The sequence below is a fragment of the Enterobacter sp. E14S genome, from assembly GCF_055666685.1.
Genome location: NZ_JBVODQ010000001.1, coordinates 169,868 through 395,452, shown reverse-complemented (window position 1 = coordinate 395,452; position 225,585 = coordinate 169,868). Strand labels below are relative to the sequence as shown.

Genomic DNA, 225,585 nt, shown 5'->3' with positions numbered 1-225,585 from the left:
TACGGCGTACCGAGCTGCTGGGCAAAGAAGCTGACGCGCAGCTCCTCGATCATCCAGCGGATCGCCTGAACGTCTTCATCGTCGCGGCGCGCCGGCGGCAGCTTGTTTAGCCACTGCTGCCACGCCTGCTGCACGCTCTCCACTTTCAGCATCTGCGCGCGATCGCGGTGCGGGTCGATAGCCATTTTTTCCAGACGTTTTTCAATCGCCTGAAGATAGCGCAGCGTATCACCCAGACGCTTAAAGCCGTTGCCGGTGACAAAGCCGCGATAGACCAGGCCCGCCATCTGCGCCTTCACGTCCGACAGCCCCAGCGCCATGGTCATATCCACGCGCCCCTTCAGGCGCTTGTTGATATTGAACACGGCGGTGAGGATCTGCTCGACCTGTTTGGCAATCTCCACCACGGTGTCGTTCAGCTCCGCGCGCACCTTTTCATGGAGCTGAGCAAAGCCCTCTTCCGTCCAGACCGGACCGCCCGCCTCGTGGATCAGCTTGTCCACGCCGCAGGAGATGCAGTCGTCAATCAGATCCAGCACCTTGCCGTACGGGTTAAAGTACAGCCCGAGCTTGGCCTTGTTCGGCAGCTTCTCGTGCAGATACTTGATCGGCGACGGGATGTTGAGCAGCAGCAGGCGACGCAGCCCGCGCCACATCATCTGCTGCTGTTCCTGCGGATTATCAAACAGCTTGATCGCCACGCTGTCGCGCTCGTCCACCAGCGCAGGCCAGGCTTTGACCTTATAGTTACCGCGCTTCTGTTCGTAGCTTTCCGGAAGCTGACCAAAGCTCCAGATATGCAGCCCGCTCTGTTCGATACCGTCGTCCGCCACCGCAGACAGCGTTTCCTGAACTTTGCCTTTCAGCGCCTCTTTAAGCTCACTCAGGGAGCGCCCTTCCAGCAGCTTTTTGTTTTTATCATCCACCACTCGGAAGCTGATTTTCAGGTGATCGGGCACCTGATCCCAGTTCCAATCTTCGCGGTCGATGGTGGTGCCGGTCATGCGTCGGAACTCGCGCTCCAGCGCGTCCAGCAGCGGCAGCTCCAGCGGCGTGACGCGGCCTAAAAAAGCTTCCGCATAGTTTGGCGCAGGCACAAAGTTACGGCGCACCGGTTTCGGCAGGGATTTGATCAGCGCAATCACCAGCTCGCGGCGCAGGCCGGGGATTTGCCACTCAAAGCCGCCCTCATCGACCTGGTTTAACAGCGGCAGCGGAATGTGGACTGTCACGCCATCCGCATCCGTGCCCGGTTCAAACTGATAGGTCAGACGCAGCTTGAGGTTGCCCTGATGCCAGAAGTTCGGGTAGTCGAGCTTGCTGACCGACTCCGCCCCCTCTTTAATCAGCATGCTCTTTTCGAAGTTGAGCAGGTCCGGCGTCTCTTTGCTGGCCTTCTTCCACCAGCTGTCGAAGTGGCGGGCGGAGATAACATCGTGGCTGATGCGCTGGTCGTAAAACTCAAACAGCGCCTCGTCGTCCACCAGAATGTCGCGGCGGCGGGACTTGTGCTCAAGCTCCTCCACTTCCGCGCGCAGCTTCAGGTTTTCGCGGAAGAAGGCGTGGCGCGTCTGCCAGTCACCCTCCACCAGCGCGTGTCGGATAAACAGCTCGCGGCTGAGCGCCGGGTCAATCTGGCTGTAGTTGACCTTCCGCGCGGCAACCACCGGCAGGCCGTAAACGGTCACCTTCTCGGTCGCCATCACCGCGCCCTGCGCGCGCTCCCAGTGCGGCTCGCTGTACGAGCGTTTCAGCAGGTGCTGCGCCACCGGCTCGACCCATTCCGGATCGATACGCGCGGCAATGCGCCCCCACAGGCGGCTGGTTTCCACCAGCTCGGCGACCATGGTCCATTTCGGCGGCTTTTTGAACAGACCGGAACCGGGGAAGATGGAGAAACGGGCGTTGCGCGCGCCGGTATACTCCTGCTTTTCGGCGTCCTTCATCCCAATGTGGGACAGCAGGCCGGTCAGCAGCGCGATATGAATCTCGCGGTACTCCGCAGGCTCGCTGTTGACCGGAATGCCCAGCTCTTTCACCACCTGGCGCAGCTGGGTGTAGATATCCTGCCACTCGCGCACGCGCAGGTAGTTGAGGAAATCCACGCGGCACTGGCGGCGGAACTGGTTCGAGGAGAGCGCTTTCTGCTGCTCGCCGAGATAGTTCCACAGGTTCACGAAGGCGAGGAAATCGGACTCTTTGTCGTGGAAGCGACGGTGCTTTTCGTCAGACGCCTGCTGCTTGTCCATCGGACGCTCGCGCGGATCCTGAATGGAGAGCGCCGAGGTAATGATCATCGCCTCGCGCACGCAGCCGTGCTTCTGCGCTTCCAGCACCATACGGGCCAGACGCGGATCCACCGGCAGCTGGCTGAGCTGGCGGCCGAGCGGCGTCAGCTTGTAGACCGTCGCCTGCTCGTCGGTGGTAATGGCGCCGAGCTCTTCCAGCAGACGCACGCCGTCCTGAATGTTGCGTTTATCCGGCGCTTCGACGAACGGGAACGCCGCGATGTCGCCCAGCCCCAGCGCGGTCATCTGCAGGATAACGGACGCCAGGTTGGTACGCAGAATTTCCGGGTCGGTAAACTCCGGGCGCGACAGGAAATCATCTTCGGAATAGAGACGAATACAGATCCCTTCCGACACGCGGCCGCAGCGGCCCTTACGCTGGTTAGCGGACGCCTGGGAGACCGGCTCAATCGGCAGCCGCTGGACCTTCGTGCGGTAGCTGTATCGGCTGATGCGCGCCGTGCCCGGGTCGATAACGTATTTAATCCCCGGTACGGTCAGCGAGGTTTCCGCCACGTTGGTCGCCAGCACGATGCGTCGCCCGCCGTGCGGCTGGAATACGCGGTTCTGCTCGCTGTTTGACAGGCGCGCGTAAAGCGGCAGGATCTCCGTGTGGCGCAGGTCGCGCTTGCTGAGCGCATCGGCGGTATCGCGGATTTCGCGCTCGCCGCTCATGAAGATCAGGATGTCGCCCGCGCTTTCGTTGCCCAGCTCGTCAACGGCGTCGAAGATAGCCTGCAGCTGGTCGCGCTCGGTATCGTCCGCCTCTTCCACAATCGGGCGATAGCGCACTTCCACCGGATAGGTACGGCCAGAGACTTCGATAATCGGCGCATTGTTGAAATGCTTCGAGAAGCGCTCCGGGTCGATGGTCGCGGAGGTGATGATGATTTTCAGATCCGGGCGACGCGGCAGCAGCTCTTTCAGGTAGCCGAGCAGGAAGTCGATGTTCAGGCTGCGCTCGTGCGCTTCGTCAATGATGATGGTGTCGTACTGCATCAGCAGGCGATCCTGCTGGATTTCCGCCAGCAGAATACCGTCGGTCATCAGCTTGACCATGGTGTTATCGCTAACGTGGTCGCTGAATCGCACCTTATAACCAATGCAGCCGCCCGGCTCCGTCTGCAGCTCTTCGGCAATACGGTTCGCCACGGTGCGCGCCGCCAGTCGACGCGGCTGGGTGTGGCCAATCAGCCCTTTTAGCCCGCGTCCCAGCTCCATACAGATTTTCGGCAGCTGGGTGGTTTTCCCCGAGCCGGTTTCCCCCGCAACAATCACCACCTGGTGGTCGCGGACGGCCTCAAGGATGTCCTGTTTTTTCTGGCTGACGGGCAGGTTTTCCGGATAGGTAATTGCCGGACGTGCGGCTTCGCGCAGCACAACTTTCCCTGCCGCCTGTTCAATCTCTTTCGCCATCTCCTGGTAAATGGCCTGTTGTGCATCAGGATTTTTAACCTTCTTCACACCGTGCAGACGGCGGGCAAAGCGCTGTTTATCGCGCAGCATCAGAGAATCAAGCTGTTGCAGGAGCATCGGGATGGTTAATTTTTGTTGTTCTGTCATAGCGTTAAAGGGCAGTACACGCCCTGATAAACTCTCTTTTTAATGATTGCTATAGAGTACCACATTGACGTCTTTCGCGCCTTATTCAAAAAATTCGAACATAGGCTTCGATATATTGCGCTATCTCTGTGGCAGGATTGTGAATAGAGTGTCAACAAGCAACGGGGCAACCCCCTTCAATCAAATGCAACAACAGGAATCACCCATGAGCAAAGTATTAGTTTTGAAATCCAGTATTCTGGCAGGGTACTCTCAGTCTGGTCAGCTGTCTGATTACTTCGTTGAACAGTGGCGTGAACAGCATTCCGCTGACGAAATCACCGTGCGTGACCTGGCTGCAAACCCAATTCCTGTGCTGGACGGCGAGCTGGTTGGCGCGCTGCGCCCTAGCGATGCACCGCTGTCTCCACGTCAGCAGGAAGCGCTGGCCCTGTCCGACGAGCTGATTGCTGAGCTGCAGGCGCACGACGTTATCGTTATCAACGCCCCAATGTACAACTTCAACATCCCTACCCAGCTGAAGAACTACTTCGACCTGGTGGCGCGCGCTGGCGTAACCTTCCGTTACACCGAGAACGGCCCTGAAGGTCTGGTGAAAGGTAAACGTGCGATCGTCCTGACCAGCCGTGGCGGTATCCATAAAGACACCCCAACCGACCTGGTTGCGCCGTACCTGAGCCTGTTCCTGGGCTTCATCGGCATCACTGACGTGAACTTCGTGTTCGCTGAAGGTATCGCTTACGGTCCGGAAGTGGCGACCAAAGCGCAGACCGATGCGAAAGCCGCCATCGACAGTCTGGTAGCAGCCTAAGATTTTGCCCTCTCACCGCCTGGTGGGAGGGTTTTTCTTTTCCCCGCATTTCGTTATCATCCGCTCCCACTCTCCAGCCGGGCGGCCTGATGTCTGCGATTATTGATTCTTTTATAGCCCCACCGTGTCACGATGACATTCAGATCCTCTGGCAGGATGAACATCTGCTGCTGATCGATAAGCCTTCCGGTCTGCTCAGCCTCTCGGGCAAAAATCCGCAAAACCTTGATTCCGTCCATTATCGTCTGGTCCAGACGTTCCCCGGCTGCACGCTGGTACACCGTCTGGATTTCGGCACGTCCGGGCTGATGGTGGTTGCGCGCAATAAGGCCATCAATGCGGCGCTGTGCCAGCAGTTCAGCCAGCGCAGCGTGGAGAAGGTCTACAGCGCCCTGCTTTGCGGCCATGTGGAAAACGACGAGGGAGTGATAGACGCGCCGATTGCCAAAGACCCGGCGCTGTTCCCGCTGATGTCGATCTGCGCCATCAACGGTAAACCCGCCCGCTCCCGCTATCGGGTAGTGGAACGGTTTTATCAGGGTACGGGACTGCCGTTAACGCGGGTGATACTGATACCGGAGACCGGGCGAACCCATCAGCTGCGTATTCACTGCCAGCAGCTGGGGCACCCTATTCTGGGCTGCGATCTGTATGGCGGTCTTGAAGCGCCGGGGGCGGAAGACGCGCCCCGGCTGATGCTGCATGCAAGCGAACTGAATTTTATTCATCCCGTGAGCGGAGAGCCGGTTAACGCCCGTCACGCCGCCCCGTTCTGAATCCGTTTTACCACATCAAATCGTCAGGGATTTTGAAGTCCGCGTACGGATCGTCTTCGTCCTGCTCTTCCTGGCTGAGCGCGCTGTTTAACACGATGCTGTCGGCATCGCGCTGGGCAATTTTATCGGCCACCACCGCCGGAATAATCGCGTATTCACAGTCGCCGCTGGCGTTGATGACCAGACGAGCAATCGCCAGACGGCCGTTGATCAGCTGAGCCTGAGTTTGCTTGTCAACCTCGATTTTTTTGATCAGATTACCGTCGGTGAAGTTAAAGGTGATGTTACCTTTCGCCACGGTGATGCGGTTCATCTCGATCAGCTGCTTCACCTGCGCTTTAAACTCTTTCGCCAGCACGGCCTGCTTCTGCTGCTCGCTCAGCAGCTTGTCGCGCTCGATCTGCGCTTTCTTGTTCTCTTCTACCGCTTCCCGAGCCTCGCGCGCCTGAACGCGTGATTTCTTTGCCGTGCGCTGCACTTTCGCCGCTTTTTTGCTGCTGACCAGGCCCGCTTTCAGCATCTGCTCTTGTAAGGTGAGTTTTGTCATGATTGTTTCTAAACCGGTTGGAAATTTTGGGGATTATAGCGGGAATTACGGAGAGTGTGCCAGAGAAGTAGGCATCGCGCTTTGTCGCCTGAGCCTTGTTTATTATTTATTCAGCGTTTACGAATGTTATAGCCGCAAGAATGATTAAAAATTGTCAGGTCATTTTCTTAAAAAAAAATGAGCAACTCATAAATATGATGTGAGTTGAATATCTCTCCCCGCTTCAGGCGTAGGCTGCTTTTCTCTTATTAAAACAGTAAGGAGAAAATATGGCCTTAAAAGGAACAATGCTGCTTAACGGTGCTGACTATGCGCCTTTTAACCTGCACGGCGTCGGCGTGTTTATGGCCCATTCCGGGCAGGGAATTTACAGAAACAATGGATTATGTGGTGCTGTTAAAGGCTCAGGTCCAATTCCCCCAGGGAAATACTGGATTGTTGACAGAGGGACTGGAGGTTTCTTTTCAGGGTTAAAAGCGAAGGTTCAGGATCGGTGGAACAAGGTTAGATCCGGGGCAGAATTTGGCCGCGATGAGTGGTTTGCTTTATACAAGGATGACTGGGGTATCGATGATGGCACCTGGATTGATAACGTCTATCGGGGTTTGTTTCGGCTGCATCCGGGTACGCTATCTGAGGGATGTATCACGATTGCCCATGATTCTGATTACGCATTGATCCGCAATGCTCTGATGAGTACGGAACTTATTCAGGTTCCCTGTATGCGTTCACTGATGGCACGCGGCTGGGTTGAGGTGATTGAAAGTGGCTACACCAACACTTGTCCGTAAATGGGGCATCAGGCTATTCAAAACGGTCTGGTTTCTATGCATCAGCATTATAGTAGGCCGCATATTGGGACCCGCTGAACGCTATCTTGATCATGACGTGGCCTCATCTATATGTGATTTTATTTATGGCGACGTGAATGCTGAAACTATATATGACACATATACCAATATCGATATTTTAATCGTACTGACCCTCGCCACGGTTATTTATCGCTTAACAACACTGCTACTCAAGAAAATAAGGAAATAAGGAAATAAGGAAATAAAGAATGCCAATTCCTCCCTACATGTGGCTAAAAGACGATGGTGGAGCAGATATTAAAGGTTCCGTTGATGTTCAGGACCGTGAAGGTAGCATTGAGATCATAGGGCTGAGTCATGGCCTTAACCTACCGGTAGACAGCGCTAACGGCAAGATCACCGGCACGCGTCAACACTCATCCATGCGGATTGAAAAGGAAGTTGATAGCTCCATGCCCTATCTCTATAAAGCAGCATCTACCGGTCAGGCGCTTAAAAGCGCTGAAATAAAGTTCTATCATATCAATGATGCCGGACAGGAAGTCTGTTATTACACCGTCTTGATGGAGAACGTAAAGGTTACGGGTGTTAACTGCAGCGTACCGAACGTGAAGATCGCTGCCAACAATAAAATGAACCATGTTGAAAGCGTAAGTCTGCAGTACGAAAAAATCACCTGGCGCATTGTCGACGGCAACATCATGCACAGTGACGCCTGGAACGAACGTCCTACAGCATAACGCTAAGGGGCGCGATGCCCCTTACTCTTACTATGCCAGCCTTTGCGCAATCCTGTTCATGAACTTCCCTCATGTTGCAGTGAAATTAAGTCACTTCCCCTGCGCCGCGGGCTCAGGCATAAATTATGCATTGGTAACTTCTTAGCAACATGAACTTAGGATGCATAACCACAATGAGCAAAGCTTTCACATATACCCTTAAGCGCAGTTGCTTCGATGAGAATTACAACCCGTCTGAAAATACGCGTACGACCACCAACTTTGCCAACCTGGCGCGCGGGGAAAAACGTCAGGAAAACCTGCGCAATACGCTGGTGATGATAAACAACCGCTTCAACGCTCTGGCGCGCTGGGATAACCCAAACGCCGATCGCTATGCGGTTGAGCTTGAAATCATCTCTGTCGATTTGAACATTGGCGCGGAAAAGCCATTCCCGGCTATTGAGATACTGCAAACCACCATAGTCGACAAGAAAAACAACCTGCGCATCCCTGGCATCGTCGGGAATAACTTCTCGTCTTACGTGCGGGATTATGATTTCAGCGTCCTGCTGCTGGAACACAACAAGAACCAGCAGCACTTCAGCATTCCGGAAAAGTTTGGTGAACTGCACGGCAATATTTTCCGCCACTTTGTGAATTCGCCAGAATACAAAGAGAACTTCAGAAAGGGTCCAGTGATCTGCCTGAGCGTCTCCAGCAAAGACACCTATCGCCGCAACGGTAACCAGCATCCTGTGCTGGGCATTGAATATCAGCCGGATGGCGAGTCGCTGACGGAACAGTACTTCGCGAAGATGGGGCTGAAGGTTCGCTATTTCATGCCGGAAAACAGCGTGGCGCCTTTCGCGTTCTTCTTTACCGGGGATTTGCTGAGTGACTACACCGATCTGGAGCTGATTGCCACCATCAGCACGATGGAGACGTTCCAGAAAATCTATCGCCCGGAAATTTATAACGCAAACTCGGCGGCGGGACTGTGCTACCGACCGGATCTGAACCAGCAGGATCACTCCTTAACAAAAATTGTTTATGACCGGGAAGAGCGTAGCCGACTGGCGATTGAACAGGGTCGCTTTACCGAAGCGTACTTTATTAAGCCTTACCAACACATTCTTGAGCAGTGGTCTGATAACTACACGCTTTAATTCATCAAAAAAGGTCTTTTATTATGAAAACATTGCTCCCGACTTCTACGGCTGGCAGCCTGCCTAAGCCGACCTGGCTTGCACAACCCGAAACGCTGTGGTCACCCTGGAAATTACAGGATCAGGAACTCCTGGCGGGTAAACAGGACGCGCTGCGCCTGTCTCTGGATGAGCAGATCCGCGCGGGTATCGATATCGTCAGCGACGGAGAACAGACTCGCCAGCACTTCGTTACCACCTTTATTGAACACCTGAGCGGCGTGGATTTTGAAAATCGCCAGACGGTGCGCATTCGTAACCGCTACGACGCCAGCGTGCCGACCGTGGTTTCAGCCGTAGCGCGTCAGAAGCCGGTATTCGTGGACGATGCGAAATACCTGCGTCAGCTCACGGACAAGCCAATCAAATGGGCCCTGCCCGGGCCGATGACCATGATCGACACCCTTTACGACGCGCACTATAAAAGCCGCGAAAAGCTGGCCTGGGAATTCGCCAAAATCCTCAATCAGGAAGCGCGTGAGTTAGAGGCCGCGGGCGTGGATATTATCCAGTTTGATGAACCGGCATTTAACGTCTTTTTTGACGAGGTGAACGACTGGGGTATCGCCGCGCTGGAGCGCGCCATTGAAGGGCTGAAGTGCGAAACCGCGGTACATATCTGCTACGGCTACGGCATCAAAGCCAATACCGACTGGAAAAAAACGCTCGGCTCAGAGTGGCGCCAGTACGAAGAGGCCTTCCCCAAGCTGCAGACCTCTAATATCGACATCATCTCACTGGAGTGCCACAACTCCCGCGTACCGATGGATCTGCTGGAGCTGATCCGCGGTAAAAAGGTGATGGTCGGCGCGATTGATGTGGCAACCAACGCCGTTGAAACGCCGGAGGAAGTCGCCGATACGCTGCGTAAAGCGCTGCAGTTCGTCGATGCCGACAAGCTTTACCCGTCAACCAACTGCGGCATGGCCCCGCTTTCACGCCAGGTGGCTAACGGCAAGCTGAAAGCGCTTAGCGCCGGCGCAGAGATTATCCGCAAGGAGCTCGGCGCGTAATTGCCTTACGTTTGCCAGTAGAGCGGCGTGCCGAAAAACGCCACGTAATAATCAATCACCGCCCTGACGTTCAGGGGCGGATGACGTGCGTTAGGATAGATCGCCGCAATATTGAGTTGCTCCGTGTTGATGGCGCACGCCATTTCCGGCATAAGGGCGACCAGTTCCCCCCGCTTCAGCCTGTCGCCAATCAGCCAGTCCGGAAACAGGACGATCCCCATCCCGCCCAGCGCGGCAATGAGCAGCGACTCCGCATTATTGGACGTCATCAGCGGCGCGACGGGATAATGCACCCAATTTTCCCCTTTGCGACGCACGAGCCAGCGGTTAGGCCCGGACGAACCGCGATAGACCAGACATTTGTGCTGGCTCAGTTCGGTCGGGTCGGCCGGGACGCCGTGTTGACGCAGATACGCGGGCGACGCGGCGAGGTGGTAGCGCTGCTGCCCAAAAACACGGGCGTGGAACGTCGAATCCGTCAGCGTGCCGATGCGGAAGATGAGATCGGCGGCATCCCGGTGCGGGTCGATAAAGTCATCGGTCAGCGTCAGCTCAATGGTTAACCGTGGATAACGCTCGGCCAGACCTGCCAGTCCGGGCGCAACGTGTCTCTGTCCAAAAAATACCGGCCCGTTTATGCGGACCGTGCCGGAGGGTTCGGTCGAACGTTCATCCAGCTCACGACGCGCCTCTTCGAAGTTATCGACCATCGCCCGGGCATAGCGGATAAACAGATGCCCGCTTTCCGTGGGGATCACCGCCCGGGTATTGCGATAGAACAGCTGCTGGCCGAGCGCGTCCTCAAGCTGATGAACAATGCGCGACACCTGCGAGGCAGAGATTCCCTCTCGTCGCGCGACGACGGAAAAGTTCTGCGTTTCATAGACGGCAATAAACAGCAGCAGTGAGCGAAGGTTCATGCTTCCGGCATCTGACATTAATGCATTTCCTGCAAAGGTGTTTCCTGCATTATGGCATTTTTCTCACTGGTCTACCGACGTAATCTTCTTCGCCTGAAAACGGAGGAAGCGTAATGCAGTTTGTTTTGATTTTACTGGTGATTGCCGGCGGAATGGGCCTCTCCGTCGAGGCGGGCCTGCTGGGTCCGCTGGGCGGCGAAGTGGGTGACTTATGGGCGACGTTCAGCATCTTCGGCGTGGGCGCCGCGCTGACGTTTCTGCTGATGCTGTTTTTCAGCCCGCGCAGCAGTCCGTCGTTTTTCGCCCAGCCCGGCTGGCAGCTGCTCGGCGGCGTGCTTGGCCCTGTTTACGTGGTCATTCTGACGATCGCCACGCCGACCATCGGAATCGCTCTGACGATGATTGGCATTCTGGCTGGTCAGGTTTTTAAAAGCCTGATCATTGACCACTTTGGCCTGCTGGGTACGCCGCACAGGAAGATAAACGCAAAACGTATCGTGGCGCTGGTTTTTATTATTGCGGCACTGGTACTGGTCGCACAGGGGTGATGATATGACGCTGATAATGATTCTACTGGCCGTCTGCGGCGGCGCAACGCTGAGCATTCAGGCCGCGATTAACGGGCAGCTCGGCAGCAATGTCGGGGTATTTAAAAGCGCGTTTCTGACGTTTTCCGTCGGCGCGCTGGTAACCGCCCTGCTCATTTTCTTCTTTGAACCGAAGCAGGCGGTCACGCTGCTGGACGTGCCGAAATGGCAGCTCATCGGGGCGATGTTCGGCGTGCCTTACATTGTGATCATGGTCGTGGCGGTGCAGCGCATCGGCACCGCCGTCGCCACGGTGGCGGTGATATTCGGCCAGCTCGCCATGAGTATGTTGATTGATAACTTTGGCTGGCTGGGCAATCCCGCCATTCCGTTTTCACCGAGCCGTCTGAGCGCGGTGGTGTGCCTGGGGATTGCCCTGTACTTCATCTACTCCAGCAGCAAAACCGGCAGCGTCCGCGACTAAGCTGAGGTCTTACGGGTAAAGAACAGCGTCACCGTGGCGACGGTGACGCCAAATTTCTTCATCTCGGTTTTGTTAAACAGATGCGTCTCATCCTGCAAATACATCCAGTCGTCGAAGTTCAGTAGCCAGGTGCTGCCGTTGGCCTTCACGTTCATGCTGTAATGCCAGTTAAAGGCGTTGCCTGCTGCCTGCCCCGTGGCAACGCCTTCAATGTCCCCTGCCGTTCCCTCGTAGCGGTCGTTCCCCACGCGCCGGATGTGCCAGACCCGCTGCTGCTTCTCGCCATCGTCGTAGACAAAGTGCTCATTCAGCGTCAGCGTATCGCCGATAACGTCTCCGGCAATCTCAACGTGAAAACGGCGGATCTGCTTGCCGCTGCGATCCTGCACCATCCCCCACGCTTCGGTTTTGCCCTGGAAGTAGTGGAAGATATCAAGCCGCGGCTGCTGCTGGCGATACTCGGCCACCTCAGTGCTACAGCCCGCCAGCAGCATCGTGAATGCCAGCGCCATCATCAGGATACGTTTCATTTTTGGCCTCCGATTAACTGCTGACGCAGCTCAGGATATTGCGTGCGTAGATCGAGCCAGATTGCCAGAAAACGGGTGCTGAACGCTTCCGACTGGCGCGGTCCGAGTGGAATAAAGGATGTTTGCGCCGCTGACGCGCGATACCAGAACTGCCCCTGCTTATCGTTGAGAACAAACGCCAGCTGTGAGCCCGGGCGGACATCCGGCCACAGCGACCGGAGCATCCGCAGCCAGGCTTCGCTTTGCGGCTCCTGGGCCAGGATCCCCTGCGCCTGCCACTGGTCGCGGGTCGCCTCAACCAGTTCATCGCGATCGATGTCGCGCGCATAGGTAATAATGAGCGCCTGATCCTGGTCCCGGCTGTAACGGCCGTCCGGGGTGCGCAGCTGGGAGGTGTAGACGGTGAAAGGTCCCCAGGTGAGCGTGGCGTCACCCACCTTCCGCCAGGCAAGCCAGTCGGCGGCCTGGGCAACCGGAACAACCAGCGTCAGCCAAAGCAGCAAAACCACAGATCTCATTTTTGTCTCCCCATCAGCAGGTGGAAAAACAGCATCAGTACCAGCCAGCCCGGCGCCATCCAGCTCACGACGATAAAGGTCGGCTCCAGAAACGTGATGCCCCCCAGCCGCTCGCCGAACAGGTAGGCCACCGGTCCGCCCACGGCGGCCAGCAGGGTCAGCAGCCAGCCGGGTAGCGTGGTGGTGCGCGTCAGCTGCGTCCAGACCGTGGCGAACATCAGCCATAGTGCCACCATCCATAACGGCATCAGGGACTCGCCCGTAAAGGCAATCAGCCCGGTCAGGGCCCAGAGTGCGTCCAGCAGACTGCCCGCCGCGGCCAGCCCAATGGCGTAAAACCGGTAAGCAGGCGGCAAGAGCAGGCACGCCAGGATCGCCAGCGCGAGCCAGATAATCAGGCCCTGTTCGCGAAAGAGCACCACCAGCGCCCAGTAGAGGTCGAACGCGACGGCGAGCAGGAAGACCTGAAGGTAACGTCTCATACGCGCTCGGCGGTCAACTGCACCACGCTGATGGTGCGAGCGTTAAACCCGGCCTCACAGTAGCCAAAGTAGTACAGCCACATGCGGCGGAACCGTTCATCGAAGCCGAGCTTTTCAATCTCCTGCCAGGCATGGACAAACCGCTGCCGCCAGTGGGCCAGCGTGCGGGCGTAGTCGGGGCCCATGTCGAAAAGATTGCGCACCACGAAATCGGTGTGGCGCGTCATCAGCTCGTTCATCGCGGTGATGCTCGGCAAGAATCCGCCCGGGAAAATGTAGCGCTGGATAAAATCGACGCTTTTGCTGTAGTCGCGATAGCGCTGGTCCTGAATGGTAATGGCCTGAATCGCCATCCGTCCTCCGGGGCGCAGCCGCGCCTGGCAGGTGCGGAAGAACGTGGGCAGATAGCGTTGCCCGACGGCCTCAATCATCTCGATTGAGACCAGCTTGTCGTACTGTCCGGTGAGGTCGCGATAGTCGCAGAGCAGTACCTCAACGCGATCCTGCAACCCGGCGCGGGCGATCCGCTCGGTTGCCCAGCTATATTGTTCCTGCGACAGCGTGGTGGTGGTCACCCGACAGCCGTAATGACGGGCCGCGTATTCCGCCATCGCGCCCCAGCCGGTGCCAATTTCCAGCAGGTGGTCACCCGGTTTTAGCGCCAGCTGGTCACACAGCCGCGCCATTTTGGCCCGCTGGGCCGCCGTGAGATCCTGCTCGTCACCAGTAAACAGCGCGCTGGAATAGAGCAGCTCTTTATCCAGAAAATGGGCATAAAAGGTATTGCCCAGATCGTAATGGGCGGCAATATTTTCGCGCGCCTGCATGCGGGAGTTACGCCGCGTCCAGTGGCGTATCCGCTCCAGCGGCCTGCCGAGCAGACGGAACCCGTTTTCCAGACGGCCAAGCACCTCGCCGTTTATCGCGAGCAGCTCCAGAAGCGGCGTAAGGTGCGCAGTTTCCCATTCGCCGTCCATCCAGGCTTCTGCCGCAGCAAGGCTCCCGCCCGTTAAGACGCGCCAGTAGACGCCGGGCGTGAGGATCTGCACGTCGGCGTGCAGCGCGGAGGATGACTCGCCAAAATGAAAGGTCTGCGCCCCTTCACGCAGCGTGAGCGAGCCGCCGCGGATACCGCTTAACAGACGAAACAGCAGCCATCGCGCGATGCGGACGTTGCGCGGAATATCGGGTTCTAACGCAAAGACGGGATCGGTCATGAGCGTTCACTCCTGCTGACGGGATGGTTATACAGCGGCACGCGCTTGAGCCACAGGCGCAGCGCCTGCCAGTAAATGGCAAAAACGGTTTTCAGGGTCATGAGCGGAATGCGCAGCAACAGCGAGCGCAGCGCGGAGCGCGTCAAAGGCTCCCGGCGCAGCGCCAGCGTGGCGTCAAAAACCTTCGCTTCCTGATGATTTTCAATGTGCATATGCAGCGTGTTATCCGGGTCGTTAAAGCGCCAGTGGTAGATCATGTCCATCGGGTTGAAGGGGGAAACGTGAAACGCTTTTTCCGTCGGCTGCGTATCCTGTCCGTTGACGGCATAGTAATGGCGTTCATTCCACGGCGTGTTGCGGACCTCCGCCAGAACCCAGCGCAGCGTTCCCTTCCCGTCGTAGCAGTAGTAAAAGTTGACCGGATTGAAATGAAAGCCGAAATAGCGCAGCTGCGTCAGGAGCATCACCCGCCCGTCCGGACGTTCCCCGGTCAGGCTCTCCAGCCTGCTGAGCACGTTCTCTTTAAGCGGCGCGCCGAGCGGATAGTCAGCGTCGTGGAACGATGCGCCGGCAAAGCGATTGCGCCGCACGCCGACTGACGGCAGCAGCGGCAGTTCATCGAGATCCAGCCAGGCCATAAAGACGCTGTAGCTGAATTCATGGGTTTTCGGCTGAAGGCGGCGGTGGCGTAATACGCCGTGGTAGAGGCAGCTGTTCATCTCAGTTCCCCTCCCCGGCGGCTATTTCATTGACCACGTCCAGCGCGCTGCGCACGCCGTCTTCATGAAAACCGTTGTACCAGTAAGCTCCGCAGAACCAGCTCCGGTTATGACCGTTGATCTCGCCGCGACGCGCCTGCGCCCGCCAGCTTTTCGGGTTAAACAGCGGATGCTCATAGACAAAGCGTTGCAGGACGAAGCGTTCATCCACCGGCGCGTCCGGGTTGAGGGTGACGCAGAACAGCGGACTGCCCGCAGGCAGCCCCTGCAGAATGTTCATGTTGTAGGTCACGCAGGCGCTGGCCTGTTCCTGCGCGCTCAGGCGGTAGTTCCAGCTGGCCCAAGCCCGCTGCCGCACCGGCAGCCAGCGCGGATCGCTGTGCAAAACGACCTCGTTGCGCTGCCAGCCGATATCGCCCAGCACCTCGCGCTCTGCGGGCGTCGGGTCCTCAAGCATTGCCAGCGCGCTGGCGGAGTGGCAGGCAAAAATCACCCGATCGAAGGTATGGCTGCCGTTTTCAAGCTGGAGCGTAACCCCGTGCTCGTGGCGGCTCACCCGCTGCACCGGTGAATTGAGGTGCAGATTCAGACGGTCGCCCAGCTTGTCGAGCATGGCGCGGATATACTCCCGCGAGCCGCCCGGCACCACGTACCACTGCGGGCGCTGGGTGATATCCAGCAGCCCGTGGTTCTGGAAGAAACGTAAGAAAAGCGGAAGCGGGAAACGCTTCATCTCCTGCAGCGACGAGGACCAGATGGCGGCCCCCATCGGCAGAATGTAGTGGCGCGCAAAAAACGGCGTGAAGCCGTGCTGATCCAGAAACGTTTGCAGCGTGGCGTTCGGGTCCACCTCCCCGTCCAGCGCCTGTTTCGCCAGACGATTGAAGCGAACGATCTCCCCGAGCAGCCGCCAGAATGCCGGATTCACCAGGTTTCGGCGCTGGGCAAACAGCGACGTCAGGGTGTGTCCGTTGTACTCCAGCCCCGTCGCCGGATTGTGCACCGAAAAGCTCATCTGCGTTTTTTGTCCGCTGATGCCCAGCTCGCTGAGGAGGCCCATAAAGCGCGGATAGGTACGATCGTTGTAGACGATAAACCCGGTATCGATCGCGTATGTGCCCTGTGGCGTTGAAACGTCAACCGTTGCGGTATGGCCGCCGGGCGTGGCGCCCTCTTCAAACAGGGTCACCTGATGGTGCCCGGCCAGGCGCCAGGCGCAGGTCAGCCCGGCGATGCCGCTGCCGATAATCGCAATGTTCATGAACGCACCATCCTGCGCAGCAGCGCGCGCTGAAGAAACGCAGGCAGCCCGGAGAGCAACCGCAAAATAAAGCCGAACCCGTCAGGAAACGCGATATGCATTTTCCCTGCCGCCAGCCCGGTACGGATCGCCTTGACTGCCTCGTCGACGCTCACCCTGCCCGGCATGGCAAAGTCGTTTTTGCGCGTCAGCGGCGTATCAACAAAGCCCGGGGAGACCACCGTGACGGCAATTCCCTTTGGCTCCCAGTCCAGCCGCAGGCTCTCGGCAAACCAGCTCAGGGCCGCTTTGGACGCGCCATAGGCCTCTGCCCGTGGGAAAGGTAGCCAGTGGGCCATGGAACTCACCAGCACTACGCGGTTGCCAGCCGTCAGCTGGGGCTGCAGCGCGTCAAGACAGTTCACCGGGCCGAGGAAATTTGTCGCCATAACCCGCTCCACCAGCGCCGCATCCACCACGCCTCCATCGAGATATTCGCAGGTACCGGCGCAGAGAATAATCAGATCGGCGTAGCTGCCGGTCAGCGCCTGGCGACAGGCGTCCCTGTCTGTCATATCGAACAGGCGAACGGTGAGATTGGGGCAGGTCTGATGCAGCGCTTCGAGACGCGCCGGATCGCGTCCGCAGGCAATCACGTGGTAGCCGTCTGCGGCAAAGGATTTCGCCAGCCCGGCGCCAATGCCCGAGCTTGCGCCGGTGATCAGCACCGTTTTCATGATTTGACCCTCCGCTTCACGCCGCGCACCGCCCAGCCCAGCAGAGGAAGATGTTCGTAGATCATCTCTCCCGCATCGTAGTAGTCGCGCTGGTGCGTGATGAGATCGTTTTCCGTGTCCACCACCGAACACCCCGGCAGTTCGAGCGGCTCTCCCCCGGCAATGCGCGGATGCGACCAGTGCATTACCCAGGTCACAGCAAACCGGTTCCCGCTGCACAGCGGCGTATCGATGGTAAAACGGCAATGCTCGACGTTGGCCAGCAGATGGGTGAAATAGCGCTGAAGCGCGAAAATCCCGTCATGCTCGCCGAACGGATCGATAAGCGTGGCATTCGAATGGTAAAGCCCCACCAGCGCGGACGGCGGCTGGCTATCCAGTGCGGCGTAGTACTCAACAAACCGACTCACGACAGAGGGCAAAGTGCTCATGGGTCACATCCTGGCTGTAAACAACGTGGCGTAATCGCATAATTAAAACTTACACAATTAATGTTATTTGTCCAAGTTTGTGATTATTTATTTTTTATTTTAAATATATATCAATAACTTAATAACAGTAAAAAAGTGAGTTTTGTAGACCAGGTAAGGAGTGGCCGCCACCCGACTTTAACTTTCAGGATTTCCTTAAGGCAAACTCGCCGGTCTTCTTCCAGGCTTATCCTTTTTATTCATAAGGATGCCCGCATGAAACGTTTCTTTCTCTCCCTTTTCTCCAGCCCGGAATCCTTACTGCAGGTGATGAGCCAGCAGGAAATCATTGAAGCCGTCGAAGATGGCGACCGCATCATTATCGACCAGGACGGGAACGCCTCGGTGAACTACAAAAGCAACGAGGTGCGGCAGGATTTTCTGCGTCACGTCACCATGCTGAAGAGGGCCTGACATGGGAACGGCGATATTTATGGTGCTGATGGTATGCGGGTATTGGTACACCAGCCGCGACCTGTCGACACGCTTTAAAATCAAGCGCTCCTTTGGCTGGGACGTCTATTTTCTTGTGGCGCTGTACGGCTGTATTTTCGTTCTGCAGGGCGTGATTGCCACCGGTCTGCTCTGGCTGCTCCTGCTCGCTCTTTCTGCAGCCAACAACGCTTTTCACTTTGCCTCGCCGAAATATACCGACTGGCAAATCGACTTTATGAACTGGAGTTTTTTAGGCATTCAGGCGCCGGTGGTCGTGATGCTGGCGTTTGCCATCCTGTTTTGCCTCTACCGCTCTAACTGGGCAGGCAGCGCCAGGCTGGACGGCGAAAGCCGGAAAAAGCTCTACAAACGTCTGGCGCAGTCGAGCGGTATCGAACAACTGCTGTACCAGTGTATGGAGCAAGGCGAACTGGCGCAGGTCACGCTCCGGTCGAGGCGGATTTACGTCGGCATGATCCATACCGCGACGCTGGAATATGAAAAAACGGCCAATATCGTGCTGATCCCGATGTTAAGCGGGTACAGAGACGCGAAGACGATGAACTTTCGCATCGAGAATAACTACAGCAAGTGGTATGCGGAGCATGACATCACGCTCGACTCCGAGCCCCGCAGCGCCATGTCATTCCGGAAGGTGATTTTACTCAATCAGATTGAGAGCCTCTCGCTGTTCGATCCCGCCAGCGCCAGCGCGCTATCGCTGGCACAGCGCGACGAGAGCTCTCGCCCTAAAGAGGCATCCCCATAATCCTGAGTATGCTCTGCTGTGAAGCGGTTTCGAAAAGGACGTTCTTAACGCAGAGCATGCCCTGCTTCTGGTAGAACCGGTACGCTCCCGCGTTCTGCTCAAGCACTTCCAGCCAGAGATAGTCTTTCCCCCTGCTCCGGGCCATGTCGGTGATGCTGTTGAACATCACCTGGCCATAGTTCTTGCCGGTCTCGGCGGGATCGAGGTAGAGCTTGTTGAGGAGAACGCCCTTCTTGTCCGTTTCCGGGAGCAGGGCTTCCCAGGTCACTTTCATAAACCCCACGGGCCGATCGGTCTCGGCCACATACCAGGAAACAACGTTCTCTTTCAGGCTCTGTTCAAGTACGGAAAGCGCGTACTCGCCGTCCAGAAAATCCTTCATCTCTGCGTCTGACACCCAAAGATGCTGAAAATGGGCGGGATAGATTCGGTATCCCAGCTCGCTTAAAAGCGTTGAATCGGCCCCGGTGGCCTGTCGAATTCGAAGAGTCATGTAAGGTATCCCTGGTAATCACCCGCGTTGGGCATTTTGATAGAGGTCCCAGCGGTTGCCGTAAATATCTTCAAACACCACCACCGTACCGTACTCTTCCTCACGAGGTTCTTCGCAGAAATGAACGCCTTTGTCTTTCATGGCACGGTAATCGCGCCAAAAATCGTCCGTCTGAAGGAAGAGGAAAACTCTGCCGCCGCATTGATTGCCGATAAAGCTTTCCTGCCGCTCGTTAGAAGCGCGAGCCAGCAAAATGTTGCAGTCGCTTTCCGGGTTGGGTGAGACGACCACCCAGCGTTTACCCGGTTGAGGCGTATCCTCTACGAGGGTAAACCCCAGCTTGTCGGTGTAGTATTCAATGGCACGATCGTAGTCATCAACCACAATAGCCACGCAGCCGAGGCATCGCTTCTGTGTTCTCATTTTTCATTTCCTTTGCATGAATGGGTTACGGGCACGCTATCCCATTGCAGCGTGCTAGCCGCCGGGTTTACTGGCTTGCGTAAGCCTCGCGCTTTTCTGCCCATTTCAGCATGGCATCAAGCGCCGGACATAATGCCTGCCCCCAATCGGTGAGGCGATACTCCACTTTCGGTGGCACTTGCGGGTAGACCATCCGCGAAACGATACCATCGGATTCAAGTTGCCTGAGCTGCTGCGCCAGCATCTTCTGGGAAATACCGGGGATCAGTTTTTCGAAATCAGAGTAGCGCTGCACTTTTCCGTCGAAAAGATGAAAAAGAATAATTAATTTCCAGCGGCCTTCCAGCAGCCGTAACACTTGCTCCACGCCGCTCGCGGCAGATTCCGGACTATATAACTTACTCATAATTCAGTAGCTCACTTTTTCGTGCGTACTTGTCAATTTCTCAGTCTATGTTGAATATACCTGTACTGCAAATAACGGGAGTGCAAGGTTATGTCATTAGATATTGATTTTAAAGGCAAACGCGTGCTTGTTACCGCTGGCACGAAAGGGCTCGGAAAAGCGGTCGTCGGGCTTTTAAAACAGCTCGGTGCAACGGTATTCACCACTGCGCGCCACGAGCCGGACGTAGATATCGCAGATACTTTCGTCGCCGCTGACCTTACGACGGTCGCTGGATGTGCCGCTGTCGCATCTGCGGTTCAGGAACAGATGGGAGGCGTCGACGTGATTATCCATGTTGCGGGCGGTTCAACCTCACCCGGAGGCGGTTTTGCTGCGCTTGGCGAAGAAGAGTGGCAGCAGGAGCTCAATCTTAATTTGTTGCCTGCAGTACGCTTAGATCGCGCCCTGCTTCCCGGAATGCTCGCGCAGGGAAATGGGGTGATTATTCACGTGACCTCTATTCAGCGCGAGCTGCCGTTACCGGAATCAACAACGGGTTATGCGGCGGCTAAAGCAGCCCTCTCAACCTACAGTAAAAGCCTTTCAAAGGAAGTCTCACCGAAGGGCGTTCGGGTGGTGCGCGTTGCGCCCGGCTGGATCGAAACTGAAGCGGCGGTTGCACTGGCGGAGAGGCTGGCAAAGCAGGCAGGAACAGACTACGAAGGCGGCAAGCAGATTATTATGAAGGCGTTAGGTGGAATACCGCTCGGACGCCCTGCCAGACCGATTGAGGTGGCCAACCTCATCGTCTTCCTTGCTTCATCGCATGCTGCGAGTATCACAGGTACTGAATTTGTGATTGATGGCGGCACCATTCCGACAGTGTAACGCGGGTGCTTAATCGGCTCGGTGCGAGAGTTGATTAAGCACCGGGGAATATCACCGATCGGACAGTTTCTCCAGGCCCTTTTTTAACGCATGTCTAACCGTTTCTGAATCCATGCCCATTTGTGCATGAATAATTGCGCCGTCAATGAGCAGCATGATTTCATTGACGACGCGCTCATCAGCACTCTTCGTCAGCAAGGCAATAATTTTCTTTGTTTCTGATTTATGACTGCGGCATATCTCTTTTATTTCGCTTTCAATATCTTCCGATTTTGCCTCTGCGCTGGCGTTAATAAACGCGCAGCCGTGGAACTCGGGCGAAATAAACCATTCGTAAAGCGTTTCGGATATCGCATCAGCAGGTATTTCGCCTTGATCGAGATGCCGACGCAGCGTGGTCTCAAACCAGTTAATCCATATTTCATGCCGGTAGTTCAAATAGGCAAGAATAAGCAAACTCTTGCTGGGAAAATGGCGATAGAACGTCACCTTGGTCACTTTAGACGCTTTAATCAGCGTATCCACCCCCGTCGCCCTGAAGCCCGTGGAATAAAACAGATCGTGCGCCGTGAGTAATATCTTATCTCTGACGCTGATTTTAGTATCGTTGTCTGCGGGTTCTGTTTTCACTTTTGGGTAGCCTCTAAAATAATGTTGACAGCGTTATTTTACAGGCATAGATTACCGCAAGTAGACAGACCTGTCTACATAAAATCACACTGAGGTAATCGCCATGAACACACGTCCTCCTTTACCGCCCTTCACTCGTGAAAGCGCCATCGAAAAAGTCAGACTGGCAGAAGATGGCTGGAACAGCCGCGACCCGGCGAAAGTCGCGCTTGCCTATACGCTGGATACCCATTGGCGTAACCGCGCAGAGTTCGCCACCAACCGTGAAGAAGCCCAGGCGTTTCTGGAGCGGAAATGGAAAAAAGAGCTGGACTATCGTCTGATTAAAGAGCTCTGGGCATTTACGGAGAACCGGATCGCGGTGCGCTATGCCTATGAATGGCATGATGATTCCGGCAACTGGTTCCGCTCCTACGGCAATGAAAACTGGGAGTTTGAGCCGGACGGACTGATGAAGCGCCGCTTTGCCTGCGTAAACGATATGCCGATCAAAGCCTCTGAGCGGCTGTTCCACTGGCCGCTGGGCAGACGCCCGGACGATCACCCTTCGCTGAGCGATCTTGGCTTATAGGATTTTCGCATCACTCCGGGCCGCCCCGGAGTGATGAATTTACAGCGCGCCCAGTTGTTTCATCAGCGTCAGGTTGTCCTCAATATGCCAGTTAGCCACAATTTTACCGTCACCCATCTCATAAATATCCGTGGCGATGAAATCTATTTTCTGCCCCTGTCCTTTCAGCTTGCCAAATGTTCCGGTGAACGTGCCGTGAAAATGTAAATGCGAAACCACGCGATCGCCTGAAATAATCATTTGCTCAACGTCACATCTTAAATCAGGCACGGCTGCACGAAACGCGCGGGAAGCTAAAATAGCGCCTTCCGGCCCCTGCTTACGCCCTTCCGGAGGCGTTTTATCAATAAAACCTGCCGCCAGGGCATGACGCGCCAGGGTTTCATTACCCGTGTTCCAGAACGAGGCATATTCTCTGGCGACTGCTTCATTCGCCTTTAATTGCGCCTGCGGCAGGCTGTTGTCCACAATAAGCTTTTTCGGCTGCAGCCATTCCCCCTGCGCGGAAATCGCATTGCCCGACAGACCTGCAAAAATAACCATCGCTACAGCCGAATGAAAATACGTCGTATATTTCATGATATCTCTCAATAGAGTATTACATTATCCGCAGTCGATTTCCTGCGGTTCAAATCAGCGAGGGTCAGTTAATTAACGCCCCGCCTTCAATATCAATGACCGACCCCGTAACAAAGGGATTATCAATGGCGAAAAGATACCCTTGCGCGATGTCCTCCGCCCTTCCCCAGGCTTTGGCTGGCAGGGTTTCCGCCGCGCCAGCGAGCATTTTTTCCCGCGCGGCGGCATCCATGCCCGCGTACGCTTCCGTGTCGGTCAGCCCCGGACTCACGACGTTGACGCGCAGCGGTGAAAGCTCTTTCGCCAGCACTTTTGTCGCGGCCTCAATGGCGGCATTCATCGTCGTTTTAACAATGGCGCCCGCCACTGTTCGACGCGCCACGAACCCGCTGGTGAACGTCAGCGTACCGCGGGGGGCGATGTTCCCGCTGAGATAGCGGGCAACATTGATGCTTCCCCAGAATTTTGTATCAAAGGCCAGCCTTGCCGCGCGGAGATCCAGCCCGGAAAGAAGCCCTCCCGGAGCCTGTGAACCCGCCGTAACGACGATATTATTGACCTCACCCAGCGTTTCACCGAGTGCGACAAGCTCTGCCTCACGGCTGATATCCAGCACGAGGGTATGAACAGACCCGGCGTGGGCGCTCAGCCGTTGCCGCGCAGCGTCCAGCTTCGCGCCGTCGCGGCCCGCAAGAATAATCTCCTCGCCGCGCCCGGCAAGCAGGCTGCCCACGGCAAAACCGATGCCGGAAGCACCGCCGATAATTAAGGTTTTACGGGTCATAACGTTTTCTCCTGCACGGTGTAAATGGGGTAATCGGTATATCCCGTCGCGGTGCCGCCAAACAGCGTAGCGGGGTCGCGCACCTGGGCCAGAGGCAGCTGGTGCGCCAGCCGGTGGGGTAAATCCGGGTTAGCAATAAACTGCCGTCCGAAGGCAATCAAATCGGCATAGCCGGCAGCAAGGATCTTTTCCGCTTTTTGAAGGTCATAGTTCCCCGCGACGATAAGGGTTCCGCTAAACGTCTCGCGAAGCGATTGACGGAACTGTTCAGGTACCTGCGGCGCATCGTCCCAGTCGGCTTCCGCCAGGTGGATGAACGCAATCCCTTTTTGTTCACACCAGGCCGCGAGAGCGAGTATGGCTTCCGTCACCTGCGGATCGTTCATCCCGCGCTGGGTAATAAACGGGGAAAGGCGGATGCCCGTACGCTCGCGGCCAATGGCCTCGGCAATGGCGCTTAACACCTCCTGAGCAAAGCGGATCCGGTTCGCCAGCGTGCCGCCGTACTCGTCCGTGCGTTTGTTGGAGGTTTGACGCAGAAACTGGTCGATCAGATAGCCGTTTCCGCCGTGAATCTCCACGCCGTCAAACCCGGCCTGAACGGCATTCAGTGCCGCCTGACGATAGTCCGCGATGATGCTGTGGATGTCCTTGCGCGAGAGGGTTCTCGGCTGCGGGCAGTCAACCATTTGGCCTTCGCCCTTTTCGTTCACCACCCACACCTGCGCGTCCGGCGCCAGTGCTGACGGGGCGACGGGCTGCCCATCCTGATGAAAGCTGGCGTGCGACATTCGCCCGACGTGCCAGAGCTGCGAAAAAATCACCCCGCCCGCCTGATGCACGGCGCCCGTCGTGAGCTGCCATCCTGAAACCTGCTCAGGCGAATGGATGCCGGGCGTCCATGAGTATCCCTGGCCCTGAGGCGAAATCTGGGTGGCTTCCGTGATGATTAATCCGGCGCTGGCCCGCTGCCGGTAATACTCCGCCATCAGCGCCGAGGGAATATTTCCCGGCTGCAGGGAGCGCGCGCGGGTCATCGGCGCCATGACGATACGGTTTTTCAGGACTTGCTGACCCAGCCTGTAGCGTTCAAAAAGTGAGGTACGTTGCATGTTTTCATCCCTTATGGTTTGGATGAAATCACTTTACAGGCGGCACCTGGTTTTGATAATTACGCTAAAAGCAGATGCACTTTTCGGAAAATATGAATAATGGGTAAACTCGAAGACATGGCGTTACTGGTGGAAGTTGCCGAGGCCGGCGGTCTTTCTGCCGCCGGGCGACGCCTGTCGCTTTCCCCTGCCACCATGACGGCCAGGCTGAAGGCGATTGAGGAGCGTTACCAGACGCGCCTGTTTCACCGATCAACGCGATCCATCACGCTGACCCGCGCCGGGGAAGAGTTTTACCATGCCGCGCTGCGCGTGCTGGAAGAGGTGCATCACGCCGAGTCGTTACTGACGCAAAAGGAAGGCGTGCTCAGCGGCAACATTCGCCTTTCCGCGCCCTCGGACTTTGGCAGACAGTATCTCAGCCCCGCCGTCGTGGAATTCTCCCGACGCCATCCCGACGTTAAATTTTTCATCTCGCTAAGAGAACACGTTGAGGACCTGGTCGCTAACCGGCTGGATATGAGCGTGCGTTTTGGCAACCTGCCGGACAGCAGCCTTGTCGTCAGAAACATCCGCCCGAACCATCGAGTGCTGGTCGCCTCCGGGGCGTATCTTAACGAACGCGGCATCCCCGCCACGTTTGCCGATTTAGCTCAGCACCGGTGCCTGGCGCTTGAGTCTCAGGGTGTGGTGATGAACGAATGGCGCTTTGAAAAAGATGGCGATGAAAGCGTCGTTCGCGTAGAGCCAGCCATGGTGTGCGACGACGGGGCTTTGCTTCGTCAGTGGGCTCTCAGCGGGGCTGGCATCGCGGGGAAATCGTGGTGGGACGTCAAAGACGATGTTGAAACCGGAAGGCTCACGGTACTGTTTGCCGACAGCTTCACCGGCTTTAGCCGATACGATCGCAAAGATGTCGGCCTGCAGCTTGTTTACCCCCAGCGCAAACTGCAGCCGCTTCAGGTCACGGCATTTAGCCAGTTTTTTCTCGACTGGCTAAAAAAACAGTAAAATTAAATCGCGTCAGGCATCTGCGGTTAATTTCTCGCCAAAATAAGAGATGGCGCGCATTTCGGTAGCAACCTCAGGACTACTCTGTGAGCGGTTTTCAGGAGGTACACAATATGAAAAAGCTTCTGATCTGTTGTTTGTTTGGTAATACCGCAAACTCTCTCGCCAAAAAAATGCAGTCTCTGGCAGAACGCGAAGGCTATCCGCTGATGATTAGCGCTGTTGGGCTGGATAACTTCGCCAGCGTCGCTCCCGCTTTCGATGGTTTTCTCATCGCGCCGCACATTCAGTACAAACTCGATGAGATAAAAGAAACGGTGGGCAATACGCGTTCAATCGCCATTATTGAGAGTCTGCCCTATGCCTCTCTCGACGCGAGGAAAGTATTGAATTTCGTGAAGGAACAGATGCCTGAACTGGCTGCCTGACAGATAAGGCCGCATCGGTTTTGCGGCCTCCTCTCACCCGGCGATCAAAACGTGTCGACACAAGGCTGGCCGACCTTATTAAGGGCGTTTTTCAACCTGGCTCTGAGTTCAATTAACGCCGCTTCTTTCTCTTCAAGCTGCTGCAGCTTGTGGCGCAGAGACGCCTGTTTTTGCTCAGCGGTAAATTTGTCGTCAACCCAGACAGCCAAAACCTCTGAAATTTCAGCTAAGGTAAAACCCAGCATTTTGGCATGCTTGATCATGTTTAAACGCTGTAAATCGACGGCGGAATAGACTTTATAGTTATTGCTGCGATTGGGTTGCGGGATATTCTCTAACAGCCCCCGTCGCTCATAGTAACGCACCGTCTCTTTCGACAATCCCGTTTTCGCACACAGTTCACCAATTCGCATCGCGTCGCCCTCACCTTGTAAAAATCACGCTTGACCCTGTACCTAAGTGCACGGTTTATGCTGTGCAGCATACATTAGGGAAACGGGATTAAACATATGAATTCTTTTGATTATACCGGAAAAACAGCGCTGATTACCGGAGCATCTTCGGGCATCGGTCGTGATTTTGCCCGGCAGCTCGCCGCCCGCGGCGTGGCCTTGATCCTGGTCGCCCGCTTCGAGCCAAGGCTGCAGGCGCTTGCCGTAGAGTTAGCCAGAAAGCACGGCGTCTCCATCACGATTATCGTGCAGGATTTAGTGAAGCCGGAAGCCATTCCCCACATTGTGGAACGGCTTGAAACCTTAAGACGCGTCCCCGACATTCTGATCAATTGCGCCGGATTTGCCACCTACGGGCCATTCGAAAAGATGTCGATCGACAGGCAGCGTGATGAGATAAACGTAAACTGCATGGCCCCCGTGGAGCTGACTCACGCCCTGCTGCCGGGAATGCTGCAGCAAGGCTCCGGAGTAATTATTAACGTTGCCTCAACGGCCGCGATGCAACCGGATCCCTATATGGCGATTTATGGCGCAACCAAAGCCTTCCTGCTCTCGTTTTCGAACGCGCTGTGGGGAGAATTTCGCTCCAGGGGCATTCGCGTCCTGGCGCTTTGCCCCGGCGCAACGGATACGGCCTTTTTTGATGTGGTGAATGCTGAGGAAGCCTCGGTAGGTAAACGAATGCCCGCTGACAAGGTGGTCACCCTGGCGTTGAAGGCCGTGGAGAGTAACCGTAGCTACCTGATTACCGGATGTGGTAACTGGCTTCTGGGGCAGCTACACCGGTTCGTGACGCGCAGGCGTCTGGTGCTTATCGTTGAAAAAATATTGCGTCCGCGCTCGGCTTAAGCAAAAACGGCTCTGTTCAGCGCAAGGGAGTTGCGCTGAAATGCTCGCTTATCGCAGGCAGATAGATGCCATAGTGCACGAAAAACAGTGATACACTTACCGCACCTGGTTGATCGTCCCGTCTGCAGGGCTCATGATGAATGACGGTAACCAAATCTCAAAATGGTCACTCGTTGTTAATCGTAGCCCGTCACGCTAAGCTTAAATAATGACTAAAAATATGAATCCCCCATCATCACGTGGTCCCCTTGACCACGCTGTCAGAGAGCAAATCGTCGAAGCGGCTTTTGAGCACTTCGGCCACTACGGCTATGAAAAAACCACCGTCGCCGAACTGGCTAAATCCATCGGCTTTTCAAAGTCCTACATATATAAGTTTTTCGATTCCAAACAGGCTATCGGCGAGGTGATCTGCGCTAACCGCCTGGAGCTGATCATGGCGGCAGTGCTTTCCGCCATCGAGGATGCGCCGTCGGCAAGCGAAAAATTACGCCGCCTTTTCAAAGCGCTCACCGAGGCGGGAAGCGAGCTGTTTTTCCATGACCGTAAGCTATACGACATCGCCGCCGTCGCCGCGCAGGAACAGTGGCCTTCCACGCAAAAGTACAGTGAAAGCCTGATGAAGCTGATCGAGAGCATCATTATCGAAGGCAGGCAGGCCGGCGAGTTTGAAAGAAAAACGCCGCTGGATGAGGTTACCAGTGCCGTCTACATGGTAATGTGCCCTTACATTAACCCCGTTCAGCTGCAGTACAACCTCGAAATGGCCCCCACCGCGGCGGTGCTTCTCTCTTCACTGATTTTAAGAAGCCTGGCCCCCTAATTTGTGACCATTGACAATTTTGGTCACCAGTCAGAGAATGCGGATACCGTCCTGTTACGTCAAAAAGGTTTCCCATGCTCAGGCTCACTTCAGCCCGCGTTGCCGTTTGTCTCCTGCCGTTTGCCCTGGTGGCGTGCGGCGATATTTCCGCGAGTGACGATCCGCGCACCAAGCCACCGCTCGTCAGATCCGCATCCGTAGAGCTAGCGAACAATAGCGCGCGCGCTTTCACGGGCGTGGTGGTCGCAAGAACGCAAAGCGATTTAGGTTTCAGAGTTCAGGGAAAAATCCTTGAGCGAATGGTCGATACGGGGCAGACCGTCAAACAGGGCCAGCCCCTGCTGCGCCTGGATCCGGTTGACCTGAAATTACAGGCTCAGGCGCAGCAGCGCGCGGTGGATGCGGCTCAGGCGCGCGCGCGCAAAGCCACCAGCGATGAGGCGCGCTATCGTGGACTTGTGGCGTCCGGCGCCGTGTCTGCATCGGAGTATGACCAGATCAAAGCGGCGGCCGATACGGCCAGGGCCGATCTCAGCGCCGCCCGGGCGCAGGCCAGCGTGGCGCAAAACGCCACGGGCTATGCCGTGCTGCTGGCGGATTCAGACGGCGTGGTCATGGAGACGCTCGCCGAGCCGGGCCAGGTCGTCAGCGCCGGACAGGTGGCGATCAGGCTCGCCAGAGCCGGGCAGCGTGAAGCGCTCGTCCAGCTTCCGGAAACGCTGCGCCCTGCCGTCGGCAGCGAAGCGCAGGCCACGCTGTATGGCAATGAAAAACATCCTGTCACCGCAACGCTGCGCCTGCTGTCTGATTCGGCCGATGCCGCGACCCGCACTTATGAAGCCCGCTACGTGCTGGATGGCCTGCTGGCGAACGCGCCGCTGGGGGCGACCGTCACGCTGAACATTCAGGACAATAAAGCGGAAGGTCAGGTCATGCAGGTCCCGCTGGCCTCACTCTATGATGCAGGAAAAGGTCCCGGCGTCTGGCGCATTTCCGCCCAGCCGGCAAAGGTCGCATGGACGCCCGTCAGGGTGCTGAGCGTGGGTGAAGATGCGGCGCAGGTCACGGGCGGCGTGAAGCCCGGTGAGAAGATTGTTGCGTTAGGTGCCCATCTTCTGCACGAAGGTGAGGTCGTCAGGCTTGCTAAGCAGCGCAATGCCGCCCTGGCGGAGAACACGCCATGAGCGGAAGCCGCTTCAACCTGTCGGCGCTGGCCGTCCGCGAACGTTCCGTCACGCTGTTTCTGATCGTTCTGGTCACGATTGCCGGAATTTACGCCTTCTTTGGGCTCGGGCGCGCGGAAGATCCGCCCTTCACGGTAAAGCAAATGACGGTGATAACCGTCTGGCCGGGCGCCACCGCGCAGGAAATTCAGGATCAGGTCGCCGAGCCGCTGGAAAAGCGCCTGCAGGAACTCAAATGGTATGACCGTACCGAAACCTATACCCGTCCCGGCATGGCGTTTATCACGTTGTCATTGCAGGACAAGACCCCGCCTGCCGAAGTGCAGGAGGAGTTCTATCAGGCGCGTAAGAAGCTTGGAGATGAATCGCAGCGTCTTCCGGCGGGCGTCATCGGCCCGATGATCAATGACGAATTCTCGGATGTCACCTTTGCCCTCTTTGCGCTGAAAGCGGAAGGCGAACCGCAGCGGCTGCTGGTACGCGATGCCGAAGGCCTGCGCCAGCAGCTTCTGCACGTTCCCGGCGTGAAGAAAGTAAACATTATCGGCGAACAGGCCGAGCGGATTTACATCTCCTTCTCCCATGACCGTCTGGCGACGATAGGGCTCTCTCCCCAGGATATTTTCAACGCCCTCAACAGCCAGAACGCGTTAGCCGCGGCGGGCTCCATTGAGACCCGAGGCGCGCAGATTTTTATCCGCCTGGACGGCGCGTTCGATGAACTGCAGAAAATCCGCGATACGCCTTTTGTGGCTCAGGGCAAAACGCTCAAGCTGTCCGATGTGGCAACGGTTGAGCGAGGCTACGAAGATCCCCCGACGATGCTGATACGCAATCAGCATGAGCCCGCCCTTCTGCTGGGCATCGTGATGCGTGAAGGCTGGAACGGCCTGGCGCTGGGTAAAGCGCTGGATGCGGAAACGGCGAAAATAAATGATAGCCTGCCGCTGGGCATGTCCCTGACCAAAGTCACCGACCAGTCCGTGAATATTCGCTCGTCGGTCGATGAGTTCATGATCAAATTCTTCGTCGCCCTGCTTGTGGTCATGGTGGTGTGTTTTGTCAGCATGGGCTGGCGCGTGGGTGTTGTCGTTGCGGCGGCGGTACCGCTGACGCTGGCGGTCGTTTTCGTGGTGATGGAAGCCGCGGGGATAAACTTTGACCGCGTTACGCTGGGCTCCCTGATCCTCGCCCTCGGCCTGCTGGTTGATGATGCCATTATCGCTATCGAAATGATGGTGGTAAAAATGGAGGAAGGTTACGACAGAATCAAAGCCTCGGCCTTCGCCTGGAGCCATACCGCCGCGCCCATGCTGGCCGGTACCCTGGTGACGGCCATTGGCTTTATGCCGAATGGTTTCGCCCAGTCGACCGCAGGGGAATACACCAGCAATATGTTCTGGATCGTCGGCCTCGCCCTGATTGCATCGTGGTTTGTCGCGGTGGTGTTCACGCCCTATCTTGGGGTGAAGATCCTGCCGGCGATCCCTAAAGTAGAAGGGGGTCATGCCGCCATCTATAACACGCCTCGCTATAACCGTTTTCGCCAGCTACTTGCCCGCGTTATCGCCAGAAAATGGCGGGTGGCCGGGTTGGTGGTCGCCATTTTCATCCTGGCCGTGCTCGGTATGGGGCTGGTTAAAAAACAATTCTTCCCGACCTCCGATCGCCCGGAAGTACTGGTTGAAGTGCAGATGCCCTACGGTACCTCGATTGAGCAAACCAGCGCCGCCACAGCAAAAATAGAAGCGTGGCTGGGCCAGCAGCCCGAAGCCAAAATTGTCACGGCCTATATTGGTCAGGGTTCACCCCGTTTTTATCTGGCGATGGCGCCAGAACTGCCCGACCCGTCTTTTGCGAAAATCGTGATCCTGACGGACAGCGAGACGTCACGCGAGGCGCTCAAGCTCCGGCTGAGAGAAGCGGTCGCCAACGGCCTTGCCTCCGAAGCGCGCGTGAGGGTGACACAGCTGGTGTTTGGCCCGTACTCGCCCTTCCCGGTTGCCTGGCGCGTGTCGGGGCCGGATGTCGAACAGGTGCATGACATCGCTGACAGGGTGAAAGCCGTGCTCCAGGCGAGCCCGATGATGAGAACCGTCAACACCGACTGGGGGTCGCGCGTTCCCGTCCTGCATTTCACCCTCGATCAAAACCGCCTGCAGGCGACCGGCTTAACCTCCAGTGCCGTTGCCGATCAGCTTCAGTTTCTGCTCTCAGGCGTGCCTGTCACCTCCGTGCGGGAAGATATTCGCTCGGTGGAGGTGATTGGCCGCGCGGCGGGAGATATCCGTCTTGACCCGGCAAAAATAGAGGGCTTTACCCTTGTCGGCAATGCGGGACAGCGCGTTCCGCTGTCTCAAATCGGCAAGATTGAGATCGGTATGGAAGATCCGATCCTGCGCCGTCGCGATCGCACCCCGACGATTACCGTGCGGGGCGATATCGCTAACCATCTTCAGCCACCGGACGTGTCGGTCGCCGTCATGAAGCAGCTCCAGCCGATTGTTGATGCGCTGCCGGCCGGGTACCGTATCGACATGGCGGGTTCGATTGAGGAATCGGGCAAAGCCACGCAGGCCATGATCCCGCTGTTTCCGATCATGATTGCCCTGACGCTGCTGATCATCATTTTGCAGGTGCGCTCAATCTCGGCGATGGTGATGGTGTTCTTAACCGCGCCGCTGGGGCTGATTGGCGTGGTGCCCGTGCTGTTGATTTTCAATCAGCCGTTTGGCATCAACGCGCTGGTCGGCTTGATCGCCCTTTCCGGCATTCTTATGCGCAATACGCTGATCCTGATCGGTCAAATCGATCATAACCAGAAGGAGGGCCTTGAGCCGTTCCAGGCGGTGGTTGAAGCGACGGTCCAGCGCGCGCGGCCGGTCCTTCTGACCGCCATGGCCGCCGTGCTGGCGTTCATTCCCCTGACGCATTCGGTGTTCTGGGGCACGCTGGCTTACACGCTGATAGGCGGAACGCTGGGCGGGACGATCGTCACGCTCGTCTTCCTGCCCGCGATGTATGCGATCTGGTTCCGGATCCGCCCTGCGGAACAACGCGTGCAGCACCCTGCAGAAAACGTGTAAACTACCATGAGTAGATAACACTTCTGAGGAAAGCATGGTTGTTAAGCGCTTAAGAAAAGAGGACCGCCGCGTGCAGCTGCTGGAGGTTGCGCGTGGAATCGTTCGTCAGCAAGGCACGGAGGCGCTGACGCTTGGCTACCTGGCCGAGCGGGCCAACGTGACCAAGCCTATCCCCTACGACCACTTTGGCGATCGTGAAGGGCTGCTGATGGCGCTGTATCAGGATTATAGCGATCGGCAGCTGGCGAAGTTCCGCGAGACGCTGGCGGTCGACAGCAAAACGCTGGAGAAGACGATCCGCTTTTTCAGCGCCGCCTATATCGACTGCGCCATTAGTGCCGGACCTGAAACCGGCCCAATCGCCGCGGCGCTGTCCGGATCCCACGCGCTGCAGACGTTTCGTGAGGCATGCGTGGCCGAATGCGCCGACTGCCTGCGTACCGCGCTTTCCCCGTTCGTCGCGCTGAAAGGCGTTCAGGGAGAAGCGGTACTGACGGCCATCATTGGCGCGGCGGACGCGCTCAGCACCGCCGCGGGCAACGGCGTGCTCGCCCGGAACGTGGCGGAAGATACGCTCAGCGGCGCCATGACCGGCGTGCTGGAGACCTACGTGAATAGCACAAAATGATCGCTGGGGGCGGATTGACACATAAGTTACCAATAGTAATATAGACGTCAGTTCTCACCCATCCGAGGTCGCTATGTCTGCTACAAATGCCATTAATAACGCACTGATCGTGACGGCTCATCCTGTCGACAATTCGTTATCCCATTCGCTGGCAGCCCGTATTGCCGGAAAATTACGCGAGCAAGGTACGCAGGTTGAGATTGCCGATCTGCATGCTGAAGGGTTTAATCCGGCGATGAGCCGCGCCGATCTCGATTTGTATCACGGCGATCCGAGCGCCCTTCCCGAGGATATTCTGCGCGAGCAGCAGCGCGTCGAGCGAGCGGATATGCTGGTGTTTGTTTTCCCCGTGTACTGGTGGTCGGTTCCCGCGCTGTTGAAAGGCTGGTTCGATCGCGTATTAACCCTGAACTGGGCGTATAAGGTGGCTGACGACGGCCGGATTGTGGGCAGCTTACGCGATGTTCCCGTCCGCCTGATCGCCACCGGCGGCAGCGATCTCACCGGATTCGACAAACACGGCTATTCGACGGCGATTCAGACGCAGATAATCGAAGGCGTGTTTGGCTTCTGCGGGTTGAAGAACGTTAAGCTCGATATCCTTTACCAGGCAGACACGGCAACGCCTGAGCAGGTAGAGGATTTTCTGCAGGGGCTTGAGGGCCTTAAATAATCCCGGCTATTCAGTCAGCAAAGGCGCGCCTCCTTCGCCAGAAGGAAGCGCGTGTCTCGTTATCACCTACCACCGTCAGGGGCGATCTTTTAATCCTGCTGGCTAACCGGAACTCTCTTTCCAGCGATTATTCAAAAAATAACGAGAAAAGGCCAATCGTCATCACTACGCTCATAATCACCTGAATCAGAATAATAAAAAAAGCGACCCCACCCAAGACTGTGATTTTTCGACGCAGAATGAAAGTAATGCCGGAAAGTACAGCACTGAACAGAATGGCTTTAAGGATATAGGAAAGCGGAACCATTGCCGGGTGACCGGTATGCACTCCAGCAAGCCCAATGAGACCCAGCAGAAAACCTCCGCAGAATCCCCATCCCCAGAAAGTCATTGGTAAGCTCATCTGCCCCGCGACTAATCTTTTCAACATACGCACATCCTTTTTGTGATTATTTTTATCAAAATTCACCGGTTTTACAGGGTAAAACCTCCGTCACCCACCTGCGCCTGGGCGTACCATTTCATCAGCTTCTCAGTGCCGGGCTCGTTTTCTGCAGGTGACCATGGGGCGGTATCGTGCTCAGGCACGGGCTGATAGCCGCCGTGTTTTACTTCGAAAATGACGCCGCCTTTATCCAGCGACAGCACGGCATGCCAGATACCGGCATCCATCTCCAGCACTTTGCAGTCTTCACCTAACACCACGCGCTGGGTCACGTTACCGCCGTCATCAAAATTCAACACCAGAAAGCGACCGCTCAGAGCCGTCAGCAGTTCAAACGTGTGCGGGTGACGATGAGGGCGAACATAGGTGCCTGGCTCCATCGCGATAGCCAGGCGCTGCACCGGGTCGCTCAGCTCGGGATGTAAATTGCGGTGCGCGCGTAAGCGAGGAGAATTGGCAGCCTGCTCGCTTTGTTGCTGCAGGTCACTGAACGTAATTTGTTTCATATACACCTTTGTGAATGGAGTCAGCGGACGGCAACCCTTTAGCCGCACGACGTTATACCATTCTGGACGGTCGATGAGCGATGGCATTTGTGAAACAAATCGCTGCAGCGTGAGGATGCGTGCGATCGCCCCCAAAGCGCAACGTTGAGTAAAACTCACATTGATTCCCACTATTTATCGTTTTTAAAAATTGACGCACCTGAAATACCATCCATTCACCCCTGGGATAGAAAAAATAAATAATACGAAGCCTGTATGGAGCACCTATGACACTCGATGTTTTATTCCCTGTATTGAATCTTATCTCGCCTCATAAATATAGCCCTGATGCAAATGTGCATGAGCTGATAACGTTACTTTCAGCAGAAAAGGAAAGCTCAGAAGCGCTATCGCCTTTCATACATAGACTGCATCTTTTGGCTTTCGCCCAAAGCAATCCGGGTAACGCCGAAGAGTTGCTCTCAGCGCATTTACCAAAAGAGGATGGGATCCTTCCGCTGCTGGACTTTGCGGACTGGCCAAAGGTGCGTTATGCCACGTCAGGCGAAGCTCAAACGCGTGAATCGCAGGAGTATTTCCGTGACATGACCTCGGCTGCCAATCTGTTACGCACTGCGCTGGTCGACGCCGAGCGAGCAAAGGGAACGCCTGCGCTTTATATTCTGGATAAATTACTCAACCTGAACAGCGCCCTGCCGGAGCGATATAAACAGATGGCGAATATTCCCTACGCATAAATACGTTCAATCTGCGGAATATCCCTCAATAAATATTCCGCTATTTACTAAACCCGCTTTTCGTTGTAATCAAGACAGACGATATCCAACGAAGGCAGCACCGGCGCATTAAGGTTAAGCCACGCCAGCAACTGTTCAATACTCTGTCTTCTGAGCGAATTTTTCGGCCAGACAAGGTAGTAGCCATCGCCGGTTGCGATAGCTTCTCTGAAGGGCAGCGCGAGCAGGCCGCTTTTCAGCGCGTCGAGCGTGAGGCGGAGGTCAGCCATTGCCACGCCATGACCGTGCATGGCGGCCAGGCTTCCCTGCTCCAGGGTGTCGAACACGATTCCACGACTCACGTCGAGCCCTGGGAATGACCCGGTTCTTTTCAGCCATCGCTTCCAGTCCCGTCTGTCCGGAGAGGGATGGATAAACTCGCACTGCGCGAGCTGATGCCGGGCTGAATCAAGCAAAGACGGGGTACAAACCGGAATGAGCCATTCACTGAAGAGCAGCCTGCTTTCCGTTGACTCGCCGAAATAGCCATTACCGAGGAGGATCGCACAATCATAGGGCTCACGGCTGAAGTCAACGGTGTCGAAGTCCATCCAGACGCTGGCAATTTCAATTTTTGGCTTCGCGTGGTTCTCGCGAAAGGATTTAAGCACATTCAGAAGCCACCGCATCGTCAGGGTGCTGGGGGCTTTGAGGCGCAGAAGGTGGTTTTCGCTTCTGAATGCGCGACAGGCCCACTCAATATTCGAGAAACTTTCGCTGAGCTGTCCGGCCAGAATACGTCCGGCATCACTGACCTCCACTCGCGGCCCCTGGCGTTTAAAGAGCTCACAGTCGAACCACTGTTCAAGCGTCCGGACATGCCTGCTGACCGCGCCCGGCGTGATATTCAGTGCTTCAGCCGCTTTGCTGAAGGAGTTCAGCCGCGCGGCAACTTCAAAAGCGCGCAGCGCATACAGTGGCGGTAAAGACATACGTTCCCTTTCAGTGAGGTTTAGCTATGCAGTTTTTGTATTATCGGCACCGAGTGGCTTGTCGCCCAGGTCCTCGGGCGGAAACGTCAGCAGCAGCTCCCTGAGCAGGGACTCAAGCTGCGCGCGCTGCGCGTCAGACAAGTTGCTCAGCAGCGCATTTTGCGTTTGCGTATGGACAATCAGCGCCTGTTCGATGCGCTCCTGCCCTTGCGGCGTCAGGCTTACGAGGGTGCTGCGCTTGTCATCCGGATCGGCAATTCGCCTGATAAGCCCAAGCTGTTCGAGATGGCTGAGCCGGTTCGTCATCGCCCCTGAGGTTACCAACAGCGATTTATACAGCTGCGTGGGGGAAAGGCAGTACGGCTCACCGGCGCGGCGCAGCGTGGCGAGCACGTCAAACTCGCCCTCGCGAAAACCAAACTGCGCCATCGCCTGCGCCCATTCTTTTCCCAGATGCTTCATCAGCCGGAGCATGCGGCCAAAAATTTTCATCGACGAGGCGTCCAGCTCCGGCATGGCGCGGCTCCACTGGCCGACAACGAAGTCTACGTGGTCTTGCATTTTCACCCCTGATGGCGTGCGAATTTATCCTGTTGTGCGGTACATCTTACGCAAAAACATATTTTATCTTAACGTTAAGATAAATGCTCGTGCGATTTGCCCGGGCCATTCACAACCGAAAAGGACTCCATGTTGAAACGCACGTCGCCTTTACTCTTCGCCGTTATCGCTTTTATCGTCGGGCTGAACCTGCGCCCCATTCTGGCTTCTGTCGGACCGCTGTTTTCCGTGCTGCAGCGCGAAGCGGGGCTGACCGCTACGCAATTCAGCCTGCTGACCACCCTGCCGGTCGCGATGATGGGGCTTGCCGCCTTGTGTGGACCCTGGCTTTTAGCCCGAGTCGGCGCCGTACGGGGCATTATGTTTGGGCTCTTCATCCTGCTTGTGGCCTGTTTATTACGCGGTTTTAGCGCCTCGCCGGAGAGTCTTATGGGCACCGCGTTACTGGGCGGGGCCAGCATAGGCACGATCCAGGCGTTAATGCCGGCCCTGATAAAAAAGGAATATACGCAAACGGCCAGCACGGTGATGTCGCTTTTCAGCACGGGCATTATGGCCGGTGCGGCAGTCGCCGCCGCCAGCGCCGAGCCGTTGTTTTCATGGCTGACGCTGAAGCCCGCGCTGGCAATGGCCGGGCTGTTAGCGCTGCTTGCGCTGATACTGTGGTTAACCCTGGTTAAGCATCATCAGGAGGAAAAAACAGCACGCGAAACCGTTACGCTCTCGTCCTCCCGAACAGCGCTACTGGCGATCTTTTTCGGCGTGGGAACGGGAGCCTACACGCTGGTATTGGCCTGGCTGCCCCCGCTCTATATTCAGGCGGGATGGTCCGCACGCAGCAGCGGCTACATGCTGGCCTGGCTGACGTTAACCGAGGTTGTCGCCGGGTTTGCCGTCTCCGCGCTGATCGGTAAATTCCCCGATCGTCGCGTGCCGCTGATCGCCGTATTGCTGTTGCTGCTGGCAGGATTACTGTGTCTGGTCTTTGCGCCGGGTACGACGCCTGTATTATCCACGTTGCTGCTTGGCACCGGGATCGGCGCCCTCTTCCCGCTGTCGCTCATCGTCACATTCGATCATGCACGAACGCCCGCGCAGGCCGGAAAGTTGCTGTCTAAAGTTCAGGGAGGCGGATACACGATCGCCGCGCTTATGCCGTTAATTGCGGGGATCGTTCGCGACAGTTCGGTCTCGCTGACCAGCGCATGGCTGATCATGAGTGCGGGAGTCGTGCTGCTGATCGTTATCGCGCTGAATTTTAAACCCGTCGAGGACGTGCAGGCACGGTGAGCGCAACACCAGAATTGAGAGTCGTATTTCCGCCGATCGTAAGATAAATTCAGGGTGAATTTCACCTCATTCAGGAGTGGATATGCCGCAGACGTTACCGGAAATTGATGTCTTGTTCGTCGCCGGGTTCGGGCCCATTTCGCGGGATACGGAGTCCAGCACCGCGTTTTATGTTCAGACACTCGGCCTTCCGCTGAAGCCGATGGACGGAAATACCGATTATCTGCTCTCTGAAGAGGGCCAGCTGGAAGGCGTGAAGCATTTTGCCGTCTGGCCGCTCGCACAGGCGGCTGCATCCTGCTTTGGAGAAGAACAGTGGCCCGCTGAGCACCCGATACCACAGGGATGGGTCGAGTACGAGGTTCAGGATCTGGACTCGGCTACACGCGTTCTGAGCGAGAAAGGCTATCGACTGCTGGTTGCTAACCGTTTGGAACCGTGGGGGCAAACCGTCACTCGCCTGCTCAGCCCGGAAGGCTTGCTTACCGGGCTGACCATTACGCCGTGGCTGCGGGGGTAATGGGGTTTTGGAAAGCAGCATTGTAGTGGGAAACGCCTGCTTTGAGCGAAAAGTGGGCATACCCTTATGCTATTTACACCAACGGTGTGAGTCTTTTTCAGGGTACTTCAGCCGGCACTGCGGGCAAGCTCATCTATTTTTGTGCCAAAAACCCGATGATAGTTAACACTCTTGATAACCTGAGCACCGAAAGACTCATAAAACTTTTGTGCCAATGGGTCTGCTGCCACAGATAACCAATCGAGTTGTAAACATCCCCGCTCTTGAGCCCGGCTGGCTATAAAACTCATCAGCTTTCTACCCACTCCAGCCCTCCTGAAAGGTGCTGAAACAAAAAGCTCTTTGATAAACATTTGTCCGCTGAAACGTGGTGAAGGGTACATCACTGAGACACATGAAAACGCAGCTATTACTCCTTCACAAACCACTTTGTGAACTTCAGTATGAGAGTCGACTGCAAGGACCTTATCCCTCAGATATGCGGTCATGTCACTCCTGGACAAGCAAACATCCTGGTTATAATAGTTTTCCATCTCGATAAAAATATCAACCAAATCAGGATATTCATCTGGTTTGCAGATGGTGATGTTCACGCATGTCTCCTTAAGCAAATAGTACCAATTTAAATTAACACAAAAGCAATAAAGCTATATCAATAAAGGTTTCTACCGCAAATTGTTAAATAACGCAGTTGTTTCATAATTGCTGGAGCAGTTTTGAGCGCGGAGCAGACACTCAATTTATAAGTGAAATAATTGCTGATTTTGCATTCAGGCCCTGTTAAGTTGAATGACGATGAAAACACACTCAGTCCTAACCTATTCAATGATTATTATGACCTGTCTGACTCAGGTGGGATAACGTTTGCCATTTTCCCGCCGGTAAGGCGGGCCTTACCGGTAACAATCCAGTGAGGTAAAGAATGGACACAAATGCAGTAACGACGCCTGAAAAACCTGTCTTGCACTTGTTATGTGGAAAAATTGCATCCGGAAAATCCACATTGTCAGCAAAATTAGGATCATCACCTGGGACTGTAATTATCAGCGAGGATCGCTGGCTGGCTGCCCTCTTTACCAATGAAATGCAATCCATATCTGATTATGTGCAGTATTCATTAAGACTAAGAAATGCCATGAAGCCTCATCTGGTGTCACTACTCAAAGCTGGTTTATCAGTAGTTCTTGATTTCCCGGCAAACACACAAACAAATCGTGAATGGATGATGAGCATTATTAAGGAGTCAGGTGCCAGTAATCAGCTGCACTATCTGAAAGTTTCTGATGAAGTATGTAAATCCCGCTTGCGCGTCCGTAATGCAGAAGGCGTGCATGAATTTTCTGCCTCAGACCAACAATTTGACATCATAACGCGCTATTTCGAAGAGCCAACGGCTGATGAAGGGTTTAATATTACCGAATACTGCTAAATTTACCTTCCTGCACAAAAGCCGCCAGTTGGCGGCTTCATTATTTTCCATCTCATACGGTTATAAACGGTACTAAAGCGAACTAAAAGTCCGCTACTGGCACAAAGCGGACCGAATGGAGTGCCACAAGATCTGCTGTGAGCGATCTGCGGACATTGCTAACACCATTCTGTGTGAATCACCTGGGGCAGGTCAATCACATGCTGGCCTCATTCACTACAACGAACCAGAGTAAAAGTATGGCAAAGCAGTATTCTCACGGTGAACGACAACAGCATCTTGAAGCTTGTCAACAGAGCGGATTATCTAAGCAATAATATTGTCAGCAACAAACGATCGCTTCAGGCGTCAAAGCGAAGACTTTCGAGGGGAACAACTTGTTTTTGTACATCTGCAGCCTGCAAAATATAATCTTTAATAACACTCAAGTAAACATTTTTAATAAAATCCCTCAAAGCCTGTTAATATTTATTGATTACTGAAATTAATACCCAGTGCAAACAACATGACATCTAATGATTTTAAACTCACTTAAGAAACACCTCATCTGCTTGTGTAGTTATCTTTTTCAATATTTCTTCAAAGACTCTATCATGAGAGCTCACAAACCAAATTATCGCATCAAGCAATAGCATTGTTTCTTCTCTAGATATAGAGAAATCATTTTTATTCTTTGGGTGCATTAAACGATTACGTATTTCGAAAAGTTTTTTTAGTTTATCGAACTCCCCAGTCCCGAAGACATAAGAGACATCGACGCCATATTTCCTAGCAAAACACTTCAATGATTCTTTGAAATTTTCCGCCCCAGACCCATTTGTAAATGAACCATTAATATAACTCAACTGTTTATTGCTAAATGGTTTTTGGCTAGGTTTATCGAGTGTAATCTTAAGTGCACTTTTAAGTACATATGAAAAACCATCAATACAAGCACATGAGCTGCGAATAGTATTTCGACTTACAATGGATCGTTTCTTTTCACTTTTCTTCATCACCTTCTTAAGTATCCGTAAATTTTCATCTATATCTTCAAACAAAACTCCAGTATGAATTGTGATATATTGAATCTCTTGATAGGCAGGAAATAAACAACTTCTACCAAACTCCATGACTTTTTTCATCTCCATTACCATATCTTTTATATCACTCATTTTAACCTCACAGGGATTTATATTTTAACAAAGGACCTTAAACACCCTTTATTTTATAAATTATCAATAGTTTTATACCCAACCATTGCTAAGTCTCTTTCAACGCCCTAGTCAATAAAGCTGGTTGCAGTCTTGATAGTTGACGCGAATACCAGTGCCATTCAGTCTATTATTACCACATGCCACCACTGCAATTGACTTAGTTGGTTTTTTACTAAAATGTCCAATGCAACGATTAGTTGAGTGCCACACACTATAACTCTAAGAACTCGAAGACGTCTTCATCAGACGGAGACTCTGCTGCAATCATTTCATTCATATCTGCTATTGGTGAACGAGGCCGAAGAGGTGGCATTACGAACTCTTCTCCGTCTAAATGTTTAAAAATCGCTTGGCTCAGCAGAACAATGTTTGTCCATCGATCCATTAAATGGAGGAATGGGACGAGCTTGATTGTTTCTATATCGATAGTATCACCCGTGTCTCCCCTTCGGACAGGCGAATTATCAAGAATTACCGATAGTACATCTGCCGTATTCGCTCGCTTGAGGGACCGCATTTCAATCTGAAGCTTAAATAATGCTTCATATATAGGTGTTTCGACGAAAGCATTAACATGGTGATCGAAATATAGAAAATAACTTGTCTCAAGTGCTCGGTCGACTATTTGGGTCTGAAACTGAGCAGACAACAGGTGAAAACCAAACATCGAAATTCTTTTCCAGTACTTACTGATAATCACCGACCGTTCGTTATTACAGCCTTCAAATGTAAGTCTATGCTCCCTGTGAAAGCTCCTAACAGTCTCTATCGGGGAATGAACGACATCCTCCTTGAATTTCACTAGCCCCGACTTAAGGATCTCAATTAGTTCCCGAGCTAAGAGCTTCCTGAATGCAAGGTTATCTACAGGCAGCCCCGTTAGCACTTGAGACTGGACAACGTCCCAAATATCCCGGAAGTTGGAAAACGTATGTATCCAATTACCCGTAGGAAGCGGGGCTCCATTCTCAAGCGCTTTTTTCGTTTCTGCGTTACGGCCAACTTCAGTGAGGAAACTCGCGAGAGCTTCTGCATCAGAGGCAAATTTGCTAGGAGCATTGAACAAACGTTGGCTAAGTGCGGGGTCAACAGCTTCCTCCTTCAAAAGCCTCTTCAATTCATTGCGCTGCTCACGGTATTGCCATACCTCGCTCCTAACAAAGCTAAGAATTTTCATTTTCCCTTGCTTGTGAAGCTCGTACGCTTGCCGATATTCCTGTTGGGTAATACTAATTTTGTTGACTTCGTCATACCAACCACCGACACGACTACCGATCAGAAGGACAAAATAGTCGGCTTTTTCCATGGCTGTCAAACATGCATCGTAGCTATGCTGATCCAACGGCTTCTGAAAGTCATTGAACTCAGATGCAAGGACAATAACCCCTTGCTCCTCTAGACAATATTTTAAGGCCGACCTTAGATCTCTGAAATCGTAAATAGTCGACGATATGAAAAAAGTAGGACGACTCATATTTATGCCCAATGCTCATGCCAAAGAAAGATCTGTATTAAAACACAGACTTTTATGCTTTTGTAACTTTAACGTAAAAAACCCTACATAATAAACTACTAATATTCTGGGGAATGGAATGTCTGCTTCTGGCACAAAGCGGACATCGGGTATTCCGGAAGTGCCCGACTCATGGTTAATTTCATTCACCAAAACTCTCACCTCCCCAAAGCCTCCACAATCGCCCTCTCCATTTTCTCTGGCGTGGTCATCGGTGCAAAACGCTTGAGTGGTTTACCGTCGCGGCCGATCAGAAACTTAGTAAAGTTCCACTTGATCCGCCCTCCCAGCACGCCGGGCAATTCGTTTTTCAGATAACGAAACAGCGGGTGCGCCGCATTGCCGTTAACCTCCAGCTTCTCAAACATCGGGAAGCTCACGCCGTAGTTGATGTAACAGGTTTTAGAGATTTCGTCGGCGCCGCCGGGTTCCTGTTTGCCGAACTGGTTACAGGGGAAGCCCAGCACCACTAACCCTTGATCGGCGTATTTCTTGTATAGGGCTTCAAGGCCCGCATATTGCGGCGTGAAGCCACACTGGCTGGCGGTATTGACGATCAAAACCACCTTTCCCGCATAGTCGGCCATTGAGATAAGGCGGCCATCCAGGCGGGTGGCGGTAAGTTGATAAAAGCGAGTCATACTGAAATCCCTCAAGGCTGGCCGAAAAGTCACGGTGACCATCAACAGGGCCGCCGCCGTTTAGAAAGTTTACATTCAGGCAGGCTATTTGTGATACATTCCTGGCGCGCCAATGACCACCACACTCGCTATCAGGTATGCAGAACATAACAAAAAAATTCGCTGGCTTCTGCTTACTCTCCCACTCCTCAGCGGCTGTGGCACGCTCTCACAGATGTCCTCCCCGGAAGGTACTCAGGAACTTCTCACCCATGATTCGCTGGATGGCGACGTTGACAGCGTGGTGCGTCACTATATGGCGCAAAAATCCGTTCCCGGGATGACGGTCGCGGTGATCCATAATCACGGCTCGCCGCAGTTTTACACATGGGGCGTAACCGATGCGGTCAGTCGCTATCCGGTCAGGCCCGACACCCTGTTTGCGCTCGGCTCGCTCAGCAAAGGGATCACGGCGGAAGTGGTGGCTTGTCTGGTCAATGAAGGGCAACTGAACTGGAACGATAGCCTGGCGACATTGCTTCCGCCGGGTACGCCGCTTAGCGCGGATGCACAAAAAATCACCCTGCTTGAACTGGTAACCCACACCTCCGGCCTGCCGCGTCAGAATATGGATGTTCCGATGCTTGGGAAATTCATCGGCTATTTAAGCACGGGCGAAAATTTCTATAGCGAGCTGGACAGCGATCACGTGCTGCGCTACCTCGCCGACTGGCGGGCGCCAAAGGATAAAGTGCCGCAATATTCCAATACCGGCTACGCCCTGATCGGCTATATCCTGAAGCACAAAACCGGCGAAGATATCCAGAGTTTAGCCTCGCGCTATATTTTCCGTCCGCTGCAAATGGCTAACAGCAGCTTTATTCCCCAGCAGCTAAAAGGCTACCCGCAGCGTGCGCTCGGCCACGCGGGCGATCAGCCGAAATTTATCCCGCGCGGCAGCTCACCCCGGACTGGCATTTTTCCAACAACATGGTGGCGGCAGCGAGCTTGTACAGTAACGCCGAAGATCTGGCGGCCTATGCCCGCTATCACGTCTCAACGACCCACAATCCCCTGCTGGACAATGTCTTTGCCGAAGTGAGAAATACCGATATTCAACGTCCCGACGGAGTACAGGGTATTGCCTGGACCACCGACTTTATCGGTCTGGAAAAAATCACCTATCAGGTCGGCTATATCGGCGGCTACTCCAGCTTTATCGGCTATGACAAAGAAAAAGGCAATGCGGTGGTGGTGCTGCAAAATACCTTTAACTGGAGTAATTACATCGGCATCGCGCTGTTGATGGATATGGCGAAAAAAGACGGTCTGAGCCCTACACCGCCGACTTCGGCCTTAAGTTCTCATCAAACGCCAGCCGTTTCCGGTCAGGCTCAACGTCTCGCAGCGGCTCCACCTGGTGCATAGTGAGCTTGCAGCGCTCCACCAGCACCTGATACTCCCGCGTGCCCTGCTGCTTCCACGCCAGCTCCTGTTCGCTGAGTTCGCGAATCGCTTTGGCCGGGCTGCCGATGATCAAATGGTTAGCGGGCATCTCCGCTTTCGCCTTCACGAACGCCGCCGCGCCGACGATGCTGTTTTCACCGATGACCGCCCCGTCCATCACCACCGCGTTCATGCCCACCAGCGCATTGCGGCGGATCACGCAGCCGTGGAGAATGGCGCTGTGGCCGATATGCCCGTCCTCTTCCACCACCGTGTCCTGCTCCGGGAAGCCGTGCATCACGCAGTTATCCTGAATGTTGGCGCCGTCTTTCACCACGATACGGCCAAAATCTCCGCGCAGGCTGGCGTTAGGACCGACGTAAACGCCTTTGCCCAGAATCACGTCGCCAATCAGCACCGCCGTCGGGTGAACATAGCTCTCGTCCGGTACGACCGGCGTCAGACCGTCAATTTGATAAACTGGCATCTTCGCTCCTTATGCGCTTGTAAGACCACCAAAGCGTTGATAGTAAAGCGTGCCGGGCACGGGCAGTTCGCCCACGGAGGTTTCGCCCTTCTCGCTGACAAACGCCAGCGCCCCCGGCGCGACACGCTGATAGATGTTAATGCAGAGCTGTCGGGCACTTTGCCCCGCCCAGTGCGCGGGCAGCAACTCTTCCGGCAGCAGCGGGTCTTTCAGCACCACGCGACGATAAAAGTGAATCAGCAGCAGCTGGATCTGAAAACAGCGTTCCGGCGTCAGCTCCTCGGGCGCGGCCTCTTTCAGCAGCGGCAGCAGCGGACGGAACGAATTGATAAAGGACTCGTACATCGCGTTTTGCTCAGTTAACTGCCAGCACTCTTCCACCCGCGAACGCAGCGCGGCGCGGGAGAGCGCCAGCGGCGAGTGGGCTTCAAAGAAAATCACGTTTTCCGCCACGCCGGCATCGTGAAGCAGAGACTGTACGTCCGCCAGATGCTGCGACGGCGAGGCCATCAGGCTCGGCGCCAGCGTGCCAAACCCCTGCCAGATCAGCTGTTTTTTGACGTCGGCAAGAGTGGTTTTATCCAGCCCTTCGGAAAGCAGCAACAGCCATTTGCCGTCCCAGGCGGGCAGTTCCGCACGGTAAATCTTATTCTCGGCGCGACGCGTCAGGCGAAGCCCCTTATCGCTCAGGCGGTAAAAGCTGCGACGCCCGATGCGGGAAACGTCCAGCCAGCCCTCTTTGTTGAGGCGAAACAGCGCGGTGCGCACGAAGCGCTCGCCAAACCCCATGCCTTCCAGCAGGGCGGCCAGGCTGCCGAGCCAAATCTCACCGCCGCGATGGGAAAGCGCGTCACCGTATAACGAGGAGATAAGCGAGGTTCCGCTGACGGGAACGGAGCTGACCGCGTGCTGGATAAAGGCGTCGAGTTTATTCATGTGATTCATTCTGTTGTTATTTTTTTCCTGGATGAATCATAGCACAGGATTCTGGGATAGCCCCTCACCCTAACCCTCTCCCAAAGGGAGTGGGAACTGTTTACACCCTCTCCTTTTGGGAGAGGGCCGGGGTGAGGGAAAACTTAGCCATTGGCCGCAGCTTTACGCAGGTCAAACACCCGGCAGGCTTTGCCCTCCGAGCGCGGGATGCTGCCGCAGTTAACAATCATTACGTCAGTGGAAATCCCCACCATCGACTTAATGCGGTGGCGCAGCTGGTGGCACACCTGGCAACGCTGCTCGTGGGTCAGCGTGAGGCTACTCTCTTTCAGCTCGACCTTCACAGAAAGTGAATCAAGATGCCCGCGACGGTTCACCTCCAGCTGGTAGTGCGGAGAAAGGTGTTCGAACTTGACGATCTCCTCTTCCAGCTGCGACGGGAAGACGTTGACGCCGCGGATGATCAGCATATCGTCACTGCGCCCGCTGATCCGGTCCATACGACGCATGCTGCGCGCGGTGGCCGGGAGCAGACGCGTTAGATCGCGGGTGCGGTAGCGGATCACCGGCAGCGCCTCTTTGGTCAGCGTGGTGAACAGCAGTTCGCCCTGCTGGCCGTCATCCAGCGGCGTGCCGTCGTTCGGGTTGACGATCTCCGGGTAGAAGTGATCTTCCCAGATGGTCGGGCCGTCGACGGTTTCGATACACTCCATCGCCACGCCCGGCCCCATCACCTCGGAGAGGCCATAAATGTCCAGCGCCGTAATGCCCAAGCGTTTTTCAATTTCGCGCCGCATGGCCTGCGTCCACGGCTCGGCGCCGAAGACGCCCACGCGCAGGGAACAGCCGCTGGCATCGCCGCCCATCTGGCGCTCCAGCTCCTCAATCAGGTTGAGGCAGTAGGACGGCGTCACCATGATCATATCCGGCTGGAAATCACGGATCAGCTGCGCCTGTTTCTCCGTCTGGCCGCCGGACATCGGGATCACCGTCGCGCCTAAACGCTCGGCGCCATAGTGCGCCCCCAGCCCGCCGGTAAACAGGCCATAGCCATACGCCACGTGAATTTTGTCCTTCGCGCTGCCACCCGCCGCGCGCAGGGAGCGGGCCACCAGATTGGCCCAGTTGTCGATGTCGCCCTGCGTATAGCCGACAACGGTCGGTTTGCCGGTGGTGCCGGATGAGGCGTGAATACGCACCACCTGCTCCATCGGCACGGCAAAGGTATCGAAAGGATAGTTATCCCGCAGGTCCTGCTTGGTGGTGCACGGGAATTTGCGGATATCCGCCAGCTCGTTGAAATCGTCAGGGTGAACGCCCGCGGCGTCAAACTTGCGTTTGTACATCGGCACGTTGTTGTAGGCGTGATGCAGCGTCCATTTCAGACGCTCGGTCTGCAGCGCCTGTAGCTCGTCAAGGGAGGCCGTTTCAATTGGATCAAGCTTTGTTGTATTTGTCATTGTAGGGTACTCACATTGTTTTTATGCTCAAACACGCTCAAGGATCATGGCAATGCCCTGACCCACACCGATGCACATCGTACACAGCGCATAGCGCCCGCCGCGTCGGTGCAGTTCATTGCTCGCGGCCAGCGCCAGCCTGGCACCGCTCATCCCCAGCGGGTGCCCCAGCGCAATCGCGCCACCGTTCGGGTTAACGTGCGCGGCATCATCCGGCAGGCCCAGCTGACGCAGCACGCCCAGCGCCTGCGAGGCGAAAGCTTCGTTAAGCTCGACAACGTCCATATCGTTAATGCTGAGTCCGGCGCGCTCCAGTACCTTGCGGGTCGCCGGGACCGGGCCGAGCCCCATCAGACGTGGCTCCACGCCCGCCGTCGCCATCGCCACGATCCGCGTGCGCGGGACCAATCCCTGCGCCAGCGCCATCTTCTCGCTGGCGACGATCAGCGCCGCAGCGCCGTCGTTGACGCCGGAGGCATTCCCCGCAGTGACCACCCCGTTCTTACGGAACGGCGTTTTGAGTCCGGCGAGCTGTTCGAGCGTGGTGTCCGCGCGCGGATGTTCATCCACGCAGAACTCAGTGACTATCCCTTTTTTGCCCGGCACCGGTACCGGCACAATCTCCTGCGCCAGAATGCCGTTCTGCTGCGCCTGCGCGGTACGCTGCTGGCTGCGCAGCGCGAACGCGTCCTGATCGGCACGGCTGATATTTAACAATTCAGCTACATTCTCTGCCGTTTCCGGCATACTGTCAGTTCCGAATTGCTGATGCATGAGCGGATTCACAAATCGCCAGCCGATGGTGGTATCAAAGATTTCCGCCTGACGCTGAAACGCGGCGGTGGCTTTGCCCATCACAAACGGCGCGCGCGACATCGACTCCACGCCGCCCGCAATCAGCAGCTCGCCATCGCCCGCCTTAATGGCGCGGGCAGCAAACCCAATCGCGTCCAGACCCGACCCGCACAGGCGGTTAATGGTGGTTCCGGAAACCGTCTGCGGCAGCCCGGCCAGCAGGGACGACATGCGCGCCACGTTGCGGTTATCTTCCCCCGCCTGGTTGGCGCAGCCGAAAATCACGTCGTCGATCCGCTCGAGGTCGAGCTGGGGATAGCGGGCCAGCAGCGCGCGCAGCGGCACGGCACCGAGATCGTCGGTTCGGACTGCGGCAAGCGCGCCGCCGTAGCGCCCCACCGGGGTTCGAACGCCATCACAAATAAATGCGTCACGCATCTGCCTCTCCTGTCACGCTGCCGCCGATACGGTGAGATTTTCCGCGAAAAAGGGCGACGGTTTTTTGTTGTTGGTTCTGGATTTCAATGTCGTATACGCCGGTCAGCTTGCCCTGATGCATCACCCGCGCGGTGGCGGTGAGCGTGTCCCCGGCAAAGCCCGGACGCAGAAAATCAATCGAGCAGCCGGAAGCGACCGCCGCCAACCCCTGGCTGTTGCAGGCGTAGGCAAAGGCGGTGTCTGCCAGAGAAAAAAGCTGTCCGCCGTGGCAGGTTTGGTGGCCGTTAAGCATCTGCGGGGTGATGGTCATGGTCACCACCGCATAGCCTTCATCCATGTCGACAATGTCCATTCCCATCGCCTGCGCGCAGGCGTCCCTTTCGTACATCGCGCGGGCGTTATGCCAGGCGTTATGACTCATAGCTACTCTCCAGAAGCGCGCGCTGGCGCAGCAGGGAACAGGGGCGATAGCGCTCTTCGCCGTAATGACGCTGCAGGTTCTCCAGCAGCGTCAGCAGGCGCTGCCAGCCCAGCCGCTCGCCCCAGGCGATTGGCCCGCTCGGGTAGTTCACGCCCAGGCGCATGGCGGTATCGATATCCTTCTCGCTGGCGACCCCTTTTTGCAGGGCATCCAGCGCTTCGTTGGCAATCATCGCCAGCGTGCGCCAGACCAGCAGGCCGGGATAATCGGCAATTTGCACCACCCGGTTACCCTGCTGTTGTAGGTAGCGGATGGCCTTTTGCGTCGCGGTGTGCGGGTTGCTGGCGGCCGACGCAATCACCGCCACGTCGCGCTCAATGCGGTCCACCACCACCACCGGGCCGTTGAGCCGCAGCGCCAGCGCCTGAGCGGTTTCGCCCTGCGTTTCGATCAGGTACACATCATCAATTTCTATGACACCGTCACGCCTTCTTTCCACGCGCATCGGGCTGTAGCTGTCGTTCACGGCCGGCACCCACTGCACGGCGGGTTTGTCACCCTGCCAGTCGTAGACGCCCTTCCCGCTCTTTTTGCCCAGCCTTCCCGCCAGCACCAGCTCCTGCTGCACCAGCGAAGGCAGAAAACGACGCTCCTGCCAGAAGGCGTTAAATACCGAGCAGGTCACCGCGAAATTCACGTCCTGACCAATCATGTCGGTCAGCTCCAGCGGCCCCATCGGGAAACCGCCGCCTTCGCGCAGGGCGGCATCAATCACCTCCGGCGGCGCGACCTGTTCTTCCAGCGCGCGCCAGGCTTCGGAATAAAACGGACGCGCGACGCGGTTGACGATGAACCCCGGCGTTGACTGACAGCGAACGGGCTGTTTGCCCCAGTTCAGCGCCAGCTCGCACAGCGCGTCGGCCACTTCCGGAGAGGTCGCCAGCCCGCTGACCACCTCCACCAGCTTCATCACCGGTGCCGGGTTAAAGAAATGCAGCCCTGCGACCCGCTCCGGGTGGTGGATGTCCGCCGCAATCGCCGTGACGGAGATGGAAGAGGTATTGCTGGTCAGGACCGTCTGCGGCGGCAGATCTCAGCCAGCTGTGCAAACAGCGCCTTTTTCACCTCCAGACGCTCGGAGGCCGCTTCAATGACCAGGTCGGCCGTGGAGAGCGCCTCGATATCCGTGACCGGAAGCAGCCGGGCGAGGATCTGGCTCCCGGCATCGGCGGAGAGTTTTCCGCGCGTCACCCGGGAGGCCAGACGCTGGCGAATCCCGTCAATGGCGCGCGATATCGCATCGCTGGAGATGTCGTAGATCAGCACCTGATGCCCATGGCTTGCCGCGACTTCGGCAATCCCTGCGCCCATCGTGCCGCTGCCAATCACGGCGACAGTCCGTATGTTCAGCATCTTATTTCCCCGTAAAGTTCGGCGCGCGCTTCGCCAGGAAGGCGCTGACGCCCTCGCGGTAGTCGTCGCTGCGCCCGGCCAGTCGCTGGTAGTCGCGCTCCAGATCGAGCTGGGCGTCCAGGGTGTTGGTTTCCGCGGCATTGATCGCCTGCTTGATCAGCCCCAGCCCGAAGGTCGGTTGAGAGGCAAAGTGCAGCGCCATCTGCTGCGCCGTAGCGGAGAGCTGTTCGTCATCCACCACCTGCCAGATCATTCCCCACGCCTGCGCCTGTTCGGCGCTGAGCTTGTCGCCGAGCAGCGCCAGCCCCATAGCGCGAGCGCGTCCGGCCACGCGCGGCAGCAGCCAGGTGCCGCCGCAGTCCGGCACCAGGCCGAGCTTGCTGAAGGCCATCACGAAGTTGGCGGAACGGGCGGCAATGACCATATCGCACCCCAGCGCCAGCGTGGCTCCCGCGCCGGCGGCTACGCCGTTAACCGCGCAAATCACCGGTTTCGGCAGCTTTGCCAGGCGACGCACCAGCGGGTTATAGAAGGTTTCAACGGACATTCCCAGGTCCGGCGCCGGGCCGTTGGGGTCGACGTTGCGGTCGTTCAGATCCTGACCGGCGCAAAAGCCGCGACCCGCCCCGGTGATCAGCAGGCAGCGAACGGTATCATCACGCTCGGCCTGTTTCAGGCACTCGGCAAGCTGCTGGTGCATCACGTCGTTAAAGCTGTTCAGACGCTCCGGACGGTTCAGCGTAATGGTCATTACGCCCTGCTCAACATGACTGAGAATAAATTCCACAATTAGCGTCCTTTAAAGTCGGGGGTGCGTTTTTGTAAGAAGGCATCGATGCCCTCCCGGCGATCCTCGGTGGCAGAAAGCAGCGTAAACAGCTGACGCTCCTGGGCCAGACCGGCCTGGAGCGGCACCTCCTGAGACTGGCGCAGCGCCTGTTTCGCCGCCTGCAGCGCCAGCGGAGAGTGGCGCGCCATCAGCGCCGCCTGCTTCAGGGCATACTCCAGCGTCAGCGCTGCCGGGAAAACGTCGCTCACCAGCCCGGCGCTCAGCGCCTGCAGCGCGGAGATACTCTCGCCGGTCAGCACCATTTTGCTGGCGAGCGATTTCCCGACGCAGCGGATAAGACGCTGGGTGCCGCCCGCACCGGGCATAATGCCCAGCGTGATTTCCGGCAGGCCAAAGCGGGCGTTATCGCCAGCAACGATCGCGTCGCACAGCAGCGCCAGCTCGCAGCCTGCGCCCAGCGCGAAGCCGTTCACGGCGGCAATCAGCGGTTTAGGAAAAGCGTTGATGCGCGCCCACAGCTGCGGGCGGATATCATTCAGCGTGGCGGGCAGGTCTTTCTCCGCCATTTCGTTGAGATCGGCCCCGGCGGCAAAGCAGCGCTCGCTGCCGTAAATCACGCAGACGGCGATGTCGGCATCTGCTGCGGCGTCCTCAAGCTGCTCGGCAAGCTGCGTCAACAGCGCGTTGTTAAGGGCGTTGCGCGCCGCCGGACGGTTCAGCGTCAGCTGCAGCACGCGGCCATGACGGGTAACAATCAGTTCGCTCATGCCATCCCCTTCGCGTCGAAGTCGACAATCACGTCGGCGGTTAACGGCAGCGACTGGCAGCTCAGCACGTACCCGGCGGCCAGCTCGTCCGGCTCCAGGCTGTAGTTGGTCGCCATGTCCACCTTCCCGCGCAGCACTTTGCATTTACAGGTGGCGCACACGCCGCCCTTGCAGGCATACGGGAGATCCGCCCCCTGACGCAGGGCGGCATCCAGGATGCTTTCGTCGTCCGCCGTCAGGGTGATTTCGCGGTCGCGCCCGTCCTGACGCACGGTCACTTTCTGTCCTTCCGCCTGGACGTGCACCGCGCGTTTAGCGGTGGTCCCCGGGGTATTAAAGCGCTCAAGATGAATGGATTTGTCCGGCATCCCCAGCGCCTTCAGCGTCGCTTCGGCGTCGTCCATCATCGCCGACGGGCCGCAGATAAACGCCTCGTCGTACTGGCGGAAGTTAATCAGGGTTTTCGCCAGCGCCTGCAGCTTTTCCCCGTCGATGCGACCAAAGAGCAGATCGCTGTCCAGCCGCTCCTGGCTGAAGATAGAGACCAGCTGCAGCCGCTGCGTGTACTTGTCCTTCAGGTCCGCCAGCGCCTGGCGGAACATCATGCTCTGGCTGCTGCGGTTGCCGTAGATCAGGGTGAAGTGGCTGTTGGGTTCGGTCGCCAGCGTCGCGGAGATAATCGCCAGCATCGGGGTGATCCCGGAGCCTGCCGCAATCGCCAGGTAGTGGCCTTCGCGTTCAGCCTGCGGCTGGTAGCCAAACTGCCCCTGAGGCACCATCACCTCCAGCGCCATGCCCGCTTTGATCTCATCCCGTGCATAGCGGGAAAAGCGCCCGCCGTCGATGGCTTTGACCGCCACGCTGATTTCGCCCGGGGCGGTACTCCGGCAGATGGAGTAGCAGCGGCGCAGCTCGTCCCCGTCAAGCTTCGTTTTTAACGTCAGGTGCTGGCCGGGGCGGAAGCGATAGGCGTCCTGCAAATCGTTTGGCACGGAGAAGGTAATGGTCACCGCGTCGCGGGTTTCGGGTTCCACTTTTGCCACTGTTAATGAATGAAACGTTGTCATGGCAGCCTCAAATACATTTGAAATAGTCGAATGGCTCGCGGCAGGTGTTGCAGCGGTAGAGCGCTTTGCAGGCCGTCGAACCAAATTCACTGATAAGCGAGGTGTCGGTGCTGGCGCAGCGCGGGCAGCTCACCTCTGCAGGAGCGTGCGCGTGGCAGCTATGCCCCACGGGCGGGCTGATGCCGTACGCCCGCAGGCGCTCGCGCGCGTCAGCGGTCATCCAGTCGGTGGTCCAGGCGGGCTCAAGCTGGAGCACAATGTGTACCGGGGTAAAGCCGCGCCTGGACATCGCATCGCGGATTGCCCCCAGCAGGTGCTCCGTTGCCGGGCAGCCCGAGTAGGTTGGCGTAAAGCCAATGACCCAGCCTTCCCCCTGCGCCTTCACGCTGCGCACCATGCCTAAATCGGTGATGGTTAATACCGGCACTTCCGGATCGGGGATCTGGCTTAACAGCGACCAGATCTGCGGGATTTGCGCGGGCGCGATGTCGACGAGGCGTTGCATAGCGTTCTCCTTTACCACTGCTGACCGGGATACGCGCGCTGGAGATACTGCATTTCCGCCAGCATCGGGCCCAGATGTTCGGTATGCAGCCCCTTCTTACCCCCGGTGCGGTACGCCACCTCTGCGGGCACCTGCAGGCAGGCTTCATTCAGACCGGCAAACACTTCGCTTTCCCACGGCTGGCGCAGGACGCGCGGGTCAACCGCCACGCCGGCGTCAATCAGGGCCAGCTCGACGTCATCGGCTTCAAACAGCTCCGCCGTAAAACGCCACAGGTTGTCGATAGCCTGCTGCATTTTTTGTGCGGACGTTTCGGTCCCGTCGCCCAGACGCACCAGCCAGCCTCGGCTGAAGCGCAGGTGGTAGCGCGCCTCTTTAATCGCTTTGGCGGCAATGGCGGCAAGCTGGCCGTCGCTGCTCCGGGTCTGGCGTTCGTACAGCGCCACGTTCCAGGCATCCATCAGGTACTGGCGGGCAATGGTGTCGGCGAAGCTGCCGTTCGGCTGCTCCACCAGCAGGACGTTGCGGAAGTGGCGCTCGTCGCGGCCAAACGCCAGCGTGTCTTCATCGCCCAGGCCTCCCCGCTCCGCGGCATAGGTCAGGAAATTGCGCGCCTGGCCCAGCAGGTCGAGACCGATATTGGCGAGCGCGAGGTCAATTTCCAGCTCCGGCGCGTGGCCGCACCAGGCGCCGAGACGCTGGGAAAGCACCAGACCGTTGTCGCCCAGACGCAGGGCATAGGCAGTCACTGAATTCATTCTTTGCCTCACATATGCTCGATGCCGTCGGGGATGGTGTAGAACGTCGGATGACGGTAAACCTTGCTTTCCGCCGGGTCGAAGAACTCACCGCTCTCTTCCGGCTGGGAGGCGACAATCTCGCTCGCCTTAACCACCCAGACAGAACACCCTTCGCTGCGGCGGGTGTAGGCGTCGCGCGCATTTTCCAGCGCCATGCGATCGTCGGCGGCATGCAGACTGCCCACGTGACGGTGGGATAACCCTTGTTTGCTGCGTACGAACACTTCGTACAGCGGCCAGTAGACGTTGCTCATCGTGATTCCTCTTAAGCCACTTTGCGGGCGTGTTGTTTTTCCGCGTGCGCCAGTGCGGCTTCGCGCACCCACGCCCCCTCTTCCCAGGCTTTACGTTTGGCGGCCAGGCGCTCGTGGTTGCAGATGCCGCGCCCGTTAATGACCTCGTCAAACTCCTGCCAGTCGATCTCGCCGAAGCGGTAATGACCGCTCTCTTCATCAAATCGCAGGTCGGGATCCGGCACCGTCATGCCCAGCATCTCCACCTGCGGCACCGTGTTGTCGACAAAGCGCTGGCGAAGTTCGTCATTGCCGAAGCGTTTGATTTTCCAGGCCAGGCTGCGGGCGCTGTTCGGCGAGTTGTCGTCGTTTGGCCCGAACATCATCAGCGCTGGCCACCAGAAGCGGTTGATGGCGTCCTGCAGCATCTGACGCTGGGTCTCGCTGCCCTGCGCCAGCGCCATGCAGGCCTCAAAACCCTGGCGCTGGTGGAAGCTCTCTTCTTTACAGATTTTCACCATCGCGCGGGCATACGGACCGTAGGAGGTCCGGCACAGCGCCACCTGGTTGACGATGGCGGCACCATCTACCAGCCAGCCAATCACGCCGATATCGGCCCAGCTCAGGGTCGGATAGTTGAAGATGGAGGAGTATTTCATCCTGCCGTCGAGCATCTTCTGGTAGATGTCTTCCCGCGCGCAGCCCAGCGTTTCCGCCGCGCTATAGAGGTAGAGCCCGTGCCCGGCTTCGTCCTGCACTTTCGCCAGCAGGATCGCTTTTCGGCGCAGCGTCGGCGCGCGGGCGATCCAGTTCCCTTCCGGCAGCATGCCGACAATTTCGGAGTGCGCATGCTGACCAATCTGGCGGATCAACGTCTTACGGTAGGCGTCAGGCATCCAGTCCTGAGGCTCAATCGCCGTCTCCTGCGCTATGCGCTGCTCAAACCGTTGTTCTTGCGTCACGTCATCACCTTTATGATTCGTTAGTTTGCAAATTAAGGCGTAATGTTGAATCACTTTGTTTTTTAAAAGTTACACACAGGTTAAATATAACCCCAAGAATTGTTTCCTGATTTTGTGATGCTGCTCGCAAGGCTTTTGCATCAGGCCTTTCAGAAAGCGTCTTCAAGCGATGCGATTCATCCAGCCAGATCACAACGTTAACAATTCATTAAAAACTCAGCTTGATTTTTATGATTCACGATCAAACTATTAATGAGTAAATCACGTAACATTTGGAGATAAGCGATGCAGCAGTTAGCCAGCTTCTTATCCGGTACCTGGCAGTCTGGCCGGGGCCGCGAGCGCACTATTCATCACGCCATCAGTGGCGAAGCCCTGTGGAGCGTGACCAGCGAAGGGCTGGACATGGCGGCCGCCCGTCGCTATGCGATTGAGCGCGGCGGGGAAGCGCTTCACGAGATGACCTTTATCGAACGTGCTGCCATGCTGAAGGCGGTGGCAAAGCACCTGCTTAGCGAGAAAGAGACGTTTTATGCCCTGTCGGCCCAGACCGGGGCGACGAAGGCGGACAGCTGGGTGGATATTGAAGGCGGCATCGGCACCCTCTTCACTTACGCCAGCCTGGGCAGCCGCGAGCTGCCGGATGACACCCTTTGGCCGGAAGATGAGTTAATCCCGCTATCAAGAGAAGGTGGCTTTGCGGCGCGCCACGTCCTCACCTCCAAATCCGGCGTGGCGGTACACATCAACGCCTTTAACTTCCCCTGCTGGGGGATGCTGGAAAAGCTGGCGCCGACCTGGCTTGCCGGGATGCCCGCCATCATCAAACCCGCTACCGCGACCGCGCAGGTGACGCAGGCGATGGTGAAATCCATCGTCGACAGCGGGCTGGTGCCGGACGGCGCCATCAGCCTGATCTGCGGCGGCGCGGGGGATCTGCTCGACCAGCTCGACAGCCAGGACGTCGTGACCTTTACCGGCTCCGCCAGCACCGGGCAAAGCCTGCGCGTCCACCCGAATATCGTGGCGAATTCGATTCCGTTCACCATGGAGGCCGACTCCCTGAACTGCTGCGTGCTGGGGGAAGACGTTACGCCAGACCAGCCGGAGTTTGCCCTGTTCATCCGGGAAGTGGTCCGCGAGATGACCGCTAAAGCCGGGCAGAAATGTACGGCCATTCGCCGGATTATCGTCCCGCAAAACCAGATTGACGCGGTGAGCCAGGCGCTGATTGCCCGCCTGGAAAAAGTGGTGGTGGGCGACCCGGCGCAGGAAGGGGTGAAGATGGGTGCGCTGGTCAACGCCGAACAGCGGGCGGACGTGCAGGAGAAAGTGGATCAGCTGATCGCCGCTGGCTGCCAGATCCGTCTGGGCGGCAAAGCGGATTTGCAGGCCCCGGGCGCGTTCTTCCCGCCGACCCTGCTGTTCTGCCCGCAGCCGGACGAAACCCCGGCGGTGCACTCAACCGAAGCCTTCGGCCCGGTTGCGACGCTGATTCCGTATCGCAACGCGCGCCACGCGATGCAGCTTGCCGCGCGGCGGCGGTAGCCTGGCCGGTACGCTGGTTACCGCCGATTCGGCAATTGCCCGCCAGTTTATTGCCGGTGCGGCGCGCGCCCACGGGCGCATTCAAATCCTTAACGAGGAATCATCCAAAGAGTCTACCGGCCACGGCTCCCCGCTGCCTCAGCTGGTGCACGGGGGCCCGGGCCGCGCGGGCGGCGGCGAAGAGCTGGGCGGCCTGCGCGCGGTGAAGCACTACCTGCAGCGCACCGCGATTCAGGGCAGCCCGTCGATGCTGGCCGCCATTGGCAAACAGTGGGTGCGTGGCGCAGCGGTGCAGGAAGATCGCGTGCATCCGTTCCGCAAATACTTTGAGGAGCTACAGCCGGGCGACAGCCTGCTGACGCCGCGCCGCACCCTCACGGAAGCAGACATTGTGAACTTTGCCTGCCTGAGCGGGGACCACTTCTACGCCCATATGGATAAGATCGGTGCGGCAGAGTCGATCTTTGGCGAGCGCGTGGTGCACGGCTACTTCCTGATTTCCGCCGCGGCCGGGCTGTTCGTCGACGCGGGCGTCGGGCCGGTGATTGCCAACTACGGTATGGAAAACCTGCGCTTTATCGAGCCGGTTAAACCGGGCGATACCATTCAGGTGCGCCTGACCTGCAAGCGTAAAACGCTGAAGAAACAGCGCACCGCCGAGGAAAAACCAACCGGCGTGGTGGAATGGTCCGTTGAGATTTTCAACCAGCACCAGCAGGCCGTGGCGCTCTACTCCATCCTGACGCTGGTGGCGCGCCAGCAGGGCGATTTCAGCTAAGGTCCCCTCACCCTGACCCTCTCCCCAATGGGGAGAGGGTATTGTTCTGCACCACCTTGTGATTTATCCCCGCTCTTTTTTTAACCTGGCAAGACTGGCAAATAATCTGGCAGATGCAGGCAAACGCTTTTCTCAGGCGCCTGTCAGGATAAGGCTGTCACAACACAATAAACACAACAAGATGAGGTCTACGATGGGAAGCAATTCTTCTTTTTCTGCCCGTAGAACGGCGCTGGCCATGGCCGTTGCGCTGTGTTGCGCCTGGCAATCCCCTGTTTTCGCCCACGGCAGCGAGGCGCATATGGTCCCGATGGACAAAACGCTGCAGGACTTTGGCGCCGACGTTCAGTGGGATGATTACGCACAGATGTTCACCATTGCGAAAGACGGTGCCTTTGTGAAGGTCAAACCGGGCGTTAAAACCGCCATCGTCAACGGTAAAACCCTCAGGCTTGAGGTGCCGGTGGTGATGAAAGGCAAGAAAGCCTTTATTTCCGATACCTTCATCAACGATGTTTTCCAGTCCGGCCTTGACCAGACCTTCCAGGTTGAAAAACGCCCTCACCCGTTAAACGCGCTAACGGCGGACGAAATTAAGCAGGCCGTTGAGATTGTGAAGGCCTCGGCGGACTTTAAGCCGAATACCCGCTTTACCCAGATCGCCCTGACAGAGCCCGAGAAAGCCAAAGTGTGGAACTTTGTGCTTAACGGTACGGCAGTAGATGCCCCGCGTCAGGCGAAGATCGTCATGCTCGATGGCAAGCACGTTATCGAAAGCGTGGTGGACCTGAAGGATAAAAAAATCCTGCGCTGGGAACCGGTAAAAGACGCGCACGGCATGGTGCTGCTGGATGATTTCACCGCGGTTCAGCAGATCATCAACGAAAGTACCGAGTTCGCCGAGGTGCTTAAAAAACACGGCATCACCGACCCGAAAAAAGTGATTACCACGCCGCTGACCGTCGGCTATTTCGACGGTAAAGACGGCCTGAAGCAGGAAGACCGCCTGCTGAAGGTGGTGAGCTATCTGGACGTGGGCGACGGCAACTACTGGGCGCACCCGATTGAAAACCTGGTCGCGGTTGTCGATCTTGAGCAGAAAAAGATCCAGAAGATTGAAGAAGGCGCCGTTGTTCCGGTTCCCATGACCCCGCGTCCCTATGATGGCCGCGACCGCATGGAGACGCCGAAAAAACCGCTCAACATCACTGAGCCGGAAGGCAAGAACTACACCATCACCGGCGATATGGTTCACTGGCAGAACTGGGATTTCCACCTGAGCCTGGATTCCCGCGTCGGCCCGATGATTTCAACCGTCACCTATAACGACAACGGCAAAAAGCGCCAGGTGATGTATCAGGGGTCGCTCGGCGGCATGATCGTCCCTTACGGCGATCCGGACGTGGGCTGGTACTTTAAAGCCTATCTCGACTCCGGCGACTACGGTATGGGCACCCTGACCTCACCGCTGGTACGCAGTAAAGACGTGCCGTCCAACGCCGTGATGCTCAATGAAACTATCCCGGATTACACCGGCGCGCCGATGGAGATCCCGCGCGCGATCGCCATTTTCGAACGCTACGCGGGGCCGGAATACAAGCATCAGGAGATGGGTCAGCCAAACGTCAGCACCGAGCGCCGCGAGCTGGTGGTGCGCTGGGTGAGTACCGTGGGCAACTACGATTACATCTTCGACTGGGTGTTTCATGAAAATGGCACCATCGGCATTGATGCCGGCGCGACGGGTATCGAAGCGGTGAAAGGCGTTCAGGCGAAAACCATGCACGACGCCACCGCAAAAGACGACACCAAATACGGCACGCTGATCGACCATAACATCGTGGGCACCACGCACCAGCACATCTACAACTTCCGTCTTGATATGGACGTGGACGGCATCAACAACAAGCTGGTGGCGAAGGATCCGGTAGTGAAGCCGAATACCGCCGGGGGCCCGCGCACCAGCACCATGCAGATCAATCAGTACGATATTGATACCGAGCAGCAGGCGGCGCAGAAGTTCGACCCGGGCACCATTCGGCTGCTGAGCAACACCAGTAAAGAGAACCGCATGGGCAACCCGGTCTCGTACCAGATTATCCCTTACGCGGGCGGTACGCACCCGGTGGCGACCGGTGCGAAATTTGCCCCGGACGAGTGGATTTATCATCGCCTGAGCTTCATGGACAAACAGCTGTGGGTGACCCGTTACCATCCGGATGAGCTCTACCCGGAAGGAAAATTCCCGAACCGCTCCGTACACGACACGGGCCTCGGACAGTACAGCAAGGATAACGAGTCGCTCAACGATCGGGATGACGTGGTCTGGATAACCACCGGCACCACCCACGTCGCCCGCGCGGAAGAGTGGCCGATTATGCCGACGGAATGGGTGCATACCCTGCTTAAACCGTGGAACTTCTTCGACGAGACGCCAACGCTCGGGAAAAAGAAAGACGAACAGAAATAAATAACGTACCGGGCGCAATGCCCGGTTTTTTTTGCCTCTGCATTTGAGGATCGCCCTGGCTTGCTTATAGTTACTGATATCTCACCTGCATGATTTATCCCCCGGACGGGAAAGGGCTTTATGGAAAAAAGAAAAAAACCGACACTTGAACGGGCAACCTGGCCAACGCGCCATGCTATGGTCATGCACGGGCTGGCGATGAACCTGCCGTGGCTGGCCTTCGTAAATATCAGCTTCGCGGTGATGATTCTGCTGCGACACGTTTTGCTTAATACCAGCGATCCCCTTTATCCCCATTCGCCGCAGCTGACGAGAATAGTTGATGCCTCCATGCTCGGCATTATCATCCTCTCAGCTGCGCTGATCCTGATGGCCTGGCGGCGCATCGCCGGCATCAGCGTGGTGTTGTTTATCTGCAGCGCCATCTGGTCGGTCTCCTGCTTCTGGTTTATCACCCAGCTGCTGCTCCCGCACGTCTGGCCGCTGTGCGTCATTTTATTACTCGCCGGCTTAACGGCGCTCTATTTTTACCCCGAGGGGCTACTCGCCTTTGTGTTCCCGCTCTGGATCACCCTGCCGGTAGCAAGCTGGATACGGAACGATGGCCTCAACCTTCACTTCATTGTTATCTGGAGCGTGTTTTCGCTGATCCTGATCTGCGGGCGTTTCATCCTGCTGAGCTGGTTTGACGAGGCCTGGCGACGTAACCAGCAAAATCAGCTGCTGATCTCCAGGCTGGATGCGCTGGCGCATCAGGATCCGTTAACCAAAACCGCCAATCGCCGGAAAATGGAAGTGGTGCTGGAGAACGCGGTTGAGCAGAAAAAAACCTTCTCGGTGATCATGCTGGATATCGACTATTTCAAACGCTACAACGACACTTACGGGCACCAGGCGGGTGACGACTGCCTGACGCGCGTGGCGCGGGTGCTGAAGCAGTCGGTGCGCACGCCTGACGATGTGGTGTCACGCTACGGCGGCGAGGAGTTCGTGGTGATCCTGTTTAACTGCCCGGAAAACATCGCTGAAAAGGTGGCCTTACGCATTCAGGACGGCCTGCGCACAGAAGCTATACCGCACAGCGCGTCAACCGTTAGCGATCGTGTCACCGTGAGCATGGGGATTGCGAGCATGGCGGAAGGGTTAGCGGGGACAGAGATCATCGCCCGCGCCGATGCGGCGCTGTATCGGGCGAAAGAGGCCGGGCGGGATCGGTGGTCGCTGTAAACATGTCGGGTGGCGGCTACGCCTTACACGACCTACAAAATTCGCCCGGTGCAGCCTGATGCCCTCACCCTGACCCTCTCCCACGGGAGAGGGAACAAACACTAAAAAGGCAACCTCCAGGTTGCCTTTTGCTTTTACTAGTAGCGCACGCACACCGATTTGGTTTCACACCAGCCGTCCAGCCAGTCCGGACCGAAGTCGCGTCCGGTGCCGGACTGCTTCATGCCGCCGAACGGCAGGTTGGCGTCAATCAGCGTATGGCTGTTCACCCAGACGGTGCCCGCCTGCAGCCTGTCGGTGTACCCCAGCGCCTTGCTGATATTCTGCGTCCAGACGCTGGCAGTCAGGCCATATTCGGTGTCGTTTGCCAGCTGGAGCGCCTCTTCCCCGTCGGCAACGCGCACCAGGTTGACGACCGGGCCAAACACCTCTTCGCGGGTCAGGCGCAGTGAGGCATCCGGGTTCACCACCAGCGTAGGCGAAACGTAATAGCCTTTGCCTTCCGGCCCCCGGTTACCGACGATCAGCTCCGCGCTGCGCGACTTCGCTTCATCAAGGAAGGTCTGCACCTTGTCGCAGTGCGCGCGCGACACCAGCGGGTTGATAAACGCCTCCGGCGACATGCCCGGCCCGACGCTCAGGGATTTCACCGCCTGCTCAAACCCGCTGACCAGCGTGTCAAACAGCGGCGCTTCAATATAGATGCGCGAGCTCGCCGCGCACACCTGCCCCTGGTTCAGGAAGCTGCCGGTCATCAGGCCTTCGATCACCCACGCCGGGTCCGCGTCTTTCAGTACGATAGCCGGGTTTTTCCCGCCCAGCTCCAGAGTCACCCCGGTTAGCGTGTCCGCCGCCGTGCGGGCAATTTGCTTACCCGTCGCCGTTGAGCCGGTAAAGCTCACCTTTGCAATATGCGGATGCGAGGTCAGCGCTGCGCCGCACACCGCGCCGCTCCCGGTCACCACGTTGAACACCCCGTCCGGAATGCCCGCTTCGCTGGCCAGTTCCGCCACGCGCAGCATGGTCAGCGGCGTGGTTTCTGACGGCTTGATGACAATAGAGCAGCCCGCGGCCAGCGCAGGCATCACTTTCCACATCCCGATCATCAGCGGGAAGTTCCAGGGCACAATCCCGGCCACCACGCCAACCGGCTCCTTACGCGTCCACGCCTGATAGCGGGCGCCCTGCGGCAGCGGAATGGAAAGGTCGAGGGTCTTACCCGAAATTTTGGTGGTCAGCCCGGCGGTATAGCGCATCCAGTTCAGGGTGCAGCCGACTTCAAACATGCGGGAAATGTTGATGGATTTGCCCTGCTCCAGCGTTTCAAGCTGGGCCAGCTCTTCGCTGTGCTGTTCGACCAGATCGGCGAAATGAAGCAGGACCCGCTCGCGTTCCGCCGGCAGTTTTCCGGCCCAGCTGCGGGCGACAAACGCGCGCCAGCCGGACATGACGGCACGGTCAACGTCGTCGACGCTGGCATCGGCAGTTGAGGCAATGACCTCGCCCGTGGCCGGGTTGAAGACGTTCAGCCGCTTTTCACTGTCCGACGCGGCCTGACGCCCTTCAATCCACAGGCCATGCTGTCGGTCTAAAAATTGTTGTACGGCAGGCTGAATGGCCACCTGTGATTCAGACATAGGATACTCCTTCGTTATTCTTCGCAGGGTCTCCATCCAGTCTAAGTGGGGTTTTGCGTTCTCGCTTTTGTCTCTGTGACATTCGCTTTGCCACCTGTGACAGGCTCCGCAAATCGCGATAATTGCCGCTTATATCGCTGTTACCGGTGAGTGTTCTTTCCTATAGTCAGCCTCATAGCTCTGACAAAATGCAACACAAATGCAACAATGCGAAAACGTTGACGGTGCAGTGAGAGAAACGATGGCGTGTGCAAGCGAGCAGGAACAGTATCAGCAGTGGCTGGCGCAAATTAACCAGGTTTGCGGGCGTTTTAACGCGCAGCCCACCGGGGGGAAATTCTTCGGCGAGCTGGAGACCAGCTATGCGCGCAGCCTGAAGCTCAGCACCGTGACCGCAGGCGGCGTTAACCTGTTCCGCTCCCGTCAGGAGATCGCTCAGAGTAATGATGCCTGGTTCTATACCGTGTTCCAGCTCGAAGGCAGCGCGGAAATTGAGCAGGATGACCGTCGCGCGCTGCTCAGAACCGGTGATATCACGCTGATTGACGCGTCGCGTCCCTGCTCGATCAACTGGCGGGAAAAATCTCGCCAGATTTCGCTGCTGGTTCCCCGTCAGATTATTGAGCAGCAGTGTCGCTTCCAGGAGATAAGCTGCGCAACCGCCCTTTCCCGCACCTTGCCCACGGTACAGCTGAGCCATCGCCTGCTGATGGAGAGCATGAGCAATGCCGACCTGAGTGACCGTGAAAGCGAAGCGGCGCTAGAGGCGATGATCTGCCTGCTGCGCCCCGCTTTCCAGCAGCGTGAAATCATTCAGCCGCGCAAGGAGCGCCAGTTCCAGCATGTGGTGGCGCTGATTGACGACCATATTCAGTCTGAATCGCTGCGCCCGGAATGGATTGCAGCCGAGAGCGGCATGTCCGTGCGCAGCCTTTACCGCATGTTTGCCGAGAAGGGGCTGGTGGTGGCGCAGTACATCAAAAACCGTCGTCTGGATCTCTGCGCGCAGGCACTGCAATCTACCGGTGATGATGAAAAGCTGGCGGGCATTGGCTACAGCTGGGGCTTTACCGACCATAGCCATTTTTCAACGGCGTTTAAGCAGCGTTTTGGCGTCTCGCCGGGTGAATACCGCAGGCGCTACCGCTAATTACTTTTTGAGCCATTTTCCGTTAATGCCCTTCACGTATTCGCCCGGCTGCGCGCGGGCAACCAGTTTCTGACCGGCCATTTTAGCCACTTCATCGACAGGCAAATTATTGCTGTCAGCCAGCTTCTGGTAGTTTTCCGCGCGCGCCGCATTGATACGATTGACCAGCGCCAGCGTTTCAGCGTCCTGTTGAATCGGGGCAAGATAGCCGCTGAGGGTTTCCCCCACGCGCCCCTGCGCCCGGGCATCGTTTAAGGTCAGCGCAGCCGCCTGCACGTTCATCCCCAGCGCCAGTAAAATCAGAGCTAATCGTTTCATGGCATCCTCAGAACAGATCGCTGCGCGATTTCAGCAGGGTTTCAACGTCTTTATCGACCTTAATATGGATTTCATGTTCGATTTTGACATTCATATTGATGGTAATCGGCTCCTTTGGCGCAGCGACTTCAATGCGCGGCGTACAGCCGGTCAGTAGCGCGGCAACGGCAACGGTGAGCACACCAGCCATCTTTTTCATTGTTGTTCCTCACTTTCCTTGCCAGTCAAACTGCGGGGAGCAGGTATCGCCGCATGTTGCTCAAACCAGGTTTGCAGGTTGTCCCCAAAGCGCAGGCTGCGCCAGAGGGTAAAGACATTCTCATCATGGGTATAGTTCAGGTTGACGGAGCTGCTTTTTCCATCCACCCGGCTGGTCCCCTTGATGGTCGCCTGCATGGTTAATTCACCCAGATTATCTAAATTGATTCTCGTCCACGAACGCGAAATTTCCATATAGCGGAGCCAGTTAATCGCCGCGCCCGCCACCATATTATCTTTCACGATGGCGTCGGCCGTATCTTTGTCGATGCGCAGCGTCATTGGCCCCGGGTTGGTCAGCCAGCCATCTTTAATGATCCATTTTTCATTGTCCAGCCAGAACGGCAGCGCCCCGCTCACCGGCCCTGACATGGCAAACTGTTTCGGATTAACGGCGCTGATCAGCTCGCTGGAGGAGATATTGTCCACGCGCAGCAGGGCCGGATCGTGCTGCGGCATCCGCAGCTGCTGCATAGTGATCTTCCCGCCGAGGGTTTCCACCTTCACGTTGGTGAGGAGCAGCGGATTGTCCTCCGTCCAGGGATAGTCCCCCTGTAGATCGGCGGTAATGTTGCGCGCGGTCACCAGGTTTTCCACTTCGCCAATACGCAAGGTGACCGGACCGCGCGTGCCGAGGGACCAGGTTCCCTCGCTGAAACGGAACGGCAGCACAAAATCGACGCCGTTAATCTGGTTATCCGGCATCCAGGCGCTGCCGGATTTCAGCACGCCGTGCCCACCGGCCTCAAAGCCCTGATCGGCCGCCGCCGAGAAGGCGACCTGCGCGTAAAGCTCCCCGTCGCGCAGCGTCATTTTCCAGTTCGGCGGGATCAGCGGCTGGAAGACGGTGAGCGACTGTTTTGGCCACCAGGCCTGCCCGCGAAGGCGCACGCCATCCCAGCGTCCGTTCACCTGTACCGGACCGATTTTGTCCGCATGGAGGTCGCCCTTAAACTGAAAAATGGTCGGGTCGGTGCCGTCGACGCTGAAGGTCAGGACCGAGGGCGGCAACGCGCTGCCGCCGGAGAACCGGGTCTGCCCGGCATTCAGCGACAGCGCCCCGCTGAAGGTCGGTTTTTCGGCATCGCGTAGCCAGCGTACAGGCTGATCCAGCACCAGACGCGGCTTGCTGACCTCCATCGTACCGTACTGGAGCTTGTCAAAACCGGTGGAGAGCGCCGTCAGCTCAATAAGATTGTCGCGCCACTCGCCTTTCCCGGCGACATCCCAGCGGGCATGCATCGGCGTAAAGCCGCCTTTCCCCCAGTAGCGCCACTGCCACAGGCCGTTATCAGGTAAAAAGTCGTTGGCCTGGCCGTCCAGATGGAGTTCAAAATCGCCCATCTCGTTTTCATGAGCGCGCAGAATCGCCTGTAAACGACCGTCCACGCCCTTCTGTGTTAGCTTCACGCCCGCCAGCGGCCAGCGGATTTCATCGATATCGAGTGAGTCAATGATGCGCCCGCGCGAGCGGAGCAGCGCGCCCGGCTCAAAGGCCAGCTGCGGTTCATACAGGCTGCCGGTCAGCGTGGCGGGCAATTTTGCGTAAAGAATGAGATCGTTTTGCTTCGCCTCGCCGCTCAGATGCAGGGGCATGTCGCTGTTTTCCATGCTGAGCCTGCCGGGCCCAATGTTCAGTACCGCGTTGCCTTTCCCCGCGTCCCCCTGGGTAAGCACATTCAGCCGTCCGGTCAGGGTGGTGTTATCCAGCCCCTGCTGCCAATTGTCGGCGCGAAGGGATACCCGCCCGCTCAGCGGCATACCCGAGAGATCCCAGTTCCAGCGCCCGTCGCTGATGTTCAGCTGCTCCGCGGTGATCTGCCACGGCAGGTCAAGCAGCGGATCGGGGGTGTCCCGCGCCATCACCACCAGCTGTCCCTGATTGTCTTCCCAGTCCAGATCGGCATCGACCAGAGACGTTAACTGTGGCACGTTAAAGGTCGCGACCGCGTGGCCCTTCACCGGCACGCCATCCGGCACCAGCGGCAAGGTAAACTCGCCCACCAGCTTAATCGGCTGCGGCTGGTCCGGGAGCTGGATATCGAACTGGCTGACCGAGAGCGTCTGACCGCGAAGCGTACCTTTAATGCTGACCTGCTCGCCTTTATAGGCGATCTCCTGAATGGACGGCGTCAGCGACGCATGCAGCTCGCCCTGCCACTGCTGCCAGGGCGACAGCGTCAGACGGTGAACCGTGATCCAGGTATTCGGTAATACCGCCTGCCACTGTGCCAGCGTTTTGGGGGCGACCGTTGAGGGTGCAGACTGGGGAATTTTGCTCAGACAGACGGAATTGAGATCCAGTGCGCCGACATCCAGCTTCCAGCGGCTCGGATGTGACAGCGTCACGTTATCGATGCGGGCAATTTCGCAGTCTTCAACCAAATAGCGAAGATCGGGGATCACCAGCGCGTGGCGGGTAAGTTTCGGACTCTCTTCGAAAGCGATGCGCGTCCCGACGGGCAGCCAAATCCCGGCGAGCGTCGGTACCCACTGGGCGAGCGTCATCAGCAGCGTCAGCGGCAACAATATGAACAGCAGTAAAAGCGCAAGAGCGGCTTTGTATTTACCCTTCATGGGCAGTTAATATCCTGATTTAGCGAAAGATTTAAGCCGGCAGTGCCGATCATTGTCGCATGTTTAGCGGTTGAGTTGAAGTTGACGCCAAGTTAAGAATAGATGCTGTAATAGTAAGCGGTAATTTTTTTGCTATGCGTAACCTAAAGAATATATTTTCGGTTCAATTGGTTACGCATAAGTTCAAGAATAATCGCAGAGCAGATTTGCGACATTAATACCTATTCCGTGGCATTGCCAGCAGGTAAAGCATGGCGAATATCAATGACCCCCAATACACCGAGTCGTACCGCCAGGGATCAAAATCAATATGTAAAAAACCGCTAACAAACTCATAGCCGTTGGCAAAAACGTTAATTTGAATGGCTGCTATGGCTATCACAAATAGCGTATAGGCAATGAACAGAGGATATTTATGAAGCCTGTTGACCTTGAGTTTCCCGAGGTACAACAAGAAAAAAACGACAATAGATACAATAAAATAGCATACGGCAGGTAGAATCGGGGGGGTTAATGACAACTCGAATTGTTCCGACATAATTAATTCTCTTTAGCTATCTGGTACATCTGCCAACCTGTGACGCTTCCACTGGTTAAATCCAGAGCCATCGCTGTTTTAGAAGCCTCTTGCCATCCTCTGATATAATCAGATTCAATGTTGCGAAACAGACTCCAGGATTTTTCTCGGGGAGCCAGTACTCTCCTGCCCGCGCCATAGGCTGATAAAGAGATATCAACTACTCCATAGACAATATCAGCTTCATTATTCCCATAGCCGAGTTTCGCTGCTACGTAACGATAAGCATCTCTTAGCGTGCCAGACCGATCTTCACGATAAAGAAGATAGTATCCATTTTCATACATGTTGTTTAGCCCATGAGTAATCATAGGTGCACCATACGCAGCACAGGCCAGACCCAGCGAACCGACGCATAAACTAGCGCCCCCATACACTTGCGCCCCACCGGCAACGAAACCGATCTGTTTAAGCGCTAAAGTCGTCGTTGTTGTTCGGTTTTTTTCAACAACAATAAATAACTTAGCTTTATTGAAGGTGAGTAAATCATCCTGTTCCTTAAGATGATGTATCTGTTCATCAAGTAATTGAATCCCGCCTGACCAGGTCAAGCAATGCGACTCGATCTCCCTTCTCAGGTGAGCAACAAGTTGTTGAGTTTCAAAAAACATACCAGCGGTACCATAAAGCAAATGCTTTGTGGCAATTCGCTGCGCAAGATTTTCAATCTCTAAGACTTTCTCTTCGAAATGACTTTTATCCCGATTATGGTTGTACATTCGGTCTCCCTGTCATTTTAAAATGATAGTAATAATACTACCTTCGATGTTAGGACATTCAAAGAGCTACGTCATTTTAACAGCTAAAGGTAGTCACATTTTCAAGCATTGGGAAACCACTTACCCAAACATACGCACTTGTTGTGACTTTAGTCTCCCCCATAGCCCCCTTAGAGTAAAACAAGCAGACATGTCGCTGGTGTCAGTCCCGCTTAAGAAATCGGTGGATATGAATATCATGGAGTTAGGGTGCACATATGCTCTAGAATAATTGATAGAACTTATTGAATTCAATAATATTTTAGAAATTGTAAGATAATTTTAATCATGCTAACGTGAATGCAAAATCACTGGAGAAAGTCTTATGAAACTCGCGGTATATAGCACAAAGCAGTACGACAAAAAGTATCTGCAACATGTTAACGAGGCTTACGGGTTTGAGCTTGAATTTTTCGACTTTCTGCTGTCCGAAAAAACCGCCAAAACGGCGCACGGCTGTGAAGGCGTCTGCATTTTTGTTAACGACGACGGCAGTCGCCCGGTGCTGGAAGAGTTGAAAAAACAGGGTGTGAAATATATCGCCCTGCGCTGCGCGGGCTTTAATAACGTGGACCTCGACGCGGCGAAAGAGCTGGGTCTGCGGGTGGTGCGCGTCCCGGCGTACTCCCCGGAAGCGGTCGCGGAACATGCGATTGGCATGATGATGTCGCTCAACCGTCGTATTCACCGCGCTTATCAGCGCACCCGTGATGCCAACTTCTCTCTGGAAGGGCTGACCGGCTTTACCATGTACGGCAAAACCGCGGGCGTGATCGGGACCGGTAAAATCGGCATCGCCGCCCTGCGCATTCTGAAAGGCTTCGGCATGCGTCTGCTGGCGTTCGATCCGTACCCGAGCGCCGCTGCGCTGGAGCTGGGCGTGGAATACGTCGACCTGCCGACCCTGTTCTCCCAGTCTGACGTGATCTCCCTGCACTGCCCGCTGACGCCGGAGAACTACCACCTGCTAAACCAGGCGGCGTTTGACCAGATGAAAGATGGCGTGATGATCATCAACACCAGCCGCGGCGGGCTGGTTGACTCTCAGGCCGCTATCGAAGCGCTGAAAACCCAGAAAATTGGCGCGCTGGGAATGGACGTGTATGAGAACGAACGCGATCTGTTCTTTGAAGACAAGTCGAATGATGTGATCCAGGACGACGTGTTCCGCCGCCTGTCAGCCTGTCATAACGTGCTGTTTACCGGACACCAGGCGTTTCTGACTGCCGAAGCGCTGATCAGCATTTCAGAAACCACGCTGGGTAACCTGCAGCAGCTGGAAAAGGGCGAAGCGTGCCCTAACGAACTGGCGTAAGCGTGACGCCGGGTGGCGGCTATGCCCCACCCGGCGTACTGTCTGTTTCCCAGGTCCGGTGCGCAAAGCACCACCACAGCAGGACGGCCACCAGCGCAATCGCGCTCAGAACACTGAATGCCGTGGCAAATGAGTAATGACCGGCAATCGTGCCGGTTAACGCCGGGCTCATGGATGCCCCAACCCCCTGCATCAGCATCACCACACTCTGCCCGGCATTGACGTGCCCGCTCCCGCGCAACAGCACCACGATAAACGACGGTACCGCGACGCCCAGGATCCCAGCGGCCAGCCCGTCGAGGATTTGTACCGGGATCATCATGAGCGGCGCGTCCGTAGACGCCGCCAGCGCCGCGCGCACCGGCATCACCAGCAGCGCCAGCATAATTAAGCGCCAGTAGCCGTAGCGGTCTATTCGGTTGGCGACCCAGATGGCGACGGGGATCATCACGGCCTGGGAGATGATAACGGTGCCCGCCGCGTACAAACCGGGGTTGATCGAGGCGGGCGCGGCGGCCACCCTCATGCTCAGCATCGGCAGCAGCGCGGCGTTCGCCAGGTGAAACAGCAGCAGCGTCAGTCCGGTCACGAACAGCGCCCGGTTTTTTATCAGCACGGCAAATCCGGGAACCGGCAGGCTCGCGGAAGAGGACAGCCCACGCGCCGCGTCGTTGTCGATATCCCCGTTGCGAATGGCAAGCAGCGCGCAGAGCGTTAACAGCGTGGTACAGGTCATCAGCAGGAAAATCCCGCCGACGCCCCAGTACCACGCAATGCCGCCTGCAATCAGTGCGGTAACAAAGTTGCCGCCGTGATTGAACGCCTCATTTTTGCCCATCTGCGCGCTGAATCCGCTCTGGCCGGTCAGCCCCAGGGTAATTCCGGCGATCAGCGGACCGACAAACGCCGCGCAGATACCGGAGACAATTTGCGAAACGGCCACAACAGCGCTCTGCTGGCTAAACCAGAGCAGGAGCGTGCTAAGAGTGATGAGCAGGCACACTAGCGCCAGCACGGTCCGCTTGCTGCGCGAGGTGTCGGTGATGAATCCCGCCGGCAGCGTGGCCAGTAGTCCCGCCAGCCCACCGGCCGTCATCAGGATGCCGATATCATCGGGGGTCCAGTGGCGTTCGGTCAAAAAAATACCGAGAAAAGGACCGAGGCCATCGCGGACATCCGCAATGAAAAAACTTGTCAGGCACAATGCCCGCAGCGAACGAAGAGACATACTTCCTGCCTTTGTCTGTTATCGCCTGTAAAAAAGAAAATGTAGTATACCGGGTATTTTTGAAAATCAGATGACGTCTTAAAAAAACATGCTTTCCGAACTTAAACAATTCATAACGGAGTCTGTTTTTTCGCTTTACTCATTATCGCCCCTGACTATACTGGCAATAAATTTTCACAGGAGTCCTTCGTTGGAAAGTTATTTTATCGTCGATACGAAGGTAAGCTAGCGCAATTTTCTCGCTGCTTACCTGAAACGGTGGGCAGCAATCCTCTTTAAGCGATTGTATCCCGAAATAGTAAAACCACTCAATTTGTGGGGCATCGCATGTTCATGTTTACTCATTCACTCTTTCCGCCACCGTTGTCCTGACACGCTTAGCATTTAAACGGCGTTATGATGTGCTTAGCAAAGCACTGACGCTTATTATTTAATAACGTTAACAGGCGACAGGCTGATGTTCCCTTATATCTCTCATCTGCTCGCAGCGATGCTGCTGGGCGCAATTATTGGCGCGGAAAGACAGTGGCGCCAGCGTATGGCCGGACTTCGTACTAATGCACTGGTTGCCACGGGTGCGGCAGTGTTCATTTTAAGTTCGGTATCGACTTCTCCTGATAGCCCGGGACGTATCGCAGCGCAGATCGTCTCCGGTATCGGCTTTCTTGGCGCAGGCGTCATTATGCGTGAAGGAATGAATATTCGTGGTTTGAACACCGCCGCAACGCTGTGGTGCTCGGCCGGAATTGGCGTACTGTGCGGATTAGGCCAGTTCTGGAATGCCGCCATGGCCAGCCTAATTATTCTCTGCGCTAACATATTGCTTCGCGAAGCCGCGCAGCGAATTAATCAACTGCCCGTGCTCCATGAAGGCGAAAAATGCTATGTACTTAAAATCACCTGCAATGATGAGCATGAAGATGCGGTGCGGCAGAGCGTCGTAAATATGGCGAAAGAGTTGACGTTAAGTCTGAAAGCGATTTATTCCGCTACGGCGCAAGCAGAAGGTAAAACCGAAATCCGGGCGGAGGTGATGACCCGGGAAGAATACCGAAAATTACTCGATATGATTATGGGGAATATGGGCGGGAGTAAAATTATCGCGTCCGTCAGCTGTCACGCAATATGAACAAGGTACCGGGCCTTGCGCCCGGTTGAGGCTTTGGCGTTTTGCAGAAAACGGACCGTGACGCGGAGAGACTCATCCCCGAATGCCCCTGATCGTTGTCACGCCACGTTGACGAGATCGGGGCAGGTTCGACTGTACGCCTATCACATAACCGAAATTTGTCCCCGTTATGACAGCTTGCTCTCTGTTTTCCTGAAATTAACGGTCTACCCTGAATTGTGTGAAAAACACTCAGGAGGGACAAATGTATAACTCAATTTTGGTTCCAATTGACATTTCGGAGGATAGCCTGACGCACATGGTTATCCCCTTCGTTCAGGCACATACAGCACTTAACACAGCTAAAGTTCACTTTCTTACCGTCATTCCATCGCTTCCGTATTATTCATCATTAGGTTTGGCCTATTCGGTTGAAATGCCGAAGCTGAAAGAGTTCCAGCACGCGGCCTTAGCGAAGCTGGATGAAATCGTTAAGCAATTCAAAATTCCTCCAGACAAGATACAGACTCACGCCGTGACGGGATCTCCTAAAGACCAAATCCTTAAGCTCGCTGACACGATCGATGCCGACCTGATTATCATCGCTTCCCACAAACCTGACATATCGACGTATCTGTTGGGTTCGAACGCTGCGGCAGTGGTGCGGCATGCGAAATGCCCTGTTCTGGTCGTGAGATAGAAAGCGGCGTTTACGCTCGTGGATACGAACAGATAGCGGATAACAAAAACCGGGCGAGAAGCCCGGTTTTTCATTTACGCTTTCCTGAGTGAAAGCGCGATTTAGAGATTTACTCTGTTGGCGTTTAAATTTAAGTCCGTAATGGCGGCCGGTTTTCCAAGCAGGTAGCCCTGAACTTCATCACATTTATTTTTTTTCAGAAAAGTCAGCTGTTCGACGGTTTCCACCCCTTCTGCGGTTACCGCCATGGAATAGGCTTTCCCCAGGTCGATAATTTTCTCCACGACTGACTGGTTCTGCGGCGAGTCACCGAGGGTAAAAATAAAGCTCTTGTCGAGCTTAAGCCCGTCAAACTGAAACTTCCGCAGATAGCTCAGAGAGGCATAGCCGGTACCGAAATCGTCAATCAGAATGCGGACGCCCATTTTTTTGAGAGACTTCATGGTCTGCAAGGTTTTTTCCGGGTCGGAAAGCGTAACGTTTTCAGTCACTTCAATTTCCAGCCGGTTGGATTCAAGCCCCGTTTCGTGAAGGATCTCTTTTATTCTTTCGGCAAGATCGCTTGCCTGGAATTCGATAGCAGAAATATTGACGGAGACCGATAATCCCGGCAATTTGTCTTTCGTCTCCGTACAGGCTTTTCGTATGACCCAGTTACTCAGGCTAATAATCAGCCCGGTTTCTTCTGCCAGCGGGATAAACTGATCGGGCATTATGGTCCCCCGAACCGGGTGCTGCCAGCGTACCAGCGCTTCGACGGCCTCAATTTTAGAATACCGGAGGTTATAACGCGGCTGGTAAACCAGGTAGAGCTGTTCTTCGCGAATCGCGGTCTTGAGTTCTAATTCCAGTTTCCTGCGTTCAGTCAACTTTTCCGACATATCCGGGCGATAATAGACCCATCGGTTTCTGCCGGATTGTTTCGCCTGATACAGCGCAATGTCCGCGTAGCGTAGAAGATCGTTTGCGCTGCTGCTATCCCGGGGAGCCAGCGCAATGCCCATGCTTACGCCTATCGCCACATCATTGCCCTCAATGGCGAAAGGACGGTTAAGTTCTTGCACGATACGACGACACACCTCCTCAATCTGGTCTTGCTGGCTGGTGTTGCCGAGGAGAAGCATAAATTCATCCCCTCCCTGCCGTGCGACAAAATCACCTCGACGAACGCAATTTTTAAGACGTGAAGCGACCTCGCCAAGCAGGGCATCGCCGGTGGAGTGCCCGAAAATATCATTGACGGGCTTAAACTTGTCTAAATCAAGGCAAATCATGGCAAAGGGATAATGGTTAAGGTCTTCTTTCGCCAACTGGCCAGCCAGAAATTCCTTAATATGATACCGGTTCGGCAGACCGGTTAATTCATCATGGCGTGACAGGAACTCCACGCGTTTTGTTGCTTCTACTTCCTGAGAGACGTCGGTTGCCGCGCCTCGCAACACCACCGTTCCATCAGGCTGAGCAGAAAACTTTGCCAGAAGCGTGCAATATGACGTGGTTTGTTGCGCGTTCGTATAAGGACAGTTTTTAAATTCAAAGCGTTCGGTTAAATCCCGCTGCCCGGCGCAGTCATGTGATAATCCGCTTGTCGCCGGAAAGAGTTCATCCAACCTGCGGCCTATCCATTTGCTATTTTCATATCCCGTTATTGTAGAAAAACGACCCGATAGCCACGTTATCCTTAACGATAAATCTGTTTCCCAGAACCAGTCGCTGGTTGTTTCACTGACGTCCCGAAATCGTTTTTCACTTGTAATAAGATTCAACCGCGCCTGCTCGAGGAGAAACGTATTTTCGTCAAGCATTCTCGCCTTGTGCATAATATGGCGCATTAATATCACCGTCATCGATACCGTCAGAACGACGGAGAGAATGAGTAATGGCAAAAAATAAATTATTAACGCCTGGCCGGGATTTTCACCGTCCCAGATAATTTGCACATCCCCATTTTGGGTGCTTAAGGTAAATTCCGTCTGATTATTTATTTGAGAAGTGGCTGGATCAGATGAAGTACGAACGTTCTGGATGCCGTCATCCTGACCAATCGTGAGGAGTTTTTTAGCCGTTAACTTGTCTATAAACACCATTGTCGAAGGTTTTCCAGGCATGGTTTGCACGCTCGCATCATCGCCCGTCGTTATCCATTGCGCTGAAACAATGGCCGGCACGGAATCGATAAGCGCTAGCACAGAAACCGGCACTCCCTTTTTTATACTCAACTTATGGAGTAAACGGTCTTTGGTTGATTTGTCTAACCAGCGCTCCAGCTCCTGAAGCTTCAGCTTCCCGTCAACCACGCTGTATCGCGTGCTCCCTTCCGGAGAGAGAACAAACACCCCTTCGTAGCCAAAGTTATCATACAGGGACTTACCCAGATTCTGCTTATCCCATGCCCAGTGAACGTCATTGTTCAGATGAAGATGTTTGTAGGCATCTCCCCACTCGGCATTATCTTTCAAATGACTTCGCATGCTCTCCTGGCGGGTCTCCAGGGCTTTCCTTAACAAAAATTCATCGTGCTTGTCGCTGATTTCATTCACATTATCTTTTATTATTAGCAGGGAAATTATTGCCGCAATAAAAATACTTATCAACAACGTTACAATATAGGTAAAGGTTTTATTTATCAGGCCTTTAGAAGGCTCGGTATCCGTGAAGCCCGGATTGTTCAGAGGTAGGGTCATCTTTCGCCTTCTTAACTGCTACTACGTCGATTTTTATGCCACTTTCATTTATCGGCACAAAATAACAAAAATTTATAGCTAAAATCCGAAGCTAAAGGCTTTTTATTTTTACAATCCAGAACAAACTATTAATCATTAATTCATTTAAAGCCTAACCCCGGTTAATTAAATATACTGTTCGAAGTAAGTTTTAATCACACCTGTTTTATTTATAAATAACGCGTATTAAAACTTTTTTTGCAGAAGACGTTACAAACACGTTGGAGCCTATAAAAAAACCGGGCGTAAAGCCCGGTTCTTTTTTCTGACGAGACTGACTCTATTCGCTCAACCCGCGATTTTCCAGCATCGGTTCAATTTTCGGATCGTGCCCACGCCAGTTGCGATACAGTTCAGCCAGATCCGTGCTGTTACCACGGGACAAAATCGCCTCGCGGAATTTTTGCCCGTTTTCACGAGTCAGACCGCCCTGTTCGACAAACCACTGATAGCCATCGTCCGCCAGCATTTGCGTCCACAGGTAGGCGTAATATCCCGCCGCGTAGCCGCCGCCGAAAATATGGGCAAAATAGCTGCTGCGATAGCGCGGCGGTACGGCGGGCAGATCCAGCCCCTCTTTTTTCAGTGCAGCCGCTTCAAACGCGTCTACGCCCGAAACGGCTTCGCTGATCCCGTGCCAGTTCATGTCCAGCAGCGCGGCAGCCAGCAGCTCCGTCATGTCATAACCCTTGTTGAAATGGGTCGCGTTGAGCATGCTTTCCCGCAGCGCGTCCGGCATCGGTTCACCGGTTTCGTAATGGCGGGCGTAGTGGGTAAACACCTGCGGATGGCTGGCCCAGTGTTCGTTGATCTGCGACGGGAATTCAACGAAATCGCGCGGCGTATTGGTCCCGGAGAGCGTGGCGAAACGCTGGCTGGCAAACAGACCGTGCAGCGTATGGCCAAACTCGTGGAACAGGGTGATCACGTCATCCCAGGAGAGAAGCGCGACGCCGCCGTTAGCCGGTTTTTGGTAGTTACAGACGTTGTAAATCACCGGACGGGCAGCAAGCTCGAAGGATTGCTCGACGAAATTCCCCATCCAGGCCCCGCCCTGCTTGGAATCGCGGGCAAAGAAGTCGCCGTAAAACAGCGCCATGCCCTCACCGGTGTGGTCGAAAATTTCCCAGACGCGGACGTCAGGGTGATACACCGGGATATCGAAGCGCTCCACAAAGCGGATGCCAAACAGCTGGCTTGCGGCCCAGAATACGCCGTCGTGCAAAACGGTATTGAGCGCAAAATAGGGTTTGATTTGCGATTCATCGAGGGCATATTTTGCCTGACGCACGCGCTCGGCATAAAAAGCCCAGTCCCAGGCCTGCACGGTGAAACCACCCTGCTCGTCGTCGATGACTTTCTGAATATCAGCCTGCTCGCGCTCAGCACGGGCACGGGCGGCGGGCACAATGCCGCGCATAAATTCCAGAGCGGCGTCCGGGGTTTTCGCCATCTGGTCGGCGATACTCCAGCTGGCGTAATCGTCAAAGCCCAGCAGGCGGGCCTGCCGGGCGCGCAGCGCCGTAAGGCGGAGGATCAGCTCGCGAGTGTCGTTTTCATCCCCTTTCTGGGTGCGCGTCCAGCCTGAGTTGAACAGGTTTTCACGGGTCTGACGATTGCGCAGCGCGGAAAGCGCGGGCTGCTGAGTCGTGTTCAGAAGCGGGATCAGCCAGCGATCGTTTAACCCTCGCTCCGCGGCAGCCTGCGCCGCGACGGCGATCTCGCTGGCGCTGAGCCCGTCAAGCTGGTGCGCGTAATCCACCACCAGCCCGCCCGTCTTATCGGCAGCCAGCAGTCGCTGATTAAACTGGCTGGTCAGGGTCGCCGCCTCGGTATTCAGCGCCTTCAGCTCGGCTTTTTCCGTTTCATTGAGACGCGCACCGGCCAGAATAAACCGTTGATACGTCTCCTCGACCAGCCGACGGGATTCGGCGTCCAGCGCGGCACGATCCTGCCAGACGCTCTCCACGCGGGCGAAAAGGGTGTCATTCAGCCAGATGTCGTTTGCCAGCGCGGCAAGCTCGGTGGAGAACTGCTCCTCAAGCTCCTGCAGATACGCATTGGTGTGTGCGGAGGTCATAGCGAAGAACACGCTGCTGACGCGCGAGAGCAAAGCGCCGCTTTTCTCCAGCGCCAGCACGGTGTTGGTGAAGTCCGGCGCAGCGGTTTGGGACACAATGGCGTCTACGTCCGCCCGCTTCTGGCGAAGCGCTTCATCGAAGGCCGGGCGATAGTGGCTATCGTTGATTTCATCAAAATGGGGGGCCTGGTAAGGCAGCAGGCTGATGTCAAAAAAGGGATTCGTGGCCGTCATCTTTCGCTCCTGAGTACGGGTATCCTCCCAGAGTAGGCCAGGCCGCCATCCCCTGCAACGCCGTCATACAAATGTTGCCTTAACGCACCCTCTGCGGCCGTGCTATGTTAGTACAACACAAAAAGCGTTGAGGAACAGTGAGATGATTATTTTAGTTACCGGGGCAACGGCAGGTTTTGGTGAAAGCATCACGCGTCGCTTCGTCGCCAACGGGCACAAGGTTATTGCCACGGGCCGTCGTCAGGAGCGCCTGCAGGAGCTGAAGGACGAATTAGGCGACAGCATCCTGACCGCGCAGCTGGACGTGCGTAACCGCGCGGCCATTGAAGAGATGATTGCCAACCTGCCCGCCGAGTGGCGCGCCATCGACGTGCTGGTCAACAATGCCGGTCTGGCGCTGGGCATGGAGCCCGCCCACAAAGCCAGCGTTGAAGACTGGGAAAACATGATCGACACCAACAACAAAGGGCTGGTCTATATGACCCGCGCGGTGCTGCCGGGCATGGTCGAGCGCAACCGCGGCCACATTATCAACATCGGCTCCACCGCCGGGAGCTGGCCTTACGCGGGCGGCAACGTCTATGGCGCGACGAAAGCGTTTGTGCGCCAGTTCAGCCTCAACCTGCGTACCGATCTGCACGGCACCGCCATTCGCGTCACCGATATCGAGCCGGGTCTGGTGGGCGGTACCGAGTTTTCCAACGTGCGTTTCAAAGGCGATGACGCGAAAGCGGGTAAAACCTACGAAAATGCTAACGCGCTGACGCCGGAAGATGTGACCGAAACGGTCTGGTGGGTGGCGACGCTGCCAAAACACGTCAACATCAATACCGTGGAAATGATGCCCGTCAGCCAGAGTTTTGCCGGACTTAGCGTCCATCGTGGCTGAATCTGCCCTTCCCGGCCTGCGGGCCGGGTCTGTTTCGGGTTATAAAAGAATGGTAGTATGTTCAGGCTAACTCTCTGAGAAATGACAACTCATGGCCGCTGAATCGCAACTCAATCCCACCCAGCCCGTTAACCAGCAAATCTATCGCATTTTGCGACGTGATATTGTCCATTGCCTGATCCCACCGGGAACGCCGCTTTCTGAAAAAGAGGTGTCCGTGCGTTTTGACGTTTCCCGTCAGCCGGTACGTGAAGCGTTTATTAAGCTTGCTGAAAACGGACTGATTCAGATCCGCCCGCAGCGCGGCAGCTACGTGAACAAAATTTCACTCTCTCAGGTACGCAACGGCTGTTTCGTTCGCCAGGCCATTGAATGCGCGGTGGCACGCCGCGCCGCAACGCTTATCAACGACAACCAGTGTTACCAGCTGGAGCAGAACCTGCACCAGCAGCGTATTGCGATTGACCGTAAGCAGCTCAATGATTTCTTCCAGCTTGATGATGAATTCCACCAGAAGCTGGCGCAGATCGCGGATTGTCAGCTGGCCTGGGACACCATCGAGAACATCAAGGCCACCATTGACCGCGTGCGCTATATGAGCCTCGATCACGTCTCCCCGCCGGAAATGCTGCTCCGACAGCATCATGATATTTTCAGCGCGCTGGAAAAACGCGACCCGGACGGTGTGGAAAAAGCGATGACGCTGCATCTGCAGGAAATTAGCGAATCCGTGCAGCTGATTCGTCAGGAAAATAGCGAGTGGTTTAGCGAAGAGTAATATGCGCCGCCCCTTTCGGGAACGGCGGCGTGATTAGCGAACGACTAACACCGGGATCGTGGCGTAGCGCAGAATAGATTCCGCATTTGAACCCAGCAGATGAGTGGTGATGCTCGGGTTTTTCGACCCGATGACAATCGCATCATATTCCCCCTCCTTGCTCAGCTTGATAATTTCATCCCGGACGTTGCCAAAACGCACCATGCTGTGAATATTCTCTGGGGCGATATCGAACAGTCTTTTTAACTCGTTCATTTTCTTACCGGATTCTGCGGTCATATACTCTTCAAACTTTTTTATATCGGCGTTGAACCCGCGCAGCAGAGACCGGCTGCTGGCTGGCAGAATATTGACCAGGGTAATCGACGCGCCCTCAGCCTTTGCAAGGTTTGCCGCGTGGCGAACCGCTTTGTCGCTCAAATCCATTTCAAACACGTCTACAGGCATCAAAATGCTCTTATACATAAGCCTGACTCCTTATTCCGATGAAGGGTTATTTCCTGCACACAGGATGACATCGGGAATATAAACCAACCCTCAACGCTTCCCTCTCGAAACTATCAATTAATGAAAATAATGGTCCACTTTGTAAATTACCGTCCTGAACCGTCAGCGCCCGACGAAATAAAGAAAAAAGTGTGAGTTTGATCAAAAACAAAAACATGAAGCGCGGACAGGCGTATTTATAGGCCCCGTGAACGGCAAAACCCGAAATAGCGCCGTAACGAACAGGTTAGAGAGGAGAAAATACCATGATGACATACGACCGTAACCGCAATGCAATCACCACCGGCAGCCGCGTCATGATTAGCGGCACGGGCAAAACCGGCGTGATTAAAGCGATCCACAGCGACGGGCTGGATGCCGCGCAGGTGCGCCGCAGCAAAACGGTAGAAGTGGAAGGATGCGAAGGTAAATTCGAACCGATTGAGCTGATTCGCCTGGGAATGCACTAAGCTGTGCGCAGACATGCCGCCGCTCACGGCGGCATGTGCTGAATTACCGTTGAGACACGTACTGCGCCACGGTCGCTTTCGCACCTTTTTGCAGCAGCGCCCGGTACGCGGCCATCACCGCAGCAACGAAGCGCGGCTCCTGCGGTAACTCTTTACCAAAGATGGCCTCAATGCCGAGCAGCGCGTTAACCCGACTTTCCCCTTCCGCACTTCCCTTCACCGCCGCCCGAATCACCGCCTGCTGCGGATCGCTCACGTCGATGGCGTTACCCTGCTCGTCCACGCCGCCAACATAACGCATCCACCCTGCCACGCCCAGCGCCAGCAGTGGGAAAGGCTTCTGATGCACCAGGTGCCAGCGCACGGAGTCCAGCATACGCTGCGGGAGCTTCTGGCTGCCGTCCATCGCGATTTGCCATGTCCGATGGCGCAGGGCCGGGTTGCTGTAGCGGGCAATCAGGAGATCGGCATAGCGGCCTAAATCAACGCCCTTCACTTTCAGCGTGGGCGCCTGCTCGTTAAGCATCAGCGCGTGCGCGGCGAAGCGGTAGTTCTCATCTTCCATACAGTCGTTGATATGCTGGTAGCCAGCCAGATAGCCCAGGTACGCCAGGAAGGAGTGGCTGCCGTTGAGCATGCGCAGCTTCATCTCTTCAAACGGGATCACGTCTGACACCAGCTCGGCACCGGCTTTTTCCCACTTGGGACGTCCTGCCACAAAGTTATCTTCGATCACCCACTGGCGGAACGGTTCACATGCGACCGCCGCCGGGTCACGCACGCCGGTCAGCTGCTCAATTTTATCCAGCGTATCGGGCGTAACCGCCGGCACGATGCGATCCACCATGGTTGACGGGAAGGTGACGTTAGCCTCGATCCAGTCCGCCAGCTCGCCGTCTACCGCCCGGGCGTACGCGCAGGTCACATTGCGCATCACGTGGCCGTTCTCCGGCATGTTGTCGCAGGACATCACGCTAAAAGCGGGCAGACCCGCCGCTCTGCGACGCGCCAGCGCCTCCACTACCACACCCGGCGCGGATTTCGGCTGGTGCGGGTTTTGCAGGTCGGCGACGATAAACGGGTGATCGAGCATCAGTTGTCCCGTCGCCGGTGAGTGGCAGTACCCTTTCTCGGTGATGGTCAGCGAGACAATCGCCACCTGCGGTTCGCACATCGCCGCCAGCACGCACTCCAGCCCGTCGACCTGTGCATGCAGCGCTTTTTTAACCACGCCAACCACGCGGGATGTCCATGCGTCGGCAGACATCTCCGCCACGGTGTAGAGATTATCCTGCGCCTTCAGATCGGCAATCTGCTGCTCGCCGCCAATCAGGTTAACCTCACAGTAGCCCCAGTCGCTGCCGTGTCCAGCGGCGAGGATGTCGGCGTATACCGCCTGATGCGCCCGGTGAAAGGCGCCAAAACCCAGATGAACAATGCGTGGTTGAAGACTGTCGCGATCGTACTGAGGCAGCGTCGCGTTGGCCTGTAATAAGGTGTTTTCCATGATTAAGACTCGTTAATTAGAAAGCTGTGGATCGCTGCCGCTCCTCTGAAGCGGCAGCGCCTGCTGACTACACCAACTAGAATGGTAGCTGGGGTAAAAAAATAACTGCCATCAACCATACTGATACTGCCGTTTGAAATTTTGATTTATATTAACTTTTGCTCATGTGGTGTGACATAAAGATAAAGTTATGTGACAGGTAACGTAAGTTATAAACCATTAGCGTCGCGAGGAGACCGCGCCGTAACCCACACTCTCCTCTGGCGCGGACTCCGCTGCGTCTTGCGCCGCGCTCAAATCACGGTCGCGCACTTCCGGCATCAGGATCGCCGAGACCAGCCCAATCACGGAATAGGCCACCAGCATGGCGACAATCGGCCACCAGGAGCCGGTCATATTGCAGAAGATCCCCGCCAGTACCGGACCAAAGCCCACCGCCACCAGCCCGCCCGCCTCTTTCGATATAGCCATGCGGGTAAAGCGATTTCGCGAGCCAAACATCTCAGCCATGGTGATATTTTCCAGCGCAAACAGCCCCAGCACGGCGAAGTTATGGATTACGATGATAGAGAGCATAATCGTCCCCGGCGCATAACTCTTATCGACGATGATAGAGAGCATCGGGTACGCGAGAAGAATGGCGGAGATATTGAGGATAATGTACGGCAGACGGCGCCCTACTTTATCGGAAAGCCAGCCCAGCAGCGGAATGGAGATAAACCCAAGAATGGAGCTTATCATCAGCGCATCGGTCGGGATGGCTTTATCAAACAGCAGCGTCTGGACCAGATATCCGGCGAGGAACGTCTGGATCAGACCCGAATTGCCCGCCTGACCGAAACGCAGGCCTGTCGCCAGCCAGAAGGATTTACTTTTCACCATTGAACCCAGCGAGGTGTCCGGCTGCACGGCTTGTGCATCGTTCACTTTCTCAAACACCGGGCTCTCTTTCAGGTTCATACGCAGCCAGATGGCGAAAATCATCACCACGACGCTGGCGAGGAACGGCACGCGCCAGCCCCAGGCAATCAGCTCTTCACGGTCAAGGGCAAAGAACATCACCGCCCAGATCGCCGTTGCGCTCAGCGTCCCGCAGTTAGTGCCCATCGCCACCAGCGAGGAGATAATGCCGCGTTTGCCTTTCGGCGCGTACTCCGCCAGCATGGTCCCGGCCCCGGAGATCTCAGCCCCGGCCCCCAGGCCCTGGATGATACGCAGCGTCACCAGCAGAACGGGAGCAAAAATCCCGATCTGCGCGTAGGTCGGCAGGACGCCAATCAGCGTGGTGCAGATCCCCATCATGGTGATGGTGATAAACAGCACCTTTTTACGACCAATGCTGTCGCCCATTCTGCCAAAGATAAAGGCGCCGACAATGCGTGCGATATAGCCTGCGCCGTAGGTCCCCATCGCGAGGATCAGCGCCATCGCGGCTGACTGTTCCGGGAAGAAGATCTCGTGAAAGACCAGGGCAGCCCCCAGCGAGTAAAGCTGAAAGTCCATAAACTCCAGGGCGGTGCCCAGCCAGCCGGAAACGGCGGCTTTCACCAGATCGGAGGTGGTTCTTTGAGGTTGTGCTTGCGTCATAATGGCTATCTCTGAAGGGTAAGATGCGTACCACATAGAGCCTGTCTGCGCAGGCTCTTAACCGCGTAAAGGATTATTGCCCGAACGTGAGCAAGACTTTGCAGCACTGCCGCTGGTCTTTCTCAAACAGTTCAATGGCGTCTGTTACATGGTGATAGTCAAAGGCATGAGTGATCAGTTTTTCCGGGTCGATCAGCCCTTTTTTCAGCCAGTCGATGACGACCGGGAATTTGTTGGCATTTAGGCGCGAGGAGAAGATCGCCAGCTCTTTGCCGGTGATGCCCTGCTGGACAATCTGGCTCGGCTCGCTGGAGAACCCCATCAGCACGATACGCGCCGCCGGAGAGGCCAGGGTAATCGCTTCCTGCAATATCGCCGGATGACAGGCGGCATCAATGATTAACGTCGGTTTGATGCCCCTTTCGTCCAGCGCGGCCTGCAGCGACTGCTCGCCGTTATTCAACACCCAGTCCGCGCCGCTGCGCTGGGCCATTTTCAGGCGTTCGTCGATGCGGTCAACCACGATAATCTGCTTCACCTTATAGACGCCCTTCAGCGCCTGCACGGTGACCAGCCCCATCGGCCCTGCGCCGTAAATCAGCGCGACGTCCTGCTCGATGGGGCAGGCCTGCCCCGTTACGTTGGCGGCGATGGTGAAAGGTTCCACCATAACGGCGTGTTTATCCGGAATGTCATCCGGGATAGGCCAGGCATTTTTAGCGGGTACCGCCGCGTATTCGCTGAAGCCCCCGTCGCGGTGTACGCCCAGCACCACCAGCGAGGTGCAGACGTTCGGTTTTCCGACGGAACACGGATAGCAGTGTCCGCAGCTGATCACCGGATCGACCGAGACGCGCTGGCCCAGACGGGCACTGTCGACCCCCTCGCCTACGGCGTCAATCACGCCAAAAAACTCGTGGCCGATCGTGCGTGGATATTTCGCAAACGGGTTATGGCCGCGATAGATGTGGCTATCCGAACCGCAGATCCCCGCCAGCGTGATTTTGACGCGAACTTCACCTGCACCTGGCGCCGGGAGTGGCCGCTCTTCAATCACCAGTTCGTTCGGCTGTTGAATCACTACGCTTTTCATCGTTCGCTCCTCGTTTACCAGTTCCACAGCGTGCCGTCCTCAAGACGGGCCACCGGCAGATAGGCTGGATCGTAGGGGTATTTCGCCGCCAGCTTTTCATCAAACTCGATGCCCAGACCCGGCCTGTCGCCCGGATGCATATAGCCGTTATCAAAGCGCCAGCTGTGCGGGAAGACCTCCAGCATCTGTTCGGAATAGCCCATATATTCCTGGACGCCAAAGTTTGGCACCCACAGGTCGAAATGCAGCGCGGCGGCGTGGCACACGGGCGAGAGATCCGACGGACCGTGCGAGCCGGTGCGCACCTGGTAGAGCGAGGCGAAGTCCGCGATGCGACGCATCCCGGTGATCCCGCCCGCGTGGGTAATGGTGGTGCGGATATAGTCGATGAGCTGCTCTTCGATGAGCTGCTTGCAGTCCCAGATGCTGTTAAACACTTCGCCCACGGCAATTGGCGTGACGGTGTGCTGGCGAATGAGGCGGAAGCAGGCCTGGTTTTCCGCAGGCGTTGGGTCTTCCATCCAGAACATGCGGAATTCTTCAATGCTCTTGCCGAAGCGCGCCGCTTCGATTGGCGTCAGGCGGTGGTGCATGTCATGCAGAAGATGTTCATTGAAGCCGAATTTACTGCGCACCGCGTCGAACAGCTTCGGTGTGAAATCGAGGTATTTTTCGGTGGACCAGAGCTGCTCTTCCGGCCAGTCGCCTTTGGTCGCAGGCTCGTAGGCCAGCCCTTTACCTTTGGCCATGCCGTAGGTGGTTTTCATGCCCGGCACGCCGCACTGCACGCGGATCGCCTTAAAGCCCATCTCTTTATGACGGGCGTAATCTTCCAGCACGTCGTCAATAGTGTGACCGGTCGTGTGGCAGTAAACCATCACGCCTTCGCGGGATGCGCCGCCCAACAGCTGGTAGAGCGGCATATTGGCCGCTTTGGCTTTGATGTCCCACAGCGCCATGTCCACGGCGGAGATGGCCGACATGGTGACCGGGCCGCGACGCCAGTAGGCGCCCTTATAGAAGAACTGCCAGATGTCTTCGATGCGGTGCGCATCGCGGCCAATCAGCTGCGGGCAGAGATGGTCTTTCAGGTAGGAAGCCACGGAGAGTTCACGCCCGTTTAGCGTAGCGTCACCGAGGCCGACAATCCCCTCGTCGGTGGTGATTTTAAGGGTGACAAAGTTCCGCCCCGGGCAGGTAACAAACACGTCAGCCGCGACAATCTTCATAATTCCTTTCCTTACATCATTCGTTGTGATGCTGGAAACTTACCCACCACCAGACTACCATACAAGTATAATGATCATAAAATCCGCTAACGATCACAAAACCGGGGGCTCAGGCCCGCCCCCATCCCGCCACAATAATCAGCATGCCGCACAGGGCAATCAGCGCGCCGGCCCAGTCGTACGCGCTGAGCTTGATGCCGTCCACCACGCGTAGCCATAGCAGCGCGGTACAGACATAGACTCCACCGTAAGCGGCGTAGACGCGGCCGCTCGCGGCAGGATGCAGCGTTAACAGCCAGACAAACAGGGCCAGCGCGACGCTTGCCGGGATGAGAAGCAATACGGATCCCCCCTTCTTCAGCCAGAGCCAGGGCAGGAAGCAGCCGATGATTTCGCAAAGCGCGGTGGCAAAAAAAAGCAGCGTCGTTTTGAGCATATTTCACGTCAGGTGAGGATTTATTTAGACATCATACCTGATGATATCTTTTGCTTTTCCATACTTGCACCGCGGGTATGACGTCTTTTCGCTTTGGTGTAGAATCTGTTCGGGGTAACTTGATTATCTGCACCCGTTTAAAAGGAAACGCTATGACCACATTAAGCAAACGCCTTTGTCTGACAGCCCTGCTGGCGCTGTCATCGTTCGCCTTTGCCGCCTCTGCGACAGCGGAAACCAGCAAGCTCATTATTGAGTCTGGTGACAGCGCGCAAAGCCGCCAGAACGCCGCTATGGACAAAGAACAATGGAATGACACCCGTAACCTTCGTCAGAAGGTCAACAAACGTGCTGAGAAAGAGTGGGATAAAGAAGATGTCGCTTTTGACGCGCGCGATAAGTGTCAGCAAAGTGCAAACGTCAACGCCTACTGGGAGCCAAACACCCTGCGCTGCCTGGATCGCCGCACTGGCCGCACGGTAGCCCCGTAATGTCGGCGCCCTGCGACGTTAAGCTTCGTCCGCTGGAGCGTGAAGACCTGCGCTTCGTCCACCAGCTCGACAATAACGCCAGCGTAATGCGCTACTGGTTCGAAGAGCCTTACGAGGCCTTTGTTGAGCTGTCCGATCTCTACGATAAGCACATTCACGATCAGAGTGAACGTCGTTTTGTGGTGGAGTGTGAAGGCGAAAAAGCCGGACTTGTGGAGCTGGTTGAAATCAACCATGTTCACCGTCGGGCGGAGTTTCAGATCATTATTTCCCCCGAGCATCAGGGAAAAGGCCTTGCCTCACGGGCAGCGAAGCTGGCGATGGATTATGGGTTCAACGTTCTGAATCTCTACAAGCTTTACCTGATTGTGGACAAAGAGAACGAGAAAGCGATCCATATCTACCGCAAGCTGGGCTTTATGGTGGAAGGCGAGCTGATTCACGAGTTCTTTATCAACGGTGAATACCGCAATACCATTCGCATGTGCATCTTCCAGCATCAGCACCTGGCCGGGCACAAGCCGTCAGGCGCCAGCCTGCTGAAACCGACCGCGCAGTAACCTGCGCGGTTTTACTCTCAGTAGTATTCAATCGTGTTTTTGATGGTGTATTTGTGCTCAACGGCAGGTTTGACGCTATCGTCCGTGATCGTCAGGTCGCAGCTCACCGGATTATTGTGCCGATCGTAGTCGCAGCTCTGCTTAACGTTGCCCAGCGGCTTGTCATTCAACATGCTCACTGCCGAGTAATCCATTCTTTTGCGAACGTCTTTAGACGGCGTCGACTGGACGGACAGGTGCTGATCCCCGGAGACGGTGGTTTTGCCCAGCGGGTAGCCATCCGCATCGTAACGATACTTCACTTCCATCTCTTTGCCGTGCGCCGCCACCACAAAACCGTTGTCGTCGGTATCCCACGTTATCCCGGCTGACGGCAGTTCGGCCAGCTGGCATTTCCCCTGCAGCTTCACTTTTCGCTGCTGGGTTTCCGCATCAAGATAGTAATTGGCATCCAGCACCAGCGCCACGCCGGTATTGGCCTCAAGGTCGTGCAGTTCCAGGGTATCGAAACACCCTTCCGCCGACACGGTGCCGGTCACCCGTTTGGACACTTCGCCCTTCTCGTTGAGCAGCGTCTGGGTAAAGTCTTTGACCGGGCCGCGCAGCGGGTCAAAATCAAATTCGTTCGAGAAACTCGCCATTTCGGGCGTAAACGACAGCGGCGCGGAGCTGTTGTCGCACCCCACCAGTGTTGCTGCCAGTAGCGTTATCGCTGCGTATTTCTTCACATTTATTACCGTACAGGGAGATTATTCCCAATCATATTAGCAAATACAGTTGTTTACACGAAGCCTGCTAAAATTAATCTCTACACAGAGAAAAGGAGCTACAGATGAAACGGTTACCCTGGATTACCGCCCTGCTGTTAATGAGTGCCTCAACGGCCGCGCTGGCGGCACCGGATTCCTGCGAGCGCGTGAAAAGCGACATTCAGCAGAAAATTATCAACAACGGCGTGCCTGAATCAGGTTTTACGCTGAGCATTGTGCCGAACGATCAGGCTGACCAGGCGGGCACGCAGGTGGTAGGCCACTGCGCCAACGACACCTTTAAAATTTTGTACACCCGTACAGGTAACGGGGCTGCTGAAGCGCAGTAATTTACCCTCAATCCCCTTTGATTTGATAAGGATTAAGATTTAATACCCCCAAATCAGTAACACTCACCCCATCATTAGCCCGGTTATCATTTCGGGAAAAATAATACGTAATTATAATGATGGGGTGAGCCATGTCCGATACTGAACATCACGGCGGGATTAGCCGTCGAACTCTCGTGAAATCTACGGCAATAGGTTCTCTGGCGCTGGCCGCCGGCGGGATCTCGCTTCCTTTCGGCTTAAAAAGCGCAGCCGCGGCGGTGAAGAACGCCGTCCAGCCTGCTGAAGATAAAGTGGTGTGGGGCGCCTGCTCGGTCAACTGCGGCAGCCGCTGCGCGCTGCGTCTGCACGTCCGTGACGACGAAGTGTATTGGGTCGAAACGGATAACACCGGTGAAGATATTTACGGTAACCATCAGGTGCGCGCCTGCCTGCGCGGGCGTTCTATTCGCCGTCGGATCAATCATCCTGACCGTCTCAACTACCCGATGAAACGCGTGGGCAAACGCGGTGAAGGCAAGTTCGAGCGCATCACATGGGATGAAGCGCTGGACGCCATCACCGCCAGCCTGAAAGACGTGGTCGACAAATACGGCAACGAAGCGGTGTACATCAACTACTCTTCCGGCATCGTCGGCGGCAATATCACCCGTTCCTCCCCTTACGCTTCGCTGGTGGCGCGCCTGATGAACTGCTACGGCGGTTTCCTGAGCCACTACGGCACCTACAGCACGGCGCAAATCGCCTGCGCCATGCCTTACACCTACGGCAGCAACGACGGGAACAGCACCTCTGATATAGAAAACACCAGGCTGGTGGTGATGTTCGGCAATAACCCGGCGGAAACCCGCATGAGCGGCGGCGGGATTACCTATTACCTGGAGCAGGCCCGCGAGCGATCCAATGCGCGCATGATCGTTATCGACCCGCGCTATACCGATACGGCAGCCGGACGCGAAGATGAATGGATCCCGATCCGTCCGGGTACCGATGCCGCGCTGGTGGCGGGTATTGCCTGGGTTTTGATCGACGAAAACCTGGTTGACCAGCCGTTTCTGGATAAATACTGCGTGGGCTACGACGAAAAAACGCTGCCGGAAGGCGCGCCCGCTAACGGCCACTACAAAGCGTACATTCTCGGCCAGGGCGATGACAACACGGCGAAAACGCCGGAGTGGGCCTCACGCATCACCGGCATTCCTGCGGATCGCATCATCAAACTTGCTCGTGAAATCGGCTCCGCGAAACCGGCCTATATCTGCCAGGGCTGGGGACCACAGCGCCAGGCGAACGGCGAGCTGACGTCGCGCGCCATCGCCATGCTGCCGATCCTCACCGGAAACGTCGGCATCAACGGCGGTAACAGCGGCGCGCGCGAGTCGACCTACACCATTACCATCGAACGAATGCCCATACCGGATAACCCGGTCAAAACGCAAATCTCCTGCTTCAGCTGGACGGACGCCATCGCCCGCGGACCGGAGATGACCGCCCTGCGCGACGGCGTGCGCGGGAAAGATAAGCTGGACGTGCCGATTAAGTTCATCTGGAACTACGCGGGAAATACCATCATCAACCAGCACTCCGATATCAATAAAACTCACGATATCCTGCAGGATGAAAGCAAGTGCGAAATGATTGTCGTCATCGACAACTTCATGACCTCGTCAGCGAAGTATGCCGATATCGTGCTGCCGGACCTGATGACCGTCGAGCAGGAAGACATTATTCCGAACGATTATGCGGGAAATATGGGCTACCTGATTTTCCTCCAGCCCGTGACCGCGCCGAAGTTCGAGCGTAAGCCGATCTACTGGATCATGAGCGAAGTGGCGAAACGCCTCGGGCCGGATATCCATCAGAAATTCACCGAAGGACGCACGCAGGAACAGTGGTTGCAGTTCCTGTATGCCAAAATGCTCGAGAAAGACCCTAAGCTTCCGTCCTATGACGAGCTGAAAAAAATGGGCATTTATAAGCGTAAAGATCCGAACGGACACTTTGTGGCCTATAAAAAATTCCGCGAGAACCCGGAAGCCAATCCGCTGAAAACGCCCTCGGGCAAGATTGAGATTTACTCCAGCAAGCTGGCGGAGATTGCGGCTACCTGGGAGCTGGCAAAAGATGAGACCATCAGCCCTCTGCCCGTCTACGCGTCGACCTTTGACGGCTGGGATGCGCCCGAGCGCGCACAGTTCCCGCTGCAGCTGTTTGGCTTTCACTTCAAAGCCCGTACCCACTCGAGCTACGGTAACGTCGACTTGCTGAAAGCGGCCTGCCGCCAGGAGGTGTGGCTTAATCCTGTCGATGCCGAAAAACGCGGCATTAAGAACGGCGATACGGTGCGCGTCTTTAATAGCCGCGGCGAGGTGCGAATTGAAGCGAAAGTGACGCCGCGCATTATGCCCGGCGTGAGCGCCATGGGCCAGGGCGCCTGGCACGATGCCAATATGAGTGGCGATCGTATCGACCACGGCTCATGTATCAACACGCTGACGACCCATCGTCCTTCTCCGCTGGCAAAAGGCAACCCGCAGCACACCAATCTGGTGCAGATTGAGAAGGTGTAGAGGGTGAAACACGAGACCCTGGTTTATTCTGTGGTCAGTATTATCGGTTAACACAGTCGCGCGGGCGTCATCCGCGCGAGCAAGGAAGGTTTAATGAAAGACGTCTCACATAGTGAATCGTTCGCGTTCAGCGCCCGGGTGCTGGGCGCGCTGTTTTATTTCGCTCCCGACAGCGAGCAGGCCGCGCCGCTGGTGAAAGCGCTCACCGCTGGCGAATGGGTTCAGGACTGGCCCCTGCCTCCGGAAACGCTGCAGCCCGTTGCCGATACGTTTGCCTCATCTTCCGATGAATCGCTGACGGACGCCTGGCAACGGCTGTTTATAGGTCCGTATGCCCTGCCCGCTCCGCCGTGGGGCTCCGTCTGGCTGGACCGTGAATCCGTATTGTTTGGCGACTCGACCCTCGCGCTGCGCCAGTGGATGCGTGAGAACAATATCGCGTTTGAGATGCAGCAGAATGAGCCGGAAGATCATTTTGGTACCTTGCTGCTGCTGGCAGCGTGGCTGGCCGAGAATGGCCGCGAAGCGGAGTGCGCTCAGCTTCTGGCGTGGCACCTGCTGCCGTGGAGCACCCGCTTCCTGTCGGTGTTTGTCGACAACGCCGGGCATCCGTTTTATACCGCGCTGGGCAGGCTTGCGCAGCTAACGCTCGCGGACTGGCGATCCGGGCTGCTTATTCCGGTTGCGGAAAAAACGCTGTATCGCTAAGGGATGTGGCTTGCTCGCGAGTGGCGGGCAAGCCTTTAGCTCATTACCTCGCCACCTGATTCACTCGCACTCTCTTTGCTTTGAATGAACCGAAGAGCCAGATAGAGGTCTGGCGCCAGAATCATGTCATCATCATTCATTGTTGGCCGGCTATCTTTAAACCAGCGCGTTAATTCCGTTTTTCTGCCCGCAAGGATTAACGTAATCTGTCGACTTTTCAGATCGCGCTTTAACTCATTTATGGTTGCCAGAACGCTGATGTCTGAATAGGTGAAGCAAGCAACGGCGTCAATGACCACCCATTTGGGTTGTAATGCTGCACCATCAACCAGGTTCAATACCCGACGTTTAAAATAAGCCACGTTAAAATAGGTCAACGGTGAGTTAAATCGATACATCAGCACGCCCGGGACCATTTTAATATCGGTCGTATTACCTAATGAGTGAATCATTCCATCGTCGTCAGTACCCAGTAAATGCTCAGAGGGACGAAAAACCGTACGCAGAAACTGTAACAGGCCAAGCAACACCGCAAGGCCGATCCCCTGGATGACGCCGATAATTAACACACAGCCAAACGTGAAGAAGGCCAGGCGAAATGCCTGTTTATTTCTTCGCCTCAGATTCCATAACCCGCGCAGATCAATTAATGACCAGGATGCGTACATCAAAACAATACCTAATGCAGATACCGGAATAAATTGTAATGGCTGAGTGAAAAACACCACTACGATACCGATGAGCAAGGCTGCGACGATGGAAACCAGCTGACTTTTCCCACCCACTGAATCATTAACCGCGGTCCGGGAATCGGCTCCACTGATAGCAAACCCCTGAGATAGCCCGGACATAATGTTCGCAATACCCAGCGCCCGGAACTCAGCATCAGCATTAATTTCATAGCCGTTTTTCGCGGCAAAACTGCGGGCGGTCAGCATCAGGCTTACAAAGCTGACCAGAGCCAGGTTCAGCGCCGGGATCACTAAATCACGCATCGGACCGGGCTGGAACGCGCCCCAGTTAACGACGGGTAAACCGGGCTGGAAGCCTTCCCCTCCAATAGTGGCAATACCATACTGTTGTGCAGATGTCGCCCATACCAGTAACGTTGTCATCACAATGGCAATCAACGGTGCTGGCCAGTGGCTGCGATACGTTTTGATCGCCATTAAAATAATTAACGTTAAAAGCGATATCCCAACGGTTAATAAATGGCTGTCGGAAAGTCGGCCTGGCAAGGCCATTATTTTCTCAATAACCTGCGCTTCATCGAGTTTTATCCCCAGCACCTTGCCTAATTGCCCGACAATAATCGTCACGGCGACGCCATTAAGCAATCCCGTAAGAATGGGATGAGAAAGCAGATCGGCAAGCGCGCCCAGGCGGAATTTACTGGCAAGCAGGCACCACCCGCCCATCATCAACGTCATGATGATGGTCAGCTGCCAGTGCAGTTCGGGATTTCCCGCTGAAAGAGGAAACACGACGGCCGCAATCACCGCGCAGGTCGTGGCATCAGGGCCCACAATAAGCTGACGTGAAGAACCAAACAGTGCATACGCTATCATCGGTAAAACGCAGGAATAGAGCCCTACTATTGCCCCAACACCCGCCAGCTCAGCATAAGCAATAGCCACCGGTAGCGCGACAGCCGCAACGGATAACCCGGCTTTAACATCATGTTTTAGCCAGCTTTTATCGTAGGCTAACAAAGTTTGTAAACCTGGCATGTAGTTTAACAATTGTTTTCCGAACACGTTGTTCTCCGGCTAGGGATATTAGCCACGCCATACTGGCACACTTCTCAGTGAGGTTCTGGCTTTCAAATGCGCTGGACTGAGGCCGCCACTGCTCGGAACCTAATAAAACGTCAACCATTTTATTATTCTGACTGGTGTTAAACATAGTGCAAAAACTACCGCTTCGCCGGAGTCGGCCCTGCCGGATGCTGCAGCGCTGTGCGCTGGGGAGGGATGGAAGGAGCCGACAGTCATAATGCCAAAAGGTCAGGAGGTCAGCTTCTCGCTGATAGTAGACCTTCAGAACCTATAAGTCCGCTTAGTGCCAAGAGCGAACGTCGCTGTTAATAGTTTGGCCCTCAACTATTAAGCAACACAATGACATTCGCTTCAGACTACAACATTATCTGGCCGGGATCTCAAAAAAATAGACAGAACTAAAAAGGATCTATTTATAGCAACGTGAACTGTTTACCATTCATCAATGTAAACACTGTAATATCTTTAATTCGTTTTTGTCGTATGTGTACCAGTATCTCCCCTCAAGAAAACTGTAGGCAGTTAACATTTCTTCTTTATTGAAGTCAGCGAGTATTTTATCCTGATTTGGCCCAAGAAAAATCACACTTACTTCAACATCTTGTAAATTTGAGCACGGATTTCTTTTGTTAAAATCCAATTGATGGGCTAATGAATATACTTTCTTATTAAGTACATCATCATTGAAATTACTATCAACCCACCCCAAAGCAAAGTAACTAAAAATGCATGTAAAGAATATATAAATGAGTGCCCCAAAGGGAAATTCAATATTACTATTACCGTCCCATTTCAACTTAAAGTAAGAAATAATATTTATTATGCAAAAAATACCTACAATAGCCAGTAGATAAACCAGAATAGAAATTTTTTTGAAGAAAAGATAAGCTACTAGAAAACTTCTTGTAAACGGGAAAAATGATGGATCAATATTAAATACATCATTTATTATTGCGGATGCCTCGGCGGTGCAATATACAACCAACCCTGTGAATGACAGGGATAGTATGATTTTTGCTGTTTTGAATCTCCAAAGCTCCTTAAATATCAATGTTCTTTCAATATTAATTCCGATCCATATTGTTGATAACATAATTGATATAATGTATGCAGGTAATTTCAGTGTTTCAATAAATTCGGAATCAGAGCTATTGGATGTAGAAAAGATAAATATTAATATTGCTACAACGGCTAATATGTTAAGCACAACGGAAGAGTTCCATTGTTCATTGTATTTTTTATCTTCACTTTCTCTTTTAATAAAAAAACAGCATCTCGTATATCTTTGATAATCTGCTTGGTAGATTTTTCACTCGAATATCTATAGTTAGCATTATCACTTGAATCAAACTCAGCTACAAGTTTGCTGAGGGATTCCGAATTAATTTTCTCATTAGTCATATTGAAGAACTCTTTTTCTAGTTAAGCGTAGGCTGGCTTTTGGAGAAAACCAAGATCGCTCTTCGTTCATTAACTCTGGGACCAGCATCACACCTCCATTTCATTCAATTTTCCGACTTCTATTTTCAGAGCATTTATAGCGAGACGTGTGCCAAATGATAGTCGTGAAAAAATACGCTCGCTAGTGTTGCTGTAAACAAAAAACATTATTGGGATAGAAACGTCAGGCGGATGTAAAGTCCTTCCAGGTTAATCAGAACATTCTCTCCAAAAATTTTCAATCAGTTTTACGTCCGCTCCTCGCTCATAGCAGACCTATACCACCACGAAGCGCTCCCTTCCTTTCACTTAACCATCTTCCAGCACTACCTCTGGCAAAAAAGGTCATCAGCCCACAGACCTGCATTACAAATATCCATAGCACTCAAATCATTAGCTGCAGCTGAGGATAACGCTCTAACCAACGCTTCTCTTCAACCCGTCGCTTAAAGACGTCATATTTTTCCCGCTCAAATGCGGGCGTCGGTCTTAAACACAGTTCAAACAGGTCATTAAGACCATAGGGTGCAATGACCTCAATAAGGTCGTTAGCGCCCAGCCTGACACCAACAGCCGTCGCCGTTTCGGGCCAGTGCAACAGCGCATTTTCCGTTGAGCAATAGGGATTATCACCATTACGCAGATGCATTCTGGCTTGATTCTTTACAGACCAGTCAAAAGCGGGCATTTGTTGTTTAAGTTTTTCTTCCAGATGACGTTCGTCGTCCGGAGTACAACATTCAGGATCGTACCAGACCACGTCAACATCGCCAGATAAGGAACAATGCCAATCAACATGCAGATGATCCCATACGGCATTCCTGACAAAACCCGCGCCAATCCAGCAATCACGAAGTTGCAAATCGCGGACCGCGTAAAGCACCTGCATTCGTGAAGGATCGACCGACAATATTCTCTGCAATGAATTTAGATAGTCCATCATTATTCCCGTTATCAAACAGCACCGCCCCGCCATCTTAACCGGAGCGGCTTATCTACATCGTTAGTGCACGCTCAAAACCGCAAGCTGCCGCTACCAACAATCAAAAACTGTACGTCACCTTCAAACTCCCCGTGGGTGCCGTTTTGCGTTGCACAATGGGACTATCACCCGCATCCCCCGTCAGCTGCGTCACGCCCGCAGAGGCAAGGACGCTCCAGCGCGAGGTGAGCTTGTGGGTCCAGTCAAGATTCATCGACCAGGCATAAATCCCGGCCCCGGCGTCATGTCGGGCAAATCCCGATGCGCTCGACTGAGCGGCGCTGACGCCGTAGTAGGTCTGCATATACTTGTCGGATCCCCAGCTGCCGGTCAGCGCCAGCGTCATCTCATTTTTGGGTGAGGTATAGAACGGGCTGGAAATGCCGAAATGCACCGCTTCACCGTTGTCTCTTTCTGAAACCGGTACCTCTGCCTGGAGCTGCAGGTGAAGCCAGTCGGTCACCCTGTACTCAAGCCCTGGCACAACGATTGCAGAGCCTTTTATCTCGCCCATCCCCCGCAGCTCGTCGCTTCCGGAGCTGATGGAATCGCTGCTTACGTCTTTATCTTTACGGCCAACTCGATAGCTCAGCGTGGCGCTGTAATCCAGGTTGCCGATGTTGTTGCCGTAACCGATCCCTCGCGTGGTGCCGATAAAAAAGCCGTTTGCCATGGCGTAATCCACCACCTGAGCCGCACTGACGCGGGTTTTATCGGAACCCGAGTAGCGCGGCGCGACGTCCACGCCGCCCCCCAGGGTTAAGACATTACCCTGACTCTGCTCTGCCGCCAGCGCAGGCGTGGCCAGTAACGCCAGAACGACGCCCGGCACGAAGTTTTTCAGGCTGCGGCCCGGAAGTAAATGAGGGAACGTATGACGAAGTTCGATGTTTCTCATTAAAGAAGCCCTTTTGGATTCAAATGACGACGATGCATGCGGTTAACCGCCAGAACGCCCATTTTGAATACCGACCCTAAGGTTCTTATGAGCCGAACATGAAGAAACACTGAAGCGCGAGCAGGCGCTGTAAACCGGGCAGGTTTCCTGATACCGTTTTTTTCTTAAGATGTTCTTCATTCACGGTTGATACAGTTACCAGTGTGAAAATTCTACTAATCGAAGACGACCTGGATCTCGGCAACGGCGTACGTATCGCCCTCTCCGATCAAGGATTTGACGTCATATGGGTACGCCGCAAAGAGGATGCGCTGCATCAGCTGGACGTCTGCGTGCCGGAACTTATTTTGCTCGATCTGGGGCTACCCGACGGCGACGGCATGAGCCTGATGACCCGTTTGCGTCAGCAGCTTAAGGGGATCCCGGTCATCATCCTGACGGCGCGAGGCACGCTGCAGGATCGGCTGTGCGGGCTGGATACCGGTGCGGACGACTATCTCGTCAAGCCTTTTATTCTCGCTGAACTGCTGGCGCGAGTACGAGCTCTGGCGCGGCGCAGCTACGGTTTTGAGAATGAGGCGATAGAAATTCGAGGCCTATCTCTTCATGTCCCGACGCGTCGCGTGACGGTAAGCGCGCGCCACATAGACCTGACGGCGAGTGAATATGCGCTGCTGGAAACGCTGATGCTGCGCGCTGACCGCGTGATTACGCGACGGTTTCTGGAAGAACGGATATTCGGCAACAAAGAGAACCTCAGCAATGCGCTCGACGTGCATATGGGAAATTTGCGGCGAAAAATCGGCGACGGCTATGTGCGAACGGTGCGGGGCGTCGGGTATGTCATTGATACCGTCTCAGTCCAGAAGGTGACCGGTTAATGCGAAACGTCTGGTATCACCTGAGGCGCCCGACGCTGGTACGGCGAATTATTATCGCCCAGATGCTGCTGCTTACCCTGCTGTGGTGTCTATTTTTAACCTTCATTCTGTGGGAGGACCTGCGCAGTCCTCCCATTATTACGGGCAGCAAGACCTACGAAACCCTTTTTACCCTGGTTGAGCGGATGGACGCCCGCCCGCAGGATCGCACCGCAGTGCTGGAAGCCTTCAGCAAGGCGCTGCGTGAGGGCTATGGCGGCGGGGAAGATCCCGTGCTGTCGATTAACCTCATCGTTCGCAAGAATAATGCCGTTATTTTTTCATCAGAGGGTGCCCCCGCAGGGGTAATCAATACCCGGCTGGGGGAAATGGAGCACGTGCAGAGTGAAGGTCGCGTCTGGACCAGCCGCACCCTCAAATCCGCCCACTCCGACGTGGAGGTTACCCTTTTCACCCCTGCCAGCGGCTGGAACTTCTTTATCTACCTGAACTCGCGCGGCTACTACATCCTGCCGCTGCTGGTCTGCTTCCCTTTTCTTCTGTTTCCGGCGTGGCTGTCGATCCGCATTGCGATGCGCCCCTGGAACAAGGTGGTCAATGAAATTACGCTACGCACGCCTGACGATCTCTCTCCCTTAAAAGCCGTTCCCGGACACAGGGAGCTTCGCCAGATGGTGGATGCGATCAATGACTTTCTTGCCAGGGTGCGCGAAAGCGCGGAAAGGGAACGGGTTTTCATTGCTGATGCCGCGCACGAGCTGCGTACGCCACTCGCGGCGATGCGCATCAACGTGGAAGCGCTGCAGTCCTGGGTCATTAGCGAGAGCCAGCAGGAGCTGCTTGCGGGGGTGATTCGCAGCAACAGCCGGGCAGCGCGCCTCGTCAACCAGCTGCTGCTGATGATGCACAGCGAAGCGCGCATTGATACAGAGATGGAGCCCGTGCCGCTGACGACGCTCATTCAGGAGCGAATGGCCGAGCTGGAACCGCTGGCGTCCGCGCGCAGAATTGAGCTGGAATTCTTCGCCGAGGATGACATCTGGATCCCCGGCGTCAGGGAACGCCTGGTGTCGCTTATTGATAACCTCATTGAGAACGCCGTGAAGTACAGTCCCGAGGGCGGGCGGATTCAGGTCGACGTTTGTACGTCAGATGGCTTCGCGCGGCTTCGCGTTTCAGATGCAGGGCCCGGTATTCCGGTTGAACTGCGCGAGCGCGTGTTCGACCGGTTTTTCCGCGACCCTAATCAGGTGCAAAGCGGGAGCGGGCTGGGGCTTGCCATCGTCAAAGCGGTGGCGCAGCAACACAACAGCAGCGTAAACCTGAGCACTTCCGCAGAAGGTGGCCTGATGGTGACGGTTGACTTCCCGAACCGCACGTTTTGCTAAATCAGAACAGGGGGTTCGATCGCAAATGCCGCAGATTGCTTCAAAATAATTACCGTATTTGTTATATTGTTGTTTATTGCTTATTCACCTCTGCGGTGCCAAAAAGAACAAGATTCACCGCAACCCAGGACAGAGAAATGTTAGATTACCGCTTCCCGACAGCTTTGCAGATGGTTCTCAGCGTAGCGATGGCGGAGCAATTGGGTGAACGTTCCACGAGTGCGATTCTGGCCTACGGCCTGGAAGCGAACCCGAGCTTCATCCGCAAACTGATGGTTCCGCTGACGCGTGACGGCATTATCGTCTCAACGCTTGGCCGTAACGGCTCAATTCATCTTGGTCGCCCGCCGGAAGAGATCACCCTGCGCGACATCTACCTTTCGGTTATCGAAGATAAAAAGCTCTGGGCGTCGCGCCCTGACGTGCCGGCCCGCTGCGTGGTCAGCGCTAACGCCTGCTGGTACTTCAAATCGATATCCGAAGAAGCCGAGGAGGCTTCGTTAGCGGTACTGGCCCGCCATACCGTGGCAAGCGCCCTGGAAGCGGTCAAAAACGCCGACAGCAGCGGATGGGATCCGCTCCCGGACCTTATCGCCCAGTATCAAAAAACGTCTTAACTATCTTGCCGGGTGGCGCTGCGCTTACCCTGCCTACATTCAGATGTAAAAAAACCGCCTTCACAATGAAGGCGGTTTTTTATTATCTGCAGCGTTCCTACGCGGGCAGAACGTCCCTTTCCTCTTTTTTCACGCGCGTCACGAACTTACGCAGCGTCACGTAAAACACCGGCGTCAGGAACAGACCAAACAGCGTCACGCCCAGCATCCCGGAGAAGACCGTGATCCCGGTGACGCCGCGCACTTCTGCGCCCGCGCCGTGGCCGAGGATCAGCGGAATAGTCCCGGCAATAAAGGCGATGGAGGTCATCACAATCGGACGTAAACGCAGGCGGCACGCCTCCAGCGCGGCTTCCATAATGCCTTTGCCCTGAATTTCCAGCTCGCGGGCAAACTCCACGATAAGAATCGCGTTTTTACACGCCAGCCCCATCAGCACCACCAGCCCCACCTGCACGAAGACGTTGTTATCGCCACCGGTCAGCCAGACGCCAAACAGCGCGGAGAGCATGGTCATCGGCACGATAAGGATCACCGCCAGCGGCAGCGTCCAGCTTTCATACAGCGCTGCCAGGACCAGGAACGCCAGCAGCACCGCAACCGGGAAGACGATCAGCGCCGTGTTGCCCTGCGTCGCCTGCTGGAAGCTCAGATCCGTCCATTCAATGTTCATCCCGTTCGGCAGGATCTGCTTAGACATGGCGTCCAGCTGCGTCATCGCCTGCGCAGACGAAAGCACGCGCGGGTCGGCATCGCCAATCAGATCCGCCGCCGGGTAGCCATTGTAGCGGATCACAGGATCCGGCCCGTAGGTGGTCGTGATTTTCACCATACTGCCAATCGGCACCATTTCACCCTGGCTGTTACGGGTGCGCAGATTCGCAATGTCTTCCACGCTGTCGCGGAACTGCCCGTCGGCCTGCGCCATCACGCGCCATGTACGCCCGAACTGGTTGAAGTCGTTCACGTACGACGAGCCCAGATAGGTTTGAAGCGTACCGAAAAGATCGGTCAGCAATACGCCCTGCGCTTTCGCCTTGTCACGGTCGACCTGCACGTCCAGCTGCGGAACGTTAGCCTGGTAGGTTGAGATCGGGAAGTGCATTCCCGGGGTCTGCATAATCGCGCCGGACATGGTGTTTACCGCATTTTGCAGCGCGCCATAGCCCAGACCGCCGCGGTCCTGAATGTACAGAGAATAGCCCGACCCCTGACCCAGACCTAAAATCGGCGGCGGCAGGATGGAGAAGCCAAAGCCTTCCTGAATTTGCGCGATTTTCGCGTTGATCTCAGCGTTTATTTCCGCCGCAGTGTGTTTACGCTGGTCGAACGGCTTCAGGCCGAAGAAGACCGTCCCGGTATTCGGCGTATTGGTGAACTGCAGCGCGTTCAGCCCCGGGAACGCCACCGCGTAGTCCACGCCTTCGGTATTCATCCCGATTTCGCTCATTTTGCGGATCACCGCGTCGGTGCGCGCCAGCGAAGAACCTTCCGGCATCTTCACGCCGCCAATCAGGTACAGCTTATCCTGCGTCGGAATAAACCCGCCGGGCACCGCTTTAAACATCACGCCTGCGGCACAGAGCAGCAGTAGATACACCACAAATACCGAGCCGCGTCGTCCCAGCGTTTTGCCCACCAGCCCCTGATAGCCGTTCGAGCTGCGGTGGAAAAAGCGGTTAAACGGACGGAAAATCCAGCCGAACAGACGATCGATAAGCCGGGTCGGGAAATCTTTCGGCGCGCCGTGCGGTTTTAACAGCAGTGCCGCCAGCGCCGGAGAGAGCGTCAGCGAGTTAATGGCGGAGATGACCGTAGAAATCGCGATCGTCACCGCAAACTGCTTGTAGAACTGCCCGGTAACGCCCGAGAGAAACGCCATCGGCACAAACACCGCGCACAGCACCAGCGCAATCGCGATAATCGGTCCGGACACTTCGCGCATCGCCTGATGCGCCGCCGCAAGCGGAGCAAGCCCCTCTTCTATGTTTCGCTCGACGTTTTCCACCACCACGATGGCGTCGTCCACCACGATGCCGATGGCCAGCACCAGCCCGAACAAGCTCAGGGTATTCAGCGAGAAGCCCAGCAGGTAGAGAATGCTGAAGGTACCCACCACCGAAACCGGCACCGCGATCAGCGGAATGATCGACGCGCGCCAGGTTTGCAGGAACAGGATCACCACCAGCACCACCAGCACCACCGCTTCCAGCAGCGTTTGCACCACCGCGCGGATGGAGTCGCGCACGAAAACGGTCGGATCGTAAGGTGCCGCCCACTTCATATCTGCCGGGAAGCGCGTGGACAGCTCGTCCATTTTCGCACGCACCGCGTTAGACAAATCGATGGCGTTCGCCCCCGGCGACTGGAAGATACCAATCCCGACCGCGTCTTTATTGTTCAGCTGGGAACGCAGCGCATAGCTGCCGGACCCCATTTCGATACGCGCCACGTCGCGCAGGCGGACGACCGTACCGTCCTGCGTCGTTTTCAGGACAATATTGCCGAACTCTTCTTCGGTATGCAGACGGCCCTGGGCGTTAATGGAGATCAGGAAATCGCTCTCTTTCGGCAGCGGCTCGGCGCCAAGCTGTCCGGCGGACACCTGCACGTTCTGCTCCTGCATCGCCGTGACCACGTCCGACGCGGTCAGCCCGCGGGCCGCCACTTTGTTAGGGTCCAGCCAGACGCGCATCGCGTACTCACCCGAGCCGAAAATCTGGATCTGGCCGACGCCCGGCAGGCGCGCCAGCTCGTCCTTCACCTTCAGCGTGGCGTAGTTACGCATATACAGGGAGTCGTACTTACCGTTGGGCGAAAACAGATGCACCACCAGCGTCAGCGTCGGGGACTGTTTCTGGGTGGTAATGCCCAGGCGCCGCACGTCTTCCGGCAGACGCGCTTCGGCCTGCGCGACGCGGTTTTGCACCTGCACCTGCGCCTGATCCGGATCGGTACCCGGACGGAAGGTGACGGTGGTTACCAGCACGCCGTCAGAACCCGCGACGGACTTCATGTACATCATGTTCTCAACGCCGTTGATCGCCTCTTCCAGCGGCGTCGCCACCGTCTCGGCAATCACTTTCGGGTTGGCGCCCGGGTACTCCGCGCGCACCTGCACGCTTGGCGGCACGACGTCAGGATATTCGCTCACCGGCAGCAGCGGGATGGCGATTAACCCTGTGATAAAAATCAGAATCGACAGCACCGCGGCAAAAATCGGCCTGTCGATGAAAAAGCGGGAAAAGTCCATGGATGGATTCTCAGGTCAAGGGATCAGTTGAGGGCGCTGGTGGCGGTCATGGCAACGGTTTTCGCGTTAACCGGCATCCCCGGCATAAACACTTTTTGTAAACCCTCGACGATGACTTTATCGCCAGGGTTCAGACCCTGCCGCACGATGCGTAAACCGTCTGCCAGGCGGCCCGGCGTGATGTCGCGGCGCTGCGCTTTCCCCTCTTTATCGACGATATAAACGTACTTACGATCCTGATCGGTCAGCACCGCTTTGTCGTCGATAAGCGTGGCTTTGAACTCCGCGCTGCCCGGCAGGCGTACGCGGGCAAAAAGTCCCGGCGTGAACTGACGCTGCGCGTTATCCAGCAGCGCGCGCATACGGATGGTGCCGGTACTCGGCGTCAGCTGGTTATCCAGGAAATCCACTTTGCCCTGGTGGGGATAACCCTCTTCGCCCGTCAGGCCAATCTCAACCGGAAGCGCCGTGTGGTTGCTGGACGCCCCCTGTCCGCTGCGGGCCAGATTCTGGTAGTGAAGGTAGGTTGACTCGTCCACGTCAAAATAGACGTAAACCGTCTTCTGCGAGACCAGCGTGGTGAGGACGCTGGCGGTATCGCCCGCGGTCACCAGGTTGCCGCTGGTGATCAGCGCCCGGCTGGCGCGACCGTCGATAGGCGCGGTGACTTTGGTGAAGTCCAGGTTGAGCTGCGCGGCGTCAACTGCCGCCTGCGCGGCGCGAATATCGGCCTGCGCCTGAGTGGCGGCCGAACGACGCTGCTCCCACTCTTCACGGGAAACAACGTTGGTATTGACCAGCTTATCGGTACGGTTAGCCTCGCTTTGCGCCAGGCTGGCCTGCGTTTTAGCTCTCGCCAGGTTCGCCTGCGCCTGTTCCAGCGCCGCGCGATAGGTTCGGTCATCAATCGTGAACAGCACCTCGCCCTTCTTCACTTCCTGGCCGTCGGTGTAATTCACTTTATCAATGTAGCCGGACACGCGCGGACGTAGCTGAACGCTCTCCACCGCTTCAATCCGGCCGTTAAAGCTATCCCACTGGCTAATGGATTTCACCACCACGTCAGCAGCGCTGACGGCGGGCGCAGGCGGCGCGGCGTTTTGCGCGACGCTGTTGTCGCATCCGACGAGCAGCACGGAGAGCAACATGGCCCCCAGCGCGTTCAGATGAAAGTTACCCCAGGTTTTTTGCAGGCTCATTATTTTTATTCCGGTAATTGTCGCCGCCGGGCAAGACGCAGCAGGAGGCACTGCGCCACTTCCTTTGTCCGGTGGCTGTCTCAAGGCCATTTGTGTCGTTCATCGCCACAAAACTGTAACAGTTGCGAATACACTATCGCGGCGATTGTAGGAAGGCGCTTAACTAAGTGCAAGAATAATTGTTGCACTTTATGTGCTATTTGAGCGGATGTGAAAAGACCCGTTACGGTCAGGGATTTAAATGCAACAATAAAACTTGCAATTAATACAAAAACGCGCCACCTTTTAATGCAACAGACAAAGATACCTTTTGACAGGCAGCGTGGGAGTAACCAGATGAACACTGGCGCATTTATGCATGATTTACTCGACTGGATCGACAACAACCTGGATAGCCGTCTGGACATTGAGTCCGTCGCCAGGCGATCCGGCTACTCAAAATGGCACCTCCAGCGCCTGTTCAAAGAGCATACGGGCTATCCCCTCGCCGGGTATATCCGCGCGCAAAAGCTGCAAAAATCGGTTGAACGCTTAACCCACAGCGATGAGCCGATTCTGAACGTGGCGATCGCGCTGGGCTTCGACTCCCAGCAGTCCTTCAACCGCAGCTTTAAGCGTCAGTATGGTCAGGCGCCTGGGGCATGGCGGCGGAGCATGGCTGGCCCGGAAACTCAGCAGCTACGCTAGCAATACATATTTTGCTGCAACGTCGATCTGTTGCTGCTATACTGTACATAAATACAGTAAAGCGAGGTGCACGATGGCTGTTGAAACAAAATTTGTTGTCGTAAGAAAAGGTGAAGAGAAAATGACATTTGCCAGTAAGAAAGAGGCTGACGCTCACGACAAGCTGCTCGATATGGCAGACGCGTTCACCGACTGGCTATTGCAAAGCGGAATGCAGATGGATGAAACGCAGGCTGAAAATCTTGGCCTGTATCTCGCCGAGCAGAAAGAGACCGTGCAGCATATTCTACGTACCAGCAAGCTTCCCGATCTCAACGCACCAGCTGCAACGGATAAAACAGAATCCGACGCAGCTGACACGAAAAAAATCAGGGCTGTGAAAGCGGCCTGATTGTCAGAAAAATCATCACCGACCCTGGAGCCGTAAGCAGCCATCTGCTTGCGGCTTTTTTTAGCCAGAATATGTAAAGAGTAAAGGAGATGGCGTGCGCCAAGGAATGAAGGAAAAAATCATCAGGATCTGTAATGCAAAAATCGCCTCTAAGGGAAGCGATGTTGGGCTTTCGTTCTATGCTTTTTTTTCTAATAAAAATGACGATCCTGAACTGCTTATGGAAGTGGCGCACTGGTGGATTATGGAGATGAAGCTGGACCATTTTGAAAAGGCGGAAAAGATCAAAAACCTTGTCTTAGCCCTGTAACACGCTAAAGCGGGATGGCCGGTAACATTGCGGGATTTCATCGCTCTGGCCGTCGCCTAACTCCTCTGAGACCAGTCTGCCAATCGTCGCTGCGCACGTAACGGCTGGGTGCATAGAGGCGACGTATACCGTCCTGCTCTCATCAGTAAAACCAAGCACCGGATACCCATCCTGAATAACAGGACGCTCTCCTGTTGAGTACTGGATGAGAGCAGCCGACTCTGCGCCCTTGAGCCTGCTTCTTACCGCACGTTGTGCAGCCTCCGCCGTTTCTCTTACATTGCCGCTTGCCGGGTAATCTTCTGCGGCTAATAAATCCCCGTTGTGCGCTTGCCGCACCTCAATATCATCACCGGAGACGATCGTGTTGACCACGTTATGGGCGGCCGCAAAGCGCAGTAATATGGCCGGCGATGACAAAACCGGAACAGGAATCCCCACCCGCTCAGTCAGCGCTGGAATACCTGTACCACAGGCCAGAACGACGCAATCTGCATCCAGTTTACCCTGAGAGGTCAGGACGCCTGTCACCTTCCCCTCCGTCATGCAAAGCCCTGTAACGGTTGTTTTGGTATTCAGCACGACGCCCTTCTCACAGGCTTTGTCGAGCAATAGTCGTGTTGCGCTGACGGCATCAATGGCACCATCTTTTGCAGCATAGCGGGCCTCTGAGGGAGGATTGTTCAAAGCAGGCTCAAGGCGGGAAATCTCCGCCTTGCTAAGGAGACGTTCGTCCTGCAGGCAGAACCCGGATGCTGCGCCGTAGGTTAACGAACCGCTCCATTTAATGTGAAGTTCCGGTATGTGTTCTTCCAGCCTGTGCCAGTCCGCAAGTGCAGCGCGCCGGATAAACACGTCGGCCGCATCATCCTTCACCACACCGGTCAGCCAGCCAAACGCGCTACCGGTTGCACCTGCCGCAGGCATATCCTGTTCAACGAGGGTGACGTCAAATTCACGCTGGGCGAGATGCCATGCGATGGATACGCCAGTGATCCCAGCCCCTACGACGACGATCCTTTTTTTATGGGTCACGGCGCCCTTCTCCTGTGTGGGGAAAATGTTCATGTCATGATGCGAAAGTAATCTCTTACAGGTTATTTTGTAGGATTGCAAAACTCGTGGATGCGGCGGTTAAGGACGGTGGGTTTAGGTGTCTGCTTCGGGCGGTCCTCATCGTATCAGAAGCGGACATCACATATGCTATGACTAGTTTGGTCAATTATTTAAAAGCACATTACACCCTGAAGACACGAAGGTTTAGTACGCTTAGCTCTAACGTCATCTGTAGTGATACACGGCTTCCAATTACCCAATGTACCCAAGTCCTTTTCTGTGATGGCTACTGATGTGATGACAGACAAATGGGAAATATCGGCTCGCAGTAAGAATTTTAGTCATCACGCATAGACAAAATATCTCGTAGAGAAAATGTCGCGGTAATATTTAACCGTTCATTTTTAATGAATATATCCCGAAAGGGGAAGATTGCCCTCTTAATCCTGCCAATAACTGGATTATCGAAGCTGAAACAATCCGCAGTCTTATTGCCGCGTTCTCTAACAGATCGTTGTGAACTGCGGATAAATCCTAAGTTTCATGTGGCTTAGGTGTCTTTAATCCTTTATCGTATTAAGCATCAAAACAAATTTTAAGGTTATGTATCATGTCGACGAAAAGTTGGCCTGGTAGCCCCATTCAGCAGGATCTGTCCTACACCGGGTTGCTCCATCAACATACATAGCCTGACTGATATATTCTCATTGGAGATGGAATTTTATGAGCCTAAAGGCATCTGTCAGTGTCGCCCATAAGCTGGGATTCACTTCACACCAAAATGCAGTTCCTCTGTTACGCGAACTGGTACTAAATAACGAATCTGACCAAATGTACCAGGACTTAACGTTGCATTTGCAGACAACACCTGCGGTGCTGGAAGCAAAACAGTGGAAAATTGATCGCTTGCTTCCTCATTCCACACTCGATATCCGCGATCGCGATATTAAGCTTGATGCAAAATGGCTGGCTGAGTTGACTGAAAGCGTGGTGTGCGAAATTACATTGTGTTTACGTCAGGGAGAGGATGAACTTTTTACTGTTAATTATCCGCTTGAAGCCCTGGCAAAAAATGAATGGGGCGGCGATGCGATGGTTGAATTGTTGCCGTCTTTCATTACGCCTAACGACCCTGCGGTTGATCGTCTGCTCAAAGCCACATCAGATGTACTTCGTAGTGCAGGAAAAAGAGAAGCCCTTGATGGTTATGAAAGCAAATCCAGAACTCGGGTCTGGGAGATAGCCTCCGCCCTGTGGACTGCCATTTGCAACATGAACATCAGTTATGCTCTTCCTCCAGCAAGCTTCGAACACAACGGCCAGAAGATTCGAACACCCGGAACCATAGCAGAGGCGAGGATTGCCACGTGTCTGGATACCACACTCTTATTTGCATCCGCTCTGGAACAACTCGGCCTGAATCCACTGGTCTTTTTAACGGAAGGTCATGCTTTTGTCGGCCTGTGGTTACAACCGCAAGAGTTTGCTCAACTTGTTACCGAAGATGTCTCAGCCGTACGTAAACGAATCGATTTAAAAGAGATGGTCGTATTTGAAACGACACTGGCAACACAAGCGCACCCGGCATCATTTACTCAGGCTTCCGTAGAGGCGCTACAGCATCTGACAGAAAATAAATTCTACGCCGCCATTGATGTACGCCGCGCACGAATGCAAAAAATTCGCCCATTAGCACTGGGAACATTGGGTGCGACTGGGCAGACTAACGATACGGAACAGATTATTTCTCATGGATTTGAAGATGCGCCACAGCTACCTTCATTTGATATTGAGCTCGACATCGCTGATGAAAAAGGTGCAACAAGCCGACTGGTCCAATGGCAACGAAAATTGCTAGATTTAACAACCCGGAACCGCCTGTTACATTTGCCGGAAAGCGCGAAAGGCATACGATTATTATGTGCTAACCCCGGGATGCTTGAAGATAAACTTGCGGAAGGTAAGCGTCTGCGTATTGTTTCTTTGCCAAATCTTGAAACGGGCGGTCGAGACGCAGAATTATACCAGCAACAGACGCATGAGAACTTACGTGATGAGTACGCACAAAATGCGCTGGAACGTGGCGAAGTTGTCTCCTCTCTTGAAAAAGAACGCCTTGAATCTTCTCTAATTGACCTTTATCGCAAATCCAAAAGTGACCTCGAAGAAGGCGGTGCCAACACACTGTTCCTGGCGGTCGGTTTCCTTAAATGGAAAAAAGCTGCCGATGACCCTAAGAGTTATTTCGCGCCACTCATTCTTCTGCCCATTCAGTTAGATCGGAAAAGTGCGCTCTCTGGCGTGACGATGCGTTTGCTGGAAGAAGAACCTCGCTTCAATCTGACGCTATTAGAGCTACTGCGAAACGATTTCGCGCTAACAATCAACGGGCTAGATGGCGAGTTACCAACCGATGAAAGCGGTATCGATGTTGATGGTATATGGAATGTTATACGCCGCGCAGTCCGTGATATCCCGGGCTTTGAGGTCACTCGCGATGTCGTGATCGGCACCTTTTCATTCGCCAAATATCTGATGTGGAAGGATCTTGTCGACCGCACACCGCAACTGATGGAAAGCCCGTTGGTAAAATACCTGATTGAGCGTGGGCAGGAAAATGCCACGTTGGACAAGAGCGGTGAAATCATAGATGTCGATGAACTTGATAATGAAATAGGCACACAGGACCTTTTTTTGCCATTACCTGCAGACTCCTCGCAAGTTGCAGCTGTAGTGGCGTCCGCAAAAGGTCGCGACTTTGTGCTTGACGGACCACCCGGAACAGGGAAGTCGCAAACTATAGCCAATATGATTGCGCACAACCTTGCGCTGGGCAGACGCGTACTGTTTGTGGCTGAAAAAAAAGCCGCTCTGGATGTCGTTTACCGCAGGTTGGAGGCGCAAGGATTAGGTGAGTTTTGCCTGGAGTTACACTCCAGTAAAACCTCGAAGATGGATTTTCTTAAGCAACTTGAACGCGCGTGGGATGTAAGAGACGTGTTGACCACCCAGGAATGGGATGAGGAAGCAAGCAAGTTACAAACTCTTCGTGACAAACTTAATGACGTTGTTCGTTTGCTTCATAAACGTTGGCCTAATGGTTTAACGCTACATTATGCAATGGGTCGAGTTATAAAAGATGCCAATGCAGCGACACCACGATTTACATGGCCAGCTAATACGCTGCATACAGCAGAACAAATGGACTATTTCCGACTGATAGCCAGACGCTTAGAGCTTAACCGTGCTGCTTTTCAACAACACGGTGAACATTTTGCCGCTATTGCACAAACAGACTGGACGAACGGATGGCAGTCATCACTTATTGTCAGCGCGAAAGCCCTACCTGGAAAAATAGAAGACCTGGAGCAAGCGGCTGATACGCTACTGGAGACAAGTGGAATTGAACTGGATTGCAAAGAGCCCGATAAACTGGCACAACTGCTCGCTTTTTGTGAACTCCTGACCAAAGCCGATGGAATCGATCTCAGTTTTATGTTCACACCCGATGCGGCAGCCCGTATTCAGGCAGCCCATACTGCAATCGCTCTGCTACAGGAGATAAACACCACCAAAGAACGGTTGTCGGTCAACTATCCTTCAGATAGCTGGCAACACATCAATGTGCCACAAATCCGTCAAGCACTAACACAAGCGGGTAAAAAATTCTGGTTCTTTGCCACCAGCGCGCGCAAAAAAATTATCCAGGGAGTAATGCAACAACATGCTCTCACTTCAGCACCGGATTTGGCTGCCGATTTACCTGTTATTGATCAGCTACAGCCATTGTCACAACGACTATCTGCGATAAGTAGCGAGACGGCAACGCTCCCGGGCTGGAACAACCTGGCAACAGATTACGAAAAATTAGCAGCGACACTGGCACTTGCAGAAGAGATCCGCAACAAACTCGGCACATTAGCGTCCTCACCACAACAACTTGCAAGGATTCGCAATGCCGTTAAAACCCTGGTTATTGATGGCAATGATTTACTGGGAACGGACGGTATGGTTGCGAATTCATGCCAGAGCCTCCGTACTGCACTTATCGGGTTTAGCGAAGCTAAAACAACCTTCTGTGGCCTGATAAAAACGCAAGAAGAAAATCCGTCGATCCCCACATTGCGAAACTGTGCGCTAAACATAATACAGAATTCATCGGCTCTGAAAGCATGGAGTGACTGGAGTCGCGTGCGAGAGGAAGCGATTTCACAGGGGATGATGCCCATGCTGGATGAGCTTGCTAATCTTGATACCTCAGAAACAAGTGCCTTAGAGATTTTCGAAACAGCCTACTGTCGCTGGTTCGCCTCATGGGTCATTGATTCGGAACCACTACTCCATAATTTTGTTCCTGCCGAACATATGAGTGACATTGAGGCCTATCGCAAGCATACCGATCGACTGGCAAAGTTAACAGTTCGTTATATTCGCGCTCGTCTGTGCGGCGTAATCCCCGCAAAAAATGAAATAGCCAAACAGGGAGGCTTTGCCTTACTGAAGCATGAATTACAAAAATCTCGCCGTCATAAGCCTGTACGGCAAATGGCAGCAGAGATGGGTGATGCAATGTCTAAACTTGCACCTTGCATGCTTATGAGCCCTCTTTCCGTAGCTCAATTTTTGCCTTCCAGCCAGGCTTTGTTTGATCTGGTGATCTTTGATGAAGCATCACAGATTTCCCCCTGGGACGCCATTGGCGCAATGGCGCGTGGTAAACAAGTTGTCGTGGCTGGCGATCCACGTCAGATGCCGCCAACCAGTTTCTTCAATCGAGGTGCAAGTGATGTCGACGATGATGTGGAAGAGGACATGGAAAGCATTTTGGATGAATGCCTTGCCGCCGGGTTATACAATCATAGTTTGAGTTGGCACTACCGTAGTCGCCATGAAAGTTTGATCACCTTCTCTAACCATCGTTATTATGATGGCAACCTGATCACCTTCCCTGCGTCTGAAACACGACAAAGTGCTGTTCAATGGTGCAAGGTCGCTGGCGTTTATTCGAAAGGTAAAGGTCGACACAATCAAGCCGAAGCCGAAGCCATTGTCGCAGAGACCGTAAAACGTCTAACTGATAAAAAATTTGTTGCTTCAGGTAAGTCGATTGGCATTATTACCCTGAACACTGAACAACAAAAACTAATCAATGACTTGTTGGATAGAGCCCGTCAGCAACATCCAGCAATCGAGCCCTTCTTTCAGCAAGAGCTTGATGAACCCGTGGTGGTTAAAAACCTTGAAACAGTTCAGGGCGATGAGCGAGATTTAATTATGCTCGGTATTGGATTCGGCCCTACCGAACCCGGTGCCAATACGATGTCTATGAGCTTTGGTCCTCTCAATCGTGAAGGAGGCTGGCGACGCCTCAATGTTGCCGTCACGCGTGCACGTCAGGAGATGATGGTATTCACCTCATTCGACTCTTCGATGATCGATCTCAATCGAACCAGCGCACGTGCTGTTGCCGACCTTAAGCATTTCATAGAATTTGCTCAAAGGGGCCCGGTAGCACTGGCGCAGGCTGTTCGTGGATCGGTTGGCGGCTATGACTCACCTTTTGAAGAAGCGGTTGCTAATGGCCTGAGAAGGAAAGGCTGGAATGTTGTTCCGCAAATAGGTGTATCCCGTTTCCGTATTGATCTGGGGATCGTTCATCCGGATAAACCCGGCGATTATCTGGTCGGCGTTGAATGTGATGGTGCCACCTATCATAGTGCAGCCACAGCTCGCGATCGTGATAAAGTTCGCAGCGCTATTCTGCAAGGCTTGGGATGGAAATTATTACGCCTCTGGTCAACGGAGTGGTGGATTGATAAAGAAGGTGCGCTTGATCGACTTGATTCGGCCATTCGCGACCTGCTTGAGGACTCCAGAGCTACTGATGCAATGCGCACAGATGAAGCAGAACAATCTGCTGCTATTAGCGATGAAACAACCGCGGTTACAGAGTCGGGTAATCTCCCCTTAACTAGCGTCAATGTGCAGGGAGCCAACGATGGAGAGATGTCCGCTTCTGTAGAAGTGATTAAGCAACCCAGTAAAAAGCCTGAAGACGACGATAGCGCAGAGACCGTTGTGTCAGAGCTAAAATACGCCTCATCATCGACCCAGGAAACTACCCTGCTCACTCAGGGCGCTAAATACATCGTTAATGACCTGCAAGAATGGAACAGCAGAGTTGATGCCGAACGCTTCTACATCGGTGGATATGACGAAACGCTAAGAGGACTCATCGACTCAGTAGTGAAAGCTGAATCTCCACTGCTGGAAACGACTTTGGTGCAGCGCATTGCACGCGTACACGGTTTCAATCGTGCTGGCAGACTAATTCGGGAAAGAGTAATGGAGTTAGTGGATCAGCACTATCATGTTGCGACAGATCATTTTGGTGAAAATTTTGTGTGGCAGTCAACAACCCAGCAGGCAGACTGGAATACGTTCCGTTTGCCTGCAACAGAAAATGATATTCGCCAGATTGATGCTATCCCTACAGAAGAGTTACGCGCATTGGTGCTGAGTATAAAAGGTGAGAACCAAATTGCAGATATCTCCCGATCGTTGGGCATTAAGCGGCTAACAAGCCAGGCACGACAAAAACTGGAGTCATTACTGTAGGTCAGACAGGCTATTCCGGGGTTATCGACAGGAATAGCCTTCATTAAATTTTTCAGTCCCTTGTTTTTCTCCACTAGTGCTATTTTGTCCCCCTTGGTCTGGAGGCGATGGATATTCGAAAAAAGTGGAACAGACAGCAGCATCCAATATGCGGTTCATTGCTGATGCTCGGATATATGGATTTAACGAACTTTGCCGGTGTCTGATTATTCAGGGATTCGTGACGCCGCGAGCAGCCCCTCACTGATTCATATCCAACTACGCTAGCGGCCCTAAAAAACATTTCAACGAATCCATAAAGTATCGCGAACTTCCGCTGGTCACTCACAGTAGACCTAACGTTACCTACCCCCTCAACTTTCCACCCACGCTACCCGCCACAAAACCTGGTAGCTATACAAACGCGCCAGACTGTTACGTTAATACGTGTTCCCCCCATCAACGAGGAATCGCGCATGACCCCACACCCGCTACGCCAGATAATCGAATCCTGCGACCGCGCCATCACCACCAAAAACTATGACGCGCTGATGGAGTACTACGCCGACGACGCGGCTCTGGTGGTTAAACCCGGCATGACGGTTAAAGGCAAAGAAAACATCCGCAGCGCGTTTATTGCCATCTCTGATTATTTTCAGGACCAGCTGATCGTCGAACAAGGGGAGATGCAGGTGATCGAAGGTGGCGGCAATGCCCTCGTTATCATGGAAACCGTTCTGCGTTTTCCTGATGGTCAGGGTGGGATAACGGAAATGTCGCGCCGCGCGACCTATGTTTTTCGGCAGGAAAGCGACGGTCGCTGGCTTTGTACCATCGACAACTCTTACGGTACGTCGCTGCTGGATAACGGGAACTGATCGCGTTATTCACGGCTTCAAAGGGGCGCTGCCGCCCCTCCACGCCAGCGCACTTAATGTGTAGTGATGCGCGGCTCCTTCACAAACTCAGCCAGCAGCCACACCATATCGTGCAGCAGGCCCGTCAGCTCTTTCGCGACGTGATCGGGCAGCGTTCCACCCATAACCGCTTGCGTCAGCGCCAGAACATAGTCCACCTGAGTGAGGGTGTCCTGCCAGCAGTCCGGCACGCAGGAGTTCAGTTTCTCACCCACGATCAGTTGCGCGATCAGGTCTGGCGGCAGATCGACATCGCAGAGTTCTCTTAGCTTACGCAGGGCGTGCAGCAGGCGCTCGCAGAGCGCAGTAAACATCTTCGCATCTTCGATTTCGACCAGCACGCTCACCAGCGCGGCGCAGTTGTCGGCGACGACAAACAGATCGGCATCAGCCGGAAGCGGCCGGGAGATAAGTTGCAGAATGACGCTTTCGTCAGACGGGAGATAATTCAGGGTTGGGATAGTAGCCATACAAGGCACCCTTCTATATGCAGTTCATTTAACCACCCAGTGAGTTCCTACGCTCGGGGGGTAGCGCTGACAGAGGTAGGAATACCGCCCATATAGAAAAACGGCCAGCCTTACGGCTGCTCCGCCAGCGCCACCGTAATTGTAACGGGATCGACACTGCCGCGACATACGAAATGTCACTATATGGTTGATACGGGTTCCTACGCCCGGTTGCGGATGTGCCGCAACGCTGGCACTTTACGACCCCGATCGGTTGAAGAAAAGACATAACCCTGAATTTCACACGGTTAATTTGCGGTTTGCGAGGCGCCTTCCAGAAACGTTCGGTTGAACCGGGCCAGTCACTGCCCACCAAATTTTGCTCCAACCTTCCCCGTGCAACTGGTGTATTGTTTTTAGACAATTCATTCCCCTAAAGGACACCTGCGCAATGATCACCATCCTCGGCAAAACCACCTCAATCAACGTGCGGAAAGTGCTCTGGACCTGCGAAGAAGCGGGCCTCGCATATCAACAGGAAGATTACGGCAGCGGTTTTGCCTCAACGGAAACGGATGCCTTCCGCGCCCTGAACCCCAACGCCATGGTGCCGGTGCTGATCGATGACGATTTCGTGCTGTGGGAATCCAACGCCATCTGCCGTTACCTGGCGCGCAAGGCCGGACGTCACGATCTGCTGCCCGCAGAACCGCAGGCCTGCGCTAACGTTGAGCGCTGGATGGACTGGCAGGCAACCGAATTTAACAACGCCTGGCGCTACGTCTTCCCGGCGCTGGGGCGTAAAAACCCGGACTTTAACGACCCTGAACGCATCGCGGCGGGAATAAAAGAGTGGAACCACTGCATCACCATTCTGGAAAACCAGCTGCTGCAGACCGGCGCCTTTGCGGCGGGCGAGACGTTTACCCTTGCGGACGTGGTGCTTGGGCTGTCGGTGAATCGCTGGAAAATGACGCCGTTTGATAAGCCCGACGTGCCCGCAATTGAGGCCTGGTTTGAACGCCTTAACCAGCGCCCGGCGTTTTTGCGTCACGGCAATAACGGCATGATATAAAGTATTTACGCCCCCATGTTGAGCAAGGATATTTTATTTAATTACTAAACCCTGAAAGTCGTCAGAGGGAATAATAATTAAGCCATATCCTGGACAGCCCGCTGCACCGCTTTGCTAGCCTGACTATTCAGGCAAAGCTCAACCCGGAGGTATTCTTGCTGATTAGACTCAAGAAAGAACGAACGCATAAGGAGGATCGCCGGCTTGCTCTCTGGCTGGCGACCTCGGCAGGTTTGCTCAATGCCATCGCCCTCGGGGCATTTGGTTTTTTCCCCTCACACATGACCGGCAACACCTCCCAATTATCCAGCGAAGTTTCTTCCACCGACCTGAGCGATATGATTTTCTTCGGCTCGATTATTCTCTCTTTTGTCGCAGGCGCCATTATTGCGCGCATGATTGTGATATGGGGCATTATCCATAACGTCAGGCTGGTTTTTTGCCAGATCCTGTTTGTCGAAGGGATATTGCTGACCGGCGTCTCTTTCTACGAGATGTATTTTCATGCCCTCACCAGCAACCGCGCGATTATTCTTTTTCTGTGCGGCCTGATGGGCATCCACAACTCCACCTCCACGCAGCTTTCCGGCGGACGGGTGAGATCGACGCACATTACCGGCACGCTGACGGACGCGGGAATATCTCTGGCCTCGGTGCTGGTGGCGATGCTGCGCAGGGATTACTCCAAAGATACGGCGGCACAAAAAAGTCAGCTGACAACCCACTTAACCACCCTTTTCTCGTTTATTACGGGCGGTATCGCGGGGCTGCTGCTGTTCAGGTGGATCGGATTTAACGCCATGCTGGCGCTCGGGTTGATGCTTGCCGTGGTCGCTATCGTTTCAATTATCACCGTCTCGACGCGGGTTCGACGGGTTCGTGCCTCTCTGTGAAGATAATGTCCGAATTTCGGCGTATGAGTTCTTTAGATGTGACACCGTCACATCTAAAAATTCGCTTTAGGACTATTCTGCCTGACCCTCAATCAGCCCTTATGCCATAAGGCTTAACCCAAGGTTGTCACTGTTTTCATAGGGTTACTGATTTTGCCCCTTCGCTGGAACCCTTCCCAAACGCTTGCTATAGGTGAAATACCCCTGCCGAAACATGGCATAACAACAGGCAACCGGTGGTTGCTATAACGCATGCGCACAGGGAGACACACCGCAATGCACCCATTACTCAAACGTTCGCTGCTGTTTGTCGGCGCCATTATCGTGGTTCTCGCCCTCCTCGTCTGGGGTATCGGGATGGAGACGATCAGGGCGCGCCAGGTTGACCTGGTCTATCTCGGGCAACAGCACATGATTCTGGTTTTCTCGTCGATGTTTTTTGCCCTGCTGGTGGGTATTCCGGCCGGTATTCTGTTGAGCCGTCCGGCCGCGCGGGGTATCGCCGAATATGTGATGCAAATCTTTAACGTCGGCAACACGCTGCCGCCGCTGGCCGTTCTGGCGCTGGCGATGGTGGTGATTGGCATCGGCGATACGCCCGCCATCATCGCCCTGTTCCTCGCCTCGTTGCTGCCGATCGTGCGTAACACCTACGCCGGGCTGTGCTCCGTCCCGCCGTCGCTGCTGGAAGCGGCAAACGGCATCGGGATGACCAAATCGCAGCGCCTGCGTCAGGTTGAGCTGCCAGCCGCCTGGCCGGTCATGCTCTCGGGGATCCGCATCGCTACGGCCATTAACGTCGGTACCGCACCGCTGGCGTTCCTGATTGGCGCCAGCAGCTACGGCGAGCTGATTTTCCCCGGCATTTACTTAAACGATTTCCCGACCCTGATCCTCGGCGCGGCGGCCACCGCCCTGTTCGCCCTGATCCTCGATACCCTGCTGGCGGCGCTGGGCCGCGCGATGAGTCCCCATCTCGCTCGATAACAATAACAAGGAGCTTTTATGAGACTGTTTTCCGGCCTGACGGCGCTGTGTGCCGCGGCGCTGTTCACCGGCCAGGCGATGGCGGCCCCGCTGATTCTGGCGACCAAGAGCTTTACCGAGCAGCACATTCTCTCGGCGATGACCGTGCAGTACCTGCAAAAGAAAGGTTTTCAGGTCCAGCCACAAACCAACATTGCCACGGTGATCTCCCGCAACGCGATGATCAACAAGCAGATTGACATGACCTGGGAGTATACCGGCACGTCCTTGATCATCTTTAACCATATCAACAAGCGCATGTCGCCGCAGGAGTCTTACGAGACGGTGAAACGCCTGGACGCAAAGCACGGTCTGGTCTGGCTCAAGCCCGCCGACATGAACAACACCTACGCTTTCGCCATGCAGCGCAAGCGCGCCGAGGCGGAACATATCAACACCATGTCGGAGATGGTGGCGAAGATTGAGCAGGTCCGTAAAACCAACCCCGACAAAAACTGGCTGCTGGGCCTGGACCTGGAATTCGCCGGACGCAGCGACGGCATGAAGCCGCTTCAGGCGGCCTACAGGATGGATCTGGACCGCCCGCAAATCCGTCAGATGGACCCCGGTCTGGTCTATAACGCGGTGCGCGACGGCTTCGTTGACGCCGGTCTGATTTACACCACCGACGGGCGCGTAAAAGGCTTCGACCTCAAGGTGCTGGAAGACGATAAAGGCTTCTTCCCGAGCTACGCGGTGACGCCGGTGGTGCGTAAGGACACGCTGGAGGCCAACCCCGGTCTGAAAGAGGCGCTTAACACCCTCTCGGCACAGCTCAACAACGACGTTATCACCGAGCTGAACAAGAAGGTGGATATCGACCATCAGTCACCGCAGCAGGTCGCCCGCGATTTCCTGCGTAGCAAACAGCTGCTGTAGGAGGCGCTATGGAGACGATTCACTACATTCTGGACAACTGGGATTACCTCTTAACCCTGACGCTGCAGCACCTGTGGCTGGTGGCGCTGGCCGTAGGTTTAGCCATCATCATCGGCGTACCGCTGGGTATTCTGATTGTCCGCCACAGGTGGCTGGCTACGCCGGTGCTGGGGATTGCCACCATCGTGCTGACCATTCCGTCCATCGCCCTGTTTGGCCTGATGATCCCGCTGTTTTCGCTGATCGGTCAGGGTATCGGTGCCCTGCCCGCAATTACGGCGGTGTTTCTCTACTCGCTGCTGCCGATTGTGCGTAATACCCATACGGCGCTCGACAGCCTGCCGCCGGGGCTGCGCGAAGCCGGACGCGGCATCGGCATGACCTTCTGGCAGCGTCTGCGCTGGGTTGAGATCCCGATGGCGCTGCCGGTGATTTTCGGCGGGATCCGCACCGCCGTAGTGATGAACATCGGCGTGATGGCGATTGCCGCCGTGATCGGCGCGGGCGGCCTGGGCCTGCTGCTGCTCAACGGCATCGGCGGAAGCGATATTCGCATGTTGATTGCGGGCGCGCTGATGATTTGTCTTTTAGCGATTGTGCTCGACTGGCTGCTGCACCGTCTGCAGGTGGTTCTGACTCCAAAGGGGATTCGATAATGATAAAACTGGAAAACCTCACCAAACAATTTTCACAGAAGCACGGCCAGACCTTTAAGGCCGTCGATAACGTCAACCTGACCGTGCCCGAAGGGGAAATGTGCGTCCTGCTCGGCCCGTCCGGCTGCGGGAAGACCACCACCCTGAAGATGATTAACCGCCTCATTACCCCAAGCAGCGGGACGATCCTGATCAACGGTGAAGACACCAGCGGGATGGACACCGTCACCCTGCGCCGCAACATCGGCTACGTGATCCAGCAGATTGGCCTGTTCCCGAACATGACCATCGAAGAGAACATCACCGTCGTGCCGCGCATGCTGGGCTGGGATAAAGCGCGCTGCAAAACCCGCGCCGAAGAGCTGATGGATATGGTGGCGATGGATCCGCACAAGTTCCTCAACCGCTACCCGCGCGAGATGTCCGGCGGCCAGCAGCAGCGTATCGGCGTGATCCGCGCCCTGGCGGCGGATCCTCCGGTACTGCTGATGGATGAACCCTTCGGCGCGGTGGACCCGATCAACCGCGAGGTGATCCAGAACCAGTTCCTCGAGATGCAGCGCAAGCTGAAAAAAACCGTCATGCTGGTCAGCCACGATATCGACGAAGCCCTGAAGCTCGGCGACCGTATTGCGGTGTTCCGTCAGGGAAAAATCGTGCAGTGCGCCAGCCCGGATGAACTGCTGGCGAAACCGGCGAACGAATTTGTCGGCTCGTTTGTCGGTCAGGACCGCACCCTGAAGCGTCTGCTGCTGGTATCGGCGGGCGACGTCACCGACCAGCAGCCGACCATTACGGTGCGGGGCTCTACTCCGCTTCCCGAAGCTTTTGCGACCATGGATGATAACGACATTCGAGCCGTGACGGTGGTCGACGAGCACGGTAAACCGCTGGGCTTTGTGAAGCGTCGCGAAGCGCGTAACGCCAGCGGTACCTGCGCCGACATTCTCCATCCGTTCCGCATGACCGGCAAGGCGGAAGATAACCTGCGCGTGGTGCTTTCACGTCTGTATGAGAGCAATACCAGCTGGATGCCGATCGTGGATGAGGACGGTCGCTACAACGGCGAGATTTCGCAGGACTATATTGCCGAGTACCTGAGCTCCGGGCGCACGCGTCGGGCGCTGAATATTCATAGCGACAGCTAACCTTTCTGGCCGGGCATCGCCCGGCTTTTTCGCACGCAGACCTTTTGCTAACCCCGCGATTTCCCGCCACAATATGGTATCGTCCCCGTTTAATCGCGACCCATGCTACGTCTTCATACTTACCCTGACATCCGCGCGATGTTTCGCCGACTGCTGATTGCCACCGTCACCGGCGTGCTGGCCGCGCTGGCCGTGGCGGTATTCCGCCACAGCATGTACCTGCTGGAGTGGCTGCTTCTCAGCAACGACAGCGGCAGCCTGGTGAATGCCGCCGCGTCGCTCTCGCCCTGGCGGCGCGCATTGACGCCTGCGCTGGGCGGGCTGGCTGCCGGGCTGCTGCTCTGGGGATGGCAGCGTCTGACCGCGCAGCTGCCTCATGCCCCCACCGATTACATGGAAGCGCTGGAGACCGGAGACGGCCAGTTTGACTACGGCGCCAGCCTTGTGAAGTCCCTTGCCTCGCTGCTGGTCGTGGCCAGCGGAAGCGCCATCGGGCGTGAAGGGGCGATGATCCTGCTTGCCGCCCTCGCCGCCTCCCTTTTCGCCCGGCGCTTTACGCCCAAATCCGAGTGGAAATTATGGATAGCCTGCGGTGCCGCGGCCGGGATGGCCAGCGCCTACCATGCTCCGTTAGCCGGAAGTCTGTTCATCGCGGAAATTCTGTTTGGCACGCTGATGCTGGCCTCGCTCGGCCCCGTGGTTATCGCGGCGGTGGTGGCGCTTCTTACGACGCAGCTCCTGGCACCGGGCGCGGGTACGCTCTACGCGGTCCATCTGAGCGGCATTCTCTCCGCTGCCGATTATGCTCTTCTCGTCGCGATGGGGCTGGTGGCGGGCCTTTGCGGACCGCTGCTGATGTGGCTGATGGACGTCAGCCACGGGCTTTTCCTGCGCCTCAAGCTTTCGCCGCCGTGGCAATTAGCGCTGGGCGGTGCGATCGTCGGGCTGCTGTCTCTCCTCACGCCGAAGGTGTGGGGGAATGGCTACAGCGTGGTTCAGGCTTTTCTGCTCGCCCCGCCGCTGCTGTCGGTGATTGCCGGGGTGTTTATCTGCAAGCTGCTGGCGGTACTGGCGAGCAGCGGATCGGGCGCGCCGGGCGGGGTGTTTACGCCCACGCTGTTTGTCGGGATGGCAACGGGGATGCTGTTTGCGCAGGTTTTCGCGCTTTGGCTGCCGGGTTCTGAGACGGCGATTCTGCTGGGGCTGGCGGGGATGGCAACGCTACTCGCCGCGACCACGCATGCGCCCATTATGTCGGCGCTGATGGTCTGTGAAATGACCGGGCATTATTTTTTACTGCCCGGCCTGCTGGTCGCCTGCGTGGTGGCGTCCGTGCTGTCGCGGACGTTACGCCACGACTCGATCTACGGTCAACACGCCACCGAGGGCAGAGAGATCGATGTACTGCGCTAGCTCGCGCTGTTCGGCGCGGGGCAGATAAGGCAGTTCACCCACCAGCGGCCCGGGCAGCTTTTTGCTCAGCACGTCGATGATCTCCGCGTAGTGCGCCAGGCCCGGATTGATGCGGTTTGCTACCCAGCCAATCAGCGGCAGGCCGTCATTGGCGATTGCCTGCGCCGTCAGCAGCGCGTGGTTGATGCACCCTTCCTGGATACCCACCACCATCACCACCGGAAGCTGCTCCTGCACGACCCATTCAGAAAGCGGACGCAGGTCGTTCATCAGGCTGCGCCAGCCGCCCGTCCCTTCCACCACCACGTGGTCCACCTTCTCGCTCAGGTTCGCCAGGCCGTCGGACAACAGGGGATAATTAATCAGGCCGCTGTGCGCTACGCTGCTCTCCTCTTCGCTTAACGCAATGGGATTGACCGCGTGATAGGGCAGTTCCAGCGACGAGACGCTTTGCAGCACCAGGGCGTCTTTATTACGCAATCCCTCTGGCGTCTCTTTACTCCCTTTTGCGACCGGTTTGTACCCTGCCACGCGTTTACCGCTTGCTGCCAGCGCCTGCAGCAATGCGCGGGATACGACGGTCTTGCCGACAGAGGTATCTGTACCAGTAACAAAGAAACGCTTAAGCATGACTCACTCCACCTCTTGGGTATGCTTCGAAATATAAACCAGGTAAATAATTCAGTGGAGGAAGTCTACGGGATGCGTGCGCTACCCGGCTTGAGATAGCGCAATTTTTCTTACATCTGCGGAAAAGAGTTAACCCTGCAACAGGCGGATCAACAGCGAGCCGTTATACATGGCGTCTTTGACCAGCGCCGCGCCGGCCATGGTTCCCTGGTTGGAAAACTGGGTGCTTTCTACCGCAATGTTTTTGCTGTAGGCGGGAAGCGACTGCTGATGGATACAGGCTGAGATCGCCGGGAAGAGGATCTCCGCCGCCTGGCTCAGCGGTGAGCCAATAAGGATTTTTTGCGGGTTGAAGAGGTTCACCATAATGGCCAGAATGCGGCCAACGTTATTACCCACGCCGGTAATAATGTCCTTCGCCAGCAGATCGCCCTGACGCGCGGCGGCGCAGAGGGAATCCACCGTCAGGGGTTGTCCGTGCAGCGAGGAGCTCATGGACTGGCTCAGCCGAACCTGCGCCAGTTCCAGCACGCTTTCCACGCTGGCAATGGTCTCCAGACAGCCGTGGTTTCCGCAGTAGCAGCGCTTACCGTACGGATCGACCTGGGTGTGGCCAATTTCCACCAGGCTGCTGCTTCCGGCGTGGAGAAGACGTCCGTCGGTGATCACCCCCGCCCCGACGTTATGGTCGATGACCACCTGAATCACATCCCGCGCGCCGCGCGACGCGCCAAACAGCGCCTCCGCCATCGTCCAGGCGCTGATGTCATGCTGAATATAGACCGGCACGCCGGTATGATTTTTCAGCACCTCGCCAAGCGGCATCTCTTTGACATCGTCGTAAAACGGCATGCGGTGAACGATGCCGTTTTCGGTATCAATAATTCCCGGCATGGTGATGGCAATCGCCGTTAAGCGCTCAAGCCGCTGCTGATGGCGGATAAAGAAGTGATCGATGTGCGAGACAATCGCGTCGAGGAGCGGTTCTTCTGCGTTGAGCGGCAGTTCAAGCCGGTCTTCCACCACCAGCTTGCTGCTGAGGTCGCGCAGCGCAAGGAAGATCTCCCCCCGGCTGATGCGCAGTGACAGGTAGTGCCACGCTTCCGTTTCAACCACCAGCCCGACCGCCGGACGGCCACGGCTGCCCGGCTCCTGAATTTCTGTCTCCTGAACCAGGTGCGCTTCCAGCATCTCGCGGACAATCTTGGTGATACTGGCAGGTGCCAGTTGTGCCAGGCGCGAAAGATCGATACGCGAAACCGGACCAAGCTGATCAATCAGGCGATACACCGCGCCAGCGTTGGTCTGCTTAATCTGATCGATATGCCCTGGCTGACTATCAGCAACCACCTCGTACTCCCTTATTTTCGAGCTTCGAAATAAACTGTTGGCTATGGTGAAGCACTTGCATGGCCGTCGTCAAATATTTACTTAGCCATGTGATTTACCGCACATTTTTACCCTATTTTCCGCGAAAATGTCGCCCGGCAGAGGCGCTCATTAGCTGCTGTTTGAAGCGCTGTGCGGCATGGCTCTGTTCACGGTGTTTTGACCACACCAGCCACATTTCGGAAACGGCATCCTCTTCGGCGATACTCACCCAGCGCATTTCGCGCAGCTGCACCCGCTTAAAGGAGGCCGGAAGAATAGACACGCCCAGACCGGCCGCGACCAGGCCGATAATGGTCATCGCTTCCCCTACCTCCTGGGTGATGACCGGAGCAAGATCGTAGCGGCGCATCAGCCCCAGGATATCGTCATACAGGCCCGTCCCGACCTGCGGGTCAAAAAAGACAAACGGCTCTCTTGCCAGCTCTGCCAGCGAAACCGCCGGACGCGACGCCAGCGGGTGATCGTGCGGGATCATCGCCATCAGCGGCTCGCGCAGGATCACCTCCCACGCCAGCGTGTCCGGCAGCTGGGTGTTACGCATCAGCCCCAGATCCAGCGCTCCCTCATTCAGCGGGGCAATCTGCTCGCGGGTGTTGATTTCGCGCGTCTGAATGTGAACATCCGGAAAGTGGCGACGGAATGACGAAAGGGTCTCCGAGACGGCGCTGATAAACGGCGCCGACGAGGTAAACCCGATCCGCAGCTCTCCGGCTTCTCCGAGATAGAGCCGTTCTGCCCGCGCGGCGGCGTCATCGACCATGCTCAGGATTTGTCGGCTGTCGATCAGGAACTGCTTACCCGCCGCCGTCAGGCTCACGCTGCGGTTGGTGCGGGCCAGAAGGCGCGCCCCGACCTGCTGCTCCAGGATCTGAATCTGCTGGCTTAACGGTGGCTGAGAGATATTCAGCCGTGCCGCCGCGCGCCCAAAATGCAGCTCCTCGGCGACGGCGACAAAGTAGCGAAGATGACGCAGCTCGATATTCATATTTTTAAAGTATCATTTGAGATTATTAATATATTAGACAGAATATTTACATTTTCCTACCCTGAACAGATGGTCATACCCGTCACCAGAAATCACGGGGATGTTTAAGCAAGGAAACAGTGTGAGCCGTACAACGACTATTGATATCGATCCGGCAAGAGATATCAATGATTTACCCGCAGCACCGCAGCCGGTCCAGTTCATTAAACGTGGTACCCCCCAATTTATGCGCGTCACGCTGGCGCTTTTTTCCGCCGGTCTGGCCACCTTCGCCCTGCTCTATTGCGTTCAGCCGATCCTGCCCGTTCTCTCTCATGAGTTTGGCGTATCGCCTGCCAGCAGCAGCGTTTCGCTCTCTGTTTCTACCGGCATGCTGGCGATTGGCCTGCTCTTTACCGGGCCCCTGTCCGACGCCATTGGCCGTAAACCGGTGATGGTAACCGCGCTGATGCTGGCGTCGGTCTGTACGTTACTCTCGACCATGATGACCAGCTGGCACGGTATTCTGGTGATGCGCGCGCTGATTGGGCTCTCGCTCAGCGGCGTGGCGGCGGTCGGGATGACCTACCTCAGCGAGGAGATCCACCCGAGCTTTGTTGCTTTCTCTATGGGGCTTTACATCAGCGGGAACTCGATTGGCGGAATGAGCGGCCGCCTGCTGAGCGGGGTGTTTACGGACTTCTTTAACTGGCGTATTGCGCTGGCGGTAATCGGGTGTTTTGCGCTGGCATCAGCGCTGATGTTCTGGAAAATTCTACCGGAATCGCGTCATTTCCGCCCGACATCGCTGCGCCCGAAAACGCTGTTTATCAACTTCCGCCTGCACTGGCGCGACAAAGGGCTTCCGCGCCTGTTTCTGATGGGATTCCTGCTGATGGGTGCCTTCGTCACGCTGTTTAACTATATAGGCTACCGCCTGATGCTCTCCCCGTGGCATCTGAATCAGGCCGTTGTCGGTTTGCTTTCTGTGGCCTATCTCACCGGCACGTGGAGCTCGCCGAAAGCCGGGGCGATGACCGCACGCTATGGACGCGGGCCGGTACTGCTGGTATTCACGGGCGTGATGTTACTCGGCCTGCTGCTGACGCTATTATCCTCGCTGTGGTTCATCTTTGCCGGGATGCTGCTCTTCTCCGCCGGGTTCTTCGCCGCCCACTCGGTCGCCAGCAGCTGGATTGGCCCGCGCGCGCGTCGCGCCAAAGGACAGGCATCATCGCTGTATCTGTTTAGCTATTACCTGGGTTCCAGCATCGCCGGAACCCTCGGCGGCGTGTTCTGGCATAACTACGGCTGGAACGGGGTGGGCGGGTTTATCGCGCTGATGCTGTGCGCGGCGCTGCTGGTGGGCACCAGTTTGCATAAACGTCTGCATTAACATTCCAGCGCCTTCGTGTTTAAATCAAGCCGATGCTAATTTTTGTCATCGGCTGATTCAGACACGAGGACTTCATGAAAAACAATAACTACCAACAACTCACCCGCACCTTCCAGCGTCTCTCCCGCTTCTCCCACCTCTCCTCCATCGCCAGCTGGGACATGTTCACGATGATGCCGCCGGGCGGCAGCGCCGCGCGCGGTGAAGCACTCGCGGAGATGAGCGTCCTGCAACATCAGATCCTGACCGATAAAAAAGTCGGCGACCTGTTAGCGGCGGCGGCAGGTGAAGATCTGAATGATGTCGAACAGGCCAACCTGCGCGAAATGACGCGCCACTACCAGCAGGCCACTCTGCTGCCGGAATCGCTGGTGGAAGCGAAATCCCTGGCGGGCAGCAAGTGTGAACACGCCTGGCGTACTCAGCGTCCCGCCAACGACTGGCAGGGTTTTTCCGCCAACCTGAAAGAGGTGGTCAAACTCAGCCGCGAAGAGGCTCGCCTGCGGGCCGAAGCCAAAGGCTGTACGCCGTACGACGCGCTGCTGGACATTTTTGAACCCGACATGACCAGCGCGCGTCTGGACGTTCTGTTCGGCGATATGAAGTCCTGGCTCCCGGACCTGCTGGCAAACGTGGTCGAAAAACAGGCTCAACGGTCGTTTATTCCGCCGCAAGGCCCCTTCCCGACGGCAACACAGCGTGAGCTGGGCCTGGAAGCCATGAAGATGCTTGGCTTCGATTTTAACGGCGGTCGCCTGGACGTGAGCGCGCACCCGTTCTGCGGCGGCGTCCCGGAAGACGTGCGCATCACCACGCGCTATGACGAAGATGAGCTGCTCAGCGCGCTGTTTGGCGTGATCCACGAAACCGGACACGCCCGCTACGAACAAAACCTGCCGCGCGCGTGGGCAGGACAGCCGGTTGCGCTGGCGCGCTCAACCGCGATCCATGAGTCACAGAGCCTGTTCTTTGAAATGCAGCTGGGGCGCAGTGAAGCCTTCCTCAGGCATCTTCTCCCTGCGGTACACGCCCGCTTTGGCAGCCAGGCGGCATTCAGCGAAGAGAACTTCATTGCCTGGAACCAGCGCGTGAAGCCTGGCTATATCCGCGTCGATGCGGACGAAGTGAGCTACCCGGCACACGTGGTGCTGCGCTATGAGATTGAGCGTGCGCTGATCAACGGCGAGATCGAGGTGGACGATATTCCCGCCCTGTGGGACGAGAAAATGCAGGCCTGGCTCGGATTATCCACCAAAGACAACTACCGCAACGGCTGTATGCAGGATATCCACTGGACCGACGGCGGTTTTGGTTACTTCCCGTCATACACGCTTGGCGCTATGTACGCCGCGCAGCTGTTCCATGCCGCCCGAACCGCACTGCCGGGTCTGCAGGCCTCCATCGCTGAGGGCGATTTTTCCGCACTCTTTGAGTGGCTGCGTCAGAACATCTGGCAGCACGGCAGCCGCTTCAGCACGTCGCAATTAATCACCCAGGCGACGGGCGAAGATCTGAATATCCGTTACTTCCGCGAACATCTGACCTCGCGCTATTTGTAATCTGTTTGGCCGGGGTGAGGGAGCTCCAGTAAAAGAACCGTATGTTCCCCCTCACCTCAGCCCTCTCCCTCAAGGGAGAGGGGGTCGTCCGTGCAGAACCCCGGCAATGTACATATGGTTACACGCCGATACCAATCACTCACGGAAACCTCGAATTTACAGGGATATAGTTATTTCAACGGCCCCGCAGTGGGGTTAAATGAAAAAACCAAATTCGAGGGTATGAGAATGAATAAAGTATTAGCTCTGGTTGTTGCCGCTGCTATGGGTCTGTCTTCTGCTGCATTTGCTGCTGACACTACCGCAACTGCTGCACCGGCTGCCGCGCCTGCTGCAACCACCACCGCTGCGCCAGCAAAAGCGGTTCACCATAAGAAACATCACAAAGCTGCAGTGAAAAAAGAAGCCGCTGCGCCAGCAACCGCAGCACCAACCGAGCAGAAAGCTCAGGCTGCCAAAAAGCACCACAAGAAAGCCGCTAAACCGGCTGTAGAACAGAAAGCTCAGGCTGCTAAAAAGCACCACAAAAAAGCGACCAAACCGGCTGTAGAACAGAAAGCTCAGGCTGCTAAAAAGCATCACAAAAAAGCAGTAAAACACGAAGCTGCTAAACCAGCTGCACAGCCAGCTGCGTAAGAGTACAAGCTTAACCGTGCCCTTCGGGGCACGTTGGTAAACCGGCGCTGAACCGGAACAGGTTCCGCGCCGTTTTTTTATTTCCGGAGGGCGTATGCTGCGACGCTATCGGTTTGAGCTGATTCTGATCCTGCTTATTTTATGCGCGCTCATCGCCAGCCATTTTTATCTTTCCTGATTGTAGCACGCTGATTTTACTCCCACTTTAGCGCTGTCCCGTCTATAGTATTTTCATAGGGTTCACTTTTAATAATCATAATTACCCCCACCAGAGTGTGATATGCGTAAATCTGTTGTGTTGTTACTGGGAACGTTTGGTCTTTTTTCTGGATTCTCACATGCGGATGATGGCGGTGATGACACCATTAGCGCGAAAGAGCTAAAGACGCTTTTTTTCGGTCATGACGATCGTACGCGCGTCGCCGATCCCACCCAGGCCCCCTGGGATGCTATAGGTCAACTGGAAACCGCCAGCGGTAACTTATGCACCGCGACGCTGATCACCCCGCAGCTTGCCCTGACGGCAGGCCACTGCCTGTTAACGCCGCCAAACGGCAAGCCGGATAAAGCGGTTGCCTTGCGGTTTGTGTCGCAAAAAGGGACCTGGCGCTATGAAATCCACGGCATTGAGGGACGGGTCGATCCGTCTCTCGGCAAACGCCTGAAGCCGGATGGCGACGGCTGGATAGTGCCACCGGCGGCCGCCTCATGGGACTTTGGCCTGATCGTTTTACGCTACCCGCCTTCGGGCATTACGCCGCTGCCGTTATTTGACGGCGACAAGGCCGCCCTCACCGCCGCGCTGAAAGCCGCCGACCGAAAGGTGACGCAGTCAGGCTATCCTGTCGATCATCTGGATACGCTTTATACGCACAGCGACTGTATTGTGACGGGCTGGGCGCAAACCAGCGTGCTTTCGCATCAGTGCGATACGTTGCCGGGTGACAGTGGTTCGCCGCTGATGCTGAAAACCGACAATGGCTGGCAGTTGATTGGTGTCCAGAGCTCTGCGCCGGCGGCAAAAGACCGGTGGCGCGCCGATAACCGCGCCTTGTCCGTTACCGGTTTCCGCGACCAGCTGGAAGCGCTGGCGCAGCAGTAAATCAGCAGCGTCTGACCTTACGTAACGCTTTGATTGACTCAATTGGCATCGGCTGGCTGAACCAAAATCCCTGGAGTTGATCGCAGCCAGCCAGCCGCAGCAGTTTCATTTGCTTCTCGGTTTCCACCCCTTCTGCCACCACCGCCATGCCCAGCGCATTGGCGATCCGCACCGTACCGCTCACCAGCGCGGCCGCCTGTTCATCGTTATCCACCAGCCCGGCCAGGGATTTATCGATCTTGATGGTATCGAAGTTAAAACGCCGCAAATAGCCAATGCTGGAATAGCCGGTGCCAAAGTCATCCAGCGCCACCGCCGTACCCAGCGCTTTAAGATTCGCTATCGCCATGCGGGCTCGCTCCGGATTTTCCAGTACATAAGACTCCGTAACCTCAAGCTGCAGCCGGTTGGCCGGGAAACGGGTGCTCTCCAGCACGCTGGCCACTTTTTCTTCGAAGGCAGGATCGCGAAATTGCGCGGGGGAGATATTCACGGAGAGCTTTAATTCACCGTACGGCTGCAGATCCTCACAGGCCCGCTGCAACACGAACTGACCCAGCTTGTAAATCAGACCGCTGGTCTCCGCAATGGCGATAAAGGTATCCGGACCCAGCGGCCCCTCCGGGCGACGTGGCCAGCGGACCAGCGCTTCGACGCTGCTCATTGTCTGACTGCGGGCGTCAACGATCGGCTGATACCAGACCTCAAACTCATCGCGCTCCAGGCCTCTGCGGATCTGATTTTCAATCGCCAGCTTGCGTTCCCGGACGCTGTTCAGCTCTGCGTCGTAGTGGGTAATACGCCCTTTCCCGCTCATTTTGGCGTGATACATGGCAATATCGGCACGGCGAAACAGTTCGGAACTGTTGCATTCCGTCAGAGTTCCGCTGGCGATGCCGATGCTGGCACCAATATGGATGGTGCGTTCCCCCAGCTGAACCGGGGTGGTGAGAAAATCCAGCACGGAAACGGCAAAGGCGGTAGCCTGCGCCTCTGCATCATCACCGCCGATGGTCATGGCAAACTCATCCCCGCCCATGCGCGCCAGCATCCCACCCGGCGGCACGCGTTCATTCAGCGTTTTCGCTATCGCCACGATGAGGTCGTCCCCCACGCTGTGGCCGTAGATGTCATTCACATCTTTAAAACCGTCCAGATCGATAAACACTACGCTTTTGACGTCGGTATCGCCGCGTAAACGCACCCGATCAAGCGTCTCGATAAGCGCGCGTCGATTCGGCAGATGGCTTAGCCAGTCCGTTCTTGCAACCAGACGCGCCTGGCTTTCGCCGCGCGCGAGTTTGTACAGCCCCACGCTGCTCACCAGAATGAAGAGCAGAATCAGCCCCGACACCAGCACCACAATCTGCCTGATATCAGACGATGCCGCCCGGGCGGCCTGTGCGCCCGGGAGCCGCGCCTGCCAGTTCAGATATCCGACTAACTCCCCTGCCGCACTGTGCAGCGGCATACTGCGATCGTTGATTTTGCCTGGGGTAAAATGGAGGTTATCGATCTGAAAGGTGCCGCCCAGGTCGGATAATATTCTGGCGTTCAGATGGCGGGTAATCACCAGATAGCGGCGCGTTCCGTCCTTGACCTGTAAGCTGCCGACCATCGGGCGAATCAGCCCAATGCCGACAAAGGCCACGCCGGTGCGCGTCTGGCTGATCCCGGCATAGATATTTTTTTCGCCCGCAAGCTCGCGCCCGTGCTGGTCAATAAGCGCTTTGAGGCCTTTACCAAAGAAGTCGAGGTTTTTTTCGTTAAAGGGCCGGCTTTGAAACGATCCCCAGAGGACGTTGAAATGCTCATCCAGCACGAAGGTGCCGTCATAGAGATTATTGATTTTAAAGCCAGTACCCCAGGTGTTGTACAGCCAGTCGGTATCGAGCGTGGGACGGTAGGCCTCCCGCACCGCATCGTCCCAGACGGCGTTATCAAGCACCAGAGAGGAGACGCGGTTAACCGAGGTCTGAATAGACCCCTGCACGGAAAGCGCCGTGCGGTGTTCATCAATTTCATTGGTTTTGGTGCTGATAAGATGCAGGGATAGATAGAGCAGTGCGACGATGGAGATGATTAAGCCGATGCCCGCCATGAAGACCAGGGCAAACAACGTTCTCGCATTGGGAATATTGCGCCAGCTTAATGTGCGATACATCAGCCATCCTCTTCATGTTTTGCTTTTCTAAGCGTAATACAGGCAGCGAATTTCGCTGCCTGTAAATCATGGCGAGAGGTCTGTCAGGCGAGTTTTATCATGATCATGCCGGCAAGCAGCAAGATGAGCCCCATCCAGCCCTTGTTGTTTAAGCGCTGGCCGAAGAGCACCCAGCCTGCGGCCAGCGTGGCGGCGATACCAAAACCGCCCCACAGCGCATAGGCCACCGACAGATCGATCCCTTTTACCGCCTGGGACAGGGCGCTGAACGCCCCCAGAACCGCGGCAATCGACATCAGGCCGTACAGTTTACGGCGAAAACCATCCGAGAATTTCAGCAGAACGTTCGCCAGGATCTCCAGTACGATGGCGAGACCGAGCCAGGCCGCATGAACCCACTCAAACTGCTGCATGGTTCTGCTCCTTCTGCTGTTTGCCAGGCTTACGGGTACCCGATTTAATCAGCACAATACCCGCGACCAGCGTCGTTAATCCGGCGACCTTCATTGTTGTTAATGTTTCGTCAAATATCAGCACGCTGAACAGCGTAATCAACAAAATACCGATCCCTTCCCACAGTGCATACGCGACGCCCAGCGCAATTTTTTTCACCGCAAACGAGAGGAAAATATAAGAAAGCGAAATCATCACCAGCATCAAAATAAAACCGGTGTTGCCATCGCTGACGCTTGCCCATTTCATAGACAGCGTGCCGGTAATTTCAGCGATGATAGCCAGCGCTAATAGGATCCAGTAAAACATGTTTTTCTCCTGCTTGAGAATATAATCCATCGTGGCCCGCTGCGTGCAGCAAACCCAAAAAATACGAATTGAAATCAGACAGCTAAGCGCGTTGCGCCAGCTCAGGCAGAAGAAATGACTATAGTGCGGTGCGCCAGTGTTGCTCACCAGAAAGCAGGCAGAAAGAAGTGGAGTATACAGCGGTATTGTTTGAAGAGTACGTCCTGAACATATTGTCCATAAAATTACAATTATCCGCGTTGTTGCTTCTCGTCTTTGCGGATGAAAATTGTCCTCGGTAGTTAAACACACCAGATTTGTACCATAAGCCAGGATTTTACTCAAAGTCTTTGCAATTCTTTACCCATCCCGTTTGATTTTGGTTAGTTTATTGCAACGCCTTTCGCCTTTATTATAAATATAAAGAAAATTTCGGAGTCACCATGGCTAAACCCATTATTACCCTGAACGGGTTAAAAATTGTCATCATGCTGGGCATGCTGGTGATCGTACTGACGGGCGTTCGTTTTGCCGCCGACATTATTGTGCCCTTTATTCTGGCCCTGTTTGTTGCGGTGATCCTTAACCCGCTGGTGCAGCGCATGACGCGGCTACGCATCCCGCGCGTGCTGGCGATTACGCTGCTTATCAGCATCGTCATTGTGGCGATGGTCTTGCTGGTGGCGTATCTGGGGACCTCGCTCAATGAACTGGCGCGAACGCTGCCGAAGTACCGCTCTTCGCTGGCGATACCGCTGCTGCAGCTGGAACCCTGGCTGCAGCGCGCGGGTATCGAAGTCTCGGTTGAGGAACTCCTGAAATATATCGACCCCAACGCGGCCATGACGATCGTTACCAGCCTGCTGGCGCAGCTTTCCAATGCCATGACCTCCATTTTCCTGCTGTTTTTAACGGTGGTGTTCATGCTGCTGGAGGTGCCGCAGCTGCCGGCAAAGCTGCAGCAGATGATGGTCCGTCCGGTTGAAGGAATGGGAGCGATTCAACGCGCGCTGGACAGCGTCTCCCGCTATCTGGTGCTGAAAACGGCGATTAGCCTGGTCACGGGCGGTGTTGTCTGGGGGATGCTTCTGGCGCTGGACGTTCGCTTTGCGTTTGTCTGGGGGTTACTGGCGTTTGCGCTTAACTACATTCCCAACATCGGCTCCGTGCTGGCGGCGATCCCCCCTATCCTTCAGGTGCTGGTTTTCAGCGGGCTTTATGACGCGCTGATCCTGCTGGCCGGATACCTGGTCATCAACCTGGTGTTCGGTAATATTCTTGAGCCACGCATGATGGGTCGGGGGTTGGGACTCTCCACGCTGGTGGTCTTTTTGTCCCTGATTTTCTGGGGCTGGCTGCTCGGCCCCGTTGGGATGCTGCTCTCCGTCCCGCTGACCATTATCGTCAAGATTGGCCTGGAACAGACGGCGGGCGGGCAAACTATCGCCGTGCTGCTGAGCGATATGAGCCATAAATAGCGCTGACAGGAGGGACGTACTGCCCCTCCTGTCTTCGCGATAAGCGCCCGGATAGTTACAGATTGAGAATCACGCCACGCGCTATCTCTGCGCGTCGACTACTCGCGCCAGCCCATTGCCGGTGCGACGTGTTTGAGAATGGATTCAATCACGTGCGCATTGTAATCCACACCGAGCTGGTTCGGCACGGTCAGTAATAACGTATCGGCTTCGGCAATCGCGTCATCCTTTTTCAGCTGTTCAATCAGCTTATCCGGCTCCGCCGCATAGCTGCGTCCGAAGATCGCACGCGTTTTCTCATCAAGGTAGCCCACGCTATCGCTGTCGTTGCGGCTGGCACCGAAATACATCCGGTCGCGGTCGTCCATTAGCGCAAAAATGCTGCGGCTGACCGACACCCGCGGCTGGCGCGTATGCCCTGCCTCTTTCCAGGCCTGACGGTACGCGCGGATCTGTTTTGCCTGCTGAATATGGAACGGCTCGCCGGTCTCATCGTCCTTCAGGGTTGAACTTTGCAGGTTCATTCCCAGCTTTGCGGCCCATACGGCCGTCGCATTGGAACCGGCACCCCACCAGATACGCTCGCGCAGCCCTTCAGAATACGGCTCCAGACGCAGCAGCCCCGGCGGATTCGGGAACATAGGCTGCGGATTGGGTTTGGCAAACCCTTCACCGCGCAGCACCTCAAGCAGCACCTCAGTATGACGGCGCGCCATATCCGATTCGTCTTCCCCTTCCTGCGGGACATAGCCGAAATGACGCCAGCCATCAATGACCTGCTCCGGCGAGCCGCGGCTGATGCCAAGCTGCAAACGACCGCCGGAAATCAGATCCGCCGCGCCCGCGTCTTCGGCCATGTACATCGGATTCTCATAGCGCATATCAATTACGCCGGTACCGATTTCGATGGTTTTCGTTTTTGCGCCAATGGCCGCCAGCAGAGGGAACGGCGAGCTAAGCTGTCGGGCAAAGTGGTGCACGCGGAAATAGGCGCCGTCTGCCCCCAGCTCTTCAGCCGCCACGGCTAAATCAATGGACTGCAGCAGCGTGTCTGCCGCCGAGCGCGTGCCGGACTGCGGAGAAGGCGTCCAGTGACCAAAGGATAAAAACCCGATCTTTTTCATAACCATGTGTCCTGATAATGCTTTGCGTCCTATACACTTTACGCATTACCCGGTAAGAATAAATGCCGTTTATTTAACGGAAAGCATCAAATAAATTGACTGAATAGCGGGGTTCGTCATTCCGCTCCATAATGCGATATAATCTTCCCCCTCTTTTCATGGCAGGTAAAACCGGCAATGGCTTTGATCCCCAAAAACTACGCGCGGCTGGAAAGCGGCTATCGCGAAAAAGCATTAAAAATCTATCCATGGGTGTGTGGACGCTGCTCGCGCGAGTTTGTCTATTCCAATCTGCGCGAACTCACGGTGCACCATATCGATCACGACCATACCAACAACCCGGAAGATGGCAGCAACTGGGAGCTGTTGTGCCTGTTTTGCCACGATCACGAGCATTCTAAATACACCGAGGCGGATCAGTACGGCACCACCGTTGTTGCAGGGGAAGACGCGCAAAAAGACGTGGGCGTCGCCACGTTTAACCCGTTTGCCGATTTAAAAGCGATGATGGACAAGAAGAAATAATCCTCTCGTCCACTCGTGCTCCTCGAACTTAAAATGTCCAGGTGATAGCGGCGGTTGCAGCTCCCTCATTGCGCCGCATCACGATCGGGCTGTTATTCGCACGATCGCCAAGCCAGGTATAGTCCGCGCTCAGAACCGTTCCCCAGTGGGCATCGAACTGATGGCTCCAGGTCAGGCTGGTGTCGACGCCATAGAATCCACCCGGCGCAGCATAGCGGCGATAGCCGGTGCGGCGGCTCTGCTGCTCGCTGACCCCATACCAGGTATTCAGATAACGGCTGTCGCCAAACAGGGCCGCAGACTGAAAGGCGACCGTGTCCTGATTATTTTGTACCGGGATTAGCGTAACGGAAGCCTGATAGCTTCCCCCCTGGCTGTCCGTTAACGGCAGCGTCGCTTTGCCTTCCATACTCAGCCATGGCGCCGCCTGCCAGCCGACGGCAAGGCCGGTATTCAGGGTGGCATCAATGTCTCCCATCCCTTTCAGATTGTTTGCGCCCTCACGCCAGCCAGAATTTTTATCAGCCCTTCCGAAGTCGTAGCCCAGCGTGTGTTCGAAATACCAGCCGGTGTCGTTTTGCAGGTCATATCCCCCCCCTTTTTGCGCATCAATAAAGAAAGCGCCTTTACGACCCTGCAGCACCGGAACCACCTGCCACACCTGCTTGTCTGAGCCTGAGTAACGTGGGGCATACTGTCCCCCCAGCCCGACGGTTAAGGAATCGGACGCGGCACCATCATCCGCCTGCGCGCCAGAACTCACGGCCATCAGAAGCGGGACGGACATATACAGGACTTTTTTTATCGCTATCATACTGCTCTCCATACGGACGCTGGCGCCTCCTGATACGGGGGCGGCCACACAACGTTGGCGCAGTATGATTTGGCTGAATCAATGAATCGTCGGGATAGTGTTAAGAAATTGTCAAGGTGAACGGATGTTGTCCAGAAGAGTGCTGATTATTGAAGATGACGCCGATGCGGCTGGCGTGCTCGAGGCCTATTTACGGCGGGAAAATTACGACGTGACCATTACCGGAGACGGTCATTCCGGGCTGGATATGGCGCAGCGGTGGAAGCCCGACCTCATCCTGCTGGACGTGATGCTGCCGGGGCTTAACGGCACCGAGGTGCTGGCTGGCCTGCGTCGTAAAAGCGATGTGCCGGTGATCATGGTCACGGCCATGGGGGATACCCCCGACCGCATTGGTGCCCTGCGGTACGGTGCCGATGATTACGTTGTGAAGCCTTATCATCCGGGGGAAGTGGTGGCTCGGGTGCAGGCGGTGCTGCGGCGCAGCAGTAAAAAAGAGACGGACGAAGCGATCCTTCGCTGGCAAACGCTCGAGGTGGACGTGGCCGCCATTGTGGCGAGCGTGGATAACGGCGGCGACGCGCCCGTGATGCTCGATCTTACGCCAACGGAATTCTCGCTTCTGGCAACGCTGCTGCGTTCTCCGGTGCACCCGTTCTCCCGCCAGTATTTACTGGAGCACTGTCTGCCGGAAAGCGAGGCGCTGGAGCGCGTGGTAGACACCCATATTTATAACCTGCGTAAAAAACTCGAAGCGGCGGGGATCTCCGGCGTGCTGATCAACGTTCGCGGCGTGGGTTACAGGTTCAGACAGCCATGATTAAAAATCAGCACTCCTCTCTGTGGCGCTGGATTTGCGCGCGCATCCTGGCGCTGGCTATCGGCAGCGTGATCGTCATTGCCACCTGCATGTGGCTGCGCTATGCGGTTCAGAACTACTGGATAATGGGCAAAATGCCAGCGGCGGTCCGCCAGGAGTTTCTGACGCTCAGCCAGAACCCGCAGGCCAATCCGGCCCGCTTCCACTCGATTGTGGACACCTGGTGGGGCCTGAGCTATTCCACGCCGTCTATCGCCTCAGCCGACTGGGCCACGGTGGCCCTGCTGGTGCTGGTGATGATCCCGTTTATCGTGGTGATGGGGCTCAAACACGCCCGGCCGCTGGCGCTGCAGTTCAGCCGCCTTCGCGATGCGGCAAAGGATGTCGCCGACGGGCAGTTTGGCCGCCAGGCGGAACTGATCGAGGATGCGCCGGCTGAAATGGTCAGCTTTGCAACCGACTTTAACTCCATGACGGGGCAACTCGCCCGCTATGAAAAAGAGCTCCGCGCCTCGCACGTCGCGATGGCGCACGAGCTGCGCTCGCCCCTGACGGCCGCCATCGGGCGTCTGCAGGGCATGTTAGACGGCGTGTTTGACGCCAGCCCGGCGCAGCTCGGCATGGTGATGAAACAGCTCCAGCACCTCAACCGCCTCACCGATGAGCTTCACCTTCTCTCGCTTGCCGACGCGGGTAACCTCGTGCTGGAGGACCAGCCGTTTTGTCTGGATGAGCTGATTCAGGAGCGGGCTGCCTGGATCATGCCCCAGGCTGACGCGCATCATTTCCGGATAACGCTTCGCAACCCGCGCACCAGCCCCTTCAGAGGCGATGCGTTCCGTCTTGGACAGGTCGTTACGATCCTCATGGAAAATGCGCTACGTTACGGGCGCGATGGCGGCCACCTTGAGGTGGCGCTGCACTACGCCAGCGGGCACTACACCCTCGAATTTAGCGATGACGGGCCGGGCGTCTCGCCCCAGTTCTTACCGGAAATGTTTAAACGCTTTAGCCGCGAGGAGCAGTCCCGCGCGCGGCATTCCGGTGGCAGCGGCCTCGGTTTATCCATCGCCGGGCGATTTGCGAGGCGCATGGGGGTGAAATTAGCGCGTCATTACCGGAAACCGGCGGCCTCGCCGTGCGCATTTTATTGCCCTGGCATCCGTCCGGTAATGAAAATTTCCACTCTTGATAAAGCCTTGACAGAACATCGAATCTTTCTCGACGTAGCGCGCATTTAATAACGCCATTCCCTTTATGGAGCGGCGTTATGTCAGACGAATTTTTTCTCTCCCTCCGCCACTGCCTGCATCATTTGTACGGCGTGGCGCGCACCCTTTCCTGGCTGCATTTTCTTCCCCTGGCCCTGCTTGCGCTGACGATTTTTCCGCTGACCGGCTGCGGTGATAAACACGAAAATAGGCCCGATCCTGCGCGAGCGGTACGCTACGTCGTCGTCGGGGCCGCCCAGATCCTTCCCGCGCTGGAAAGAACCGGTGAGATCCATGCCCACGATGAAACGACCCTGAGCTTTCGGACCGGGGGCCGGATACTGACGCGCAGCGTTGATATTGGCGACCGTGTCACTGCCGGACAGCTGCTGGCCACGCTTGACAACACGACCGGGCAAAACCAGCTCGACAGCGCGGCGGCCGACTATGAAGGTGCTAAAGCCTCGGCGCAGGTCGCCGCGCTTAACGTCAGCCGAATGCAAAAGCTCATGCCAACGGGCGCGATAGCCCGCACGCAGCTCGACAGCGCCCGTGCGGACTGGCTTGTCGCCCGCGCTCGCTTAAAAAGCAGCGAGGCCGCGTGGCGAAATGCCCGCGAAAGCCTCGGCTGGACGCGCCTGATCGCGCCGCAGGCGGGCGTCATCACGGCCGTGAACGCTTCTGCGGGGCAGGTTGTCAGCGACGGTCAGTCCGTGCTGACGCTGGCAACGGGTGAAGCCCGCGACGTGGCGTTTGATATTGCCACTCCGGATGCGATCCCGCCTCTGGATAAGGCGGAGTTGCGGGTTTCCCTGCTCAGCGACCCGTCGGTACAGGCGTCTGCCGCGCTGCGGGATATCACCCCGCAGGCCGATCCTCAGACCCGCACCTGGCGCGTCAGAGCCACCCTGCAAAACCCGCCGACGGTCATGGCGCTGGGTGCCAGCGTGACCGTCACGTTGCCATCGTCAGCCCCGCACGGGTACACCCTTCCCGCGTCCGCGCTGACCCGCATTGGCGACAAACCGGCCGTTTTTGTGATTACCCCGCAGTCGCGGGCGCAGCTGCGCGCGGTGGTGCCCGCGAGCTATACGGCCTCCTCCGTCATGATTGCCTCCGGCCTTGAGCCCGGCGATCGGGTGATTACGGCGGGCGTGAGCACATTGCGCACCGGCGAGCCGGTGGTTGCCGGAGAGGTTCAGCCATGAACACAGGACCGGAAGCCAAATTTAACCTCTCCGCCTGGGCGCTGAAGAACCAGCAGATGGTCAGCTTTTTCATGCTGCTGGTGATTGCGATGGGGGTGTTCTGCTATGAGAAGCTGCCGCGTAACGAAGATCCGGCTTTTACCATCAAAACGGCCGTCGTCTCCGCGCAGTGGCCGGGAGCCTCCGTGGCGGATACCACCCGCCTGCTCACCGATACGCTCGAAAAAAAGCTGCAGGAAACGCCCTGGCTGGACTATCTCGAAAGTGAAACCCGGGCCGGACGCACCGTTATCCACGTCAACCTCCGGGACGATACGCCCCCGCAACGCGTGCAGGATATCTGGTATCAGGTTCGCAAAAAAATGCAGGACATCGCGCCGTCCCTGCCTGCAGGGGTGCAGGGCCCTGCCGTGGACGACGAGTTTGACGACACGTTCGGCACAATTTACGCCTTTATTCCTGAGGGTTTCACCCTGCGCGAGGTGCGGGATCGCGCAGAGACAATACGGCGCGAGCTGATGTCCCTGCCGGATATAGGCAAAACCACCCTGCTGGGCGAACAGCAGGAGCAGTGGGTTCTCGCCTTTTCTCCGGCGCGCCTGGCCGGGATGGGGCTCGATATTCAGGAGATTGCCGACGCCCTCCGGGCGCAAAACGCCGTTGTCCCGGCAGGAACGATGCGTACCGAAAAAGAGAACATGGCGATCAAGGTCAGCGGAGCGCTCACGACCGAAGAGAGCTTACGCGCCGTCACGCTGCACGTGAACAATCGCTATATTCCGCTGACCGACATTGCCACCGTCACCCGGGAAATCGCCGAGCCGCCTGCCCCCGCTTACCGGGTAAACGGCAAACCGGCTATCGGGCTGGCGGTGTCGATGGCGCCAACGGGCAACATGCTGCGTTTCGGCGCTGCGCTGAATGCCAGAATGGCGGCCCTCAGCGCCGGGCTGCCGCACGGTATCGAGATGGTGAAAGTCGCCGATCAGTCAGCGGTGGTCAGTGACGCGGTAAGCGGGTTTATCCGGGTGCTTATCGAAGCCGTTGTTATCGTGCTGGCGGTTTCATTTGTCTCGCTGGGGTTACGGGCCGGGCTGGTGGTGGCGACGGCCATCCCGCTGGTGCTCGCCATGACGTTTGCCGGCATGATGCTCGCAGGTATTGGCCTTCAGCGTATCTCGCTCGGGGCGCTGATCATTGCGCTGGGCCTGCTGGTGGATGACGCTATGATCGCCGTCGAAACGATGGTCTCCCGGCTGGAAGCGGGGGATTCCCGTCGGCACGCGGCCACCCATGCGTTCAAAACGACGGCCTTCCCGATGCTCACCGGTACTCTGGTAATGATTGCCGGTTTTATTCCCGTTGGTTTTGCGGCCTCCAGCGCCGGTGAATACTGTTTTTCCCTGTTTGCGGTGGTGCTCATTGCCCTGCTCTGCTCCTGGGCCGTCGCGATCCTGTTTTCACCGCTGACGGGCACGTGGCTGCTGCCGGAAAAAGTCAGACATCACGCGGCGGGACCCGGAAGGATCGCGCGCGGATACGGACGGCTTTTACGCCTGGCACTGCGTCACCGGGTCGCTACCGTGCTGTTCGCCCTTTCCGCGCTCGGACTGTCCGTGTACGGCACGACGTTTATGCAGGGCGAGTTTTTCCCCGCGTCGGACCGGCCCGAGCTGCTGGTCAGCCTGACGCTGCCGGCCAACGCGTCGCAGTCGGAAACGCTAAGAGAGGTGGAAAAGCTGGAAAAGGCGCTGGCCGGCAACGGCAACATCGATCGCTATTCGACGTACGTCGGGTCGGGCGCCATCCGTTTTTACCTGCCGATGGACGTGCTGCTGGAAAATGAAAATATCGCCCAGATGGTCGTGGTGGCTAAGGATCTTGAGGCGCGGGATCGTCTGCATGCGCAGCTCAACAGGATCCTGGCGACGCAGTTTAGCGACATCATCACGCGCGTGTCGCCCCTTGAGCTGGGGCCGCCCGTCGGCTGGCCCATTAAATACCGGGTGAGCGGGCCAGACTATCTGCAGGTTCGGGCGTTTGCGAACCGTCTCACGGGCGCGATTGGCCGGTCTCCGTTCTCACGCGACGTTAACCAGACGGCCGGAGAGCCGGAGAGGGTCATCACCCTTAAGGTGAATCAGACGGCGGCCAGAGCGGCGGGAATATCGTCAGAAAGCCTCGCCCGCACGCTGAACACCGTCTGGTCCGGCAGCGTTGTCACCTCCATCAGGGATAACGACCGCCTTGTCGACGTGGTGCTGCGGGCCACGGACGATGCACGTCACAGCACCGCCACCCTCTCCTCGCTCACGATTCAGGGGAATGACGGTAAAAAAATTCCGCTCAGCGCCGTCGCGACGCCGGTCTGGGGCGTGGACGATCCGGTCGTCTGGCGTCGGCAGCGCGTGCCCTTCATCACGGTGCAAACGGACCTTGCTCCGGGGCTGAAGGCTGAAGCGGTATCCGCGGCGCTGCGTCCGGCGGTCGACAAGCTGCGCGCGAGCCTGCCCGCAGGTTACAGCATTGAAGAAGGCGGCGCGGTTGCCGAATCGGATAAGGGGAACAGCTCCGTCTTTACCGTTCTTCCGGTAACGCTGGTCATCATGCTGTTGCTGCTGATGCTTCAGCTGCGGCGTTATTCCCGGATGCTGCTGGCCCTCCTGATGGCCCCGTTTGGCTTGCCGGGGATCGTGCTGGCTATGCTGCCCGGCGGCACGCCTATGGGGTTTGTCGCGCTGCTGGGCGTCATCGCTCTGGCGGGGATGATCGTACGCAACGCGGTGATACTGATTAGCGAGGTTGACAGCAATCTTGCTCAGGGGATGGCAAACGATGCCGCAATTATGGCGGCTGCGGAGCACCGGGCCAGACCCATCTGCCTGACCGCCTGCGCCGCCATTCTGGGCATGATCCCGATCTCTCATCAGGTCTTCTGGGGGCCAATGGCCTATGCCATTATCGGCGGGCTGCTGGTCGCGACGCTGGTGACGCTGACCGTGTTACCCGCGTCGTTTAGCCTGCTGTTACAGTGGGGAGCTCACCGCAACGCCGCAGAAGACGGACTGCGCTAAGGCCCCCTCGTACCCCGACAGATTACGCGGCGGTCAGCGCAAAACGGTCTTTCAGGACATGGCGGATTTCATCCTCCGCCAGCTGCCGCGTTTCAGTGCCGTTCGCCGTGATGGTTTTCAGCATATCGCCCAGCAAAATCTGGCGTCCCTCCGGGCTGTGCTGCACCACCACCCGCTTCTGCACAAAGATGGCATCCGGGTGCGTGGAGTTAAGGTAGTTGGCCGGAACGAAGTCAATCCATTCCTGAGGGGTGAGATCAAAGCCGTACTGCCGGGCCCACTCTCCCTCCACCTTCGCCTCAAGCAGATACTCACCCTCCGCGCTGCGGCTCAGTCGGAACGTGTCGAAATCCTGCGTGATATCCACATCAAGCGTATCCAGCGCCATCGGCGCACGAATGCCGTAGCTGCCGAACCCGAGGTCGCAAAGCCACTGTCGGCTATCTACCTCAGCGACGATCGCCATGTGGGTTTTCGGCCGCCGCGCGGGGTAGAACATCGGGCGCGCCGCCACGAAGCGGTAAGGGATCCCTAACGCCTCCAGCGCCATGGCAAAAAGCCCGTTTACCTCATAGCAGTAGCCGCCGCGCCCCTGCGTTAACACCTTATCGGCGATATCGTCTGGCGCCAGCGAGACAATTTTGCCCGCCTGAACGTCCAGATTTTCAAAGGGGACTGAAAAGAGCTGATGGCGCATCAGCGCATGCAGGGTGGCCGTATCGGCACCCGCCGGTCCGGTGTAGTTTATGCGTTTGAAATAGGTGGAAATGTTGAAATTATCGCTGTGCATAATGCCTCCTTGTCCTGAACATGCCGGACACTATAGATGGCGCGCATCATTGGCTGTATAGTCAGTTTTATCGAAAATTAGCCTGAACAGTTACCCATGTCTGCCCCGTCCCAGTCCTCTCCTCACTATCGCCGTATTGCGGATATGCTGCGTCTTACCATTACGTCCGGCGCGCTGCGCGCCGGTGACAGGATGATCTCCGCGCGCAAACTGGCCGAACGCGAGCGCGTTAGCCTTCCGACGGCGCTGGAGGCCCTTCGCTGCCTGGAGGCTGAAGGGCTGATCGTTGCGCGCCCGCGTTCAGGCTATTACATCCGTCAGACCAGCCAGCCTCCGTGCGCGGAGCCCGCGCGTTCCACGCCGGGCCCGGTCCCCGTCACCCTGTCCGCCGTGGCCCGGTCGCTGTTCAGCAGTGCAGAAGCCCGGCTGATCCCGCTGGGCGCAGCCCTGCCCGATCCCGCGTGGCTGCCGGGAGATGCGCTGCAGCGGGCGTTGCACTCTGCGGGCCGTCGTCTGGACGCGCATGGACAGAGCTACAGCCTGCCTCCGGGAAGGCGGGATTTGCGAAGCAAGATTGCCGCGCGCTCTGCCCAGTGGGGAGCCCGGTTCGGCGCGGACGATCTCATTATTACCGCAGGCGCGACGCAGGCGCTGCGCCTGGCCCTTCGGGCCGTGTGCCAGCCGGGTGACGTCGTGGCGATTGAGCAGCCAGCCTACTTTGGCACGCTCCTGCTGCTGGAGGATTTAGGCCTTAAGGCTTTAGCGATCCCCACCGACCCTGTGGAAGGCCTGCTGCTGGAACCGCTGGCGGACGCCATTCGCTGCCACCGCCCCGCGGCCGTTCTGGCCTCGCCCACGGTGCAAAATCCTTTGGGTGCCAGCATGCCCGTCGCGCGCAAGCAGGAACTGGTTGCCCTGCTTGAAGAGGCTGAAATTCCTTTAATTGAGGACGATGTTTACGGTGACCTGGTCGGCGAGGGGCAACGCCCTCCGGCCTGCAAGGCGTTCGACCAGAGCGGGAATGTGATCTACTGCAGTTCCCTGTCCAAAACGCTTGCGCCCGGATGGCGAATCGGCTGGATCGCCGCCGGACGCTACTCCCCGCAGGTCTTACAGGCCCGCATGGCCGGAGAATGGGCTGGCGCCCCGCTGCTGGAAGCGGCGACGAGCGACGTTCTGGCGAGCGGCGACTACGATCGCCATCTGCGGCGGCTGAAGCGTCGGATCGCAGAGGGCGTTCGCGCCGTCGTGCCGCAGGTCAAGGCGAGCTTTCCGCCCGGTACGCGCGTTAACGTGCCCGCTGCCGGTTTCCTGCTGTGGGTTGAACTGCCTCAGCGGGTCAACGCGCTGGAGGTGCACCGTCGCGCGCTGGCGCTGGGCATTGGCGTCAGCCCTGGCCCCCTGTTTTCACCTGCCGCAGAGTTAACGCACTTTCTGCGGCTGAACTGCGCAAACGAACCCACGCCCCGCCTGCTGAACGCCGTGGAACAGATTGGCGCGCTGTGTCACGAGCTGGCTGATTTCACACCAGACTCTCCAGCCATTCGGTAAAGACCCGCACCTTGCGGGAGAGATGACGGTGTGGATAGAGCAGTGACAGCTTGCGGTCCGGCGAACGATAGTCCGGCAGGACTTCAACCAGAAGACCGCGGTCTATGTAAGGCTGGAGAAAGAGATTCATCCCCTGCATTAACCCCAGTCCGGCAAGGCCTGCCGCGATGTAGGCCTCTGAGTTATCCACGACAAGCTTACCGGGCAGGGTAATTTCCGCGATGCCTTCTGGCGTGGTAAACGTCCACGGATGAATTTGTCTGCTGCGGTTATTAATCCAGTTGATGGCCTGATGTTTGCGTAAATCATCCGGCGTTTCTGGCGTACCGTGTTTTGCCAGCCAGGCCGGGCTGGCGCAGGTCGTGATTTTGATGTTCCCGATTTTACGCGCGATGTAGTCACCGTCCTCCAGCTCTCCCACGCGCAGCACGCAGTCCAGGCCATCCCGCAGCATATCCCGACGGCGGTCAGAGCTGCTCAGAATGATGTCGATCTCAGGATGCTGACGATAAAAATCAGGCAGATTAGGTATCACCCGCAGCGTGGCAAAAGAGACCGGCATATCCACACGCAGCTGGCCGTGTATTGCCCGGCCTGTACCAAACGACTCCAGTAACTCGTCCGCCTGCGCCAGCAGGGGTTTGCTCCGGCGATAAAAGGCTTCCCCATCCGGGGTCAGGCTAATCCGACGCGTTGTGCGCTGCAGTAGCCGCGTGCCGCTGTGTTGCTCCAGAAGCTGTAACGCTTTGGTGACCGCCGGGCGATGGACCTGCAGATTCTCCGCCGCCTGACTAAGACTGCCTGACTCAACAATTTCAATAAAAATTCGAATAGATTCAAAGAGGTTTATTTGCATAAGGAATGTTTTTGTCGCGGGCCGCGATAAAATTATTGTTATTAAATTTATAACAGTGATGAATGTTTTTGGCTATTTTTCCTAACAATCCTGCGCCCTACACTCTTCCCCATTCAAACGTAAGGGAGAGTCTGCTATGAAAAATAACCGTATTTGTCAGATCCTGGGGATCGAAAAACCTGTTATTCAGGGGCCGTTATCCTGGCTCACAGATGCCCGTTTAGTTGCTGCGGTCAGCAATGCCGGAGGGCTCGGCGTGCTGGGGCCCAATGCCGGTTTAACCGCCGACACCACGGTCTCCACGCCGGAAGAGACCGCCGAAAAAATGCGTGAAGAAATTCGTAAAACCAAACGGCTGACCGAGAAACCCTTTGGCGTGAACCTGATCCCCACGGCCGTTAATGACGTCTGGACAGGTCCTATTCTTCAGGTGGTGAAAGACGAAGGCGTCAGGGCCGTGGTGTATACGGGCTACGGGGAAGGCAGCATTATTCCCGCGCTGTTCCGCGAGTTAAAAGAGGCGGGTATCGCCATTATCTACCGCGATATCAACCCAACGCCGGAGAACACCCGACTCGCAGAAGAAATGGGGGCTGACATTATCGTCGCCACCGGTTTTGATGAGGGTGGGACGTTACCCGCAACGGTGCTTGGCACCTTTTCCATCGTGCCGCTGATTGCCGATGCCGTGAAGTACATTCCGGTGATGGCCGCGGGCGGCATTACCGATAACCGCACCGCCAGAGCGGCCCATGCATTGGGTGCGGAAGGCGTGTTTGCCGGTTCGGTGTTTATCAGCACGGAAGAAAGCCGCGTGCCGCAGGGCGTCAAAGAGAAAATCGTTGCCGCCAACGGCCTCGATTTGCTGCTTTTCCGCACCGTGCCCCATTACTACCGCGCGCTTCCCGGCAAGCTGGCGGAAAAACTGGCGGCGATGGATAAAGCAGGCGCAAGCAACGACGCGCTGGGCAAGGCGATGGGAGGATTACGGGGCCTGCGCCTGGGCATGCTTGAAGATAATACCGATGAAGGCTATATCGCGCTCGGCACGGGGATTGGGAACATCCGCAGCGTGAAAAGCGTGGCCGAAGTTGTGAATGCGTTAACGGTTGAGTAAGCACCCGGCGTCCTGGCCTGCACCAGGACGCCCAGGCTCATCAGGGAATAATCCGCGCGTCTCTCAGCCGCGCGAACAGGCTGAAAAACATCTCATCGGTCGCCTGCATTTGCGTGAAGCCCGACCGCCGGAGTTTGCTCCCGTCACCAAACATGTCGTAATCCCAGCTAAAGACAAAATCGGCAAACCGCCCGTCGCTCAGCTGCAGAATATCCGCTTCCGCCAGCCCCTCTTCGGCAAGCTCGCGCCATACGCCGCGATAGCCGTTAAACAGCTGATGAAATGACAGCCTCACCGGCGGCGCAGAGTCCAGTTCAAACCAGCGTGCAATGCGCGGCCACAGCTCGCTCCAGCGCCAGATATCGCCATTGTTTACGTTGAACGCCTGATTCTGTGCCGCAGGTGACTCGGCGGCCCACACCGTGGCCTCGGCCAGCAGCCCGGCGTCGGTATGGTCAACGATGCTGTGCCAGGCCTGTTCCGAACCGGGAAAACGCAGCGGTAACCCCAGCGCCCTGCACAGGGAGGCGTACAGGGCGATGCTGAGCGCAAGGTTCATGGCATTACCCGGTACCGCGCTCCCCACCACGCCAGGCCTGATGGCATTCCAGTGCCAGCGTTTCCCCCGCTGAAACTGGCTGAGCCACGCGAGCTGCGCGGCGTTAAATTCGGCACCCGGTACGCCGGGATCGCTTTCCCGCGCCGGGGTTTTAAACGGTCCCAGATGCGCACCATAGACTTTGTACCCCTGCATCAGGCTTACCGTCTGCAAAGGCGCCGTTTTTTCGAGGGTGCTGACCAGATTACGCAGCATGGTGACGTTTGGCTCAACCATGTCCGTCCAGTTCGCCGCATTCGCCCAGGCGCTGTAAAAGATGTGGGTGACACCGTTCAGGTCGTGCAGCGCCCGCGCGGTGTCCTGCGCGTCCAGTAAATCGACGTTCACCACGGGAATGCCGTCCGGATGGGTTACCTCGCGGCGACTGAGGCCGATAACCTCCCACTGATGGTGCAGGAGCGTGTTGACCAGCTGTCTGCCGACAATGCCGCTGGCGCCCGCGACCAGGGCGACGTTGTGTTGCTGCATCTTATTCATGGCGTTTCTCCGGAAAGGGTGACAGACGCAGTGTGATCTATTATTTTTTCTGGAGATATCCCCTGAAACCGATGGCACTTATAAGCAGAATCATTAAATGAATAATAAGCTCACCGCCATTTCTACCTTTCTACGCGTCGCTGAAGCGGGCTCGTTTTCAGCGGCCGCCCGTCAGACCGGCATTAAGCAGTCCGCTGTCAGTCAACATATCGCGGCGCTTGAGGATGAGCTTGGCGTGGTGCTGCTGCACCGTACGACGCGTACGATGAAGCTGACCGAACAGGGTGAACGTTACCGGCGAGATATGCAGCTTGTGCTGGACGCTATGGGGGAAGCGGAAAGGCGTTTACATCCTGCCGATCATCGCGTTCAGGGACGCGTCCACGTCCAGCTACCGAGCGGCCTGGGGCAGATCATTTTGCCGCATCTGCTGGCGCTACAGCGCCTGCATCCCGAACTGCAGCTGATGATTTCCCTGGATGACCGCCTTGCCGACCTGGTGACGGAGGGCGTGGATGTCGCGATACGGCTGGGCAGTGAGCCTCCGCAGGCGCACGCGGCTCGCGTGCTGGCGCGTATTGAAGCCGCGCTTTTTGCCGCTCCCGGTTTTCAGGCGGTACACGCCGTCAGCGAGCTGACCACGCTGCCACACGTACGGTTCAGCGGTATTCCCCTGGATGCCCCCCTGCGCCTGATTGCCGACGAGGAAACGGTCGAGATCAACGTGCATACCGTTTTCCGTGCCAACACCAGCGACGCGCTGCTGCAGGCGCTGGAATCCGGCATCGGTATCGGCGGCATGCAGCGACCGCTCGTGGCCAGGGCGCTGCAGGCGGGCACGCTGGTACCGGTGCTGCCCGACTGGCGGTTACCCGATCGCTTCCTCTATGCCATCTATCCTGACGCCCGCTTTATTCCGCAGCGCGTCAGAAAGGTCGTCAGCGTGATCGAGCAGTTACTGCCTGAAATACTCAAGAAAAACTGATTGTTCCCCCGGAAATCACGTGCATTTTTTAACCGCCAGGAATAGAGTGTTTTTACCGTATCCCCTCTTTCTGGAGCACGTATGCCGGATTACCGTTTTTTCCAAAAAGGCCCGAACCTGATTGCGATCGAGAGCGCAAACACCGATGCGGCCGCTCAGCTCATCGCTCAGGGGTTTGAAAAACAGTTTGAGGAGATTGGCGCCGCGGATGAAAAAGAGGCGCTTACCCGCCTTGCCGATATCCGTAAAAATAACGAGATCGATCGCCATAACTTCCTGGCCGGTGCGGGCGAAATGCCGCTGATCGGCGCGCTGGCGGCTGCGGCAACCTGGTTGGTGCAAAAGAAATAACGCAACCATCCTCTACTTCGCCACCGGCAAATCGGCGTACCGCGTCGTATAGGCCGGTGACAGCATCTCACGCTTCATCGCCCAGGATTTCTCGATACCCTGCCCGGCGAACCATATCTTCCCTTTACCGGAATGATTTACGCTGTCCATCATCTCCATCAGCGCCGCGCTGTTGGCGCGCAGACGATTATCGTCAAACAAATTAAGCTGGGCGACGCCGCTGCTGAAAAAGTCCGCCAGCATGACCCCGGCTTTCATATAGCGATAGCCGTCGAGCCATATGCGCCCCAGCGCCTCCGTGGCGGCGCGGATGATATCGCGCGAGTCATTGGTGGGCGTCATCAGGGTGACAGAAGCCTGATTGCCGTAATAAATTTCGTTATCCGCGTGCGGGCTGGTGCGCACAAATACGCTGATAAAACGACAGTATTGATGCTCGCCGCGCAGTTTTTCCGCAGCACGTTCCGCATAGGCGCAAATGGCCTGGTGCATCTCTTCATATTGGGTAATACGGTGTCCAAACGAACGGCTACAGATGATTTGCTGCTTAGTGGGGGTGAACTCCTCCAGATCAAGACAGGGCTCACCGCGCAGCTCGCGGGCCGTACGTTCCAGTACCACGTTGAAATGTTTGCGGATGACCCAGGACGACGCTTCCGCCAGCTCCAGCGCCGTGGTGATCCCCATAGCGTTGAGCTTTTTCGTGATGCGCCGCCCTACTCCCCACACCTCCTCTACCGGAACCTTTTCCAGCAGCTTACGCTGCCGCTCGCGGCCTGAGAGATCGACCACGCCGCCAGTGCCGGACCACCGTTTCGCCGCATAGTTGGCCAGCTTCGCCAGCGTTTTGGTCGGAGCAATACCGACGCCAACGGTTAGGCCCGTATTTTTAAAGACCTCTGTGCGCATCTGGTGACCGAACGCTTCCAGCGACAGGCAGTGGCTGACCCCTGAAACGTTCACGAACGCCTCATCAATGGAGTAAATCTCGATTGCCGGGGCGAGATCGGTCAGCGTCTGCATGACCCGACTGCTGAGATCGGCATACAGCGCATAGTTCGAGCTAAAGACGTAAACTTTTGACGGGTATAGCTTTTCTTTGAATTTAAAATACGGCTCACCCATTTTTATGCCGAACTGCTTTGCCTCCCGCGACAGCGAAATAATGCAGCCGTCGTTATTAGACACCACCACAATGGGTTTCCCCTGCAGATCGGGGCGGAAGACCCGCTCGCAGGAGGCGTAAAAGCTATTTACATCAACCAGCGCGAACATGTTTATGCGTTTTGAGCGTGTGGGTGACGACGCCGAAGATCTGCAGCTCCTCTTCAGACTGAAAGGTAATTGGCTGATAGCGGGCATTATGCGGCAGAAGTCTCAGAACCGGGCGGGTCTGTAGCTCTTTCACCGTAAACTCACCGGCGACCGACGCCACGACGATATCCCCGTGTTCGGCATTTAACGAACGATCGACCACCAGCAGATCGCCGTCGCCGATCCCCGCCCCAATCATGGAGTCTCCACTCACCTTGATAAAATAGGTCGCACTGGGGTGTCTTACTGCCAGTCGGTTAAGATCGAGCCGATCCTCCACATAATCCTGCGCCGGGCTGGGAAAACCACAGGCAACGCGTTCTAAATACAAAGGTAATTCAATGTCTTGTTTTGGGTGATAAGAAAAGAGAGTGTCCATAATGCCTTTCTCGCCAGATGCTGTATATAAATACAGTATTACGGATTATGGACAAGGATCAAGGTCATTTCCAAAGGCGAACCCAAACGCGTTGAAGTTTGAGCGGTTTTAATTTAGCAACGTTGCCCGCCGTTAACAGGCCTGACAGCAAAAGTCATATAAAAGTCATCTAGTTTATGACTTATAAAAAAATAACATCACTATGCAATAACTACACATTGACTTTTGAATCAGATAAAAGCATATTTTACCGAGCGAATTAACAAGACTTACTGGAGAATATTTTCAATGCCAGCCCGTGACTATCCAGACAAGCGTGTTGCACGCGGTCTGGCAAAGGAGGCCGATCTCAGGATGTTGAGCGCCCGCATCGATCCCGATCTGATGGAGTACATCAGAACCACCGCCTTTGAGACGCGTAAGAGCAAGCAGGAGATTGTGGCGGAAGCGTTAGCGCTGCACAGGCAGAAAAGTCAGACAGGAGCCTAAGCGCGCAAAGCCGGAAGCACCCTCCAGGCTTTGCGCGTGTTACCTTTAATCCCTCAGCGAATTCAGCGTTTCCAGTGCTTCAGGCGGCAACCGCAGCTCCCCCGCCGCGAGGTTTTGCCGTAAATGCGCCACGGAAGATGTGCCTGGGATCAGCAGAATATTCGGGGAACGCTGCAGCAGCCATGCCAGCGCAACCTGCATTGGCGTGGCGCCCAGTGAATCCGCGACGGTCTTCAGCCCGGAAGATTGCAGTGGCGTAAAGCCTCCCAATGGGAAGAACGGCACATACGCGATCCCCTGCTGCGCCAGCAGATCCACCAGCGCGTCGTCACCCCGGTTCACAATGTTGTACATGTTCTGCACGCACACCACCGGGACCATCTTCTGTGCTTCCGCAACCTGGGTGGCCGTGACGTTGCTCAGGCCAATATGACGCACCAGACCCTGCTGCTGTAATTCGGCCAGGGTGGAGAGCGGTTCAGCAATCGACCCTTCCGCCGGCCCGTGCGCGCTAAACATGATCCGCAGATTCACCACGTCCAGCACGTCCAGCTGCAGATTACGCAGGTTGTCATGCACCGCCTGAGTCAGTTCCTGCGCGGAAAAGGCCGGCAGCCAGGCACCTTTGTCGTTGCGACGGGCGCCAATCTTGGTGACAAGCGTCAGATCGTCCCGGTAAGGGTGAAGCGCCTCGCGGATCAGCTGGTTAGTGACATGGGGACCATAAAAATCACTGGTATCAATGTGGTTCACCCCCGCCGCCACCGCTTCGCGCAGCACGTCCAGCGCGGCCTGCTTATCCTTCGGTGGACCAAAGACGCCCGGCCCGGCGAGCTGCATCGCACCGTAGCCCAGTCGTTTTACCGTTCGCGTCCCGAGCGCGTACGTCCCGCTTTTATCAATGCTGCTCATGTTAACCTTCCTCATAAAAATGATCCGGATTTACAACAGGTTCCTCACCGGAGCCCTTAGTTAAGCGCGAGTTAAATTAAAGTTTAAATTCTATACGACGATAGTATTGGTGTACCTCTGCATCCTTTCTAACGGACGACCGCTATGCTGAAAAATTTGCACGTGATTACCGGTATTATCTTTGCCCTCACCATATTCTGTCTGCTGCAAGTTGTCACGGGAGGGTTGTTCTACTCTGCCGTCAGCAACGATCGCCATAACTTCCAGAATTCCGGCGTGCTCAATGCCCAGCAGGAAAGCCTGAGCGACAGCGTGAACACGCTGGTGAAAACGCGCGTCACCGTCACCCGGGTGGCGATCCGCTACCTGAAAAACCAGCGCGACCCGGCTTCCCTTGCGGCGATCAATAAACTGCTTGGCACCGCAGCCGACTCGCTGGCAAAAGCCGAAGCCTATAACAAAGAGTGGCAGAAGCTGCCGCAGGTTAACGGCCAGGAGGCGACATTAACCGACGAGATGCAGAAATCCTGGAACCAGATGCACGAAGTGATGCGCTTATCGATTGAGTATCTACGTGCCGACAACTACCAGGCCTATGGCGATCTGGACGCGCAGCAGGCGCAGGACGAGATGGAAGCGGTCTATAACCGCTGGCGCGCCGAAAACAATACCCTGCTGAAGGCCGCAACCGAAGAGAACCAGAGCAGCTTCACGCAGATGCAGTGGACGCTGGCGGCTATTCTGCTGGCCGTTATCGCGGTTCTGGTGGTCATCTGGCAGGGTTTACAACATCTTCTGTTAAAACCCCTCCACTCCATTATGGACCATATTCGCGCCATTGCAGGGGGCGACCTGACGCAGGAGATCGCTATCTCCGGTCGCAATGAGATGGGCCAGCTGGCCGCGGGCCTGCATGAGATGCAGCAGTCGCTGGTGACCACCGTCAGCGCCGTACGGGGAAGTACGGATTCCATCTACACCGGCGCAGGCGAAATTGCCGCAGGGAGCAACGATCTTTCCGCCCGCACCGAGCAGCAGGCCGCCTCGCTCGAAGAGACCGCCGCCAGCATGGAAGAGCTGACCGCGACGGTTAAACAGAACTCCGATAACGCCCGTCAGGCCACGCTGCTGGCGAAAAACGCCTCTGAAACGGCCGCGCGCGGCGGTCACGTCGTGGATAACGTGGTTCGCACCATGAACGAAATCGCCGACAGTTCACAGCAAATTGCGCATATTACCGGCGTGATCGACAGCATCGCGTTCCAGACCAACATTCTGGCGCTTAACGCAGCGGTGGAAGCGGCACGCGCCGGGGAACAGGGCCGTGGTTTTGCGGTTGTTGCAGGTGAAGTCCGTACGCTGGCGAGCCGCAGCGCGCAGGCGGCGAAAGAGATCAAAGGGCTTATCGAGAACTCCGTCAGCCGGGTGAATACCGGTTCTGAGCAGGTCAGCGAGGCTGGCACCACCATGAAGGAAATTGTCGCCGCCGTGACCCGCGTGACCGATATTATGGGTGAGATTTCATCTGCCTCTGACGAGCAGAGCCGCGGTATTGAGCAGGTGAGCCTGGCCGTTTCGCAGATGGACAGCGTGACGCAGCAAAACGCCGCGCTGGTGCAGGAGTCCGCCACGGCGGCTGCGGCACTGGAAGATCAGTCCGAGCAGCTGCGCCAGGCGGTAGCCGCGTTTCGTCTGAACGGCAAAGAAAAAGCGGTCGCCCCGCGCCCGGCCAATCTGAAAACGCCACAGCTGCTGCGCCCGGCGACGACTACCGCCTCTACCGACAGCAACTGGGAAACGTTCTGAGTCACCGGCGGGCGGGGAGATCGCCCGCTAGCGGCTGCGCTTGGCGTGCCGCTCCCAGTTTTCCTGTTTTGCTTCATCCGATTTTCGCAGTGAAACATAACATGCCCCGCTGCCGCCGTGATGCGGCAGCGCCACGCAGAAGGCCTGCACTTCCTCGAACTCGGTTAACCAGCGCGCAAGATAACTGCGCACCACATTGGGATGCGAGTTCTGCTCGCGCCCTTTCCCGTGAATGATAATCAGATTGCGTAACCCGTCTCGTCCGGCCTGGCGAATAAAAGAATAGAGCATCTGACGGCAGCGTTCGGCGGGCTGGCGCAGGAGGTTTAAGCTGGCCTGGCGGGCATATTTCCCCGAGCGCAGCTTATCGATAACGCCCTGCTGTACCCCTTCGCGCTGGAACGCCAGCTGTTCTTCCAGGGGAAGCACGTCAAGAAAATCCAGCGTCAGGAAGTTATCCAGCTGTTCGCTATCCACCTCCTCGCGCGTCCGCGTATTGCGGCTGGGCTGCCAGTGAATATCCGCGCAGCGCTTCAGGGGCTGGACATCTTCCATGGCGTCAAGAAAAAATGATTTGTCGTCAGGGTTCATGGACATCCTCCGGCTACATCTGAGGACTGTACTATACCTGCGCCAGAGACCGGCCTCAATCACCGTTACAGGGCGATGCGCGGCAATAATATTAACCTGATGAATATATATAGTAATTATTAAATAAACTTAAATCAGACTTAACTAAAATTTCAGCAAAGGTAAAATACGTGATTTATGTTAAAATTTCATGAAATCAATCACTCGCCCGCCTTTCATTTTTCAGGAAAGGTGTTATACCTAAATATACCTGCCTCATGGAAATAATACTCAGGATTGGCGAAAGGACGTACTGCTGTGTGTACTATAGGGTCTGTCTGATGTCGGGCAGATCCTGTTTTTTTTAATCTGTATTTCACGCGACGACTATTTTCCTCACCTCCCTTCTGAACTGCGTAATTAATGACTCAGCAAGGGGCGTCTGACGTGAATCACGGCGCTGAATTAAATAATAGGTTGCTTTAGGAAGCGATTCGACAACCGGCAGCATGACCAGACGGTGTGCCAGCAGCGGGTCACAGCCTAGCTCCTGCGGCAATATGCTTAAAAAATCACTTTGCGCGACCAGGCTAATACAGGAAGAAAATGTTTCGCAAACCACACCAATTCGCGGTATTTGCGAACGATCGCTAAATACCTCCTCTAATTGCTTATAATAACTTCCCCGCGGCGTCGGCATTGTCCAGTTATAATGCAGAAGTTCATTAATTGACGTTGCCCCCATTGCCGGGTGACCTTCCCGACAAAATACCGCAAATGGTTTTTCGAAGAGCTTTTCAAACGTAAATTCCTGGTCGTAAGGTCCCTGATAATAGGTGTTGATGGTGAAGTCCAGCTCGCCCTGGCGTAATTCATTGATCATCGACACCAGCTGCCCTTCCATAATCCGCACCTTGACCTGCGGATGCTGCGCATGAAAGCGGGTGATAACGGCGGGCATCAGCGTGCGTGAAACGCTGGCCCCCATCCCGATGTTGATCTGCCCGGCCAGCTCCCCCTGCCGCTGACGGATATCATCCTGCGCCGCGCGCAGCTCTTCCAGAATCAACCTGGCGCGCTGGTAAAAGCCCTCGCCGCATTCGGTCAACGCGACGCCCTTACTCCTGCGCACGAAAAGCTGCGCCGCCATGCCCTCCTCCAGCTCTTTGATGGATTTGGTCAGCGCCGGCTGGGAAAGATTCAGCGTCCTGCTGGCACCGCGAATGCTGCCCTGACGCGCAACCTCAACAAACGCCCGGATTTGATGAAATTTAATCTGGAATGTCATAGCCCGACCGATAACCGTTGTTTATCAGAGTAAAGAAACTGTCATCTACTTTAATGGAAAGGGATGTGCGAGGGTAATTCCTGAACGGTTAAAACTGTGAAAAATCGGTTAGTGATAAGTAAAAACTATCACAGCGTGAAGCAGTTCACATATTTTAATGATGACAGGAACAGATATGGACACACTGGCGCAGTACATCCAGACGCTATCCCCGCAGCTAAGCGCATGGCGTCGCGATTTTCACCATTTTGCGGAATCCGGCTGGGTAGAGTTTCGAACGGCCGCGAAAGTCGCGGAAATCCTCGACTCGCTGGGCTACGAACTGGCGATGGGCCGCGACGTCGTCGATGCCGAAAGCCGGATGGGGTTGCCCGATGCCGCTACCCTGGCGCAAGAGTTTGCCCGCGCGCGGGCGCAGGGCGCGCCAGAGAAATGGCTGGCGCCGTTTGAAGGCGGGTTTACCGGCATTGTGGCGACCCTCAATACCGGGCGTCCTGGTCCAACCCTGGCGTTTCGCGTCGACATGGATGCCCTTGATTTAAGCGAAGCGCTGGATGAAAGCCATCGCCCGTTCCGCGACGGGTTTGCCTCCTGCAACGCGGGCATGATGCACGCCTGCGCGCACGACGGCCACACCGCTATTGGTCTGGGGCTGGCGCAGGTGCTTAAGCAGAATGAAGCGCAGCTCAACGGCACCCTCAAGCTCATCTTCCAGCCTGCCGAAGAAGGCACCCGCGGGGCGCGCGCCATGGTTGCCGCCGGGGCGCTGGACGACGTGGACTATTTCACGGCTATTCATATTGGTACCGGCGTCCCTGCCGGAACGGTGATTTGCGGCAGCGATAACTTTATGGCCACCACCAAGTTCGACGTGAGCTTTACAGGCGTTGCCGCACACGCGGGCGGTAAACCGGAGGACGGACGTAACGCCCTGCTCGCCGCCGCGCAGGCCGCCCTCGCCCTGCACAGCATCGCCCCCCACAGCGACGGCGCATCCCGGGTGAACGTCGGGGTGATGCAGGCGGGCAGCGGACGCAACGTGGTGCCCGCGAATGCCCTGATAAAGGTTGAAACGCGCGGCGAAAGCGAAGCGATTAATCAGTACGTCTTTGAACGCGCGCAGGCGGTGATAACCGGCGCAGCGGCGCTCTACGGCGTGCGCGCCGAGATGCGCCTGATGGGTGCAGCAACCTCCAGCGCGCCGACGCCGGCCTGGGTTGATTACCTGCGCGAACAGGCGAGCCAGGTTTCCGGGGTTATTCACGCCATCGATAAGGTAAAGGCGCCAGCAGGCTCCGAAGACGCCACGCTGATGATGGCCCGCGTGCAGGAGAACGGCGGCATGGCGTCCTATATGGTGTTCGGCACCGATTTGAGCGCCGGACATCACAACGAAAAATTCGACTTCGATGAGCAGGTCATGGCGATTGCCATTGAAACGCTGGCGCGAACTGCGCTCAATTTCCCGTGGACGCGAGGTGTGTAATGCAGGAGAACTACGCTTTTATTGCCGATGCGATCGACACGCGATGTCGGACGTTAACCGATATTGCCGACGCGATCTGGGATCGTCCTGAAACCCGCTTTGAAGAGTTCTGGTCCGCCGAACGGCTCGCCAGCGAGCTGGAGGCCGAGGGCTTCACGCTGACGCGCGAGGCCGGCGGTATTCCAAATGCCTTTATCGCCAGCTTCGGCAGCGGGAAACCGGTCATCGCCCTGCTGGGCGAATACGACGCGCTGGCCGGGCTAAGCCAGCAGGCGCACTGCGCGACGGCGCAATCCGCCACGCCGGGGGCCAACGGACACGGCTGCGGGCATAACCTCTTGGGCACCGCGGCGCTTGCGGGCGCGGTGGCGGTGAAAAGCTGGCTGGAGCAGCACGGCGGCAGCGGAACGGTGCGTTTTTATGGCTGTCCCGGCGAGGAAGGTGGCTCCGGGAAAACCTTTATGGTGCGCGAAGGTCTGTTTGATGACGTTGATGCCGCCGTCACCTGGCACCCGGAAGCCTTCGCCGGGATGTTTAACGTCAGCACGCTGGCGAATATTCAGGCCGCCTGGCGTTTTCACGGCGTGGCGGCACACGCGGCCAACTCCCCCCATCTGGGACGCAGCGCGCTCGACGCCGTGACGCTGATGACCACCGGCACCAACTTTCTCAACGAACACATCATTGAGAAAGCGCGCGTCCATTACGCCATCACCGACACCGGTGGGATTTCGCCCAACGTGGTGCAGGCGCAGGCCGAGGTGCTGTACCTGATCCGCGCCCCGGAGATGGCCGATGCGCAGCAGATCTACGAACGCATCGAGAAAATCGCCCAGGGCGCGGCGATGATGACCGAAACCACCGTCGAGTGCCGCTTTGATAAAGCCTGCTCCAGCTACCTGCCGAACCGTACGCTTGAAGCGGCGATGTATCGCGCGTTGCAGCACTACGGCACGCCAGAATGGACCGCCGAAGAATGCGACTTTGCCCGCGAGATCCGCGCCACCCTGACGCCCAACGATCTGCAAAACAGCCTGAAAAATATTGCCGCGACGGGCGGTGACGCGGGTAAAGCCTTTGCCCGGCGCCATCAGGAGACGCTGCTGGTGGATGAAGTCGCGCCCTATGCCATCACCGACAACGTGCTGGCGGGTTCAACCGACGTGGGCGACGTCAGCTGGAAAATGCCGGTCGCCCAGTGCTTCAGCCCCTGCTTTACCGTCGGCACGCCGCTGCACACCTGGCAACTGGTGGCGCAGGGCCGTACCTCCATTGCCCACAAAGGCATGCTGCTGGCCGGAAAAGTGATGGGCGCAACCGCGCTCAATCTGCTGCAGGACGCGGCGCTGCTGAAAAAATGCCGTGAAGAGTTCGAACAACAAATACAAGAAAAACCGTACGTGTGTCCGATCCCACAGGGCGTGACAACGTCACCTTTAAAATAAAAAAACACAACACAACAACACAACACTCCCGAGGAACGCCCATGAGTATGTCATCCATACCTTCGCATTCCCCATCCGGTAAGCTCTATGGCTGGGTTGAAAGGATCGGCAATAAAGTACCGCACCCTTTCCTGCTGTTTATCTATCTGATTGTGATTTTAATGGTCGCCACCGCCGTGCTCTCCGCCTTAGACGTGAGCGTGCGCAGCCCGGCTGACGGCAGCCTGGTGGCGGTAAAAAACCTGCTCAGCGTTGACGGGCTGCACTGGTTTTTACCCAACGTCATCAAAAACTTCAGCGGCTTCGCCCCGCTGGGCGCCATTCTGGCGCTGGTTTTGGGTGCCGGACTGGCTGAACGCGTGGGCTTGCTGCCTGCATTAATGGTGAAGATGGCTTCTCACGTCAGCGCGCGTTACGCCAGCTATATGGTGCTGTTTATCGCCTTCTTCAGCCATATCTCCTCCGACGCCGCGCTGGTGATCATGCCGCCGATGGGGGCGCTGATTTTCCTCGCCGTCGGGCGTCATCCCGTGGCGGGCCTGCTGTCGGCGATTGCGGGCGTGGGCTGCGGATTTACCGCTAACCTGCTGATCGTCACCACCGACGTACTGCTGTCCGGCATCAGCACGGAGGCGGCGAAGACCATCGATGCGGCAATGCACGTCAGCGTGATCGACAACTGGTACTTTATGGCCAGCTCGGTGATTGTCCTGACGATTGTTGGCGGGCTGATTACCGATAAAATCATCGAGCCGCGGCTGGGTAAATGGGAAGGCCGTAGCGATGAAAAGCTGGAAACCCTGAGCAAGGAGCAGCGCTTCGGCCTGCGCGTGGCTGGCGTGGTCTCGCTGGCCTTTATCGCGCTGGTGGCGCTGATGGTGGTGCCGGAAAACGGCATATTGCGCGATCCGGTTAAACATACCGTCCTGCCGTCGCCGTTTATTCAGGGCATTGTGCCGCTGATTATCCTCTTTTTCTTTATCGTTTCGCTCGCCTACGGTATCGCTACCGGCAAAATCCGCCGCCAGGGCGATCTGCCGCAGCTGATGATCGAGCCGATGAAGGAGATGGCGGGCTTTATCGTGATGGTGTTCCCGCTGGCGCAGTTTGTGGCGATGTTTAACTGGAGCAACATGGGCAAGTTTATGGCCGTGGGCCTGACCGACGCGCTGGAGGCGGCCGGATTAAGCGGCGTACCGGCGTTTGTCGGCCTGGCGCTGCTGTCATCCCTGCTGTGCATGTTTATCGCCAGCGGCTCCGCCATCTGGTCGATTCTGGCCCCGATCTTCGTGCCGATGTTTATGATGCTGGGTTTTCATCCTGCATTTGCCCAGATCCTGTTCCGCATCGCGGACTCCTCGGTGATACCGCTGGCGCCGGTTTCGCCGTTTGTTCCGCTGTTTTTAGGCTTCCTGCAGCGCTATAAACCCGAGGCCAAACTGGGTACCTACTATTCGCTGGTTTTACCCTACCCGCTTATCTTTTTAGGGGTATGGCTGGTGATGCTGGTGGCATGGTATCTTGTCGGCCTGCCGATTGGGCCGGGGATTTACCCGAGGCTGAACTAAAGGAATGAGGATGCTGAGATTACTCGAAGATAAGATTGCAACGCCGCTCGGGCCGCTGTGGGTGATAGCGGACGAGCAGTTCTGCCTGCGCGCCGTCGAATGGGAAGAGCACAGCGACCGCATGGAAGAACTGCTCAATATTCACTACCGCTTGCAGGGTTATGAGCGTGTCCGCGCCACCAACCCGGGCGGACTGAGCGACAAGCTTGCGGCCTACTTCGAAGGCGATCTCAGCATCATCGATACTCTGCCGACCGCCACGGCAGGCACCCCTTTTCAGCGCGAAGTGTGGCAGGCCCTGCGGTCGATTCCGTGCGGGCAGGTGATGCATTACGGCCAGCTCGCGGAACAGCTAGGCCGCGCAGGCGCCGCACGCGCGGTGGGTGCCGCTAACGGCTCTAACCCGGTCAGCATCGTGGTACCCTGCCATCGCGTCATTGGCCGCAACGGTACCATGACAGGCTATGCCGGCGGCGTGCAGCGAAAAGAGTGGTTGCTGCGTCACGAAGGGTATCTCCTGCTCTAGCTCCCAGGCTTTTTGTGCTTAATTTTCTACCGGTTAGGCTAAAAATCCATAATCAAGCTGTGGAATTTCAAGAAGATGGCGACAGGTTGCCGTCTCTTGTCCTTATTGAGGGTTTGTCAGGCTTACGTACTTACCAAAAAGATGTTAAAATTGACCAATATCAATTAAGGCTTGAGCAAACCTATGATCCCGGAAAAGCGAATTATACGACGCATTCAGTCTGGCGGTTGTGCTATCCATTGCCAGGATTGCAGCATCAGCCAGCTCTGTATCCCGTTTACCCTGAATGAGCATGAACTCGATCAGCTTGATAATATCATCGAGCGCAAAAAGCCTATTCAGAAAGGGCAGACGCTGTTTAAAGCGGGAGACGAACTGAAATCGCTCTATGCTATCCGTTCTGGCACCATCAAAAGCTACACCATCACCGAACAGGGTGATGAGCAGATCACCGGCTTCCATCTGGCGGGTGACCTGGTGGGCTTTGATGCCATCGGCACGGGCCATCACCCGAGCTTTGCTCAGGCACTTGAAACCTCAATGGTTTGCGAAATCCCGTTTGAAACCCTGGACGATCTGTCCGGTAAGATGCCAAACCTGCGTCAGCAGATGATGCGTCTGATGAGCGGTGAGATCAAAGGCGATCAGGACATGATTCTGCTGCTTTCTAAAAAGAACGCAGAAGAGCGCCTGGCCGCGTTTATCTACAACCTCTCCCGCCGCTTCGCCGAGCGTGGCTTCTCGCCGCGTGAATTCCGTCTGACGATGACGCGTGGCGATATCGGTAACTACCTGGGCTTGACCGTGGAAACCATCAGCCGTCTGCTGGGCCGTTTCCAGAAAAGCGGGATGCTGGCCGTTAAAGGTAAATACATCACTATCGAAAACGGTGAAGCGCTTGCCGTTCTTGCCGGGCACGCCCGCAACGTGGCGTAACTCTCCGCATGTTGATGACCAGACCATAAATTCTTGTGATTTATTGGTCTGGTATAATCACTTCTGTTTCAAGAAATTTTCACCGTAGCACGTCCCCACACAGCGCCCGAAAGGTTCTCGTTGAGGTTATGAATTGAGAGAAAGTTTGTTTTTCGTTTCAGTCGTGATTGCCTCTGTGACCTTTATCTTCATCTGGATCATGCTTGTCGGTCCGATGAAGGGGGAAGAAAAAACCTACGTCCAGGATTCCACGACCTTTGCGATAGCGGTGATGGTGCTGTTGTTTATTGCGTTTATCGCGGTGACGACGACGGTACTTTTCCTCTGATAAATTTTCATGAATTATTGATCTGGCAAAACCTCCCCTCTGTTTCATTCAGGATATATAGGTTACTCTTTTAATTACAGACTGTGGTGACAGTAGTAAGGAGACCTGTATGGCCAAGTATCAAAACATGCTGGTAGCTATCGATCCGAATCAGGACGATCAGCCGGCATTACGACGTGCTGTGTATTTACATCAACGGATTGGTGGCAAAATCAAAGCGTTTTTGCCGATCTATGACTTCTCGTATGAGATGACCACCCTTCTGTCGCCTGACGAGCGCACCGCTATGCGTCAGGGCGTCATCAGCCAGCGTACCGCGTGGATCCGTGAACAGGCGAAGTATTACCTGGAAGCGGGCGTGCCCATTGATATTAAAGTGGTCTGGCATAACCGACCTTTCGAAGCCATCATCCAGGAAATTGTCGCCGGTGGGCACGACCTGCTGCTGAAGATGGCGCACCAGCACGACAAGCTGGAATCCGTGATCTTCACTCCGACCGACTGGCACCTGCTGCGCAAATGCCCTTGCCCGGTCTGGATGGTGAAAGACCAGCCGTGGCCTGAAGGCGGGAAAGCCGTTGTGGCGGTAAACCTCGCGAGCGAAGAGGATTACCACAATTCGCTCAACGAGAAGCTGGTGAAGGAGACCATCCAGCTTGCCGATCAGGTGAATCATACCGAAGTACATCTGGTTGGCGCCTATCCGGTCACCCCGATTAACATTGCCATTGAGCTGCCTGAATTTGACCCTAGCGTCTATAACGACGCGATCCGTGGTCAGCATCTGCTGGCCATGAAAGCGCTGCGCCAGAAATTCAGCATCGATGAGAAAATGACTCACGTGGAAAAAGGCCTGCCTGAGGAGGTGATCCCGGACCTGGCGGAACACCTGCAGGCGGGGATTGTGGTGCTGGGCACCATTGGCCGAACCGGTATTTCTGCCGCCTTCCTCGGCAATACCGCCGAACAGGTGATCGACCATCTGCGCTGCGACCTGCTGGTCATTAAGCCGGATGAGTACCAGACGCCGGTTGAGCTGGACGATCCGGAAGACGATTAACGCCTGACGCCCGGCGGCGCAGGCTTGCCGGGCCTACAAAACCGTAGGCCGGGTAAGCGTCAGCGCCATCCGGCAATAAAAAAACCGCCGAATTCGGCGGTTTTTTCGTTTCAACGCAACTTACAGTGATTTCAGAATCGCGTCCACGCTGGCTTTAGCATCGCCGAACAGCATGTGGGTGTTCTCTTTGAAGAACAGCGGGTTCTGAACCCCGGCATAGCCGGTATTCATGGAGCGTTTAAACACAATCACGTTCTGCGCCTTCCACACTTCCAGAACAGGCATACCGGCGATTGGGCTACCCGGGTCGTCCTGTGCAGCAGGGTTAACGGTATCGTTGGCGCCAATGACCAGCACGGTGTCGGTGTCGGCGAAATCATCGTTGATCTCATCCATTTCCAGCACGATGTCGTAAGGCACTTTCGCTTCCGCCAGCAGCACGTTCATGTGGCCTGGCAGACGCCCTGCCACCGGGTGAATACCAAAGCGAACCTTGATGCCCCGCGCGCGCAGCTTCTCGGTGATTTCCGCAACCGGATACTGCGCCTGCGCCACCGCCATGCCGTAGCCCGGAGTGATGATCACGGAGTGCGAGTTTTTCAGCATGTCTGCGGTATCTTCCGCAGAAATTTCACGGTGCTCCCCCACTTCTTCATCCGCACTGGAAGAAGACCCATCGGTCCCGAAACCACCGGCGATGACGCTGATGAACGAGCGGTTCATCGCCTTACACATGATGTAAGACAGGATCGCACCGGAAGAACCCACCAGCGCACCGGTAACGATCAGCAGGTCGTTGCTCAGCATAAAGCCTGCCGCCGCTGCCGCCCAACCGGAGTAGGAGTTCAGCATCGAGACAACCACCGGCATATCCGCACCGCCGATGGACGCCACCAGGTGCCAGCCGAACGCCAGCGCGATGATGGTCATTACCAGCAACGCCAGTACCTGCAGGCCGATGCTTTCGGTACGCACGAAGACCACCAGCAGTACAAACGACACCACCAGCGCCGCCAGATTCAGCTTATGACGGTTTGGCAGCATCAGCGGTTTAGAGGAGATCTTCCCGCGCAGCTTGCCGAACGCCACAATAGAGCCGGTGAAGGTCACCGCACCGATGAAGATACCGAGGAATACTTCCGTCAGGTGGATGTTCACCAGAATCGGTTCCAGGCCCGGTTCGTGATACAGGTAGCTGTTGAAGCCCACCAGCACCGCCGCCAGACCGACGAAGCTGTGCAGAATAGCAACCAGCTCCGGCATCTCGGTCATTTCAACGCGTTTTGCCAGGCGAATACCAATCGCGCCGCCGATGATCATCGCCACCAGGATCCACGCCACGTTGCCGGTATCCGGCCCGAAGATGGTGGCAATCAGCGCAATCGCCATCCCGGCGATACCAAAGTTATTACCCTGCTGAGACGTTTCGTGTTTGGAAAGCCCCGCCAGACTGAAAATAAACAGGATTGCAGCAACAATGTATGCAGCTGTCACTAATCCTCCAGACATATGCTACCCCTTAGCCTTTACGAAACATTTTCAGCATGCGCTGAGTCACGGTGAAACCACCGAAAATATTGATACTGGCGATCAGCACCGCGATAAAGCTCAGGAAGCTGATCCAGCCGCCGTGACCAATCTGCAGTAACGCCCCCACCACGATGATCCCGGAGATGGCGTTGGTTACCGACATCAGCGGCGTATGCAGCGCATGGGAGACGTTCCACACCACGTAGTAGCCCACGACGCAGGAGAGCGCGAAGACGGTAAAGTGGCCGAGGAACTCTTTTGGTGCGACGTCAGCCAGCCAGCCGAACAGAATAATCACCAGCGCCATGATCGCGTATTTGCGCCATGGAGAAGCGGGTTTGGCGGGTTCTTTTGGCTCAGGCGCCGCTTTCGTTGCCGCCTGAGGCTGAGCAGAAACCTGAATAGGCGGCGCAGGCCAGGTAATTTCACCTTCACGGACCACCGTGACGCCGCGCACAACAACATCGTCGAAATCAACGGTGACGTTGCCGTCCTTCTCTTTGCAAAGCAGCTTCAGCAGGTTGACGAGGTTGGTGCCGTAGAGCTGAGAAGACTGCGTAGGCAGACGGCCCGGCAGATCGGTATAACCGATCACCTTCACGCCGTTAGCGGTCGTGGTTACCTGATTTGGAACGGTATATTCACAGTTACCGCCGTTTTGGGCGGCCAGGTCGACAATCACGCTGCCCGGCTTCATGGAGTCAACCATCTCACGGGTGATCAGCTTCGGCGCCGGTTTACCCGGGATAAGCGCGGTGGTGACAATAATGTCGACATCTTTCGCCTGGGCGGCGAAGAGTTCCATTTCGGCTTTGATAAAGGCTTCGGACATCACCTTCGCGTAACCGTCGCCGCTGCCTGCTTCTTCCTTGAAATCCAGTTCAAGGAATTCGGCGCCCATACTCTGGACCTGTTCCTTTACTTCAGGACGGGTGTCAAAGGCGCGAACGATAGCGCCCAGGCTGTTTGCCGCACCGATTGCGGCAAGGCCCGCCACGCCTGCGCCAATCACCATCACTTTCGCCGGAGGGACTTTACCCGCGGCGGTGATTTGACCGGTAAAGAAGCGACCAAACTCGTGGGCCGCTTCAACAATGGCGCGGTAGCCGGCAATGTTTGCCATGGAGCTTAAGGCATCCAGCGACTGCGCGCGCGAAATGCGCGGCACGGAGTCCATTGCCATCACGGTCACACCGCGGGCCGCCAGCTTTTCCATCAGCTCCGGGTTTTGCGCAGGCCAGATGAAGCTCACCAGGGTTGTTCCCGGATTCAGCAGCGCAATCTCACTCTCTTCCGGTGCGTTGACCTTCAGAATCACCGGCGACTGCCAGACGTCAGCACCGTCGACCACTTCCGCGCCGGCCTGGATAAAGGCCTCGTCATCGAAACTCGCCAGTTTGCCCGCGCCGCTTTCAACCGCGACCGTAAAACCCAGTTTAAGCAGTTGCTCCACCGTTTTCGGTGTTGCCGCTACGCGGGTTTCATTGGCTAACCGTTCTTTTGGTACCCCAATACGCATAGTTTTCCCTTCCATCGGTTTTTGATGATGGTTTATCGATAAATGCCCGCGGTTTGTATCAATTTTCGCCATCGCGCGAGCGACGAGAGATGATTAACCCCGGAAAATAAAACAGTAACAAACTGTCTATAACCTACTGAAAATAGCGCCCGTGATCTACCGCCAGAAAACACTATTTCTTACTTTATCTGTGAAAAATAAGCGATCGGCGTCACTGACAGTGATATTTACCTTAAATTCACTGCCAGAACCGATAAATCGCGCAAGCGAAGCGGTAAAAACATGATATAGCGCCATAAAAGAACAACTCGTTAACATTAAATTAACTTGTAAAAGTCATATGCTTTATCAGTTTTACTTGTCAAACGCGTGTTTTTTCAACATATCACTAAATGTTATCTAATTCGGTGATTCAGTAAGCACAGGCAGTGAAAAATGGCGCAGACAGCGACGGGTTTTAAATGCAATAATCGGGACCGTCTCAAATTAACAACAATACCAGTACATGGTTTGCGCAAGGCGAAGGATCATTTTTATGAAGCTTAAGAACACACTCCTGGCGTCCGCACTTCTTTCCGCGACCGCCCTGTCTGCGAATGCCGCAACAGAGTTAACGCCGGAGCAAGCGGCAGCGTTAAAACCTTTTGACCATACGGTCATTGTGGGTCGTTATAATTCTATTGGCGACGCCGTCGCCGCTGCATCAAAAGCCGCTGATAAAAACGGGGCGGCCTCGTTTTATGTCGTTGACCAGTCCGATTACGGCAACAGCGGTAACCTGCGCGTGACGATCGCGTTGTTCAAAGACAATGCGCCAAAAGCTGACGCACCGAAAAACCGCGTGATCAACGGTGTTGTTGAACTGCCGAAAGATCAGGCGATTGAGCTGGAACCTTACGACACCGTCACTGTTCAGGGCTTCTATCGCAGCCAGCCTGAAGTGAACGATGCCATCACCAAAGCCGCGAAAGAGAAAGGGGCCTACTCTTTCTTCATCGTGCGTCAGGTCGATGCTAACCAGGGTGGCAACCAGCGTATTACCGCGTTCATCTATAAAAAAGATGCGAAAAAACGTGTTCTGCAGAGCCCGGATGCCATCCCGGCGAATTCAGAAGCAGGTCGCGCGGCAATAGCGAAAGGCGGCGAAGCAGCGAAGAAAGTTGAAATTCCAGGCGTAGCAACGACGGCTGCCCCAAGCGCTGAAGTGGGCCGTTTCTTCGAAACGCAGTCCACGAAAGGTGGCCGTTACTCCGTTACGCTGCCGGACGGTACCAAAATTGAAGAGCTGAACAACGCCACTGCAGCGCAGATGGTGCCGTTCGACAGCATCAAGTTTACCGGCAACTACGGCAACATGACTGAAGTCTCTTACCAGGTCGCGAAGCGTGCGGCGAAGAAAGGGGCGAAGTACTACCACATCACCCGCCAGTGGCAGGAACGTGGTAACAACGTGACCATCAGCGCCGATCTGTACAAGTAACATCATCGTTTACGAAAGGCGGCGCAATGCCGCCTTTTTTTGTTACTTTTTTTGAATTTCTGCCTCACGTCATTGCATGCATTCGTTACACTCCGTAAAATCCCGCGCCTTAGTGTGATCCACCATTTTTATGCGCCTGAGCGAAATAATTATTCTGGATTTTGACCTTTCATAACAGGAAGCCAATGGAAAAGAAACTTGGCCTGAGTGCTCTGACTGCACTCGTTTTAAGCTCAATGCTGGGTGCAGGCGTATTCAGTTTGCCGCAAAATATGGCGGCCGTTGCCAGTCCATCCGCGCTCATCATTGGCTGGGGCATTACGGGTGTCGGCATATTGCTGCTGGCCTTCGCCATGCTGCTGCTCACCCGCATTCGCCCGGATCTGGACGGCGGCATTTTCACCTATGCGCGTGAAGGTTTCGGCGAGCTGATTGGCTTCTGTTCCGCGTGGGGATACTGGCTATGTGCCGTTATCGCCAACGTCTCCTACCTGGTGATCGTCTTCTCGGCGCTCAGTTTCTTTACCGATACGCCTGAGCTGCGCCTCTTTGGCGACGGAAATACCTGGCAGTCTATTGTGGGCGCCTCGGTGCTGCTGTGGTTCGTCCACTGGCTGGTGTTACGTGGCGTACAAACGGCCGCCAGCATCAACCTCGTGGCGACGCTGGCGAAACTGGTTCCGCTCGGCCTGTTTATCGTTCTGGCCTTTATTGCGTTCCGTATGGACATCTTTAAGCTCGATTTCACCGGTATCGCGCTGGGCGTGCCCGTCTGGGAGCAGGTGAAAAACACGATGCTGATTACCCTGTGGGTGTTCATCGGCGTTGAAGGCGCGGTCGTGGTTTCTGCCCGGGCCAGGAATAAACGCGATGTGGGCCGCGCCACGCTGCTGGCCGTTCTGGCAGCGCTGGGGGTCTATCTGCTGGTGACGCTGCTGTCGCTGGGCGTGGTGGCGCGTCCTGAGCTGGCTGAAATGCGTAACCCGTCAATGGCAGGCCTGATGGTGAAAATGCTCGGTCCCTGGGGCGACGTGGTGATTGCCGCAGGGCTGATCGTCTCCGTCTGCGGCGCTTACCTGAGCTGGACCATCATGGCGGCTGAAGTGCCGTTCCTGGCCGCAACGCACAAGGCGTTTCCACGCCTGTTCGCCCGTCAAAACCAAAACAGCGCGCCGTCGGCATCGCTCTGGCTGACCAACATCAGCGTTCAGGTCTGTCTGGTGCTGATCTGGCTCACAGGTTCAGACTATAACACCCTGCTGACCATCGCCTCGGAGATGATTCTGGTACCCTATTTCCTAGTGGGTGCGTATCTGTTAAAAATTGCCACACGCCCGGCGCATTATGTCGTGGGCGTCGGAGCCTGTATTTACGGCCTGTGGTTGTTGTATGCTTCCGGGCCGATGCATCTGCTGCTGTCGGTAGTGCTGTACGCACCGGGTCTGCTGGTGTTTATCTACGCCCGCCGCACGCATCAGCTGGAGAACGCGCTGAAGCGCCGTGAGATGGCATTAATTGGACTGTTACTGGTTGCTGCCCTACCGGCAACCTGGATGTTAATGGGATAGCATCGCCTTTCCCATTGTTGAACTGTTAAGGAGAATACGATGGGAAATGCACCGCTTCGCCCAATACTGATTACCGGTGGAGGCCGCCGTATCGGCCTCGCCCTCGCCCATCACTTTCTCAACCTTCGCCATCCGGTTATTGTTAGCTACCGTACGGAATACCCGTCGATAGAAGGGTTACGCAAAGCCGGGGCGGTCTGCATTCAGGCTGATTTTTCGACCGATGAAGGCATTCTGGCTTTCGCGGAAAAGGTAAAAGCCGCCACGACGGGACTGCGCGCCGTGATCCATAACGCCAGCGCATGGCGTGCCGAAAAACCCGGTACGTCACTCAGCGAAACGCTCTCCGCCATGCTGCAGATCCACGTCAATGCGCCTTACCTGCTTAACCACGCTCTGCAGGATCTGCTGCGCGGCCATGGGCACGCGGCGGGCGACATTATTCACTTCACCGATTATGTAGTTGAGCGCGGCAGCGACAAGCACATCGCCTACGCGGCCAGTAAAGCAGCACTGGATAATATGACGCGCTCGTTTGCCCGCAAGCTCGCGCCCGAGGTGAAGGTAAACGCCATCGCCCCGGCGATGATTTTGTTTAACGAAAACGATGATGCGGAGTATCGCCAGCAGGCGCTGAATAAGTCGCTCATGAAAATCGCGCCGGGCGAGAAAGAGGTGATCGACCTCGTGGATTACCTGCTCACCAGCTGCTACGTCACGGGCAGAACCTTTGCCGTGGACGGCGGACGCCCGCTGCGCTAGTGAAAGCGGCTCCAGAAGAAAATTAACACCCAGGCGCTGAGTCCCCAGCAGACCACCGCCCCGCTCAGCGCCAGGGGAAGACGCAGAAAACCGGTGAAATACCACAGCGAAAGCAGGTAGAGAAAATACGGAATGATAGACCACATGCCAAACACGATGGTCGTGCGTAACGCTTCCGTGCCCCGCTCAGAAGCCACGATATAGTGGGCAATCAGCGCAAAGGTCGGGAACAGCGGGATTAGCCCGGCAATGTAGTAGTTTTTCGTTTTTGCCAGAATGCCAATCAGTAACACCACCAGCGCGCCCAGTGCGGCTTTGATCGCCAACCCCATACTTTTCCCTATAACAATCAAATAACAATAAGAGCCAGAATAACGGAACCGGCGTTAATTTTGAAAGATTAATGGAAGGTTAAGGTTCCGCGGTGTATGTTGGCTTTTTTCACGAAAACAGACGCTGTATGAATAAGATTGTTTATGTTGAAGACGAACCCGAGGTCGGACAACTGATCGCCGCCTATCTGGGTAAACATGATATGGACGTCATTGTTGAACCTCGCGGCGATCGTGCCGAAGAGGTGGTCGTCCGTGAAAATCCGGATCTGGTACTGCTGGATATTATGTTGCCAGGCAAAGACGGCATGACGCTCTGCCGTGACCTGCGCGCCCGGTGGGAGGGCCCTATCGTCCTGCTCACCTCACTGGACAGCGATATGAACCACATTTTGTCGCTGGAGATGGGCGCCAATGACTACATTCTGAAAACCACACCGCCTGCCGTCCTGCTTGCCCGCCTGCGCCTGCATTTGCGCCAGCACGCCAGCATCGAACGCGAAGCGCCCGCGCCGTCTCTGACGCCGCACAAAGCGATGCGCTTCGGTACGCTGTCTATTGACCCCATTAACCGCCAGGTGCTGCTCTCTGGCGAGCTTATCGCCCTCTCCACCGCAGATTTTGACCTGCTGTGGGAGCTGGCAACGCACGCCGGGCAAATCATGGACCGCGACGCGCTGCTGAAAAACCTGCGCGGCGTGAGCTATGACGGCATGGACCGCAGCGTTGACGTGGCGATTTCGCGTCTGCGCAAAAAGCTGCAGGATAACGCTACCGAGCCCTACCGCATTAAAACCGTGCGTAACAAGGGTTATCTGTTTGCCCCGCACGCCTGGGAAACCTGATTCCGTTATCTGGTTAGCATAACGTGCGCGAAATGAAGGCATTACACGGCGATGTCCTCTCTTTCGCGCGTTTATTTTTACGTTTGCGCAACAATTAACTTGCTAAGCACGCGAACTATCCCATAATTAAATCTTCAGCCATCCTTTCTAAAGCCAGCACTGCCCCGGCGACATGCAGACTCTTTTTCACCGTGAAGCTCTCACGATACCTCTCCCATAAAATCTTGAAATGAGGATTTAAGCCCATGAAATATGTATAGCTACAGTCAGGTAGAGGCCATCAAAACCAATCTTGAATGGATTGTTAATCAGGCTGCGCTTAGCCATTCCTCCCCCTCACGCGCCGATCAAAAAGCGCTCTTTGATCTCCTTGAGCTCATCCAGACTTACGAAATACTGCTGGATTTGATTAACGAATTCGGTACCGATGTGATTGATATACACATTGCGGAAGGACTGGCCGTAACGGAAACATTCATCGCCAAGGTAAAAAACAGCGCAATTGCCATGTAACGCGCTTCACAGACATGAAAATATCGACGGTTTTTCATGTATATTCTGCACAAAGCGTTTCTTCGGTGAGACCCAATGAAAAAGCTGTTTGTGCAGTTTTATCTTTTGCTGTTTGTCTGTTTCCTGGTCATGACCATGCTGGTCGGGCTGGTCTATAAATTCACCGCCGAACGTGCGGGCAGGCAGTCGCTGGACGATCTGATGAAAAGCTCGCTCTATCTGATGCGCAGCGAGCTGAGAGAGATCCCGCCGCACGACTGGGCGAAAACCCTCAAAGAGCTGGATCTAAACCTGTCGTTCGATTTACGCATCGAGCCGTTAAAAGATTTTGAGCTGGATCCGCCCGCCATGCAGCGTCTGCGCGACGGGGACATCGTCGCGCTGGATGAGAAATACACCTTTATCCAGCGTATTCCGCGCAGCCATTACGTGCTGGCCGTCGGGCCAGTGCCCTATCTCTATTATCTGCACCAGATGCGTCTGCTGGACATGGCGCTGATGGCCTTTATCGCCATTTCGCTCGCGTTTCCGGTCTTTATCTGGATGCGCCCGCACTGGCAGGACATGCTGAAGCTGGAATCTGCCGCGCAGCGTTTTGGCGAAGGGCATTTTACCGAACGCATCCACTTCGACAGCGGTTCCAGCTTTGAACGCCTGGGCGTGGCTTTTAACCAGATGGCCGATAACATCAATGCCCTGATCGCCAGTAAGAAGCAGCTGATCGACGGGATTGCGCACGAGCTGCGCACGCCGCTGGTTCGCCTGCGCTATCGTCTGGAGATGAGCGAGAATCTGACGGAGGCGGAGTCTCAGGCGCTTAACCGCGACATCGGCCAGCTTGAAGCGCTGATCGAGGAGCTGCTGACCTACGCGCGCCTCGATCGTCCGCAAAACGAACTGAACCTCAGCACGCCGGACCTGCCTGCCTGGCTGCAAACCCACATCGATGACGTTCAGAGCGTGAACCCGCATCGCACGCTGTTAACGCGCGTCACGCCGGGTGATTACGGCGCACTCGATATGCGCCTGATGGAGCGCGTGCTGGACAATCTGATGAACAACGCCATGCGCTACAGCGAAAGCACGCTACAGATTGGGCTGGATTTGCAGGGCAATCAGGCCAGCCTGACGGTGGAGGATGACGGTCCGGGGATTGCCCCGGAAGCGCGAGAAACCGTGTTTGAACCGTTTGTCCGCCTCGACCCCAGCCGCGATCGCGCCACTGGCGGATGCGGCCTGGGGCTGGCGATTGTCTACTCTATCGCGCAGGCGATGGGCGGCACGGTGCATTGCGAAGAGAGCGAGCTCGGCGGCGCGCGCTTCTGCTTTAGCTGGCCGGTATACCATAACATCGCCCTTCCCGTCCCTGCCTGACTTCAACCGCACGCTGGCCTGACCCGGCGCGCTGTGCTATATGATAAGTATGTTGTAACTAACGAGAGTGCTTATGGCGACCTACGATCTCCTCGAACGGCTGAACAGCACGTTTCGGGAAATAGAACACGAGCTCCTGACCCTGACCGAACGTTTGCAGAGCTGCCGTCTGCTGGCCGCGCGCGTCTTTACCCTGCCCGAGGTGGCTAAAGGTGCCGAGCACGACCCGCTGGACACCATCGCGGTTGAACAGCACATCGGCAGCGCCGCCCTTGAGCTGGCGCTGAAGCACTATCGTCGCCTGTTTATCCAGCAGCAGTCAGAAAACCGCAGCAGTAAGGCCGCCGTGCGTCTGCCCGGCGTGATCTGCCTGCAAACCGATGCGACAACGCGCGACGCGCTGGAAAGCCAGATTACCCACATCAACACCCTGAAAGCGGCCTTTGAAAAGATCGTTACCGAAGAGTCCGGCCTCGCCCCTGCCGCCCGGTTTGAATGGGTGCACCGTCAGCTTCCGGGGCTGATTACCCTGAACGCCTATCGCACGCTGACGGTACTGCGTCATCCCGCCACGCTGCGCTTCGGCTGGGCGAATAAGCACATCATTAAAAACTTCACCCGGGATGAGATTCTGGCGCAGCTGGAAAAAAGCCTGAAGACGCCGCGCACCGTCGCACCGTGGTCGCGCGAGCAGTGGATTGAGCGCCTGGAGCAGGAGTACCACAGCATCGCCTCACTCCCGGCGGACGCGCGCCTCAAGATAAAGCGTCCGGTGAAGGTACAGCCTATCGCCCGCGTCTGGTATTCCGGCCAGCAAAAACAGGTTCAGTATGCCTGCCCTACGCCGCTGATTGCGCTCTATGATGCCGATCGGGGGGCCATCGTGCCGGATATTGGTGAGCTTTTGAATTACGATGCGGACAATGTCCAGCACCGTTACAGACCTCAGGCGCAGCCGCTACAGCTGATTATTCCGCGGCTGCACCTGTACGTGGCGGGATGATTATTTCAGGCTGCCGACCATCGCTTCCGGGCGCACCCAGGCGTCGAACTCCGCCTCCGTGAGATAGCCCAGCGCCAGGGCGGAGGCTTTCAGCGTCAGCCCCTCTTTATGCGCTTTTTTAGCGATCTCCGCGGCTTTGTCATAGCCGATATGGGTATTGAGTGCGGTCACCAGCATCAGGGATTCATTGAGCAACTGGCTGATACGTTCGCGGTTGGGCTCAATCCCTACCGCACAGTGTTCGTTAAAGCTCTCCATCCCGTCCGCCAGCAGACGAACAGATTGCAGCACGTTGTGGATCACCATCGGGCGATAGACGTTCAGCTCGAAGTTGCCGGACGCACCGCCCAGGTTGACGGCCACGTCGTTGCCCAACACCTGGCAGCAGAGCATGGTCATAGCTTCGCACTGGGTCGGGTTGACTTTACCCGGCATGATGGAGCTGCCCGGCTCGTTTTCCGGAATGCTGATTTCACCGATGCCGCAGCGCGGCCCCGAGGCCAGCCAGCGCACGTCGTTGGCGATTTTCATCAGCGAGGCCGCCAGCCCTTTCAGCGCGCCGTGGGTGTGGACCAGCGCATCGCAGGTCGCCAGCGCTTCGAACTTGTTGGGCGCCGTGACGAACGGCTGCCCGGTGATGTTTGCCAGTTCCTCCGCCACGCGCACCGCGTATTCTGGATGGGTGTTTAACCCGGTCCCGACCGCCGTCCCGCCGAGCGCCAGCTCCGCCAGGTGCGGCAGGCTGTACTCAATATGCTTCAGGTTATGTTCCAGCATCGCCACCCAGCCGGAAATCTCCTGGCCGAGCGTCAGCGGCGTGGCGTCCTGCAGGTGCGTACGGCCAATTTTGACGATGTCGCGGAAGGCCTGCGCTTTCTCGTTGAGCGTGGCTTTCAGGACGTTAAGCTGCGGGATAAGCTGCTCGCGGATAGCAATCACCGCCGCCACGTGCATCGCCGTCGGGAAGACGTCGTTGGAACTCTGGCTTTTGTTGACGTCATCGTTCGGATGGACCTTACGCTCCATGCCGCGCACGCCGCCAAGCAGTTCGCTGGCCCGGTTTGCCAGCACTTCGTTCATGTTCATGTTGCTCTGGGTGCCGGAACCGGTCTGCCAGATGGCGAGGGGGAATTCGTCGGGATGCTTGCCCGCCAGCACTTCGTCGGCGGCGTTGATGATGGCGGTCGCTTTGTCTGCCGTCAGCAGGCCTAAATCCTGGTTCACTTTCGCGGCGGCGCGTTTGGTGAGCGCCAGCGCCTGAATCAGCGAGACGGGCATTTTTTCGGTCGAAATACGGAAGTGCTCCAGCGAACGCTGGGTTTGTGCGCCCCAAAGCTTGTCGGCCGGGACGTCGATGGCGCCCATCGAGTCTTTCTCATGGCGTACCGTGGTCATTACTTTCTCCTTGATAACAAAAGAGGGATTGCTCACATGCTTAAGGGATAAGTATTGATGACTTCTGAGAAACGATATGGCGCTTTGTGCGCTCTTTTTGGTGTCGGGTTTCGGCTGCGCCTTACCCGAGCTACGAGAATATAGGCCGGGTAAGCGTCAGCGCCACCCGGCAATTTACAGAATTACTTCACGCACGCCGAACACTGGGACGACTGGATCTGCTTGAAGAAGTCGTTGCCTTTGTCATCCACCAGGATAAACGCAGGGAAGTCTTCCACTTCAATTTTCCAGATCGCTTCCATACCCAGTTCCGGGTACTCCACGCACTCCAGGCTCTTAATGCTGCCCTGCGCCAGAACCGCAGCCGGGCCGCCGATGCTGCCGAGGTAGAAGCCGCCGTGCTTGTGGCAGGCGTCCGTCACCTGCTGGCTGCGGTTGCCTTTCGCCAGCATGATCATGCTGCCGCCGTTGGCCTGCAGCTGGTCAACGTACGAGTCCATACGCCCTGCCGTGGTCGGGCCTAACGAGCCGGACGCGTAGCCTTCAGGCGTTTTCGCCGGGCCTGCGTAGTAGATCGGATGATCTTTAATGTACTGCGGCAGCCCTTCGCCGTTGTCCAGACGCTCTTTCAGCTTCGCGTGAGCGATGTCGCGACCCACGATGATCGTGCCGTTCAGCGAGAGACGGGTCGAGACCGGATACTGCGAAAGCTGCGCCAGAATCTCTTTCATCGGACGGTTCAGGTCAACGCGAACCGCTTCACCCTCACCCGCTTTGCGCAGCTCTTCCGGAATGTATTTGCCCGGGTTGTTTTCCAGTTTTTCGATCCACACGCCTTCGCGGTTGATCTTCGCCTTGATGTTGCGATCCGCAGAGCAGGAGACGCCCATCCCGACCGGACAGGAGGCACCGTGACGCGGCAGACGGATCACGCGCACGTCGTGGGCAAAGTATTTGCCGCCAAACTGCGCGCCGAGGCCCAAATTGCGGGCTTCTTCCAGCAGTTCCTGCTCAAGCTGTACGTCGCGGAACGCCTGGCCGTGCTCGTTACCTTCGGTAGGCAGGCCGTCGTAGTATTTGGTTGAGGCCAGCTTGACGGTTTTCAGCGTGCTTTCAGCCGAGGTACCGCCAATCACAAACGCGATATGGTACGGCGGGCACGCCGCGGTGCCGAGGGTGCGCATCTTCTCAACCAGGTAATTTTTCAGCTTGCCCGGGGTGAGCAGCGCCTTGGTTTCCTGGTAGAGATAGGTTTTGTTGGCCGAACCGCCGCCTTTGGCGATACAGAGGAATTTGTACTCGTCACCGTCGACGCTGTAGAGATCGATCTGTGCTGGCAGGTTGGTGCCGGTGTTGACCTCTTTATACATATCCAGCGCCGCGTTTTGCGAATAGCGCAGGTTATCTTCGGTGTACGTGTTGTAGACGCCGTGCGCCAGGGCCGCTTCGTCACCGCCGCCGGTCCAGACGCGCTGGCCTTTTTTACCGACGATGATCGCCGTGCCGGTGTCCTGACAGGTAGGCAGAATACCTTTCGCGGCGATGTCTGAGTTACGCAGGAACTGCAGGGCAACGTATTTATCGTTTTCGCTGGCCTGCGGGTCGCTGAGAATATCGGCAACCTGCTGCTGGTGCGCTGGGCGGAGCATAAACGAGGCGTCGTGGAAAGCGTGCTGCGCCAGCAGCGTCAGCGCCTGCGGATCCACCTTGAGGATCTCTTGTCCTTCAAACTCAGAGACGGAGACGTGATCGCGGGTTAACAGGTAATACTCGGTCCGATCCTTACTGAGGGGGAAAGGATCCTGATAATGGAAGGGTTTATTCGACATTGGTCTCTCACTTACTGCTTCGGTCTGTTTATTCAGGGCAGATGTTCCGCTGCCCGGCTTAAAAGCGAGTCAGCTTATCCTACACAATTTTTTAACAAAAACTGAGACTAGTACGACTTTTTACATCCACAGGTTACTTCCATGAGGTTTATTGCTTTAATACCCGGAGTTAATTCCACAATTGAATCAGGGCTTGATAATGCAAAAACTCATTAACTCAGTGCAAAACTACGCCTGGGGAAGTAAAACTGCGTTAACGGATCTCTACGGTATCGCGAACCCGAACAACCTGCCGATGGCAGAACTGTGGATGGGGGCGCACCCGAAGAGCAGCTCAAAAATTGAAGACGCCAGCGGCCAGGTTCGCAGCCTGCGTGACGTGATTGACGCCGATAAAGCCGCGCTGCTTGGCGACAAGGTGGCTCAGCGCTTCGGCGAACTGCCGTTCCTGTTTAAGGTGCTGTGCGCTGACCAGCCGCTCTCCATCCAGGTTCACCCGAACAAGAAAGCTTCTGAAATCGGCTTTGCGAAAGAGAACGCGGCGGGTATTCCGTTAGACGCCGCCGAGCGTAACTACAAAGATCCTAACCACAAGCCGGAGCTGGTCTTTGCGCTGACCCCGTTCCTGGCGATGAACGCGTTCCGCGAGTTTTCAGAGATCGTTTCTCTGCTGCAACCGGTCGCGGGTGCCCACAAGGCTATCGCCCACTTCCTTGAAAACCCGAACGCAGACGCGCTGAGCCAGCTGTTTGCCAGCCTGCTGAATATGCAGGGTGAAGAGAAATCCCACGCGCTGGCGGTGCTGAAAGCGGCCCTGGGCAGCCAGCAGGGTGAACCCTGGGAGACCATCCGTCTGATCTCCGAATTCTACCCGGACGACAGCGGCCTGTTCTCCCCTCTGCTGCTGAACGTGGTGAAGCTGAACCCGGGCGAAGCGATGTTCCTGTTTGCTGAAACCCCGCACGCCTACCTTCAGGGCGTGGCGCTGGAGGTGATGGCCAATTCCGATAACGTGCTGCGCGCGGGCCTGACGCCGAAATACATCGATATTCCTGAACTGGTTGCCAACGTGAAGTTTGTGGCGAAACCTGCCGCGGAGCTGCTGACTCAGCCGGTGAAAAACGGCGCAGAGCTGGACTTCCCAATTCCGGTTGAGGATTTTGCTTTTTCCCTGCACGACCTGAGCCAGGCCGAAACCGCCATCGCGCAGGAAAGCGCGGCGATTCTGTTCTGCGCCGAGGGCGAAGCGACGCTGCGCAAAGGCGAACAGCGTCTGGTGCTTAAGCCCGGTGAGTCAGCATTCGTTGCAGCCAATGAATCACCTGTCAGCGTAAGCGGTACCGGTCGTCTGGCGCGCGTTTTCAATAAGCTTTAAGCACTTACTGAATTTTTTAACAACTCTTGCTAAGCTAGTTGCAGGCTTAATATCTCCAGGCGGTTTTTACCGCCTGGTTTCATTTTAGGGATAGTCGCAATGAAAAAATCGGTCGTAGCGGTTGGAGTGATTGTAGCGTTAGGCGTGGTCTGGACGGGTGCCTCCTGGTTTACCGGGAAACAGCTGGAAGGCCGTCTGGCTGAGATGGTGGCGCAGGCTAACGGAGAGATTAAGCGCAGCGCGCCGGAGGCGGGCCTCGAGCTGAGCTACCAGAATTATCATCGCGGCGTGTTTACCAGCCGTATGCAGCTGGTGGTGAAGCCGGTTGCCGGTGCTGAAAACGGCTGGCTGAAACCGGGCCAGAGCGTGGTGCTGGACGAGGTGGTGAGCCACGGCCCGCTGCCGCTGGCGCAGCTGAAGTCCTTTAACCTGATCCCGTCGATGGCTTCTGTTCATACCGTGCTGGTGAATAACGACGTCACCAAACCGCTGTTTGACCTGGCGAAGAATGAATCGCCTTTCGACATTAATACCCGCATCAGCTATGCCGGTGACACGAGCTCCGATATTGCCCTGAAAGCGCTGAACTACGAGAAAGAGAATGAGAAAGTCGCCTTCAGCGGCGGCCACTTCAAACTCGATGCTGACCGCGACGGAAACGTGTTCTCCCTGACGGGTGAAGCGGAAAGCGGCCTGGTCAATGCCGTGAACGAATATAACCAAAAGGTTCAGCTCACCTTCAACAACCTGAAGGCCGACGGCAACAGCCGAATGACCGATTTCCAGGAGCGTATCGGCGATCAGAAACTCTCTCTCGACAAGGTAGCCATTGCGGTTGAAGGAAAAGAGATGGCCGTGCTGGAAGGCATGGACGTCAACGGCAAATCCGACGTTTCCAAAGACGGTAAAAGCATCAACACCCAGCTGGATTACACGCTGAAGAGCCTGAAGGTGCAGAATCAGGATCTGGGCACCGGCAAGCTGTCGCTGAAGATCGGCAATATCGACGGCCAGGCGTGGCACGAGTTTAGCCAGAAATACAGCAAAGAGAGCCAGGCGCTGCTGACCGATGCCGCACTCCAGCAGAACCCTGAAGTGTACCAGCAGCAGGCGATGGCGGTACTGTTCAACAACCTGCCTGTCCTGCTGAAAGGCGAGCCGGTGGTCACCGTTGCGCCGCTGAGCTGGAAAAACAGCAAGGGCGAAACCAGCTTTAACCTGTCTCTGTTCCTGAAAGATCCGGCAACCGCAACGGGTGAACCGCAGACGCTGGCGCAGGAAGTGGATCGCAGCGTGAAGTCGCTCGACAGCAAGCTGACCATCCCGATGGATATGGCGACCGAGTTTATGACCCAGATTGCGAAGCTGGAAGGCTACGGCGATGAAGACGCCGGCAAGCTGGCGAACCAGCAGGTGAAAGGCCTGGCAGCCATGGGCCAGATGTTCCGCATCACCAAAGTGGAAAACAACACGATTTCCACCAGCCTGCAGTATGCCAACGGCCAGGTCACGCTCAACGGCGACAAGATGCCGCTGGAAGACTTTGTCGGCATGTTTGGTATGCCGACGCTGGGGATGCCGGAACCGGCAGCACCGGCAGCACCGGCAGCACCGGCAGCACCGGCAGCACCGGCAGCACCGGCAGCACCGCAGCAGTAAACGTCAAAACCCCTCGCATGAGGGGTTTTTTATTGCCGGGTGGCGCTGACGCTTACCCGGCTTACGATCCCGAGCCGTTTTAGGCCCGTGCAAGCGCAGTGCCGCCGGGCGTGACCTCAGTGCGGCAGATAAGGTTCTCTGATAAAGTCAGCAAGGAGATAAACCAGGTCATGCAATAAGCCAGCAAGTTCTTGCGAGACAGCACTTGCCAGAGTCTGGCTCAACAATGCCTGATTAAGTGCCTGAGCATATCCCACCAGCATCGCTGTATCTTGCCAGCAATCCGGAACACAGGATTGCGCAGGTAACGCGGTACTCAGTCGCTCTACCAGATGAGGCGGTAAATCTTCATCGCATCGGTTTTTTAGCTCATCAAGAGTAAAAGCCAGACGGCCACACAGCGCTAAGCGCTCTGCTTTGTTTTGGGTTTCCAGCAGCACGTTAACAAAAGCGCAACAGCAGTCCGCCAGTTCGAAGAGATCCAGCATTGAGGATATCGGCAGATCGAGTAGTTGGCAGATAATACTGTCAGTGGATTGAGGGTTAGCAAGGGTTGGGATCGTAGCCATATGGCAGCCTCCGTGTGATGTTTTAAGGCCACCGTCTAAGTTTCCACGCTCAGAGGGTGGCGGCGCTGACAGGGGTGGAAACTGAATCACACGGTCTTCAGCCAGCCTTTCGACTGCCCTATCAGCGCCACCGTTGATTTTACAAGGATATGCGCTGCCCCGACACTAAAACTGTGTCGTCGTGTGACGGTTCAGGTTTCCACGCCTGACTACGGTTTTTGCCGCAGTGGGGAAACTGTAAGCGCGAAGAGGATACAAAGAAATCATCTTTTGAAGTTTACATGGTGTTTATGGCGGATTTGCGAGCATGCTTCCAACATAGCAAAAAGAAGCCGAGCTATTTCGGCTTTTACCGAATGCACTCAAACAGTACATTTTGTCTCAGCAATGAACATTCAATAATACAGCTAGTAATGAATGGACAGTCGAATAAGCATCGTCTCATTAGGTTGAAAATAAAATCCCATTAAAAAAGGGATTCTTGTCTTGATCGAAGTTCATTTTGATAACGAAGAGTAACGAATTTAGTTGCTCTTTCAATATCGGGAAATAAAGTCCTCTCGTTTATACCCAAGATAGCCAATTCATCACGTATTTTTAACTTCGAGTTTGCAGGGATTTTAAAATACTTCGCTTTTATCGGATTTTTTCTATCTGCTGGATTGTAATCTTTAGCTCCATATAATAGAAATGCGCCTGATTGAGCAATAATTCGTTTATTATTTAACTTTGGCTTAACATATAAAGGATAAAGTAGATCTCGAGGAATAACGAGTGGTTTGAAATGAGGCTTTTCCATACCAACTTGATAACATAGGTATTTTACGACGGGAGAACTATTAAACTTGCGTTTTTCTTTTACAGAACCTATGAGCTCGAAAAGCTCTTTTTTTTGATCAGACCTAAGACTTGCAAGATGAGATAAGCAACTTACAGTATCACTATCGTAATATTTTGAACGTTCCTTCGGAACATAAAAAGCGATTATACGTCCATCTTGTTCCTGTGGGACATCATCAATTTTTTTTGATGGAAGGACAACACTTTCCGTTGCAAACCATAATGCAATTAATGGATTCGTTGTGACATCTAACAATCTCGTAGGCAAGCCAAAATGTTGCATACGTACAAGTTTATCAAACATAGTTTTATCATTCGAAAATTCTGCTGGCTCTAAGGATATCACATCTCTTATGGCATTATCTTCATCATCATAAATTGCCACATCCTTCCTAAATAATTTTGGCTCAATTATCCAATTCATGTTAGCCTGACCGCGAAACGCAGTCGGACTTCGACCTGCATCTTTCCATTGCAAAATAAATTCAATATAATCGGCAACCGTCAAACAAGTCTCTACATTATTTTTTGTTTCGACTTCAGCTTTATTCATTTTCAACTCTCAACTCATTTAAGAATGATTGAATATTTCGATAAAGTGATATAATACTTTTTTACCAATTAATAACCAATCTTTATCATGCGTATGGTTCATTATGTCGATCCGTGCAAGCGCAGCGCCGCCGGGCGATGTGCAGCGGAGATTACTTCACCGTCACCAGCCGCGCCGCCACAATCTGGTGTCCGGCCTGAACGTCCGTGTTGTCGATGCGCTGCATGATCCTGTCCGCCAGCGTGTAGCCCATCTCCCGCGCAGGGGTGGTAGCCCAGACGATCGGCAGATCGTCGAGCGCGTTTTCACCGACGTCGGCGAACGCCCCGAGCGCCACCTGATGGCCGAAGAAGGTTTCCACCCCGCCCTCGCCGCTCTGACGCCCGGCGCGGATCAGGCCAAACCAGGCGCCCATGGCAATCACATCGTTGTAGCAAATCACGGCGCTGATCGTCGGACTGCTTCGCAGCAGCGCGCCTATCGCTTCCGCCGCTTTCTTCTGGCTCGATTCACACTCCACCACCCATTCGCTGTGGAACGGCAGACCGTATTTAATCAGCGTCGCGCAGTAGCCGCCGACCCGCTCGGCGCGGGTCAGGGACGAGCTTTTTCCGCCCAGCCAGGCGATGCGCTGATGCCCACGACGAATAAGATGCTCGGTCAACATTTGTGCGGCCTGCATGTTATCCGGGCGCAGCGTATCGGCCTCGTCGAGGTAGCTGGCGCGCGAAGCAAACACCAGCGGCACGCCTTTTTCGGCGGCGCGCTCGCACAGCTCGCTGCCCACGCCCGATGCCCCGGCGACGATTACCCCGTCAACACCCTGATTCAGCAGCATATCGAGCCGGGAAAGAAGCTGATCGGCCGCGCGACCGCCGTGCAGAAGAAAGACCATCCGCCCCTGCGCTTCAAGCGCTTCGGTTAACCCGGCGGTCAGCTCCGCATAGAAAGGTGACGTCAGGTCGCGGACAATCAGGCCAATCACCCCGCTTTGCCCGCCGCGCAGCGCCGACGCCTGACGGTTACGCACAAAACCCAGCTGCTCAACCGCCTCGTTAACCCGCTGACCGGTCGCAGGAGAGATGCGCCCTTTTCCGCTCAGCACCAGAGAAACGGTGCTGACGGAAACGCCCGCCGCCAGCGCGACATCGTTGATGGTGATTTTTTTCGCTACAGCCATGTGTTGGCGTGACTCCCTGAAATGAGATCGGTAAAACGTTTTATCAATACGTTATCTTTATACTACCAGTCAAAGCCTGAGAATGTGATTTAGCGCGCACTAAACTTTGATAAAACGTTTTATCTTCTCGCAGCATTGAAGCAGACAAACTGATTTTAACAATAAAGGAGTCGTTTTATGACGGCGAAAGCAGCACAAAAAATATCGCTGTGGGAATTTTTCCAGCAACTGGGTAAAACCTTTATGCTGCCCGTGGCACTCCTCTCGTTCTGCGGGATCATGCTCGGGATCGGCAGCTCGCTGAGCAGTAAAGACGTCATCACGCTGATCCCGTTCCTCGGTACCCCGGTGCTGCAGGCGATCTTCATCTGGATGAGTAAAGTCGGCTCCTTTGCGTTTAGCTTCCTGCCCGTGATGTTCTGTATCGCTATCCCGCTGGGCCTGGCGCGCGAAAATAAAGGCGTCGCGGCGTTTGCCGGGTTTGTGGGCTACGCAGTGATGAATCTGGCGGTTAACTTCTGGCTGACCGCGAAAGGCATTCTGCCGACCACCGACGCCGCCGTGCTGAAAGCCAACAACATTCAGAGCGTGATCGGTATCCAGTCCATCGACACCGGGATCCTCGGGGCAGTGATCGCGGGTGTGATTATCTGGATGCTGCACGAGCGCTTCCACAATATCCGTCTGCCGGATGCCCTGGCGTTCTTCGGCGGTACCCGCTTTGTGCCGATTGTTACCCTGGTCGTGATGGGTCTGTTCGGTTTAATCATTCCGCTGATCTGGCCGGTCTTTGCGATGGGCATCAACGGTATTGGCCGCATCATCAACGGTGCGGGAGATTTCGGTCCGATGATCTTCGGCACCGGCGAGCGTCTGCTTCTGCCGTTTGGCCTGCAGCATATCCTGGTGGCCCTGATTCGCTTCACCGAAGCGGGCGGCACCATGGAGGTGTGCGGTCACGACGTGAGCGGCGCGCTGACCATTTTCCAGGCGCAGCTGAGCTGTCCGACCACCCATGGCTTCTCCGAAAGCGCCACCCGCTTCCTTTCCCAGGGTAAAATGCCTGCCTTCCTCGGCGGCCTGCCGGGTGCCGCGCTGGCGATGTACCACTGCGCGCGCCCGGAAAACCGTCATAAAATTAAAGGCCTGCTCATTTCCGGCGTGATCGCCTGCGTCGTGGGCGGTACCACCGAGCCAATCGAATTCCTGTTCCTGTTCGTCGCACCGGTCCTGTACCTCATCCACGCCGTGCTGACCGGTCTGGGCTTTACCGTGATGGCGGTGCTGGGCGTGACCATCGGCAACACCGACGGCAACGTGATCGACTTCGTGGTGTTCGGGATCCTGCACGGCCTGTCCACCAAGTGGTACCTGGTGCCGGTCGTGGCGGCTATCTGGTTCGCGGTGTACTACGGCATCTTCCGCTTCGCCATCACCCGCTTTAACCTGAAAACGCCTGGCCGCGATACCGATACGGCGAGCAGCGTTGAACAGGCGGTTGCCGGAACCGTGGGCAAATCCGGCTATAACACCCCGGCCATTCTGGCGGCGCTGGGCGGCGCGGATAACATCACCTCGCTGGATAACTGCATCACCCGCCTGCGTCTGTCGGTGGCGGATATGTCAAAAGTGGATACCAACGCCCTGAAAGCCAACCGGGCCATCGGCGTGGTACAGTTAAATCAGCACAATTTGCAGGTGGTTATCGGCCCGCAGGTCCAGTCGGTGAAGGATGAGCTGGCTACCCTGATGCGAACAGTTGAAGCCTGATGCCTCAGCCCCCTCTCATGAGGGGGTTTTACTTTAAGGACTCACGTCATGTTTGATTTTTCTACCGTCGTGGATCGACACGGCACCTGGTGTACGCAGTGGGACTACGTCGCTGACCGCTTTGGCGCGGCCGACCTGCTGCCCTTCACCATCTCGGATATGGATTTCGCCACCGCGCCCTGCATTACCGACGCGCTGCATCAGCGCATCAATCACGGCGTGCTGGGCTACAGCCGCTGGAAGAACGATGAGTTTCTCGCCGCCATCGCGCACTGGTTCAAGCAGCGCTTTAACAGCCAGATTGATACGGAAACCGTCGTGTATGGTCCTTCCGTTATCTATATGGTGTCAGAGCTGATTCGTCTCTGGTCACACCCTGGTGACGGCGTGGTGGTTCACACCCCGGCATACGACGCGTTTTACAAAGCCATTGAAGGGAATGCGCGTCATGTGGTGCCAGTGGAGATGGAAAAGCATGCCGCAGGCTGGCAGGGAAATATGGCTGCGCTGGAAGCGGCCCTGGCGAAACCTGAAAACAAAATTTTACTGCTGTGCAGCCCGCAAAACCCAACCGGCAAGGTCTGGACGCGGGACGAGCTGACGCAGATGGCTGAACTGTGCGCACGCTATGACGTGGCGGTTATCAGCGATGAAATTCATATGGATATGGTGTGGGGAGAACATCGTCACACGCCCTGGAGCGCGGTGGCGCGCGGCAAATGGGCGCTTCTCAGCTCCGGCTCGAAAAGCTTTAATATTCCAGCGCTGACGGGCGCTTACGGCCTGATTGGCGATGAAGCGAGCCGTAACGGTTATCTTAGCGCGCTAAAAGGCCGGGACGGGCTCTCTTCCCCTTCCGTGCTGGCGCTAACGGCGCATATCGCCGCCTATCAGCAGGGAGCGCCGTGGCTGGATGCCCTGCGGGGCTATCTGGAAGAGAATCTGTTGTATATCGCGCGGGAAGTAAACCACGCCATTCCGAAGCTGAACTGGCAGCCGCCCGAAGCGACCTATCTGGCCTGGATTGATCTGCGCCCGCTGAATATTGACGATCGGGCGCTGCAAAAAGTGCTGATCGAGCAGCAAAAAGTCGCCATCATGCCGGGATATACCTACGGCAAAGAGGGAAACGGCTTTGTTCGCCTGAACGCCGGCTGTCCGCGCAGCAAGCTTGAACAAGGGGTGCAACGCCTCATTGCCGGGATTAACACGCTCCTCTAATCAATTTGCGCAACGGAATATTCCCTTGCGCAAATAGCTTTTTACCCCGTTTTGTTTTTATAATATGGCGCACTTTAACCAGAAAAGAGTGCGACCATGATTGATACACGCCTGCCTTTAACTGATATTCATCGTCACCTTGACGGTAACATTCGTGCCCAAACCATCCTCGATCTTGGCCGCCAGTTCAATTTAACGCTTCCTGCTCAGACGCTCGAGTCTCTGATCCCTCACGTACAGGTAACCTCAAATGAACCGGACCTGGTCAGCTTCCTGAGCAAACTCGACTGGGGCGTGAAGATGCTGGCCTCGCTGGATGCCTGTCGCCGCGTGGCGTTTGAGAACATTGAAGATGCGGCCCGTAACGGCCTGCATTACGTCGAGCTGCGCTTCTCGCCGGGCTATATGGCGATGACCCACAGCCTGCCCGTTGCAGGCGTGGTGGAAGCCGTGATTGAAGGCGTGCGCGAAGGATGTAAAACCTTCGACGTTCAGGCCCGTCTGATTGGCATTATGAGCCGTACGTTCGGCGAAGCCGCCTGCCTGCAGGAGCTGGAAGCGCTGCTGGCCCATCGCGATGCCATCACCGCCGTCGATCTGGCTGGTGACGAGCTGGGCTTCCCGGGCAGTCTGTTCCTCTCCCACTTCAACCGCGCGCGCGATGCCGGCTGGCACATTACCGTACATGCGGGTGAAGCGGCTGGCCCGGAAAGCATCTGGCAGGCCATCCGCGAGCTGGGCGCCGAGCGTATCGGCCACGGCGTGAAGGCGGTAGAAGATCGCGCCCTGATGGATTTCCTGGCGGAGCAGCGTATCGGGATTGAGTCATGCCTGACGTCTAACATTCAGACCAGCACCGTCGCAACGCTGGCGCAGCATCCGCTGAAAACGTTCCTTGAGCACGGCGTGCTGGCCTCGCTGAACACTGACGATCCGGCGGTACAGGGCGTGGATATCATCCATGAATACAACATCGCCGCACCGCAGGCGGGTCTGAGCCGCGAGCAGATCCGTCAGGCGCAGATCAACGGGCTGGAGATCGCCTTCCTGACGCCCGAAGAGAAGCAGGCGCTTAAAGATAAAGTGGCTCGCGGTTGAGCATTTGCCGGGTGGCGCTGCGCTTACCCGGCCTACAACAGCCCTTAAAGCTTATGCCAGACAGAGCGTGGCGCGATGTTTGGCAGATTCAATACCCAGCTCAATCAGCTCCATAATCTGAATCGCCTGGCTGGCCGGAACCGGATTTTCGCCCGTGCCGTTCAGCGCATCGCGGATGCCCGCATAATAGGCCGGATAGTTGCCCGGGATCGTCAGCAAGGTCTCCTCAACGAGTTCCTCACCTTCCACCCGCGTTATCACGCCGTCGCGCATATCATAGCCCCAGTCTTCCTGCGGCAAACGTTCACCGCTTTTCAGCCGGTCCTCCTGCGGATCGAGGCCAAACTTCACGTAGCTTCCGCGCGTGCCGTGAATAATGTAGCGGGCCGATTCCGCGGCCGCGACCATCGTGCCGTGCAGCACAATCCGCCGCTGCGGGTAGCTGAGCACAGCGTGGAAATAATCGGTCGTCTGCGCTCCGGGCCGGAGCTGGGCCAGATCGACCGTCATGCTCACCGGCAGACCAAAAAGATTGACGGCCTGATCCAGCAGATGCGGGGCTAAATCGTACCAGATGCCGCTGCCCGGACCGGCCTGCTCGCGCCAGCGGTTTCGTACCTGCGGACGGAAGCGGTCAAAGTGCGATTCAAAAAAGAGGATCTCCCCTAGCGTGCCTTCACTGAGAAGCCTTTTTACCGTCAGAAAGTCGCTGTCCCAGCGGCGGTTATGGAACACCGACAGCAGCCTGCCCAGACTCTTTGCCAGCGCATCCAGCTCGCGAGCCTGAGACAGGGTGACGGTAAAGGGCTTATCGACAACTACGTGCTTACCGGCCTCCAGCGCGGCCTTTGCCAGCGGGAAGTGGGTGTCGTTCGGGGTGGGGATAACGATTAAATCAATATTCGGATCGTTGAAAAGGTGTTTTGGCTCAGAGACAACCGGCACGGAAGGCCAGTCGGCATGGACTTTAGCGGCATCGCTGCTGGATACCGCAGCCAGGGTCATCCCCGGCGTTCCGGCTATCAGAGGCGCATGAAACGTTTTGCTTGCATACCCGTATCCGATAAGCCCAACGCGGATATTATCACTCATAGTGCCGTCCTCTTTTATGACGTTCTTATTTCACACTGGCTAGCCTGGCATTACCACAGATTAATAATGTGCCATATGACTTAAAATAGCAGGTTGTACGGGTTGTTTTTGTTACATAGTATTAACCCACTGATTTTGTTTAAGGGAACCGTTCCCAAAGCGCTTGCCGTCGGGGAAACGTCGCTGTAACATTTGCGACCTGTATTTATGGATAAAGTACAACTACGAATCATGACGTCAATTATTAATCGAATCATTGAATTAGCGGGATGGATTGTCCTTGGGGTTTCGGTCATTTTGCTGGGTGTTGCCAGCCATATCGATAACTACCAGCCGCCGGAGCCTGTCACAGTCGCCCAACCTAAGTAACCGGTTACTGCAATAAAGAGTGACATAATATGTCAGTTACTTATTGCCAGCCCTGGTGAACACGGTTAACCTTCTCTTCCAGGCATCGTCTGATGCCTGAATTTCAGCAAAGAAAACTCCTAATTTCGTCGCGTTACCTGAGTGGGCTGTTTACGTCTTTATTAATCCGTTTATTATTCGAACGAATTACCTTAACTGGTATTACTCACTTTTATATGGAAACTTATTAATATGACAGTTCAGGACTATTTATTAAAATTTCGCAAGATCAATTCGCTTGAGAGCCTGGAAAAACTGTTTGACCATCTGAACTATACCCTGTCGGATAATCAGGACATCATTAATATGTATCGCGCCGCTGACCATCGCCGTGCGGAGCTGGTTTCCGGAGGTCGTTTGTTCAACGTGGGTGAAGTGCCTAAGTCCGTATGGCGTTACGTTTTATAAGAAAGTAGCCATCCGCGCGAAATGTTATATACTCTCCGCCCTGCAAACTGGCTGTACAACATTTCGCGCAGATTATGGGAGAGTTCATGACCGCAACGCCTGGAGATCGCATTGGAGGCTGGTTAATCGCCCCACTGGCATGGCTGCTGGTTGCCTTATTAAGCGCATCACTTGCGCTGCTGCTGTATACCACCGCACTGATTACCCCTCACGCCATCCAGACTCTGATGTCGCAAAGCGTGCTGAATATTGCGATGTGGTTTGTGTCGTTCGTTTTCGCGATTGGAATGTGGTACTACACCCTGTGGTTGACCATCGCCTTCTTTAAGCGCCGCAAAAGTGTACCTAAACACTACATTATCTGGCTGCTGATTTCGGTTCTGCTGGCGGTGAAAGCCTTTGCTTTTTCGCCCGTATCAGACGCTCTGGCCGTTCGTCAGCTGCTTTTCCCGTTACTGGCCGCCGCGCTGCTGGTCCCCTATTTCAAGCGTTCGACGCGGGTGAAAAACACCTTCGTGAACCCGTAATAACCTTACAGATAACCTGTTGTCGCCTGCGTGGGTTTGTCCGATAATAGGCGGCTTTTTTATTTCAGGCTAAATAATGACCGATTACTTACTGCTCTTTGTCGGCACCGTGCTGGTTAACAACTTCGTTCTGGTGAAGTTCCTTGGCCTGTGCCCGTTTATGGGCGTGTCCAAAAAGCTGGAAACGGCGATGGGCATGGGGCTGGCGACGACCTTCGTCATGACGATGGCATCCATCTGCGCGTGGTTGATTGATACCTGGATCCTCATCCCGCTGGGGTTAATCTACCTTCGTACGCTGGCTTTTATTCTGGTCATTGCGGTTGTTGTGCAATTTACAGAGATGGTGGTGCGTAAAACCAGCCCGGCCCTCTATCGCCTGCTGGGTATCTTCCTGCCGCTGATCACCACCAACTGCGCCGTTCTCGGCGTGGCGCTGCTGAACATCAACCTTGGCCATAACTTTATGCAGTCGGCGCTGTACGGTTTTTCCGCCGCCGTCGGTTTCTCATTTGTTATGGTCCTCTTCGCGTCGATTCGCGAGCGTCTGGCGGCAGCGGATATCCCTGCTCCCTTCCGCGGTAACGCGATTGCGCTGGTGACCGCGGGTTTAATGTCTCTGGCCTTTATGGGCTTTAGTGGTCTGGTGAAGTTGTAATGAATGCTATCTGGATTGCCATCGCCTCTATCAGCGTCCTGGGGTTGGTGTTTGGCCTTATCCTGGGTTACGCCTCCCGCCGCTTCGCGGTAGAGGACGATCCCGTTGTTGAAAAAATTGATGAGCTTTTGCCGCAAAGCCAGTGCGGGCAGTGCGGCTACCCGGGCTGCCGTCCCTACGCTGAAGCGGTAGGCATTCAGGGTGAAAAAATTAATCGCTGCGCCCCCGGCGGCGAAGCGGTGATGCTGAAAATTGCGGCCCTGCTCAACGTCGATCCGCAGCCCGTTGACGGCGATGCGGAGGTGCAGGAACCGGTTCGCGCTCTCGCCGTGATCGACGAGGCCAACTGCATCGGCTGTACCAAATGTATTCAGGCCTGCCCGGTTGACGCCATTGTTGGCGCCACCCGCGCCATGCACACCGTTGTGGCGGATCTGTGCACCGGCTGTAACCTCTGCGTGGCCCCCTGCCCGACGCAATGTATTGAGCTGCGCCCGGTTGAAACGACTACCGAAAGCTGGAAGTGGGATCTTCAAACCATTCCGGTTCGCATCATTTCTGTGGAACAACATGCTTAAGTTATTTTCTGCTTTCAGAAAAGAGAAGATTTGGGACTTTGACGGCGGTATCCATCCGCCAGAGATGAAAACCCAGTCCAACGGCACGCCGCTGCGTCAAATTCCGCTGGCGACGCGTTACGTCATGCCGCTCAAGCAGCATATTGGCGCTGAGGGCGAGCTGTGCGTGAAGGAAGGCGATACGGTTCTTCGCGGTCAGCCGCTGACCTTTGGCCGTGGACGCATGCTGCCGGTGCATGCGCCAACCTCCGGTAAAGTGGTGGCGATTGCCCCTCATACGGTGGCGCATCCGTCCGCGCTGTCGGAGCTGAGCGTAATCATTGAAGCCGACGGCGAAGACCGCTGGATCGATCGCGACGGCTGGAGCGATTACCGCTCCCACAGCCGCGAAGCGCTTATCGAACGTATTCATCAGTTCGGCGTCGCCGGGCTGGGCGGCGCGGGCTTCCCGACCGGCGTCAAGCTGCGCGGCGGTGGCGATAGCATCCAGACGTTGATAATCAATGCCGCCGAGTGCGAGCCGTATATCACCGCAGACGATCGTCTGATGCAGGACTGTGCCGCTCAGGTGGTGGAAGGCATCCGCATCCTGGCGCACATTCTGAAGCCGCGGGAAGTGCTGATTGGTATCGAAGACAATAAGCCGCAGGCCATCTCGATGCTGCGCGCCGTGCTGGCGGGCAGCCACGATATTAGCCTGCGCGTGATCCCGACCAAGTACCCTTCTGGTGGTGCAAAACAGCTGACGCAAATTCTCACCGGCAAGCAGGTGCCGCACGGCGGACGCTCATCGGATATCGGCGTGCTGATGCAAAACGTCGGCACCGCCTATGCGGTGAAACGCGCGGTGATTGACGGCGAGCCGTTGACCGAGCGCGTGGTGACGCTGACCGGCGAGTCGGTTTCCCGTCCTGGCAACGTCTGGGCGCGTCTGGGTACGCCGGTGCGCCATCTGCTGGAACAGGCTGAATTTTGCCCGGCCAGCGACCAGATGGTGATCATGGGCGGCCCGCTGATGGGCTTTACCCTGCCGTGGCTGGACGTTCCGGTAGTGAAAATCACGAACTGTTTGCTCGCCCCTTCCCCAACCGAAATGGGTGAAGAACAGGAAGAGAAAGGTTGCATCCGCTGCAGCGCCTGTGCCGACGCCTGTCCGGCGGATCTGCTCCCGCAGCAGCTGTACTGGTACAGCAAAGGCCAGCTGCACGACAAGGCAAAATCCCACAACCTGGCCGACTGCATTGAATGCGGCGCCTGCGCCTGGGTCTGCCCAAGCAACATTCCGCTGGTGCAATACTTCCGTCAGGAGAAGGCCGAGATTTATGCCATTTCCATGGAAGAAAAACGCGCCGCGGAAGCCAAGGCACGTTTCGAAGCGCGTCAGGCGCGACTGGAGCGCGAAAAAATCGCCCGTCAGGAACGCCATAAGCAGGCCGCCGTTCAGCCTGCCGGGAAAGATCAGGATGCGATCAACGCCGCACTGGCGCGCGTTCGCGAGAAAAAAGCCGATGCCGCCCAGACGGTGGTGATTCAGGCCGGAGAAAAACCGGATAACAGCGAAGCGATTGCAGCCCGCGAAGCGCGAAAGGCCGCGGCTCGCGCGCGTCAGGCGGAAAAAGCGCAAACGGTTCAGGCAGATACTGAGGTCGACCCGCGTAAAGCGGCCGTTGAAGCGGCGATTGCCCGCGCCAAAGCCCGCAAGTCGGGTGAGCAAAGCGTGGTCGTCGAGCAGGATGCGGTCGATCCGCGCAAAGCGGCAGTTGAAGCAGCGATCGCCCGGGCCAAAGCCCGTAAGGCTGCGCAGCAGGCGCCAGAGGCAGTAGCAGTATCAGTATCAGAAGCAGAAGCACCGCCGGTCGACCCGCGTAAAGCCGCCGTCGAAGCAGCGATTGCCCGCGCCAAAGCCCGTAAGGCGGCGCAGCAGGCACCAGCGGCAGTATCAGAGGCAGAAGCACCACCGGTCGACCCGCGTAAAGCCGCCGTCGAAGCGGCGATTGCCCGCGCCAAAGCCCGTAAAGCGGCGCAGCAGGAAGAGCAGCCGCAGGCCGCCAACGATGACCCGCGCAAGGCCGCCGTCGCCGCCGCCATTGCGCGCGTTCAGGCGAAGAAAGCCGCACAGCAAGCCGTAAACGAGGATTAAATGGTTTTCAGAATCGCAAGTTCCCCCTACACCCATAACCAGCGTCAGACATCGCGCATTATGATGCTGGTCTGCCTGGCCGCGCTGCCGGGCATTGCCGTTCAGTGCTGGTTTTTCGGCTGGGGAACCCTGTTCCAGATAGCCCTGGGCTGCGCCAGCGCCGTCGCGGCGGAAGCACTCGTCCTGAAGCTGCGTAAGATGGCGGCGTCACGCATTCTGGCTGACAACTCCGCGCTGCTGACCGGCCTGCTGCTCGCCATCAGTATTCCGCCGTTTGCCCCGTGGTGGATGGTCGTGCTCGGTACCGTATTTGCCGTGATTATTGCCAAACAGCTGTACGGCGGGCTCGGCCATAACCCGTTTAACCCGGCGATGATTGGCTACGTGGTGCTGCTGATCTCCTTCCCGGTGCAGATGACCAGCTGGCTGCCGCCGCACGAGATTGCGGCCACGGTTCCGGGCTTTATGGATGCCCTGCACGTGATCTTTACCGGCCATACGGCGCTCGGCGCTGATATGAACGCGCTGCGCATGGGCGTGGACGGCATCAGCCAGGCGACGCCTCTCGATACCTTTAAAACGTCCCTGCATGCCGGGCATAGCGTTGAGCAGATCATGAAATCCGCGATTTACAGCGGCATGCTGGCGGGTGCAGGCTGGCAGTGGGTCAACCTGGCGTATCTGCTGGGCGGCCTGTTCCTGCTGCAGCAGAGAGCCATTCGCTGGCATATTCCGGCCAGCTTCCTCGTGACGCTGGCGGTCTGCGCCACGCTGGGTTGGGTCTTCTCTCCTGAATCACTCGCCAGCCCGCAGATGCATTTGCTCTCCGGTGCGACCATGCTGGGTGCCTTCTTTATCCTGACGGACCCGGTCACGGCGTCAACGACTAACCGCGGCCGCCTGATCTTCGGCGCGCTGGCGGGCCTGCTGGTATGGCTCATCCGCAGCTTTGGCGGTTACCCGGACGGCGTCGCGTTTGCCGTCCTGCTTGCCAACATTACCGTTCCGCTCATCGACTATTACACGCGTCCGCGCGTGTACGGCCATCGCTAAGGGTTTCGCCATGTTAAAAACGATGCAAAAGCACGGCGTCACGCTGGCTGTCTTCGCCGCGGTCCTGACCGGGCTGACGGCCCTGGTTAACACGTTAACCAAAACGACCATCGAAGAGCAGGCTTCAAAGCAGCAAAAGGCGCTGTTCGATCAGGTGATCCCGTCAGATTTCTACGATAATGACCTGCAAAAGAGCTGCTTTGTGGTAGACGCGCCCCAGCTTGGGAAAGGCGCGCACCGCCTCTTTATCGCCCGTAAAGGGAATAGACCGGTAGGCGCAGTGATGGAAGCGACGGCGCCCGACGGCTATTCCGGCGCCATTCAGCTGCTTGTCGGCAGCGATTTCTCCGGCACTATTCTGGGTACTCGCGTGACGGAACATCATGAAACGCCGGGCCTGGGCGATAAAATTGAAACCCGTCTGAGCGACTGGATTTTGCACTTCGCCGGTAAAGTTATCCATGGCGAAGGGGATACCGCGTTTGCGGTGAAGAAAGACGGCGGCGAGTTCGACCAGTTCACCGGCGCGACCATCACGCCGCGCGCCGTGGTGAACGCCGTAAAACGAGCCGGGCTGTATGCCGAAACGCTGCCCGCGCAAATCAACAATCTTCCGGCCTGTGGGGAGTAATCATGAGCCAGGTTAAAGAGGTTATTGTCCAGGGATTGTGGAAGAACAACTCCGCGCTGGTGCAGCTTCTGGGGATGTGCCCCCTGCTGGCGGTAACGTCCACCGCCACCAACGCGCTCGGTCTGGGTCTGGCAACCACGCTGGTGCTGACCCTGACCAACCTCTCCATCTCCGCCCTGCGCCGCTGGACGCCGTCGGAAATTCGTATTCCGATTTACGTCATGATCATTGCGTCTGTTGTTAGCGTCGTACAAATGCTCATCAACGCTTACGCATTCGGCCTGTACCAGTCGCTCGGGATCTTTATTCCCCTTATCGTCACCAACTGTATCGTCGTTGGCCGTGCGGAAGCGTTCGCGGTGAAAAACAGCCCCGCCATGTCGGCGCTGGATGGTTTTTCCATTGGCATGGGCGCCACCTGCGCCATGTTCGTGCTGGGCTCGCTGCGCGAGATCCTCGGTAACGGTACGCTGTTTGACGGCGCAGATGCGCTGCTGGGCGGCTGGGCCAAAGCGCTGCGCGTTGAAGTGTTCCACACCGATACGCCATTCCTGCTGGCAATGCTGCCCCCTGGCGCGTTTATTGGCCTTGGCATGATGCTGGCGATAAAATACCTGATTGATGAGAAACGTAAGCGCCGCGCGGCTGAGCGCAGCGTTCTGGAAGGGACACCCGAGAAGGCTTCATGAATAAAGAAAAGCGCATTGCGATCCTGACCCGTCTGCGGGACGAGAACCCGCACCCGACGACGGAGCTGAATTTTACCTCCCCGTTTGAGCTGCTGATCGCGGTGTTGCTCTCCGCGCAGGCGACCGATGTGAGCGTCAATAAAGCCACTGCCCTGCTCTATCCGGTCGCCAATACGCCAAAAGCCATGCTGGAACTGGGCGTGGAAGGCGTGAAGTCCTATATCAAAACCATCGGCCTGTTTAACAGCAAAGCCGAGAACGTCATTAAGACCTGCCGGATCCTGCTGGAACAGCACGGAGGCGAAGTGCCGGAAGATCGCGCCGCGCTGGAAGCCTTGCCGGGCGTGGGGCGTAAGACTGCTAACGTGGTGCTCAACACCGCGTTTGGCTGGCCGACCATCGCCGTGGATACGCATATTTTCCGCGTCTCTAACCGGACTAACTTCGCGCCGGGGAAGAATGTTGAGCAGGTCGAAGAGAAGCTGTTAAAGGTGGTTCCAGCCGAATTTAAGGTTGACTGCCATCACTGGCTGATTCTGCACGGCCGCTATACCTGCATTGCCCGTAAGCCTCGATGCGGCTCCTGCATTATTGAAGATCTCTGCGAATACAAAGAAAAAGTGTATCCCTGATCGTCATAATCCCTTACCAAAAGAAGGGCTACCAGACGCCCTTCTTTTGGCCGTTATTTGTCCGTCTTTCATTCCCCCTGACCTGTCACTTGTTCGGTTGTTTAACGCTCAAACAGGTTAATACTTTTTTCATAGCCAAAAATTTCTATATATCTGTGATCGCGATCACCCTGATAACTTCATGTTGAATTTTTGTTGTCAAAATCCGCCTAAACCCTTTGTCTTGCAAGATACCCCCCCTCCATCACCGAAGATAAGACCAGCTATTTTTCAGAATATGGGCTATATCACTGCACTAAGCGGCAAATAGCAGAACATATCGCCAAAGGCCGGTCAAAGTGGGTTACTGCCAGTCGAAAAAACTACCTTTAATCATCGTATGAAATTTAACGCTGAATAACATTTATATGAACCGACGATTATACCACTTCAGATATATGTAACAGATTATTACAAACGTATTGCCAGATGGGGCAGGATAGTGAACATTACCCGCCGTTTCTCCTCCCAATATAACTATAAGGCGTATGGACTACGGCCATCACGCTATGAACACCCCCGTTAATATGGGATGTAAAAAAAGAGGTATATGTGTCTACTGCAAACAATAAACCAACAGATGAAAGCGTAAGTCTTAACGCTTTTAAACAGCCTAAAGCGTTCTATCTCATCTTCTCTATCGAGTTATGGGAGCGTTTTGGTTATTACGGCCTGCAAGGGATCATGGCGGTTTACCTGGTAAAACAGCTGGGTATGTCCGAAGCCGATTCCATCACGCTGTTCTCTTCCTTTAGTGCTCTGGTGTACGGTCTGGTCGCTATTGGCGGCTGGCTGGGTGATAAAGTCCTCGGGACTAAACGTGTCATCATGCTGGGCGCCATTGTCCTGGCGATTGGCTATGGTCTGGTTGCATGGTCAGGGCATGATGCCGCTGTCGTGTATATGGGTATGGCGACAATTGCCGTCGGTAACGGTCTGTTCAAAGCGAACCCGTCCTCCCTGCTTTCTACCTGCTACAACAAAGACGATCCGCGCCTGGACGGTGCATTTACCATGTACTACATGTCCATCAACATCGGTTCGTTCTTCTCGATGCTGGCAACCCCATGGCTCGCGGCGAAATTCGGCTGGAGCGTGGCGTTCGCGCTGAGCTTCGTGGGTATGCTGATCACCGTGGTGAACTTCCTGTTCTGCCGCAGCTGGGTTAAAGACTACGGTTCAAAACCTGACTTCGAGCCTGTTCATATGGGCAAACTGCTGGCCACCATCGTGGGCGTTGTTGTCCTCGCGGCGATCGCCACCTGGCTGCTGCACAACCAGGGTATCGCCCGTGCCGTTCTGGGCGTGGTTGCGCTGGGTATCGTGGTCATCTTTGCGAAAGAAGCCTTCGCCATGCAGGGCGCTGCACGTCGTAAGATGATTGTGGCGTTCATTCTGATGCTTGAAGCGATTATCTTCTTCGTGCTGTACAGCCAGATGCCAACTTCCCTGAACTTCTTCGCTATCCGTAACGTTGAGCATTCAATCCTCGGTATCGCGTTCGAACCTGAGCAGTTCCAGGCGCTGAACCCGTTCTGGATCATGATTGGTTCCCCGATTCTGGCCGCTATCTATAACAAGATGGGCGACCGTCTGCCAATGCCGCACAAGTTTGCTATCGGTATGGTGCTGTGCTCCGGCGCGTTCCTGGTGCTGCCGCTGGGTACCAAATTTGCCACCGACGCGGGTATCGTGTCCGTTAACTGGCTGATCCTGAGCTACGCGCTGCAGTCTATCGGTGAACTGATGATCTCCGGTCTGGGTCTGGCGATGGTTGCACAGCTGGTGCCGCAGCGTCTGATGGGCTTCATTATGGGTAGCTGGTTCCTGACCACTGCCGGTGCGGCAATCATTGCGGGTAAAATTGCGAACCTGATGGCTGTGCCGGAAAACGTCACTGACCCACTGGTCTCCCTGAACGTCTACGGTACCGTGTTCATGCAGATTGGTATCGCTACTGCGGTTATTGCAGTTCTGATGCTGCTGACCGCGCCGAAACTGAATCGTATGACTCAGGACGACGACAAGACGGCTGAAGCGACCAAAACCGCTACCGCGTAAGATTATTGAGAAACGACGAGCCGCTAATGCATATTAGCGGCTTTTTTTTTATCCTTTCGCGCACTAACATAGCTGAAACCTCAGCAAAAAGGAGTTACCGATGAAACTGTTCTACAAACCGGGCGCGTGCTCTCTTGCTTCCCATATCACCCTGCGCGAGAGCGGCAAAGATTTCACGCTGGATGGCGTTGATCTGATGAAAAAGCGTCTGGAAAATGGCGATGATTTTCTTGCCATTAACCCCAAGGGACAAGTTCCGGCGCTCCTGCTGGATGACGGTACTCTGCTGACCGAAGGCGTCGCGATTATGCAGTTCCTGGCCGATAGCGTACCCGATCGCCAGCTGCTGGCACCGGTGAGTACCATTTCTCGCTATAAGACGCTGGAATGGCTGAACTACATTGCGACCGAACTGCACAAAGGATTTACGCCGTTGTTCCGCCCGGATACGCCAGAGGAGTTCAAACCGACCCTGCGTGCGCTTCTTGAGAAAAAGCTGCAGTACGTTAACGAATCGCTGAAAGACGAACAGTGGATTTGTGGTTCGCGCTTCACGATTGCCGATGCGTATCTGTTTACCGTGCTGCGCTGGGCGCGCGCGGTTAAGCTGAACCTGGAAGGGTTAGACCATATCGCATCGTATATGAAACGCGTGGCAGAGCGTCCTGCAGTGGCTGCGGCGCTGAAAGCGGAAGGGTTGAACTAACCTGGCGCCTGTGTTGCCGGGTGGTGCTAACGCTTACCCGGCCTACACGTTTTGGCCGGTTATAACCGGGTTGCGCTGAAATAGTGCTCCGGCTTCGCGATACGATCCTGTGCCGCAACCACCTGCAGTTCATATTCCTGCATCTCTTTCGTCGCAATCATGATTTCGTACACTGCTGCAGTAACGTGCTCCAGCGCATCGCGCATCGTCGCCCCCTGCAGCAATTTCACCAGCAGCAGACCGCTGGTGACATCGCCGACCCCAACCGGCTGGCGCAGGCCGAAATCCACCAGCGGACGGCTGATATGCCAGGCGTCATCTTTCGTTACCAGAAGCATCTCAAAACGGTCCTGGCTCAGCCCTGCGCGGGCGAGATGTTTTACCAGCACAACCTCTGGCCCCTGAGCGATCAGTTCGCGAGACGCGCTTACCGCCTCTTCTACGCTGTTAACCGGATGCTCGCAGAGAATTTCGAGCTCGACCAGGTTTGGCGCAATGATATCGCTGGCGGGCAGCGCGTGGCGGACGTGAAACTCTGCGACGCCTGGCGCCACGATACAGCCTTTCTCCGGATGGCCCATGACGGGGTCGCAAAAGTATTTTGCCGCCGGGTTTGCGGCTTTCACCTGGCGTACGATGCCGAGGATATGCTCCCCCTGCTCCGCCGAGCCGAGGTAGCCGCTCAGCACGGCGTCACAGCGTTTGAGCTGGTCGATATCGGCAATCCCCTGCACAACCTCGGTAAGGTGCGAAGGCGGCATTACGCAGCCGGTCCATTTGCCGTACTGCGTGTGGTTTGAGAACTGCACGGTATTAAGGGGCCAGACGTTGACGCCGAGGCGACGCATCGGGAATTCCGCGGCGCTATTGCCAGCGTGTCCAAAAACAACGTGGGACTGAATGGCGAGGATGTTCTTCATTTTTTTCTTACCAAACCCTGAAAAAACAAAAGGGGCGTGGTTTCCCACGCCCCTGGAGACTTTTATTTATTTCCAGCAGACAAGGCAGTAGTTTTTCTTACCGCGACGCAGCAGCGTGTAGCGACCATACAGACGGTCACCGTCAACGAAGGTGTATTCCGGGTCGGCCTGTTTCTCACCGTTGATGGTGATAGCGTTAGACGCGATGGTTTTACGCGCCTGACCTCGGGAAGGCTGGAGCTCAGAGTCCACCAGCGCCTGCATCAGGTCAGCCCCTTTTTCCATCTCAACCATTGGCACGCCGTCCTGCGCCAGCTGTTCGAAGTCCGCTTCGCTCAGATCGCTTAGGGTACCGTTGAACAGGCTTGCGGTAATGCGTTTCGCCGCAGCCAGACCTTCTTCACCGTGAACCAGTTTGGTCACTTCGTCAGCCAGCACGTACTGAGCGCGCGGCGCTTTACCGCTGTTTTTGTCTTCTTCTTCCAGCGCGTTGATCTCTTCGATGTCCATAAAGGTGAAGAACTTCAGGAAGCGGTAAACATCGGCATCCGCCGTGTTTATCCAGAACTGGTAGAACTTGTACGGGCTGGTTTTCTTCGGATCGAGCCATACCGCGCCGCCTTCGGTTTTACCAAATTTAGTGCCGTCTGCCTTGGTGATCAGCGGAACGGTCAGACCGAAGACCTGGTTCTGGTGCAGACGACGTGTCAGGTCGATACCGGAGGTGATGTTACCCCACTGATCGGAACCGCCAATCTGCAGTGAAACGCCGTGCACTTTGTTCAGGCATGCAAAGTCATAGCCCTGCAGCAGGTTGTAGGAGAACTCGGTAAAGGAGATACCCTGGTCGTCACGGTTCAGACGCTGCTTCACGGCCTCTTTGTTAATCATCTGGTTAACAGAGAAGTGCTTGCCGATGTCGCGCAGGAAGGTCAGCACGTTCATGCTGCCAAACCAGTCGTAGTTGTTCGCGGCAATGGCAGAGTTATCACCACAGTTGAAGTCGAGGAACGGTGCAACCTGTTTGCGGATCTTATCCACCCACTCCTGCACGGTATCTTCGGTGTTCAGTTTACGCTCAGCGGCTTTAAAGCTTGGGTCACCAATCAGGCCGGTCGCGCCGCCCACCAGCGCAACAGGCTTATGGCCCGCCATCTGGAAGCGTTTCAGGCATAACAATGGAACAAGATGCCCCAAATGCAAGCTGTCAGCGGTGGGATCGAAGCCGCAATAGAGCGCGATCGGGCCTTGCGCCAGTCGCTCTGCTAACGCTTCCTCGTCCGTCACCTGGGCCACGAGGCCCCGCTCTTGCAATTGTTTAATCAAGTTACTGCTTGCCATCAAATTCTCCATGTATAAACGACTGCACCTTTGCCGGTACACGACTTTTCGCCTGATGCGAAAGGACCATAGAATAAAGCGCAAGCGCGGTGTGCGCTAGCGCTTAAATCAACAAATTTCGGGGATTACGGTGCCAGTCTGTCGATTTTCCAGCCGCCATTCTCGCGCTGGTATAAAAAGCGGTCGTGCAGGCGATGTTCGCCCCCCTGCCAGAACTCCATCTGCTCAATCGGGATGCGGAACCCGCCCCAGAAACTTGGCAGCGGAATTTCACCCTGCTGGAACTTCTGTTTCAGCTCCAGGAATTTACTTTCCAGCACGCCGCGGGCAGAAATTCGGCTGGACTGTTTTGATACCCAGGCGCCAATCTGGCTGTCACGCGGGCGGCTGTGGAAATACTTCACCACTTCCAGCGTCGAGAGACGTTCCGCCTTGCCGGTGACCATTACCTGACGTTCCAGCATGTGCCAGGGGAACAGCAGGCTGATACGCGGATTGTTTTCTAAATGGTGCGCCTTGCGGCTGCCGAGGTTGGTGTAGAACACCAGCCCTTTCTCGTCATAATGTTTGAGCAATACGATGCGCTGATACGGTTGACCGTTTTCATCCACCGTCGCGACAACCATGGCGGTTGGGTCGGCGAGTTTCGCTTCGCAGGCCTGTTTCAGCCAGCGTTCAAAAAGCACGAGGGGTTCAGCGGGAAGATCCTGGCGACGCAGGCCGCCTTTAGTGTATTCACGGCGCAGATGCGCAATTTGCTGCAGTTCGTCGTTATCTGACATGGCGTTAGCTGACATTGAGAGTGGGTGGCGCTATTGTGCGCCGCCCCTGTAAAAATCTCAACGCTTCGGATTTTCGAGCTGGCAATTGTTCAGCACAATGCGGTCGCGTTTGTAGACCGTGGCGCCGTCGCCTTTCGACCAGAAGACGTAGATACCGTCGGAATAACGTGCGCCGGAGGCTGACATCCCCTGCTTCAGCGTCAGCAATTTATTGTCATAAACAAAACTGGCTTCCTGGCGTGGGTTATTCAGCTTTACGGTCAGCGGTTTTTCGTCACAGCGATACTCCAGCGTATCGGTCTGCATGCGCTCAAGGAGCTGGTTGTAGACGCTGCATCCTGACAGCAACAAAGGGGCGGCAATAAGAAGAAGTTTTTTCATGGGCGTATTCCGAAGACTTTCCTGGTCCTGGAGGGCATGGCTGCCCTCCTGTTTCGTTCCATTCTAACGATGACGCGCCGCGCTGAATTTCAGTTAACTCTGATTATGACGAGGATTTGCCGGGAAAATCGCCCCGAGGACGCTCGCCTCACGAGCGCCGGTTACCGACGGCAAGTTGCCCGGCAGTCCGGCAATGGTGCGCCAGGCAAGCCAGGCGAAGGCCAGCGCCTCCATATCATCCCCGCTGATGCCGGCCTCATCGGTCGTGGTCACTTCGGTACCCGGCAGTAGCCCCGCAAGACGCGCCATCACCAGCGGGTTGCGGCTTCCTCCGCCGCACACCAGCAGGCGTTCACATCCTCCGCTGAGCAGAACCTGTTCGGAGATCGACACGGCCGTCAGCTCGGCAAGCGTCGCCTGGACATCCTGCGGCGCGAGCGCCGGGAATGGTGCCAGCTGACGCTCAAGCCAGCCCAGATTGAAGTATTCACGCCCCGTACTCTTAGGGGCCGGCAGGGCAAAATATGGATCGCTCAGAATCGACTGCAGCAGCGGAATAATCACTTTCCCCCCGCTCGCCCACTCCGCGTTTTTATCATACGGATGTCCGCACTGACGCCAGATCCAGGCATCCATTAACATATTGCCCGGGCCGGTATCGTAGCCGCGTACGGGCTGCCCCGGGATGAGCATCGACAGGTTGGCAATCCCACCAATGTTGAGCACCATACGCCGTTCTGTAGGGTGCGCCAGTAACGCCTGATGGAACGCGGGTACCAGCGGTGCGCCCTGCCCACCAAGGGCGATATCGCGACGACGGAAATCGCCAACCACCGTCACGCCCGTTTTCGCCACAATCTGGTTGTTATCACCGATTTGCAGGGTATGCGGGGCATCGCCGCCGGGCTCATGCCAGACCGTTTGTCCGTGACAGCCGATGGCCACCACATCCTGCGGGCGAAGATGTTCTTTTTGCATCAAAGCCTGCACCGCATCCGCAAACAGCGCCCCCAGGCGAACATCAAGCTGTCCAAGCTGGGAGAGGGTCAGCTGCTGCCCCTGACAGATACTCAGAATATCCTCTTTCAGTGAAATGGGGATTGGCCAGGTCAGGCTCGCCTGCTGCGCCACCATGTTTTCGTCAATGGCGGCCAGAACGACATCTACCCCATCCAGACTGGTGCCTGACATCACACCAATGTAGCGACCCGATTTCATGCGCTTTCCTTACGTTGCGTGGGCTAAGAATATCCACTCAACCATAAACGGCGCAGCTTTGCCATCCGGCGATAATATTTTTTAACAATGTCAGACGGGTAACACGGGCGGATCCTGTTTATGTCTCGTTAAGTCAAATTCAAGTACAATTTTCTTATTGTTAGTGCAAAGATATGAACTATGGCCCCTTATGCCATATAATTTAGCCATAACGGATGCCCCCAATCGGGCGTTTTTGGTGAACAGGAGATTCAAATGATTTTACGTGTACTGGGCGTTTCGCTGATTGGTTTAACTCTGGCTGGCTGTGTGAATGACAGTTCACTTTCTGGCGACGTTTACAGCGCTTCTGAAGCGAAACAGGTTCAGAACGTGACTTACGGTACCGTTGTTAACGCACGCCCTGTACAGATCCAGGGTGGTGATGAAAACAACGTGATGGGCGCAATCGGCGGTGCCGTGCTGGGTGGTTTCTTGGGTAATACCGTCGGCGGCGGCACTGGTCGCTCTCTGGCAACGGCCGCAGGCGCCGTTGCGGGTGGTGTAGCCGGCCAGGGCGTTCAGGGTGCGATGAACAAAACCCAGGGCGTAGAGCTGGAAATTCGTAAAGACGACGGCAGCACGATCATGGTTGTTCAGAAACAAGGCAGCACTCGCTTCTCTGCAGGCCAGCGCGTTGTTCTGGCAAGCAACGGAAGTCAGGTGACCGTTTCTCCACGTTAATTAAAAATGGATGTGGCCATCAGGCCACATCCATTTACATTATTTATCACTCCCACAAATATATTTACAAAATACATTCACCCCACCCATTATTAACCACGCCATATATTGTTTCTGCGCAAAGTATTTAGCGTGCTAATTGATTACACTCTTCGCAACACCCTCACCTTAATTCATTATAAAGTCATTAAAACCATATATGTTTGCGAATCGCCGTTCTGTAAAGGGCCGTTATATCTCGTTCTGTCTAGGTTGTATTGCTGTTATCGGCATATTACACGCCCTGTTTTCAAAAATTGCCGAATGGGTTCCTACCTTTTCGTCTCACTTGTTCCCTACGCTCACCATTTTTTTACTGGTGTTTGACCTGTTTATTGCCTGCTTTATGGCAATGAAATACTGGTGCGACCGAAAACGGTTGTATCTGGTATCGCTTGCTTTTGCCTTTGCCGGGTCGGCATCGCTGATGGTCGGAACGCTGTGCAGCTTTCCCGCCTGGCTGGACCTCTATCAGTTCAACGCGGTGAACTACAACGATGCGATGATTTTCTATATGTTCCGCCATCTCTTAATGGCGGTGCTAATAATCGTTTCGGCAATACTTTATACCACGCGCAATTGTCCCCTTTCACGGCTGGCGCATATTGCTATTGTGAGCGGCGAGTTTCTGTTTACCATCTTTGCAGTAGGTTTGGCCTGGATGTATTCCAGTCATTCTTCCTTTTTATCCATTGATCTTGTGGATAATGAAACACGTGAGTTTATGGTTCTCTGGAGCCACTTTATTAATATTGCATTGATTGCACTCTGGGTGGTCACATTAGCCACGCTGATGTTTATTACGCGCATACGCAACTTATTCTGGGTGGGCGGTAATTTTCTGTGCGTCTGCTATATCGTCACGCTCTCAATGCTGTTAGTGGGTGGACATGTTGAAGATATCTCCTGGTATCGCGCTCGCTTATTTGAAACCGTCGCCACGCTGATGATCATTTTTGTTCTGCTCTACGATGTTTTCAGGCTGTATCGCGACTCGCACGTTAAGTATCAGCAGTCTTACCAGAACTCCATTCGCGACCCGCTGACGCGCCTGTATAACCGCAGTTATTTTTATGAAACATTAAAGCAGGCGCTGGATATCGCCAAACCCAGCCGCCCGGTTTCCGTCATCGTCAGCGATCTCGATCGCTTCAAACGCATCAACGACACCTACGGGCATCTTCAGGGTGACAAGGTCCTGCAGTTTGTCGCTAATCTACTGATGGATTCCGTGCGCCCCCAGGACATCGCGGCCCGTATCGGTGGTGAGGAGTTTGTTCTGATGCTGGCCAACACCTCATCAGACGCGGCGTATCAGGTGGCGGAACGCATACGGTTAAATCTGAGCAGCTTCGATAACGCCAGCAGCGGCGGTCAACTACCGGAGCCAATCACCATTAGCATGGGGGTGTTTACGGCAACCTCACCCGCAATAGCCGCAGAAACGTGCGTGGAAAATGCCGACAAAGCGATGTATGAAGCGAAGGAGACGGGCCGTAACCGCGTGGTCGTCTTTAAGTAAAAAAAAGGCCTTGCTGCTGCAAGGCCTTGTTGTTTGTCAGTCGCGCGACTGTAGCTCATGGATGTTTTGCTCAAGGCGCCCAATGAGGCTGATGAGCATTTCCAGCTCCGCCGGTGAAACGCCTGACAGGATTTCACCGCGCGTCCTGGTGATCACGGCTTCCATTTCCGTGATAATAGGCGCTGCTTTCTCGGTGAGTTTAATTCGCTTGGCGCGACGATCGCTGGCGCAGGTTTGCCGCGAGATCAACCCCTTCTCTTCCAGCTGGTCAAGCGTGCGCACCAGCGACGGTTGCTCAATCCCTATCGCTTTTGCCAGTTGAATTTGCGACTGATCGGGCGGCAGCTGATGAATGTTGTGCAGCGTGACCCAATGCGTCTGTGTGAGTTCCAGAGGTTTCAGGCGATGGTCAATCAGAGCACGCCAGACGCGTACCAACCTTGCCAGATCAGAACCTAATGGCGATTCCAATTTCATCTCCTTATAATTAGCTTGCTAAGTTATTATACTGATTTTAGAATAGTGTGCAGCATTTGTATTGCCAAAACAAATGCAATACTGCATTCATCGAACTTAAAAGTATGACTTACACTGAATTGTGATGCTTCATCATACTAAGACAAGCCAACGCGGCATTCTGTTCACTGCAAAGGATTTCTGCCCGTGACGTTTTTTCATCGCTCAGAGGGTTTACCCCTTCAGGACCTAATCTTCAGTGCGTCGGTCTACTTTCCTCCTCTGTTTAAGGCCGTTCTGGTGGGCTTTATCCTCTGGCTCATCGCGCATCGTCTGCTTCGCGACTGGATGTACTCCGGCGAAATCTGGCATCCCATGCTGATGGATCTTTCCCTGTTTGCCCTTTCCGTATGCCTGGGCCTTGCCGTTTTGACTGTGTGGTGAATATGTCCCTGAAAACGCTAAAGTACTTTTCCACCCTGTTAGTCCTCGCCCTCGCGCTGGTTGCGGGCTGGTGGATGTGGAATTTTTATATGCAGTCGCCGTGGACGCGTGACGGCAAAGTCCGCGCCGAGCAGGTCAGCATTACCCCTCAGGTGTCGGGAAGTATTACTACACTGTTGGTTAAGGATAACCAGTTCGTCAAAAAGGGAGACATTTTATTCCGCATCGACGACACCCCGTACCACATTGCGATCCTGAACGCCCAGGCGCAGCTGGCTAAAGCCCAGTCGGATCTGGCAAAGGCCAACAACGAGGCCAACCGCCGCCGCCACCTGTCGCAAAACTACATCTCAGCGGAAGATTTAGACACCGCCAATATCAACGTCAAGGCGATGCAGGCTAACGTCAACGTTGCGGAGGCGACGCTGAAGCAGGCGCAGTGGCAACTGACCCAAACCGTGATTACGGCACCTGTTGATGGATGGGTGACCAACCTCTCGGCCCGCGTGGGGAATTATGCCACCACGGGACAACCGATATTCGCCCTCGTCGACAGCCACTCCTTCTACGTCGTGGGCTATTTCGAAGAGACCAAGCTTCGACATATTCGCGAGGGTTCGCCAGCCGCAATAACGCTTTACAGCGGCTCGCAGAAGTTACAGGGTCACGTATCCAGCATTGGCCGCGCCATTTACGATCAAAGCGTTGAGACGGATTCAGGCCTGGTGCCGGACATAAAGCCGAACGTTCCCTGGGTGCGTCTGGCCCAGCGCGTTCCGGTTCGCGTGGAGTTTGACCGCTTGCCGGAGGACATTACCCTGGTATCCGGCACTACCTGCACTGTCTCCATCGGAAACCGGTGATGAAGCTGCAGGGTCTCTCCTGGCAAAACACGCCGTGGATGAAAGCGACGCGTCCCCAGTGGCGCTACGCGCTGCGTAACGGCATTGCCATGTGTCTTGCGCTGACTGTGGCTTATTACCTTAACCTGGATGAGCCCTACTGGGCGATGACGTCTGCGGCGGTAGTCAGTTTTCCGACGGTAGGCGGGGTGATCAGTAAAAGTCTTGGCCGCATCGCAGGCAGCCTGCTGGGCGCCACCGCGGCGCTAATTATCGCTGGCCATACGCTGAACGATCCGTGGCTGTTCCTGCTGAGCATGGCCGCATGGCTGGGCTGCTGTACCTGGGCCTGCGCCCATTTTACCAATAACGTCGCCTACGCGTTCCAGCTGGCGGGCTATACCGCCGCCATTATCGCCTTTCCGGTGGTTAACGTGCTCGACACCACCGAGCTGTGGGATATTGCGCAGGCGCGCGTCTGTGAAGTGATTGTCGGGATCCTCAGCGGCGGCTTCATGATGATGATCCTCCCCAGCACATCCGATGGCACCGCGCTCATCACTGCGCTGAAAACCATGCATACCCGGTTACTGGAACACGCTAGCCTGCTGTGGCAACCGGATACCAGCGACGATATCCGCCTCGCGCATGAAAAGGTGATCGGGCAGATCCTGACGATGAATCTGCTGCGCATTCAGGCGTTCTGGAGCCACTACCGCTTTCGCCGCCAGAACACACTTCTTAACTATCTGCTGCACCAGCAGCTGCGCATGACCAGCGCCATCTCCAGCCTGCGCCGGATGCTGCTCAACTGGCCGACGCCGCCTGAAAATACCCGGGCCGTGATTGAAACGCTGCTCGCGGCCCTTGCGCGCCCGGATGCGGACATTTACACCGTAGCGCGGATTATCGCTCCGCTCGCCCCGGTTGATGAGTACGACTACCGCCATCGCGCCTTCTGGCAGCGCCTGAATTACTTTTGTCGGCTGTACCTGCGCAGCAGCCGCTGGATTACGGCCGTCGAAAACGCGACCCCGTTGACGGAGTTCAACGTCCCCGGCAGCCCGGCACTTGCGCGCCATACCGACTATCTTGAAGCGCTGTGGAGCGGTTTTCGCACCTTCTGTGCGCTGATGCTGGTGGGGGCGTGGAGCATTACCACGCAGTGGGAGTCTGGTACGGCGGCCCTGACGCTTGCCGCCATCAGCTGCGTGCTTTACTCCGTCGCGGCCTCGCCGTTCAACTCGCTTACGCTGCTGCTGCGCACGCTGGTGCTGCTGTCGCTGTTCAGCTTCGTGGTGAAGTTTGGCCTGATGGTGCAGATAAGCGATCTGTGGCAGTTCCTGCTGTTCCTGTTTCCCCTGTTGACCACCATGCAGCTTCTGAAGCTGCAAATGCCCAAGCTGGCGGGCCTCTGGGGACAGCTGATTGTCTTTATGGGCTCGTTTATCTCCGTGACGAATCCACCTGTTTATGATTACGCCGATTTTCTCAATGACAACCTGGCGAAGATCCTTGGCGTGGGGCTGGCGTGGCTGGCTTTCGCGGTGTTACGTCCCGGCTCCGATGCACGCAAGAGCCGCAGGCATATCCGGGAGCTACGCAGAGGGTTTGTCGACCAGCTCAGCCGTAAACCGCATCTGAGCGAAAACGAGTATGAATCGCTGGTCTATCATCACGTCAGCCAGCTGAATAACAGCCAGGACGCGCTGTCCCGGCGCTGGCTGCTGCGCTGGGGCGTGGTGCTGTTAAACTGCTCGCACGTGGTCTGGCAGCTGCGCGCGTGGGAAACGCGTTCCGATCCGCTGTCGCAGGTTCGTGATGTTTGCATCTCCCTGCTGCGCGATGTAATGAGCGAGCGCGGTGTTCAGCAGCGGCCGCTGGAAGCCACGCTGAATGAACTGCAGCGGATCTGCGATACGCTTGCACAGCATCATCTGCCCGCAGCCCGTGATTTGGCCTCGATAATCTGGCGCCTGCACTGCTCGCTGTCGCAGCTGGAACAGGCACCGCCACCGGGAACGATTGGGGATCAGATCACGCCGCACGCATAGCGTGCCCCGCCGCCGCCAAGCGGTTTAGGCCGATCGGACATATTGTCGCCGCCGACATGGATCATCAGCGCCTTGCCTTTCACCTCATCCAGCTTTTTCAGACGCGGCGCGACGACGGGTTCGGTAGCTTTACCGTCGTTATTGACCACAAGCACGGGCAGATCGCCTAAATGCCCCATTCCATCCGGGCCTTCATGCTTACCGGAATGCTGGGGATCGAGGTGCCCCCCTGCCGCTTCCGCCGCCGACGGTTTACCTTCTTTTAAAGCGGGCTGACAGCTGCCTTTGGCATGAACATGGAAACCATGCTCACCGGGCGGGAGTGCTTTGAGGCTGGGAGCAAACTCCAGTCCTTTATCGGTTTCCGTGATTTTCACCGTTCCGATGGACTGACCCACACCTTGTGGGGTGACGAGATTCATTTCCACTTCGTCGCTGGCTGCCTGCGCCCCTGCGCAAACAACCAGCGTGACCAGTGCCAGAGCAAAACGCTTCATATGACCTCCGCGGGTTATTTTTTGCCCCTTAAGTGTATACCAGGGGCAAAGATTTCACCGGAAAGCCACCTTCAGGCGGTTTATGGTACGTCGTAACCCAGCGCGGCCTTACGGATGCGGAACCACTGCTGACGGGTCATCTGCAGCTCTTCAGCGGCCAGTGCAGAACGCACGCGTTCTATTTTGCCGGAGCCGATAATTGGCAGCGGTTTTGACGGCAGGCGCAGGATCCACGCGTAAACCACCTGCTCGATGCTCTCGGCGTTCAGCTCGCGGGCGATGGTTTCAAGCTCGTTGCGCAGCGGCTGGAATTCCTCATCATTAAACAAACGTCCGCCCCCCAGGCAGGACCACGCCATCGGGCGAATGCGCAGCTGCTGCAGCTGATCGAGCGTACCATCCAGCAGCAGAGGCTGGTGTACCGGGGAAATCTCAACCTGGTTGGTGGCGAGGGTGAAAGGCAGACGAGACTGAAGCAGCGCAAACTGTGCCGGGGTAAAGTTAGAAACGCCGAAGTGACGCACTTTCCCACTCTGGTGCAGGTTCAGGAAGGCTTCCGCTACCTCATCGGCATCCATCAGCGGGTCGGGGCGGTGGATTAACAGCAGGTCGATACGATCGGTCGCCAGATTGACCAGCGACTGCTCGGCGCTCTTGATGATATGCGCGCTGTCGGTGATGTAATGACCGAGGGCATGTTCAGGTTTTGCCGTGGTGGCAATCCCACACTTCGTGACGATCTCCATGCGGTCGCGCAGGGCCGGAACCAGCTTAAGCGCCTCGCCGAACGCGGCCTCGCACTGGTAGCCACCGTAAATATCCGCATGATCGACCGTGGTGATGCCTAAATCGAGGTGCTCTTCAATAAAGCTCGCCAGCTGGAGGGGGGACATATTCCAGTCCATCAGACGCCAGTAGCCCATCACAAAACGGGAGAATTCTGGCCCCTGGGGGGCAAGGGTAATTCGCTGAACCATAACATTTTCCTCAAGGACGTAATGTCATGAGTATACGCAATTACCGTGTTAAAAAAGTGAAGGTTGCTGGGGTTCTTCGGTTTCACCCGCTTTGTTTGCGCGTATTTTGCGCAGAAGACGCTGTCGACAGAGGCGTAACACCTCCTGCTTTTGCGTGTCGCTAAAGTTTTGCCAGTTAAAACGCTCATCGCGGGTACGCATGCACCCGCGGCAATATCCGCGTTCATCGACCTGACAAATACCCCGGCACGGGCTCTGGATGGGGAAAAACTCCAGCTGCTCTGCCACACTCACCTCCCGATAGCTCCTCTCATCTACAGTGAAGACGTTTATCGCGCCGCGTGCAAGGCCTATATCACAGATTTGTGGCATTAAGGTTTCACTAATCTTCCCTCTCTATACTCGGCCCATCATGACAATAACGGGTTTACCGATCGATGTGGTTAATCAGAAAGTTACAATGTAACGACATTAAATTTACTCTGGGCTGTGCACTCTTTTTTACTCTGCTGAACGGGCTGTTTATCCAGCGCAGCTGGGCCATTATCGGCCCTGTGCATCTGCACGACTTCCTCTTTGCCGCCTCCGTCCCGCTGGTGCTGTTTTGCGGCTGGGTGATTGTCTTTAGCCTGCTTAACATCCCGTATCTCCGCAAGCCGCTGCTGATTGTACTGACGATCGGATGCGCCGCGGCGACCTATTTCATGTATACCTACGGCGCGGTGATCGATCAGAACATGATTGTGAACGTGTTCGAAACCAACTCTCAGGAAGCGACTGCCCTGGTGACCCCGCAGATGATTCTGTGGGTTGTCATAGCCGGCCTCGTGCCTTCCGTGGTGCTGGCGTTGACCCGGATTCGTACCGGAAAATGGTGGTACGCGCTGCTGACGCGCATTGCCGCGATGCTCGGCGCCCTGCTGGTGATTATCCTGATTGCCGCGCTGTTTTATAAAGACTATGCGTCGCTGTTTCGCAATAACAAAAGCATCGTCAAAATGGTCACCCCGGCGAACTATGTCAGCGCCGTGGTGAAGTACAGCAAAATGCGCTGGTTTGCCGGCGATCAAACGCTGGTGCGCATTGGTGAAGATGCCCATAAAGGGTCACTGATTACCGGCCAACAAAAGAAAACCGTTCTGGTGCTTGTCGTCGGCGAAGCCTCTCGCGCGGCAAACTACTCCCTGAACGGTTACGAACGCGAAACCAACCCGGAGCTGAAAAAGCAGGACGTGATTAACTTCCCGCAGGCCTCCTCATGTGGTACCGAAACCGCGGTTTCCGTTCCGTGCATGTTCTCCGGCATGACGCGCAGCAAATACGATGCCGACCTGGCTCACCATCGCGAGGGGCTGCTCGACGTGCTTAAGCATGCGGGTATCAACCTGCTGTGGCGCGACAACGACGGCGGCTGTAAAGGTGCCTGCGATCGCGTGCCCCATACCGACATGACGCAGTGGCAGCTGGATCAGTTCTGCAAAGACAAATCCTGTATCGACGATGTGAACTTCTACCGTCTGGACAACGTGCTGGATGGCGTAAAGCAAGATACGGTGCTGGTTATCCACCTGATGGGGAGCCACGGTCCGGCATACTATCGCCGTTACCCGGACAAATTCCGTAAATTCACCCCAACCTGCGATACCAATGAAATTCAGGATTGCGACCATCAGGCGCTGATCAATACCTATGACAACACCATCCTCTATACCGACAGCATGGTCAGCAAAACCATTGATGCGCTGAAAGCGCGCCAGTCGAGCATGAACACCGCGCTGATTTATCTCTCAGATCACGGTGAATCGCTGGGCGAAAGCGGTATTTATCTGCACGGTACGCCGTACATGCTGGCGCCGGAGCAGCAAACGCATATTCCGTTTATGTTCTGGCTGTCACCGGATTACGCGAAAAACTTTGGCATCAACGAACAGTGTTTGCGCGACCATGCAGCAAAAAATGCGGTTTCCCAGGACAATTTATTCTCAACCGTATTGGGTATGATGGACGTGAAATCAACGGTTTATCAACCGCAGCTGGATATACTGAGCGCATGTCGTCAGTAAACTCGCTTGCATTAGACCGAACGGTCTATTAGAGTGCGGCCATGAGCAGAAATACTGAACACGATACCCGCGAACATTTACTGGCGACCGGCGAGCAGCTTTGCATGCATCGCGGGTTTACCGGTATGGGGTTGAGCGAGCTGTTAAAAACCGCTGAGGTACCGAAGGGGTCGTTTTATCACTACTTCCGGTCCAAAGAGGCCTTCGGCGTGGCGATGCTGGAGCGTCACTATGCTGGCTACCACCAGCGTCTGGCGACCCACTTTGCGTCAGGTGAAGGTAACTACCGGGATCGTGTCCTGAACTACTATCAGGAAACGCTGAACCAGTTCTGTCAGCAGGGCATTATCAGCGGATGCCTGACCGTTAAGCTGTCTGCAGAAGTGTGCGATCTTTCTGAAGATATGCGCACGGCGATGGATAAAGGTGCCCGCGGCGTTATCGCCCTGCTGGCCCAGGCGCTGGAAAAAGGCCGCGATGAAAAAACGCTGGCCTTTTCCGGCGAACCGTTAACCCAGGCGCAGGTGTTATATGCGCTCTGGCTAGGCGCTAACCTGCAGGCAAAAATTTCGCGCAGCGCCGTGCCGCTGGAAAGCGCGCTGGCACATGTGAAAAACAGCATTACTGCGCCTGGCATTTAACAGGCGTTTTTATTTACCCAACTACTAGTCGACTGGTCTACTCAGGAGTCTTTATGTCAGCTGAAAAATTATTTACCCCCTTAAAAGTGGGTGCCGTCACTGCGCCAAACCGCGTGTTTATGGCTCCGCTTACCCGTCTGCGCAGCATTGAGCCGGGCGACATCCCAACCCCACTGATGGGTGAATACTATCGTCAGCGCGCAAGCTCTGGCCTGATCATCACCGAAGCCACGCAGATTTCCGCTCAGGCTAAGGGTTATGCGGGTGCGCCGGGTCTTCACAGCCCGGAGCAGATCGCCGCATGGAAGAAAATCACCGCGGGCGTTCACGCTGAAGAGGGCCGCATTGCGGTCCAGCTGTGGCATACCGGTCGTATCTCCCACAGCAGCATTCAGCCTGGCGGCCAGGCACCGGTCTCCGCTTCGGCCCTGAGCGCAAATACCCGTACGTCCCTGCGTGATGAAAACGGCAATGCGATTCGCGTGGATACCTCTATGCCGCGCGCGCTTGAGCTGGACGAGATCCCGGGTATCGTGAACGACTTCCGCCAGGCCGTGGCCAACGCCCGTGAAGCCGGTTTTGACCTGATTGAGCTGCACTCCGCGCATGGCTACCTGCTGCACCAGTTCCTGTCCCCGTCGTCCAACCATCGCACCGACCAGTACGGCGGCAGCGTTGAAAACCGCGCTCGACTGGTGCTGGAAGTGGTTGATGCCGTGTGCCAGGAGTGGAGCCCGGATCGTATCGGGATCCGCGTCTCTCCAATCGGTTCTTTCCAGAACGTCGACAACGGTCCGAACGAAGAAGCCGATGCCCTGTACCTGATCGAAGAACTGGCTAAACGTGGCATCGCCTATCTGCACATGTCCGAGCCGGACTGGGCTGGCGGTAAGCCTTACACGGACGCTTTCCGTCAGAAAGTGCGCGAGCGTTTCCACGGGGTGATCATCGGTGCGGGGGCTTATACTCCGGAGAAAGCCGAAGACCTGATCGGCAAAGGGCTGATCGATGCCGTCGCGTTTGGCCGCGACTACATCGCCAACCCGGATCTGGTTGCCCGTCTGCAGAAAAAAGCGGCCCTGAACCCGCAGCGCCCGGAAAGCTTCTACGGCGGCGGCGCGGAAGGCTACACCGACTACCCTTCTCTGTAATCTCGCCATTGTTCATTGATAGCGGCGATACTTCGCCGCTATACTAAAACATCGTTTCTGTTCAAAAAGACAGTCTATTCCATTGGTTAATGAGGAAATTATGCGCCTACTTCACACCATGCTGCGCGTTGGCGACCTGCAACGTTCCATTGATTTCTACACTAACGTCCTGGGCATGAAGCTGCTGCGCACCAGCGAAAACCCGGAATACAAATACTCGCTGGCGTTCGTGGGTTACGGCCCGGAAACGGATGAAGCGGTGATCGAGCTGACCTACAACTGGGGCGTAGACAGCTATGAGCTGGGCACCGCCTACGGCCACATCGCGCTGGAAGTGGACAACGCGGCCGAAGCGTGTGAGCGCATTCGCAGCAACGGCGGTAACGTTACGCGCGAAGCGGGCCCGGTAAAAGGTGGCACCACCGTGATTGCGTTCGTGGAAGATCCGGACGGTTACAAAATCGAGCTGATTGAAGCCAAAGACGCGGGTCGCGGTCTGGGCAACTGATCCCTCAGGGCGCAACATGCGCCCGTAGTTTTACTGCATCACCCTGCAAAATTTGCCATAATGCGCTCTGCTTTTTCCCCTTGTAAGAGACCCTGATGTCCGATAACGCTCAATTTAGCGGTCTGTGCGACCGTTTTCGTGGTTTTTATCCCGTTGTCATTGATGTTGAAACAGCCGGATTTAACGCTAAAACCGATGCGCTGCTCGAAATTGCCGCCATCACGCTGAAGATGGATGAACAGGGCTGGCTTACACCGGACACCACGCTGCATTTCCACGTTGAACCTTTCGAAGGGGCAAACCTACAGCCGGAAGCGCTGGCGTTTAACGGTATCGACCCGCACAACCCGCTGCGTGGCGCAGTCAGTGAATATGATGCGCTGCACGCCATTTTTAAAATGGTGCGTAAAGGCATGAAAGAGAGTAACTGCAGCCGCGCCATCATGGTGGCCCATAACGCCACCTTCGATCACAGCTTTACCATGGCCGCCGCGGAGCGCGCCGCGCTCAAACGCAACCCCTTCCATCCTTTTGTGACCTTCGACACCGCCGCGCTGAGCGGCCTGGCTCTGGGACAAACGGTGTTATCTAAAGCCTGCATCACGGCGGGTATACCTTTTGACGGTACGCAGGCGCATTCCGCTTTATACGACACGGAGCGCACCGCAGAGCTGTTCTGTGAGATCGTCAACCGCTGGAAGCGTCTTGGCGGCTGGCCGCTGCCGATGGGCGACAGCGAAGAATAAAAAAAAGCGACCTGATAAGGTCGCTTTTTTATTTGCGCAGAAAATTACTCTGCGTCCGGCTCTTCGGTTTTGTACTTCGCCGCCGTCTCTTTGATCAGCTGCTGCAGTTCGCCGCGCTGATACATTTCAATCAGGATATCGCAGCCGCCAACCAGCTCACCGTCAACCCACAGCTGTGGGAAAGTCGGCCAGTTAGCGTACTTAGGCAGCTCAGCGCGGATGTCCGGGTTCTGCAGGATATCGACGTAAGCAAAACGCTCACCACAGGCTGACAGCGCCTGAACCGCTTGCGCGGAGAAGCCGCAGCTTGGCAGCTTCGGAGAACCTTTCATATACAGCAGAATCGGGTTTTCAGCGATCTGGCGCTGGATTTTTTCAATAGTGGTGCTCATGTCTTGCTTCCTTTAACTTCTGTTACGGCATTCGTCTGACATTGTAGCGGTTCAGACTGGCATCGGAAAATAACATTTTTGTCACGTTTATACATTCTACCCCGAGTCACGAAAAGTTGCATTGCAAATGGTGTTTACCCCTGCGGCGGTCAGGGTTTTGCTTAGGGAGTGGGCAAATGTGCGACAGAACGATGAATTTTTTTGCACTTGCTAACGAAACACGATTGTAGATTGAAAAATGCTATTAACTTTCTGGGTTTTTATAGATTAGAATCGACGGGCTTTGTAAATCACACGCGGGTATTATTGATGACCTGCATTTATCAGGGGACTGCCCAGTGGCGCGGATAAATAAAATCTCGATCACGCTCTGTGCTTTACTGTTTACTTCACTCACTTTCACGCCAGTGGCAAACGCCTCTCAGCAGGCGCGGCATTCTGCTGTACAAAAAAACCATCTGGTGAAAGCCACAGAACGTAAGAAAAAAACCACCGCTAAGAACGACAAGAAAAAAACACCGGCTCAGACGAAACAGACCGCTTCCAGCAAGACGAAAACAAAACCTTCCCGCACTGCCCACTCCGCTAAAAGTAAAGCTTCGCAAACCACCGCTAACCTCGTTACTGAAAAATGCATCACGCGTAAAAGCCACAAGGCGAAATGCGCGAAGGTCACGAAAATAGCGGAAGTGCATAAAGTGCGCGTACAGAAAGCGCAAAAGACCGCGATGAACAAACTGATGGGGCAGATTGGCAAACCTTATCACTGGGGTGGCAGCTCGCCGCGTACCGGGTTTGACTGCAGCGGCCTCGTCTATTACGCCTATAAAGATCTGGTCAAATTCCGCATTCCTCGTACCGCCAATGAGATGTACCACCTGCGCGATGCCTCACCGGTTGACCGCGGTGAGCTGGAAAACGGCGATCTGGTGTTCTTCCGCACCCAGGGTCGCGGCACGGCTGACCACGTCGGCGTGTATGTCGGTAACGGTAAATTCATCCAGTCTCCACGTAGCGGCCAGGATATTCAGATCACCTCTCTCAGTGAAGACTACTGGGTACGCCACTACGTCGGCGCGCGTCGCGTGATGACGCCGAAAACCATTCGCTAACCCCTGCCCTGCCGCATCCGTGGCAGGGTAAGTTCCTCTTTTGCATACCCTTTCAATTTGCTATCCTGTCCATGTTATCTGTGTGGTTATTGGCAACACAAAATACAATAAGGAGAGAAGCAATGTCGTTCGAATTACCTGCACTACCGTATGCAAAAGACGCCCTGGCACCGCACATTTCTGCGGAAACCCTGGAATATCACTACGGCAAGCATCACCAGACGTACGTCACCAACCTGAACAATCTGATCAAGGGCACCGATTTTGAAGGCAAAACGCTGGAAGAGATCGTCCGCAGCTCAGAGGGTGGCGTCTTTAACAACGCCGCTCAGGTGTGGAACCACACCTTCTACTGGCACTGCCTGGCGCCGAATGCCGGCGGTGAACCTGTCGGTGAACTGGCTACCGCTATCAACGCCGCATTTGGCAGCTTCGCGGATTTCAAAGCGAAATTTACCGATGCAGCCATCAAGAACTTCGGTTCTGGCTGGACGTGGCTGGTTAAAGAGGCGGATGGCAAACTGGCTATCGTATCCACCTCTAATGCGGGTACCCCGCTGACCACCAGCGCTAAGCCGCTGATGACCGTGGACGTGTGGGAACACGCTTACTACATTGACTACCGCAACGCGCGTCCGAACTACCTGGAGCACTTCTGGGCACTGGTTAACTGGGACTTTGTTGCGAAGAACTTCGCCGCGTAAGAGACACGCAGAAGGGTTCGCCCTTCTGCGTTTTTGTTTATTCCGCAGCGCAGGCTGCTTCAGGCTGTTTACGCCCCGACATCATCACCAGCATCAGGCCGAGCGCGGCAATAATCGCCCCCATCACCGGCACAAAGCTGTATCCCAGACCACCTGAAATCACGGCCCCACCGGCCGCGGCGCCCAGGGCATTACCCAGGTTAAACGCACCGATATTCACGGAAGATGAAAGTCCCGGCGCCTCGTGCGCGACACGCATTACGCGCATCTGCAGCGGCGGCACCACGGCGAAAGTGGCGGCTCCCCAGACGACCATCGCAATCGCGGCCCCGAACTCATTACGCGCCAGCCACGGAATGGCAACCATGATGACAATCAGCAGGGTTAAGAAGCCCTTCAGCGTCCCACTCACGGAACGGTCGGCAAATTTCCCGCCGAGATAGTTGCCAATCGAGAAGCCCACGCCAATCAGCACCAGCATCGCGGTAACGAAGAGAGGCGTTGCGTGGGTGATATCATGCAGTACCGGTGAAATATAGGTGTAGAGGGTAAACATCGCCCCTGCCCCCAGCACGGTGGTGAGCAGTGCGGAGAGCACCTGCGGACGCATCAGCACCGCCAGCTCTTTACGCACTTCCGGACGTTCTCCGGCGCTTCCCTTTGGCAGGGAGAAGAACAGCGCCACCATCGCAATCACGCCCAGCCCGGCCGTCGCCAGGAAGGACATACGCCAGCCGATCGCTTCTCCCAGCCAGGTTGCCGCAGGCACCCCGCCGATATTGGCAATCGTCAGCCCCATAAACATGGTTGCCACGGCGCTCGCCTGCTTGTGTTTTGGCACCACGCTGGCAGCCACGACCGACCCCAGCCCAAAGAACGCGCCGTGGTTAAGGCTGGTCAGAATACGCGACAGCATCAATGTGGTGTAGTCCGGCGAAATGGCCGAAAGCACGTTGCCCAGGGTGAAAATCGCCATCAGGAAAATCAGCGCATTGCGGCGCGCGCGGTGCGAAAGAAGAAGCGTCATTAGCGGCGCCCCTACCATCACGCCGATAGCGTAGGCGCTGATTAACATCCCTGCCGCAGGGATAGAGACATCTACGCCCCGGGCAATAACAGGCAGTAACCCCATCGGGGAGAATTCAGTGGTGCCAATCCCAAAAGCGCCAATCGCCAGGGCCAGCAGGGGAAAATTGATTTTCATGCGTCAACTCCGGATGCCGTGTCATGTGGTGACACAGAACAAAGAAGCGGAAAGCATGACATCAATCACAAAAAATGAGAAGTTAACAAAATGGCAAAAGATTTTTGCCAGAGAAGTAACAATCCGGGGAGTCGGGAGGGAGAAGGCTCTCCCTCCGCGTAAATCAGTGCAGCGCAGCCGTCAGACCGGCCGCAACAATCAGAGCCAGCACAACAACGGTGGTGAACAGCGAAAACTTAAGATCGGAACTCATCAATTTTTCTCCTTTTAATCCCCACACGAAAAGTGAGCTTGCTCATTTTTGCACAGATTACGTCAAAAATCTTCCTGGATTTATACTGATAACCACTTTACCTCTTCCCCTTTTCATCAAGATAGGACAAAATTCCACGCTAAATTTATTAGCGTACCGGCCATTGACCCCCTCCTGACGTCCCGTGTCGTTTTCCCGGCGTGCCGCAATTCAACATTGCGAGATAAGGGTGAGAGAAGGCAAACGTTTACCTTCAGGTTTTTCAGGAGCTTAGGATATGGTCTGGAGTGACATTTAATGGCAACAATTAAAGACGTAGCAAAACGCGCAAACGTTTCCACTACAACCGTATCACATGTAATTAACAAAACCCGCTTTGTGGCGGAAGAGACGCGCAACGCCGTCTGGGCAGCGATCAAAGAGCTGCACTATTCGCCAAGTGCGGTTGCGCGTAGCCTCAAGGTTAATCACACCAAGTCCATTGGATTGCTGGCGACCAGCAGTGAAGCGGCCTATTTTGCCGAGATCATTGAAGCGGTCGAAAAGAACTGCTTCCAGAAAGGCTATACCCTGATTCTGGGCAACGCGTGGAACAGCATTGAAAAACAGCGTGCCTACCTGTCGATGATGGCGCAAAAGCGCGTTGATGGCCTGCTGGTGATGTGTTCCGAGTATCCGGAATCCGTGCTGTCGATGCTGGAAGAGTATCGCCATATTCCGATGGTGGTGATGGACTGGGGCGAAGCGCGCGCAGACTTCACCGATTCCGTTATCGATAACGCCTTTGAAGGCGGCTATATGGCCGGTCGTTATCTGATCGAACGCGGCCACCGCGAGATTGGCGTGATCCCCGGTCCGCTGGAGCGCAACACCGGCGCGGGCCGTCTGGCCGGTTTTATGAAAGCGATGGAAGAAGCGCTGATCACCGTGCCGGAAAACTGGATTGTGCAGGGCGACTTTGAGCCGGAGTCGGGCTACCGCGCGATGCAGCAGATCGTCTCCCAGCCGCACCGTCCGACCGCCGTGTTCTGCGGAGGCGACATCATGGCCATGGGCGCGCTCTGCGCTGCCGACGAGCTGGGCCTGCGCGTACCGCAGGATATTTCCGTGATTGGCTATGACAACGTGCGTAACGCGCGCTTCTTCACCCCGGCGCTGACCACCATTCACCAGCCGAAAGATTCGCTGGGCGAAACGGCCTTCAACATGCTGATGGACAGGATCGTCAACAAGCGCGAAGAGTCGCAGTCCATTGAAGTTCACCCGCGTCTTATCGAACGCCGTTCCGTAGCGGACGGTCCGTTCCGCGACTACCGTCGTTAATCGCTTTACGGGGCCAGCTACGCTGGCTCCCGTAACCATTCCCGGTTTAGCGTTTCGCTGTCTCCCAGATAATCCAGCAGCCAGGCCATCGCAGGCGAGACGTCATTTTGCTGCCAGGTGAGGCAGCAGGCCGCATCCGGGAACGGATTCTCCAGCGTCAGCTCAACCCACTCTCCGGTATCGATGCGCGGACGCGCGAAATGAACGGGCACCATCGCGACGCACAGCCCGGCGCTGAGGCACGTCGCCGACGATTCCCAGTCAGGGGCCACCACCCGCCGCTGGTTGTCCAGAAGCCAGGTGATACGCTTGGGCAATGAACGGGACGTATCCTCCAGCACCAGCGACGGCCAGTTGCGCAGCGTGTCATCGCTCAGCGGCCCTTCCATCGCCGCCAGCGGATGGTCGCTTGCCACCACGCATTTCCAGCTCAGCATTCCCATATCGCGAAAGGCGTAACGTCCCCCGACCGGGATCGCCTGCGTAGCCCCAATCGCCATCTCTGCTCTGCCGTCCGCCAGCGCATCCCAGACGCCGTTAAACACCTCCTGCGAGACCCGTAGCTCAACGTCAGAGAAATGACGGTAGAAATCGACGATCATCTGCCGGGTGCGTTCCGGCTTAACGATATTATCCACCGCGATGGAAAGATGTCCCCGCCAACCGTTAGCGATCTGCTGACACTGTTCGCGGGTGATCTGCATTTTTTTGATAACAGAACGCCCTTCCTTCAAAAACCACGCGCCTGCGGGCGTTAATTCCACATCACGATGCCGCCGTTCAAACAGCGGAACCGCCAGCCACTCCTCAAGCTGACGCACCGTGTAGCTGATTGCCGAAGGGACGCGGTGCAGCTCCTGCGCCGCACCGCTGAAGCTGCCGTTACGCGCAACGGCATCGACCACTTCAAGAGAATAATCTGACCACATTTTCTGCCTGCAAAATTTTTGAATGCACCCGCCAAATATTAGCGTTTCACAAGCGGCTTTGCACTCCCTACACTCAGCGCCAATGTATACCTGCCTCCTCAGGAGAATAAAATAATGCAACCCAGGAACGGTTTTTTAGTCTGGCTCGGCGGCTTGAGCGTGCTGGGCTTTTTGGCCACCGATATGTACCTGCCGGCGTTTGCCGCCATGCAGGAAGATTTGCAAACCCCGGCTGCCGCCATCAGCGCCAGCCTGAGTTTATTCCTCGCCGGTTTTGCTTTCGCACAGCTTCTCTGGGGACCGCTCTCGGATCGCTTTGGTCGTAAACCGGTACTGCTGCTGGGCCTGGCCATTTTTGCCGTGGGCTGCCTGGGGATGTTATGGGTACGCGATGCCACCTGGCTGCTGGTGCTGCGGTTTATTCAGGCCGTGGGCGTCTGTGCCGCGGCCGTGACCTGGCAGGCGCTGGTCACCGACTATTACCCGGCTAACCGCACAAACCGTATTTTCGCCACCATTATGCCGCTTGTGGGTCTCTCGCCTGCCCTCGCCCCTCTGCTGGGCAGCTGGATCCTCGCGCATTTCGACTGGCAGGCCATCTTCGCCACGCTGTTTGCCATTACCCTGGTACTGATGCTGCCGGCGTTCGCCCTCAAACCCGCGCATAAAAAAGAAGCGCATGCTGACGCGAAGCCGATTACCTTCACGTCTCTGCTCAGCGCCAAAGCGTATCGCGGTAATGTCCTGATCTATGCTGCCTGCTCGGCAAGCTTCTTCGCGTGGCTCACCGGCTCGCCGTTCATTCTGCACGATATGGGCTACAGCCCGGCAGCCATCGGCCTGAGCTATGTTCCGCAGACCATCGCGTTCCTGGTAGGCGGGTACGGCTGTCGCGCGGCGCTGCAAAAGTGGGAAGGTCAGCAGATGCTGCCGTGGCTGCTGGTGCTATATGCGCTGAGCGTCATCGGGACCTGGGCCGTTGGCTTTATTCCGGGTGCCGGTCTGGCCGAAATTTTGATCCCATTCTGCGTGATGGCCGTCGCGAACGGGGCGATTTACCCTATCGTTGTAGCCCAGGCGCTGCGTCCCTTCCCGCAGGCAACAGGCCGCGCCGCCGCGCTGCAGAACACCCTGCAGCTGGGGCTGTGCTTCCTGGCAAGCCTGGTGGTCTCGGCGCTGATTGCCACGCCGCTCCTGACCACCACCAGCGTGATGCTGGTGACCGTTGCGCTGGCGGTGTTGGGCTATCGCATGCAGGCCTCCGCGCAGCGTGAGCATGAAAAGAGTGCTCAGGTTGAAACGTCACATGCCTGAATGCGCCAGAAATCATGTTAATTTTCAGTGATTAGGTTGCTAAGAATTTTCTATTGAATCACCAAATTTTGAGGCCTATACTAAATTTGGTTCGATTAAATACGATAAATATTAAGTGTTAACGGGAGCCGGAGTGCTCCCGTTTTACCATGGAAGGCATTTCGGCAAGGGTTATCTCCCTTCCTCTGTTCTACGTCGGATACTAGCCTCGCGGTATTTACCGTGAGATTTCTCACAAACCAAAAAAAGCGTCTACGCTGTTTTAAGGTTCTGATCACAGTAGGGTGATGGAGAAGCTATGAGTTCATCGTGTATAGAAGAAGTCAGCGTTCCGGACGATAACTGGTCCCGGATCGTCAGTGAACTGTTAGGTCGAGCAGGCATCACTATCAATGGATCATCGCCATCCGATCCTCAGGTTAAACATCCCGACTTTTTTAAACGCGTGCTGCGAGAGGGATCGTTAGGCCTGGGAGAAAGCTACATGGACGGCTGGTGGGAGTGCGAACGTCTGGATACCTTTTTCGCCAGCGTGCTGCGTGCCGGTCTTGAAAATCAACTCCCTCGCAATCTGAAAGACACCCTGCGCGTCGCCTCTGCCCGACTGTTCAATCTGCAAAGTAAAAAACGCGCGTGGATCGTAGGTAAAGAACACTACGATCTTGGCAACGACCTGTTCAGCCGTATGCTGGACCCTTTCA

216 protein-coding genes and 4 pseudogenes (2 of these 220 only partly in view) are annotated in these 225,585 nt (G+C 56.0%); 118 read left to right on the top strand and 102 right to left on the bottom strand.

What is annotated here, in order from left to right:
• A protein-coding gene (gene hrpA / locus ACZ6J2_RS01955; RefSeq protein WP_471724630.1) for an ATP-dependent RNA helicase HrpA crosses the window boundary here: on the bottom strand, positions 1 to 3,851 show its 5' portion. Its footprint begins 52 nt before the window's first position; 3,851 of the gene's 3,903 nt are visible here — the first part of the coding sequence; its start codon is at positions 3,849 to 3,851; its stop codon lies off the left edge, out of view.
• Between the two features lie 205 nt (positions 3,852 to 4,056).
• Between hrpA and azoR the strand changes: the two genes are divergently transcribed.
• Positions 4,057 to 4,662, top strand: a complete 606-nt coding sequence (gene azoR / locus ACZ6J2_RS01950) for an FMN-dependent NADH-azoreductase (RefSeq protein WP_008502313.1) — start codon at positions 4,057 to 4,059, stop codon at positions 4,660 to 4,662.
• Between the two features lie 89 nt (positions 4,663 to 4,751).
• The gene (locus tag ACZ6J2_RS01945; protein WP_471724629.1) at positions 4,752 to 5,438 is read left to right on the top strand and encodes an RluA family pseudouridine synthase; all 687 of its coding nucleotides are present in this window, start codon (positions 4,752 to 4,754) and stop codon (positions 5,436 to 5,438) included.
• A 7-nt stretch (positions 5,439 to 5,445) separates the two neighbouring features.
• Here the strand turns inward: ACZ6J2_RS01945 and ACZ6J2_RS01940 are convergent, their stop codons facing one another.
• Positions 5,446 to 5,985, bottom strand: a complete 540-nt coding sequence (locus ACZ6J2_RS01940) for a DUF2058 domain-containing protein (protein WP_021242569.1) — start codon at positions 5,983 to 5,985, stop codon at positions 5,446 to 5,448.
• Between the two features lie 269 nt (positions 5,986 to 6,254).
• Between ACZ6J2_RS01940 and ACZ6J2_RS01935 the strand changes: the two genes are divergently transcribed.
• The 4 genes from ACZ6J2_RS01935 to ACZ6J2_RS01920 all read left to right on the top strand — a co-directional run bounded on the left by ACZ6J2_RS01935 (position 6,255) and on the right by ACZ6J2_RS01920 (position 9,737).
• A complete protein-coding gene (locus ACZ6J2_RS01935) occupies positions 6,255 to 6,776 on the top strand; it encodes a DUF2778 domain-containing protein (protein WP_420298887.1) in 522 nt (173 codons plus the stop codon).
• Positions 6,777 to 7,045: 269 nt separating this feature from the next.
• Positions 7,046 to 7,537, top strand: coding sequence for an Hcp family type VI secretion system effector (locus ACZ6J2_RS01930; RefSeq protein ID WP_471724628.1), 492 nt, complete (start codon positions 7,046 to 7,048; stop codon positions 7,535 to 7,537).
• A 173-nt stretch (positions 7,538 to 7,710) separates the two neighbouring features.
• Entirely contained in the window at positions 7,711 to 8,685 is a 975-nt protein-coding gene (locus ACZ6J2_RS01925; RefSeq protein ID WP_471724627.1) for a DUF1852 domain-containing protein, read from the top strand.
• A 23-nt stretch (positions 8,686 to 8,708) separates the two neighbouring features.
• Positions 8,709 to 9,737 (top strand): methionine synthase, encoded by a 1,029-nt coding sequence (locus tag ACZ6J2_RS01920; protein ID WP_023311627.1) that lies wholly within the window; start codon positions 8,709 to 8,711, stop codon positions 9,735 to 9,737.
• Positions 9,738 to 9,742: 5 nt separating this feature from the next.
• Here ACZ6J2_RS01920 and ACZ6J2_RS01915 read toward each other — a convergent pair whose 3' ends face one another.
• Positions 9,743 to 10,675 (bottom strand): LysR family transcriptional regulator, encoded by a 933-nt coding sequence (locus tag ACZ6J2_RS01915; RefSeq protein WP_063439971.1) that lies wholly within the window; start codon positions 10,673 to 10,675, stop codon positions 9,743 to 9,745.
• 95 nt (positions 10,676 to 10,770) lie between these two features.
• On the opposite strand from ACZ6J2_RS01915, the gene ACZ6J2_RS01910 reads away from it, so the two are divergent.
• Together ACZ6J2_RS01910 and ACZ6J2_RS01905 are read left to right on the top strand one after the other, a co-directional pair.
• On the top strand, positions 10,771 to 11,205 hold the full coding sequence (locus tag ACZ6J2_RS01910; RefSeq protein WP_047647834.1) for a DMT family transporter: 435 nt from the start codon (positions 10,771 to 10,773) through the stop codon (positions 11,203 to 11,205).
• 4 nt (positions 11,206 to 11,209) lie between these two features.
• A complete protein-coding gene (locus tag ACZ6J2_RS01905) occupies positions 11,210 to 11,668 on the top strand; it encodes a DMT family transporter (protein WP_182932036.1) in 459 nt (152 codons plus the stop codon).
• Here the strand turns inward: ACZ6J2_RS01905 and ACZ6J2_RS01900 are convergent.
• The 8 genes from ACZ6J2_RS01900 to ACZ6J2_RS01865 are packed head-to-tail and all read right to left on the bottom strand — an operon-like array spanning position 11,665 to position 17,542.
• Positions 11,665 to 12,198, bottom strand: coding sequence for a DUF3833 domain-containing protein (locus ACZ6J2_RS01900; protein WP_182932037.1), 534 nt, complete (start codon positions 12,196 to 12,198; stop codon positions 11,665 to 11,667). The genes ACZ6J2_RS01905 and ACZ6J2_RS01900 overlap by 4 nt on opposite strands.
• Positions 12,195 to 12,716, bottom strand: a complete 522-nt coding sequence (locus ACZ6J2_RS01895) for a hypothetical protein (protein WP_471724626.1) — start codon at positions 12,714 to 12,716, stop codon at positions 12,195 to 12,197. Before ACZ6J2_RS01895 ends, ACZ6J2_RS01900 begins: the two co-directional genes overlap by 4 nt.
• Complete coding sequence (locus ACZ6J2_RS01890) at positions 12,713 to 13,198, bottom strand: DUF2878 domain-containing protein (RefSeq protein WP_032657304.1); 486 nt, start codon at positions 13,196 to 13,198, stop codon at positions 12,713 to 12,715. The genes ACZ6J2_RS01895 and ACZ6J2_RS01890 overlap by 4 nt, the downstream gene beginning before the upstream one ends.
• Positions 13,195 to 14,415 carry a class I SAM-dependent methyltransferase gene (locus ACZ6J2_RS01885; protein WP_471724625.1) on the bottom strand — a complete coding sequence of 407 codons (1,221 nt, stop codon included), beginning with the start codon at positions 14,413 to 14,415 and terminating at the stop codon, positions 13,195 to 13,197. The genes ACZ6J2_RS01890 and ACZ6J2_RS01885 overlap by 4 nt, the downstream gene beginning before the upstream one ends.
• The gene (locus ACZ6J2_RS01880) at positions 14,412 to 15,134 is read right to left on the bottom strand and encodes a DUF1365 domain-containing protein (RefSeq protein ID WP_471724624.1); all 723 of its coding nucleotides are present in this window, start codon (positions 15,132 to 15,134) and stop codon (positions 14,412 to 14,414) included. Before ACZ6J2_RS01880 ends, ACZ6J2_RS01885 begins: the two co-directional genes overlap by 4 nt.
• 1 nt (position 15,135) lies before the next feature.
• Positions 15,136 to 16,395 (bottom strand): NAD(P)/FAD-dependent oxidoreductase, encoded by a 1,260-nt coding sequence (locus ACZ6J2_RS01875; RefSeq protein WP_471724623.1) that lies wholly within the window; start codon positions 16,393 to 16,395, stop codon positions 15,136 to 15,138.
• Positions 16,392 to 17,111, bottom strand: coding sequence for an SDR family NAD(P)-dependent oxidoreductase (locus tag ACZ6J2_RS01870; RefSeq protein ID WP_032657315.1), 720 nt, complete (start codon positions 17,109 to 17,111; stop codon positions 16,392 to 16,394). Before ACZ6J2_RS01870 ends, ACZ6J2_RS01875 begins: the two co-directional genes overlap by 4 nt.
• Positions 17,108 to 17,542, bottom strand: a complete 435-nt coding sequence (locus ACZ6J2_RS01865) for a nuclear transport factor 2 family protein (RefSeq protein WP_048977880.1) — start codon at positions 17,540 to 17,542, stop codon at positions 17,108 to 17,110. Before ACZ6J2_RS01865 ends, ACZ6J2_RS01870 begins: the two co-directional genes overlap by 4 nt.
• Positions 17,543 to 17,797: 255 nt before the next feature.
• Between ACZ6J2_RS01865 and ACZ6J2_RS01860 the strand changes: the two genes are divergently transcribed.
• Positions 17,798 to 17,995, top strand: a complete 198-nt coding sequence (locus tag ACZ6J2_RS01860; RefSeq protein WP_471724622.1) for a hypothetical protein — start codon at positions 17,798 to 17,800, stop codon at positions 17,993 to 17,995.
• Between the two features lies 1 nt (position 17,996).
• A complete protein-coding gene (locus ACZ6J2_RS01855) occupies positions 17,997 to 18,785 on the top strand; it encodes a hypothetical protein (RefSeq protein ID WP_471724621.1) in 789 nt (262 codons plus the stop codon).
• On the opposite strand, the gene ACZ6J2_RS01850 is transcribed toward ACZ6J2_RS01855, so the two are convergent.
• The 3 genes from ACZ6J2_RS01850 to ACZ6J2_RS01840 all read right to left on the bottom strand — a co-directional run bounded on the left by ACZ6J2_RS01850 (position 18,766) and on the right by ACZ6J2_RS01840 (position 20,107).
• Positions 18,766 to 19,278: a GNAT family N-acetyltransferase gene (locus ACZ6J2_RS01850; protein WP_471724620.1), complete on the bottom strand. Its 513-nt coding sequence runs from the start codon at positions 19,276 to 19,278 to the stop codon at positions 18,766 to 18,768. The two genes, ACZ6J2_RS01855 and ACZ6J2_RS01850, sit on opposite strands and share 20 nt — an antisense overlap.
• Positions 19,279 to 19,296: 18 nt before the next feature.
• Positions 19,297 to 19,701: a VOC family protein gene (locus tag ACZ6J2_RS01845; RefSeq protein WP_032639272.1), complete on the bottom strand. Its 405-nt coding sequence runs from the start codon at positions 19,699 to 19,701 to the stop codon at positions 19,297 to 19,299.
• A gap of 67 nt (positions 19,702 to 19,768) precedes the next feature.
• The gene (locus ACZ6J2_RS01840; protein ID WP_023311611.1) at positions 19,769 to 20,107 is read right to left on the bottom strand and encodes a winged helix-turn-helix transcriptional regulator; all 339 of its coding nucleotides are present in this window, start codon (positions 20,105 to 20,107) and stop codon (positions 19,769 to 19,771) included.
• A gap of 90 nt (positions 20,108 to 20,197) precedes the next feature.
• Between ACZ6J2_RS01840 and ACZ6J2_RS01835 the strand changes: the two genes are divergently transcribed.
• The gene (locus tag ACZ6J2_RS01835) at positions 20,198 to 20,977 is read left to right on the top strand and encodes an SDR family oxidoreductase (RefSeq protein WP_047647844.1); all 780 of its coding nucleotides are present in this window, start codon (positions 20,198 to 20,200) and stop codon (positions 20,975 to 20,977) included.
• Between the two features lie 51 nt (positions 20,978 to 21,028).
• Here ACZ6J2_RS01835 and ACZ6J2_RS01830 read toward each other — a convergent pair whose 3' ends face one another.
• Entirely contained in the window at positions 21,029 to 21,607 is a 579-nt protein-coding gene (locus ACZ6J2_RS01830) for a TetR/AcrR family transcriptional regulator (protein WP_471724619.1), read from the bottom strand.
• Between the two features lie 103 nt (positions 21,608 to 21,710).
• Between ACZ6J2_RS01830 and ACZ6J2_RS01825 the strand changes: the two genes are divergently transcribed.
• On the top strand, positions 21,711 to 22,178 hold the full coding sequence (locus tag ACZ6J2_RS01825) for a nuclear transport factor 2 family protein (RefSeq protein ID WP_471724618.1): 468 nt from the start codon (positions 21,711 to 21,713) through the stop codon (positions 22,176 to 22,178).
• A 39-nt stretch (positions 22,179 to 22,217) separates the two neighbouring features.
• Here ACZ6J2_RS01825 and ACZ6J2_RS01820 read toward each other — a convergent pair whose 3' ends face one another.
• The 3 genes from ACZ6J2_RS01820 to ACZ6J2_RS01810 form a co-directional block, all read right to left on the bottom strand.
• Positions 22,218 to 22,757: an ester cyclase gene (locus ACZ6J2_RS01820; protein ID WP_471724617.1), complete on the bottom strand. Its 540-nt coding sequence runs from the start codon at positions 22,755 to 22,757 to the stop codon at positions 22,218 to 22,220.
• A gap of 64 nt (positions 22,758 to 22,821) precedes the next feature.
• A complete protein-coding gene (locus tag ACZ6J2_RS01815; protein WP_471724616.1) occupies positions 22,822 to 23,541 on the bottom strand; it encodes an SDR family oxidoreductase in 720 nt (239 codons plus the stop codon).
• Positions 23,538 to 24,653 carry an alkene reductase gene (locus tag ACZ6J2_RS01810; protein WP_471724615.1) on the bottom strand — a complete coding sequence of 372 codons (1,116 nt, stop codon included), beginning with the start codon at positions 24,651 to 24,653 and terminating at the stop codon, positions 23,538 to 23,540. Before ACZ6J2_RS01810 ends, ACZ6J2_RS01815 begins: the two co-directional genes overlap by 4 nt.
• A 99-nt stretch (positions 24,654 to 24,752) precedes the next feature.
• Between ACZ6J2_RS01810 and ACZ6J2_RS01805 the strand changes: the two genes are divergently transcribed.
• Both ACZ6J2_RS01805 and ACZ6J2_RS01800 read left to right on the top strand, forming a co-directional pair.
• Entirely contained in the window at positions 24,753 to 25,664 is a 912-nt protein-coding gene (locus tag ACZ6J2_RS01805; protein WP_471724614.1) for a LysR family transcriptional regulator, read from the top strand.
• A 113-nt stretch (positions 25,665 to 25,777) separates the two neighbouring features.
• The gene (locus ACZ6J2_RS01800) at positions 25,778 to 26,092 is read left to right on the top strand and encodes a PTS sugar transporter subunit IIB (protein ID WP_033145449.1); all 315 of its coding nucleotides are present in this window, start codon (positions 25,778 to 25,780) and stop codon (positions 26,090 to 26,092) included.
• 44 nt (positions 26,093 to 26,136) lie between these two features.
• Here the strand turns inward: ACZ6J2_RS01800 and ACZ6J2_RS01795 are convergent, their stop codons facing one another.
• On the bottom strand, positions 26,137 to 26,505 hold the full coding sequence (locus ACZ6J2_RS01795; protein WP_471724613.1) for a MerR family transcriptional regulator: 369 nt from the start codon (positions 26,503 to 26,505) through the stop codon (positions 26,137 to 26,139).
• 96 nt (positions 26,506 to 26,601) lie between these two features.
• On the opposite strand from ACZ6J2_RS01795, the gene ACZ6J2_RS01790 reads away from it, so the two are divergent.
• The 6 genes from ACZ6J2_RS01790 to ACZ6J2_RS01765 all read left to right on the top strand — a co-directional run bounded on the left by ACZ6J2_RS01790 (position 26,602) and on the right by ACZ6J2_RS01765 (position 33,790).
• A complete protein-coding gene (locus ACZ6J2_RS01790; protein WP_471724612.1) occupies positions 26,602 to 27,396 on the top strand; it encodes an SDR family NAD(P)-dependent oxidoreductase in 795 nt (264 codons plus the stop codon).
• Positions 27,397 to 27,604: 208 nt separating this feature from the next.
• Entirely contained in the window at positions 27,605 to 28,219 is a 615-nt protein-coding gene (locus ACZ6J2_RS01785) for a TetR/AcrR family transcriptional regulator (RefSeq protein WP_471724611.1), read from the top strand.
• 74 nt (positions 28,220 to 28,293) lie between these two features.
• Positions 28,294 to 29,403, top strand: coding sequence for an efflux RND transporter periplasmic adaptor subunit (locus tag ACZ6J2_RS01780; protein WP_471724610.1), 1,110 nt, complete (start codon positions 28,294 to 28,296; stop codon positions 29,401 to 29,403).
• A complete protein-coding gene (locus tag ACZ6J2_RS01775; RefSeq protein WP_471724609.1) occupies positions 29,400 to 32,489 on the top strand; it encodes an efflux RND transporter permease subunit in 3,090 nt (1,029 codons plus the stop codon). Before ACZ6J2_RS01780 ends, ACZ6J2_RS01775 begins: the two co-directional genes overlap by 4 nt.
• A gap of 34 nt (positions 32,490 to 32,523) precedes the next feature.
• Positions 32,524 to 33,117 (top strand): TetR/AcrR family transcriptional regulator, encoded by a 594-nt coding sequence (locus tag ACZ6J2_RS01770; protein WP_023335591.1) that lies wholly within the window; start codon positions 32,524 to 32,526, stop codon positions 33,115 to 33,117.
• 73 nt (positions 33,118 to 33,190) lie between these two features.
• The gene (locus tag ACZ6J2_RS01765) at positions 33,191 to 33,790 is read left to right on the top strand and encodes an NAD(P)H-dependent oxidoreductase (RefSeq protein WP_471724608.1); all 600 of its coding nucleotides are present in this window, start codon (positions 33,191 to 33,193) and stop codon (positions 33,788 to 33,790) included.
• Between the two features lie 127 nt (positions 33,791 to 33,917).
• Here the strand turns inward: ACZ6J2_RS01765 and ACZ6J2_RS01760 are convergent, their stop codons facing one another.
• Together ACZ6J2_RS01760 and ACZ6J2_RS01755 are read right to left on the bottom strand one after the other, a co-directional pair.
• A complete protein-coding gene (locus ACZ6J2_RS01760; RefSeq protein ID WP_471724607.1) occupies positions 33,918 to 34,220 on the bottom strand; it encodes a hypothetical protein in 303 nt (100 codons plus the stop codon).
• 44 nt (positions 34,221 to 34,264) lie between these two features.
• Complete coding sequence (locus ACZ6J2_RS01755; protein WP_471724606.1) at positions 34,265 to 34,741, bottom strand: WbuC family cupin fold metalloprotein; 477 nt, start codon at positions 34,739 to 34,741, stop codon at positions 34,265 to 34,267.
• A gap of 266 nt (positions 34,742 to 35,007) precedes the next feature.
• Here ACZ6J2_RS01755 and ACZ6J2_RS01750 point away from each other — a divergent pair, with 266 nt between their 5' ends.
• A complete protein-coding gene (locus ACZ6J2_RS01750; RefSeq protein WP_471724605.1) occupies positions 35,008 to 35,478 on the top strand; it encodes a hypothetical protein in 471 nt (156 codons plus the stop codon).
• A gap of 47 nt (positions 35,479 to 35,525) precedes the next feature.
• On the opposite strand, the gene ACZ6J2_RS01745 is transcribed toward ACZ6J2_RS01750, so the two are convergent.
• Together ACZ6J2_RS01745 and ACZ6J2_RS01740 are read right to left on the bottom strand one after the other, a co-directional pair.
• Positions 35,526 to 36,449 carry a LysR substrate-binding domain-containing protein gene (locus tag ACZ6J2_RS01745; RefSeq protein ID WP_471724604.1) on the bottom strand — a complete coding sequence of 308 codons (924 nt, stop codon included), beginning with the start codon at positions 36,447 to 36,449 and terminating at the stop codon, positions 35,526 to 35,528.
• A 24-nt stretch (positions 36,450 to 36,473) separates the two neighbouring features.
• Positions 36,474 to 37,010, bottom strand: coding sequence for a MarR family winged helix-turn-helix transcriptional regulator (locus ACZ6J2_RS01740; RefSeq protein WP_471724603.1), 537 nt, complete (start codon positions 37,008 to 37,010; stop codon positions 36,474 to 36,476).
• A gap of 129 nt (positions 37,011 to 37,139) precedes the next feature.
• On the opposite strand from ACZ6J2_RS01740, the gene ACZ6J2_RS01735 reads away from it, so the two are divergent.
• A complete protein-coding gene (locus tag ACZ6J2_RS01735; RefSeq protein WP_471724602.1) occupies positions 37,140 to 38,300 on the top strand; it encodes an MFS transporter in 1,161 nt (386 codons plus the stop codon).
• 82 nt (positions 38,301 to 38,382) lie between these two features.
• Entirely contained in the window at positions 38,383 to 38,820 is a 438-nt protein-coding gene (locus tag ACZ6J2_RS01730) for a VOC family protein (RefSeq protein WP_471724601.1), read from the top strand.
• 107 nt (positions 38,821 to 38,927) lie between these two features.
• Here the strand turns inward: ACZ6J2_RS01730 and ACZ6J2_RS01725 are convergent, their stop codons facing one another.
• On the bottom strand, positions 38,928 to 39,413 hold the full coding sequence (locus ACZ6J2_RS01725) for a GNAT family N-acetyltransferase (RefSeq protein ID WP_193139202.1): 486 nt from the start codon (positions 39,411 to 39,413) through the stop codon (positions 38,928 to 38,930).
• Between the two features lie 329 nt (positions 39,414 to 39,742).
• Between ACZ6J2_RS01725 and ACZ6J2_RS01720 the strand changes: the two genes are divergently transcribed.
• Entirely contained in the window at positions 39,743 to 40,249 is a 507-nt protein-coding gene (locus ACZ6J2_RS01720) for a P-loop nucleotide/nucleoside kinase family protein (RefSeq protein WP_471724600.1), read from the top strand.
• 527 nt (positions 40,250 to 40,776) lie between these two features.
• Here the strand turns inward: ACZ6J2_RS01720 and ACZ6J2_RS01715 are convergent.
• From ACZ6J2_RS01715 to ACZ6J2_RS01705, 3 genes are all read right to left on the bottom strand, one after another.
• Positions 40,777 to 41,403, bottom strand: a complete 627-nt coding sequence (locus tag ACZ6J2_RS01715; RefSeq protein WP_240608352.1) for a hypothetical protein — start codon at positions 41,401 to 41,403, stop codon at positions 40,777 to 40,779.
• Between the two features lie 253 nt (positions 41,404 to 41,656).
• Positions 41,657 to 42,919 carry a DUF4062 domain-containing protein gene (locus ACZ6J2_RS01710; protein ID WP_240608354.1) on the bottom strand — a complete coding sequence of 421 codons (1,263 nt, stop codon included), beginning with the start codon at positions 42,917 to 42,919 and terminating at the stop codon, positions 41,657 to 41,659.
• 197 nt (positions 42,920 to 43,116) lie between these two features.
• Positions 43,117 to 43,599, bottom strand: a complete 483-nt coding sequence (locus tag ACZ6J2_RS01705; RefSeq protein ID WP_471724599.1) for a glutathione peroxidase — start codon at positions 43,597 to 43,599, stop codon at positions 43,117 to 43,119.
• 137 nt (positions 43,600 to 43,736) lie between these two features.
• On the opposite strand from ACZ6J2_RS01705, the pseudogene ACZ6J2_RS01700 reads away from it, so the two are divergent.
• Positions 43,737 to 45,006: pseudogene (locus ACZ6J2_RS01700) on the top strand (serine hydrolase domain-containing protein).
• On the opposite strand, the gene paaY reads toward ACZ6J2_RS01700, so the two are convergent.
• The 13 genes and pseudogenes from paaY to paaA form a co-directional block, all read right to left on the bottom strand.
• Complete coding sequence (gene paaY / locus ACZ6J2_RS01695; protein ID WP_045888537.1) at positions 44,915 to 45,511, bottom strand: phenylacetic acid degradation protein PaaY; 597 nt, start codon at positions 45,509 to 45,511, stop codon at positions 44,915 to 44,917. The pseudogene ACZ6J2_RS01700 and the gene paaY overlap by 92 nt on opposite strands.
• 9 nt (positions 45,512 to 45,520) lie before the next feature.
• Positions 45,521 to 46,456 carry a phenylacetic acid degradation operon negative regulatory protein PaaX gene (gene paaX / locus ACZ6J2_RS01690; RefSeq protein WP_021241337.1) on the bottom strand — a complete coding sequence of 312 codons (936 nt, stop codon included), beginning with the start codon at positions 46,454 to 46,456 and terminating at the stop codon, positions 45,521 to 45,523.
• A 134-nt stretch (positions 46,457 to 46,590) separates the two neighbouring features.
• Positions 46,591 to 47,907 carry a phenylacetate--CoA ligase PaaK gene (gene paaK, locus ACZ6J2_RS01685; protein WP_045888536.1) on the bottom strand — a complete coding sequence of 439 codons (1,317 nt, stop codon included), beginning with the start codon at positions 47,905 to 47,907 and terminating at the stop codon, positions 46,591 to 46,593.
• A 27-nt stretch (positions 47,908 to 47,934) separates the two neighbouring features.
• Positions 47,935 to 49,140, bottom strand: a complete 1,206-nt coding sequence (pcaF, locus tag ACZ6J2_RS01680) for a 3-oxoadipyl-CoA thiolase (RefSeq protein ID WP_471724598.1) — start codon at positions 49,138 to 49,140, stop codon at positions 47,935 to 47,937.
• Entirely contained in the window at positions 49,133 to 49,561 is a 429-nt protein-coding gene (paaI, locus tag ACZ6J2_RS01675) for a hydroxyphenylacetyl-CoA thioesterase PaaI (protein WP_023335572.1), read from the bottom strand. The genes pcaF and paaI overlap by 8 nt, the downstream gene beginning before the upstream one ends.
• A pseudogene (gene paaH, locus ACZ6J2_RS01670) lies at positions 49,551 to 50,974 on the bottom strand (3-hydroxyacyl-CoA dehydrogenase PaaH). The gene paaI and the pseudogene paaH overlap by 11 nt, the downstream one beginning before the upstream one ends.
• Before the next feature lies 1 nt (position 50,975).
• Positions 50,976 to 51,764, bottom strand: coding sequence for a 2-(1,2-epoxy-1,2-dihydrophenyl)acetyl-CoA isomerase PaaG (gene paaG, locus ACZ6J2_RS01665; protein WP_094935220.1), 789 nt, complete (start codon positions 51,762 to 51,764; stop codon positions 50,976 to 50,978).
• Positions 51,764 to 52,531: a 2,3-dehydroadipyl-CoA hydratase PaaF gene (paaF, locus tag ACZ6J2_RS01660; protein WP_471724597.1), complete on the bottom strand. Its 768-nt coding sequence runs from the start codon at positions 52,529 to 52,531 to the stop codon at positions 51,764 to 51,766. Before paaF ends, paaG begins: the two co-directional genes overlap by 1 nt.
• Positions 52,528 to 53,598, bottom strand: coding sequence for a 1,2-phenylacetyl-CoA epoxidase subunit PaaE (gene paaE / locus ACZ6J2_RS01655; protein ID WP_471724596.1), 1,071 nt, complete (start codon positions 53,596 to 53,598; stop codon positions 52,528 to 52,530). The genes paaF and paaE overlap by 4 nt, the downstream gene beginning before the upstream one ends.
• Positions 53,599 to 53,605: 7 nt before the next feature.
• Positions 53,606 to 54,103, bottom strand: a complete 498-nt coding sequence (gene paaD, locus ACZ6J2_RS01650; protein WP_471724595.1) for a 1,2-phenylacetyl-CoA epoxidase subunit PaaD — start codon at positions 54,101 to 54,103, stop codon at positions 53,606 to 53,608.
• A gap of 11 nt (positions 54,104 to 54,114) precedes the next feature.
• Positions 54,115 to 54,861 (bottom strand): 1,2-phenylacetyl-CoA epoxidase subunit PaaC, encoded by a 747-nt coding sequence (paaC, locus tag ACZ6J2_RS01645; RefSeq protein WP_471724594.1) that lies wholly within the window; start codon positions 54,859 to 54,861, stop codon positions 54,115 to 54,117.
• Between the two features lie 8 nt (positions 54,862 to 54,869).
• The gene (gene paaB, locus ACZ6J2_RS01640; protein ID WP_033145422.1) at positions 54,870 to 55,157 is read right to left on the bottom strand and encodes a 1,2-phenylacetyl-CoA epoxidase subunit PaaB; all 288 of its coding nucleotides are present in this window, start codon (positions 55,155 to 55,157) and stop codon (positions 54,870 to 54,872) included.
• Positions 55,158 to 55,168: 11 nt separating this feature from the next.
• Positions 55,169 to 56,098 carry a 1,2-phenylacetyl-CoA epoxidase subunit PaaA gene (gene paaA, locus ACZ6J2_RS01635; protein ID WP_471724593.1) on the bottom strand — a complete coding sequence of 310 codons (930 nt, stop codon included), beginning with the start codon at positions 56,096 to 56,098 and terminating at the stop codon, positions 55,169 to 55,171.
• A 285-nt stretch (positions 56,099 to 56,383) separates the two neighbouring features.
• Here paaA and paaZ point away from each other — a divergent pair.
• The 3 genes and pseudogenes from paaZ to ACZ6J2_RS01620 all read left to right on the top strand — a co-directional run bounded on the left by paaZ (position 56,384) and on the right by ACZ6J2_RS01620 (position 62,121).
• Positions 56,384 to 58,424: pseudogene (gene paaZ, locus ACZ6J2_RS01630) on the top strand (phenylacetic acid degradation bifunctional protein PaaZ).
• Between the two features lie 193 nt (positions 58,425 to 58,617).
• Positions 58,618 to 60,894: a primary-amine oxidase gene (gene tynA / locus ACZ6J2_RS01625; RefSeq protein WP_471724592.1), complete on the top strand. Its 2,277-nt coding sequence runs from the start codon at positions 58,618 to 58,620 to the stop codon at positions 60,892 to 60,894.
• 120 nt (positions 60,895 to 61,014) lie between these two features.
• Positions 61,015 to 62,121, top strand: a complete 1,107-nt coding sequence (locus ACZ6J2_RS01620; protein WP_471724591.1) for a GGDEF domain-containing protein — start codon at positions 61,015 to 61,017, stop codon at positions 62,119 to 62,121.
• A gap of 137 nt (positions 62,122 to 62,258) precedes the next feature.
• Here ACZ6J2_RS01620 and ACZ6J2_RS01615 read toward each other — a convergent pair whose 3' ends face one another.
• Positions 62,259 to 63,758: an aldehyde dehydrogenase family protein gene (locus tag ACZ6J2_RS01615; protein ID WP_471724590.1), complete on the bottom strand. Its 1,500-nt coding sequence runs from the start codon at positions 63,756 to 63,758 to the stop codon at positions 62,259 to 62,261.
• A gap of 241 nt (positions 63,759 to 63,999) precedes the next feature.
• Here ACZ6J2_RS01615 and feaR point away from each other — a divergent pair, with 241 nt between their 5' ends.
• A complete protein-coding gene (gene feaR / locus ACZ6J2_RS01610) occupies positions 64,000 to 64,908 on the top strand; it encodes a transcriptional regulator FeaR (RefSeq protein WP_033145415.1) in 909 nt (302 codons plus the stop codon).
• Here feaR and ACZ6J2_RS01605 read toward each other — a convergent pair whose 3' ends face one another.
• The 4 genes from ACZ6J2_RS01605 to ACZ6J2_RS01590 form a co-directional block, all read right to left on the bottom strand.
• Positions 64,909 to 65,226 carry a YdbL family probable chaperone protein gene (locus ACZ6J2_RS01605; RefSeq protein ID WP_023311566.1) on the bottom strand — a complete coding sequence of 106 codons (318 nt, stop codon included), beginning with the start codon at positions 65,224 to 65,226 and terminating at the stop codon, positions 64,909 to 64,911.
• Positions 65,227 to 65,233: 7 nt separating this feature from the next.
• Positions 65,234 to 65,425 carry a YnbE family lipoprotein gene (locus tag ACZ6J2_RS01600; RefSeq protein ID WP_014169918.1) on the bottom strand — a complete coding sequence of 64 codons (192 nt, stop codon included), beginning with the start codon at positions 65,423 to 65,425 and terminating at the stop codon, positions 65,234 to 65,236.
• Entirely contained in the window at positions 65,422 to 68,061 is a 2,640-nt protein-coding gene (locus tag ACZ6J2_RS01595) for a YdbH family protein (RefSeq protein WP_471724589.1), read from the bottom strand. The genes ACZ6J2_RS01600 and ACZ6J2_RS01595 overlap by 4 nt, the downstream gene beginning before the upstream one ends.
• 540 nt (positions 68,062 to 68,601) lie before the next feature.
• Entirely contained in the window at positions 68,602 to 69,357 is a 756-nt protein-coding gene (locus ACZ6J2_RS01590; RefSeq protein WP_023327356.1) for a DUF4225 domain-containing protein, read from the bottom strand.
• A gap of 364 nt (positions 69,358 to 69,721) precedes the next feature.
• Here ACZ6J2_RS01590 and ACZ6J2_RS01585 point away from each other — a divergent pair, with 364 nt between their 5' ends.
• Positions 69,722 to 70,711, top strand: coding sequence for a 2-hydroxyacid dehydrogenase (locus ACZ6J2_RS01585; RefSeq protein ID WP_023311563.1), 990 nt, complete (start codon positions 69,722 to 69,724; stop codon positions 70,709 to 70,711).
• A 19-nt stretch (positions 70,712 to 70,730) separates the two neighbouring features.
• Here ACZ6J2_RS01585 and ACZ6J2_RS01580 read toward each other — a convergent pair whose 3' ends face one another.
• Positions 70,731 to 71,939, bottom strand: coding sequence for an MFS transporter (locus tag ACZ6J2_RS01580; RefSeq protein ID WP_196350085.1), 1,209 nt, complete (start codon positions 71,937 to 71,939; stop codon positions 70,731 to 70,733).
• A gap of 457 nt (positions 71,940 to 72,396) precedes the next feature.
• Here ACZ6J2_RS01580 and ACZ6J2_RS01575 point away from each other — a divergent pair, with 457 nt between their 5' ends.
• Positions 72,397 to 73,068, top strand: a complete 672-nt coding sequence (locus ACZ6J2_RS01575; RefSeq protein ID WP_471724588.1) for an MgtC family protein — start codon at positions 72,397 to 72,399, stop codon at positions 73,066 to 73,068.
• Between the two features lie 244 nt (positions 73,069 to 73,312).
• On the top strand, positions 73,313 to 73,747 hold the full coding sequence (gene uspF / locus ACZ6J2_RS01570; RefSeq protein WP_023292544.1) for a universal stress protein UspF: 435 nt from the start codon (positions 73,313 to 73,315) through the stop codon (positions 73,745 to 73,747).
• Between the two features lie 101 nt (positions 73,748 to 73,848).
• On the opposite strand, the gene ACZ6J2_RS01565 is transcribed toward uspF, so the two are convergent.
• A complete protein-coding gene (locus ACZ6J2_RS01565; protein WP_471724587.1) occupies positions 73,849 to 76,431 on the bottom strand; it encodes a bifunctional diguanylate cyclase/phosphodiesterase in 2,583 nt (860 codons plus the stop codon).
• Positions 76,432 to 76,750: 319 nt separating this feature from the next.
• Complete coding sequence (gene dcp / locus ACZ6J2_RS01560; RefSeq protein WP_471724586.1) at positions 76,751 to 78,784, bottom strand: peptidyl-dipeptidase Dcp; 2,034 nt, start codon at positions 78,782 to 78,784, stop codon at positions 76,751 to 76,753.
• Positions 78,785 to 78,926: 142 nt separating this feature from the next.
• Between dcp and ydfG the strand changes: the two genes are divergently transcribed.
• Positions 78,927 to 79,673: a bifunctional NADP-dependent 3-hydroxy acid dehydrogenase/3-hydroxypropionate dehydrogenase YdfG gene (gene ydfG / locus ACZ6J2_RS01555; RefSeq protein WP_023311558.1), complete on the top strand. Its 747-nt coding sequence runs from the start codon at positions 78,927 to 78,929 to the stop codon at positions 79,671 to 79,673.
• Between the two features lie 91 nt (positions 79,674 to 79,764).
• Complete coding sequence (locus ACZ6J2_RS01550; RefSeq protein WP_023311557.1) at positions 79,765 to 80,451, top strand: GntR family transcriptional regulator; 687 nt, start codon at positions 79,765 to 79,767, stop codon at positions 80,449 to 80,451.
• A 33-nt stretch (positions 80,452 to 80,484) separates the two neighbouring features.
• Here ACZ6J2_RS01550 and ACZ6J2_RS01545 read toward each other — a convergent pair whose 3' ends face one another.
• Complete coding sequence (locus ACZ6J2_RS01545) at positions 80,485 to 80,916, bottom strand: universal stress protein (protein WP_029739402.1); 432 nt, start codon at positions 80,914 to 80,916, stop codon at positions 80,485 to 80,487.
• Positions 80,917 to 81,203: 287 nt separating this feature from the next.
• Between ACZ6J2_RS01545 and ydfZ the strand changes: the two genes are divergently transcribed.
• Positions 81,204 to 81,407: a putative selenium delivery protein YdfZ gene (gene ydfZ, locus ACZ6J2_RS01540; RefSeq protein WP_014883679.1), complete on the top strand. Its 204-nt coding sequence runs from the start codon at positions 81,204 to 81,206 to the stop codon at positions 81,405 to 81,407.
• A gap of 43 nt (positions 81,408 to 81,450) precedes the next feature.
• Here the strand turns inward: ydfZ and ACZ6J2_RS01535 are convergent, their stop codons facing one another.
• The 5 genes from ACZ6J2_RS01535 to ACZ6J2_RS01515 all read right to left on the bottom strand — a co-directional run bounded on the left by ACZ6J2_RS01535 (position 81,451) and on the right by ACZ6J2_RS01515 (position 87,259).
• Positions 81,451 to 82,914: a mannitol dehydrogenase family protein gene (locus ACZ6J2_RS01535; RefSeq protein ID WP_471724585.1), complete on the bottom strand. Its 1,464-nt coding sequence runs from the start codon at positions 82,912 to 82,914 to the stop codon at positions 81,451 to 81,453.
• Between the two features lie 219 nt (positions 82,915 to 83,133).
• On the bottom strand, positions 83,134 to 84,501 hold the full coding sequence (locus ACZ6J2_RS01530; RefSeq protein ID WP_471724584.1) for an MFS transporter: 1,368 nt from the start codon (positions 84,499 to 84,501) through the stop codon (positions 83,134 to 83,136).
• Positions 84,502 to 84,574: 73 nt separating this feature from the next.
• Complete coding sequence (locus ACZ6J2_RS01525) at positions 84,575 to 85,594, bottom strand: Zn-dependent oxidoreductase (protein ID WP_471724583.1); 1,020 nt, start codon at positions 85,592 to 85,594, stop codon at positions 84,575 to 84,577.
• Between the two features lie 14 nt (positions 85,595 to 85,608).
• Positions 85,609 to 86,823 (bottom strand): D-mannonate dehydratase ManD, encoded by a 1,215-nt coding sequence (manD, locus tag ACZ6J2_RS01520; protein ID WP_032657497.1) that lies wholly within the window; start codon positions 86,821 to 86,823, stop codon positions 85,609 to 85,611.
• 109 nt (positions 86,824 to 86,932) lie between these two features.
• Complete coding sequence (locus ACZ6J2_RS01515; RefSeq protein WP_111966763.1) at positions 86,933 to 87,259, bottom strand: YnfA family protein; 327 nt, start codon at positions 87,257 to 87,259, stop codon at positions 86,933 to 86,935.
• A gap of 152 nt (positions 87,260 to 87,411) precedes the next feature.
• Between ACZ6J2_RS01515 and ACZ6J2_RS01510 the strand changes: the two genes are divergently transcribed.
• Entirely contained in the window at positions 87,412 to 87,750 is a 339-nt protein-coding gene (locus ACZ6J2_RS01510) for a DUF1283 family protein (protein WP_023335541.1), read from the top strand.
• Positions 87,750 to 88,310, top strand: coding sequence for a spermidine N1-acetyltransferase (gene speG, locus ACZ6J2_RS01505; protein ID WP_023311549.1), 561 nt, complete (start codon positions 87,750 to 87,752; stop codon positions 88,308 to 88,310). Before ACZ6J2_RS01510 ends, speG begins: the two co-directional genes overlap by 1 nt.
• 17 nt (positions 88,311 to 88,327) lie before the next feature.
• On the opposite strand, the gene ACZ6J2_RS01500 is transcribed toward speG, so the two are convergent.
• Positions 88,328 to 89,038, bottom strand: coding sequence for a YnfC family lipoprotein (locus ACZ6J2_RS01500; protein ID WP_033145401.1), 711 nt, complete (start codon positions 89,036 to 89,038; stop codon positions 88,328 to 88,330).
• Between the two features lie 104 nt (positions 89,039 to 89,142).
• On the opposite strand from ACZ6J2_RS01500, the gene ACZ6J2_RS01495 reads away from it, so the two are divergent.
• From ACZ6J2_RS01495 to dmsD, 3 genes are all read left to right on the top strand, one after another.
• Positions 89,143 to 89,409: a DUF1161 domain-containing protein gene (locus ACZ6J2_RS01495; RefSeq protein ID WP_029739394.1), complete on the top strand. Its 267-nt coding sequence runs from the start codon at positions 89,143 to 89,145 to the stop codon at positions 89,407 to 89,409.
• Between the two features lie 131 nt (positions 89,410 to 89,540).
• The gene (gene ynfE / locus ACZ6J2_RS01490) at positions 89,541 to 91,979 is read left to right on the top strand and encodes a selenate/tellurate reductase subunit YnfE (protein ID WP_471724582.1); all 2,439 of its coding nucleotides are present in this window, start codon (positions 89,541 to 89,543) and stop codon (positions 91,977 to 91,979) included.
• A 93-nt stretch (positions 91,980 to 92,072) separates the two neighbouring features.
• Positions 92,073 to 92,687: a Tat proofreading chaperone DmsD gene (gene dmsD, locus ACZ6J2_RS01485; RefSeq protein ID WP_471724581.1), complete on the top strand. Its 615-nt coding sequence runs from the start codon at positions 92,073 to 92,075 to the stop codon at positions 92,685 to 92,687.
• 35 nt (positions 92,688 to 92,722) lie between these two features.
• On the opposite strand, the gene ACZ6J2_RS01480 is transcribed toward dmsD, so the two are convergent.
• The 4 genes from ACZ6J2_RS01480 to ACZ6J2_RS01465 form a co-directional block, all read right to left on the bottom strand.
• A complete protein-coding gene (locus ACZ6J2_RS01480) occupies positions 92,723 to 94,444 on the bottom strand; it encodes a SulP family inorganic anion transporter (RefSeq protein WP_471724580.1) in 1,722 nt (573 codons plus the stop codon).
• A 463-nt stretch (positions 94,445 to 94,907) separates the two neighbouring features.
• Positions 94,908 to 95,672, bottom strand: a complete 765-nt coding sequence (locus tag ACZ6J2_RS01475) for a hypothetical protein (protein WP_471724579.1) — start codon at positions 95,670 to 95,672, stop codon at positions 94,908 to 94,910.
• A gap of 618 nt (positions 95,673 to 96,290) precedes the next feature.
• Positions 96,291 to 96,845 carry a nucleotidyltransferase family protein gene (locus tag ACZ6J2_RS01470; RefSeq protein WP_471725048.1) on the bottom strand — a complete coding sequence of 185 codons (555 nt, stop codon included), beginning with the start codon at positions 96,843 to 96,845 and terminating at the stop codon, positions 96,291 to 96,293.
• A 103-nt stretch (positions 96,846 to 96,948) separates the two neighbouring features.
• The gene (locus tag ACZ6J2_RS01465; RefSeq protein ID WP_471724578.1) at positions 96,949 to 97,785 is read right to left on the bottom strand and encodes a MipA/OmpV family protein; all 837 of its coding nucleotides are present in this window, start codon (positions 97,783 to 97,785) and stop codon (positions 96,949 to 96,951) included.
• Positions 97,786 to 97,988: 203 nt separating this feature from the next.
• Here ACZ6J2_RS01465 and ACZ6J2_RS01460 point away from each other — a divergent pair, with 203 nt between their 5' ends.
• From ACZ6J2_RS01460 to ACZ6J2_RS01450, 3 genes are all read left to right on the top strand, one after another.
• Positions 97,989 to 98,666, top strand: a complete 678-nt coding sequence (locus tag ACZ6J2_RS01460; RefSeq protein WP_471724577.1) for a response regulator — start codon at positions 97,989 to 97,991, stop codon at positions 98,664 to 98,666.
• Positions 98,666 to 100,054 carry a sensor histidine kinase gene (locus tag ACZ6J2_RS01455; RefSeq protein WP_471724576.1) on the top strand — a complete coding sequence of 463 codons (1,389 nt, stop codon included), beginning with the start codon at positions 98,666 to 98,668 and terminating at the stop codon, positions 100,052 to 100,054. The genes ACZ6J2_RS01460 and ACZ6J2_RS01455 overlap by 1 nt, the downstream gene beginning before the upstream one ends.
• Positions 100,055 to 100,191: 137 nt before the next feature.
• Positions 100,192 to 100,671 (top strand): efflux pump transcriptional repressor OqxR, encoded by a 480-nt coding sequence (locus ACZ6J2_RS01450; protein WP_029739386.1) that lies wholly within the window; start codon positions 100,192 to 100,194, stop codon positions 100,669 to 100,671.
• Positions 100,672 to 100,768: 97 nt separating this feature from the next.
• Here ACZ6J2_RS01450 and oqxB read toward each other — a convergent pair whose 3' ends face one another.
• A complete protein-coding gene (gene oqxB, locus ACZ6J2_RS01445) occupies positions 100,769 to 103,924 on the bottom strand; it encodes a multidrug efflux RND transporter permease subunit OqxB (protein ID WP_471724575.1) in 3,156 nt (1,051 codons plus the stop codon).
• 23 nt (positions 103,925 to 103,947) lie between these two features.
• Positions 103,948 to 105,123, bottom strand: coding sequence for a multidrug efflux RND transporter periplasmic adaptor subunit OqxA (locus ACZ6J2_RS01440; protein ID WP_023311529.1), 1,176 nt, complete (start codon positions 105,121 to 105,123; stop codon positions 103,948 to 103,950).
• A 336-nt stretch (positions 105,124 to 105,459) separates the two neighbouring features.
• Here ACZ6J2_RS01440 and ACZ6J2_RS01435 point away from each other — a divergent pair, with 336 nt between their 5' ends.
• The 3 genes from ACZ6J2_RS01435 (at position 105,460) to ACZ6J2_RS01425 (ending at position 106,511) form a co-directional block, all read left to right on the top strand.
• Complete coding sequence (locus ACZ6J2_RS01435; RefSeq protein ID WP_471724574.1) at positions 105,460 to 105,810, top strand: helix-turn-helix domain-containing protein; 351 nt, start codon at positions 105,460 to 105,462, stop codon at positions 105,808 to 105,810.
• Between the two features lie 73 nt (positions 105,811 to 105,883).
• Positions 105,884 to 106,201, top strand: a complete 318-nt coding sequence (locus tag ACZ6J2_RS01430) for a YebG family protein (protein WP_032657529.1) — start codon at positions 105,884 to 105,886, stop codon at positions 106,199 to 106,201.
• Positions 106,202 to 106,295: 94 nt separating this feature from the next.
• Positions 106,296 to 106,511 (top strand): DUF6500 family protein, encoded by a 216-nt coding sequence (locus ACZ6J2_RS01425; RefSeq protein WP_471724573.1) that lies wholly within the window; start codon positions 106,296 to 106,298, stop codon positions 106,509 to 106,511.
• On the opposite strand, the gene ACZ6J2_RS01420 is transcribed toward ACZ6J2_RS01425, so the two are convergent.
• A complete protein-coding gene (locus tag ACZ6J2_RS01420) occupies positions 106,500 to 107,546 on the bottom strand; it encodes an NAD(P)/FAD-dependent oxidoreductase (protein WP_471724572.1) in 1,047 nt (348 codons plus the stop codon). The genes ACZ6J2_RS01425 and ACZ6J2_RS01420 overlap by 12 nt on opposite strands.
• A gap of 744 nt (positions 107,547 to 108,290) precedes the next feature.
• Between ACZ6J2_RS01420 and ACZ6J2_RS01415 the strand changes: the two genes are divergently transcribed.
• Both ACZ6J2_RS01415 and ACZ6J2_RS01410 read left to right on the top strand, forming a co-directional pair.
• Complete coding sequence (locus tag ACZ6J2_RS01415) at positions 108,291 to 114,185, top strand: DUF3320 domain-containing protein (RefSeq protein ID WP_471724571.1); 5,895 nt, start codon at positions 108,291 to 108,293, stop codon at positions 114,183 to 114,185.
• A gap of 455 nt (positions 114,186 to 114,640) precedes the next feature.
• Positions 114,641 to 115,042, top strand: coding sequence for a YybH family protein (locus tag ACZ6J2_RS01410; protein ID WP_471724570.1), 402 nt, complete (start codon positions 114,641 to 114,643; stop codon positions 115,040 to 115,042).
• 53 nt (positions 115,043 to 115,095) lie between these two features.
• Here ACZ6J2_RS01410 and ACZ6J2_RS01405 read toward each other — a convergent pair whose 3' ends face one another.
• On the bottom strand, positions 115,096 to 115,551 hold the full coding sequence (locus ACZ6J2_RS01405) for a hypothetical protein (protein WP_471724569.1): 456 nt from the start codon (positions 115,549 to 115,551) through the stop codon (positions 115,096 to 115,098).
• 430 nt (positions 115,552 to 115,981) lie between these two features.
• Here ACZ6J2_RS01405 and ACZ6J2_RS01400 point away from each other — a divergent pair, with 430 nt between their 5' ends.
• From ACZ6J2_RS01400 to clcB, 7 genes are all read left to right on the top strand, one after another.
• Positions 115,982 to 116,605: a glutathione S-transferase family protein gene (locus ACZ6J2_RS01400; RefSeq protein WP_471724568.1), complete on the top strand. Its 624-nt coding sequence runs from the start codon at positions 115,982 to 115,984 to the stop codon at positions 116,603 to 116,605.
• Between the two features lie 155 nt (positions 116,606 to 116,760).
• The gene (locus ACZ6J2_RS01395; RefSeq protein WP_471724567.1) at positions 116,761 to 117,498 is read left to right on the top strand and encodes a YoaK family protein; all 738 of its coding nucleotides are present in this window, start codon (positions 116,761 to 116,763) and stop codon (positions 117,496 to 117,498) included.
• Between the two features lie 276 nt (positions 117,499 to 117,774).
• Positions 117,775 to 118,485, top strand: a complete 711-nt coding sequence (osmY, locus tag ACZ6J2_RS01390) for an osmoprotectant ABC transporter permease OsmY (protein ID WP_471724566.1) — start codon at positions 117,775 to 117,777, stop codon at positions 118,483 to 118,485.
• An 18-nt stretch (positions 118,486 to 118,503) separates the two neighbouring features.
• On the top strand, positions 118,504 to 119,403 hold the full coding sequence (osmX, locus tag ACZ6J2_RS01385) for an osmoprotectant ABC transporter substrate-binding protein OsmX (protein WP_471724565.1): 900 nt from the start codon (positions 118,504 to 118,506) through the stop codon (positions 119,401 to 119,403).
• Between the two features lie 8 nt (positions 119,404 to 119,411).
• Complete coding sequence (osmW, locus tag ACZ6J2_RS01380) at positions 119,412 to 120,059, top strand: osmoprotectant ABC transporter permease OsmW (protein ID WP_023311514.1); 648 nt, start codon at positions 119,412 to 119,414, stop codon at positions 120,057 to 120,059.
• Positions 120,059 to 121,207 carry an osmoprotectant ABC transporter ATP-binding protein OsmV gene (gene osmV / locus ACZ6J2_RS01375; protein WP_126794196.1) on the top strand — a complete coding sequence of 383 codons (1,149 nt, stop codon included), beginning with the start codon at positions 120,059 to 120,061 and terminating at the stop codon, positions 121,205 to 121,207. The genes osmW and osmV overlap by 1 nt, the downstream gene beginning before the upstream one ends.
• A 102-nt stretch (positions 121,208 to 121,309) precedes the next feature.
• Positions 121,310 to 122,620: a voltage-gated ClC-type chloride channel ClcB gene (gene clcB, locus ACZ6J2_RS01370; protein WP_471724564.1), complete on the top strand. Its 1,311-nt coding sequence runs from the start codon at positions 121,310 to 121,312 to the stop codon at positions 122,618 to 122,620.
• Here clcB and bioD read toward each other — a convergent pair.
• From bioD to ACZ6J2_RS01355, 3 genes are all read right to left on the bottom strand, one after another.
• Positions 122,555 to 123,250 (bottom strand): dethiobiotin synthase, encoded by a 696-nt coding sequence (bioD, locus tag ACZ6J2_RS01365; protein WP_023311511.1) that lies wholly within the window; start codon positions 123,248 to 123,250, stop codon positions 122,555 to 122,557. The genes clcB and bioD overlap by 66 nt on opposite strands.
• A gap of 129 nt (positions 123,251 to 123,379) precedes the next feature.
• Positions 123,380 to 124,600: a sugar metabolism global transcriptional regulator Mlc gene (gene mlc / locus ACZ6J2_RS01360; protein WP_023311510.1), complete on the bottom strand. Its 1,221-nt coding sequence runs from the start codon at positions 124,598 to 124,600 to the stop codon at positions 123,380 to 123,382.
• Positions 124,601 to 124,712: 112 nt separating this feature from the next.
• Positions 124,713 to 125,627 carry a LysR family transcriptional regulator gene (locus tag ACZ6J2_RS01355; protein ID WP_471724563.1) on the bottom strand — a complete coding sequence of 305 codons (915 nt, stop codon included), beginning with the start codon at positions 125,625 to 125,627 and terminating at the stop codon, positions 124,713 to 124,715.
• 121 nt (positions 125,628 to 125,748) lie between these two features.
• On the opposite strand from ACZ6J2_RS01355, the gene ACZ6J2_RS01350 reads away from it, so the two are divergent.
• The 5 genes from ACZ6J2_RS01350 to ACZ6J2_RS01330 all read left to right on the top strand — a co-directional run bounded on the left by ACZ6J2_RS01350 (position 125,749) and on the right by ACZ6J2_RS01330 (position 130,299).
• Complete coding sequence (locus ACZ6J2_RS01350; RefSeq protein ID WP_232938179.1) at positions 125,749 to 127,002, top strand: MFS transporter; 1,254 nt, start codon at positions 125,749 to 125,751, stop codon at positions 127,000 to 127,002.
• 74 nt (positions 127,003 to 127,076) lie between these two features.
• Positions 127,077 to 128,561 (top strand): carboxypeptidase M32, encoded by a 1,485-nt coding sequence (locus ACZ6J2_RS01345; RefSeq protein WP_047061701.1) that lies wholly within the window; start codon positions 127,077 to 127,079, stop codon positions 128,559 to 128,561.
• Positions 128,562 to 128,789: 228 nt separating this feature from the next.
• On the top strand, positions 128,790 to 129,197 hold the full coding sequence (gene asr, locus ACZ6J2_RS01340) for an acid resistance repetitive basic protein Asr (protein ID WP_045888858.1): 408 nt from the start codon (positions 128,790 to 128,792) through the stop codon (positions 129,195 to 129,197).
• Between the two features lie 94 nt (positions 129,198 to 129,291).
• A complete protein-coding gene (gene ydgU / locus ACZ6J2_RS01335; RefSeq protein WP_021241182.1) occupies positions 129,292 to 129,375 on the top strand; it encodes a small membrane protein YdgU in 84 nt (27 codons plus the stop codon).
• A gap of 102 nt (positions 129,376 to 129,477) precedes the next feature.
• Positions 129,478 to 130,299 carry a trypsin-like serine peptidase gene (locus ACZ6J2_RS01330; RefSeq protein ID WP_033145374.1) on the top strand — a complete coding sequence of 274 codons (822 nt, stop codon included), beginning with the start codon at positions 129,478 to 129,480 and terminating at the stop codon, positions 130,297 to 130,299.
• Position 130,300: 1 nt separating this feature from the next.
• Here ACZ6J2_RS01330 and ACZ6J2_RS01325 read toward each other — a convergent pair whose 3' ends face one another.
• From ACZ6J2_RS01325 to ACZ6J2_RS01310, 4 genes are all read right to left on the bottom strand, one after another.
• Entirely contained in the window at positions 130,301 to 132,463 is a 2,163-nt protein-coding gene (locus tag ACZ6J2_RS01325; RefSeq protein ID WP_471724562.1) for a bifunctional diguanylate cyclase/phosphodiesterase, read from the bottom strand.
• Between the two features lie 83 nt (positions 132,464 to 132,546).
• Positions 132,547 to 132,876 carry a multidrug/spermidine efflux SMR transporter subunit MdtI gene (mdtI, locus tag ACZ6J2_RS01320; protein ID WP_024909144.1) on the bottom strand — a complete coding sequence of 110 codons (330 nt, stop codon included), beginning with the start codon at positions 132,874 to 132,876 and terminating at the stop codon, positions 132,547 to 132,549.
• Positions 132,863 to 133,225 carry a multidrug/spermidine efflux SMR transporter subunit MdtJ gene (gene mdtJ, locus ACZ6J2_RS01315; protein ID WP_471724561.1) on the bottom strand — a complete coding sequence of 121 codons (363 nt, stop codon included), beginning with the start codon at positions 133,223 to 133,225 and terminating at the stop codon, positions 132,863 to 132,865. Before mdtJ ends, mdtI begins: the two co-directional genes overlap by 14 nt.
• 118 nt (positions 133,226 to 133,343) lie before the next feature.
• Positions 133,344 to 133,514, bottom strand: coding sequence for a protein YdgV (locus ACZ6J2_RS01310; protein WP_085930315.1), 171 nt, complete (start codon positions 133,512 to 133,514; stop codon positions 133,344 to 133,346).
• Positions 133,515 to 133,647: 133 nt separating this feature from the next.
• On the opposite strand from ACZ6J2_RS01310, the gene ACZ6J2_RS01305 reads away from it, so the two are divergent.
• Positions 133,648 to 134,682 (top strand): AI-2E family transporter, encoded by a 1,035-nt coding sequence (locus ACZ6J2_RS01305; RefSeq protein WP_471724560.1) that lies wholly within the window; start codon positions 133,648 to 133,650, stop codon positions 134,680 to 134,682.
• A gap of 98 nt (positions 134,683 to 134,780) precedes the next feature.
• Here ACZ6J2_RS01305 and ACZ6J2_RS01300 read toward each other — a convergent pair whose 3' ends face one another.
• Positions 134,781 to 135,806, bottom strand: a complete 1,026-nt coding sequence (locus ACZ6J2_RS01300; RefSeq protein WP_032657621.1) for an LLM class flavin-dependent oxidoreductase — start codon at positions 135,804 to 135,806, stop codon at positions 134,781 to 134,783.
• 177 nt (positions 135,807 to 135,983) lie between these two features.
• Here ACZ6J2_RS01300 and yajD point away from each other — a divergent pair, with 177 nt between their 5' ends.
• A complete protein-coding gene (gene yajD, locus ACZ6J2_RS01295; protein WP_003857471.1) occupies positions 135,984 to 136,331 on the top strand; it encodes an HNH nuclease YajD in 348 nt (115 codons plus the stop codon).
• A 28-nt stretch (positions 136,332 to 136,359) separates the two neighbouring features.
• On the opposite strand, the gene ACZ6J2_RS01290 is transcribed toward yajD, so the two are convergent.
• On the bottom strand, positions 136,360 to 137,145 hold the full coding sequence (locus ACZ6J2_RS01290; RefSeq protein WP_471724559.1) for a MipA/OmpV family protein: 786 nt from the start codon (positions 137,143 to 137,145) through the stop codon (positions 136,360 to 136,362).
• Between the two features lie 124 nt (positions 137,146 to 137,269).
• Here ACZ6J2_RS01290 and ACZ6J2_RS01285 point away from each other — a divergent pair, with 124 nt between their 5' ends.
• The 4 genes and pseudogenes from ACZ6J2_RS01285 (at position 137,270) to ACZ6J2_RS01270 (ending at position 143,458) form a co-directional block, all read left to right on the top strand.
• Positions 137,270 to 137,965, top strand: a complete 696-nt coding sequence (locus ACZ6J2_RS01285) for a response regulator (RefSeq protein WP_471724558.1) — start codon at positions 137,270 to 137,272, stop codon at positions 137,963 to 137,965.
• Positions 137,962 to 139,157: pseudogene (locus tag ACZ6J2_RS01280) on the top strand (sensor histidine kinase). Before ACZ6J2_RS01285 ends, ACZ6J2_RS01280 begins: the two are co-directional and overlap by 4 nt.
• Positions 139,158 to 139,235: 78 nt before the next feature.
• Entirely contained in the window at positions 139,236 to 140,384 is a 1,149-nt protein-coding gene (locus ACZ6J2_RS01275; protein ID WP_471724557.1) for an efflux RND transporter periplasmic adaptor subunit, read from the top strand.
• The gene (locus ACZ6J2_RS01270) at positions 140,381 to 143,458 is read left to right on the top strand and encodes an efflux RND transporter permease subunit (RefSeq protein ID WP_471724556.1); all 3,078 of its coding nucleotides are present in this window, start codon (positions 140,381 to 140,383) and stop codon (positions 143,456 to 143,458) included. The genes ACZ6J2_RS01275 and ACZ6J2_RS01270 overlap by 4 nt, the downstream gene beginning before the upstream one ends.
• 22 nt (positions 143,459 to 143,480) lie before the next feature.
• Here the strand turns inward: ACZ6J2_RS01270 and ACZ6J2_RS01265 are convergent, their stop codons facing one another.
• Positions 143,481 to 144,248, bottom strand: a complete 768-nt coding sequence (locus ACZ6J2_RS01265) for an arylamine N-acetyltransferase family protein (RefSeq protein WP_471724555.1) — start codon at positions 144,246 to 144,248, stop codon at positions 143,481 to 143,483.
• A gap of 96 nt (positions 144,249 to 144,344) precedes the next feature.
• On the opposite strand from ACZ6J2_RS01265, the gene ACZ6J2_RS01260 reads away from it, so the two are divergent.
• On the top strand, positions 144,345 to 145,799 hold the full coding sequence (locus ACZ6J2_RS01260; RefSeq protein WP_471724554.1) for an aminotransferase-like domain-containing protein: 1,455 nt from the start codon (positions 144,345 to 144,347) through the stop codon (positions 145,797 to 145,799).
• Here ACZ6J2_RS01260 and ACZ6J2_RS01255 read toward each other — a convergent pair.
• Positions 145,771 to 146,655 carry a LysR family transcriptional regulator gene (locus ACZ6J2_RS01255; protein ID WP_471724553.1) on the bottom strand — a complete coding sequence of 295 codons (885 nt, stop codon included), beginning with the start codon at positions 146,653 to 146,655 and terminating at the stop codon, positions 145,771 to 145,773. The two genes, ACZ6J2_RS01260 and ACZ6J2_RS01255, sit on opposite strands and share 29 nt — an antisense overlap.
• 136 nt (positions 146,656 to 146,791) lie before the next feature.
• Here ACZ6J2_RS01255 and ACZ6J2_RS01250 point away from each other — a divergent pair, with 136 nt between their 5' ends.
• A complete protein-coding gene (locus ACZ6J2_RS01250) occupies positions 146,792 to 147,772 on the top strand; it encodes an NAD(P)H-dependent flavin oxidoreductase (protein ID WP_471724552.1) in 981 nt (326 codons plus the stop codon).
• Positions 147,773 to 147,812: 40 nt separating this feature from the next.
• On the opposite strand, the gene ACZ6J2_RS01245 is transcribed toward ACZ6J2_RS01250, so the two are convergent.
• The gene (locus tag ACZ6J2_RS01245) at positions 147,813 to 148,868 is read right to left on the bottom strand and encodes an SDR family oxidoreductase (protein WP_471724551.1); all 1,056 of its coding nucleotides are present in this window, start codon (positions 148,866 to 148,868) and stop codon (positions 147,813 to 147,815) included.
• 97 nt (positions 148,869 to 148,965) lie between these two features.
• Between ACZ6J2_RS01245 and ACZ6J2_RS01240 the strand changes: the two genes are divergently transcribed.
• Entirely contained in the window at positions 148,966 to 149,853 is an 888-nt protein-coding gene (locus ACZ6J2_RS01240) for a LysR family transcriptional regulator (protein WP_471724550.1), read from the top strand.
• Positions 149,854 to 149,934: 81 nt separating this feature from the next.
• Positions 149,935 to 150,204 carry a hypothetical protein gene (locus ACZ6J2_RS01235; protein WP_126786120.1) on the top strand — a complete coding sequence of 90 codons (270 nt, stop codon included), beginning with the start codon at positions 149,935 to 149,937 and terminating at the stop codon, positions 150,202 to 150,204.
• A gap of 12 nt (positions 150,205 to 150,216) precedes the next feature.
• Here ACZ6J2_RS01235 and umuC read toward each other — a convergent pair whose 3' ends face one another.
• A complete protein-coding gene (gene umuC / locus ACZ6J2_RS01230) occupies positions 150,217 to 151,479 on the bottom strand; it encodes a translesion error-prone DNA polymerase V subunit UmuC (protein WP_085841737.1) in 1,263 nt (420 codons plus the stop codon).
• A complete protein-coding gene (gene umuD / locus ACZ6J2_RS01225) occupies positions 151,463 to 151,897 on the bottom strand; it encodes a translesion error-prone DNA polymerase V autoproteolytic subunit (protein WP_471724549.1) in 435 nt (144 codons plus the stop codon). Before umuD ends, umuC begins: the two co-directional genes overlap by 17 nt.
• A 288-nt stretch (positions 151,898 to 152,185) precedes the next feature.
• Between umuD and ACZ6J2_RS01220 the strand changes: the two genes are divergently transcribed.
• Complete coding sequence (locus ACZ6J2_RS01220) at positions 152,186 to 152,386, top strand: hypothetical protein (RefSeq protein ID WP_023311485.1); 201 nt, start codon at positions 152,186 to 152,188, stop codon at positions 152,384 to 152,386.
• A 45-nt stretch (positions 152,387 to 152,431) separates the two neighbouring features.
• On the opposite strand, the gene ACZ6J2_RS01215 is transcribed toward ACZ6J2_RS01220, so the two are convergent.
• Positions 152,432 to 153,298: an aldo/keto reductase family oxidoreductase gene (locus tag ACZ6J2_RS01215; RefSeq protein ID WP_039262712.1), complete on the bottom strand. Its 867-nt coding sequence runs from the start codon at positions 153,296 to 153,298 to the stop codon at positions 152,432 to 152,434.
• A gap of 144 nt (positions 153,299 to 153,442) precedes the next feature.
• Here ACZ6J2_RS01215 and tcp point away from each other — a divergent pair, with 144 nt between their 5' ends.
• Positions 153,443 to 155,104, top strand: a complete 1,662-nt coding sequence (gene tcp, locus ACZ6J2_RS01210; protein ID WP_471724548.1) for a methyl-accepting chemotaxis citrate transducer — start codon at positions 153,443 to 153,445, stop codon at positions 155,102 to 155,104.
• A 27-nt stretch (positions 155,105 to 155,131) separates the two neighbouring features.
• Here the strand turns inward: tcp and smrA are convergent, their stop codons facing one another.
• Both smrA and ACZ6J2_RS01200 read right to left on the bottom strand, forming a co-directional pair.
• Positions 155,132 to 155,695, bottom strand: coding sequence for a DNA endonuclease SmrA (gene smrA, locus ACZ6J2_RS01205; protein WP_471724547.1), 564 nt, complete (start codon positions 155,693 to 155,695; stop codon positions 155,132 to 155,134).
• A gap of 355 nt (positions 155,696 to 156,050) precedes the next feature.
• Complete coding sequence (locus tag ACZ6J2_RS01200) at positions 156,051 to 156,962, bottom strand: LysR family transcriptional regulator (protein ID WP_023311481.1); 912 nt, start codon at positions 156,960 to 156,962, stop codon at positions 156,051 to 156,053.
• A 175-nt stretch (positions 156,963 to 157,137) separates the two neighbouring features.
• Between ACZ6J2_RS01200 and ACZ6J2_RS01195 the strand changes: the two genes are divergently transcribed.
• The 7 genes from ACZ6J2_RS01195 to uspE all read left to right on the top strand — a co-directional run bounded on the left by ACZ6J2_RS01195 (position 157,138) and on the right by uspE (position 164,311).
• A complete protein-coding gene (locus ACZ6J2_RS01195; RefSeq protein WP_471724546.1) occupies positions 157,138 to 158,448 on the top strand; it encodes a M20 family metallo-hydrolase in 1,311 nt (436 codons plus the stop codon).
• Entirely contained in the window at positions 158,448 to 159,893 is a 1,446-nt protein-coding gene (locus ACZ6J2_RS01190) for a M20 family metallopeptidase (RefSeq protein ID WP_471724545.1), read from the top strand. Before ACZ6J2_RS01195 ends, ACZ6J2_RS01190 begins: the two co-directional genes overlap by 1 nt.
• Before the next feature lie 41 nt (positions 159,894 to 159,934).
• The gene (abgT, locus tag ACZ6J2_RS01185) at positions 159,935 to 161,461 is read left to right on the top strand and encodes a p-aminobenzoyl-glutamate transporter (RefSeq protein ID WP_471724544.1); all 1,527 of its coding nucleotides are present in this window, start codon (positions 159,935 to 159,937) and stop codon (positions 161,459 to 161,461) included.
• A gap of 10 nt (positions 161,462 to 161,471) precedes the next feature.
• On the top strand, positions 161,472 to 161,987 hold the full coding sequence (gene ogt / locus ACZ6J2_RS01180; RefSeq protein WP_471724543.1) for a methylated-DNA--[protein]-cysteine S-methyltransferase: 516 nt from the start codon (positions 161,472 to 161,474) through the stop codon (positions 161,985 to 161,987).
• Positions 161,988 to 162,170: 183 nt separating this feature from the next.
• Positions 162,171 to 162,923 (top strand): fumarate/nitrate reduction transcriptional regulator Fnr, encoded by a 753-nt coding sequence (gene fnr / locus ACZ6J2_RS01175; protein ID WP_006174991.1) that lies wholly within the window; start codon positions 162,171 to 162,173, stop codon positions 162,921 to 162,923.
• A 145-nt stretch (positions 162,924 to 163,068) separates the two neighbouring features.
• A complete protein-coding gene (locus ACZ6J2_RS01170) occupies positions 163,069 to 163,251 on the top strand; it encodes a hypothetical protein (protein WP_014883604.1) in 183 nt (60 codons plus the stop codon).
• Positions 163,252 to 163,360: 109 nt separating this feature from the next.
• Positions 163,361 to 164,311 carry a universal stress protein UspE gene (gene uspE, locus ACZ6J2_RS01165; protein ID WP_023335478.1) on the top strand — a complete coding sequence of 317 codons (951 nt, stop codon included), beginning with the start codon at positions 163,361 to 163,363 and terminating at the stop codon, positions 164,309 to 164,311.
• A gap of 120 nt (positions 164,312 to 164,431) precedes the next feature.
• Here uspE and pntB read toward each other — a convergent pair whose 3' ends face one another.
• Positions 164,432 to 165,820: a Re/Si-specific NAD(P)(+) transhydrogenase subunit beta gene (gene pntB / locus ACZ6J2_RS01160; protein WP_471724542.1), complete on the bottom strand. Its 1,389-nt coding sequence runs from the start codon at positions 165,818 to 165,820 to the stop codon at positions 164,432 to 164,434.
• A gap of 10 nt (positions 165,821 to 165,830) precedes the next feature.
• Positions 165,831 to 167,360, bottom strand: coding sequence for a Re/Si-specific NAD(P)(+) transhydrogenase subunit alpha (pntA, locus tag ACZ6J2_RS01155; RefSeq protein WP_023311474.1), 1,530 nt, complete (start codon positions 167,358 to 167,360; stop codon positions 165,831 to 165,833).
• 535 nt (positions 167,361 to 167,895) lie between these two features.
• On the opposite strand from pntA, the gene ydgH reads away from it, so the two are divergent.
• The 3 genes from ydgH to folM all read left to right on the top strand — a co-directional run bounded on the left by ydgH (position 167,896) and on the right by folM (position 171,170).
• On the top strand, positions 167,896 to 168,840 hold the full coding sequence (gene ydgH / locus ACZ6J2_RS01150) for a DUF1471 family protein YdgH (RefSeq protein ID WP_033145347.1): 945 nt from the start codon (positions 167,896 to 167,898) through the stop codon (positions 168,838 to 168,840).
• 185 nt (positions 168,841 to 169,025) lie between these two features.
• Positions 169,026 to 170,408, top strand: a complete 1,383-nt coding sequence (locus ACZ6J2_RS01145; protein WP_048980409.1) for an amino acid permease — start codon at positions 169,026 to 169,028, stop codon at positions 170,406 to 170,408.
• A 39-nt stretch (positions 170,409 to 170,447) separates the two neighbouring features.
• The gene (gene folM / locus ACZ6J2_RS01140) at positions 170,448 to 171,170 is read left to right on the top strand and encodes a dihydromonapterin reductase (RefSeq protein ID WP_023311471.1); all 723 of its coding nucleotides are present in this window, start codon (positions 170,448 to 170,450) and stop codon (positions 171,168 to 171,170) included.
• Here folM and ACZ6J2_RS01135 read toward each other — a convergent pair.
• On the bottom strand, positions 171,167 to 171,502 hold the full coding sequence (locus tag ACZ6J2_RS01135) for a GlpM family protein (RefSeq protein WP_023311470.1): 336 nt from the start codon (positions 171,500 to 171,502) through the stop codon (positions 171,167 to 171,169). The two genes, folM and ACZ6J2_RS01135, sit on opposite strands and share 4 nt — an antisense overlap.
• Before the next feature lie 128 nt (positions 171,503 to 171,630).
• On the opposite strand from ACZ6J2_RS01135, the gene rstA reads away from it, so the two are divergent.
• From rstA to tus, 4 genes are all read left to right on the top strand, one after another.
• Positions 171,631 to 172,347, top strand: coding sequence for a two-component system response regulator RstA (gene rstA, locus ACZ6J2_RS01130; RefSeq protein WP_021241154.1), 717 nt, complete (start codon positions 171,631 to 171,633; stop codon positions 172,345 to 172,347).
• A gap of 252 nt (positions 172,348 to 172,599) precedes the next feature.
• Entirely contained in the window at positions 172,600 to 172,860 is a 261-nt protein-coding gene (locus tag ACZ6J2_RS01125) for a hypothetical protein (protein ID WP_471724541.1), read from the top strand.
• Positions 172,861 to 172,935: 75 nt separating this feature from the next.
• Positions 172,936 to 174,234 (top strand): two-component system sensor histidine kinase RstB, encoded by a 1,299-nt coding sequence (gene rstB, locus ACZ6J2_RS01120; protein WP_471724540.1) that lies wholly within the window; start codon positions 172,936 to 172,938, stop codon positions 174,232 to 174,234.
• 73 nt (positions 174,235 to 174,307) lie between these two features.
• Positions 174,308 to 175,237, top strand: coding sequence for a DNA replication terminus site-binding protein (gene tus, locus ACZ6J2_RS01115; RefSeq protein ID WP_069302714.1), 930 nt, complete (start codon positions 174,308 to 174,310; stop codon positions 175,235 to 175,237).
• On the opposite strand, the gene fumC is transcribed toward tus, so the two are convergent.
• Together fumC and fumA are read right to left on the bottom strand one after the other, a co-directional pair.
• Positions 175,238 to 176,632 carry a class II fumarate hydratase gene (gene fumC, locus ACZ6J2_RS01110; RefSeq protein ID WP_471724539.1) on the bottom strand — a complete coding sequence of 465 codons (1,395 nt, stop codon included), beginning with the start codon at positions 176,630 to 176,632 and terminating at the stop codon, positions 175,238 to 175,240.
• Positions 176,633 to 176,814: 182 nt separating this feature from the next.
• Positions 176,815 to 178,461 carry a class I fumarate hydratase FumA gene (gene fumA / locus ACZ6J2_RS01105; RefSeq protein WP_023311463.1) on the bottom strand — a complete coding sequence of 549 codons (1,647 nt, stop codon included), beginning with the start codon at positions 178,459 to 178,461 and terminating at the stop codon, positions 176,815 to 176,817.
• Between the two features lie 199 nt (positions 178,462 to 178,660).
• Between fumA and manA the strand changes: the two genes are divergently transcribed.
• On the top strand, positions 178,661 to 179,836 hold the full coding sequence (gene manA, locus ACZ6J2_RS01100; RefSeq protein ID WP_045356977.1) for a mannose-6-phosphate isomerase: 1,176 nt from the start codon (positions 178,661 to 178,663) through the stop codon (positions 179,834 to 179,836).
• A 99-nt stretch (positions 179,837 to 179,935) separates the two neighbouring features.
• Positions 179,936 to 181,495, top strand: a complete 1,560-nt coding sequence (locus tag ACZ6J2_RS01095) for a YdgA family protein (protein WP_471724537.1) — start codon at positions 179,936 to 179,938, stop codon at positions 181,493 to 181,495.
• Between the two features lie 116 nt (positions 181,496 to 181,611).
• Here the strand turns inward: ACZ6J2_RS01095 and ACZ6J2_RS01090 are convergent, their stop codons facing one another.
• The 3 genes from ACZ6J2_RS01090 to ACZ6J2_RS01080 all read right to left on the bottom strand — a co-directional run bounded on the left by ACZ6J2_RS01090 (position 181,612) and on the right by ACZ6J2_RS01080 (position 184,637).
• Positions 181,612 to 182,064 (bottom strand): hypothetical protein, encoded by a 453-nt coding sequence (locus ACZ6J2_RS01090; protein ID WP_262770292.1) that lies wholly within the window; start codon positions 182,062 to 182,064, stop codon positions 181,612 to 181,614.
• 466 nt (positions 182,065 to 182,530) lie between these two features.
• Positions 182,531 to 183,457 carry an FRG domain-containing protein gene (locus tag ACZ6J2_RS01085; protein ID WP_447723198.1) on the bottom strand — a complete coding sequence of 309 codons (927 nt, stop codon included), beginning with the start codon at positions 183,455 to 183,457 and terminating at the stop codon, positions 182,531 to 182,533.
• A gap of 151 nt (positions 183,458 to 183,608) precedes the next feature.
• On the bottom strand, positions 183,609 to 184,637 hold the full coding sequence (locus ACZ6J2_RS01080; RefSeq protein WP_471724536.1) for a Mal regulon transcriptional regulator MalI: 1,029 nt from the start codon (positions 184,635 to 184,637) through the stop codon (positions 183,609 to 183,611).
• A 177-nt stretch (positions 184,638 to 184,814) separates the two neighbouring features.
• Here ACZ6J2_RS01080 and malX point away from each other — a divergent pair, with 177 nt between their 5' ends.
• From malX to add, 3 genes are all read left to right on the top strand, one after another.
• On the top strand, positions 184,815 to 186,407 hold the full coding sequence (gene malX / locus ACZ6J2_RS01075; protein WP_029740306.1) for a maltose/glucose-specific PTS transporter subunit IIBC: 1,593 nt from the start codon (positions 184,815 to 184,817) through the stop codon (positions 186,405 to 186,407).
• A 48-nt stretch (positions 186,408 to 186,455) separates the two neighbouring features.
• Positions 186,456 to 187,628, top strand: a complete 1,173-nt coding sequence (locus tag ACZ6J2_RS01070; protein WP_471724534.1) for a MalY/PatB family protein — start codon at positions 186,456 to 186,458, stop codon at positions 187,626 to 187,628.
• A gap of 96 nt (positions 187,629 to 187,724) precedes the next feature.
• On the top strand, positions 187,725 to 188,726 hold the full coding sequence (add, locus tag ACZ6J2_RS01065; RefSeq protein WP_335280153.1) for an adenosine deaminase: 1,002 nt from the start codon (positions 187,725 to 187,727) through the stop codon (positions 188,724 to 188,726).
• A 51-nt stretch (positions 188,727 to 188,777) separates the two neighbouring features.
• Here add and ACZ6J2_RS01060 read toward each other — a convergent pair whose 3' ends face one another.
• Positions 188,778 to 189,818 carry an oxidoreductase gene (locus ACZ6J2_RS01060; protein ID WP_029740309.1) on the bottom strand — a complete coding sequence of 347 codons (1,041 nt, stop codon included), beginning with the start codon at positions 189,816 to 189,818 and terminating at the stop codon, positions 188,778 to 188,780.
• 243 nt (positions 189,819 to 190,061) lie between these two features.
• Here ACZ6J2_RS01060 and blr point away from each other — a divergent pair, with 243 nt between their 5' ends.
• From blr to gstA, 12 genes are all read left to right on the top strand, one after another.
• Entirely contained in the window at positions 190,062 to 190,187 is a 126-nt protein-coding gene (blr, locus tag ACZ6J2_RS01055; protein ID WP_168112406.1) for a division septum protein Blr, read from the top strand.
• Between the two features lie 231 nt (positions 190,188 to 190,418).
• Positions 190,419 to 190,634 carry a transcription modulator YdgT gene (ydgT, locus tag ACZ6J2_RS01050; RefSeq protein WP_013096896.1) on the top strand — a complete coding sequence of 72 codons (216 nt, stop codon included), beginning with the start codon at positions 190,419 to 190,421 and terminating at the stop codon, positions 190,632 to 190,634.
• Positions 190,635 to 190,720: 86 nt separating this feature from the next.
• A complete protein-coding gene (locus tag ACZ6J2_RS01045; RefSeq protein ID WP_029740310.1) occupies positions 190,721 to 191,161 on the top strand; it encodes a DUF2569 domain-containing protein in 441 nt (146 codons plus the stop codon).
• Positions 191,162 to 191,237: 76 nt separating this feature from the next.
• A complete protein-coding gene (gene rsxA, locus ACZ6J2_RS01040; RefSeq protein ID WP_014883581.1) occupies positions 191,238 to 191,819 on the top strand; it encodes an electron transport complex subunit RsxA in 582 nt (193 codons plus the stop codon).
• Positions 191,819 to 192,397: an electron transport complex subunit RsxB gene (rsxB, locus tag ACZ6J2_RS01035; protein ID WP_471724532.1), complete on the top strand. Its 579-nt coding sequence runs from the start codon at positions 191,819 to 191,821 to the stop codon at positions 192,395 to 192,397. Before rsxA ends, rsxB begins: the two co-directional genes overlap by 1 nt.
• Complete coding sequence (rsxC, locus tag ACZ6J2_RS01030; RefSeq protein ID WP_471724531.1) at positions 192,390 to 194,537, top strand: electron transport complex subunit RsxC; 2,148 nt, start codon at positions 192,390 to 192,392, stop codon at positions 194,535 to 194,537. The genes rsxB and rsxC overlap by 8 nt, the downstream gene beginning before the upstream one ends.
• Complete coding sequence (gene rsxD / locus ACZ6J2_RS01025; protein WP_471724530.1) at positions 194,538 to 195,590, top strand: electron transport complex subunit RsxD; 1,053 nt, start codon at positions 194,538 to 194,540, stop codon at positions 195,588 to 195,590.
• Positions 195,591 to 195,600: 10 nt separating this feature from the next.
• Positions 195,601 to 196,221 carry an electron transport complex subunit RsxG gene (gene rsxG, locus ACZ6J2_RS01020; RefSeq protein ID WP_471724529.1) on the top strand — a complete coding sequence of 207 codons (621 nt, stop codon included), beginning with the start codon at positions 195,601 to 195,603 and terminating at the stop codon, positions 196,219 to 196,221.
• A 2-nt stretch (positions 196,222 to 196,223) separates the two neighbouring features.
• Positions 196,224 to 196,910, top strand: a complete 687-nt coding sequence (locus ACZ6J2_RS01015) for an electron transport complex subunit E (RefSeq protein ID WP_023311374.1) — start codon at positions 196,224 to 196,226, stop codon at positions 196,908 to 196,910.
• Positions 196,907 to 197,542, top strand: coding sequence for an endonuclease III (gene nth, locus ACZ6J2_RS01010; RefSeq protein ID WP_008500570.1), 636 nt, complete (start codon positions 196,907 to 196,909; stop codon positions 197,540 to 197,542). Before ACZ6J2_RS01015 ends, nth begins: the two co-directional genes overlap by 4 nt.
• Positions 197,543 to 198,133: 591 nt before the next feature.
• Positions 198,134 to 199,642 (top strand): dipeptide/tripeptide permease DtpA, encoded by a 1,509-nt coding sequence (dtpA, locus tag ACZ6J2_RS01005; RefSeq protein ID WP_471724527.1) that lies wholly within the window; start codon positions 198,134 to 198,136, stop codon positions 199,640 to 199,642.
• Positions 199,643 to 199,742: 100 nt separating this feature from the next.
• Positions 199,743 to 200,348 (top strand): glutathione transferase GstA, encoded by a 606-nt coding sequence (gstA, locus tag ACZ6J2_RS01000; protein WP_048977464.1) that lies wholly within the window; start codon positions 199,743 to 199,745, stop codon positions 200,346 to 200,348.
• A 59-nt stretch (positions 200,349 to 200,407) separates the two neighbouring features.
• On the opposite strand, the gene pdxY is transcribed toward gstA, so the two are convergent.
• The 5 genes from pdxY to anmK all read right to left on the bottom strand — a co-directional run bounded on the left by pdxY (position 200,408) and on the right by anmK (position 204,990).
• Positions 200,408 to 201,268 (bottom strand): pyridoxal kinase PdxY, encoded by an 861-nt coding sequence (gene pdxY, locus ACZ6J2_RS00995; RefSeq protein ID WP_325760054.1) that lies wholly within the window; start codon positions 201,266 to 201,268, stop codon positions 200,408 to 200,410.
• Positions 201,269 to 201,334: 66 nt separating this feature from the next.
• Positions 201,335 to 202,609 carry a tyrosine--tRNA ligase gene (gene tyrS / locus ACZ6J2_RS00990; RefSeq protein ID WP_471724525.1) on the bottom strand — a complete coding sequence of 425 codons (1,275 nt, stop codon included), beginning with the start codon at positions 202,607 to 202,609 and terminating at the stop codon, positions 201,335 to 201,337.
• A 125-nt stretch (positions 202,610 to 202,734) separates the two neighbouring features.
• Entirely contained in the window at positions 202,735 to 203,391 is a 657-nt protein-coding gene (pdxH, locus tag ACZ6J2_RS00985; protein WP_024909355.1) for a pyridoxamine 5'-phosphate oxidase, read from the bottom strand.
• 57 nt (positions 203,392 to 203,448) lie between these two features.
• Entirely contained in the window at positions 203,449 to 203,772 is a 324-nt protein-coding gene (gene mliC / locus ACZ6J2_RS00980) for a C-type lysozyme inhibitor (RefSeq protein WP_047651424.1), read from the bottom strand.
• A gap of 93 nt (positions 203,773 to 203,865) precedes the next feature.
• Positions 203,866 to 204,990, bottom strand: coding sequence for an anhydro-N-acetylmuramic acid kinase (gene anmK / locus ACZ6J2_RS00975; protein ID WP_471724524.1), 1,125 nt, complete (start codon positions 204,988 to 204,990; stop codon positions 203,866 to 203,868).
• A gap of 255 nt (positions 204,991 to 205,245) precedes the next feature.
• On the opposite strand from anmK, the gene slyB reads away from it, so the two are divergent.
• Both slyB and ACZ6J2_RS00965 read left to right on the top strand, forming a co-directional pair.
• Entirely contained in the window at positions 205,246 to 205,713 is a 468-nt protein-coding gene (gene slyB, locus ACZ6J2_RS00970) for an outer membrane lipoprotein SlyB (protein WP_008500578.1), read from the top strand.
• Positions 205,714 to 205,912: 199 nt separating this feature from the next.
• Positions 205,913 to 207,274, top strand: a complete 1,362-nt coding sequence (locus tag ACZ6J2_RS00965; protein WP_471724523.1) for an MASE4 domain-containing protein — start codon at positions 205,913 to 205,915, stop codon at positions 207,272 to 207,274.
• Positions 207,275 to 207,310: 36 nt separating this feature from the next.
• Here ACZ6J2_RS00965 and slyA read toward each other — a convergent pair whose 3' ends face one another.
• Positions 207,311 to 207,751, bottom strand: a complete 441-nt coding sequence (slyA, locus tag ACZ6J2_RS00960; RefSeq protein ID WP_032651029.1) for a transcriptional regulator SlyA — start codon at positions 207,749 to 207,751, stop codon at positions 207,311 to 207,313.
• A 186-nt stretch (positions 207,752 to 207,937) separates the two neighbouring features.
• Between slyA and ACZ6J2_RS00955 the strand changes: the two genes are divergently transcribed.
• From ACZ6J2_RS00955 to ACZ6J2_RS00945, 3 genes are read left to right on the top strand one after another with little or no spacing between them, the layout of a single operon-like run.
• On the top strand, positions 207,938 to 208,174 hold the full coding sequence (locus ACZ6J2_RS00955; RefSeq protein ID WP_471724522.1) for a DUF1656 domain-containing protein: 237 nt from the start codon (positions 207,938 to 207,940) through the stop codon (positions 208,172 to 208,174).
• A gap of 2 nt (positions 208,175 to 208,176) precedes the next feature.
• Complete coding sequence (locus ACZ6J2_RS00950) at positions 208,177 to 209,037, top strand: efflux RND transporter periplasmic adaptor subunit (protein ID WP_087822437.1); 861 nt, start codon at positions 208,177 to 208,179, stop codon at positions 209,035 to 209,037.
• A complete protein-coding gene (locus ACZ6J2_RS00945; RefSeq protein WP_471724521.1) occupies positions 209,037 to 211,070 on the top strand; it encodes an FUSC family protein in 2,034 nt (677 codons plus the stop codon). Before ACZ6J2_RS00950 ends, ACZ6J2_RS00945 begins: the two co-directional genes overlap by 1 nt.
• Here the strand turns inward: ACZ6J2_RS00945 and sodC are convergent.
• The 3 genes from sodC to ACZ6J2_RS00930 all read right to left on the bottom strand — a co-directional run bounded on the left by sodC (position 211,049) and on the right by ACZ6J2_RS00930 (position 212,832).
• Positions 211,049 to 211,567 carry a superoxide dismutase [Cu-Zn] SodC gene (sodC, locus tag ACZ6J2_RS00940; RefSeq protein ID WP_471724520.1) on the bottom strand — a complete coding sequence of 173 codons (519 nt, stop codon included), beginning with the start codon at positions 211,565 to 211,567 and terminating at the stop codon, positions 211,049 to 211,051. The genes ACZ6J2_RS00945 and sodC overlap by 22 nt on opposite strands.
• Positions 211,568 to 211,647: 80 nt before the next feature.
• Entirely contained in the window at positions 211,648 to 212,544 is an 897-nt protein-coding gene (locus ACZ6J2_RS00935) for an aldo/keto reductase (RefSeq protein ID WP_032657749.1), read from the bottom strand.
• 48 nt (positions 212,545 to 212,592) lie between these two features.
• Positions 212,593 to 212,832 (bottom strand): DUF1289 domain-containing protein, encoded by a 240-nt coding sequence (locus tag ACZ6J2_RS00930; RefSeq protein WP_008500587.1) that lies wholly within the window; start codon positions 212,830 to 212,832, stop codon positions 212,593 to 212,595.
• 149 nt (positions 212,833 to 212,981) lie between these two features.
• On the opposite strand from ACZ6J2_RS00930, the gene eptA reads away from it, so the two are divergent.
• The 5 genes from eptA (at position 212,982) to rnt (ending at position 217,653) form a co-directional block, all read left to right on the top strand.
• Entirely contained in the window at positions 212,982 to 214,607 is a 1,626-nt protein-coding gene (eptA, locus tag ACZ6J2_RS00925) for a phosphoethanolamine transferase EptA (RefSeq protein ID WP_471724519.1), read from the top strand.
• 41 nt (positions 214,608 to 214,648) lie between these two features.
• Positions 214,649 to 215,248: a TetR/AcrR family transcriptional regulator gene (locus ACZ6J2_RS00920; RefSeq protein ID WP_047061657.1), complete on the top strand. Its 600-nt coding sequence runs from the start codon at positions 214,649 to 214,651 to the stop codon at positions 215,246 to 215,248.
• A 53-nt stretch (positions 215,249 to 215,301) separates the two neighbouring features.
• Complete coding sequence (gene nemA / locus ACZ6J2_RS00915; RefSeq protein WP_045353833.1) at positions 215,302 to 216,399, top strand: alkene reductase; 1,098 nt, start codon at positions 215,302 to 215,304, stop codon at positions 216,397 to 216,399.
• Positions 216,400 to 216,499: 100 nt separating this feature from the next.
• Entirely contained in the window at positions 216,500 to 216,907 is a 408-nt protein-coding gene (gene gloA / locus ACZ6J2_RS00910; RefSeq protein ID WP_013096923.1) for a lactoylglutathione lyase, read from the top strand.
• Between the two features lie 95 nt (positions 216,908 to 217,002).
• On the top strand, positions 217,003 to 217,653 hold the full coding sequence (rnt, locus tag ACZ6J2_RS00905) for a ribonuclease T (protein ID WP_023311355.1): 651 nt from the start codon (positions 217,003 to 217,005) through the stop codon (positions 217,651 to 217,653).
• A gap of 44 nt (positions 217,654 to 217,697) precedes the next feature.
• Here rnt and grxD read toward each other — a convergent pair whose 3' ends face one another.
• The gene (gene grxD, locus ACZ6J2_RS00900; RefSeq protein ID WP_003832760.1) at positions 217,698 to 218,045 is read right to left on the bottom strand and encodes a monothiol glutaredoxin 4; all 348 of its coding nucleotides are present in this window, start codon (positions 218,043 to 218,045) and stop codon (positions 217,698 to 217,700) included.
• Positions 218,046 to 218,383: 338 nt separating this feature from the next.
• On the opposite strand from grxD, the gene ACZ6J2_RS00895 reads away from it, so the two are divergent.
• Together ACZ6J2_RS00895 and sodB are read left to right on the top strand one after the other, a co-directional pair.
• Positions 218,384 to 219,157: a C40 family peptidase gene (locus ACZ6J2_RS00895; protein WP_471724518.1), complete on the top strand. Its 774-nt coding sequence runs from the start codon at positions 218,384 to 218,386 to the stop codon at positions 219,155 to 219,157.
• 122 nt (positions 219,158 to 219,279) lie between these two features.
• Entirely contained in the window at positions 219,280 to 219,861 is a 582-nt protein-coding gene (sodB, locus tag ACZ6J2_RS00890) for a superoxide dismutase [Fe] (RefSeq protein ID WP_029739795.1), read from the top strand.
• 37 nt (positions 219,862 to 219,898) lie between these two features.
• On the opposite strand, the gene ACZ6J2_RS00885 is transcribed toward sodB, so the two are convergent.
• Together ACZ6J2_RS00885 and cydH are read right to left on the bottom strand one after the other, a co-directional pair.
• On the bottom strand, positions 219,899 to 221,065 hold the full coding sequence (locus ACZ6J2_RS00885; RefSeq protein WP_471724517.1) for an MFS transporter: 1,167 nt from the start codon (positions 221,063 to 221,065) through the stop codon (positions 219,899 to 219,901).
• A 163-nt stretch (positions 221,066 to 221,228) separates the two neighbouring features.
• Positions 221,229 to 221,318 carry a cytochrome bd-I oxidase subunit CydH gene (cydH, locus tag ACZ6J2_RS00880; RefSeq protein WP_008500596.1) on the bottom strand — a complete coding sequence of 30 codons (90 nt, stop codon included), beginning with the start codon at positions 221,316 to 221,318 and terminating at the stop codon, positions 221,229 to 221,231.
• 297 nt (positions 221,319 to 221,615) lie between these two features.
• Here cydH and purR point away from each other — a divergent pair, with 297 nt between their 5' ends.
• Complete coding sequence (purR, locus tag ACZ6J2_RS00875) at positions 221,616 to 222,641, top strand: HTH-type transcriptional repressor PurR (RefSeq protein ID WP_010430302.1); 1,026 nt, start codon at positions 221,616 to 221,618, stop codon at positions 222,639 to 222,641.
• A 17-nt stretch (positions 222,642 to 222,658) separates the two neighbouring features.
• Here purR and punR read toward each other — a convergent pair whose 3' ends face one another.
• Positions 222,659 to 223,570: a DNA-binding transcriptional activator PunR gene (gene punR, locus ACZ6J2_RS00870; protein WP_023311350.1), complete on the bottom strand. Its 912-nt coding sequence runs from the start codon at positions 223,568 to 223,570 to the stop codon at positions 222,659 to 222,661.
• A gap of 114 nt (positions 223,571 to 223,684) precedes the next feature.
• Between punR and punC the strand changes: the two genes are divergently transcribed.
• On the top strand, positions 223,685 to 224,884 hold the full coding sequence (gene punC / locus ACZ6J2_RS00865) for a purine nucleoside transporter PunC (RefSeq protein WP_045887802.1): 1,200 nt from the start codon (positions 223,685 to 223,687) through the stop codon (positions 224,882 to 224,884).
• Positions 224,885 to 225,182: 298 nt separating this feature from the next.
• A protein-coding gene (cfa, locus tag ACZ6J2_RS00860; RefSeq protein ID WP_023335428.1) for a cyclopropane fatty acyl phospholipid synthase crosses the window boundary here: on the top strand, positions 225,183 to 225,585 show its 5' end (the start). 746 nt of this gene lie beyond the right edge of the window; 403 of the gene's 1,149 nt are visible here — the first part of the coding sequence; the start codon lies at positions 225,183 to 225,185; its stop codon lies beyond the right edge, outside the window.

Bases quoted from the DNA above. Each gene is read 5' to 3' on its own strand.
- ACZ6J2_RS01085 (WP_447723198.1), bottom strand. From the start codon at position 183,457: ATGAATAAAGCTGAAGTCGAAACAAAAAATAATGTAGAGACTTGTTTG.
- ydgH (WP_033145347.1), top strand. From the start codon at position 167,896: ATGAAGCTTAAGAACACACTCCTGGCGTCCGCACTTCTTTCCGCGACC.
- paaD (WP_471724595.1), bottom strand. From the start codon at position 54,103: ATGCAACGCCTCGTCGACATCGCGCCCGCGCAAATCCCGCAGATCTGG.
- ACZ6J2_RS01415 (WP_471724571.1), top strand. From the start codon at position 108,291: ATGAGCCTAAAGGCATCTGTCAGTGTCGCCCATAAGCTGGGATTCACT.
- rsxD (WP_471724530.1), top strand. From the start codon at position 194,538: ATGGTTTTCAGAATCGCAAGTTCCCCCTACACCCATAACCAGCGTCAG.
- ACZ6J2_RS01190 (WP_471724545.1), top strand. From the start codon at position 158,448: ATGCAGGAGAACTACGCTTTTATTGCCGATGCGATCGACACGCGATGT.
- rnt (WP_023311355.1), top strand. From the start codon at position 217,003: ATGTCCGATAACGCTCAATTTAGCGGTCTGTGCGACCGTTTTCGTGGT.
- ACZ6J2_RS01305 (WP_471724560.1), top strand. From the start codon at position 133,648: ATGGCTAAACCCATTATTACCCTGAACGGGTTAAAAATTGTCATCATG.
- ACZ6J2_RS01875 (WP_471724623.1), bottom strand. From the start codon at position 16,395: ATGAACATTGCGATTATCGGCAGCGGCATCGCCGGGCTGACCTGCGCC.
- ACZ6J2_RS01245 (WP_471724551.1), bottom strand. From the start codon at position 148,868: ATGAATAAGATGCAGCAACACAACGTCGCCCTGGTCGCGGGCGCCAGC.
- ACZ6J2_RS01890 (WP_032657304.1), bottom strand. From the start codon at position 13,198: ATGAGACGTTACCTTCAGGTCTTCCTGCTCGCCGTCGCGTTCGACCTC.
- tyrS (WP_471724525.1), bottom strand. From the start codon at position 202,609: ATGGCAAGCAGTAACTTGATTAAACAATTGCAAGAGCGGGGCCTCGTG.
- feaR (WP_033145415.1), top strand. From the start codon at position 64,000: ATGGCGTGTGCAAGCGAGCAGGAACAGTATCAGCAGTGGCTGGCGCAA.
- ACZ6J2_RS01235 (WP_126786120.1), top strand. From the start codon at position 149,935: ATGCCGGATTACCGTTTTTTCCAAAAAGGCCCGAACCTGATTGCGATC.
- ACZ6J2_RS01545 (WP_029739402.1), bottom strand. From the start codon at position 80,916: ATGTATAAGAGCATTTTGATGCCTGTAGACGTGTTTGAAATGGATTTG.
- ACZ6J2_RS01775 (WP_471724609.1), top strand. From the start codon at position 29,400: ATGAGCGGAAGCCGCTTCAACCTGTCGGCGCTGGCCGTCCGCGAACGT.
- uspE (WP_023335478.1), top strand. From the start codon at position 163,361: ATGGCCAAGTATCAAAACATGCTGGTAGCTATCGATCCGAATCAGGAC.
- speG (WP_023311549.1), top strand. From the start codon at position 87,750: ATGTCGGCGCCCTGCGACGTTAAGCTTCGTCCGCTGGAGCGTGAAGAC.
- add (WP_335280153.1), top strand. From the start codon at position 187,725: ATGATTGATACACGCCTGCCTTTAACTGATATTCATCGTCACCTTGAC.
- ACZ6J2_RS01240 (WP_471724550.1), top strand. From the start codon at position 148,966: ATGAATAATAAGCTCACCGCCATTTCTACCTTTCTACGCGTCGCTGAA.
- ACZ6J2_RS01720 (WP_471724600.1), top strand. From the start codon at position 39,743: ATGGACACAAATGCAGTAACGACGCCTGAAAAACCTGTCTTGCACTTG.
- ACZ6J2_RS01300 (WP_032657621.1), bottom strand. From the start codon at position 135,806: ATGAAAAAGATCGGGTTTTTATCCTTTGGTCACTGGACGCCTTCTCCG.
- osmY (WP_471724566.1), top strand. From the start codon at position 117,775: ATGCACCCATTACTCAAACGTTCGCTGCTGTTTGTCGGCGCCATTATC.
- ACZ6J2_RS01145 (WP_048980409.1), top strand. From the start codon at position 169,026: ATGGAAAAGAAACTTGGCCTGAGTGCTCTGACTGCACTCGTTTTAAGC.
- ACZ6J2_RS01605 (WP_023311566.1), bottom strand. From the start codon at position 65,226: ATGAAACGATTAGCTCTGATTTTACTGGCGCTGGGGATGAACGTGCAG.
- manD (WP_032657497.1), bottom strand. From the start codon at position 86,823: ATGAAGATTGTCGCGGCTGACGTGTTTGTTACCTGCCCGGGGCGGAAC.
- ACZ6J2_RS01755 (WP_471724606.1), bottom strand. From the start codon at position 34,741: ATGAAACAAATTACGTTCAGTGACCTGCAGCAACAAAGCGAGCAGGCT.
- ogt (WP_471724543.1), top strand. From the start codon at position 161,472: ATGCTGAGATTACTCGAAGATAAGATTGCAACGCCGCTCGGGCCGCTG.
- ACZ6J2_RS01530 (WP_471724584.1), bottom strand. From the start codon at position 84,501: ATGACGCAAGCACAACCTCAAAGAACCACCTCCGATCTGGTGAAAGCC.
- ACZ6J2_RS01255 (WP_471724553.1), bottom strand. From the start codon at position 146,655: ATGCAAATAAACCTCTTTGAATCTATTCGAATTTTTATTGAAATTGTT.
- ACZ6J2_RS01510 (WP_023335541.1), top strand. From the start codon at position 87,412: ATGACCACATTAAGCAAACGCCTTTGTCTGACAGCCCTGCTGGCGCTG.
- ACZ6J2_RS01495 (WP_029739394.1), top strand. From the start codon at position 89,143: ATGAAACGGTTACCCTGGATTACCGCCCTGCTGTTAATGAGTGCCTCA.
- ACZ6J2_RS01730 (WP_471724601.1), top strand. From the start codon at position 38,383: ATGCCGCAGACGTTACCGGAAATTGATGTCTTGTTCGTCGCCGGGTTC.
- asr (WP_045888858.1), top strand. From the start codon at position 128,790: ATGAATAAAGTATTAGCTCTGGTTGTTGCCGCTGCTATGGGTCTGTCT.
- ACZ6J2_RS01260 (WP_471724554.1), top strand. From the start codon at position 144,345: ATGTCTGCCCCGTCCCAGTCCTCTCCTCACTATCGCCGTATTGCGGAT.
- tus (WP_069302714.1), top strand. From the start codon at position 174,308: ATGGCGACCTACGATCTCCTCGAACGGCTGAACAGCACGTTTCGGGAA.
- pntA (WP_023311474.1), bottom strand. From the start codon at position 167,360: ATGCGTATTGGGGTACCAAAAGAACGGTTAGCCAATGAAACCCGCGTA.
- ACZ6J2_RS01275 (WP_471724557.1), top strand. From the start codon at position 139,236: ATGTCAGACGAATTTTTTCTCTCCCTCCGCCACTGCCTGCATCATTTG.
- tcp (WP_471724548.1), top strand. From the start codon at position 153,443: ATGCTGAAAAATTTGCACGTGATTACCGGTATTATCTTTGCCCTCACC.
- ACZ6J2_RS01860 (WP_471724622.1), top strand. From the start codon at position 17,798: ATGAAACGTTTCTTTCTCTCCCTTTTCTCCAGCCCGGAATCCTTACTG.
- ACZ6J2_RS01470 (WP_471725048.1), bottom strand. From the start codon at position 96,845: ATGGACTATCTAAATTCATTGCAGAGAATATTGTCGGTCGATCCTTCA.
- ACZ6J2_RS01015 (WP_023311374.1), top strand. From the start codon at position 196,224: ATGAGCCAGGTTAAAGAGGTTATTGTCCAGGGATTGTGGAAGAACAAC.
- ACZ6J2_RS01790 (WP_471724612.1), top strand. From the start codon at position 26,602: ATGAATTCTTTTGATTATACCGGAAAAACAGCGCTGATTACCGGAGCA.
- punC (WP_045887802.1), top strand. From the start codon at position 223,685: ATGCAACCCAGGAACGGTTTTTTAGTCTGGCTCGGCGGCTTGAGCGTG.
- ACZ6J2_RS01615 (WP_471724590.1), bottom strand. From the start codon at position 63,758: ATGTCTGAATCACAGGTGGCCATTCAGCCTGCCGTACAACAATTTTTA.
- ACZ6J2_RS01910 (WP_047647834.1), top strand. From the start codon at position 10,771: ATGCAGTTTGTTTTGATTTTACTGGTGATTGCCGGCGGAATGGGCCTC.
- grxD (WP_003832760.1), bottom strand. From the start codon at position 218,045: ATGAGCACCACTATTGAAAAAATCCAGCGCCAGATCGCTGAAAACCCG.
- ACZ6J2_RS01885 (WP_471724625.1), bottom strand. From the start codon at position 14,415: ATGACCGATCCCGTCTTTGCGTTAGAACCCGATATTCCGCGCAACGTC.
- ACZ6J2_RS01215 (WP_039262712.1), bottom strand. From the start codon at position 153,298: ATGAGCAGCATTGATAAAAGCGGGACGTACGCGCTCGGGACGCGAACG.
- ACZ6J2_RS01940 (WP_021242569.1), bottom strand. From the start codon at position 5,985: ATGACAAAACTCACCTTACAAGAGCAGATGCTGAAAGCGGGCCTGGTC.
- ACZ6J2_RS01345 (WP_047061701.1), top strand. From the start codon at position 127,077: ATGAAAAACAATAACTACCAACAACTCACCCGCACCTTCCAGCGTCTC.
- ACZ6J2_RS01135 (WP_023311470.1), bottom strand. From the start codon at position 171,502: ATGGGGTTGGCGATCAAAGCCGCACTGGGCGCGCTGGTGGTGTTACTG.
- ACZ6J2_RS01565 (WP_471724587.1), bottom strand. From the start codon at position 76,431: ATGACCCTACCTCTGAACAATCCGGGCTTCACGGATACCGAGCCTTCT.
- nth (WP_008500570.1), top strand. From the start codon at position 196,907: ATGAATAAAGAAAAGCGCATTGCGATCCTGACCCGTCTGCGGGACGAG.
- ACZ6J2_RS01905 (WP_182932036.1), top strand. From the start codon at position 11,210: ATGACGCTGATAATGATTCTACTGGCCGTCTGCGGCGGCGCAACGCTG.
- ACZ6J2_RS01925 (WP_471724627.1), top strand. From the start codon at position 7,711: ATGAGCAAAGCTTTCACATATACCCTTAAGCGCAGTTGCTTCGATGAG.
- paaI (WP_023335572.1), bottom strand. From the start codon at position 49,561: ATGAGTCATAACGCCTGGCATAACGCCCGCGCGATGTACGAAAGGGAC.
- nemA (WP_045353833.1), top strand. From the start codon at position 215,302: ATGTCAGCTGAAAAATTATTTACCCCCTTAAAAGTGGGTGCCGTCACT.
- ACZ6J2_RS01895 (WP_471724626.1), bottom strand. From the start codon at position 12,716: ATGAGATCTGTGGTTTTGCTGCTTTGGCTGACGCTGGTTGTTCCGGTT.
- fnr (WP_006174991.1), top strand. From the start codon at position 162,171: ATGATCCCGGAAAAGCGAATTATACGACGCATTCAGTCTGGCGGTTGT.
- ACZ6J2_RS01060 (WP_029740309.1), bottom strand. From the start codon at position 189,818: ATGAGTGATAATATCCGCGTTGGGCTTATCGGATACGGGTATGCAAGC.
- ACZ6J2_RS01355 (WP_471724563.1), bottom strand. From the start codon at position 125,627: ATGAATATCGAGCTGCGTCATCTTCGCTACTTTGTCGCCGTCGCCGAG.
- fumA (WP_023311463.1), bottom strand. From the start codon at position 178,461: ATGTCGAATAAACCCTTCCATTATCAGGATCCTTTCCCCCTCAGTAAG.
- ACZ6J2_RS01125 (WP_471724541.1), top strand. From the start codon at position 172,600: ATGTATAGCTACAGTCAGGTAGAGGCCATCAAAACCAATCTTGAATGG.
- ACZ6J2_RS01080 (WP_471724536.1), bottom strand. From the start codon at position 184,637: ATGGCTGTAGCGAAAAAAATCACCATCAACGATGTCGCGCTGGCGGCG.
- ACZ6J2_RS01400 (WP_471724568.1), top strand. From the start codon at position 115,982: ATGATCACCATCCTCGGCAAAACCACCTCAATCAACGTGCGGAAAGTG.
- pdxH (WP_024909355.1), bottom strand. From the start codon at position 203,391: ATGTCAGATAACGACGAACTGCAGCAAATTGCGCATCTGCGCCGTGAA.
- fumC (WP_471724539.1), bottom strand. From the start codon at position 176,632: ATGACCACGGTACGCCATGAGAAAGACTCGATGGGCGCCATCGACGTC.
- ACZ6J2_RS01795 (WP_471724613.1), bottom strand. From the start codon at position 26,505: ATGCGAATTGGTGAACTGTGTGCGAAAACGGGATTGTCGAAAGAGACG.
- ACZ6J2_RS01265 (WP_471724555.1), bottom strand. From the start codon at position 144,248: ATGCACAGCGATAATTTCAACATTTCCACCTATTTCAAACGCATAAAC.
- ACZ6J2_RS01575 (WP_471724588.1), top strand. From the start codon at position 72,397: ATGTTCCCTTATATCTCTCATCTGCTCGCAGCGATGCTGCTGGGCGCA.
- ACZ6J2_RS01250 (WP_471724552.1), top strand. From the start codon at position 146,792: ATGAAAAATAACCGTATTTGTCAGATCCTGGGGATCGAAAAACCTGTT.
- ACZ6J2_RS01845 (WP_032639272.1), bottom strand. From the start codon at position 19,701: ATGAGAACACAGAAGCGATGCCTCGGCTGCGTGGCTATTGTGGTTGAT.
- mdtI (WP_024909144.1), bottom strand. From the start codon at position 132,876: ATGCAGCAGTTTGAGTGGGTTCATGCGGCCTGGCTCGGTCTCGCCATC.
- ACZ6J2_RS01450 (WP_029739386.1), top strand. From the start codon at position 100,192: ATGTTAGATTACCGCTTCCCGACAGCTTTGCAGATGGTTCTCAGCGTA.
- slyB (WP_008500578.1), top strand. From the start codon at position 205,246: ATGATTTTACGTGTACTGGGCGTTTCGCTGATTGGTTTAACTCTGGCT.
- ACZ6J2_RS01945 (WP_471724629.1), top strand. From the start codon at position 4,752: ATGTCTGCGATTATTGATTCTTTTATAGCCCCACCGTGTCACGATGAC.
- gstA (WP_048977464.1), top strand. From the start codon at position 199,743: ATGAAACTGTTCTACAAACCGGGCGCGTGCTCTCTTGCTTCCCATATC.
- bioD (WP_023311511.1), bottom strand. From the start codon at position 123,250: ATGCTTAAGCGTTTCTTTGTTACTGGTACAGATACCTCTGTCGGCAAG.
- ACZ6J2_RS01045 (WP_029740310.1), top strand. From the start codon at position 190,721: ATGACCGCAACGCCTGGAGATCGCATTGGAGGCTGGTTAATCGCCCCA.
- ACZ6J2_RS01585 (WP_023311563.1), top strand. From the start codon at position 69,722: ATGAAACTCGCGGTATATAGCACAAAGCAGTACGACAAAAAGTATCTG.
- ACZ6J2_RS01865 (WP_048977880.1), bottom strand. From the start codon at position 17,542: ATGAGCACTTTGCCCTCTGTCGTGAGTCGGTTTGTTGAGTACTACGCC.
- ACZ6J2_RS01535 (WP_471724585.1), bottom strand. From the start codon at position 82,914: ATGGAAAACACCTTATTACAGGCCAACGCGACGCTGCCTCAGTACGAT.
- umuD (WP_471724549.1), bottom strand. From the start codon at position 151,897: ATGGACACTCTCTTTTCTTATCACCCAAAACAAGACATTGAATTACCT.
- ACZ6J2_RS01920 (WP_023311627.1), top strand. From the start codon at position 8,709: ATGAAAACATTGCTCCCGACTTCTACGGCTGGCAGCCTGCCTAAGCCG.
- ACZ6J2_RS01935 (WP_420298887.1), top strand. From the start codon at position 6,255: ATGGCCTTAAAAGGAACAATGCTGCTTAACGGTGCTGACTATGCGCCT.
- ACZ6J2_RS01800 (WP_033145449.1), top strand. From the start codon at position 25,778: ATGAAAAAGCTTCTGATCTGTTGTTTGTTTGGTAATACCGCAAACTCT.
- ACZ6J2_RS01550 (WP_023311557.1), top strand. From the start codon at position 79,765: ATGGCCGCTGAATCGCAACTCAATCCCACCCAGCCCGTTAACCAGCAA.
- ACZ6J2_RS01870 (WP_032657315.1), bottom strand. From the start codon at position 17,111: ATGAAAACGGTGCTGATCACCGGCGCAAGCTCGGGCATTGGCGCCGGG.
- ACZ6J2_RS00920 (WP_047061657.1), top strand. From the start codon at position 214,649: ATGAGCAGAAATACTGAACACGATACCCGCGAACATTTACTGGCGACC.
- ACZ6J2_RS00885 (WP_471724517.1), bottom strand. From the start codon at position 221,065: ATGAAAATCAATTTTCCCCTGCTGGCCCTGGCGATTGGCGCTTTTGGG.
- ACZ6J2_RS00945 (WP_471724521.1), top strand. From the start codon at position 209,037: ATGAAGCTGCAGGGTCTCTCCTGGCAAAACACGCCGTGGATGAAAGCG.
- ACZ6J2_RS01900 (WP_182932037.1), bottom strand. From the start codon at position 12,198: ATGAAACGTATCCTGATGATGGCGCTGGCATTCACGATGCTGCTGGCG.
- osmW (WP_023311514.1), top strand. From the start codon at position 119,412: ATGGAGACGATTCACTACATTCTGGACAACTGGGATTACCTCTTAACC.
- ACZ6J2_RS01195 (WP_471724546.1), top strand. From the start codon at position 157,138: ATGGACACACTGGCGCAGTACATCCAGACGCTATCCCCGCAGCTAAGC.
- ACZ6J2_RS01785 (WP_471724611.1), top strand. From the start codon at position 27,605: ATGACTAAAAATATGAATCCCCCATCATCACGTGGTCCCCTTGACCAC.
- ACZ6J2_RS01410 (WP_471724570.1), top strand. From the start codon at position 114,641: ATGACCCCACACCCGCTACGCCAGATAATCGAATCCTGCGACCGCGCC.
- paaK (WP_045888536.1), bottom strand. From the start codon at position 47,907: ATGACAAATACAACAAAGCTTGATCCAATTGAAACGGCCTCCCTTGAC.
- ydgU (WP_021241182.1), top strand. From the start codon at position 129,292: ATGCTGCGACGCTATCGGTTTGAGCTGATTCTGATCCTGCTTATTTTA.
- ACZ6J2_RS01220 (WP_023311485.1), top strand. From the start codon at position 152,186: ATGCCAGCCCGTGACTATCCAGACAAGCGTGTTGCACGCGGTCTGGCA.
- gloA (WP_013096923.1), top strand. From the start codon at position 216,500: ATGCGCCTACTTCACACCATGCTGCGCGTTGGCGACCTGCAACGTTCC.
- ACZ6J2_RS01285 (WP_471724558.1), top strand. From the start codon at position 137,270: ATGTTGTCCAGAAGAGTGCTGATTATTGAAGATGACGCCGATGCGGCT.
- ACZ6J2_RS01810 (WP_471724615.1), bottom strand. From the start codon at position 24,653: ATGCAACGTACCTCACTTTTTGAACGCTACAGGCTGGGTCAGCAAGTC.
- ACZ6J2_RS01805 (WP_471724614.1), top strand. From the start codon at position 24,753: ATGGGTAAACTCGAAGACATGGCGTTACTGGTGGAAGTTGCCGAGGCC.
- ACZ6J2_RS01200 (WP_023311481.1), bottom strand. From the start codon at position 156,962: ATGACATTCCAGATTAAATTTCATCAAATCCGGGCGTTTGTTGAGGTT.
- ACZ6J2_RS01765 (WP_471724608.1), top strand. From the start codon at position 33,191: ATGTCTGCTACAAATGCCATTAATAACGCACTGATCGTGACGGCTCAT.
- cydH (WP_008500596.1), bottom strand. From the start codon at position 221,318: ATGAGTTCCGATCTTAAGTTTTCGCTGTTCACCACCGTTGTTGTGCTG.
- ydgT (WP_013096896.1), top strand. From the start codon at position 190,419: ATGACAGTTCAGGACTATTTATTAAAATTTCGCAAGATCAATTCGCTT.
- pntB (WP_471724542.1), bottom strand. From the start codon at position 165,820: ATGTCTGGAGGATTAGTGACAGCTGCATACATTGTTGCTGCAATCCTG.
- ACZ6J2_RS01515 (WP_111966763.1), bottom strand. From the start codon at position 87,259: ATGCTCAAAACGACGCTGCTTTTTTTTGCCACCGCGCTTTGCGAAATC.
- sodB (WP_029739795.1), top strand. From the start codon at position 219,280: ATGTCGTTCGAATTACCTGCACTACCGTATGCAAAAGACGCCCTGGCA.
- ACZ6J2_RS01405 (WP_471724569.1), bottom strand. From the start codon at position 115,551: ATGGCTACTATCCCAACCCTGAATTATCTCCCGTCTGACGAAAGCGTC.
- malX (WP_029740306.1), top strand. From the start codon at position 184,815: ATGACGGCGAAAGCAGCACAAAAAATATCGCTGTGGGAATTTTTCCAG.
- ACZ6J2_RS01600 (WP_014169918.1), bottom strand. From the start codon at position 65,425: ATGAAAAAGATGGCTGGTGTGCTCACCGTTGCCGTTGCCGCGCTACTG.
- ydfZ (WP_014883679.1), top strand. From the start codon at position 81,204: ATGATGACATACGACCGTAACCGCAATGCAATCACCACCGGCAGCCGC.
- ACZ6J2_RS01735 (WP_471724602.1), top strand. From the start codon at position 37,140: ATGTTGAAACGCACGTCGCCTTTACTCTTCGCCGTTATCGCTTTTATC.
- ACZ6J2_RS01580 (WP_196350085.1), bottom strand. From the start codon at position 71,939: ATGTCTCTTCGTTCGCTGCGGGCATTGTGCCTGACAAGTTTTTTCATT.
- ACZ6J2_RS01590 (WP_023327356.1), bottom strand. From the start codon at position 69,357: ATGTACAACCATAATCGGGATAAAAGTCATTTCGAAGAGAAAGTCTTA.
- sodC (WP_471724520.1), bottom strand. From the start codon at position 211,567: ATGAAGCGTTTTGCTCTGGCACTGGTCACGCTGGTTGTTTGCGCAGGG.
- ACZ6J2_RS01915 (WP_063439971.1), bottom strand. From the start codon at position 10,675: ATGTCAGATGCCGGAAGCATGAACCTTCGCTCACTGCTGCTGTTTATT.
- ACZ6J2_RS01930 (WP_471724628.1), top strand. From the start codon at position 7,046: ATGCCAATTCCTCCCTACATGTGGCTAAAAGACGATGGTGGAGCAGAT.
- ACZ6J2_RS00965 (WP_471724523.1), top strand. From the start codon at position 205,913: ATGTTTGCGAATCGCCGTTCTGTAAAGGGCCGTTATATCTCGTTCTGT.
- ACZ6J2_RS01290 (WP_471724559.1), bottom strand. From the start codon at position 137,145: ATGATAGCGATAAAAAAAGTCCTGTATATGTCCGTCCCGCTTCTGATG.
- folM (WP_023311471.1), top strand. From the start codon at position 170,448: ATGGGAAATGCACCGCTTCGCCCAATACTGATTACCGGTGGAGGCCGC.
- yajD (WP_003857471.1), top strand. From the start codon at position 135,984: ATGGCTTTGATCCCCAAAAACTACGCGCGGCTGGAAAGCGGCTATCGC.
- paaE (WP_471724596.1), bottom strand. From the start codon at position 53,598: ATGACAACGTTTCATTCATTAACAGTGGCAAAAGTGGAACCCGAAACC.
- pdxY (WP_325760054.1), bottom strand. From the start codon at position 201,268: ATGAAGAACATCCTCGCCATTCAGTCCCACGTTGTTTTTGGACACGCT.
- smrA (WP_471724547.1), bottom strand. From the start codon at position 155,695: ATGAACCCTGACGACAAATCATTTTTTCTTGACGCCATGGAAGATGTC.
- ACZ6J2_RS01740 (WP_471724603.1), bottom strand. From the start codon at position 37,010: ATGCAAGACCACGTAGACTTCGTTGTCGGCCAGTGGAGCCGCGCCATG.
- rstA (WP_021241154.1), top strand. From the start codon at position 171,631: ATGAATAAGATTGTTTATGTTGAAGACGAACCCGAGGTCGGACAACTG.
- ACZ6J2_RS01855 (WP_471724621.1), top strand. From the start codon at position 17,997: ATGGGAACGGCGATATTTATGGTGCTGATGGTATGCGGGTATTGGTAC.
- rstB (WP_471724540.1), top strand. From the start codon at position 172,936: ATGAAAAAGCTGTTTGTGCAGTTTTATCTTTTGCTGTTTGTCTGTTTC.
- anmK (WP_471724524.1), bottom strand. From the start codon at position 204,990: ATGAAATCGGGTCGCTACATTGGTGTGATGTCAGGCACCAGTCTGGAT.
- paaX (WP_021241337.1), bottom strand. From the start codon at position 46,456: ATGAATCACATGAATAAACTCGACGCCTTTATCCAGCACGCGGTCAGC.
- ACZ6J2_RS01435 (WP_471724574.1), top strand. From the start codon at position 105,460: ATGAACACTGGCGCATTTATGCATGATTTACTCGACTGGATCGACAAC.
- dmsD (WP_471724581.1), top strand. From the start codon at position 92,073: ATGAAAGACGTCTCACATAGTGAATCGTTCGCGTTCAGCGCCCGGGTG.
- ACZ6J2_RS01270 (WP_471724556.1), top strand. From the start codon at position 140,381: ATGAACACAGGACCGGAAGCCAAATTTAACCTCTCCGCCTGGGCGCTG.
- ACZ6J2_RS01750 (WP_471724605.1), top strand. From the start codon at position 35,008: ATGACACTCGATGTTTTATTCCCTGTATTGAATCTTATCTCGCCTCAT.
- ACZ6J2_RS01850 (WP_471724620.1), bottom strand. From the start codon at position 19,278: ATGACTCTTCGAATTCGACAGGCCACCGGGGCCGATTCAACGCTTTTA.
- ACZ6J2_RS01455 (WP_471724576.1), top strand. From the start codon at position 98,666: ATGCGAAACGTCTGGTATCACCTGAGGCGCCCGACGCTGGTACGGCGA.
- mliC (WP_047651424.1), bottom strand. From the start codon at position 203,772: ATGAAAAAACTTCTTCTTATTGCCGCCCCTTTGTTGCTGTCAGGATGC.
- ynfE (WP_471724582.1), top strand. From the start codon at position 89,541: ATGTCCGATACTGAACATCACGGCGGGATTAGCCGTCGAACTCTCGTG.
- purR (WP_010430302.1), top strand. From the start codon at position 221,616: ATGGCAACAATTAAAGACGTAGCAAAACGCGCAAACGTTTCCACTACA.
- rsxA (WP_014883581.1), top strand. From the start codon at position 191,238: ATGACCGATTACTTACTGCTCTTTGTCGGCACCGTGCTGGTTAACAAC.
- ACZ6J2_RS01710 (WP_240608354.1), bottom strand. From the start codon at position 42,919: ATGAGTCGTCCTACTTTTTTCATATCGTCGACTATTTACGATTTCAGA.
- manA (WP_045356977.1), top strand. From the start codon at position 178,661: ATGCAAAAACTCATTAACTCAGTGCAAAACTACGCCTGGGGAAGTAAA.
- ACZ6J2_RS01715 (WP_240608352.1), bottom strand. From the start codon at position 41,403: ATGAGTGATATAAAAGATATGGTAATGGAGATGAAAAAAGTCATGGAG.
- rsxC (WP_471724531.1), top strand. From the start codon at position 192,390: ATGCTTAAGTTATTTTCTGCTTTCAGAAAAGAGAAGATTTGGGACTTT.
- pcaF (WP_471724598.1), bottom strand. From the start codon at position 49,140: ATGCGTGACGCATTTATTTGTGATGGCGTTCGAACCCCGGTGGGGCGC.
- ACZ6J2_RS01760 (WP_471724607.1), bottom strand. From the start codon at position 34,220: ATGTTGAAAAGATTAGTCGCGGGGCAGATGAGCTTACCAATGACTTTC.
- paaC (WP_471724594.1), bottom strand. From the start codon at position 54,861: ATGAATTCAGTGACTGCCTATGCCCTGCGTCTGGGCGACAACGGTCTG.
- ACZ6J2_RS01325 (WP_471724562.1), bottom strand. From the start codon at position 132,463: ATGTATCGCACATTAAGCTGGCGCAATATTCCCAATGCGAGAACGTTG.
- rsxG (WP_471724529.1), top strand. From the start codon at position 195,601: ATGTTAAAAACGATGCAAAAGCACGGCGTCACGCTGGCTGTCTTCGCC.
- ACZ6J2_RS01820 (WP_471724617.1), bottom strand. From the start codon at position 22,757: ATGAAATATACGACGTATTTTCATTCGGCTGTAGCGATGGTTATTTTT.
- ACZ6J2_RS01770 (WP_023335591.1), top strand. From the start codon at position 32,524: ATGGTTGTTAAGCGCTTAAGAAAAGAGGACCGCCGCGTGCAGCTGCTG.
- slyA (WP_032651029.1), bottom strand. From the start codon at position 207,751: ATGAAATTGGAATCGCCATTAGGTTCTGATCTGGCAAGGTTGGTACGC.
- ACZ6J2_RS00935 (WP_032657749.1), bottom strand. From the start codon at position 212,544: ATGGTTCAGCGAATTACCCTTGCCCCCCAGGGGCCAGAATTCTCCCGT.
- ACZ6J2_RS01330 (WP_033145374.1), top strand. From the start codon at position 129,478: ATGCGTAAATCTGTTGTGTTGTTACTGGGAACGTTTGGTCTTTTTTCT.
- ACZ6J2_RS01840 (WP_023311611.1), bottom strand. From the start codon at position 20,107: ATGAGTAAGTTATATAGTCCGGAATCTGCCGCGAGCGGCGTGGAGCAA.
- ACZ6J2_RS01090 (WP_262770292.1), bottom strand. From the start codon at position 182,064: ATGGCTACGATCCCAACCCTTGCTAACCCTCAATCCACTGACAGTATT.
- ydfG (WP_023311558.1), top strand. From the start codon at position 78,927: ATGATTATTTTAGTTACCGGGGCAACGGCAGGTTTTGGTGAAAGCATC.
- mdtJ (WP_471724561.1), bottom strand. From the start codon at position 133,225: ATGTTTTACTGGATCCTATTAGCGCTGGCTATCATCGCTGAAATTACC.
- punR (WP_023311350.1), bottom strand. From the start codon at position 223,570: ATGTGGTCAGATTATTCTCTTGAAGTGGTCGATGCCGTTGCGCGTAAC.
- rsxB (WP_471724532.1), top strand. From the start codon at position 191,819: ATGAATGCTATCTGGATTGCCATCGCCTCTATCAGCGTCCTGGGGTTG.
- umuC (WP_085841737.1), bottom strand. From the start codon at position 151,479: ATGTTCGCGCTGGTTGATGTAAATAGCTTTTACGCCTCCTGCGAGCGG.
- osmX (WP_471724565.1), top strand. From the start codon at position 118,504: ATGAGACTGTTTTCCGGCCTGACGGCGCTGTGTGCCGCGGCGCTGTTC.
- osmV (WP_126794196.1), top strand. From the start codon at position 120,059: ATGATAAAACTGGAAAACCTCACCAAACAATTTTCACAGAAGCACGGC.
- ACZ6J2_RS01835 (WP_047647844.1), top strand. From the start codon at position 20,198: ATGTCATTAGATATTGATTTTAAAGGCAAACGCGTGCTTGTTACCGCT.
- paaB (WP_033145422.1), bottom strand. From the start codon at position 55,157: ATGAGCAACGTCTACTGGCCGCTGTACGAAGTGTTCGTACGCAGCAAA.
- ACZ6J2_RS01815 (WP_471724616.1), bottom strand. From the start codon at position 23,541: ATGACCCGTAAAACCTTAATTATCGGCGGTGCTTCCGGCATCGGTTTT.
- ACZ6J2_RS01595 (WP_471724589.1), bottom strand. From the start codon at position 68,061: ATGAAGGGTAAATACAAAGCCGCTCTTGCGCTTTTACTGCTGTTCATA.
- dcp (WP_471724586.1), bottom strand. From the start codon at position 78,784: ATGACGGCCACGAATCCCTTTTTTGACATCAGCCTGCTGCCTTACCAG.
- abgT (WP_471724544.1), top strand. From the start codon at position 159,935: ATGAGTATGTCATCCATACCTTCGCATTCCCCATCCGGTAAGCTCTAT.
- paaY (WP_045888537.1), bottom strand. From the start codon at position 45,511: ATGCCAGTTTATCAAATTGACGGTCTGACGCCGGTCGTACCGGACGAG.
- ACZ6J2_RS01440 (WP_023311529.1), bottom strand. From the start codon at position 105,123: ATGAGCCTGCAAAAAACCTGGGGTAACTTTCATCTGAACGCGCTGGGG.
- ACZ6J2_RS01620 (WP_471724591.1), top strand. From the start codon at position 61,015: ATGGAAAAAAGAAAAAAACCGACACTTGAACGGGCAACCTGGCCAACG.
- eptA (WP_471724519.1), top strand. From the start codon at position 212,982: ATGTGGTTAATCAGAAAGTTACAATGTAACGACATTAAATTTACTCTG.
- ACZ6J2_RS01465 (WP_471724578.1), bottom strand. From the start codon at position 97,785: ATGAGAAACATCGAACTTCGTCATACGTTCCCTCATTTACTTCCGGGC.
- paaF (WP_471724597.1), bottom strand. From the start codon at position 52,531: ATGAGCGAACTGATTGTTACCCGTCATGGCCGCGTGCTGCAGCTGACG.
- ACZ6J2_RS01525 (WP_471724583.1), bottom strand. From the start codon at position 85,594: ATGAAAAGCGTAGTGATTCAACAGCCGAACGAACTGGTGATTGAAGAG.
- ACZ6J2_RS01430 (WP_032657529.1), top strand. From the start codon at position 105,884: ATGGCTGTTGAAACAAAATTTGTTGTCGTAAGAAAAGGTGAAGAGAAA.
- ACZ6J2_RS01880 (WP_471724624.1), bottom strand. From the start codon at position 15,134: ATGAACAGCTGCCTCTACCACGGCGTATTACGCCACCGCCGCCTTCAG.
- azoR (WP_008502313.1), top strand. From the start codon at position 4,057: ATGAGCAAAGTATTAGTTTTGAAATCCAGTATTCTGGCAGGGTACTCT.
- ACZ6J2_RS01070 (WP_471724534.1), top strand. From the start codon at position 186,456: ATGTTTGATTTTTCTACCGTCGTGGATCGACACGGCACCTGGTGTACG.
- ACZ6J2_RS00950 (WP_087822437.1), top strand. From the start codon at position 208,177: ATGTCCCTGAAAACGCTAAAGTACTTTTCCACCCTGTTAGTCCTCGCC.
- ACZ6J2_RS01705 (WP_471724599.1), bottom strand. From the start codon at position 43,599: ATGACTCGCTTTTATCAACTTACCGCCACCCGCCTGGATGGCCGCCTT.
- oqxB (WP_471724575.1), bottom strand. From the start codon at position 103,924: ATGGACTTTTCCCGCTTTTTCATCGACAGGCCGATTTTTGCCGCGGTG.
- ACZ6J2_RS01825 (WP_471724618.1), top strand. From the start codon at position 21,711: ATGAACACACGTCCTCCTTTACCGCCCTTCACTCGTGAAAGCGCCATC.
- ACZ6J2_RS01780 (WP_471724610.1), top strand. From the start codon at position 28,294: ATGCTCAGGCTCACTTCAGCCCGCGTTGCCGTTTGTCTCCTGCCGTTT.
- ACZ6J2_RS01095 (WP_471724537.1), top strand. From the start codon at position 179,936: ATGAAAAAATCGGTCGTAGCGGTTGGAGTGATTGTAGCGTTAGGCGTG.
- tynA (WP_471724592.1), top strand. From the start codon at position 58,618: ATGGGAAGCAATTCTTCTTTTTCTGCCCGTAGAACGGCGCTGGCCATG.
- ACZ6J2_RS01745 (WP_471724604.1), bottom strand. From the start codon at position 36,449: ATGTCTTTACCGCCACTGTATGCGCTGCGCGCTTTTGAAGTTGCCGCG.
- clcB (WP_471724564.1), top strand. From the start codon at position 121,310: ATGCTACGTCTTCATACTTACCCTGACATCCGCGCGATGTTTCGCCGA.
- uspF (WP_023292544.1), top strand. From the start codon at position 73,313: ATGTATAACTCAATTTTGGTTCCAATTGACATTTCGGAGGATAGCCTG.